General features: G+C 62.3%; 219 protein-coding genes, 1 tRNA gene and 6 pseudogenes (2 of these 226 only partly in view). 86 read left to right on the top strand and 140 right to left on the bottom strand.

Translation table 11 applies throughout. The features are described 5' to 3' along the window. The 3 genes from cgtA to rplU all read right to left on the bottom strand — a co-directional run. Nucleotides 1–948: the 5' portion of an Obg family GTPase CgtA gene (gene cgtA / locus NUH87_RS21545; protein ID WP_040071085.1), read on the bottom strand. 279 nt of this gene lie to the left of the window's left edge; the window shows 948 of its 1,227 coding nt (coding positions 1–948); it begins with the start codon at nucleotides 946–948; the stop codon falls past the left edge of the window. Nucleotides 949–1,141: 193 nt separating this feature from the next. Then, nucleotides 1,142–1,399, bottom strand: coding sequence for a 50S ribosomal protein L27 (rpmA, locus tag NUH87_RS21540; RefSeq protein ID WP_084615145.1), 258 nt, complete (start codon nucleotides 1,397–1,399; stop codon nucleotides 1,142–1,144). A gap of 36 nt (nucleotides 1,400–1,435) precedes the next feature. Further along, entirely contained in the window at nucleotides 1,436–1,750 is a 315-nt protein-coding gene (rplU, locus tag NUH87_RS21535) for a 50S ribosomal protein L21 (protein WP_007950961.1), read from the bottom strand. 241 nt (nucleotides 1,751–1,991) lie between these two features. Here rplU and NUH87_RS21530 point away from each other — a divergent pair, with 241 nt between their 5' ends. From NUH87_RS21530 to NUH87_RS21520, 3 genes are all read left to right on the top strand, one after another. Next, a complete protein-coding gene (locus NUH87_RS21530) occupies nucleotides 1,992–2,960 on the top strand; it encodes a polyprenyl synthetase family protein (RefSeq protein ID WP_040071087.1) in 969 nt (322 codons plus the stop codon). A gap of 212 nt (nucleotides 2,961–3,172) precedes the next feature. Continuing rightward, complete coding sequence (locus NUH87_RS21525) at nucleotides 3,173–3,514, top strand: zinc ribbon domain-containing protein YjdM (RefSeq protein ID WP_338522599.1); 342 nt, start codon at nucleotides 3,173–3,175, stop codon at nucleotides 3,512–3,514. Between the two features lie 103 nt (nucleotides 3,515–3,617). Then, nucleotides 3,618–3,875, top strand: coding sequence for a hypothetical protein (locus tag NUH87_RS21520; RefSeq protein WP_338522598.1), 258 nt, complete (start codon nucleotides 3,618–3,620; stop codon nucleotides 3,873–3,875). An 84-nt stretch (nucleotides 3,876–3,959) separates the two neighbouring features. On the opposite strand, the gene NUH87_RS21515 is transcribed toward NUH87_RS21520, so the two are convergent. Together NUH87_RS21515 and NUH87_RS21510 are read right to left on the bottom strand one after the other, a co-directional pair. Beyond that, the gene (locus NUH87_RS21515; protein ID WP_040071090.1) at nucleotides 3,960–4,577 is read right to left on the bottom strand and encodes an FKBP-type peptidyl-prolyl cis-trans isomerase; all 618 of its coding nucleotides are present in this window, start codon (nucleotides 4,575–4,577) and stop codon (nucleotides 3,960–3,962) included. A gap of 109 nt (nucleotides 4,578–4,686) precedes the next feature. Then, nucleotides 4,687–5,175, bottom strand: a complete 489-nt coding sequence (locus tag NUH87_RS21510) for a TIGR00645 family protein (RefSeq protein ID WP_040071091.1) — start codon at nucleotides 5,173–5,175, stop codon at nucleotides 4,687–4,689. A 170-nt stretch (nucleotides 5,176–5,345) separates the two neighbouring features. Between NUH87_RS21510 and NUH87_RS21505 the strand changes: the two are divergent. After that, a pseudogene (locus NUH87_RS21505) lies at nucleotides 5,346–7,168 on the top strand (hypothetical protein). A 161-nt stretch (nucleotides 7,169–7,329) separates the two neighbouring features. Here the strand turns inward: NUH87_RS21505 and NUH87_RS21500 are convergent. Both NUH87_RS21500 and NUH87_RS21495 read right to left on the bottom strand, forming a co-directional pair. Then, on the bottom strand, nucleotides 7,330–7,650 hold the full coding sequence (locus NUH87_RS21500; RefSeq protein WP_040071093.1) for a hypothetical protein: 321 nt from the start codon (nucleotides 7,648–7,650) through the stop codon (nucleotides 7,330–7,332). Nucleotides 7,651–7,860: 210 nt separating this feature from the next. Next, nucleotides 7,861–10,302 carry a Lon protease family protein gene (locus NUH87_RS21495; RefSeq protein ID WP_338522597.1) on the bottom strand — a complete coding sequence of 814 codons (2,442 nt, stop codon included), beginning with the start codon at nucleotides 10,300–10,302 and terminating at the stop codon, nucleotides 7,861–7,863. A gap of 274 nt (nucleotides 10,303–10,576) precedes the next feature. On the opposite strand from NUH87_RS21495, the gene NUH87_RS21490 reads away from it, so the two are divergent. From NUH87_RS21490 to NUH87_RS21480, 3 genes and pseudogenes are all read left to right on the top strand, one after another. Next, on the top strand, nucleotides 10,577–11,065 hold the full coding sequence (locus NUH87_RS21490) for a DUF3015 domain-containing protein (protein WP_338522596.1): 489 nt from the start codon (nucleotides 10,577–10,579) through the stop codon (nucleotides 11,063–11,065). A gap of 74 nt (nucleotides 11,066–11,139) precedes the next feature. Further along, a pseudogene (locus NUH87_RS21485) lies at nucleotides 11,140–12,992 on the top strand (DUF4105 domain-containing protein). 109 nt (nucleotides 12,993–13,101) lie between these two features. After that, the gene (locus NUH87_RS21480) at nucleotides 13,102–13,596 is read left to right on the top strand and encodes a GreA/GreB family elongation factor (protein WP_338522595.1); all 495 of its coding nucleotides are present in this window, start codon (nucleotides 13,102–13,104) and stop codon (nucleotides 13,594–13,596) included. Between the two features lie 75 nt (nucleotides 13,597–13,671). On the opposite strand, the gene ettA is transcribed toward NUH87_RS21480, so the two are convergent. Next, the gene (gene ettA, locus NUH87_RS21475) at nucleotides 13,672–15,336 is read right to left on the bottom strand and encodes an energy-dependent translational throttle protein EttA (RefSeq protein ID WP_338522594.1); all 1,665 of its coding nucleotides are present in this window, start codon (nucleotides 15,334–15,336) and stop codon (nucleotides 13,672–13,674) included. Between the two features lie 293 nt (nucleotides 15,337–15,629). Here ettA and NUH87_RS21470 point away from each other — a divergent pair, with 293 nt between their 5' ends. From NUH87_RS21470 to NUH87_RS21445, 6 genes are all read left to right on the top strand, one after another. After that, entirely contained in the window at nucleotides 15,630–19,481 is a 3,852-nt protein-coding gene (locus NUH87_RS21470; RefSeq protein ID WP_338522593.1) for a sensor domain-containing protein, read from the top strand. 157 nt (nucleotides 19,482–19,638) lie between these two features. Beyond that, complete coding sequence (glyA, locus tag NUH87_RS21465) at nucleotides 19,639–20,892, top strand: serine hydroxymethyltransferase (RefSeq protein ID WP_040071100.1); 1,254 nt, start codon at nucleotides 19,639–19,641, stop codon at nucleotides 20,890–20,892. A 283-nt stretch (nucleotides 20,893–21,175) separates the two neighbouring features. After that, nucleotides 21,176–22,489, top strand: coding sequence for a C4-dicarboxylate transporter DctA (locus NUH87_RS21460; RefSeq protein WP_338522592.1), 1,314 nt, complete (start codon nucleotides 21,176–21,178; stop codon nucleotides 22,487–22,489). A gap of 98 nt (nucleotides 22,490–22,587) precedes the next feature. After that, nucleotides 22,588–23,301, top strand: coding sequence for a FadR/GntR family transcriptional regulator (locus NUH87_RS21455; RefSeq protein ID WP_040071218.1), 714 nt, complete (start codon nucleotides 22,588–22,590; stop codon nucleotides 23,299–23,301). Nucleotides 23,302–23,326: 25 nt separating this feature from the next. Next, the gene (locus NUH87_RS21450; protein ID WP_338522591.1) at nucleotides 23,327–23,995 is read left to right on the top strand and encodes a GntR family transcriptional regulator; all 669 of its coding nucleotides are present in this window, start codon (nucleotides 23,327–23,329) and stop codon (nucleotides 23,993–23,995) included. 121 nt (nucleotides 23,996–24,116) lie between these two features. Then, nucleotides 24,117–24,356, top strand: coding sequence for a hypothetical protein (locus NUH87_RS21445; RefSeq protein WP_338522590.1), 240 nt, complete (start codon nucleotides 24,117–24,119; stop codon nucleotides 24,354–24,356). Between the two features lie 16 nt (nucleotides 24,357–24,372). Here NUH87_RS21445 and yjiA read toward each other — a convergent pair whose 3' ends face one another. The 3 genes from yjiA to NUH87_RS21430 form a co-directional block, all read right to left on the bottom strand. Beyond that, nucleotides 24,373–25,350, bottom strand: a complete 978-nt coding sequence (yjiA, locus tag NUH87_RS21440) for a GTPase (RefSeq protein ID WP_338522589.1) — start codon at nucleotides 25,348–25,350, stop codon at nucleotides 24,373–24,375. Between the two features lie 66 nt (nucleotides 25,351–25,416). Further along, on the bottom strand, nucleotides 25,417–25,614 hold the full coding sequence (locus NUH87_RS21435; RefSeq protein WP_040071105.1) for a YbdD/YjiX family protein: 198 nt from the start codon (nucleotides 25,612–25,614) through the stop codon (nucleotides 25,417–25,419). 15 nt (nucleotides 25,615–25,629) lie between these two features. Continuing rightward, nucleotides 25,630–27,696: a carbon starvation CstA family protein gene (locus NUH87_RS21430; protein ID WP_338522588.1), complete on the bottom strand. Its 2,067-nt coding sequence runs from the start codon at nucleotides 27,694–27,696 to the stop codon at nucleotides 25,630–25,632. 255 nt (nucleotides 27,697–27,951) lie between these two features. Here NUH87_RS21430 and NUH87_RS21425 point away from each other — a divergent pair, with 255 nt between their 5' ends. Then, the gene (locus tag NUH87_RS21425) at nucleotides 27,952–28,320 is read left to right on the top strand and encodes a PilZ domain-containing protein (protein ID WP_040071107.1); all 369 of its coding nucleotides are present in this window, start codon (nucleotides 27,952–27,954) and stop codon (nucleotides 28,318–28,320) included. 89 nt (nucleotides 28,321–28,409) lie between these two features. Here NUH87_RS21425 and NUH87_RS21420 read toward each other — a convergent pair whose 3' ends face one another. From NUH87_RS21420 to katB, 4 genes are all read right to left on the bottom strand, one after another. Beyond that, nucleotides 28,410–29,138 (bottom strand): hypothetical protein, encoded by a 729-nt coding sequence (locus NUH87_RS21420; protein WP_338522587.1) that lies wholly within the window; start codon nucleotides 29,136–29,138, stop codon nucleotides 28,410–28,412. A 45-nt stretch (nucleotides 29,139–29,183) separates the two neighbouring features. After that, a complete protein-coding gene (gene radA, locus NUH87_RS21415; protein ID WP_338522586.1) occupies nucleotides 29,184–30,554 on the bottom strand; it encodes a DNA repair protein RadA in 1,371 nt (456 codons plus the stop codon). Between the two features lie 45 nt (nucleotides 30,555–30,599). Beyond that, nucleotides 30,600–31,151: an ankyrin repeat domain-containing protein gene (locus tag NUH87_RS21410; RefSeq protein WP_338522585.1), complete on the bottom strand. Its 552-nt coding sequence runs from the start codon at nucleotides 31,149–31,151 to the stop codon at nucleotides 30,600–30,602. Nucleotides 31,152–31,335: 184 nt separating this feature from the next. Then, complete coding sequence (gene katB, locus NUH87_RS21405; RefSeq protein WP_338522584.1) at nucleotides 31,336–32,877, bottom strand: catalase KatB; 1,542 nt, start codon at nucleotides 32,875–32,877, stop codon at nucleotides 31,336–31,338. Between the two features lie 285 nt (nucleotides 32,878–33,162). Between katB and mscL the strand changes: the two genes are divergently transcribed. Next, nucleotides 33,163–33,576 carry a large-conductance mechanosensitive channel protein MscL gene (gene mscL, locus NUH87_RS21400; protein ID WP_040071112.1) on the top strand — a complete coding sequence of 138 codons (414 nt, stop codon included), beginning with the start codon at nucleotides 33,163–33,165 and terminating at the stop codon, nucleotides 33,574–33,576. 21 nt (nucleotides 33,577–33,597) lie between these two features. On the opposite strand, the pseudogene NUH87_RS21395 reads toward mscL, so the two are convergent. After that, nucleotides 33,598–34,373 (bottom strand): annotated as a pseudogene (locus NUH87_RS21395) (ferredoxin--NADP reductase). A 419-nt stretch (nucleotides 34,374–34,792) separates the two neighbouring features. Here NUH87_RS21395 and NUH87_RS21390 point away from each other — a divergent pair. After that, on the top strand, nucleotides 34,793–35,506 hold the full coding sequence (locus NUH87_RS21390) for an autoinducer binding domain-containing protein (RefSeq protein ID WP_040071114.1): 714 nt from the start codon (nucleotides 34,793–34,795) through the stop codon (nucleotides 35,504–35,506). A 145-nt stretch (nucleotides 35,507–35,651) separates the two neighbouring features. Continuing rightward, nucleotides 35,652–36,776: a methyltransferase gene (locus NUH87_RS21385; RefSeq protein ID WP_338522583.1), complete on the top strand. Its 1,125-nt coding sequence runs from the start codon at nucleotides 35,652–35,654 to the stop codon at nucleotides 36,774–36,776. Between the two features lie 21 nt (nucleotides 36,777–36,797). On the opposite strand, the gene NUH87_RS21380 is transcribed toward NUH87_RS21385, so the two are convergent. The 3 genes from NUH87_RS21380 to NUH87_RS21370 form a co-directional block, all read right to left on the bottom strand. Next, nucleotides 36,798–36,965, bottom strand: a complete 168-nt coding sequence (locus tag NUH87_RS21380) for a DUF2474 domain-containing protein (RefSeq protein WP_084615147.1) — start codon at nucleotides 36,963–36,965, stop codon at nucleotides 36,798–36,800. An 89-nt stretch (nucleotides 36,966–37,054) separates the two neighbouring features. Continuing rightward, a complete protein-coding gene (cydB, locus tag NUH87_RS21375; protein WP_040071116.1) occupies nucleotides 37,055–38,062 on the bottom strand; it encodes a cytochrome d ubiquinol oxidase subunit II in 1,008 nt (335 codons plus the stop codon). 3 nt (nucleotides 38,063–38,065) lie between these two features. After that, nucleotides 38,066–39,499: a cytochrome ubiquinol oxidase subunit I gene (locus tag NUH87_RS21370; RefSeq protein WP_338522582.1), complete on the bottom strand. Its 1,434-nt coding sequence runs from the start codon at nucleotides 39,497–39,499 to the stop codon at nucleotides 38,066–38,068. 211 nt (nucleotides 39,500–39,710) lie between these two features. Here NUH87_RS21370 and NUH87_RS21365 point away from each other — a divergent pair, with 211 nt between their 5' ends. Continuing rightward, the gene (locus NUH87_RS21365; protein ID WP_338522581.1) at nucleotides 39,711–40,973 is read left to right on the top strand and encodes an MFS transporter; all 1,263 of its coding nucleotides are present in this window, start codon (nucleotides 39,711–39,713) and stop codon (nucleotides 40,971–40,973) included. Here the strand turns inward: NUH87_RS21365 and NUH87_RS21360 are convergent. Then, nucleotides 40,970–41,422: a DUF4879 domain-containing protein gene (locus NUH87_RS21360; protein ID WP_338522580.1), complete on the bottom strand. Its 453-nt coding sequence runs from the start codon at nucleotides 41,420–41,422 to the stop codon at nucleotides 40,970–40,972. The two genes, NUH87_RS21365 and NUH87_RS21360, sit on opposite strands and share 4 nt — an antisense overlap. A 249-nt stretch (nucleotides 41,423–41,671) precedes the next feature. Here NUH87_RS21360 and NUH87_RS21355 point away from each other — a divergent pair, with 249 nt between their 5' ends. Continuing rightward, a complete protein-coding gene (locus tag NUH87_RS21355; protein WP_040071120.1) occupies nucleotides 41,672–42,967 on the top strand; it encodes an NCS2 family permease in 1,296 nt (431 codons plus the stop codon). Beyond that, entirely contained in the window at nucleotides 42,964–44,043 is a 1,080-nt protein-coding gene (trmA, locus tag NUH87_RS21350; protein ID WP_040071121.1) for a tRNA (uridine(54)-C5)-methyltransferase TrmA, read from the top strand. Before NUH87_RS21355 ends, trmA begins: the two co-directional genes overlap by 4 nt. A gap of 101 nt (nucleotides 44,044–44,144) precedes the next feature. On the opposite strand, the gene NUH87_RS21345 is transcribed toward trmA, so the two are convergent. The 3 genes from NUH87_RS21345 to NUH87_RS21335 are packed head-to-tail and all read right to left on the bottom strand — an operon-like array spanning nucleotide 44,145 to nucleotide 47,085. Then, nucleotides 44,145–44,984, bottom strand: coding sequence for an amidohydrolase family protein (locus NUH87_RS21345; protein WP_338522579.1), 840 nt, complete (start codon nucleotides 44,982–44,984; stop codon nucleotides 44,145–44,147). 44 nt (nucleotides 44,985–45,028) lie between these two features. Then, nucleotides 45,029–46,312, bottom strand: coding sequence for an MFS transporter (locus tag NUH87_RS21340; RefSeq protein ID WP_338522578.1), 1,284 nt, complete (start codon nucleotides 46,310–46,312; stop codon nucleotides 45,029–45,031). A 41-nt stretch (nucleotides 46,313–46,353) separates the two neighbouring features. After that, a complete protein-coding gene (locus tag NUH87_RS21335) occupies nucleotides 46,354–47,085 on the bottom strand; it encodes a GntR family transcriptional regulator (protein WP_040071124.1) in 732 nt (243 codons plus the stop codon). A 263-nt stretch (nucleotides 47,086–47,348) separates the two neighbouring features. On the opposite strand from NUH87_RS21335, the gene aroQ reads away from it, so the two are divergent. Both aroQ and NUH87_RS21325 read left to right on the top strand, forming a co-directional pair. Next, complete coding sequence (gene aroQ / locus NUH87_RS21330) at nucleotides 47,349–47,789, top strand: type II 3-dehydroquinate dehydratase (RefSeq protein ID WP_040071125.1); 441 nt, start codon at nucleotides 47,349–47,351, stop codon at nucleotides 47,787–47,789. A gap of 5 nt (nucleotides 47,790–47,794) precedes the next feature. Then, complete coding sequence (locus NUH87_RS21325; RefSeq protein ID WP_338522577.1) at nucleotides 47,795–48,646, top strand: shikimate dehydrogenase; 852 nt, start codon at nucleotides 47,795–47,797, stop codon at nucleotides 48,644–48,646. Between the two features lie 59 nt (nucleotides 48,647–48,705). Here NUH87_RS21325 and NUH87_RS21320 read toward each other — a convergent pair whose 3' ends face one another. Both NUH87_RS21320 and quiC read right to left on the bottom strand, forming a co-directional pair. After that, complete coding sequence (locus tag NUH87_RS21320; protein WP_338522576.1) at nucleotides 48,706–49,383, bottom strand: TetR family transcriptional regulator; 678 nt, start codon at nucleotides 49,381–49,383, stop codon at nucleotides 48,706–48,708. Between the two features lie 184 nt (nucleotides 49,384–49,567). Next, complete coding sequence (gene quiC, locus NUH87_RS21315; RefSeq protein ID WP_338522575.1) at nucleotides 49,568–51,478, bottom strand: 3-dehydroshikimate dehydratase QuiC; 1,911 nt, start codon at nucleotides 51,476–51,478, stop codon at nucleotides 49,568–49,570. Between the two features lie 360 nt (nucleotides 51,479–51,838). On the opposite strand from quiC, the gene NUH87_RS21310 reads away from it, so the two are divergent. The 3 genes from NUH87_RS21310 (at nucleotide 51,839) to NUH87_RS21300 (ending at nucleotide 56,011) form a co-directional block, all read left to right on the top strand. Continuing rightward, nucleotides 51,839–53,095 carry an MFS transporter gene (locus NUH87_RS21310; RefSeq protein ID WP_338526884.1) on the top strand — a complete coding sequence of 419 codons (1,257 nt, stop codon included), beginning with the start codon at nucleotides 51,839–51,841 and terminating at the stop codon, nucleotides 53,093–53,095. Nucleotides 53,096–53,181: 86 nt separating this feature from the next. Beyond that, nucleotides 53,182–54,804 (top strand): methyl-accepting chemotaxis protein, encoded by a 1,623-nt coding sequence (locus NUH87_RS21305; RefSeq protein WP_338522574.1) that lies wholly within the window; start codon nucleotides 53,182–53,184, stop codon nucleotides 54,802–54,804. 232 nt (nucleotides 54,805–55,036) lie between these two features. Next, nucleotides 55,037–56,011 carry an alpha/beta hydrolase gene (locus tag NUH87_RS21300; protein WP_338522573.1) on the top strand — a complete coding sequence of 325 codons (975 nt, stop codon included), beginning with the start codon at nucleotides 55,037–55,039 and terminating at the stop codon, nucleotides 56,009–56,011. A 43-nt stretch (nucleotides 56,012–56,054) separates the two neighbouring features. Here the strand turns inward: NUH87_RS21300 and NUH87_RS21295 are convergent, their stop codons facing one another. The 3 genes from NUH87_RS21295 to NUH87_RS21285 all read right to left on the bottom strand — a co-directional run bounded on the left by NUH87_RS21295 (nucleotide 56,055) and on the right by NUH87_RS21285 (nucleotide 58,231). Beyond that, entirely contained in the window at nucleotides 56,055–56,648 is a 594-nt protein-coding gene (locus NUH87_RS21295) for an HAD family hydrolase (protein ID WP_338522572.1), read from the bottom strand. Then, nucleotides 56,645–57,514 carry an acyl-CoA thioesterase II gene (gene tesB / locus NUH87_RS21290; RefSeq protein WP_338522571.1) on the bottom strand — a complete coding sequence of 290 codons (870 nt, stop codon included), beginning with the start codon at nucleotides 57,512–57,514 and terminating at the stop codon, nucleotides 56,645–56,647. The genes NUH87_RS21295 and tesB overlap by 4 nt, the downstream gene beginning before the upstream one ends. A gap of 147 nt (nucleotides 57,515–57,661) precedes the next feature. Next, nucleotides 57,662–58,231 carry a GNAT family N-acetyltransferase gene (locus NUH87_RS21285; protein ID WP_338522570.1) on the bottom strand — a complete coding sequence of 190 codons (570 nt, stop codon included), beginning with the start codon at nucleotides 58,229–58,231 and terminating at the stop codon, nucleotides 57,662–57,664. Nucleotides 58,232–58,336: 105 nt separating this feature from the next. Here NUH87_RS21285 and NUH87_RS21280 point away from each other — a divergent pair, with 105 nt between their 5' ends. Then, on the top strand, nucleotides 58,337–59,257 hold the full coding sequence (locus NUH87_RS21280) for a histone deacetylase (protein WP_338522569.1): 921 nt from the start codon (nucleotides 58,337–58,339) through the stop codon (nucleotides 59,255–59,257). 326 nt (nucleotides 59,258–59,583) lie between these two features. Continuing rightward, entirely contained in the window at nucleotides 59,584–60,822 is a 1,239-nt protein-coding gene (locus tag NUH87_RS21275; RefSeq protein WP_338522568.1) for a TIGR03862 family flavoprotein, read from the top strand. Nucleotides 60,823–60,988: 166 nt separating this feature from the next. Here NUH87_RS21275 and NUH87_RS21270 read toward each other — a convergent pair whose 3' ends face one another. Beyond that, complete coding sequence (locus NUH87_RS21270; RefSeq protein ID WP_338522567.1) at nucleotides 60,989–62,326, bottom strand: DEAD/DEAH box helicase; 1,338 nt, start codon at nucleotides 62,324–62,326, stop codon at nucleotides 60,989–60,991. A 58-nt stretch (nucleotides 62,327–62,384) separates the two neighbouring features. Further along, nucleotides 62,385–63,275 carry a drug/metabolite exporter YedA gene (yedA, locus tag NUH87_RS21265; RefSeq protein ID WP_338522566.1) on the bottom strand — a complete coding sequence of 297 codons (891 nt, stop codon included), beginning with the start codon at nucleotides 63,273–63,275 and terminating at the stop codon, nucleotides 62,385–62,387. A 161-nt stretch (nucleotides 63,276–63,436) separates the two neighbouring features. Between yedA and NUH87_RS21260 the strand changes: the two genes are divergently transcribed. Then, the gene (locus tag NUH87_RS21260; RefSeq protein ID WP_040071139.1) at nucleotides 63,437–63,898 is read left to right on the top strand and encodes an Lrp/AsnC family transcriptional regulator; all 462 of its coding nucleotides are present in this window, start codon (nucleotides 63,437–63,439) and stop codon (nucleotides 63,896–63,898) included. Nucleotides 63,899–64,040: 142 nt separating this feature from the next. Here NUH87_RS21260 and NUH87_RS21255 read toward each other — a convergent pair whose 3' ends face one another. From NUH87_RS21255 to NUH87_RS21245, 3 genes are all read right to left on the bottom strand, one after another. Then, a complete protein-coding gene (locus tag NUH87_RS21255; protein ID WP_338522565.1) occupies nucleotides 64,041–64,652 on the bottom strand; it encodes a 3'-5' exonuclease in 612 nt (203 codons plus the stop codon). A gap of 26 nt (nucleotides 64,653–64,678) precedes the next feature. After that, a complete protein-coding gene (locus NUH87_RS21250; protein ID WP_040071143.1) occupies nucleotides 64,679–65,158 on the bottom strand; it encodes an NYN domain-containing protein in 480 nt (159 codons plus the stop codon). 171 nt (nucleotides 65,159–65,329) lie between these two features. After that, complete coding sequence (locus NUH87_RS21245; protein WP_338522564.1) at nucleotides 65,330–66,103, bottom strand: DUF2076 domain-containing protein; 774 nt, start codon at nucleotides 66,101–66,103, stop codon at nucleotides 65,330–65,332. A 183-nt stretch (nucleotides 66,104–66,286) separates the two neighbouring features. Here NUH87_RS21245 and NUH87_RS21240 point away from each other — a divergent pair, with 183 nt between their 5' ends. The 4 genes from NUH87_RS21240 (at nucleotide 66,287) to NUH87_RS21225 (ending at nucleotide 68,927) form a co-directional block, all read left to right on the top strand. Next, the gene (locus tag NUH87_RS21240; protein WP_338522563.1) at nucleotides 66,287–66,949 is read left to right on the top strand and encodes a YciC family protein; all 663 of its coding nucleotides are present in this window, start codon (nucleotides 66,287–66,289) and stop codon (nucleotides 66,947–66,949) included. A 10-nt stretch (nucleotides 66,950–66,959) separates the two neighbouring features. Then, complete coding sequence (locus NUH87_RS21235; RefSeq protein WP_338522562.1) at nucleotides 66,960–68,042, top strand: endonuclease/exonuclease/phosphatase family protein; 1,083 nt, start codon at nucleotides 66,960–66,962, stop codon at nucleotides 68,040–68,042. Nucleotides 68,043–68,177: 135 nt separating this feature from the next. Beyond that, nucleotides 68,178–68,327, top strand: a complete 150-nt coding sequence (locus tag NUH87_RS21230; protein WP_338522561.1) for a hypothetical protein — start codon at nucleotides 68,178–68,180, stop codon at nucleotides 68,325–68,327. A gap of 18 nt (nucleotides 68,328–68,345) precedes the next feature. Then, nucleotides 68,346–68,927, top strand: a complete 582-nt coding sequence (locus NUH87_RS21225) for a hypothetical protein (RefSeq protein ID WP_338522560.1) — start codon at nucleotides 68,346–68,348, stop codon at nucleotides 68,925–68,927. Between the two features lie 54 nt (nucleotides 68,928–68,981). Here NUH87_RS21225 and hrpB read toward each other — a convergent pair whose 3' ends face one another. Beyond that, nucleotides 68,982–71,516: an ATP-dependent helicase HrpB gene (gene hrpB, locus NUH87_RS21220; RefSeq protein ID WP_338522559.1), complete on the bottom strand. Its 2,535-nt coding sequence runs from the start codon at nucleotides 71,514–71,516 to the stop codon at nucleotides 68,982–68,984. Nucleotides 71,517–71,634: 118 nt separating this feature from the next. On the opposite strand from hrpB, the gene NUH87_RS21215 reads away from it, so the two are divergent. Both NUH87_RS21215 and NUH87_RS21210 read left to right on the top strand, forming a co-directional pair. Beyond that, complete coding sequence (locus NUH87_RS21215; RefSeq protein WP_338522558.1) at nucleotides 71,635–72,054, top strand: polyribonucleotide nucleotidyltransferase; 420 nt, start codon at nucleotides 71,635–71,637, stop codon at nucleotides 72,052–72,054. Nucleotides 72,055–72,087: 33 nt separating this feature from the next. Continuing rightward, a complete protein-coding gene (locus NUH87_RS21210; protein WP_338522557.1) occupies nucleotides 72,088–72,978 on the top strand; it encodes a cation diffusion facilitator family transporter in 891 nt (296 codons plus the stop codon). Between the two features lie 4 nt (nucleotides 72,979–72,982). On the opposite strand, the gene NUH87_RS21205 is transcribed toward NUH87_RS21210, so the two are convergent. Further along, a complete protein-coding gene (locus NUH87_RS21205) occupies nucleotides 72,983–74,185 on the bottom strand; it encodes a DUF6515 family protein (RefSeq protein WP_338522556.1) in 1,203 nt (400 codons plus the stop codon). A gap of 456 nt (nucleotides 74,186–74,641) precedes the next feature. On the opposite strand from NUH87_RS21205, the gene NUH87_RS21200 reads away from it, so the two are divergent. Continuing rightward, a complete protein-coding gene (locus NUH87_RS21200) occupies nucleotides 74,642–75,121 on the top strand; it encodes an Lrp/AsnC family transcriptional regulator (RefSeq protein ID WP_040071220.1) in 480 nt (159 codons plus the stop codon). An 86-nt stretch (nucleotides 75,122–75,207) separates the two neighbouring features. After that, entirely contained in the window at nucleotides 75,208–75,417 is a 210-nt protein-coding gene (locus tag NUH87_RS21195) for a DUF2788 domain-containing protein (protein WP_040071151.1), read from the top strand. A gap of 12 nt (nucleotides 75,418–75,429) precedes the next feature. On the opposite strand, the gene NUH87_RS21190 is transcribed toward NUH87_RS21195, so the two are convergent. The 4 genes from NUH87_RS21190 to NUH87_RS21175 all read right to left on the bottom strand — a co-directional run bounded on the left by NUH87_RS21190 (nucleotide 75,430) and on the right by NUH87_RS21175 (nucleotide 81,979). Then, complete coding sequence (locus tag NUH87_RS21190; RefSeq protein ID WP_338522555.1) at nucleotides 75,430–76,062, bottom strand: pseudouridine synthase; 633 nt, start codon at nucleotides 76,060–76,062, stop codon at nucleotides 75,430–75,432. A 209-nt stretch (nucleotides 76,063–76,271) separates the two neighbouring features. Then, nucleotides 76,272–77,744 carry an AMP nucleosidase gene (gene amn / locus NUH87_RS21185; protein WP_338522554.1) on the bottom strand — a complete coding sequence of 491 codons (1,473 nt, stop codon included), beginning with the start codon at nucleotides 77,742–77,744 and terminating at the stop codon, nucleotides 76,272–76,274. Between the two features lie 116 nt (nucleotides 77,745–77,860). Further along, nucleotides 77,861–79,510, bottom strand: a complete 1,650-nt coding sequence (locus NUH87_RS21180) for an acyl-CoA dehydrogenase family protein (protein ID WP_338522553.1) — start codon at nucleotides 79,508–79,510, stop codon at nucleotides 77,861–77,863. A 90-nt stretch (nucleotides 79,511–79,600) separates the two neighbouring features. Next, a complete protein-coding gene (locus tag NUH87_RS21175; RefSeq protein ID WP_338522552.1) occupies nucleotides 79,601–81,979 on the bottom strand; it encodes a hybrid sensor histidine kinase/response regulator in 2,379 nt (792 codons plus the stop codon). Between the two features lie 286 nt (nucleotides 81,980–82,265). On the opposite strand from NUH87_RS21175, the gene NUH87_RS21170 reads away from it, so the two are divergent. The 4 genes from NUH87_RS21170 (at nucleotide 82,266) to NUH87_RS21155 (ending at nucleotide 85,798) form a co-directional block, all read left to right on the top strand. Beyond that, nucleotides 82,266–83,063, top strand: a complete 798-nt coding sequence (locus NUH87_RS21170) for a hydroxymethylpyrimidine/phosphomethylpyrimidine kinase (protein ID WP_338522551.1) — start codon at nucleotides 82,266–82,268, stop codon at nucleotides 83,061–83,063. Nucleotides 83,064–83,098: 35 nt separating this feature from the next. Beyond that, a complete protein-coding gene (gene thiE / locus NUH87_RS21165; RefSeq protein WP_338522550.1) occupies nucleotides 83,099–83,722 on the top strand; it encodes a thiamine phosphate synthase in 624 nt (207 codons plus the stop codon). Between the two features lie 17 nt (nucleotides 83,723–83,739). After that, on the top strand, nucleotides 83,740–85,023 hold the full coding sequence (gene hemL / locus NUH87_RS21160; protein ID WP_338522549.1) for a glutamate-1-semialdehyde 2,1-aminomutase: 1,284 nt from the start codon (nucleotides 83,740–83,742) through the stop codon (nucleotides 85,021–85,023). Between the two features lie 226 nt (nucleotides 85,024–85,249). Continuing rightward, a complete protein-coding gene (locus tag NUH87_RS21155) occupies nucleotides 85,250–85,798 on the top strand; it encodes a tetratricopeptide repeat protein (RefSeq protein WP_040071160.1) in 549 nt (182 codons plus the stop codon). Nucleotides 85,799–85,801: 3 nt separating this feature from the next. On the opposite strand, the gene NUH87_RS21150 is transcribed toward NUH87_RS21155, so the two are convergent. Beyond that, nucleotides 85,802–86,128 carry a DUF1820 family protein gene (locus NUH87_RS21150; RefSeq protein ID WP_040071161.1) on the bottom strand — a complete coding sequence of 109 codons (327 nt, stop codon included), beginning with the start codon at nucleotides 86,126–86,128 and terminating at the stop codon, nucleotides 85,802–85,804. 133 nt (nucleotides 86,129–86,261) lie between these two features. Here NUH87_RS21150 and miaB point away from each other — a divergent pair, with 133 nt between their 5' ends. The 5 genes from miaB (at nucleotide 86,262) to lnt (ending at nucleotide 91,789) form a co-directional block, all read left to right on the top strand. Beyond that, nucleotides 86,262–87,590, top strand: a complete 1,329-nt coding sequence (gene miaB, locus NUH87_RS21145; RefSeq protein ID WP_040071162.1) for a tRNA (N6-isopentenyl adenosine(37)-C2)-methylthiotransferase MiaB — start codon at nucleotides 86,262–86,264, stop codon at nucleotides 87,588–87,590. 73 nt (nucleotides 87,591–87,663) lie between these two features. Further along, the gene (locus NUH87_RS21140) at nucleotides 87,664–88,665 is read left to right on the top strand and encodes a PhoH family protein (RefSeq protein ID WP_040071163.1); all 1,002 of its coding nucleotides are present in this window, start codon (nucleotides 87,664–87,666) and stop codon (nucleotides 88,663–88,665) included. Continuing rightward, the gene (gene ybeY, locus NUH87_RS21135) at nucleotides 88,658–89,116 is read left to right on the top strand and encodes an rRNA maturation RNase YbeY (protein WP_040071164.1); all 459 of its coding nucleotides are present in this window, start codon (nucleotides 88,658–88,660) and stop codon (nucleotides 89,114–89,116) included. The genes NUH87_RS21140 and ybeY overlap by 8 nt, the downstream gene beginning before the upstream one ends. A 34-nt stretch (nucleotides 89,117–89,150) precedes the next feature. Then, nucleotides 89,151–89,990, top strand: a complete 840-nt coding sequence (locus NUH87_RS21130) for an HlyC/CorC family transporter (RefSeq protein WP_338522548.1) — start codon at nucleotides 89,151–89,153, stop codon at nucleotides 89,988–89,990. Between the two features lie 275 nt (nucleotides 89,991–90,265). Further along, a complete protein-coding gene (lnt, locus tag NUH87_RS21125) occupies nucleotides 90,266–91,789 on the top strand; it encodes an apolipoprotein N-acyltransferase (RefSeq protein WP_338526881.1) in 1,524 nt (507 codons plus the stop codon). Nucleotides 91,790–91,928: 139 nt separating this feature from the next. Here the strand turns inward: lnt and NUH87_RS21120 are convergent, their stop codons facing one another. Further along, complete coding sequence (locus tag NUH87_RS21120; protein WP_338522547.1) at nucleotides 91,929–92,690, bottom strand: YdcF family protein; 762 nt, start codon at nucleotides 92,688–92,690, stop codon at nucleotides 91,929–91,931. 121 nt (nucleotides 92,691–92,811) lie between these two features. Further along, nucleotides 92,812–93,129 (bottom strand): hypothetical protein, encoded by a 318-nt coding sequence (locus NUH87_RS21115; RefSeq protein WP_338522546.1) that lies wholly within the window; start codon nucleotides 93,127–93,129, stop codon nucleotides 92,812–92,814. Between the two features lie 224 nt (nucleotides 93,130–93,353). Between NUH87_RS21115 and leuS the strand changes: the two genes are divergently transcribed. The 5 genes from leuS (at nucleotide 93,354) to NUH87_RS21090 (ending at nucleotide 99,390) form a co-directional block, all read left to right on the top strand. Further along, the gene (gene leuS / locus NUH87_RS21110; RefSeq protein WP_338522545.1) at nucleotides 93,354–95,960 is read left to right on the top strand and encodes a leucine--tRNA ligase; all 2,607 of its coding nucleotides are present in this window, start codon (nucleotides 93,354–93,356) and stop codon (nucleotides 95,958–95,960) included. A gap of 89 nt (nucleotides 95,961–96,049) precedes the next feature. Continuing rightward, nucleotides 96,050–96,655: an LPS assembly lipoprotein LptE gene (gene lptE, locus NUH87_RS21105; RefSeq protein WP_338522544.1), complete on the top strand. Its 606-nt coding sequence runs from the start codon at nucleotides 96,050–96,052 to the stop codon at nucleotides 96,653–96,655. 40 nt (nucleotides 96,656–96,695) lie between these two features. Continuing rightward, entirely contained in the window at nucleotides 96,696–97,733 is a 1,038-nt protein-coding gene (gene holA / locus NUH87_RS21100) for a DNA polymerase III subunit delta (RefSeq protein ID WP_040071170.1), read from the top strand. Between the two features lie 112 nt (nucleotides 97,734–97,845). Beyond that, entirely contained in the window at nucleotides 97,846–98,007 is a 162-nt protein-coding gene (gene arfA / locus NUH87_RS21095) for an alternative ribosome rescue factor ArfA (RefSeq protein ID WP_100941520.1), read from the top strand. A gap of 72 nt (nucleotides 98,008–98,079) precedes the next feature. Then, nucleotides 98,080–99,390, top strand: coding sequence for a lytic murein transglycosylase (locus NUH87_RS21090; protein WP_338522543.1), 1,311 nt, complete (start codon nucleotides 98,080–98,082; stop codon nucleotides 99,388–99,390). 88 nt (nucleotides 99,391–99,478) lie between these two features. On the opposite strand, the gene NUH87_RS21085 is transcribed toward NUH87_RS21090, so the two are convergent. The 13 genes from NUH87_RS21085 to NUH87_RS21025 all read right to left on the bottom strand — a co-directional run bounded on the left by NUH87_RS21085 (nucleotide 99,479) and on the right by NUH87_RS21025 (nucleotide 111,856). Then, on the bottom strand, nucleotides 99,479–100,438 hold the full coding sequence (locus tag NUH87_RS21085; protein WP_338522542.1) for an LD-carboxypeptidase: 960 nt from the start codon (nucleotides 100,436–100,438) through the stop codon (nucleotides 99,479–99,481). A gap of 3 nt (nucleotides 100,439–100,441) precedes the next feature. Further along, nucleotides 100,442–101,467, bottom strand: a complete 1,026-nt coding sequence (lipA, locus tag NUH87_RS21080; protein WP_040071174.1) for a lipoyl synthase — start codon at nucleotides 101,465–101,467, stop codon at nucleotides 100,442–100,444. 1 nt (nucleotide 101,468) lies between these two features. Next, nucleotides 101,469–102,119: a lipoyl(octanoyl) transferase LipB gene (gene lipB, locus NUH87_RS21075; protein ID WP_040071175.1), complete on the bottom strand. Its 651-nt coding sequence runs from the start codon at nucleotides 102,117–102,119 to the stop codon at nucleotides 101,469–101,471. Next, nucleotides 102,119–102,394 (bottom strand): DUF493 domain-containing protein, encoded by a 276-nt coding sequence (locus tag NUH87_RS21070; RefSeq protein ID WP_040071176.1) that lies wholly within the window; start codon nucleotides 102,392–102,394, stop codon nucleotides 102,119–102,121. The genes lipB and NUH87_RS21070 overlap by 1 nt, the downstream gene beginning before the upstream one ends. A gap of 109 nt (nucleotides 102,395–102,503) precedes the next feature. After that, entirely contained in the window at nucleotides 102,504–103,667 is a 1,164-nt protein-coding gene (locus NUH87_RS21065; RefSeq protein ID WP_040071177.1) for a D-alanyl-D-alanine carboxypeptidase family protein, read from the bottom strand. Between the two features lie 181 nt (nucleotides 103,668–103,848). Further along, nucleotides 103,849–104,859 (bottom strand): septal ring lytic transglycosylase RlpA family protein, encoded by a 1,011-nt coding sequence (locus NUH87_RS21060; protein ID WP_338522541.1) that lies wholly within the window; start codon nucleotides 104,857–104,859, stop codon nucleotides 103,849–103,851. Next, nucleotides 104,859–105,869 carry a lytic murein transglycosylase B gene (mltB, locus tag NUH87_RS21055; protein ID WP_338522540.1) on the bottom strand — a complete coding sequence of 337 codons (1,011 nt, stop codon included), beginning with the start codon at nucleotides 105,867–105,869 and terminating at the stop codon, nucleotides 104,859–104,861. Before mltB ends, NUH87_RS21060 begins: the two co-directional genes overlap by 1 nt. A gap of 17 nt (nucleotides 105,870–105,886) precedes the next feature. Beyond that, the gene (rodA, locus tag NUH87_RS21050) at nucleotides 105,887–106,990 is read right to left on the bottom strand and encodes a rod shape-determining protein RodA (protein ID WP_052451353.1); all 1,104 of its coding nucleotides are present in this window, start codon (nucleotides 106,988–106,990) and stop codon (nucleotides 105,887–105,889) included. A gap of 38 nt (nucleotides 106,991–107,028) precedes the next feature. Further along, entirely contained in the window at nucleotides 107,029–108,915 is a 1,887-nt protein-coding gene (gene mrdA / locus NUH87_RS21045) for a penicillin-binding protein 2 (RefSeq protein ID WP_338522539.1), read from the bottom strand. A gap of 9 nt (nucleotides 108,916–108,924) precedes the next feature. Then, nucleotides 108,925–109,392: a 23S rRNA (pseudouridine(1915)-N(3))-methyltransferase RlmH gene (rlmH, locus tag NUH87_RS21040; RefSeq protein ID WP_040071182.1), complete on the bottom strand. Its 468-nt coding sequence runs from the start codon at nucleotides 109,390–109,392 to the stop codon at nucleotides 108,925–108,927. Between the two features lie 9 nt (nucleotides 109,393–109,401). Beyond that, nucleotides 109,402–109,827: a ribosome silencing factor gene (rsfS, locus tag NUH87_RS21035; RefSeq protein WP_040071183.1), complete on the bottom strand. Its 426-nt coding sequence runs from the start codon at nucleotides 109,825–109,827 to the stop codon at nucleotides 109,402–109,404. A 66-nt stretch (nucleotides 109,828–109,893) separates the two neighbouring features. After that, nucleotides 109,894–110,568 carry a nicotinate-nucleotide adenylyltransferase gene (nadD, locus tag NUH87_RS21030; RefSeq protein ID WP_209437205.1) on the bottom strand — a complete coding sequence of 225 codons (675 nt, stop codon included), beginning with the start codon at nucleotides 110,566–110,568 and terminating at the stop codon, nucleotides 109,894–109,896. Nucleotides 110,569–110,584: 16 nt separating this feature from the next. Beyond that, entirely contained in the window at nucleotides 110,585–111,856 is a 1,272-nt protein-coding gene (locus tag NUH87_RS21025) for a glutamate-5-semialdehyde dehydrogenase (protein WP_338522538.1), read from the bottom strand. A gap of 180 nt (nucleotides 111,857–112,036) precedes the next feature. On the opposite strand from NUH87_RS21025, the gene NUH87_RS21020 reads away from it, so the two are divergent. Beyond that, nucleotides 112,037–112,723, top strand: a complete 687-nt coding sequence (locus NUH87_RS21020) for a DNA-3-methyladenine glycosylase (protein WP_338522537.1) — start codon at nucleotides 112,037–112,039, stop codon at nucleotides 112,721–112,723. Between the two features lie 105 nt (nucleotides 112,724–112,828). After that, nucleotides 112,829–113,716 (top strand): annotated as a pseudogene (locus NUH87_RS21015) (phosphatase PAP2 family protein); the annotation flags it as partial. On the opposite strand, the gene NUH87_RS21010 reads toward NUH87_RS21015, so the two are convergent. The 5 genes from NUH87_RS21010 to NUH87_RS20990 all read right to left on the bottom strand — a co-directional run bounded on the left by NUH87_RS21010 (nucleotide 113,684) and on the right by NUH87_RS20990 (nucleotide 116,118). Continuing rightward, nucleotides 113,684–113,941: a cold shock domain-containing protein gene (locus NUH87_RS21010; RefSeq protein WP_338522536.1), complete on the bottom strand. Its 258-nt coding sequence runs from the start codon at nucleotides 113,939–113,941 to the stop codon at nucleotides 113,684–113,686. The pseudogene NUH87_RS21015 and the gene NUH87_RS21010 overlap by 33 nt on opposite strands. Before the next feature lie 101 nt (nucleotides 113,942–114,042). Next, nucleotides 114,043–114,255, bottom strand: coding sequence for a transcription antiterminator/RNA stability regulator CspE (gene cspE, locus NUH87_RS21005; RefSeq protein WP_338522535.1), 213 nt, complete (start codon nucleotides 114,253–114,255; stop codon nucleotides 114,043–114,045). Nucleotides 114,256–114,441: 186 nt separating this feature from the next. Continuing rightward, the gene (locus NUH87_RS21000) at nucleotides 114,442–115,032 is read right to left on the bottom strand and encodes an LON peptidase substrate-binding domain-containing protein (protein WP_338522534.1); all 591 of its coding nucleotides are present in this window, start codon (nucleotides 115,030–115,032) and stop codon (nucleotides 114,442–114,444) included. Nucleotides 115,033–115,042: 10 nt separating this feature from the next. Further along, nucleotides 115,043–115,759, bottom strand: a complete 717-nt coding sequence (locus tag NUH87_RS20995; RefSeq protein WP_040071189.1) for an LrgB family protein — start codon at nucleotides 115,757–115,759, stop codon at nucleotides 115,043–115,045. Beyond that, nucleotides 115,756–116,118, bottom strand: coding sequence for a CidA/LrgA family protein (locus NUH87_RS20990; protein ID WP_040071190.1), 363 nt, complete (start codon nucleotides 116,116–116,118; stop codon nucleotides 115,756–115,758). The genes NUH87_RS20995 and NUH87_RS20990 overlap by 4 nt, the downstream gene beginning before the upstream one ends. Nucleotides 116,119–116,282: 164 nt before the next feature. On the opposite strand from NUH87_RS20990, the gene NUH87_RS20985 reads away from it, so the two are divergent. From NUH87_RS20985 to NUH87_RS20975, 3 genes are all read left to right on the top strand, one after another. Next, nucleotides 116,283–116,738, top strand: a complete 456-nt coding sequence (locus NUH87_RS20985) for a MaoC family dehydratase (protein ID WP_040071191.1) — start codon at nucleotides 116,283–116,285, stop codon at nucleotides 116,736–116,738. A 102-nt stretch (nucleotides 116,739–116,840) separates the two neighbouring features. Continuing rightward, entirely contained in the window at nucleotides 116,841–118,559 is a 1,719-nt protein-coding gene (locus tag NUH87_RS20980) for a C13 family peptidase (protein WP_338522533.1), read from the top strand. Nucleotides 118,560–118,586: 27 nt separating this feature from the next. Further along, complete coding sequence (locus NUH87_RS20975) at nucleotides 118,587–119,228, top strand: oxidoreductase (RefSeq protein WP_040071193.1); 642 nt, start codon at nucleotides 118,587–118,589, stop codon at nucleotides 119,226–119,228. A gap of 44 nt (nucleotides 119,229–119,272) precedes the next feature. Here NUH87_RS20975 and NUH87_RS20970 read toward each other — a convergent pair whose 3' ends face one another. The 4 genes from NUH87_RS20970 to NUH87_RS20955 all read right to left on the bottom strand — a co-directional run bounded on the left by NUH87_RS20970 (nucleotide 119,273) and on the right by NUH87_RS20955 (nucleotide 123,519). After that, nucleotides 119,273–119,560 carry a YceK/YidQ family lipoprotein gene (locus NUH87_RS20970; protein ID WP_040071194.1) on the bottom strand — a complete coding sequence of 96 codons (288 nt, stop codon included), beginning with the start codon at nucleotides 119,558–119,560 and terminating at the stop codon, nucleotides 119,273–119,275. Beyond that, entirely contained in the window at nucleotides 119,553–120,185 is a 633-nt protein-coding gene (ubiX, locus tag NUH87_RS20965; protein ID WP_040071195.1) for a flavin prenyltransferase UbiX, read from the bottom strand. Before ubiX ends, NUH87_RS20970 begins: the two co-directional genes overlap by 8 nt. Further along, nucleotides 120,182–121,531: a UDP-N-acetylmuramate:L-alanyl-gamma-D-glutamyl-meso-diaminopimelate ligase gene (mpl, locus tag NUH87_RS20960; RefSeq protein WP_338522532.1), complete on the bottom strand. Its 1,350-nt coding sequence runs from the start codon at nucleotides 121,529–121,531 to the stop codon at nucleotides 120,182–120,184. Before mpl ends, ubiX begins: the two co-directional genes overlap by 4 nt. A gap of 71 nt (nucleotides 121,532–121,602) precedes the next feature. Next, on the bottom strand, nucleotides 121,603–123,519 hold the full coding sequence (locus NUH87_RS20955; RefSeq protein WP_338522531.1) for a sigma-54-dependent Fis family transcriptional regulator: 1,917 nt from the start codon (nucleotides 123,517–123,519) through the stop codon (nucleotides 121,603–121,605). A 417-nt stretch (nucleotides 123,520–123,936) separates the two neighbouring features. On the opposite strand from NUH87_RS20955, the gene NUH87_RS20950 reads away from it, so the two are divergent. The 9 genes from NUH87_RS20950 (at nucleotide 123,937) to NUH87_RS20910 (ending at nucleotide 133,387) form a co-directional block, all read left to right on the top strand. After that, a complete protein-coding gene (locus NUH87_RS20950) occupies nucleotides 123,937–125,457 on the top strand; it encodes an aldehyde dehydrogenase family protein (RefSeq protein WP_040071198.1) in 1,521 nt (506 codons plus the stop codon). Nucleotides 125,458–125,630: 173 nt separating this feature from the next. After that, the gene (eat, locus tag NUH87_RS20945; RefSeq protein ID WP_040071199.1) at nucleotides 125,631–127,001 is read left to right on the top strand and encodes an ethanolamine permease; all 1,371 of its coding nucleotides are present in this window, start codon (nucleotides 125,631–125,633) and stop codon (nucleotides 126,999–127,001) included. 184 nt (nucleotides 127,002–127,185) lie between these two features. After that, nucleotides 127,186–128,580 (top strand): ethanolamine ammonia-lyase subunit EutB, encoded by a 1,395-nt coding sequence (locus tag NUH87_RS20940; protein WP_338522530.1) that lies wholly within the window; start codon nucleotides 127,186–127,188, stop codon nucleotides 128,578–128,580. Beyond that, entirely contained in the window at nucleotides 128,577–129,407 is an 831-nt protein-coding gene (gene eutC / locus NUH87_RS20935) for an ethanolamine ammonia-lyase subunit EutC (protein ID WP_338522529.1), read from the top strand. The genes NUH87_RS20940 and eutC overlap by 4 nt, the downstream gene beginning before the upstream one ends. Before the next feature lie 103 nt (nucleotides 129,408–129,510). Continuing rightward, entirely contained in the window at nucleotides 129,511–129,969 is a 459-nt protein-coding gene (locus NUH87_RS20930) for a GNAT family N-acetyltransferase (RefSeq protein WP_338522528.1), read from the top strand. Nucleotides 129,970–130,199: 230 nt separating this feature from the next. Beyond that, nucleotides 130,200–130,853: a DedA family protein gene (locus NUH87_RS20925; protein WP_040071203.1), complete on the top strand. Its 654-nt coding sequence runs from the start codon at nucleotides 130,200–130,202 to the stop codon at nucleotides 130,851–130,853. Between the two features lie 4 nt (nucleotides 130,854–130,857). Then, nucleotides 130,858–131,685: a zinc-dependent peptidase gene (locus NUH87_RS20920; RefSeq protein WP_338522527.1), complete on the top strand. Its 828-nt coding sequence runs from the start codon at nucleotides 130,858–130,860 to the stop codon at nucleotides 131,683–131,685. A gap of 188 nt (nucleotides 131,686–131,873) precedes the next feature. After that, nucleotides 131,874–132,401 (top strand): inorganic diphosphatase, encoded by a 528-nt coding sequence (ppa, locus tag NUH87_RS20915; protein ID WP_040071205.1) that lies wholly within the window; start codon nucleotides 131,874–131,876, stop codon nucleotides 132,399–132,401. 227 nt (nucleotides 132,402–132,628) lie between these two features. Then, nucleotides 132,629–133,387: a helix-turn-helix transcriptional regulator gene (locus NUH87_RS20910; RefSeq protein WP_338522526.1), complete on the top strand. Its 759-nt coding sequence runs from the start codon at nucleotides 132,629–132,631 to the stop codon at nucleotides 133,385–133,387. A 209-nt stretch (nucleotides 133,388–133,596) separates the two neighbouring features. Here NUH87_RS20910 and NUH87_RS20905 read toward each other — a convergent pair whose 3' ends face one another. From NUH87_RS20905 to NUH87_RS20895, 3 genes are all read right to left on the bottom strand, one after another. Next, nucleotides 133,597–133,794, bottom strand: a complete 198-nt coding sequence (locus NUH87_RS20905) for a hypothetical protein (protein WP_338522525.1) — start codon at nucleotides 133,792–133,794, stop codon at nucleotides 133,597–133,599. A 167-nt stretch (nucleotides 133,795–133,961) separates the two neighbouring features. Further along, nucleotides 133,962–134,438, bottom strand: a complete 477-nt coding sequence (locus NUH87_RS20900) for a hypothetical protein (RefSeq protein ID WP_338522524.1) — start codon at nucleotides 134,436–134,438, stop codon at nucleotides 133,962–133,964. After that, a complete protein-coding gene (locus tag NUH87_RS20895; protein WP_338522523.1) occupies nucleotides 134,425–134,748 on the bottom strand; it encodes a hypothetical protein in 324 nt (107 codons plus the stop codon). The genes NUH87_RS20900 and NUH87_RS20895 overlap by 14 nt, the downstream gene beginning before the upstream one ends. A gap of 389 nt (nucleotides 134,749–135,137) precedes the next feature. Between NUH87_RS20895 and NUH87_RS20890 the strand changes: the two genes are divergently transcribed. From NUH87_RS20890 to NUH87_RS20870, 5 genes and pseudogenes are all read left to right on the top strand, one after another. Continuing rightward, a complete protein-coding gene (locus NUH87_RS20890) occupies nucleotides 135,138–136,295 on the top strand; it encodes a GGDEF domain-containing protein (protein ID WP_338522522.1) in 1,158 nt (385 codons plus the stop codon). Nucleotides 136,296–136,459: 164 nt separating this feature from the next. Next, a complete protein-coding gene (locus tag NUH87_RS20885; RefSeq protein ID WP_338526878.1) occupies nucleotides 136,460–137,914 on the top strand; it encodes a leucine-rich repeat domain-containing protein in 1,455 nt (484 codons plus the stop codon). 467 nt (nucleotides 137,915–138,381) lie between these two features. Continuing rightward, on the top strand, nucleotides 138,382–138,729 hold the full coding sequence (locus tag NUH87_RS20880) for a DUF6124 family protein (RefSeq protein ID WP_338522521.1): 348 nt from the start codon (nucleotides 138,382–138,384) through the stop codon (nucleotides 138,727–138,729). Nucleotides 138,730–138,940: 211 nt separating this feature from the next. Continuing rightward, a complete protein-coding gene (locus tag NUH87_RS20875; protein ID WP_338522520.1) occupies nucleotides 138,941–139,861 on the top strand; it encodes a restriction endonuclease in 921 nt (306 codons plus the stop codon). A gap of 94 nt (nucleotides 139,862–139,955) precedes the next feature. Beyond that, nucleotides 139,956–140,222: pseudogene (locus NUH87_RS20870) on the top strand (DUF2442 domain-containing protein); the annotation flags it as partial. A 230-nt stretch (nucleotides 140,223–140,452) separates the two neighbouring features. Here NUH87_RS20870 and NUH87_RS20865 read toward each other — a convergent pair. The 9 genes from NUH87_RS20865 to NUH87_RS20825 all read right to left on the bottom strand — a co-directional run bounded on the left by NUH87_RS20865 (nucleotide 140,453) and on the right by NUH87_RS20825 (nucleotide 153,429). Further along, nucleotides 140,453–140,740, bottom strand: a complete 288-nt coding sequence (locus tag NUH87_RS20865; RefSeq protein WP_338522519.1) for an addiction module antidote protein — start codon at nucleotides 140,738–140,740, stop codon at nucleotides 140,453–140,455. Further along, nucleotides 140,737–141,036, bottom strand: coding sequence for a type II toxin-antitoxin system RelE/ParE family toxin (locus NUH87_RS20860; RefSeq protein ID WP_338522518.1), 300 nt, complete (start codon nucleotides 141,034–141,036; stop codon nucleotides 140,737–140,739). Before NUH87_RS20860 ends, NUH87_RS20865 begins: the two co-directional genes overlap by 4 nt. Nucleotides 141,037–141,507: 471 nt before the next feature. Continuing rightward, a complete protein-coding gene (locus NUH87_RS20855; protein ID WP_338522517.1) occupies nucleotides 141,508–142,323 on the bottom strand; it encodes a YfaP family protein in 816 nt (271 codons plus the stop codon). A 3-nt stretch (nucleotides 142,324–142,326) separates the two neighbouring features. Beyond that, nucleotides 142,327–143,973, bottom strand: a complete 1,647-nt coding sequence (locus NUH87_RS20850; protein WP_338522516.1) for a DUF2300 domain-containing protein — start codon at nucleotides 143,971–143,973, stop codon at nucleotides 142,327–142,329. A gap of 1 nt (nucleotide 143,974) precedes the next feature. Further along, nucleotides 143,975–148,546: an alpha-2-macroglobulin gene (locus tag NUH87_RS20845; RefSeq protein ID WP_338522515.1), complete on the bottom strand. Its 4,572-nt coding sequence runs from the start codon at nucleotides 148,544–148,546 to the stop codon at nucleotides 143,975–143,977. Continuing rightward, nucleotides 148,543–149,205 (bottom strand): DUF1175 domain-containing protein, encoded by a 663-nt coding sequence (locus tag NUH87_RS20840; protein ID WP_422393950.1) that lies wholly within the window; start codon nucleotides 149,203–149,205, stop codon nucleotides 148,543–148,545. The genes NUH87_RS20845 and NUH87_RS20840 overlap by 4 nt, the downstream gene beginning before the upstream one ends. Then, on the bottom strand, nucleotides 149,190–150,914 hold the full coding sequence (locus NUH87_RS20835) for a DUF2138 domain-containing protein (RefSeq protein WP_338522514.1): 1,725 nt from the start codon (nucleotides 150,912–150,914) through the stop codon (nucleotides 149,190–149,192). The genes NUH87_RS20840 and NUH87_RS20835 overlap by 16 nt, the downstream gene beginning before the upstream one ends. A gap of 35 nt (nucleotides 150,915–150,949) precedes the next feature. After that, on the bottom strand, nucleotides 150,950–151,741 hold the full coding sequence (locus NUH87_RS20830) for a YfaP family protein (RefSeq protein ID WP_040071231.1): 792 nt from the start codon (nucleotides 151,739–151,741) through the stop codon (nucleotides 150,950–150,952). Between the two features lie 242 nt (nucleotides 151,742–151,983). Further along, a complete protein-coding gene (locus tag NUH87_RS20825; RefSeq protein WP_338522513.1) occupies nucleotides 151,984–153,429 on the bottom strand; it encodes an MFS transporter in 1,446 nt (481 codons plus the stop codon). 271 nt (nucleotides 153,430–153,700) lie between these two features. On the opposite strand from NUH87_RS20825, the gene NUH87_RS20820 reads away from it, so the two are divergent. The 3 genes from NUH87_RS20820 to dxs all read left to right on the top strand — a co-directional run bounded on the left by NUH87_RS20820 (nucleotide 153,701) and on the right by dxs (nucleotide 156,838). Next, a complete protein-coding gene (locus tag NUH87_RS20820; RefSeq protein WP_040071232.1) occupies nucleotides 153,701–153,943 on the top strand; it encodes an exodeoxyribonuclease VII small subunit in 243 nt (80 codons plus the stop codon). Continuing rightward, a complete protein-coding gene (ispA, locus tag NUH87_RS20815) occupies nucleotides 153,940–154,827 on the top strand; it encodes a (2E,6E)-farnesyl diphosphate synthase (RefSeq protein WP_338522512.1) in 888 nt (295 codons plus the stop codon). The genes NUH87_RS20820 and ispA overlap by 4 nt, the downstream gene beginning before the upstream one ends. Before the next feature lie 112 nt (nucleotides 154,828–154,939). After that, the gene (gene dxs, locus NUH87_RS20810) at nucleotides 154,940–156,838 is read left to right on the top strand and encodes a 1-deoxy-D-xylulose-5-phosphate synthase (RefSeq protein ID WP_338522511.1); all 1,899 of its coding nucleotides are present in this window, start codon (nucleotides 154,940–154,942) and stop codon (nucleotides 156,836–156,838) included. A gap of 43 nt (nucleotides 156,839–156,881) precedes the next feature. On the opposite strand, the gene NUH87_RS20805 is transcribed toward dxs, so the two are convergent. The 11 genes from NUH87_RS20805 to nrdR form a co-directional block, all read right to left on the bottom strand. Next, a complete protein-coding gene (locus NUH87_RS20805) occupies nucleotides 156,882–157,301 on the bottom strand; it encodes an MFS transporter (protein WP_338522510.1) in 420 nt (139 codons plus the stop codon). Further along, nucleotides 157,298–157,915 carry a GTP cyclohydrolase II gene (ribA, locus tag NUH87_RS20800; protein ID WP_338522509.1) on the bottom strand — a complete coding sequence of 206 codons (618 nt, stop codon included), beginning with the start codon at nucleotides 157,913–157,915 and terminating at the stop codon, nucleotides 157,298–157,300. The genes NUH87_RS20805 and ribA overlap by 4 nt, the downstream gene beginning before the upstream one ends. Nucleotides 157,916–158,014: 99 nt before the next feature. After that, on the bottom strand, nucleotides 158,015–158,797 hold the full coding sequence (locus NUH87_RS20795; RefSeq protein ID WP_338522508.1) for an ABC transporter substrate-binding protein: 783 nt from the start codon (nucleotides 158,795–158,797) through the stop codon (nucleotides 158,015–158,017). A 10-nt stretch (nucleotides 158,798–158,807) separates the two neighbouring features. Further along, nucleotides 158,808–159,296: a phosphatidylglycerophosphatase A family protein gene (locus NUH87_RS20790; protein ID WP_040071238.1), complete on the bottom strand. Its 489-nt coding sequence runs from the start codon at nucleotides 159,294–159,296 to the stop codon at nucleotides 158,808–158,810. Further along, the gene (thiL, locus tag NUH87_RS20785; RefSeq protein ID WP_338522507.1) at nucleotides 159,293–160,258 is read right to left on the bottom strand and encodes a thiamine-phosphate kinase; all 966 of its coding nucleotides are present in this window, start codon (nucleotides 160,256–160,258) and stop codon (nucleotides 159,293–159,295) included. Before thiL ends, NUH87_RS20790 begins: the two co-directional genes overlap by 4 nt. 18 nt (nucleotides 160,259–160,276) lie before the next feature. After that, a complete protein-coding gene (gene nusB / locus NUH87_RS20780; protein WP_040071240.1) occupies nucleotides 160,277–160,777 on the bottom strand; it encodes a transcription antitermination factor NusB in 501 nt (166 codons plus the stop codon). After that, a complete protein-coding gene (ribE, locus tag NUH87_RS20775; RefSeq protein WP_040071241.1) occupies nucleotides 160,774–161,250 on the bottom strand; it encodes a 6,7-dimethyl-8-ribityllumazine synthase in 477 nt (158 codons plus the stop codon). The genes nusB and ribE overlap by 4 nt, the downstream gene beginning before the upstream one ends. A 91-nt stretch (nucleotides 161,251–161,341) precedes the next feature. Beyond that, on the bottom strand, nucleotides 161,342–162,433 hold the full coding sequence (gene ribBA / locus NUH87_RS20770; protein ID WP_338522506.1) for a bifunctional 3,4-dihydroxy-2-butanone-4-phosphate synthase/GTP cyclohydrolase II: 1,092 nt from the start codon (nucleotides 162,431–162,433) through the stop codon (nucleotides 161,342–161,344). A 16-nt stretch (nucleotides 162,434–162,449) separates the two neighbouring features. Then, entirely contained in the window at nucleotides 162,450–163,112 is a 663-nt protein-coding gene (locus NUH87_RS20765; RefSeq protein WP_040071243.1) for a riboflavin synthase, read from the bottom strand. A 45-nt stretch (nucleotides 163,113–163,157) separates the two neighbouring features. After that, complete coding sequence (ribD, locus tag NUH87_RS20760; protein ID WP_338522505.1) at nucleotides 163,158–164,297, bottom strand: bifunctional diaminohydroxyphosphoribosylaminopyrimidine deaminase/5-amino-6-(5-phosphoribosylamino)uracil reductase RibD; 1,140 nt, start codon at nucleotides 164,295–164,297, stop codon at nucleotides 163,158–163,160. Continuing rightward, nucleotides 164,294–164,758 (bottom strand): transcriptional regulator NrdR, encoded by a 465-nt coding sequence (nrdR, locus tag NUH87_RS20755; protein WP_338522504.1) that lies wholly within the window; start codon nucleotides 164,756–164,758, stop codon nucleotides 164,294–164,296. Before nrdR ends, ribD begins: the two co-directional genes overlap by 4 nt. 141 nt (nucleotides 164,759–164,899) lie before the next feature. On the opposite strand from nrdR, the gene NUH87_RS20750 reads away from it, so the two are divergent. The 3 genes from NUH87_RS20750 to trxA all read left to right on the top strand — a co-directional run bounded on the left by NUH87_RS20750 (nucleotide 164,900) and on the right by trxA (nucleotide 166,997). Further along, nucleotides 164,900–165,358 (top strand): YbaY family lipoprotein, encoded by a 459-nt coding sequence (locus NUH87_RS20750; protein ID WP_040071246.1) that lies wholly within the window; start codon nucleotides 164,900–164,902, stop codon nucleotides 165,356–165,358. Next, complete coding sequence (locus NUH87_RS20745) at nucleotides 165,355–166,011, top strand: class I SAM-dependent methyltransferase (protein ID WP_338522503.1); 657 nt, start codon at nucleotides 165,355–165,357, stop codon at nucleotides 166,009–166,011. The genes NUH87_RS20750 and NUH87_RS20745 overlap by 4 nt, the downstream gene beginning before the upstream one ends. A 113-nt stretch (nucleotides 166,012–166,124) precedes the next feature. Continuing rightward, entirely contained in the window at nucleotides 166,125–166,997 is an 873-nt protein-coding gene (gene trxA, locus NUH87_RS20740) for a thioredoxin (RefSeq protein WP_338522502.1), read from the top strand. Between the two features lie 174 nt (nucleotides 166,998–167,171). Here the strand turns inward: trxA and NUH87_RS20735 are convergent. After that, nucleotides 167,172–167,521: pseudogene (locus NUH87_RS20735) on the bottom strand (hypothetical protein). A gap of 135 nt (nucleotides 167,522–167,656) precedes the next feature. Here NUH87_RS20735 and NUH87_RS20730 point away from each other — a divergent pair. The 5 genes from NUH87_RS20730 to NUH87_RS20710 all read left to right on the top strand — a co-directional run bounded on the left by NUH87_RS20730 (nucleotide 167,657) and on the right by NUH87_RS20710 (nucleotide 171,800). Next, nucleotides 167,657–168,268 carry a DUF2796 domain-containing protein gene (locus tag NUH87_RS20730; protein WP_338522501.1) on the top strand — a complete coding sequence of 204 codons (612 nt, stop codon included), beginning with the start codon at nucleotides 167,657–167,659 and terminating at the stop codon, nucleotides 168,266–168,268. Between the two features lie 129 nt (nucleotides 168,269–168,397). Next, nucleotides 168,398–169,108 (top strand): ABC transporter ATP-binding protein, encoded by a 711-nt coding sequence (locus NUH87_RS20725; RefSeq protein WP_338522500.1) that lies wholly within the window; start codon nucleotides 168,398–168,400, stop codon nucleotides 169,106–169,108. A 1-nt stretch (nucleotide 169,109) separates the two neighbouring features. Beyond that, complete coding sequence (locus tag NUH87_RS20720; RefSeq protein WP_338522499.1) at nucleotides 169,110–170,375, top strand: ABC transporter permease; 1,266 nt, start codon at nucleotides 169,110–169,112, stop codon at nucleotides 170,373–170,375. Between the two features lie 10 nt (nucleotides 170,376–170,385). Next, entirely contained in the window at nucleotides 170,386–170,919 is a 534-nt protein-coding gene (locus NUH87_RS20715; RefSeq protein ID WP_338522498.1) for a DUF3299 domain-containing protein, read from the top strand. 197 nt (nucleotides 170,920–171,116) lie between these two features. Further along, a complete protein-coding gene (locus NUH87_RS20710) occupies nucleotides 171,117–171,800 on the top strand; it encodes an OmpW/AlkL family protein (RefSeq protein WP_338522497.1) in 684 nt (227 codons plus the stop codon). Between the two features lie 126 nt (nucleotides 171,801–171,926). On the opposite strand, the gene NUH87_RS20705 is transcribed toward NUH87_RS20710, so the two are convergent. Next, the gene (locus NUH87_RS20705; RefSeq protein WP_084615155.1) at nucleotides 171,927–172,811 is read right to left on the bottom strand and encodes a sugar nucleotide-binding protein; all 885 of its coding nucleotides are present in this window, start codon (nucleotides 172,809–172,811) and stop codon (nucleotides 171,927–171,929) included. 180 nt (nucleotides 172,812–172,991) lie between these two features. Between NUH87_RS20705 and NUH87_RS20700 the strand changes: the two genes are divergently transcribed. The 3 genes from NUH87_RS20700 (at nucleotide 172,992) to NUH87_RS20690 (ending at nucleotide 179,784) form a co-directional block, all read left to right on the top strand. Next, nucleotides 172,992–177,302, top strand: a complete 4,311-nt coding sequence (locus tag NUH87_RS20700) for a DEAD/DEAH box helicase (protein WP_338522496.1) — start codon at nucleotides 172,992–172,994, stop codon at nucleotides 177,300–177,302. A 244-nt stretch (nucleotides 177,303–177,546) separates the two neighbouring features. Further along, complete coding sequence (locus NUH87_RS20695) at nucleotides 177,547–178,758, top strand: MFS transporter (RefSeq protein ID WP_338522495.1); 1,212 nt, start codon at nucleotides 177,547–177,549, stop codon at nucleotides 178,756–178,758. A 102-nt stretch (nucleotides 178,759–178,860) separates the two neighbouring features. Beyond that, on the top strand, nucleotides 178,861–179,784 hold the full coding sequence (locus NUH87_RS20690) for a LysR family transcriptional regulator (RefSeq protein WP_338522494.1): 924 nt from the start codon (nucleotides 178,861–178,863) through the stop codon (nucleotides 179,782–179,784). 27 nt (nucleotides 179,785–179,811) lie between these two features. Here NUH87_RS20690 and NUH87_RS20685 read toward each other — a convergent pair whose 3' ends face one another. Both NUH87_RS20685 and NUH87_RS20680 read right to left on the bottom strand, forming a co-directional pair. Beyond that, on the bottom strand, nucleotides 179,812–181,326 hold the full coding sequence (locus NUH87_RS20685; protein ID WP_338522493.1) for an aspartate/glutamate racemase family protein: 1,515 nt from the start codon (nucleotides 181,324–181,326) through the stop codon (nucleotides 179,812–179,814). An 11-nt stretch (nucleotides 181,327–181,337) separates the two neighbouring features. After that, nucleotides 181,338–182,642 (bottom strand): dicarboxylate/amino acid:cation symporter, encoded by a 1,305-nt coding sequence (locus NUH87_RS20680; RefSeq protein ID WP_338522492.1) that lies wholly within the window; start codon nucleotides 182,640–182,642, stop codon nucleotides 181,338–181,340. 369 nt (nucleotides 182,643–183,011) lie between these two features. Between NUH87_RS20680 and NUH87_RS20675 the strand changes: the two genes are divergently transcribed. Then, a complete protein-coding gene (locus NUH87_RS20675) occupies nucleotides 183,012–183,929 on the top strand; it encodes a LysR substrate-binding domain-containing protein (protein WP_338522491.1) in 918 nt (305 codons plus the stop codon). Between the two features lie 26 nt (nucleotides 183,930–183,955). Here NUH87_RS20675 and NUH87_RS20670 read toward each other — a convergent pair whose 3' ends face one another. After that, entirely contained in the window at nucleotides 183,956–184,531 is a 576-nt protein-coding gene (locus NUH87_RS20670) for a PIN domain-containing protein (RefSeq protein ID WP_338522490.1), read from the bottom strand. Continuing rightward, nucleotides 184,528–184,995, bottom strand: a complete 468-nt coding sequence (locus NUH87_RS20665) for a helix-turn-helix domain-containing protein (RefSeq protein WP_040071265.1) — start codon at nucleotides 184,993–184,995, stop codon at nucleotides 184,528–184,530. Before NUH87_RS20665 ends, NUH87_RS20670 begins: the two co-directional genes overlap by 4 nt. Before the next feature lie 559 nt (nucleotides 184,996–185,554). Between NUH87_RS20665 and NUH87_RS20660 the strand changes: the two genes are divergently transcribed. Continuing rightward, nucleotides 185,555–185,833, top strand: coding sequence for a DUF3077 domain-containing protein (locus tag NUH87_RS20660; protein ID WP_338522489.1), 279 nt, complete (start codon nucleotides 185,555–185,557; stop codon nucleotides 185,831–185,833). Between the two features lie 451 nt (nucleotides 185,834–186,284). On the opposite strand, the gene NUH87_RS20655 is transcribed toward NUH87_RS20660, so the two are convergent. From NUH87_RS20655 to NUH87_RS20645, 3 genes are all read right to left on the bottom strand, one after another. Next, nucleotides 186,285–186,830 carry a hypothetical protein gene (locus NUH87_RS20655; RefSeq protein ID WP_338522488.1) on the bottom strand — a complete coding sequence of 182 codons (546 nt, stop codon included), beginning with the start codon at nucleotides 186,828–186,830 and terminating at the stop codon, nucleotides 186,285–186,287. A 405-nt stretch (nucleotides 186,831–187,235) separates the two neighbouring features. Further along, nucleotides 187,236–187,757 (bottom strand): single-stranded DNA-binding protein, encoded by a 522-nt coding sequence (locus tag NUH87_RS20650; protein ID WP_338522487.1) that lies wholly within the window; start codon nucleotides 187,755–187,757, stop codon nucleotides 187,236–187,238. 9 nt (nucleotides 187,758–187,766) lie between these two features. Further along, on the bottom strand, nucleotides 187,767–189,164 hold the full coding sequence (locus tag NUH87_RS20645) for an MFS transporter (protein WP_338522486.1): 1,398 nt from the start codon (nucleotides 189,162–189,164) through the stop codon (nucleotides 187,767–187,769). Nucleotides 189,165–189,341: 177 nt separating this feature from the next. Between NUH87_RS20645 and uvrA the strand changes: the two genes are divergently transcribed. Next, nucleotides 189,342–192,176, top strand: coding sequence for an excinuclease ABC subunit UvrA (gene uvrA / locus NUH87_RS20640; protein ID WP_338522485.1), 2,835 nt, complete (start codon nucleotides 189,342–189,344; stop codon nucleotides 192,174–192,176). 72 nt (nucleotides 192,177–192,248) lie between these two features. Here the strand turns inward: uvrA and bfr are convergent, their stop codons facing one another. The 44 genes from bfr to tuf (NUH87_RS20420) form a co-directional block, all read right to left on the bottom strand. Next, nucleotides 192,249–192,713, bottom strand: coding sequence for a bacterioferritin (gene bfr / locus NUH87_RS20635; protein ID WP_040071270.1), 465 nt, complete (start codon nucleotides 192,711–192,713; stop codon nucleotides 192,249–192,251). Between the two features lie 156 nt (nucleotides 192,714–192,869). Further along, on the bottom strand, nucleotides 192,870–194,318 hold the full coding sequence (locus NUH87_RS20630) for a catalase (RefSeq protein WP_040071271.1): 1,449 nt from the start codon (nucleotides 194,316–194,318) through the stop codon (nucleotides 192,870–192,872). A gap of 238 nt (nucleotides 194,319–194,556) precedes the next feature. Further along, a complete protein-coding gene (gene rplQ, locus NUH87_RS20625) occupies nucleotides 194,557–194,943 on the bottom strand; it encodes a 50S ribosomal protein L17 (RefSeq protein WP_040071272.1) in 387 nt (128 codons plus the stop codon). 42 nt (nucleotides 194,944–194,985) lie between these two features. Next, nucleotides 194,986–195,987 carry a DNA-directed RNA polymerase subunit alpha gene (locus tag NUH87_RS20620; RefSeq protein WP_003176403.1) on the bottom strand — a complete coding sequence of 334 codons (1,002 nt, stop codon included), beginning with the start codon at nucleotides 195,985–195,987 and terminating at the stop codon, nucleotides 194,986–194,988. A gap of 22 nt (nucleotides 195,988–196,009) precedes the next feature. Beyond that, nucleotides 196,010–196,630 (bottom strand): 30S ribosomal protein S4, encoded by a 621-nt coding sequence (gene rpsD, locus NUH87_RS20615; RefSeq protein ID WP_017123253.1) that lies wholly within the window; start codon nucleotides 196,628–196,630, stop codon nucleotides 196,010–196,012. A gap of 18 nt (nucleotides 196,631–196,648) precedes the next feature. Further along, complete coding sequence (rpsK, locus tag NUH87_RS20610) at nucleotides 196,649–197,038, bottom strand: 30S ribosomal protein S11 (protein ID WP_007924177.1); 390 nt, start codon at nucleotides 197,036–197,038, stop codon at nucleotides 196,649–196,651. A 30-nt stretch (nucleotides 197,039–197,068) separates the two neighbouring features. Further along, nucleotides 197,069–197,425 (bottom strand): 30S ribosomal protein S13, encoded by a 357-nt coding sequence (gene rpsM, locus NUH87_RS20605; RefSeq protein ID WP_003186020.1) that lies wholly within the window; start codon nucleotides 197,423–197,425, stop codon nucleotides 197,069–197,071. Between the two features lie 129 nt (nucleotides 197,426–197,554). After that, on the bottom strand, nucleotides 197,555–197,671 hold the full coding sequence (gene rpmJ, locus NUH87_RS20600; protein ID WP_002555468.1) for a 50S ribosomal protein L36: 117 nt from the start codon (nucleotides 197,669–197,671) through the stop codon (nucleotides 197,555–197,557). A gap of 24 nt (nucleotides 197,672–197,695) precedes the next feature. Beyond that, entirely contained in the window at nucleotides 197,696–199,024 is a 1,329-nt protein-coding gene (gene secY, locus NUH87_RS20595; RefSeq protein WP_040071273.1) for a preprotein translocase subunit SecY, read from the bottom strand. Then, nucleotides 199,025–199,459, bottom strand: a complete 435-nt coding sequence (gene rplO / locus NUH87_RS20590; protein ID WP_010220318.1) for a 50S ribosomal protein L15 — start codon at nucleotides 199,457–199,459, stop codon at nucleotides 199,025–199,027. Nucleotides 199,460–199,462: 3 nt separating this feature from the next. Next, on the bottom strand, nucleotides 199,463–199,639 hold the full coding sequence (gene rpmD, locus NUH87_RS20585) for a 50S ribosomal protein L30 (protein ID WP_003176408.1): 177 nt from the start codon (nucleotides 199,637–199,639) through the stop codon (nucleotides 199,463–199,465). A 2-nt stretch (nucleotides 199,640–199,641) separates the two neighbouring features. After that, entirely contained in the window at nucleotides 199,642–200,142 is a 501-nt protein-coding gene (gene rpsE / locus NUH87_RS20580) for a 30S ribosomal protein S5 (RefSeq protein WP_040071274.1), read from the bottom strand. A gap of 3 nt (nucleotides 200,143–200,145) precedes the next feature. Continuing rightward, nucleotides 200,146–200,496 carry a 50S ribosomal protein L18 gene (gene rplR / locus NUH87_RS20575; RefSeq protein WP_003186037.1) on the bottom strand — a complete coding sequence of 117 codons (351 nt, stop codon included), beginning with the start codon at nucleotides 200,494–200,496 and terminating at the stop codon, nucleotides 200,146–200,148. Nucleotides 200,497–200,506: 10 nt separating this feature from the next. Next, nucleotides 200,507–201,040 carry a 50S ribosomal protein L6 gene (gene rplF / locus NUH87_RS20570; RefSeq protein WP_040071275.1) on the bottom strand — a complete coding sequence of 178 codons (534 nt, stop codon included), beginning with the start codon at nucleotides 201,038–201,040 and terminating at the stop codon, nucleotides 200,507–200,509. Between the two features lie 12 nt (nucleotides 201,041–201,052). Beyond that, a complete protein-coding gene (rpsH, locus tag NUH87_RS20565; protein WP_003228724.1) occupies nucleotides 201,053–201,445 on the bottom strand; it encodes a 30S ribosomal protein S8 in 393 nt (130 codons plus the stop codon). Between the two features lie 211 nt (nucleotides 201,446–201,656). Beyond that, nucleotides 201,657–201,962 carry a 30S ribosomal protein S14 gene (rpsN, locus tag NUH87_RS20560; protein WP_017123250.1) on the bottom strand — a complete coding sequence of 102 codons (306 nt, stop codon included), beginning with the start codon at nucleotides 201,960–201,962 and terminating at the stop codon, nucleotides 201,657–201,659. Between the two features lie 13 nt (nucleotides 201,963–201,975). Further along, nucleotides 201,976–202,515, bottom strand: a complete 540-nt coding sequence (gene rplE / locus NUH87_RS20555) for a 50S ribosomal protein L5 (RefSeq protein ID WP_040071276.1) — start codon at nucleotides 202,513–202,515, stop codon at nucleotides 201,976–201,978. Between the two features lie 20 nt (nucleotides 202,516–202,535). Next, nucleotides 202,536–202,850, bottom strand: a complete 315-nt coding sequence (rplX, locus tag NUH87_RS20550) for a 50S ribosomal protein L24 (protein ID WP_007896770.1) — start codon at nucleotides 202,848–202,850, stop codon at nucleotides 202,536–202,538. Nucleotides 202,851–202,861: 11 nt separating this feature from the next. After that, complete coding sequence (gene rplN / locus NUH87_RS20545; protein WP_002555479.1) at nucleotides 202,862–203,230, bottom strand: 50S ribosomal protein L14; 369 nt, start codon at nucleotides 203,228–203,230, stop codon at nucleotides 202,862–202,864. 23 nt (nucleotides 203,231–203,253) lie between these two features. Next, nucleotides 203,254–203,520, bottom strand: coding sequence for a 30S ribosomal protein S17 (gene rpsQ, locus NUH87_RS20540; RefSeq protein ID WP_040071277.1), 267 nt, complete (start codon nucleotides 203,518–203,520; stop codon nucleotides 203,254–203,256). 2 nt (nucleotides 203,521–203,522) lie between these two features. After that, on the bottom strand, nucleotides 203,523–203,714 hold the full coding sequence (rpmC, locus tag NUH87_RS20535) for a 50S ribosomal protein L29 (RefSeq protein ID WP_002555481.1): 192 nt from the start codon (nucleotides 203,712–203,714) through the stop codon (nucleotides 203,523–203,525). Then, entirely contained in the window at nucleotides 203,714–204,127 is a 414-nt protein-coding gene (gene rplP / locus NUH87_RS20530; protein WP_025215754.1) for a 50S ribosomal protein L16, read from the bottom strand. Before rplP ends, rpmC begins: the two co-directional genes overlap by 1 nt. A gap of 12 nt (nucleotides 204,128–204,139) precedes the next feature. After that, a complete protein-coding gene (gene rpsC, locus NUH87_RS20525) occupies nucleotides 204,140–204,826 on the bottom strand; it encodes a 30S ribosomal protein S3 (RefSeq protein WP_007924192.1) in 687 nt (228 codons plus the stop codon). Nucleotides 204,827–204,839: 13 nt separating this feature from the next. Continuing rightward, the gene (rplV, locus tag NUH87_RS20520) at nucleotides 204,840–205,172 is read right to left on the bottom strand and encodes a 50S ribosomal protein L22 (RefSeq protein ID WP_003103908.1); all 333 of its coding nucleotides are present in this window, start codon (nucleotides 205,170–205,172) and stop codon (nucleotides 204,840–204,842) included. Between the two features lie 11 nt (nucleotides 205,173–205,183). Continuing rightward, nucleotides 205,184–205,459, bottom strand: a complete 276-nt coding sequence (gene rpsS / locus NUH87_RS20515) for a 30S ribosomal protein S19 (protein WP_002555486.1) — start codon at nucleotides 205,457–205,459, stop codon at nucleotides 205,184–205,186. Between the two features lie 16 nt (nucleotides 205,460–205,475). Further along, entirely contained in the window at nucleotides 205,476–206,300 is an 825-nt protein-coding gene (gene rplB / locus NUH87_RS20510; protein WP_040071278.1) for a 50S ribosomal protein L2, read from the bottom strand. 14 nt (nucleotides 206,301–206,314) lie between these two features. Next, nucleotides 206,315–206,614, bottom strand: coding sequence for a 50S ribosomal protein L23 (gene rplW / locus NUH87_RS20505; protein WP_002555488.1), 300 nt, complete (start codon nucleotides 206,612–206,614; stop codon nucleotides 206,315–206,317). Then, nucleotides 206,611–207,213, bottom strand: a complete 603-nt coding sequence (rplD, locus tag NUH87_RS20500; RefSeq protein WP_040071279.1) for a 50S ribosomal protein L4 — start codon at nucleotides 207,211–207,213, stop codon at nucleotides 206,611–206,613. Before rplD ends, rplW begins: the two co-directional genes overlap by 4 nt. Before the next feature lie 12 nt (nucleotides 207,214–207,225). Further along, nucleotides 207,226–207,861 carry a 50S ribosomal protein L3 gene (gene rplC / locus NUH87_RS20495; protein WP_024778327.1) on the bottom strand — a complete coding sequence of 212 codons (636 nt, stop codon included), beginning with the start codon at nucleotides 207,859–207,861 and terminating at the stop codon, nucleotides 207,226–207,228. An 80-nt stretch (nucleotides 207,862–207,941) separates the two neighbouring features. Then, the gene (rpsJ, locus tag NUH87_RS20490) at nucleotides 207,942–208,253 is read right to left on the bottom strand and encodes a 30S ribosomal protein S10 (RefSeq protein ID WP_003186070.1); all 312 of its coding nucleotides are present in this window, start codon (nucleotides 208,251–208,253) and stop codon (nucleotides 207,942–207,944) included. 160 nt (nucleotides 208,254–208,413) lie between these two features. Next, nucleotides 208,414–209,607, bottom strand: coding sequence for an elongation factor Tu (tuf, locus tag NUH87_RS20485; RefSeq protein WP_338522484.1), 1,194 nt, complete (start codon nucleotides 209,605–209,607; stop codon nucleotides 208,414–208,416). Nucleotides 209,608–209,637: 30 nt separating this feature from the next. Next, complete coding sequence (gene fusA, locus NUH87_RS20480) at nucleotides 209,638–211,740, bottom strand: elongation factor G (RefSeq protein ID WP_040071284.1); 2,103 nt, start codon at nucleotides 211,738–211,740, stop codon at nucleotides 209,638–209,640. Between the two features lie 30 nt (nucleotides 211,741–211,770). Then, complete coding sequence (gene rpsG / locus NUH87_RS20475; protein WP_040071285.1) at nucleotides 211,771–212,241, bottom strand: 30S ribosomal protein S7; 471 nt, start codon at nucleotides 212,239–212,241, stop codon at nucleotides 211,771–211,773. Between the two features lie 120 nt (nucleotides 212,242–212,361). Continuing rightward, nucleotides 212,362–212,733: a 30S ribosomal protein S12 gene (gene rpsL, locus NUH87_RS20470; protein ID WP_003186084.1), complete on the bottom strand. Its 372-nt coding sequence runs from the start codon at nucleotides 212,731–212,733 to the stop codon at nucleotides 212,362–212,364. Nucleotides 212,734–212,950: 217 nt separating this feature from the next. Then, a complete protein-coding gene (gene rpoC / locus NUH87_RS20465) occupies nucleotides 212,951–217,150 on the bottom strand; it encodes a DNA-directed RNA polymerase subunit beta' (protein WP_338522483.1) in 4,200 nt (1,399 codons plus the stop codon). A gap of 64 nt (nucleotides 217,151–217,214) precedes the next feature. Further along, on the bottom strand, nucleotides 217,215–221,288 hold the full coding sequence (gene rpoB, locus NUH87_RS20460; RefSeq protein WP_040071287.1) for a DNA-directed RNA polymerase subunit beta: 4,074 nt from the start codon (nucleotides 221,286–221,288) through the stop codon (nucleotides 217,215–217,217). A gap of 221 nt (nucleotides 221,289–221,509) precedes the next feature. Further along, nucleotides 221,510–221,875 (bottom strand): 50S ribosomal protein L7/L12, encoded by a 366-nt coding sequence (gene rplL, locus NUH87_RS20455; protein ID WP_056855887.1) that lies wholly within the window; start codon nucleotides 221,873–221,875, stop codon nucleotides 221,510–221,512. Nucleotides 221,876–221,953: 78 nt separating this feature from the next. Then, nucleotides 221,954–222,454 carry a 50S ribosomal protein L10 gene (gene rplJ, locus NUH87_RS20450; protein WP_040071288.1) on the bottom strand — a complete coding sequence of 167 codons (501 nt, stop codon included), beginning with the start codon at nucleotides 222,452–222,454 and terminating at the stop codon, nucleotides 221,954–221,956. 200 nt (nucleotides 222,455–222,654) lie between these two features. Further along, complete coding sequence (gene rplA, locus NUH87_RS20445; protein ID WP_040071289.1) at nucleotides 222,655–223,350, bottom strand: 50S ribosomal protein L1; 696 nt, start codon at nucleotides 223,348–223,350, stop codon at nucleotides 222,655–222,657. Further along, a complete protein-coding gene (gene rplK, locus NUH87_RS20440; RefSeq protein WP_007933726.1) occupies nucleotides 223,350–223,781 on the bottom strand; it encodes a 50S ribosomal protein L11 in 432 nt (143 codons plus the stop codon). The genes rplA and rplK overlap by 1 nt, the downstream gene beginning before the upstream one ends. 117 nt (nucleotides 223,782–223,898) lie before the next feature. Beyond that, nucleotides 223,899–224,432, bottom strand: coding sequence for a transcription termination/antitermination protein NusG (gene nusG, locus NUH87_RS20435; RefSeq protein WP_010443972.1), 534 nt, complete (start codon nucleotides 224,430–224,432; stop codon nucleotides 223,899–223,901). Between the two features lie 9 nt (nucleotides 224,433–224,441). Then, nucleotides 224,442–224,810, bottom strand: a complete 369-nt coding sequence (gene secE / locus NUH87_RS20430) for a preprotein translocase subunit SecE (RefSeq protein ID WP_040071290.1) — start codon at nucleotides 224,808–224,810, stop codon at nucleotides 224,442–224,444. Between the two features lie 45 nt (nucleotides 224,811–224,855). After that, nucleotides 224,856–224,931 (bottom strand) — tRNA-Trp (locus NUH87_RS20425). Between the two features lie 54 nt (nucleotides 224,932–224,985). Then, nucleotides 224,986–225,625 carry the 3' portion of an elongation factor Tu gene (gene tuf, locus NUH87_RS20420; protein WP_338522482.1) on the bottom strand. Its footprint extends 554 nt past the window's final position, so only the last 640 of its 1,194 coding nucleotides appear in the window; the start codon falls outside the window, past its right edge; the stop codon is at nucleotides 224,986–224,988.

The raw sequence follows: 225,625 nt of genomic DNA, 5'->3' as shown, positions 1-225,625 counted from the left end.
GATCGCCGAGATCACATAGACCGGACCGGTCCACTGCAAGCGCTCGACCACTTCCTTGACCCGCTCCTCGTGCTCTTCCTCGAGGATCTGGTCGCACTTGTTCAGCACCAGCCAGCGATCACGCTCCGCCAGGGACGGACTGAACTTGGCCAGCTCGGTGACGATCACTTCAGCCGCATCCGGCGCACTGCTCTCATCCAGCGGCGCCATGTCGACGAGGTGCAGCAGCAAGCGCGTACGCGCCAGGTGCTTGAGGAAGCGAATCCCCAGGCCGGCACCGTCCGAAGCGCCCTCGATCAACCCCGGAATGTCGGCGATGACGAAGCTTTTCCAGCGGTCGACACTGACCACACCCAGGTTCGGCACCAGCGTGGTGAACGGATAGTCCGCCACCTTCGGCCTGGCCGCCGAGACCGAACGAATGAACGTGCTCTTACCGGCATTCGGCAAGCCCAGCAGGCCGACGTCGGCCAGCACCTTCATTTCCAGCTTGAGGTCGCGCTGCTCGCCCGGCTTGCCCGGCGTGGTCTGGCGCGGCGCACGGTTGGTACTGGACTTGAAGCGGGAGTTACCCAGGCCGTGCCAGCCACCATGAGCCACCAGCAGGCGCTGCCCCGACTTGACCAGGTCACCGATGACTTCCTGGGTACTGGAATCGATCACCGTGGTGCCGACCGGTACGCGCAGCTCCAGATCCTCACCCTTCTTGCCGGTGCAGTCGGTACTGCCGCCGTTGGAACCGCGCTCGGCATCGAAGTGCCGGGTATAGCGGTAATCCACCAGGGTATTGAGGTTTTCGTCGGCGACCATGTAGACCGAGCCGCCGTCACCCCCATCACCGCCGTTGGGACCACCCTTCTCGATGAACTTCTCCCGACGGAAACTCATGCAACCGTTGCCGCCGTCGCCAGCTTTTACGCGAATCGATACTTCATCAACGAACTTCATAACACACGCCTCTCGTCACCGGGACGAGCCGAAAAACCACAAGTATAAGACTCTTGCAAAGATGAGCGCGGCGACCTCAATCAACGACCGAAAAATCCAGCGCCGGCAGCCCATACAAACAGCTTTGCAAGAGACTCACCCCACAAACGAAAAAGCCCCGTCGCAAGACGGGGCTTCTCCAGCACTCTCGCGATTAAGCCGCGACAACGCTCACGTAACGACGACCGAAGGCGCCTTTTACTTCAAACTTGATCACGCCTTCGACTTTAGCGAAGAGAGTGTGATCTTTACCCATGCCAACGCCGTAACCGGCGTGGAATTGGGTGCCGCGCTGACGCACGATGATGTTGCCCGCTTTGATAGCCTGGCCGCCATACATCTTCACGCCAAGGCGTTTCGATTCTGAGTCGCGACCGTTACGGGTACTACCACCAGCTTTTTTGTGTGCCATGAGTTCAATACTCCAAAAGGGGATTAAGGCTGAAAATTAAGCCTGAATACCGGTGATTTTGATCTCGGTGTACCACTGACGGTGGCCCATGCGCTTCATGTGGTGCTTACGACGACGGAACTTGATGATGCGGACTTTATCGTGACGACCTTGGGAGATCACTTCAGCCACAACGGTAGCGCCAGCAACAACTGGAGCGCCAATGTTCACGTCATCGCCATTGGCGACCAACAGAACGCGATCAAAGGTAACGGATTCGCCGGTGGCGACTTCCAGTTTCTCGATCTTCAGGTATTCACCTGGAGCGACTTTGTACTGCTTGCCGCCGGTAACGATTACTGCGTAAGACATGGTATTTCTCCGATAATCCTGCTCACCCAGCGCTTTATAGGTAAAGGTATTGGCTGGCATGGCTGCATGGGGCTGGAACGGCCCAGATGCAATTGCGTAAGGCAGGTGCTGCCCAGGAAGTTCAGGGTGCGCGATTGTACGCAAGCCACCGGGCCATTGCAAGCGTGCAGACCGCGTGCCTTGACAGCGTAGACCCCCCGCCCTAGCATGCCGCGCAACCCTTCTGGAGCGACTCTCGCTGATGCAACCCCAAGCTTTCTACCGCGCGGTGGCGGACGATTTTAGCGCCGTCGACGGCATCATCAAGAAGCAGCTGACTTCCCGGGTACCGCTGGTCTCGAAAATCGGCGACTACATCACCTCGGCCGGGGGCAAGCGCCTGCGTCCTTTATTGGTGCTGCTGTGTGGCAAGGCCCTGGGGCGCGAAGGCGACGACCTGCGCCTGCTGGCCGCCACCATCGAGTTCCTGCACACCGCCACCCTGCTGCATGACGACGTGGTCGACATGTCCGGCATGCGCCGTGGCCGCTCCACCGCCAACGCCATGTGGGGCAATGCCCCGAGCGTACTGGTGGGCGATTTCCTGTACTCGCGCTCCTTCGAGATGATGGTCGAGCTGGGTTCGATGCCGGTGATGAAGATCCTTTCGCAAGCCACCCGCATCATCGCCGAGGGCGAAGTGCTGCAGCTGTCCAAGGTTCGCGACGCCAGCACCAGCGAAGAAACCTATATGGAAGTCATCCGCGGCAAGACCGCGATGCTCTTCGAGGCCTCGACCCACAGCGCCGCGGCCCTGTGCGGGGCCACACCGGAGCAGGCCGAAGCGCTGCGTACCTTCGGCGATCACCTGGGCGTCGCTTTCCAGCTGGTGGACGACCTGCTGGACTACCAGGGCGATGCCGAGACCCTGGGCAAGAATGTCGGCGACGACCTGGCCGAGGGCAAGCCGACCCTGCCGCTGATCTACACCATGCGCGAAGGCACGCCGGAACAGGCGGCCCTGGTGCGCAAGGCGATCCAGAAAGGCGGTATCGAAGACCTGGAAAGCATTCGCCAGGCCGTACAGGCCTCCGGCTCGCTGGAATACACCGCGCAACTGGCCCGCGACTACGTGGCGCGCGCCATCGCCTGCCTGGAAGCCCTGCCGGCCAGCGAATACCGTGATGCGCTGGTGGAGCTGAGCGAGTTTGCGGTCGCCCGCACTCACTAAGAGATCTCGATCTACTGTAGGAGCCAGCTTGCTGGCGATGAATGCAAGAGCAGCGCGGTGATCCAGATTCTCCGCGTTATCGTTGACGTCCATCGCCAGCAAGCTGGCTCCTACAAAGTCCCACGTCAACCTGCTCCCGCCGCAACATCCCCTCCCCCGCTAAAACCCTATATAATGTGCGCTTTTCGTCATCCTGAAACCGAGGAGCCTTAGTGAGCACGTTGCCACCCTGCCCGAAATGCAATTCCGAATTTACCTACGAAGACGGCACCCAACTGGTCTGCCCGGAATGCGCCCATGAGTGGTCCGCCACCGGCGAAACCGAAGCCGCCGGCGACGACACCGTGAAAAAAGACTCCGTGGGCAACGTCCTGCAGGACGGCGATACCATCACCGTGATCAAGGACCTGAAGGTCAAGGGCACGTCCCTGGTGGTCAAGGTCGGCACCAAGGTCAAGAACATCCGCCTGTGCGATGGCGACCACGACATCGACTGCAAGATCGACGGCATCGGCCCGATGAAGCTCAAGTCCGAGTTCGTCAGAAAGGTCTAAAGGCGCTGTAATCCCCTACAGAAAATCCAACAATCGGCCAATAGGCGCTTGCTATTCTTTGAATAGGAATTATTCTCATCAAATCCACCAAGGAGATGAGAACATGACTTATTTGATCGATGCCTGGCTGGACCGTCCACACCCTTACCTGCGCATCCTGCATCGGGAAACGGGGGAAGTCTGTGCGGTACTGGAAGAAGAAGCCTTGAACGAGTTGCAGGACCAGGGCGACCTGGACCTCAGCGGCTTGAGTTCCAGCGAGCCGCTGGTGCTCAAGGAACTGGTACGCAACCTGTTTCTGTTCTGCTATGCCCGGGCGTTGCGCCCGAGTGGGGAGCCGGATACCAGGATCCGGTTATGATTCAGCGCGTCACACCCACCTGCAGGCGCCGGACACGCCCTTGAACTCGCAAGGACGACCGGCGCCTGCAGGCACACGCGGTACTTACAGAACGGCGAGCAGCTCGACGTCGAACACCAGTACGCTGTGCGGCGGAATGCTGCCCACGCCTTGGGCGCCGTAGGCCAGTTCGCTCGGCACGTACAGGCGCCATTTGCTACCGGCATTCATCAGTTGCAGCGCCTCGGTCCAACCGGCGATCACGCCGCCGACCGGGAACTCGGCCGGCTGGCCACGCTCGTAGGAGCTGTCGAACACGGTGCCGTCGATCAGGGTGCCGTGGTAGTGGGTACGCACGCTGTCCTCACGGGACGGCTTGGCGCCCTCGCCCTGGGCCAGCACTTCGAACTGCAGGCCGGAAGCCAGGGTGGTGATCCCTTCGCGCTTGGCGTTTTCCGCCAGGAAAGCCAGACCGGCACCCGCCGCGGCTTCAGCCTTGGCGGCCGCTTCGGCCTGCATGATTTCGCGGATCACCTTGAAGCTGGCGGACAGCTCTTCCTGGCCCACACGGCTCGGTTTGCCGGCGAAGGCGTCGGTCAGGCCGGCCAGGATCGCGTCGAGGCTCACGCCCGGTGGCGGGTTGTCACGCAGCTGGTCGCCCAGCTGGCGGCCGATACCGTAGCTGACGCGGGTTTCGTCGGTGGACAGATTTACTTCGGACATGACACTGCTCCGCTGTGGGCTGCTACGGGAAACACCTGTTGTATCAGGCATTGCCCCGTGCACCCGAAACCAAAAAGGGCCAGCAGACTAGCACACAAGCACAGCGGGGTCAGTGCTTGGTCAGCTTGTCCAGGTAACCCATCGCGAAGGCCGACAGCACAAAGGTCATGTGGATGATCACATACCATTGCAGGTGCACCGGATCGACGTTCTTGGCATCCATGAACACCCGCAACAGGTGGATCGAGGAAATCGCCACGATCGACGCCGCCACCTTCATCTTCAGCGAGGTGGAGTCCATCTTGCCCAGCCAACTGAGCTTTTCCTTGCTGTCATCGATGTCTAGCTGGGACACGAAGTTCTCGTAGCCGGAAATCATCACCATCACCAGCAAGCCGCCCACCAGCGCCATGTCGATCAGCGACAGCAACACCAGGATCAGGTCGGCCTCGGCCATCTCGAAGACATTGGGGATAACGTGAAACACTTCCTGGAAGAATTTCAAGGCCAGGGCCAGCAGGCCCAGGGACAGACCGAAGTAGATCGGCGCCAGCAACCAGCGCGAGGCATACATCGTATTTTCGACAAAACGTTCCATGGATCTCATACCAACTGAAAATGGCCGCGAGTATACCAGCGCTGAAACCCGAGGGAAAAAAGCCCTCTCCAGGCCGTCGTTCAACATCGGGACAGCTGCGCCAGGGTGATTTTCTGCTAGTGTCGGCATCAACGACATCGCGTGTGCACTGTGTACAGGAAAACTGAACAATGGATTTGCGACTTCCCCTGGGTTGCCTCGGGCTATCGGTGGCTCTGCTGGTGAGCGGCTGTTCCCCAAAGACAAGCAACAACACACCAGCCTCGAGGAAAAGACCGCGCAGTTCGAAAAGACCCTCGACACCCTCCAGGACCCCAAGCTCAAGGATGCCGTGGCCGACCTCGGCGGTTCCCTGCTGTTGCTCGAACGGGCACGCCTGCGCCTGCGGGACAAGCCCATCGAAACCGAATACAGCGACGATGCCCTGGCGCTGCTCAAGCACTACCCCAGCCCGCAGGCCCTGGCCGACACCTATATCAACGGCCTCTTCGTGCTGCGCAAGACCTCCAGCTCCGACTACCTGACCGACCTGCAACCGATCTTTCCGTTCAGCTTCAACTACCCCACCGAGTTCCCGTTCCCCCATGCCCTGGAATGGCAGTCGGTGACCCTGAGCAACAAACAGGTCATCCCCTTCCAGCCCGAGTGGTCGGAGACCGATCCCGGCATCCAGTTGAGCCCCTCCAGCGCCAACATGACCAACCCCGACGACCTGACGCTCACCTACCCGTACATCGAAGGCATGGAAGTCGATCCGAAAAAACAGCCGCAACCCCTGACCCTGCACGGCAAGGTCGAAGTCATCGTGCCGCGCAAGGTGGTGACCTTCAACCTGACCCGCCAGGACGTCGGCAAGCTGCAGAGCAACGACAACATCAGCCTGACCCTGGTGTCGCTGGACAAGAACAACGCCGAAATCGAACTGAACACCAACCCCACGCAAACGCCCCAGGTCGGTGACACACCGCTCAATCCGCTGATCGTCCAGGCCAAGGACAGCACCGGGCAATTTCTCTCGCGTGCCGGCGCCATCAACGAAAACGCCGCGCAGATCGCCTTTTACCAGCAGCAACTGGATGAAATGCTCGAACAGAAGAGCTGGAGCGATGCGTTCGGGAAGAAACTCGACGACGAGCAGAAGGCCTTCGAGGCGAAACAGACCAGCCACTACACCCGCGTCTACTTCAACGGCATGGTCGACAAGCTGGAAATCAGCGTGATGGATTTTTCCGCGGCCACGGTCAATCGCAAGGAGCTGGACCTGCCGGTCCGCCAGTTCGACAACAGCACCAGCCAGGATGTCCAGCCACTGCCCATGCCGGTGGTGGTCTACGACGACCAGGCGGCGAGCTATCTCAAGGACGCCCATCTCGATGCCGAGAAGCTGAAGAAGAGCGTGGTCATCAGCCAGTCAGTGGACGATGCCAGCGCGGCGCATATCGAGTTCGACCACCCCAAGACCTTCAACGACGAGTTGCTCGGTTCACCCAGGGCACCCGCCGACGGCCCGGTGACCTTCTTCGCCGAGGACGAACAAGGCAAACGCGGCGAGCCCCTGGAACTGCCCACCGAGGCCTTCGAGGTCAATCCGCTGGAAGGCAGCATCACCTACGACCTGAACCTGTTCCCGGAAACACCGGCCTATGCCGTCGGCTCGATGCCGTTGTTCCTGGCCGAGATCCAGAAAGACACCCTCGACGCCCACCAGTTGCCCACGGGCCTGGAGCTCAAGGGCAACGCGCTGATCGTCGACCAGAAGCGCTTCCCTTCCGAAGCCTGGCGCTTCTACGCCAAGGACGACAGCGGCAACTACCTCAAGGAAATCCTCGCCACCAGCCATAGCGACAAGCCGGACTCGCCCCCCGTCTATGATGTGCATTACTTCTACGGGCAGCCGACCCGGCTGGAAAGCTACCAGCGCACGGCATTGAACACCGTCGAGTACGGTTTCGAGGTCAAGCTCGACAAGACCCAGGCAGGTCCCGTCGAGTAACTCTCCCGGACCTGCGACTTAGGGTCTGTACGAAAACTCGCCGAGCGGCGATCAGGCAAGGCAAAAACAGGCGAGGAAGCGGAGTGTAGGGACCTACATGAGCATTCCGAGCCTGTTTTTAACGCAGCATGATCGCCGCGCAGGCAGTTTCCGTACAGAGCCTAGTGTTCCAGGCTCCGGCCTCGCGTACCGTTGATCTCCCGTAGCTGGGCCTGCAAATGCAGGCACCAGATCTGCGGGTCCTCGGCCAGTTGATAGCCATGCAGGGTCAGGCTTTCGACAATCGACTCAAGGATGGATTCGGCCACGACCGGACCATGGAACGGCCCCTGGGCCTTGATGGCCGAAGGTTGTTCACCGGCCATTCCGGCGGCGAACAGGAGGGTCCACATTCCGTTATCGCCGGCGAGCGGGCGGATACTGCATTCAATACGGGTCACCAGACCCAGGCATTGGCGGGTAAGACAAAGGTTGCGCGGCATGGCGGCGACCCTCGGTAGATCCTGTCTTCAGCCTCCAGGGGGAGGTTGCATCGGTCCAGTGACTACAGTGGAGTTCCTTGCCCAGAGAATAGAATAAATCCACGGGCAGCAAGGATTTGCAGGACCAACGGGCGCCAGGGCGGCAGGCGCCAAAGCCTTGACTCCGCCCCGCACTCTCTCAGTGACTCCTTGCTGGTGTCCCACTCGGGATCAGGACAGCTTGACCTCCGCCGCCCCGCCCTGCTCGGCCGCCTCCTTTTCCGCTTCCTTGAGGTCATCCTCGCTGATCATCTCGGCAATCACCCGCAGGCGTTCCACCACCCGCGCGTTGACGCTGCCTTCCGGGAACTGCCCGTCGGCATCCGGCTCGCCGGCCGGCTCGCCCACCAGCAGGCTCAGCGCCTCATCGGCCTGGCGCACCGCGTACACGTGGAACTGCCCGGCCCGCACCGCCTGCAGCACCCGCTCATCGAGCATCAGGGTCGCGACGTTGGCCTGGGGAATGATCGCCCCCTGCTCACCGGTCAGGCCACGGGCCTCACAGAGCCGGAAGAAGCCTTCGATCTTCTCGTTGACCCCGCCGACCGCCTGCACCTCGCCGAACTGGTTGATCGAACCGGTAATGGCGAAACACTGCTTGAGCGGGGTTTTCGACAAGGCCGAAATCAGCGTGCAGGCCTCGCCCAGGGACGCACTGTCACCGTCGACATAACCGTAGGACTGCTCCAGGGCGATACTCGCGGAAATCGCCAGCGGGAACTCCTGGGCATAGCGGCTGCCCAGGTAACCAGTGAGGATCATCACGCCCTTGGAGTGGATCGGCTGCCCGAGGTTGACCTCGCGCTCGATATCGACGATCCCGCTGCCGCCCGGATACACCGTGGCGGAAATCCGCGCCGGAATGCCGAAGGCCGAATCGCCGACCTCCAGCACCGTCAGCCCGTTGCACTTGCCTACGGCTGCGCCCGCGGTGTCGATCAGGATGATCCCCGCCAGCATGTCATCGAGAATCCGCGCCGAGACCCGCCCGGTGCGGGTGGCCTTGGCCTTGAGCGCCCGTTCGATGTGCCCGGCGTCGGTCATCTGGTCATTGGCCAGGTGGCGAATGAAATCCGCCTCGCTGACCAGCTGGAACAGATCGCCGATCCGCGCCGACAGGCGCCCCTGGTGCTCGGCCAGGCGCGCGCTGTAGGTCGCCAGGCGCGCCACCGCGTCGGCGGTCAGCGGCGCCATGCCCTCTTCCGAGGTGCGGGTCTTGAGCAACTGGGCGAACTGCTCCAGGCTTTCGTCGACCATGGGAATGTCTTCGTCGAAGTCCACCAGCACGCGGAACATCTCCTGGAAGTCCGGATCCAGGTCCTGCAGCGTGTAGTACAACTGGCGGGCACCGATAATGATGACCTTGACCTGCAACGGAATCATTTGCGGCGTCAGGGTCACGGTGGCCAGGCGCCCCAGCTCGCCCAGCGGCGACTCCATCTTCAGCTTGCGCGATTGCAGGGCGCGCTTGAGCGCATCCCAGACAAAGGGTTCGCTGAGCATCTTCTCGGCTTCGAGAATCAGGAAGCCGCCGTTGGCCCGATGCAGGGCACCCGGACGCAACTGCCGATAGGTGGTGTAGAGCGCCCCCTGGTCGGTGCTGTATTCAATGCGGCCGAACAGGTTGTCGTAGGTCGGGTGCGGTTCGAACACCACCGGCGCACCGCCGTTGAGCGGATGACCGACCACCAGGCTCGGGCAGTACTGTTCTTCCAGCAGCTTGCGGGCCACGGCGTCGGTCTTGCTGTCGTCCACCAACTGCTCGACCACGGTTTTCAGCAGATAGACCTGCATGGCTTGCAGGTAACCGCAAACGGCTGCGTTCTCCGCATACTTTTCCGACAACGGCGCCAGCAAGGGTTGCAGGGCCAGGGTGATGGTTTCTTCGTTCAGATGGCGCAGTTGATTGCTCGATTCGCGCTTCCATTGCGGCAGGCTGGCGAGTTCCTCGTTGAGGCGCTCCTCCAGGTCGGCGATATCGGTATGGAAACGTTCACGCTCGGCTTCCGGCAGTTGGGCGAACTCCGCCTCGTCCAGGGCCTTGCCGTCGCTCATCGGGGTAAAGGCAATGTTGCTGCTGTCGCGATACAGCGCGACATCCTTCTCCAGCGCCAGGCGCTCGATCACATCCAGGGCGCGGTCATAGCGCTGGTTGAAGGCGCGGTCGATGGCGCTTTTTTTCTGCTGGTAGGACGGATGCTCGAACACCGCCGGAAAAGTCGCCAACAGGTTGTCGATCAAGCCATTGATATCGGTGATGAAGGCGCCTGCCTTACCCGACGGCAGCTCCAACGCCCGCGGCTCGCGAGGCTCGTCGAAATTATTGACATACACCCAGTCGGAAGGACTCTGTAGGCGCTTTCCTTCGGCTTTCAGATAGCGTTTGACGAACGAAAAACGCCCGGTGCCGGGCTCGCCCATGACAAACACGTTGTAACCGGGGCGCGGCATCGCCACGCCGAACTGCAACGCTTCAACCGCGCGTTCCTGGCCAAGCACACCGCGAAAAGGCTCCAGATCATTGGTGGTAGAGAAGCTGAACTGTTCAGCGGAAAAAGGACGGGTCAGCGCTTCGGGCGCGAGTCGCAGGCTGGCAGCAACAGAATCAGGCATCGGGCTTCCTTACATCAGGCGGGGCAGATGAAAGCATTCTGGCGCTCGCCATGCCTGACTGGCAAGGCGAGCGATGGCGCAATTGCGACGGAGGGGCAAAAGTCCTCAGACAAGGACTACAAACCCCTTCCGACATTCGCCCGAGCAAAAAACCATGGAACCCCGGGAACCTGCCTAGACTCCAAGGTGCGAGGCCGGACTGATAACTGGCCTACTGGCGCTGAAACAGGCCAGCCCCCTTGTTCATTGGTACGCACACAAAGAGAACAAAGCTATGAAACGGATTCTTCTAGGTACTCTCTTCACGGTTGTCTCCCTCCACGCCATGGCCCAGGCGCCGGGCGGGCCGGATTGCGGCTGGGGCAACATGCTGTTCAAAGGCCAGCGCGGCACCCCTACCCATGTCCTGGCCTCCACCACCAACGGCACCTCCGGCAACGCCACCTTCGGCATGACCTCGGGCACCAACGGCTGTTCAACCCGCGACTCGCTGACCTATGGCGGTCGCTCCTGGTTTGCCATGAACGGCATGATGAACGAACTGTCCGAAGATATGGCCAAAGGCCAGGGCGAAGCCCTGACCACCTACGCCGTCGTCCTCGGCGTGGCGCCGGAGGACCGCGCGCATTTCGCAGCGGTCACCCACGAGCACTTCCAGCAGATCTTCAACAAGGCTGACGTGACCGCCGACGACGTGCACGCCCATACCTTGGAGGTCCTGAAAAACGATCCGCGCCTGGCCAAGTACGCGACCCAGGCTTGAGCCCGACCCGCCCGCTCCCTTCGGGGCGGGCTTTGTGTACGCTGCTTCCTTTCGTCCGACAACAGTTGCCCACCATGCTCAAACGCCTCGCCTACCTGGCGCTCTGTGCCTGCGCCCCGCTGTATGCCGCACCGCACCTCGCCCCCAGCGTTTGCAGCAGTTGGCCCATGACCCCTTCTGGATTTCCCTCGGCCATTACGAGACGGCCAAGCTGGGGGGCTGGCGCAGCTATGTCAGTGACCGGAAATACTTCCTCGCCGCCGACGGTGCCCATCACCCGGACGCGGAACTGCAGGCCACGGTCGACGCTCTCTACGCCCCGGCCAGCCGTGGCAACCAGCACGCCCAATGCGTCTATCCGGCCCGCACGCGCTGGCTCAAGGCGCAACTGCAACTGAGCGACCTGCCCGTCCCCGACTGCACGGAATTCAAGCAGTGGTTCAAGGATGTCGCGCCCCACAGCACGGTGATGATCTTCCCGGCCGCCTATCTGAACAGCCCGTCGTCGATGTTCGGCCACACCCTGCTGCGCATCGACCAGGCCGACGTGCAGCGCGACCAGACCGCGCTGCTCAGCTACGCGATCAACTTCGGCGCCTATATCGAAGGCTCGGACAACAGCCTCCTCTACGCCTGGAAAGGCCTGATGGGCGGCTACCCGGGTCTGTTCGCCCTGGTACCCTACCAGCAGAAGCTCGCCGAATACCGCAGCCTGGAGAACCGCGACCTGTGGGAATACCGGCTGAACCTGACGCCCACGGAGACCCAGCGCATGGTCGAGCATGTCTGGGAGTTGAAACAGATCCGCTTCGACTACTTCTTCTTCGATGAAAACTGCTCCTACCGCCTGCTGGAACTGTTGCAGGTGGCACGCCCGGGGCTGCACCTGACCGAACAGTTCCCGCTGACCGCGATCCCCACCGATACCGTCAAGGCGGTGAAGGACGCCGGATTGGTGGAGAGGATCGACTACCGGCCGTCCCGCGAGCGCGAACTGCTGAAACGGGCCAAACCGTTGAATCCGGAAGAACAGCAATGGGTACTGAAAGTCAGTGCCGATACGCAGCAACAGCAATCGGCCGGCTTCAAGCAACTGGCCAGGGATCGGCAGGCGCTGATCATCGACGCCGCCTATCGGCTCGAACGCTACCGGGCCAACGGCCAGGAGCGCGATCCGGTGCAGGCCCAGCGCAGCTTCGAACTGCTGCGGGCGATCAACCGGAACCCGCCGCCGGAGCTGCAAATCGAGCGCCCGGGCCTGCCGGAAAACGGCCATGAATCACGCACCTGGCAGGCCGGAATCGGTACCCGGGGCAGCCAGGCGTTCGGTGAGTACGGCCTGCGCATGGCCTATCACGACCTCAACGACAACGCCGAGAGCTTTCCCCTCGGTGCGCAGATCGAAATCCTGCAGATGAAACTGCGCCAGTACGAAGGCAATCACTGGCAGCTGCAGCAACTGGACCTGGCGACCATTCGCTCGCTGACGCCGCGCAATGCGCTGCTGCAGCCGTGGTCGTGGCAAGTCACCGGCGGGCTGGAGCGGGTGCCGGGCCGGCACGACGAGCAGACCCTGGTCAGCCATGTGAACGGCGGCGCGGGCGGCACCTGGCAGTTGGGCGACGACGTGCTGGGGTTTGCCCTGGGCACCGTGCGGGTCGAACACAATGCCGACTTCGCGGCGTTGGTCTCGCCGGCGGCGGGGTTCGACAGCGGCCTGCTGTGGAAAAACCCGCTGGGCAACCTGAGCCTGGAGGCCAAGGGCGACTACTTCACCAATGGCGAAGTCCGCCGCAGCCTGAGCCTCAACCAGCAATGGGAGCTGTCGCGCAACCTGGGGCTGCGCCTGAGTGCCCAGCGCGAGTTCAGCAAGCTGGCGGCGCCGGAGAACGAGGTAATACTGGAAGTGAGGTGGTATCACTATTGAGCGGTGCCTGGCGGCGCGGTGCAGTCCGACCACCACAGGTCGCTCACGGATATCCCGGGAAACCCAAACCCTGCGAGCATGATCCGATACCCATGAACGGGAGATTGCCATGAGCCGCGCCTTCGTCAACGAGGACATCGCCGGCGTCCAGACCGAACAGCCGGTGGAGCGCCTGGTCAGTACACAGCCCAATTACGTCACCCCACGGGGATTGGCGCAATTGCAGAGCCGTGTCGCGGCGCTGCAGGCCGAATACAGCCAGCAAAGCGTCTTGGGCGAAGCCGCCGATAAACAGCGCCAGGCCGATATCGAGCGGGACCTGCGCTACTTCAATCAACGCCTCTCCAGCGCCCAGCTCGCCGCCCCGGCCACCTCCACCGAGGTGGTGCAGATCGGCAGCCGCGTGACCTTCGCCAACGAACAGGATGAAGAGCAACAGGTGCAGTTGGTCGGCGAGGACGAGGCGGATGCCGCCCACGGACTGATCAATTGGGGCTCGCCGCTGGGTCGGGCGCTGCTGGGCGCGCGCCTTGGCGATGAAGTGCTGTGGAAACGACCGGCGGGGGATCAGTCGATCGAGATCGTGCGGATCGAGCCGGCCTAGCCGCTGCCGGGACCGTGCCCGCCTCCCAAAAAAAACGGAGCCCCGAAGGGCTCCGCTTTTCAACCACCGACCCGATCAGGCCAGTTTCTTGTGCCGTACACGGTGCGGCTGGGCCGCGGCGTCGCCAAGGCGCTTCTTGCGATCGGCTTCGTACTCGGTGTAGTTGCCTTCGAAGAACACCGCCTGCGAATCGTCTTCATAGGCCAGGATGTGCGTGGCCACCCGGTCCAGGAACCACCGATCGTGGGAAATCACAATTGCCGCGCCCGGGAAGTCCAGCAGGGCTTCTTCCAGGGAACGCAGGGTTTCCACATCGAGGTCGTTGGACGGTTCGTCGAGCAGCAGGACGTTGCCGCCCTCTTTCAGGGTCAACGCCAGGTGCAGGCGACCGCGCTCACCACCGGAGAGGTCCTTGACGAACTTCTGCTGGTCGCCGCCCTTGAAGTTGAACCGACCGACATAAGTACGCGACGGAATCTCGTAGTTGCCGATACGGATCTGGTCGGAACCGTCGGAAATCTGCTGGAACACCGTCTTGCTGCCGTCCAGGTCCTCACGGCTCTGATCCACGCAAGCCAGCTGCACGGTTTCACCGACCTCGATGCTGCCCGAGTCCGGGGTTTCCTTGCCCATCAGCATGCGGAACAGGGTCGACTTACCGGCACCGTTACCACCGATCACGCCGACAATCGCGCCCTTGGGCATGCTGAACGACAGGTTGTCGATCAACACGCGGTCGCCATAGCCCTTGGTGACATTCTTGAATTCGATGACCTTGTCACCCAGGCGCGGACCGGCCGGGATGTAGATCTCGTTGGTCTCGCTGCGCTTCTGGAATTCCTGCGACTGCATTTCCTCGAAGCGTTGCAGACGCGCCTTGGATTTCGACTGACGAGCCTTGGCGCCTTTGCGCACCCACTCCAGTTCTTCCTTCATGGCCTTTTCATGGGCCGACTGCTGCTTGGATTCCTGGGCCAGACGATCGGACTTGGCTTCCAGCCAACCCGAGTAGTTGCCCTCGTAAGGAATGCCCGCGCCGCGGTCGAGTTCGAGGATCCAGCCGGCGACGTTGTCCAGGAAGTAACGGTCGTGGGTAATCGCCACCACGGTGCCCGGGAAGTCGTGCAGGAAGTGCTCCAGCCAGGCCACGGAATCGGCATCCAGGTGGTTGGTCGGTTCGTCGAGCAGCAGCATGTCCGGGGCCGACAGCAGCAGGCGGCACAGGGCCACACGGCGTTTTTCACCACCGGACAGGTGTTCGACCCGAGCCTCCCAGGCCGGCAGGCGCAGCGCATCGGCGGCGACTTCCAGCTGGCGCTCCAGGTTGTGACCGTCGCTGGCCTGCAGGATCGCCTCGAGCTTGGCCTGTTCGGCGGCCAGCTTGTCGAAATCGGCGTCCGGATCGGCGTAGGCGGCGTAGACTTCATCCAGGCGGGCCTGGGCGTCCTTGATCACGCTGACCGCTTCCTCGACCACCTCACGCACGGTCTTGCTCGGATCGAGCTGAGGCTCCTGGGGCAGGTAGCCGACATTCAGCTCGGGCATCGGCCGGGCTTCACCGTCGAATTCGGTGTCGACACCCGCCATGATTTTCAGCAAGGTGGATTTACCCGAACCGTTCAAGCCGAGCACGCCGATCTTGGCGCCCGGGAAAAACGACAGGGAGATGTTTTTCAGGATTTCCCGCTTCGGCGGAACAACTTTGCTCAGCCGATGCATGGTGAAGACGTATTGAGCCATGGAGAACCTAGCGTCAGTGACGGATGAATAAGGGCGCGAGCGGTACCCGCAGTGAACCGGACCCGTGGACAGCCAAGAGGTCAATTCATGGCCACACCGGTCGACACCTTTGAATAGGGAGCGTGAATTGCTGGCGCGTAACCGGTAAAACTACCTGAATGCGACAGACAGGGCAAACCGCTCGGTCGAACGGGACTGGCACTTTGCCACAACTCAAGGCATGCTAGCCGCCCTTCGGGCGTCCGGCTTATAGTGCATGTCGCGCCAATCCAGCCCAACCGCAGGATCACAGTTTGACCAACGCCAATCCGCCATCGTCCGCGCGTGCAGCCAGCCCAGCTTCGGCTCCGCCCCTGCGCGGAACACTCAAAGGCATGCTGGCCACGCTGGTGCTGTTCCTGCTCGCCCTGCTGTTCTGGCAACTGATCGATCAATTCCAGCAAACCCGCCAGTTGCAACGCCAGAACAGCATCGACTCGAGCGCCGACATGGCGGAGCGCGTCAGCCTGAACATGGCGCTCAATGCGCAGATCGCCCTCAATCTGCTACCGATCTTCGAGAAACCCAACAATCGCGAAGAACTGCTGGCCTTGCTCGACCGGGTGCGTGTGTCGATGCCGGACCTGCAAAGCATCGCCCTGCTCGACGACAAGGGCCGGCTGATCGGCGACAGCGCCACCGACAGCCGGGATGCCGCCTTCCTCGCCGAACAGGTCAGGCACAGCAACCGTAAACAGACCTACTACTTCACCAATGACGACCACGGCTCGGCCGTTCACCTGCTGTTGCAGCAGGTCAGCGGCGAGAGTAATGGCTACTGGGTCCTGCGCCTGTCGCCCCGGCTGTTCCAGGACCTCACCCGCCCGGGCAACCAGACGTCGGGCGCCAGCTGGCTGATCGAGAACCGCGACAACCACCTGGTGATCAGCCGCGAAGATGACATCGCCCCCACGCCGGCACCGCTGAAAGCCGACGAAGAAGCCAACAGCGTGCTGGTGGCACCGTTGTCCAACAGCGACTGGCAACTGCGCGGCCTGTTCGACCCGCGCAAGGTGGTCGAGGACCTGCTCCCGGCCCTGATCGGCAAGTGCCTGCTGGGGCTGGGGGTGTCGCTGCTGCCGGTGCTGGCGTTGATCAACATGCGACGCCGCCAGCGCCAGGTCACTGAAGGACGCCGGCGCTACCAGGATATCTTCGAAGGGACCGGCGTTGCCCTGTGCGTCCTCGACCTGTCCGGGCTGCCGGGCTTCCTCGAACAGCATCGCCTGCAGGACAGCGAATCGCTCAAGCACTGGATCGCCCATGATCCCGAGCACCGCCGGCTGCTGTTGCAGGAATTGCGGATCACCGAGGTCAACCTGGTGGCCCTGGGCCTGCTCAACGTCGACTCCCGCGAAAGCGCCTGGGGCTGCCTGATCGAGGGCTGCCCGAGCAATGCTGCCGGTATCGGCTACCCGCTGGTCGAAGCCCTGCTCAACCAGCAGAAGCAGCTGGAACTGGAGATCAAGCTCAGCGACGGCCAAGGCCAGGACCAGCACCTGTGGCTGGTGCTGCGGCTGCCGGAAAACCCTTGCGACTATAGCTCGGTGATCCTGAGCATCACCGACATCACCAGCCGCAAGCTGATCGAACTGTCGTTGCTGGAACGCGAGGGCTTCTGGTCGGACGTGGTCCGTACCGTGCCGGACCACCTGTATGTGCAGGATGTGATCAGCCAGCGGATGATCTTCAGCAACCACCACCTGGGCCAGACCCTGGGCTACAACAAGACCGAACTGCACCAGATGGGCGAGTACTTCTGGGAGATCCTGCTGCACCCCGAAGACGCCGAGCACTATCACCGGCTGCGCCAGCAGCAGCGCCATGCCGGTTACAGCCAGTTGCTCCAGTGCCAGCTGCGCTTCCGTCATCGCGACGAGCACTGGCGGTGTTTCGAGGTCCGCGAGCAGGCCCTGGCCCGGGACAAGTACGACCAGGTCACGCGCATCATCGGCGTGGCCAAGGACGTCACCGACCAGATCGAGGCCAGCGAGTCCCTGCGCGACAGCGAGAAACGCTACCGGATGCTCGCCGAAAGCATCAGCGACGTGATTTTCTCCACCGACAGCCACCTGAACCTGAACTACGTCAGCCCGTCGGTCCTGGCCGTGCTCGGCTATGAAGTCGACTGGGTGTTCCAGAATGGCTGGCAGTCCGCTATTGCCAACCCGCAGCAACTCACGGGCATCTACCTGTTGATGGAGCGCGTCAGCAAGGCGCTGGACAAACCCGAGGAACTGGCCAGGCTGCGCGAGCAGGTGCAGACCCAACTGTTCCTGTTCGATTGCCTGAAGGCCGACGGGCGCAAGATCCCCATCGAGCTGCGCCTGGTGCTGGTGTGGGACGAACACGGCGCCTTCGAGGGCATCCTCGGCATCGGCCGTGACATCAGCCAGCAGCGCCGCGCGGAAAAAGACCTGCGCATGGCGGCCACGGTTTTCGAGCATTCGACCTCGGCGATCCTGATCACCGACCCGGCCGGCTACATCGTCCAGGCCAACGAGGCGTTCAGCCGGGTCAGCGGCTATGCCGCGGCCGATGTGCTGGACCAGTTGCCGAACCTGCTCACCGTCGACGACCAGCAGGAAGCCCACCTGCGCTATGTGCTCAAGCAACTGGAACAGCACAACACCTGGGAGGGTGAAGTCTGGCTCAAGCGCCGTAACGGCGAGCACTACCCGGCCTGGGTCGGCATCACCGCGGTGCTCGACGACGAAGGCGACCTGGCGAGCTATGTGTGCTTCTTCACCGACATCAGCGAGCGCAAGGCCAGCGAACAGCGCATTCACCGCCTGGCCTACTATGACGCCCTGACCCACCTGCCCAACCGCACCCTGTTCCAGGACCGCCTGCACACCGCGCTGCAACAGGCCGAGCGGCAGAAGTCCTGGGTGGTGCTGATGTTCCTCGACCTCGACCGCTTCAAGCCGATCAACGACTCCCTGGGCCACGCCGCCGGCGACCGCATGCTCAAGGAAATGGCTACCCGCCTGCTGGCCTGCGTGGCCGACGACGACACCGTGGCACGCATGGGTGGCGACGAGTTCACCCTCTTGCTGCAACCACGGGCCACCCGTGAAATGGCCTTGAACCGGGCCATTCATGTGGCCGAGCAGATTCTCACCAGCCTGGTGACGCCGTTCGTGCTCGAAGGCCGCGAGTTCTTCGTCACCGCCAGTATCGGCATCGCCCTGAGCCCGCAGGATGGCAGCGAGCTCAGCCAATTGATGAAAAACGCCGACACCGCGATGTACCACGCCAAGGAGCGCGGCAAGAACAACTTCCAGTTCTACCAGGCCGACATGAACGCCAGCGCCCTGGAGCGCCTGGAATTGGAGAGCGACCTGCGCCATGCCCTGGAGCAGAACGAATTCGTGCTGTATTACCAACCGCAGTTCAGCGGCGACGGCAAGCGCCTGACTGGGGCCGAAGCCCTGCTGCGCTGGCGCCACCCACGGCGCGGGCTGGTGCCGCCGGGGGATTTCATCCCGGTGCTCGAGGAACTGGGGCTGGTGGTGGATGTCGGTGACTGGGTGCTGGCCGAAGCCTGCCGCCAGCTCAAGGCCTGGCACCTGGCCAAGGTGCGGGTGCCCAAGGTCTCGGTGAACATCTCGGCGCGGCAGTTCTCCGACGGCCAGTTGGGCACGCGGATCGCCACCATTCTCAAGGACACCGGGGTACCGCCGGCGTGCCTGGAGCTGGAACTGACCGAAAGCATCCTGATGCGCGAAGTCAGCGAGGCCATGCTGATCCTCGACGGCCTCAAGAACCTCGGCCTGAGCATTGCAGTGGACGACTTCGGCACCGGCTACTCGTCGCTGAACTACCTCAAGCAGTTCCCCATCGACGTGCTGAAGATCGACCGCACCTTCGTCGACGGCCTGCCGTCGGGCGAACAGGACGCGCAGATCGCCCGGGCGATCATCGCCATGGCCCACAGCCTGAACCTGGCGGTGATCGCCGAAGGCGTGGAAACCCACGAGCAACTCGATTTCCTGCGCGAGCACGGGTGCGACGAAGTGCAGGGCTACCTGTTCGGCCGGCCGATGGCGGCCAATCGCTTTGAAGCGCAGTTCAGCAATGATGCGCTGTTCATGTTCGACTGAAGTCCTGCGGCGCCTGGCCGGCGATGAGGCCCGAACAAACATCGCAACACCCCAGGTGAATGCCGCTTATCTGCGACATGATGCCCTTTCATATGCCAGATAAAACCCATTGGGTTAGAATGCTTTCCTTTTCTGCCCCCGATCCTTGAGGACCGCCATGTTCAGCCGTGATTTGACTATTGCCAAGTACGACGCCGATCTCTTTGCCGCCATGGAGCAAGAAGCTCAGCGCCAGGAAGAGCACATCGAGCTGATCGCCTCGGAAAACTACACCAGCCCCGCGGTGATGGAAGCCCAGGGCTCGGTGCTGACCAACAAGTACGCCGAAGGCTACCCGGGCAAGCGCTACTACGGCGGTTGCGAATACGTCGACGTGGTTGAGCAGTTGGCCATCGACCGTGCCAAGGAACTGTTCGGCGCCGATTACGCCAACGTCCAGCCGCACGCCGGCTCCCAGGCCAACGCCGCGGTCTACCTGGCCCTGCTGTCGGCTGGCGATACCATCCTGGGCATGAGCCTGGCCCACGGCGGTCACCTGACCCACGGTGCCAGCGTGTCCTCCTCCGGCAAGCTGTACAACGCCGTGCAGTACGGCATCGACGCCAACGGCCTGATCGACTACGACGAAGTCGAGCGCCTGGCGGTCGAGCACAAGCCGAAAATGATCGTGGCCGGTTTCTCCGCCTACTCGCAGTTCCTGGATTTCCCGCGCTTCCGCGCCATCGCCGACAAGGTCGGTGCCTACCTGTTCGTCGACATGGCTCACGTGGCCGGTCTGGTCGCCGCCGGCGTCTACCCGAACCCGGTGCCGTTCGCCGACGTGGTCACCACCACCACCCACAAGACCCTGCGCGGTCCACGTGGCGGCCTGATCCTGGCCCGTGCCAACGCCGAAATCGAGAAGAAGCTGAACTCCGCCGTCTTCCCGGGCGCCCAGGGTGGCCCGCTGGAGCACGTGATCGCGGCCAAGGCGATCTGCTTCAAGGAAGCGCTGCAGCCTGAGTTCAAGGCGTACCAGCAACAAGTGGTGAAGAACGCCCAGGCCATGGCCGAAGTGTTCATCCAGCGCGGTTTCGACGTGGTCTCCGGCGGTACCCAGAACCACCTGTTCCTGCTCTCGCTGATCAAGCAGGACATCTCCGGTAAAGACGCCGACGCCGCACTGGGCAAGGCCTTCATCACCGTGAACAAGAACTCGGTGCCAAACGACCCACGCTCGCCGTTCGTCACCTCCGGCCTGCGTTTCGGTACCCCGGCCGTCACCACCCGTGGCTTCAAGGAAACCGAATGCCGCGAACTGGCCGGCTGGATCTGCGACATCCTGGCTGACCTGAACAACGAAGCGGTGATCGACGCCGTTCGTGCGAAGGTCAAGGCCATCTGCGCCAAGCTGCCGGTCTACGGCGCTTAATCAGCCCGCACCCCGCCGCAGCACAAGAGCCCGGTCAGCAATGACCGGGCTTTTTTTCGCCTGGAGAAACCCCGTCACAAGCCTTGAGCCAAAGCCTTCACGGCCGGTGAAGTCAACCAACTGGTCAGACCGGTCCAACCAATTTGGCGAAAAACCCCTTGTGATCCCGGAAAAACCGGGCGTAGACTGAGCCTGCACTGGACATACCGGTAAGACCACAACAATTAAGTTCCAAGTCTGCGGCCCCGGCCCGGATAACGGAACACCGACCAGGATCCTCGTCATGCTCAGATGGTGCTCGCGTTCGATATTCCTTCAGGTTGTCCTTGGACTGGTGCTCGGCATCATCTGCGGACTCACCCTTCCCGAATTTTCCGTCCAACTCAAACCCCTGGGCGACGGCTTCATCAAACTGATCAAGATGCTCATCGGACTGATCGTCTTCTGCGTGGTGGTCAGCGGCATCTCCGGTGCCGGCGACCTGAAGAAAGTCGGACGGATCGGCCTCAAATCGGTGATCTACTTCGAAATCCTGACCACCATCGCCCTGCTGATCGGGTTGATCCTGGCCTTCTCCACCGGCGTCGGCAGCGGCGCCAATATTCATCTGGAGCAACTGTCCAAGGCGGCCATGGGTGATCTCGCCGACCGCGGCCAACATCTGCGCGGGGCCTCGCAGTTCCTGATGGACCTGATTCCCAACTCGGTGATCGGCGCCTTTGCCGACAACAACATCCTCCAGGTGCTGCTGTTCTCCGTGCTGTTCGGTAGCGCCCTGAACCTGGTGGGCGAGTCCGCGTCGGGCATCTCCCGGCTGATCAATGAGCTCAGCCACGTGATCTTCCGCATCATGGGCATGATCGTGCACCTGGCGCCGCTCGGGGTGTTCGGTGCCATCGCCTTCACCACCAGCACCTACGGCCTGGAGTCGCTGCGCCAGCTGGGCAGCCTGGTGGCGCTGTTCTACGTGACCTGCCTGACCTTCGTGCTGGTGATCCTGGGCCTGGTGATGCGCCTGTCCGGCCTGCGGATCCTGCCCTTGCTCAAATACCTGCGCGAAGACCTGCTGATCGTGCTGGGCACCGCTTCCTCGGATGCCGTCCTGCCGCAAGTGATGCGCAAGCTCGAACACCTGGGCATCGGCAGCTCGACGGTCGGCCTGGTGATCCCAACGGGCTACTCGTTCAACCTGGACGGCTTCTCGATCTACCTGACCCTGGCCATCGTCTTTATCGCCAACGCCACCGGTACACCGCTGGCGCTGACCGACCTGCTGACCATCCTGCTGGTGTCGCTGATCACCTCCAAGGGCGCCCACGGCATTCCCGGTTCGGCCCTGGTGATCCTGGCCGCCACCCTGACCGCCATCCCGGCGATCCCGGTGGTCGGGCTGGTACTGGTGCTGGCGGTCGACTGGTTCATGGGCATCGGCCGGGCCATGACCAACCTGATCGGCAACTGCGTGGCGACCGTCGCCATCGCCCGCTGGGAAAAAGACATCGATGTCCAGCGAGCCCAAAAAGTCCTCGATGGCCAGCAAGGTTATACCTTTCAACCGAGAAAGCCGGTGGCACCGGCTCATCAGCAGGAGTTCTGATGGGATACGCCCAGGGACGGGCACTTGTACCGACCCGGGCCCGCGAAATCCTCGCCGGCCCCGGGTCGTGGCCTGACCGTTTCAACAGGGAGCAAACCGTGATTACCTCGTCAACCGTCGTCAACTCAGTGGTAGAAAAACTCAGGGCAGCCCTGGCCCGGGGCCAGTGGCGCTCCGGCGAGATGCTGCCGGGCCAGCGTGAACTGGCAGAACAACTGGGCATCAGCCGCCCCAGCCTGCGCGAAGCGGTGACCGTCCTGGAAACCCTCGGCCTGGTGCGCTCGATGCCGGGCAAAGGGGTGGTGGTGCTCGACGCCGCACCCAGCGAAACCGCCGCCACCCACAGCGGCGTGGCCGACGCCAGCCTCGAAGATGTGCTGCAACTGCGCTACACCCTGGAGCCGTTTATCGTCGGGCTGGTGGCACAGTCCATCAGCAGCACGGAGGTCGGCCAGTTGCGCCTGACCTTGATGGACATGCGTGAAGCCCTGGAGTCCAACGACAGCGAAGCCGGGATGAACGCCTACATCGCCTTCCATGAAGAGCTGTTCGCCCTGACCTCCAATCCGATTTTCCAGAACGTGGTGCAGCAGACCAGCAATGCCCTCAAGCAGAGCGCCGAGGTCCTGCGCAACTCACCGCAGCACCTGGCCGAACGCCTGCAGGAAAATGAAGCCGTGGTGCGCGCCATCCGCGACAAGAACAGTGCGCTGGCCAGCGCGCAAATGCGTCGGCACATCCTCCAGGAGGGCCTGCGCATGGGCATCGAACTGACGATCCCGGACGACCATCTGGGCAGTACCGAGCAATAACCCACCCGCCAAGGGGAGACCGGATATGAACAGCGTTGCGACACCCCTGCCCTTCACCGCCCGGCATGCTTTCGCGCAGCCCCTGGGCCCGGCCTGCTGCGCCGAGACGCTCTATGCCCAGGTGTTCGAAGACATTCTCGAGCGCCAGTTTGCCGACGGCTTGAGCGAAGACGCCTTGATTCGGGCCTATGGCGCGGGCCGCAGCCAGGTACGCCGGGTGATGACCCGCCTGGCGCGACAACAGGTCATTGTCACCCGCCCGAACCAGAGGGCCCGGGTTGCCGAACCGGATGCCGAACAGATCCGCCAGACCCTGCAAGCCCGGCGACTGGCCGAAACCAGCGTTATCCCGCTGGCCTGTGCCAGGGCCGCCGGCCTGACGTTCGAACCGCTACGCGCGCTGGTCGCCCGGGAGCGCCAGAGCACTGAAGGTGGCCGGCGGAGCACCGCGACCAGACTGGGTGGCGAATTTCACCTGGAGTTGGCCAGGATGGCCGGCAATGCGCCCCTTGCGAACTTTCTCGGCGCACTGGTGCCCTTGACCGGATTGGCCCTGGCGCAACATTCGACGCGCCTCGAGGATTGGCGGGCCCGTGAGGCCATCGTCAATGCCCTGGAGAACGGCAATGCCAGGGCGGCCATCGAGCGGATGAGCGATTATCTGGATCGGCTTGCCATCATGCTGTTCTGTTAAGGAAACATCAGGTTCCACGCACAAGAACGGAAACGCCTTTCTGTCACCGGCGGCTTTTGCCAATACTGCCATCGACGCGCAAAGAACATGCTGATACCTCATTCAAAACGAGGTTTCAGCCATGATCAAAGCCATTATCCGAGGCGTCACCCTGGCCGTGTTCGGCATCCTGTCCTGCACGGCCGTACACGCACAAACAACCACGGATACCGAGTACCACTGCGTTGCCCTCACCCCTTCGCCCCAAGCACCGCAAGGCGTCGAAGTCGCCTACGAAAAAATGCTTGCCGCCACGGCGCAGGCAGCCGAAGTGAAAATGGCCCGCAAGTATCTCCAGGCTGGAACGGTTCGCTGCTTCTAAAACCGCAGGCTTGCCATCAGCCCGCTGCCATTCGGGTAAATCCCTCGCGGATCTTCTCTTCCGGTAGCTCGTCGGCAATGAACACCATCACGCTCTCCCGTGCCGTGCCTTCTTCCCACTCGCTGTCCCAGTCGAAACCGTACAACTTGAGTACGCCCTGGAACACCATGCGGCGCGGCTCTCCCGCGATGTTCAGCACGCCCTTGTAGCGCAGCAACTGTTTGCCGTGCTCTTCCAGCAGCTCATTCATGAACTCGCTGAGCTTGTCGATATCCAGCGGCTGATCGGTACGCAGCACCAGGCTGGAAATGCGGTCAATGGACGGCGCCTTGCCGACGGGGCGCAAACTCAAGCCGCCCCCCAGGTCGGCATTGAGGTTGAAGCCACGCACATCCAGCAGTTCCGCCAGATCGATGGCGCCGTGCTCGACGATGCGGATCGGCGCCCGGCGGTTGATCCGGGTCAGTCGCTCGCTCAGCGCGGTAAAGCTCGCCTCATCCACCAGGTCACGCTTGCTCACCAGCAGCCGGTCGGCAAAACCGATCTGCGCCTGGGCGATGGTCTGGGTCAGGTGCTGCTCGGCATGGGCGGCGTCCACCAGGGTGATGATGCCGTCGAGGAGGTAACGCTCGCGCAACTCCTCGTCGATGAAAAAGGTCTGCGCCACAGGGGCCGGGTCGGCCAGTCCGGTGCACTCGATCACCAACCGGTCGAAGGCGATTTCACCGCTGTCCAGGCGCTCCAGCAGCAGGTACAGGGCCTTGGTCAGGTCGGTGTGGATGGTGCAGCAGACGCAGCCGTTGGACAGGGTCATCACCTGCACCGGCTCGGCGCCGAGCAGTTGGGTGTCGATCCCCGCATCGCTGAATTCGTTCTCGATCACGGCGATTTTCAGGCCGTGCTCGGCCTTGAGCAAATGGCGCAACAGCGTGGTCTTGCCGGCGCCGAGAAAGCCACTGAGGACAGTGACGGGAATAGGTAGCAGTTCGCTCACAGGTTTTCCTTCCGACAAAAATGCACGCGCCACGACTAGGCGTGGCGCGTGATTGCTACAGGGGACTCAACAGCACTTCGGTCCGCCCTTGCCGCCATAACGGGCTTCCTGGCGTTCCCGGAAGAACGCCTCGTACGTCATGACCGGCTTGTCCGGGTGCTTGGTCTGCATATGCTCGACGTAGGTGTCGTAGTCGGGCATGCCGACCATCAGGCGCGCAGCCTGACCGAGGTATTTACCGAGACGACTCAGGTCGTTGAACATGTCCGCATTCCTCTCTTACGCTTCAGGCACGGCCTGGAACGGGGTTTCCTTGTCGGTGCGTTGCTTGTTGCCCCAAGCCGAGACACCGACCTTGATCGCATAGAACAGCACACTGAAGACCACGAACAGGAACAGCGCCGTCAGCGCCGCGTTGGTATAGGCGTTGAAGATCACGTGCTGCATCTGGTCGATGTCCTTGGCCGGGGCAATCACCTGCCCGGCGTCCAACGCTACGCTGTATTTCTTCGCCAGGGAAAGGAAACCGATGGCCGGGTTGGCGTCGAACAGCTTGATGAAGCCGGCGGTGGTGGTACAGATCAGCAACCAGGCGGCCGGCAGCAAGGTGACCCAGATGTAGCGCTCGCGTTTCATCTTGATCAGCACGACGGTGCCGAGCATCAGCGCGATACCGGCGAGCATCTGGTTGGAGATGCCGAACAGCGGCCACAAGGTGTTGATGCCGCCCAGCGGGTCGATCACGCCCTGGTACAGCAGGTAACCCCACATCGCCACGCAACCGGCGGTGGCGATCAGGTTGGCGGTCCAGGATTCGGTACGCTTGAGCGCCGGCACGAAGGAACCGAGCAGGTCCTGCAGCATGAAACGCCCGGCACGGGTACCGGCGTCCACGGCGGTCAGGATGAACAGCGCTTCGAACAGGATCGCGAAGTGGTACCAGAACGCCATGGTGTTTTCACCGGGCAGGACCTGGTGGAGGATCTGCGCGATACCGACCGCCAGGGTCGGCGCACCGCCGGCACGGGCCAGCACGGTGGTTTCGCCGATGTCCTTGGCCACTGCCTGCAGGGCGTCCGGGGTGATCGCAAAGCCCCAACTGCTGACGGTCTGCGCCACCGCCATTGCATCAGCGCCGACCGCGGCGGCCGGGCTGTTCATGGCGAAGTACACACCTGGCTCGATCACCGAGGCGGCGACCATCGCCATGATGGCCACGAAGGACTCCATCAGCATGCCGCCGTAGCCGATGTAGCGGGCGTTGGTCTCCTTGTCCAGCAGCTTGGGTGTGGTCCCGGACGCGATCAGCGCATGGAAACCGGACACCGCGCCGCAGGCGATGGTGATGAACAGGAACGGGAACAGGCCGCCTTTCCAGACCGGGCCGGTGCCGTCGACGAACTGGGTCAGCGCCGGCATTTTCAGCACGGGCATGGTGATCAGGATGCCGATCGCCAGGGCGATGATGGTGCCGATCTTGAGGAAGGTCGACAGGTAGTCACGCGGTGCCAGGATCAGCCACACCGGCAACACCGCGGCGACAAAGCCGTAACCGACCAGCATCCAGGTGATCTGCACGCCGTTGAAACTGAAGGCCTTGGCCCACACCGGATCCGCGGCGATCTGCCCGCCCAGCCAGATCGAACCGAGCAGCAGGAGCACGCCGACAATGGAAATTTCACCGATGCGGCCCGGGCGGATGTAGCGCATGTAGACGCCCATGAGCATCGCGATCGGGATGGTCGCCATCACCGTGAAAATGCCCCATGGGCTCTCGGCCAGGGCCTTGACCACGATCAGCGCCAACACGGCGAGGATGATGATCATGATCAGGAAGCAGCCGAACAGGGCGATGGTTCCCGGGATTCGGCCCATTTCCTCGCGGACCATGTCGCCCAGGGAGCGACCGTTGCGACGGGTGGAGAGGAACAGGACGATGAAGTCCTGCACCGCACCGGCCAGCACCACGCCAGCGATCAGCCACAGGGTGCCGGGCAGGTAGCCCATCTGCGCCGCCAGCACCGGCCCGACCAGCGGCCCCGCGCCGGCGATGGCGGCGAAGTGGTGACCGAAAAGAATGTGTTTGTTGGTCGGCACATAGTCCAGACCGTCGTTGTTGAGCACCGCCGGCGTGGCCCGATTGGCATCGAGCTGCATGACACTGTTGGCGATGAACAGACTGTAGTAACGGTAGGCAACCAGATAGATCGCCACAGCGGCGACCACGATCCACAAGGCGTTGATCGCCTCGCCGCGGCGCAGGGCCACGACGCCCAGGGCGCACGCTCCAACGATCGCCAGCAGCAGCCAGGGTAGGTGGCGTAGCGGGCTATTATTATTTTTCATTTTTATATTCCAGCCAGGGAGGACAAGAAGGACATCACTTTGAGTTTAGCGCCTACAGGGCCAAAGGCCATACCTGACAGGGGTCTGGAACGGCTTTTTATTGCCCTCACCCGCTGGAGGCCGCGGTCGGCGCTGGCCGTCGACGATAGCGCGGGGCATGGGAAACAAGTGCGGTATCCGGGTATCCATCGCGAGCAAGCTCGCTCCTACCGGCTGTGACGACTATAGTCAGGGGATCCGAAAAGGAGCCACGTCATGAGCGACCCGAATTCCAATCGCCGCAAATTCAAACGCATCGACTTCGACGCCGACACCACCCTCAGCCAGGGCTCCACCGTCTGGTCGGCGCATCTGATCGACCTGTCGCTCAAGGGGCTGCTGCTGCAACGGCCCGGCAATTGGGACGACAGCAACGAAGGCATCTTCCGCATCGACATTCGCCTGGCGGCGAACGCCCACGTCGAAATGGATGCCGAACTGGTGCACCGGGAAAAAGACCATCTGGGCTTCAAATGCCTGCACATCGGCCTGGAGTCGATCCAGCACCTGCGGCGTCTGATCGAGCTGAACCTTGCCGACTCGGCGGAGCTTGAGCGCGAACTGGGCGCGCTGATCGAGCTATAACCCCCCCTGCCCCCCTGTAGGAGCCAGCTTGCTGGCGATGCGCTGGTGAATACACCCTCGCAATCACCGGCAAGCCCGCTTCTGAAAGATCAGGGAAACGCAGAGCGCTGGGGAAAATCGTTCTCGCTGTCCCAATACCCCGCCTCTTGCCGCGACGACAGTTGCCAGGCGCCATCCTGGAAGCGATAGGTCCGGTACGTGGTCACAAACTCTTCATCCTCGTCCCCCGGTGCCGATGAAACCTGCTGGATCTGCGCCACACCGTCCGCCGTCGGCGCGCCGATCTGCCAGGCCGCCTTGCCGGTCTGGGCCAGGAACAGCGCTTCGCTCTTGCCCTCCGGCGTGCGATAGACCGTGGTATTGAGTTTGCCCGCGGACGGCATCAGCACCTGGGTGGCCGGCCCGCTGTAGCTGCCCATGGGCGCGGTCTCGTCGATGGTCAGGAAAAACGCCGGGGCCGGCATGCCCGTCAGCGGCGCCTTCTCGACGCTGGCCAGCGGATAGCCAAGGCTCTTGTCTTCCAGCGCCTCGCCGGAGGCCGCCAGCAAGCGCACCTGGGCCTCGACGAACGGCGTGCGCTCGACATCCGCCGCGAGCACCTCGTCCTCGAGATTTTCCGGATCCGCGCCGCTGCCCCACAAGGCGCGATGCAGGTCTGGCGTAATCCGCGCGTCCTCCAGGACCTCCAGCACCTGGCCGTCATCGATCGGCAGTTGCTGGGCCACGCGATACCCGGCGGGCAGCTGCGCCGCCGCCATCGCCCACCCGCACCACGCGGCCATTCCCAACCCCAGCACGGCAGAGCCGATACCTTTCATCCCTTGACTCCCTTCATTTGAGTGGATGTATTCGTGAAGCGATCACTATGATTCGAACAATGCATCCAGCGCCTGCTCCAACCGCGTCACCGCGATGATCACCAGCCCCGGCGGTGCTTCTTTCGGCGCATTGCCCTTGGGCACGATGGCCCGTTTGAAACCGTGCTTGGCCGCCTCCTTGAGGCGCTCCTGGCCGCTGGGCACCGGTCGCACTTCCCCGGACAAGCCGACCTCGCCGAACACCAGCAGGTCATGGGGCAAGGGCCGGTTGCGCAGGCTGGACATGATCGCCGCCAGCAACGCCAGGTCCGAGGCGGTTTCCAGGACTTTCACCCCACCCACGACGTTGAGGAACACATCCTGGTCGTGGGTCGGAATCCCGCCATGGCGGTGCAGGACCGCCAGCAGCATCGCCAGGCGATTCGGGTCGAGCCCGAGGGTGACCCGGCGCGGGTTGGACAGGTGGCTGTCGTCCACCAGGGCCTGCACCTCCACCAGCATCGGCCGGGTGCCTTCCCAGGTGGCCATGACCACGCTGCCCGGCACTTCTTCCTGGGCCCGGGTGAGGAAAATCGCCGAGGGATTGGAGACTTCCTTCAAGCCGCGGTCGGTCATGCCGAACACGCCCAGCTCATTGATCGCCCCGAAACGGTTCTTCACCGCGCGCAACAGGCGCAGGCGACCATCGGACTCGCCCTCGAAATACAACACAGTGTCGACCATATGCTCGAGCACCCGCGGGCCGGCCAGGGCGCCCTCCTTGGTCACATGACCGACCAGGAAGATCGCCGTGCCGCTCTGTTTCGCATAGCGCACCAGCAACGCCGCGCTCTCGCGCACCTGGGACACGCCGCCCGGCGCCGATTGCAGTTGTTCGGTGAAGATGGTCTGGATCGAGTCGATCACCATGACCTTGGGCTTTTCCACCCGGGCGGTGGCAATGATGGTTTCGATGCAGGTCTCGGTCATCACCCGCAGTTGGTCCTGGGGCAGGCCCAGGCGCCGGGCGCGCATGGCGACCTGCTGTTGCGATTCTTCGCCGGTGACATAGAGCGCCGGCATGCGCGCGGCGATGTTGCACAGGGTCTGCAGGAGAATGGTCGACTTGCCGATGCCCGGATCGCCACCGATCAGCACCACCGAGCCGTCCACCAGGCCACCGCCGAGCACCCGGTCGAGTTCCCCGGAGGCGGTAGGAAAACGCGGAATTTCCTCGACGCTGACTTCGGCCAGGGTCTTGATCTGCGCCTGTTGCCCGGCCCAGCCGGTGCGACCGCCGGGCGCCGAAGCCCCGCCGCTTTCCACCAGGGTTTCGGTCAGGGTGTTCCAGGCCCCGCACTCGCCGCACTGCCCGGCCCACTTGGGAAAGGTCGCGCCGCACTCGGTGCAGCCGTACATGCGCTTGGCCTTGGCCATCTGAACCCCCACGCAAAACCGCGATGATAGCTCAGCTGGCGCCGATCAGCGCGGCGCCGGTGTACGGATTTCGCCAGCGGCCAGGCGTGTGGCGCTGTTGCCCAGGGGATCTTCGGTGTCGAGGTTGGCGCCCTTGGCGGCCAGTTCGTCGAGCAGGCCGAGGCGCTTGAACAGCCCGGCGTACATGGCCGCCGTCTGGCCGGCGCCGTTGCGTTGGTCCGGGTTGCAGTCGGTGGCGAGCAGGCGCCGGGCGATGCTCACTTCCCCCTTGAAGATCGCGCCCATCAAGGCGGTGTTGCCACGTTTGTCCTGGACGCAGGCATTCGCCCCGGCCGCCAGCAGGCGTTCGACCGCCGGACCCTGGCCATGATAGGCGGCCAGGATCAGTGCGGTGTAACCCTGGGCGTCCTGGGTATCGAGGCTGTAGCCGGCGTCGATGAAGGTGTTGAGCATTTCGACATCACCGCGGCGGGCGGCATCGAAATAGTAATCCTTGAGCTGCGCCTGGAGCGCGGCCGGGTCGGTGGGAACAGGGGATTCCTGGGCTGAAGCCGCAAAGGTACAGGCCAGTAAAAGCAGGAAAGCATAGGTACGCATGGTGATGCTCCTACAGCGTTCGCGCCGCCGCAATGACGGCTCGACACAGTTCGCTGTGGGAGCCGGCTAGCCAGCGATGAGGCCCTTGAGCCTTGCAGCGCTCATCCGGACGCCATCGCCAGCAAGCCGGCTCCTACAGGTTCCGTTGTGTTTTCAAGACCCAGTCAGTCCTGATTGGCGAACGTCAATCCGACAGCTTCGCCGCCAACGCCTTGACCCGCGCCAGATCGCCCTTGGCGACCTTGGCCACCCCCGCGCCGTACTCCGGGTCAGCCTTGTAGAGATACGACAGCATGATGTGCTTGCTCTCGTCGTCGGTGTCCGCCAGGGAACCGCCGAAGTTCTCGATCAGGTCCTGCTTTTCCTTCTGGCTGTAGGAGCGATACAGGTCACCGGCCTGCTTGAAGTTCTGCTCGCGCTGGATCTTCGCCTGCTGGGTGTTGCCCGCCAGGGCCAACTGGCTGTAGCGGGCCGCCGCCGGCTCTTCGCGGGGCAACAGGCGGCTGGGCTGGTAGTTCACCCCAGTGCTGCTGTGACCGCTGTTCATCGCGCCATCCTGGTTGCCGTTGTTGACCGCGATTTTCGCCGCGTTGATCGGCAATTGCAGGGCATTCGGCCCCAGGCGATACATCTGGGTGTCGGCATAGGCGAAGACCCGACCCTGCAACAGGCGGTCCTCGGACGGCTCGATCCCCGGCACCAGGTTGGCCGGGGCCATGGCCACCTGCTCGGTCTCCTGGAAGACATTGACCGGGTTGCGATCCAGGACCATCTGCCCGACCTTGCGTTCAGGCACGCCCGGCCAGATCTTGGTGGCATCCAGCGGATCGAAGTCGAACTTGCCCAGCTCCTGTGGCGTCAGAACCTGAATATAGAGGTCCCACTTCGGAAAGTTGCCCTTGTTGATATGCGCCACCAGATCGTTTGTCATATGGCTGTAATCTTTGCCCTGCACTTCGACGACCGATTTTGGATCCAAGTTTCGAATCCCTTGCAAACTCTTCCAATGGAACTTGACGTAGTGCACTTCGCCCTTGGCATTAATCAATTTATAAGCATGCACGCCATTGCCATCCATTTCCCGGTAACTGGCCGGCGTACCGGAGTCCGAATACAACTCGGTCAGGGTGCGGGTGGCTTCGGGCACATGGGAGAAGAAGTCGAAGCGACGTGAGTCGTTGTCGAGGTTGGTCCGCGGATCCGGCTTGAAGGCGTGCACCATGTCCGGGAACTTGATGGCATCGCGAATGAAGAAAGTCGGGAAGTTGTTGCCCACCAGGTCCCAGTTACCGTCGCTGGTGTAGAACTTGGTGGCGAACCCGCGAGGATCGCGCAGGGTCTCGGGCGAGTGGTTACCGTGGACCACCGCCGAAAAACGCACGAACACCGGGGTGGCGGTGCCGGCGGCAAACACCTTGGCCTTGGTCAGGTCGCTGAGGTCATCGGTGACGGTAAAGGTGCCGTGGGCACCGGTGCCGCGCGCATGCACGACACGCTCCGGGATGCGCTCGCGGTCGAAGCGCTGGAGTTTCTGGATCAGTTGCACGTCCTGCAGCAACACCGGTCCGCCAGCTCCCGCGGTCTGCGAATTCTGGTTGTCGCCGACGGCGGCACCGTTGTCCCGGGTCAGGGTAGCGGCCTGGACGGACAGGGATAGCAGGCTGGCGCTCAAGACGCACAGCACACGCCGTGAAGAAACGATCCCAAGGGCTGGAATGATGTTCATGTCGGACTCCTCTGTTTTTTGTAAAGCGCATTCCAATGCGCTGAGCAGAGGCTAGTGACTGATGCGTCATTTTCTAAATAGAAAAGCCTGAAGAGGTCGATTGAGAAAATAGACGGGCCATTCTCCGGCAAGACGGGTATTTCGCGCGATTAGTGGCACTTTGCAAACTTTTTGTCACATACCCGGTCGATTACAGCAGGCGCAGTCTGCCCCGCGCGTAAGGCAAGATGCTCGCGGCTCAATTACACTGCGCTCACTCCACTCATCTGTAACAAGGAATAACCTATGAGCGTGCTCAGTGAGTTCAAGGCCTTCGCGGTCAAGGGCAATGTGGTCGACATGGCCGTCGGTATCATCATCGGTGCCGCCTTCGGCAAGATCGTTTCGTCGTTTGTCGGCGATGTGGTGATGCCACCGGTGGGACTGCTCATCGGCGGGGTGGACTTCAGTGCCCTGGCCATCACCTTGAAAGCCGCCGACGGCAATGTGCCTGCCGTCGTATTGGCCTATGGCAAGTTCATTCAGACCTGCATCGACTTCGTGATCGTGGCCTTCGCCATTTTCATGGGGGTCAAAGCCATCAACCGGCTCAAGCGCGAAGAGGCGGTAGCCCCTAGCCTGCCACCGGTCCCCACCAAGGAAGAGGAACTGCTGGGCGAGATCCGTGACCTGCTCAAGGCACAGTCAAACAAGCCCTGACACCAGCAGCGCGGTGTTGCCCTACCAATAGTTCTCCACCGCCACCTGCCCGGGGCGGCGGCTCAGGCTCAGATGCAGGTTCCGTTGCTTGAGCACCGCCCGCGTGTCGTCGATCATCTGCGGGTTGCCGCAGATCATCACCCGCGAATGCTCGGGGTCAGCGCCACCCCCGCCACGCGCTCCAGTTCGCCGCTTTCGATCAAGTGGGTAATTCGCCCGCTCAGCATCCCCGGGCACTGTTCGCGGGTAACCGTTGGAATGAACCGCAGCTTGTGGGCGTACTCGGCCAGGTAGTCCCGTTCGCCCAGGCCGGCGATCAGTTCCCGATAAGCCAGCTCGACCGCCTGACGGGCGCTGTAGACGAGGATGATCCGCTCAAAGCGCTCCCATGCCTCGAAATCCTGCAGGATCGACAGGAACGGCGCCACACCGGTACCGGTGGCCAGTAACCAGAGGTCACGTCCGCCGACAAAGCGGTCCAGGGTCAGGTAGCCGAACGCCTGTCGATCCACCAGCAGGCTGTCCCCCTCACGCAAGCGACTCAACTCGCTGGTGAATTCGCCACCGGGTACTACGATGGAAAAGAACTCGAGGAACTCGTCGTAGGGCGAGGACACCATCGAATAAGCCCGCCACACGACTCCGCCATCGGCCTTGGCCACCCCAAGGCGGGCGAACTGGCCGGCACGAAAACGAAAGCCGGTATCACGACCGGCACGCAAGGTGAACAGGCTTGGCGTCAAGGTCTGGACATCGAGCAGGGCCTGGCGGGTGAACTTCTCGGCGCTGGCGGTCATGGCGCTCTCCGTGAGGTAATGCACCTCAGTGTCGCGCAAAGGGCGCGGGACAAACACCTAGACTTTGTAGTGATATAGCCCCTTCAAAAAACTTATACATTCTTACATCGCCTGTATACACCACACTGAAAACAACACATTACACACAATATCCAACTCCATATTTAACAAGCATTCACAAACAGACATTTCCACAGCGCCATAAAAGATCACGCCCCTGTCGGCATGCGCCATCAGAAGACACGCCTAACCGATAGCAAAACGCCCTCAATTAGCATGCGACGCGCGATAACTGCGGTTTTTTAAAGTCGATAAAAATATCGTCGAGAGGCCGAAAAATATCAGCCTTCGATGCAGAATTTTCCTACACTACCTCCGTCACCTTCGACAGTTACACGCAATCACGGAAGGGCACTTCAATGGAGAACTGGCAGGATAATCAACTGCACCAGCTCATGAGTGAAAAAGAAGAACAGGCAATCTTCAATGCAGTTTTCAATCTGGCCGTGCAAATTGGCTTCACCTACGCGTCATTCAGCATAACCACCCTACTCGGAAGCCATCAGACGAACAGCACAAGCTTCAACAACTACCCCAACGAATGGAACAGATGCTATCAACGCAACAACTACCAAACGATCGACCCGTTGCTTTTCCACTGTCATCGCTCGGTATTCCCGATCCTCTGGTCCCCGGAGGTCTTTCAATCCGCTCCGACACTCTGGAGAGACATGCAAGACCATGGGTTGAGACAAGGATGCTCACAGTCCGTCCATGACGTACGCGGTATCGTCAGTACCTTGAGCCTGGCTCGCCATTCGGTGCCGATTACCACCGATGAGTTCTACAGCAAGGCCGGGCAAGTCCTCTGGCTGTGCAACTGGCTGCATTCGGCACTGGCGGACAAGCTGCTACCGGCGCCACGGCCGGATAACTGCTACCCGCTGTCGCCGCGCGAGGCCGAGATCATGAAGTGGACCGCGGAAGGCAAGACCGCCTCCGAAATCGCCGGCATCCTCCACCTGACCACGCGCACCGTGGGCTTTCACATGAGCACCATCATGAGGAAGTTCGGGGTCAACAACAAAGCTTCCGCCGTCTTGTGTGCCGCCAAATCAGGCTTGCTTTTCTGAACCAGCACGGAGCGACACGGCAGAGGGATCTGCCATCAGAAGAACAGGCAATCTGCGACAAACCCACGTAAAATCCCTCGATCTCCGATTCCCGCTTGTCCTGTCCCCACCCGCGACAGGCAACATCGACGCTCCTGAGCCCTCCATGCCCCTGCTAGAAAGCCCGTTTGCCCAACTCGACCTGATCCGCCAGCCCGAACAACAGAACGAGCCCCTGCAAGCCTTCGATGCCGCGGATGAGTACCTGCTCGCACACCTGGCGCAGCAAGGCGTATCGGCCGAGACCCGGGTGCTGGTGCTCAACGACAGCTTCGGGGCCCTGGCCGGCAGCCTGAGCGGGCATGTGCGGGTGACCAGCAGCGGCGACTCGTTCCTCGGCGCCCTGGCGCTGGAAAAGAACCTGGCCCGCAACGGCCAGGCCTTCGACGCGGTGCGGCACGTCCCCGCCAGCGAAGCCTGGGACGGGCCGTTCGACCGGGTGTTGATCCGGGTCCCGAAAACCCTCGCCTTGCTGGAGGAACAACTGATTCGCCTGCAAGGTCTTCTGGCGCCGGGTGCCCAGGTGATCGCCGGCGCCATGATCAAGCACCTGCCCAGGGCTGCCGGCGATCTGCTGGAGCGCTATATCGGCCCGGTGCAAGCCTCCCTGGCGGTGAAAAAGGCCCGCCTGCTGATCGCCACGCCCCAGGACCGGGAGCCGGCTGTATCGCCCTACCCGACACACTACCGGCTCGACGCGCCGGCCATCGAGCTGCTCAACCATGCCAACGTGTTCTGCCGTGAAGGCCTGGACATCGGCACCCGGGCGTTCCTGCCCCATCTGCCGGATAACCTGGGCAGCGCGCAGGTCGCGGACCTGGGGTGCGGCAACGGCGTCCTGGCCATCGCCAGTGCCCTGCGCAATCCCCAGGCCCACTACACGCTGGTGGACGAGTCGTTCATGGCCGTGCAGTCGGCGCGGGAAAACTGGCGGGCGGCGCTGGGTGAGCGCGAGGTGCTGATCCGGGCCGGCGACGGCCTCGCCGGGCAAGCGCCGCAATCACTGGACGTGGTGCTGTGCAACCCGCCCTTCCACCAGCAGCAGGTGGTCGGCGATTTCCTCGCCTGGCGGATGTTCCAGCAGGCGCGTGAAGCGCTGGTGGTGGGCGGTGCGCTGTACATCGTCGGCAACCGTCACCTGGGTTATCACAGCAAGCTGGCGCGGCTGTTCCGCGGTGTCGAACAAGTGGCGGCGACGCCCAAGTTCGTGATTCTCAAGGCACGTAAATAACCGCGGCCAACCCGATACAAGCTAGTGGGTGGTCAACCCGGCTGCATTCATGAACAGCCGCATCAGGCTGGCCACCACGAACAGCGCCAGCACGCTCCCCGTCCAGATGATCGCCAGCCAGCCGAGGCGTTGCCAGAGCGGTTTCTTTTCCGCCGCCTCGATCTCGTGCAAAGAAGGTTTGCCTGTCATGACCCCAGTCCTCGTCGTTCAAGCGCGATGGCGTTGCTGAACACGCCATCGCCAACCTGCCCGCCCCTGCGCGGAACGGGCGCGGCACACTAGTGATAACCGTCCTCGTGGGTCACCTTGCCGCGGAACACGTAGTAGCTCCAGAAGGTGTAACCCAGGATGAACGGAATGATGAACAAGGTGCCCACCAGCATGAAGCCCTGGCTCTGCGGCGGCGCGGCGGCGTCCCAGATCGAGATGGACGGCGGCACGATATGCGGCCACAAGCTGATGCCCAAGCCGCTGTAGCCAAGGAAAATCAACGCCAGGGTCAGCAGGAACGGCGTGTAGTGGGCATTGCGCGCCACCGCCCGCAGCAAACCGTACAGCGTCACCAGCACCAGGATCGGCACCGGCAGGAACCAGAACAGGTTCGGCAGGGTGAACCAGCGCGCGGCGATCTCGGCGTGGGTCAGCGGCGTCCAGATACTGACCACCCCGATCACCGCCAGCACCACATACGCCAGGGGCCGCGCCAGGTCGTGCATCTGCTCCTGCAACTTGCCCTCGGTCTTCATGATCAGCCAGGTGCAGCCGAGCAAGGCATAGGCCACCACCAGCGCCACGCCACAGAACATCGTGAAGGGGGTCAGCCAGTCCAGCGAACCGCCGGCGAACTGGCGGTCGACCACCGGGATACCATCGATGAAAGCCCCCAGCGCCACGCCCTGGAAGAAGGTCGCGGTCAGCGAGCCGCCGATGAAGGCCTTGTCCCAGATATGCCGCTTGTGTTCCTTGGCCTTGAAGCGGAACTCGAAGGCCACGCCCCGGAAGATCAGGCCGACCAGCATCAGGATCAACGGCAGGTAGAGCGCCGACAGCACCACCGAATAGGCCAGCGGAAACGCGCCGAACATGGCCGCGCCGCCGAGTACCAGCCAGGTCTCGTTGCCGTCCCAGACCGGCGCGACGGTGTTCATCATCACGTCGCGGTCGCGCTCGCCCTCGACGAAGGGGAAGAGAATGCCGATCCCCAGGTCGAAACCATCCATGACCACATACATCATGATGCCGAAGATGATGATCACGGCCCAGATCAGCGGAAGATCAATACCCATGACTCAGTTCCCCTTGTTCAGGCTGTGGGCGTCTTCGGCGCCGTCATCGGCGGCGGAGAGCGGACGGGCCGGCGTGCGTTTCTGGCCGGGGCCACCGTGGCTCGACTCAGCCCCTTCGTTGGTGATCGGGCCTTTGCGCACCAGGCGCATCATGTAGCCCAGGCCGGCACCGAACAGCGAGAAATAGACCACGACGAACAGCGCCAGGGTAATGCTCATTTGCACCAGCGTGTGCCCGGACGAAGCATCCGCCGTGCGCATCAGGCCGTAGACCACCCAGGGCTGGCGACCGATTTCCGTGGTGAACCAGCCGGCCAGGATCGCGACCAGGCCCGATGGCCCCATCCACAGCGCCAGGTGCAGGAACAGGCGGTTGCTGTAGAGGCGCTCACGCTTGCGCAGCCAAAGGCTCCACAGCCCGGTGAAGATCATCAGGAAACCGAGGCCGACCATGACCCGGAACGACCAGAACACGATGGTCGAATTCGGCCGGTCCTGCGCCGGGAACTCCTTGAGCGCCGGCACCTGCTTGTCCAGGCTGTGGGTCAGGATCAGGCTGCCCAGGTAGGGGATCTCCACGGCGAAGCGGGTCTTCTCTGCCTGCATGTCCGGCAGGCCGAAGAGGATCAACGGGGTCGCCTCGTTGCCGACATTTTCCCAGTGACCCTCGATGGCGGCGATCTTCGCCGGCTGGTGCTCGAGGGTGTTGAGGCCATGGAAGTCACCGATGACCGCCTGGATCGGCGCCACGATCAGCGCCATCCACATGGCCATCGAGAGCATGGTGCGGATCGCCGGATTATCGCGGCCGCGCAACAGGTGCCAGGCCGCCGACGCGCCGACGAAGAAGGCCGTCGCGACAAAGGCCGCCGTGGCCATGTGCATCAACCGAAAAGGGAAGGACGGGTTGAACACCACCGCCAGCCAGTCCACCGGGATCACCCGGCCATCGACGATTTCGTAGCCCTGGGGCGTCTGCATCCAGCTGTTGGAAGAGAGAATCCAGAAGGTCGAGACCAGCGTACCGATGGCCACCATCACCGTGGAGAAGAAATGCAGGCCGCGGCCGACGCGGTTCCAACCGAACAGCATGACGCCGAGGAAACCGGCTTCGAGGAAGAACGCGGTGAGCACTTCGTAGGTCAGCAGCGGCCCGGTGATCGCGCCGGCGAAGTCGGAGAAGCGGCTCCAGTTGGTCCCGAACTGATAGGCCATGACCAGCCCGGACACCACCCCCATGCCGAAGTTGACGGCAAAGATCTTCGACCAGAAGTGGTACAGATCGCGGTAGGTGTCGTTGTGCGTCTTCAGCCACAAGCCTTCGAGTACCGCCAGGTAACTCGCCAGGCCGATGGTGATCGCCGGGAACAGGATATGGAAGGAGATGGTGAATGCAAACTGGATTCGGGCGAGATCTAGCGCCTCCAAACCGAACATAATGCTTCCTCTGTCAGGTATTGATCCGGATCAATCAACGTTGAAAGAGTAGTCCCATTCCGACGAGCTGCCTGCGTGGTCTTTTGCCGCGTGACAGGTTGTCTCAGCTCAGATGCCCTTCTGATCCGCAAAAAAACCCGTGCGACTCAGCAACTTATTGTTACACCCAAATGATAACCTCTGCTTTTCCCTCGCCCCGACCGAGCCCGCGATGCCCGACACCACGCCGTTGCTGTTGCGCCACCACCGCCCTTTCCTGTCCTTCTGGCTGGCACGGATCTTTACCGCCAGCGGCTTCCAGATGCTCAGCGTGGCCATCGGCTGGAACCTCTACCAACTGACCGGCAATGTGCTGGACCTGGGCCTGGTGGGCCTGGTGCAGTTCGCCCCGCGGCTGCTGTTCATGCTGCACACCGGCCACGTCGCCGACCGCTACGACCGGCGCTGGGTCTCGGCGCTGTGTCAGGCGTTGCAGGCACTGATCGCCCTGAGCCTGGCCATCGGCGGCGCGACCGACCACGTGAGCCGGGAAATGATCTTTATCCTGGCATTCCTGCTGGGGGCCTCCCGCGCCTTCGAAATGCCCACCACCCAGGCGCTGCTGCCGTCCATCGTGCCGACCACGCTGTTCCCCCGCGCCGTGGCGGCGGCGCAGTCGGCCCAGCAACTGGCGACCATCGTCGCGCCGGCCGTCGGCGGTTTGCTCTATGCCCTGGGCAGCGTCTGGGTCTATGGCCCCACCGTGGCCCTGTATGTGATCGCCTGCCTGCTGATGCTCAACCTGCCGGCCCGGCAGACCGCCCTGAACAAGGGCAAGGCCACCCTCGACTCGCTGTTGGCGGGGATTCGCTTTATCCGTAGTCGCCCGGACATTCTCGGCGCCATTTCCCTGGACCTGTTCGCCGTACTGCTGGGCGGCGCCACGGCCTTGCTGCCGGTGTTCGCCAAGGACATCCTGCTGACCGGCGCCTGGGGCCTGGGCCTGTTGCGTTCGGCCCCGGCGGTGGGCGCACTGCTGATGTCGCTGTGGCTGGCGCGCTTCCCGGTGGAACGCAAGGTCGGGCGGACCATGTTCAGCGCCGTCGGCGTCTTCGGCGTGGCCACCATCGCCTTCGGCCTGTCGACCTCCTTCTGGTTCTCCCTGGCGGTGCTGATGGTGCTGGGCGCGGCGGACATGATCAGCATGGTGATCCGCGGATCCTTCGTGCAACTGGAGACCCCGGACGAGATGCGCGGCCGGGTCAGCGCCGTGAACGGGCTGTTCATCGGCGCCTCCAACCAACTGGGCGAGTTCGAGTCAGGGCTGACGGCCCACTGGTTCGGCACCGTGCCCGCCGTGGTGCTGGGCGGCATCGGTACCCTGGCGATCACCGGGACCTGGATGAAACTGTTTCCGACCCTGGCCCGGCGCGATCGCATGCACGAAGCCCCGCACCCGTCGGCGGAAGCGACCACGCCTGCCAAAGTCGCCTAGTGGGCAGCGATTTGAATTTCCGCGCCCATGGTCTGCACGGGCGCCGTCAGCGAGCGGTCGCCGACCACGAAGGTAGCGGTCTGCTGGTCATCCAGTTCAAACACATAGCTGAAGCTGTAACCCACCACCTTGCCGACGGTGCAAGGCACGAAAGGCCGGCGGAATTCGCAGAGTGAACTGCGCGTCGCGTATTGCAGCGGGGCGCCGTCCAGAAAAGCCATCGGTCCCCGGCCATAGCCCGACTCCACCACCGTCACGGTGATCGGCCCGCGATGGTTGCAGCGGGTTTGCTTGCGGCCGTCGGACACGTCCTCGGCACAGCCCTGGGACACGACCGTGTAGATAGCCACCCCGATCAGCGACTGAGCCGGGGCGGCCGACACGGCGCCCGCCATACTCGCCATCAGCAGGCCGCTGCCCAACGCCAGACTCTTCATTCGACTGCTCATATATCCCTCCGAAAGGAACGCGCAGTATGCCTCATGGGCCCGGCGGCGACAGCGATGCTCCGCGCGGGAACAACTTTTTTGCGCATGTCCTGGCATCTTGCTTGCAACGCGCAGCCAACCGGCACAAACCACTGGTATGATGCGCGGCTTTTTTCCACAGACAGAAGCTCATCAGGCCGCTAGAGTCTGTGCTTGGCTGTTTGGGGATCGATTCATTCACGGCGCCGAGTGCGCCACGGGGGAGCAGAGATGCTGGAAAGGCTGTTTCAACTCAATGCACACAACACCAATGTGCGCACCGAAATACTCGCGGGCGTCACCACCTTCCTGGCCATGGCCTACATTCTGTTCGTCAACCCGAGCATCCTCGGTGAAACAGGCATGGACAAGGGCGCGGTGTTTGTCGCCACCTGCCTGGCCGCGGCCATCGGCTCGACGGTCATGGGCCTGATCGCCAACTACCCGATCGCCCTCGCGCCGGGCATGGGCCTGAACGCCTTCTTCACCTACACCGTGGTCCTGCACATGGGCCATACCTGGCAGGTCGCGCTGGGAGCGGTGTTCATCTCGGCGGTGTGCTTCTTCCTGCTGTCGATCTTCCGCATCCGCGAATGGATCATCAACAGCATCCCGCTGCCGCTGCGCTCGGCGATTGCCGCCGGTATCGGCCTGTTCCTGGCACTGATCGCCCTGCACAACGCCGGCATCGTGGTGGGCAACCCGGCGACCATGGTCGGCCTCGGCGACCTCAAGCAACCGGCACCGATCCTCGCCACCCTGGGCTTTGCCGTGATCGTCGCCCTGGACGCCCTGAAAGTCCGTGGCGCGGTGCTGATCGGCATCCTCGGCGTGACCATCGTCTCGATCCTGACCGGCTTCAGCCCGTTCGGCGGCATCGTCTCGGCACCGCCGTCGCTGATCCCGACCTTCCTGCAGCTGGACATCAAGGGCGCCCTGGACATCGGCCTGGTCAGCGTGATCTTCGCCTTCCTGTTCGTCGACCTGTTCGACAACTCCGGCACCCTGATCGGCGTCGCCAAGCGCGCCGGGCTGATGGGCAAGGACGGCCACATGCCGAAAATGGGCCGCGCACTGATCGCCGACAGCACCGCCGCCATGGCCGGCTCGCTGCTGGGCACCTCGACCACCACCAGCTACATCGAGTCGGCGGCGGGCGTCAGCGCCGGCGGCCGCACCGGCCTGACCGCCATCGTGGTCGCCGTCCTGTTCCTGCTGGCGCTGTTCTTCGCCCCACTGGCCGGCAGCGTCCCGGCTTTCGCCACCGCACCGGCGCTGCTGTTCGTCGCCGTGCTGATGACCTCGGGCCTGGCGGAAATCAACTGGGATGACATCACCGAAGCCGCACCGGTGGTGGTGACGGCCCTGGCCATGCCCTTCACCTATTCCATCGCCAATGGCATCGCGTTCGGCTTCATTGCCTGGACCGCGGTCAAGCTGCTGTCCGGTCGCGGCCGCGAACTGAACTCGGCGCTGGTGATCCTGTCGATTCTGTTCGTGATCAAGCTGGGCTGGTTCAACGCATGACTTTCGATTCCAACACCTACACCGCCCAGCTCGAAGACAAGGTCGCGCGCCTGCGCGACCTGCTGGCGCCGTTCGACGCACCCGAACCCCGGGTGTTCGACTCGCCGCTGCAGCACTTCCGCCTGCGGGCGGAGTTCCGCCTCTGGCGCCAGGCCGGCGAACGCCACTACGCGATGTTTTCCCAGGACGACAAGCGTACCCCGATCCTGATCGAGGACTTCCCCATCGCCAGCCTGCGCATCAACGAATTGATGCCCCGGCTCAAGGCCGCCTGGCAGGCCAGCGCGCCCCTGAGCCACAAGCTGTTCCAGGTGGAGTTCCTGACCACCCTGGCGGGCGACGCGATGATCACCCTGTGCTATCACCGGCCACTGGACGAGCACTGGCAGACCGCCGCCGAGCAGTTGGCCGCCGACCTTGGCGTCAGCGTCATCGGCCGCTCCAAGGGCAAGCGCGTGGTGATCGGCCACGACTACGTGGTGGAAAAATTCGAGATCGCCGGGCGCACCTTCAGCTACCGGCAACCGGAGGGGGCCTTCACCCAGCCCAACGGCACGGTGAACCAGAAGATGCTCAACTGGGCCTATGAGGCCCTGGGCGAGCGTTCGGACGATCTGCTGGAGTTGTACTGCGGCAACGGCAACTTCACCCTGCCGCTGGCGACCCGGGTGCGCAAGGTATTGGCCACCGAGATCAGCAAGACCTCGGTCAGTGCCGCCCTGAGCAACCTCGACGAGAATGCCGTGGACAACGTCAGCCTGGTGCGCCTGTCCGCCGAGGAACTGACCGAAGCGCTGAACGAGGTTCGCCCGTTCCGCCGCCTGCACGGCATCGACCTGAAGAGCTATGAGTTCGGCAGCGTGTTCGTCGACCCGCCCCGTGCCGGCATGGACCCGGACACCTGCGAGCTGACCCGGCGCTTCGACAATATCCTGTACATCTCCTGCAATCCCGAGACCCTGGCGGCGAATATCGCGCAACTGCACGATACCCACCGCATCGAACGCTGCGCGCTGTTCGATCAATTCCCCTGGACCCATCACATGGAATCCGGGGTGTTGCTGACCCGTCGCTGAAACTGAACGCGTACCTTGTAGGAGCAGAGCTTGCTCGCGAAGAGGCCTTTGAAGCCGCCAAAAGCTTCGCGGGCAAGCACCGCTCCCACAGCCGCCCCGCCTCAGTCTTTGACAAACCCGAACAACTCGGCCGCCGTGTTGCACAGCAGGTGCTGGCGCAGCGGTGCGGCGCAGGCCAGACGGCGCAACCGCTCGAGCTCCGAGCAGACATTCACTTCGTGCTCATGCTGGGTATGCGGCCAGTCGCTGCCCCACAGCAAGCGGTCCGGTCCCAGGGATTGCAACATCAGCGACAAGGCCTTTTCCGCGAAATGCAGGTTTTCCATCGGCGTCCCGCCCAGCCGATAGATGCCCGAGACCTTGATCCACAAGCGCCCGCTTTGACCCGACTCAAGCAGACGGGCAAAGGCCGGTTGCCCGACGCCCAGTCGGGCATCGGGACGGCCGAAATGATCGATCACCACCTTGCAGCCCAGCGCCAGCAGCGGTTCGACCAACGCCGGCAGGTCCTCCAGTTGGCGGTGCACCTCGACATGCCAGTCGAGGCGGCGCAGATGCTGGAAAAACACCTGCCACGAGGCCTCGGCAAAGTCCGGCAGCGGCTGTCCCATCAGGTTCAGGCGCACGCCCGCCACGCCGAGCCCGGCCATCCGCTCCAGCTCCTCGAAGGCAATATCGCGCTCGACCACCACCACGCCGCGTAACTGTTCGGGTGCCTGCTGCAATGCCGCCAGCAGATAGCTGTTATCGGTGCCGAGGAAACTCGGTTGCACCAGCACACCGTGGCTCAGGTCGCTTTCCCGCAAGCGTGTCAGGTAGTCGGCCAGGGTGGCATCGTAATCCGGCGCATAACGGCGCACGGTCGCCAGCCCCAGACCGCGCTCGAAAACATGGGCATGGGCATCGATGCCGCGAATCGGCAATGGGCAAATCTCGGACATGGAACTCATCTATGGAAAAGTTGAATACAGGGGTCGTGGCGTTCTCAGGATAACTGGCCGGCATTGGCCCCCTTGGCCGGCACGGCGTCCGGCGTGACCTCCTGCAGGTTGCGGCCCCTGGTTTCCGGCAAGGCCAGCGCGGCCAGCACCGCCACGCCGTAGGCGATCCCCGCATCGATGCCGATGGCCGAGCCGAGGGACATCGACTCGCTCATATGCCCGACCATGAACGGAAACACCGCCGACAGCACCCGACCGAAGTTGTAGCAAAAGCCCACGCCGGCACCGCGGACATCCGCCGGATACAGCTCATTGAAGAACGAACCCAGGCTGGCCGGGATCCCGGCGGCGAAGAAGCCCAGGGGGAAGCCGAGGAACAGCATCTGGGTATTGCTCAACGGCAGGAACAGATAGCCCTGCACCGTGACCACGCAGCAGAAGGCGAAAAGGATGATGTTCTTGCGCCGACCGATGCGGTCCAGCAGCAGGCCGCTGACGATACAGCCGAACCAGAACGCGACGATGATCACCGCCAGGTAGCCGCCGGAACTCAACACCGAGAGGTTGCGTTCGGTCTTGAGGAAGGTCGGCAACCAGGTCATCACCGCGTGGTAGCCACCATGCGCCCCCAGGCCGAGAATCCCGCCCAGCAGCGTCACCCGCAGCAACTCGGGACGGAAGATCGCCGCCATCGAGGCCAACAGGCCACGGCCCTCGGCCTTCGCCTGGCGTTGCGTGCCGTCCGGCTCGACCACGCTGCGCCGCACATAAATCACCAGCAGCGCCGGCAACAGCCCCACCAGGAACATCACCCGCCAGGCCATCGCTTCGGGCACGAAGCTGTAGATCAAGGTGAACACCCCGACCGCCGCGCCCCAACCGATCGCCCAGGCGCTCTGTACCGCGCCCATGACCTTGCCGCGATAGCGCGCCTGGATGGTCTCGGCCATCAGCACCGCGCCCGCCGCCCACTCGCCGCCGATCCCGAAGCCTTGCAGCGCCTTGATGATCAGCAGCTGGTTGAAGCCGGTGACAAAGGCCGAGAGGAAGGTGAACAGCGAGAACCAGAGGATCATCCATTGCAACGTCCGGACCCGGCCATAGCGGTCGGACAGCGTGCCGCCCAACCAGCCACCGATGGCCGAACTGACCAGGGTCACGCCGCTGACCAGCCCGGCATCGCCCTTGCTCAAGGCAAAGGCGGCGATCAGGGCCGGGATCGCCAGGCCGAACATCTGCACTTCCAGTGCGTCCAAGGACCAGCCGCCAAAGCAGGCCCAGAATGTCTTGCGCTCCCTCGAGGTGATGTCGCGATACCAACTGAACATGATTTCTTATCCTTATAGGTAAACGGGGAGCCGCCCAGGGTTCAGCGAATCTCGACGCTGTAGCGGAAGTGCCGGGCATGGCCACGGGAGCGCCGCCACTCCAGCGGCTGGCCGGCGTAGTCGCGGGCCAGCCGCTCGATCACCACCACCGGGCTGTTGGCCTCGATCTGCAGCAGCCGGGCATGCACCTCACCCACGGCTTCGGCGGTGAGGGTTTCCTCGGCGCTGGCCACGACCTGGCCGCAAAGCGCTTCGTAGATCGGATAGAGCAACGGGCCCTCGCGGTCCAGATCGACCGTCAGCAACGCCTGGAACGGCGCCTTGGGCAGCCAGATTTCCTCGGCCAGCAGCGGCGTGCCTTCCAGCAACCGCAGGCGCACCAGGCAGATCACCTCGGCCTCGGGCGGCAGCCCCAGTGCCTGGCTGACCGCCGAGGGCGCGGGCAGGGAGTCGATATTGAGGATCCGGCTCTCGGGCATCTGGCGTTCACCGGCCAGGGTCTGGAAACGGAAAAACCGGAACAGCGAAGACTGGAACTGCGGACGGCGGACAAAGGTCCCACGGCCCTGATGACGTTCGAGGATGCCCTCCTCCACCAGCTTGTCGATGGCCTTGCGCACGGTGCCGATGGACAGCTGGTACTCGCCGGCCAACACCGCTTCGGTGGGAATCGCTTCACCCGGGCGCCAGCGGTTGTTGGCAATCTGCCGGGCCAGTTCGTCGCGCAGGCGTTGATAAAGGGGCAGGCGTTCGTCGCTGGAAAGGGCATTCATTTTTGTGGTTATCCAGTCATCTATATGAATTTTTTCCCGAGTATTCTCCTTGAATGAAACAGCGTCAAGCGCCCAGCCGATCACTGGTCGACCCGTGCCCTGAAAGATTTCCCGGGAACTGTTCGCTGATCGAACACTAAAGCGCGCGGTTTCTGCCTGGCGCGTGCTGTTCATTTGACTTGGATTAACCAGTTAGTACATTTTATTCCCACAGACCCGATTGCCTTTCGGTCCAAGCCAAAAACAACAACGGAGATCCCCTGATGCCCCCTATCGTCCTGGTGCTCAACGGTCCGAACCTGAACCTGCTCGGCGTGCGCGAGCCGGCCACCTACGGTCACGAAACCCTGGCGGACATTTCCGCACTGTGCGGTCGCGCGGCCACTGAACTGGGCCTGACCGTGGAGTTTCGCCAGACCAACCATGAAGGCGAGCTGCTGGACTGGATTCACGCTGCCCGTGGCCGTTGTGCCGGGATCGTCATCAATCCGGCGGCCTGGACCCACACCTCGGTGGCAATCCGCGATGCGTTGGTGGCCAGTGAATTGCCGGTGATCGAAGTGCACCTGTCCAACGTCCACGCCCGCGAGCTGTTCCGTCATCACTCATTTGTTTCGTCCATCGCCACCGGGGTGATGTGCGGGTTCGGCAGCCACGGCTATCGCCTGGCGCTGGACTATTTCAGCCAGAAATTGAAGGGGTAAGCAGGATGTCGCAAAAGAACGGAAGCGTATTGGCGGGACTGATCGGCGCCGGTATCCAGGCATCGCGCACCCCCGCCCTGCATGAGCGCGAGGGCGATGCCCAAGGGCTGCGTTACCTGTATCGGCTGATCGACCTGGATGCGTTGCAGTTGGACATCAACGCCCTGCCCGACCTGTTGCTCGCCGCCGAGCGCATGGCGTTCACCGGGTTGAACATCACCTTTCCCTGCAAGCAGGCGATTATTCCGCTGCTCGATGAACTGTCCCCGGAGGCACGGGGGATTGGCGCGGTGAATACGGTGGTGCTCAAGGACGGTAAACGGGTGGGACACAACACCGATTGCCTGGGGTTCGCCGAGGGCTTTCGCCGTGGACTCCAAGGGGTCGCGGTGGAGCGCGTGGTGCAGATGGGCGCCGGCGGCGCGGGCGCGGCGGTGGCCCATGCCCTGCTCGACGAAGGCGTACGGCAGTTGACGATCTTCGATGTCGACAGCAGCCGCGCACAAAGCCTGGCGGACAACCTCAACCAGCATTTCGCCGGTGGCCGGGCCAGGGCCGGCAGCGATTTGCCTTCGGCCATGGAGCAAGCGGACGGCCTGGTGAACACCACGCCGATGGGCATGGCCAAGCTGCCCGGCATGCCGGTGCCACTGGAGCTGCTGCGCGCCGAACTGTGGGTGGCGGAGATCGTGTATTTCCCACTGGAAACCGAACTGTTGCGCAACGCCCGGGCACTGGGTTGCCGCACGCTGGACGGCGGGACGATGGCGGTGTTCCAGGCGGTCAAGGCGTTTGAGCTGTTCAGCGGCGTAACGCCGGACTCGCAGCGGATGGTGGCGCACTTTCAGAGTCTGTAGGACTCGCCTCGCTGAGCTTTATGCAGGATAAAGCTCAGCACAGCTCTGTGTCCGGGCGCTCAGGCCTGCAAGTAGCGCAACACCGACTCGCAAATCATCTCCCGATGCCGCGCCTTGATCTGCTCGTCCGACAAGTCGACCTGGAAGATCTCGCCAAGGGTGTGGCGGTTCGAGACCCGATGGAAACAGAACGACGTCATCAACATATGCACGTCCAGCGGGTCCAGGCCGGCGCGGAACAGTCCCTGCCGCGCGCCCCGCTGGAGGATTTCCCCCAGCGCGGTCAGGATGGTGACGTTCAGCGAGCGAATCGCCTTCGATTGCTTGACGTACTCGCCCTTGTGGATATTTTCGATACTGACGATCCGGACGAAATCCACGTTGCGGTCGTGGTGGTCGAAGGTGAACTCCACCATCCGTCGAATCGCCTCCCGCGGTTCCAGCTCCGTCAGGTGCAGGCGGCTTTCGGTGCTGCGAATATCTCCGTAGAGCTTCTCCAGCACCTCGACGTACAGCCGTTCCTTGCTGCCGAAGTAGTAGTAGATCATCCGTTTCGAGGTATGGGTCCGCTCGGCAATCGCATCGACCCGCGCGCCGGAGAGCCCTTGCTGAACGAACTCGACAATCGCTTCCTGGAGGATGTTCTCGCGGGTCTTCTCGGGATTGTTCTTGCGACTCTTGCGCAGCACGACGCCCGAGGCGTCGGACGTGGCGGAAAGTTCTGAAGTCATAGTCATTCTGGGCTCACGGCCTTCTCAGCAGATGCCGACGATTATGAGCACTATCTCTCGTAGGAGCGAGCTTGCTCGCGATGAATGCAAGGACACCGCGTTTCTCCAGTGAGCCCGCGTTATCGTTGGCCTCCATCGCGAGCAATCGAGCGTCGACCGGCTGCTCCTACAGGGATGCGTGTCAGTCGGATTAAAGCCGGGCCTGGCGTACCCCGCCACTGCGGGACTTGGCCATCGCCGCCAGGCGCACTGCGACGTTCGCAGCCCCATACCCGGCATAGCCATTACGACGTTGCAGGATCTCGAAGAAGAACCGCCCCTCGAACGGCTCGGTATAGACGTGGAACAACTCTCCGCCCTGGGCATCGCGGTCATACAGCACGTTGTAGTAGGCCAGCTCGCTGAGGAACTCATCGTCAAAATCGAAGCGCGCCGCCAGATCGTCGTAGTAATTGAGCGGGATATCCAGCAACGGTACGCCCGCCGCTTTCGCCCGGCTGACCTCGGCGAAAATATCGTCACACTCAAAAGCGATATGGTGGACGCCTGAGCCGCGATAGCTCGACAGCGCATGGGAAATCGCCGTGTTGCGGTTCTCGGAAATGTTCAGCGGCAGACGGATCGAACTGCAGCGGCTGCGCAGTGCCCGGCTCTTCACCAAGCCATACGGATCGGGCAGCACCACCTCATCGTCGGCTTCGAAATCCAGCAGGCTCTTGTAGAACAGCACCCAGCTGTCGAGGCTGTCGGCGGGCAACGCCATGGCCATGTGGTCGATGCGCTTGAGCCCCGTGCGCGAAGGCGCGGCAGGCAGCAGATTGAAATCGGTGTCGTAGAGCGTCTGCCCAGTGGCGTCCTTGTCCACCAGGTAGATCAGGCTGCCATCCGGCGCCCGCACCGCCGCCAGCTCCAGTTCGTTCGGGCCGACCAGGCCGCGATAGGGCTGCCCCTTGTAGGCCACGGCCCGGGACAAGGCGCTGGCGCTGTCGTCGACCCGAATCGCCGTGGCGCACAAGGACGGGCCGTGGGCCTCGAAGAAACTGTGGGCAAACGAGTAGGGTTCGGAGTTGAGGATCAGGTTGATATCGCCCTGGCGCAACAGGCTGACGCTTTTCGAGCGGTGCTGCCCGGCCTTGGCAAAGCCCAGGCGTTCCAGCCAGTGGGTCAACTTGGCGCCGAGGCTTTCATCCACGGCGAACTCGAGGAACTCGATGCCATCGTTTTCGCTGACCGGTGGCGGCGCGAACAAGATGTCCAGGTTGGCCGGCGGTTCGGCCTCTTGCGCCAGGCGCTCGCGGGTTTTCTCTTCCAGGTACAGCAACGAACGCAAGCCGTCGGCGGCATTGGCCCGAGGCGGCGCGGCGCGGAAACCGTCGTTGAAGATTTCCAGGGACAGCGGCCCCGTGTAGCCACTCTTGATGATCGGTGCGAGAAATCCGGGCAGGTCGAATTCACCTTGCCCCGGGAAGCAGCGGAAATGTCGGCTCCACTCCAGGACGTCCATGGCCAGGATCGGCGCATCGGCCATTTGCACGAAGAAGATCTTGTCGCCGGGAATCTGCGCGATGGCGCTCGGATCGCCCTTGAGCGACAAGGTGTGGAAGCTGTCGAGCAACACCCCGAGGCTCGGATGATCGGCCTTGCGGACGATGTCCCAGACCTGTTGGTAGGTATTGACGTGCCGGCCCCAGGCCAGGGCCTCGTAACCGATACGCAGGCCACGGGCGCCTGCGCGCTCGGCCAGCAGGTGCAGGTCGTCGACCAGGATCTGTTGCTCACCCACGCTGTCGGCCGACGCATTGCTGCACACCAGCACCAGGTCGGTGCCCAGCTCCTGCATCAGATCGAACTTGCGCTCGGCGCGTTCCAGGTTGCGCGGCAGGCGGTCGCGGCGGCAGCCTTCGAAGTCGCGAAAAGGCTGGAACAGGGTGATGGCGATGCCGAGGTCCGCGCACATCTGGCGGATTTCCCTAGGGCTGCCGTCGTAATACAGCAGGTCATTCTCGAAGATTTCCACGCCATCGAACCCGGCGGCGGCAATGGCTTCGAGTTTTTCCGGCAAGGTGCCGCTCAGGGAAACGGTGGCAATGGAACGCTGCATAGGTGGACTCCCGGCAGTGGGCTTTTTGTTGTGAAGACGAGCCTGTCCCTGGGGAGCGGCGCTTCGTGAGCGCTCCTTCAAGGCAGCCAAATTATCGAGGCGGGAAAGACATACATCAATCAAAGTGTACGAACCAGTTAGTTTTGTGTGCGATTATCGACCACAATGACCTCCGGCGAATTGACGGTTTTTTGCCCACTGCGCACCATCATCCCAGCCAAGGCAGTGCTTCAAACGCTCCAGAAACACACCCAGACAATTCCAAAAAACGGGTAATCGCTCATGCTCTCGACTTCACAAAGCTCCCCTGTCACCCAGGGCAGCACCCGCGGCGGTATCGCCGACAAGATTCGCGGCGCCATGGCCGTCGGCACGACCCGCTGGGGCATGCTGGCCCTGGTGTTCTTCGCCACCACCCTGAACTACATCGACCGCGCCGCCCTGGGCGTGATGCAGCCCATCCTGTCCAAGGAAATGAGCTGGACGGCGATGGACTACGCCAACATCAACTTCTGGTTCCAGGTCGGCTACGCCGTCGGGTTCGTCCTGCAGGGACGGCTGATCGACAAGATCGGTGTGAAGCGGGTGTTCTTCTTCTCCGTGCTGTTGTGGAGCCTGGCGACCGGTGCCCACGGCCTGGCAACTTCGGCGGTGGGCTTCATGGTCTGCCGGCTCATTCTCGGCCTGACCGAAGCCGCCAACTACCCGGCCTGCGTGAAAACCACCCGCCTGTGGTTCCCGGCCGGTGAACGCGCGGTGGCCACCGGTATCTTCAATGCCGGGACCAATGTCGGGGCGATGTTCACCCCCATGTTGTTGCCATTGATCCTGCAGGTCTGGGGCTGGCAGGCGGCGTTCCTCTGCATGTCGGCGCTGGGTGGCGTCTGGCTGGTGTGCTGGGGCCTGAAATACTTCGACCCGCAAGAGCACCCCTCGGTGAAAGCCTCGGAACTGGCCTATATCCAGCAGGAAGCCGAACCGGTTCAACCCGGCGTGCCCTTCTCGCGGATCCTGCGCATGCGCGGCACCTGGGCCTTCGCCCTGGCCTACTCGCTCACCGCACCGGTGTTCTGGTTCTACCTGTACTGGCTGCCGCCGTTCCTCAACCAGCAATACAACCTGGGCATCAGCGTGACGCAAATGGGCATCCCGCTGATCATCATCTACATGACCGCCGACTTCGGCAGCGTCGGTGGCGGCATCCTCTCCTCGTTCCTGATCGGTCGCGGCATCAACCCGATCCGCGCCCGCCTGCTGTCGATGCTGCTGTTCGCCTGCTGCATCGTCGGCGTGGTGATGGCCGCCGGCGCCAGCCACCTGTGGGTGGCCGTCGCGGCAATCTCCCTGGCCATCGGCGCGCACCAGGCCTGGACCGCGAACATCTGGAGCCTGGTGATGGACTACACCCCCAAGCACATGATGAGCACGGTGTTCGGTTTCGGCGGCATGTGCGCGGCCGTCGGCGGCATGTTCATGACCCAACTGGTGGGCTACATCCTGACCGTCACGAACAACAACTACGCCGTGTTGTTCACCCTGATCCCGGCGATGTACTTCATTGCCCTGACATGGCTGTACTTCATGGCCCCGCGCAAGATCCCCAACCTGGCGGACTGATCGGCCCTCCACGGGGGCCTGGTTCCAGGCCCCCGTACCGGCAACCGCCGACCGGCTGCCCTCCCCTCGACGCAAGAGCATCAGCCATGAGCCTGAGAAATCCGAGCATCGCCCAGCGTGCGCTGGTCAGCTTCGGTGTGATCGCCCTGCTGGTCCTGCTCCAGGGCTTGTTTGCCCTGCAACAGGTCGCCCAGGTGCGGGCCACTGGACAACATATCGAAACCATCTCCTTGCCCAGCACCCGTTACCTGGGCGAAATCCGCGACTACGTGCTGAGCATCCGTGTGCTGAGCCTGCGCATGGCGCTCAATCGCGAGCCCAAGGTGCTCGAGTCGACCGTCGCGCGCCTGCACCTGGTCAAAGGCTGGCTGCAGGACTCGCTGGACAAGTTCGCGCCGCTGGTCGACGAGCACAACCGCAAGCCCTATGACGCCTTCCTGGCCACGGTGCAGGACTATCGCCAGGCGCTGGATCAATACGAGCAGCTGTCACAGCAAAACCGCAGCGAAGAAATGAACGCCCTGCTCAATGGCAAGATCCAGGAGTATTCGACACGCACCGGCGATCAGTTCGCCGAACTGGTCAACCTCAGCGCCCAGGAAGTCAGCGACTCCGCCGCCCACGCCGATACGCTGTATGGCCGGGTGAAAGTCACGGTGATCGGCGCGCTCGCGGCCGTCTCGGGCCTGACACTGCTGCTGGCCTGGCTGTTGATCCGCAGTATCGTGGGGCCGATTCGCCAGGCCATGCACATCGCCGAACAGGTGGCCAGTGGCGACTTGACCAGCACCCCGCACAGCCACGGCAACGACGAAACCGCGCGCCTGCTCAAGGCCCTGGCGAGCATGCAGGACAGCCTGCGCGAGACCTTGCAGATGATCAGCGGCACCTCCGGCCGACTGGCGGACACCGCCGGGCGGATGAACCGGAGCACCGAGCAGGACAGCCGCCGCGTACAGCAACAGCACCAGGAAATCGAACAGGCCGCCACGGCGGTCAACGAGATGACCACGGCCGTCGAGGAGGTCGCGCGCAATGCCGTCTCCACCTCCGATGTCACCCGCCAGTCGAGCGAACAGGCCAGCCAGGGCCGCCAACGGGTGGACGCGACCCTGGGCTCGATCCAGTCGATGAGCAGCGATGTCGGCTCGGCGCTGCAGCAGGTGCAATCGCTGGCCGAGCAATCGCGGGAGATCGGCAAGGTGCTCGATGTGATTCGCGCGATTGCCGAACAGACCAACCTGCTGGCCCTCAACGCGGCCATCGAGGCGGCTCGCGCGGGTGAGGCCGGACGTGGCTTTGCCGTGGTCGCCGATGAAGTACGCGCCCTCGCCCACCGCACCCAGCAGTCGACCCGGGAAATCGAACAGATGATCGCCAATGTCCAGGGGCGTACCGACAGCGTCGTGCAGTCGATGCACGGCAGCCACCAACGGGTCGCCGACACCCTGGACTTCGCCGAGCATGCCGGCAGTGCCCTGGGTGAGATCACCCGGGCCATGGAGCAGATTCACGAGCGCAACCTGGTGATTGCCAGCGCCTCGGAAGAACAGGCCCAGGTGGCGCGCGAGGTTGACCGCAACCTGCTGAACATTCGCGACCTGTCGCAGGAAAGTGCCGAGGCATCGCGCCAGACCCAGGCCACCGGCCATGAGCTGGCCCAACTGGCGCTGGACCTGCAAGGCCTGGTGACCCGCTTTCGGCTTTAGCTCTGAACGACCGGATTCGCCTCATGCCGTTCATGTAGGAGCGTCGACCGGCTGCTCCTACAGGGACTGGCCTCCCCTCACCACGCCACAGAGACACTCGGTAAGATATCCGCAAAACGATTCCAGTATGCTCTGGAAAACAGGAAGACGTAGCGACAATGGCGTGAATGCTCGCGGCGACAGCAAGGGCAGGAAAGACCAGTACGACGTCTTCGCTAAGAGGAATCCGTGGATGTACCGACTACTCTCACTGGCCGCGCTCTACCTGGCTGCAACCAGCATCCAAGCGGCACCCGTGCGCGTCATCAGCCCCGAACGGCTGGCCATGGGTGCCGGGGAGCTCGCGCTGGGCCTCAGCCAGGACTGGCGCCGGCCGCTGCCGGAGGTCCGGCGCGCAGTGATCATCGTGCATGGACACCAGCGCAACGCCCAGACCTATCTGCACAGCGCCGAGCAGGCCGCCGCCCTGGCCGGACAAGCGACCACCAGCCTGATCATCGCCCCGCAGTTCCTCAATGAAAGCGATGTGCGACTCAATCACCTGCCAGATAACCTGCTGCGCTGGCGGGGCAATGACTGGATGGCTGGCGCGGACTCGACCGGGCCTTCGGCGCTGAGTTCCTATGCGGCCCTGGATGAAATCCTCGCGCGCCTGGGCGATCGCAAAGCGTTTCCGGCCCTGCGTGAAGTGGTTGTCGCCGGGCACTCCGGCGGTGCCCAGGTGGTGCAGCGCTATGCACTGGCGGGGCATGGCGACAGGCAATTGGCGGGGAGCGGCATCAAGCTGCGCTATGTGATCGCCAACCCGTCGTCCTATGCCTATTTCAGCGCCCAGCGACCGGTGGCGGGGTTCAATCCGTCGAGTTGCCCGGGATTCAACCGTTGGAAATACGGCCTGCAGGACCTGCCGGCCTACGCCATGGGTCAATCACCCGAGCAGTTGGAGCAGGGTTATGTGCAGCGCGATATCACCTACCTGCTGGGGCAACGGGATACCGACCCGAACCATCCGGTCCTGGACAAGAGCTGCGCGGCGGAGGCCCAGGGCGCGTATCGGTTGATCCGCGGACATAACTATTTTGCCTACCTGCAACAGCGTCATCCGCAAGGGTTCACGCAGACGCTGGTGGAGGTACCTGGGGTCGGGCATGACGGTGATGGGATGTTGACCTCGCCGCAGGGGCAGAAGGCGTTGTTCGAGCAGTAAGCGATCCTCTTGTGGCGAGCGGGCTTGCCACAAGAGTGTCTCATCAGGCTGAAAGCATCTGCCGAAGCACCACGCAATCCTCGGCATGCCAATCCGTCAGCTCCGGCCAGGGGTTGTCCGGCAGGTTGACCAATATCGTCCTCGCCCCCGCCGCCCGGCCGCAATCCAGGTCGAAGCGATAATCGCCGACCATCACCAACTCGCTCGGCGCCACGTCCCAGGCGGCGGCCAGTTTCAACAGACCACCCGGATGCGGCTTGGGCGGTGCTTCGTCGCGGCCCAGCACATCCTCCACCGCGAAACAGTCGGCCAGACCGATGGCCTCCAGCGTCACATGGGCCAGCTCGCGGGCATTGCGCGTGAGGATGCCGAGGCGATAACCGCGCCCGGCCAACTCGCGGACCAGCTCCACCGCCCCCACCGCCGGTTTCGAACCCAGCGCCAGATCCCGCTCATGCTCCAGCAACCAGGCATGTTTGGCAGCCGCCTCAGCGGCGGGCAGCGCCGCCAGATGCGTCAGGATGTCGTGTTCCGGCGGAATCGACAGGGCCACGCGGATGGCGGCGAAGTCGTGCACGGCGACGGTCAGGGTGCCGTCCATGTCGAACACCCAATGACGCACATCCGACAGACTCATGCCCAATCCTTGCGATGACGGATCAGGCCTTCCTGGGTCACCGAGGCCACCAGCACCCCGGCGCGGTTGTACACGCTGCCCCGGGAGAACCCGCGGGAGTTGCCGGCCCAGGGGCTGTCCATCGCATACAGCAACCAGTCGTCGGCCCGCAGGTCGGCGTGGAACCACAGCGCGTGGTCGAGGCTGGCGACCTGCATATCCTTCTGCCACACCGACTTGCCATGGGGCAGCATGGAGGTGGTCAACAGGCCGAAGTCCGAGGCGTAGGCCAGCAGGTACTTGTGCAGCGCCGGCGAGTCGGCCAGCGCACCGTCGGCGCGGAACCAGACGTACTTGACCGGGTCCGACGGCTGCGGGTTGTAAGGGTCCTTCTCGGTGACCGGGCGCACTTCGATGGGTTTGGGGCACAGGAGCTTGTCGCGCATGTGCTCGGGGATCAGGTGGGCGCGCTGCTGGGTGAGTTCCAGCTCGGTGGCCAGGTTCTCCGGCCCCACCACCTGGGGCATGCTGCTCTGGTGCTCGAAGCCGACCTCGTCGTACTGGAACGAGGCGCTGCACGTGAAGATCGGCTGGCCCTTCTGGATCGCCGTGACGCGCCGCGTGCTGAAACTGCCGCCGTCGCGTACCCGGTCGACCGAGTAGACCACCGGCAGTGCGGCATCGCCCGGGCGCAGGAAGTAGCCGTGCATCGAATGCACATGCCGCGTCGGCTCGACCGTCTGGCTGGCCGCCGACAGCGACTGGCCCAGTACCTGGCCGCCGAACAACTGGCGAAACCCGAGGTCCTGGCTGCGGCCGCGAAACAGGTTTTCTTCAATCGGCTCCAGGGTCAGCAAGTCGACCAGGTCTTCCAGCACTTGGCTCATTCAAACGCTCCTCACACAGGGCAATACGGTTCACTTAAAGACGATATCAAGCCATCCGTGCTTGTGTGGCCAGCAGGCTTGCCACAGGCCTCGAATGATACAGCGTTTGTCGCACCAGGCGTTGCAGCGGATCGGCCAACCCCGCGGCTATCCCAGCAGAGTTCGCAGCCATTGCTCGCGGCTGATGCGGTAGAGCACGTGATGACGCAACGGATGGTCGTCGGCAAGCTTCGGATGATCGAAATCGGACCGAGGATCGTAATCCATGCCGATGGCCTGCATGACCTTCTGCGAAGCCGTATTGCTCTCGGTGGTAAAGGCCACGATCTCCTCCAGGGCCAGGTGCTCGAAGCCGCAACCCAACGCGGTCCAGGCCGCCTCGCTGGCGTAGCCCAGGCCCCAGTGCTCGCGGGCCAGGCGCCAGGCGATCTCCACCGCCGGGGTGAAGGCGGCGTCGAAGTTCACCTGCATCAGCCCGGTCAGGCCGATAAAGGCCCCGGTGTCCTTGCGCTCCAGGGCCCAGAGGCCAAAGCCGTATTCGGCGAAGTGCCCGCGAATCCGTCCGATCAATGCGGCACTTTCCAGACGGTTCAGGGCCGTCGGGAAATAGCGCATCACCTGAGGGTCGGCACACATCCGGGCAAACTCCGGCAGGTCCTCGTCGCGCCACTGGCGCAACAGCAAGCGTGCGCTCTCAAGTTGCAGTATCGGCTCCATCAATTCCTCCCGCGGATGCCTTCAAGGCTGACTCCCTGCTCATCAGTGTACCGCGCTGATAAGATCCTTCACTTCTTCCTACATGTCTTCCCACATAAGCATGCCATGCCGTTGCCCCTGATCTACCACGATGACTACAGCCCCGACTTCCCCGCGGAGCATCGCTTTCCCATGGACAAGTTCCGCCTGCTGCGCGATCACCTAGTGGACAGCGGCCTGACCCGGGACGCCGATCTGCTGCGCCCGCAGATCTGCCCTGTGGATATCCTCGCCCTGGCCCACGACCGTGGCTACATCGAGCGCTATCTGGCGGGCGAGCTGTCCCGCGAAGACCAGCGCCGCCTCGGCCTGCCCTGGAACGAAGCCCTGGCGCGCCGCACCGTGCGCGCGGTCGGCGGCTCCCTGCTGGCCGCCGAGCAGGCGCTGGAGCACGGCCTGGCCTGTCACCTGGCAGGCGGCACGCACCATGCCCATTACGATCACCCGGCGGGGTTCTGCATTTTCAACGACCTGGCGATCATCAGCCGCTACCTGCTGGAAAGCGGCCGCGTGGGTCGGGTGCTGATTTTCGACTGCGATGTGCACCAGGGTGACGGCACGGCGCGCATCCTGGAGGACACTCCGGACGCCATCACGGTTTCGCTGCACTGCGAGAAAAACTTCCCGGCGCGCAAGGCCCACAGCGACTGGGACATTCCCTTGCCCATGGGCATGGGTGACAGCGACTACCTCAAGGTGGTGGATGACGCCCTGAACTACCTGCTGCCGCTCTACCAGCCGGACCTGGTGCTGTACGACGCCGGCGTGGATGTGCACAAGGACGATGCCCTGGGTTACCTGAAACTCACCGATGAGGGCGTTGCCGCCCGGGATGAAAGCGTCCTGCGCCATTGCCTGGGCCGGGATATCCCGGTGGTCGGGGTGATCGGCGGCGGCTACAGCAAGGATCGCCAGGCCCTGGCCCGGCGCCACGGGATCCTGCACCACAGCGCGCGCAAGGTCTGGACGTCATCGGGTTGTCATTGAAGCCTGGGCTTACCCACAATGGCTGTGGAACCGCCTGTGGATAACCTGAGTGAAATACGCTGCGGGCCTTACGGAGAAAGGGTTACAGGAGCCTGTATGTTTTTCGTACAGCTTCTCTGAAGCCACCGCGCGCCCTACAGGGGGATGCGATCTACTGTAGGAGCAGCCGGTCGACGCTCGATTGCTGGCGATGAGGTCCTTGAGTGTTGCATCGATTTCAAGGACGCCATCGCCAGCAAGCTGGCTCCTACAATGGTCCACGTGCACCACAGCATCGGCGGAAAAACGTAGAATGCCCGGCTCGTTCAGCCAAGTCGCAGCCCGCCATGACCCAACCAGCCCCTGACGCCTCCCCCCACGTCGCCATTATCGGTGGCGGCCCCGCCGGCCTGATGGCCGCCGAGGTCCTGAGCCAGGCGGGTATCCAGGTCGACCTCTACGACGGCATGCCCTCGGTGGGGCGCAAGTTCCTGCTGGCCGGCGTCGGCGGCATGAACATCACCCATTCCGAAGCCTATCCGGCGTTCCTGTCCCGCTACGCCGAACGGGCACCGCAGATCGCCCCGCTGCTGCGGGCCTTCGGCGCCAATGAACTGTGCGAATGGATTCACGGCCTGGGGATAACTACCTTTGTCGGCAGCTCCGGCCGGGTCTTCCCCAGCGACATGAAAGCCGCCCCGCTGCTGCGCGCCTGGCTCAAGCGCCTGCGCGAAGCCGGGGTAGTTATCCACACCCGCCACCGCTGGCTGGGCTGGCGCGACGGCAGCCTGGTTATCCACAGCCCCGACGGCGAAAAAACCCTGCGTCCCGAGGCCACGCTCCTGGCACTCGGTGGCGGCAGCTGGGCGCGACTGGGCTCCGACGGGGCCTGGCTGCCATGGTTTGAACAACAGGGGGTGACGGTCGCGCCCTTGCAGCCGAGCAACTGCGGCTTCGACGTCGCGGGCTGGAGCGAGGTCCTGCGCGACAAATTCGCCGGCGCTCCACTGAAGAACATCGCCATCGCCCTGCCCCAGGGCACGCCGCGCCTGGGGGAATGCGTGATCACCGCCAGCGGCATCGAAGGCAGCCTGATCTACGCGCTGTCCGCAGCGATCCGCGAGCAGATCAACCATCAGGGCAGCACGACGATCGAGATCGACCTGCTGCCCGGCAAGCCCCTGGACAAGGTCCAGGCCGCGCTCGCCAAACCGCGCGGCTCGCGCTCCATGGCCAAGCACCTGCACAGCCAGTTGGGCATCGACGGGATCAAGGCGGCGCTGCTGCGTGAGCTGACGAATGCCCAGACCTTTGCCGACCCGGCGCGCCTGGCCGGGGCCATCAAGGCCTTGCCGCTGACGCTGGTCAAGACGCGGCCGCTGGACGAGGCCATCAGCAGCGCGGGCGGCGTACCGTTCGAAGCCTTGAATGAGCGGCTGATGCTCAAGGCGTTGCCCGGGGTGTTCTGCGCCGGCGAGATGCTCGACTGGGAAGCGCCCACCGGCGGCTACCTGCTCACCGCCTGCTTTGCCAGCGGGCGGGTGGCGGGACACGGGATGCTGGAGTGGTTGCGGCGCCAGGCTTGAGACAAGGGAATCCCAGGGTAACGCGGACAACTGTGGGAGCCGGCTTGCTGCGGGCGGCGCTCCGACGATGAGGCCCTTGAGTCTTGCATCGCTTTCAAGGACGCCATCGCCAGCAAGCCGGCTCCTACAATGACCGTATTGCCCTTTAAGCCAACACTGTATCGCCTTACGGCTTGCGCTTGCGCGGCCCGGTATTGAACGCCGGCACCTTGCGCACCGGCTTGATCGGCGGCGCCACATCTTCCGGCTTCTCGCCGCTGTCCACCCACTTGCCCAGGTTGCGCTTGCCACCGCCGGAGACTTTCGGTTTTTTCGGCTTCTTCGGTTTCTTGACCACGCTGCCCGAGGCATCCGTGTCCGGCACCCGGTGATCCGGCTCAAAACCGGCTTCGTCCTGGCGCCTGAGGGTCTGACGGGTCAGGGTCTCGATAGCCGACAGCAGATTCACCTCATCGGCGCAGACCAGGGAAATCGCCTCACCGGTGGCCCCGGCACGACCGGTACGACCGATCCGATGAATGTAGTCCTCGGCCACGATCGGCAGGTCGAAGTTGACCACCAGCGGCAAGTCCTCGATGTCCAGGCCACGGGCCGCCACATCGGTCGCCACCAGGATCTGGATCTCGCTCGCCTTGAAGCGGTCCAGCGCGCGCTGGCGAGTGGCCTGGGGCTTGTCGCCGTGGATGCCGTCGGCATTGACGCCCAGGCCCTGGAGTTTTTCCACCAGTTGGTCAACGCCATTGCGGGTCTTGGCGAACACCAGGACCTGCTTCCAGTGCTGCTTGCGCATCAGGTGCACGAACAGCTCCGGCTTGCGCTTCTTGTCCACCGTCACCAGCCACTGCTTGACGGTGTTGGCCGCGACGTTGCGCGGGCTGACTTCGATGCTCAGCGGATCGTCGAGCATCTGCCCGGCCAGCAGGCGGATGGCATCGGAGAAGGTCGCGGAAAACAGCAGGGTCTGGCGCTTTTTCGGCAGGGCCTTGTAGATATTGCCCAGCTCCTCCTGGAAACCGAGGTCGAGCATACGGTCGGCTTCGTCGAGCACCAGGGTCTGCAGCTGGTTGAACTTGAGGGCGTTCTGGCGGAACAGATCGAGCAGGCGGCCCGGGGTCGCCACCAGCAGGTCGACGCCCTTGCGCAGCTTCATCATCTGCGGGTTGATGCTGACGCCGCCGTACACCGCGTAAGTGCTCAGCGGCAGGTGCTCGGCGTACTGGCGCACGCTTTCGTGCACCTGTTCGGCCAGCTCGCGGGTCGGCACCAGGATCAGCGAACGGACCGAGTTGGCGGCGACTTTCGGCCCTTCCATCGTCAGCAGTTGCAGCAGCGGCAAGGCGAAACCGGCGGTCTTGCCGGTACCGGTCTGGGCCGCGGCCATCAGGTCGCGACCGGCCAATACGGCGGGAATGGCCTGGGTCTGGACCGGTGTGGGGGTCTGGTAACCGAGGGTGTCCAGGGCCCGCGTCAGGGGTTCGATCAGGCCGAGTGTGGCGAATGTCATGGGGATACCGTAGGAAAAAGTGTCAGCGCCGTGAAGCAATGCGCGGCAGTTTACCCTGTCAGGCCTCTTTCGGCTTGCGCCACTGCGGTAAACCGATCAACACCACGGCGCTGATGATCACGGCCATGGCGATGCACTCCGGCCAGCCGATGCGCTCGCCGGCGAAGAGGATACCCAACAGCACCGCCACGGCCGGGTTGACGTAGGCATAACTGGTGGCCGCCGCCGGACGCACATGCTTCAGCAGGTACATGTAGGCATTGAAGGCGATGATCGAGCCGAAGAACGTCAAGTAGGCCAGGGCGATCCAGCCGTCGGTCGAGGGCATCTGGGTCAGGCGTTCGCCCCGGGCAAAGCTGGCCAGCAGCAGCACCACACCGCCCACCAGCATTTCCGCCGCGCTGGCCATGCCCCCCTGGGGCAGCGGCAGGTGCTTGCTCCACACCGAACCGAAGGCCCAGGTCGCCGCCGCCAGCAGCAGCAGGCCGGCGCCGAGCGGACTGGCTTGCAGGTTGGAGCCCATGTTCAGCAGGGCGATACCGATCAGGCCGAGCACGATCCCGGCCCATTCGAGGCCGGTATTGCGGTTGCCCCAGAAATAGCCGAAGAGCAAGGTGAACAGCGGCACCGTGGCCACCGTCAGCGCGGCGACGCCCGAAGCCACGCCCATGTGCTCGGCCAGGGTCACCGCGCCATTGCCGAAACTGAGCAGCAGCACGCCAATGGCCGCCGCCGCTTTCCATTGTTGCCAGGTCGGCGCCGGTACCCCGCGAAAGCGTTGGTAGGCGTACAGCAGGCTGCCGGCGATGACGAAACGGATGCCGCCCATCATCAACGGCGGCCAGAATTCCACGCCGATACGAATGGCCAGGTAGGTCGAGCCCCAGATGAAATACAACGCAAAAAAGGCACCGATCAGCGGTAACGGAAAGCGGCGTGGGGCAGGCATGGGGGGCGCATCCAAGCAGGACAAGGGAAGGCTATTCTAGAAAGGCATCTGGCAAATAATAAGTTACAAAACCGTGTTATAAGGCCAGTACACTTTGCAAAGCATGGATATCACGGTTATCGGCCGTTGTTTCGAAAGCCTGCGTAATAGAGAGCCTGTGGATGGATAAATACGACCGTTTGATCCTGGGTGAGCTGCTGGACAATGGCCGTGCCTCGTTCGCCGAGCTGGCGCGCAAGGTCAACCTGTCCGCGCCGGCGGTAGCGGAGCGGGTGGCGAAGCTGGAAAGCAGTGGGGTCATCACCGGCTATCAGGCCAAGGTGGACCTGGCCAAGATCGGCCTGCCGATCCAGTGCGTGATCGAGTTGCGGCTCAACCAGCATGGCAAGCAGCAGGTCTACGATGACCTGGCGCAGATTCCGCAGATCACCGAATGCCATCGGGTGACCGGGGATCCGTGCGTGATTCTGCAAGCGGCGGTGGGGAGCATGGCGGAGCTGGAGCAGTTGATCAATCGTGTTGCGCAGTTCGGGTTCAGCAAGACCTCGATTGTGCTGTCGAGCGCGATTGAGCGGCGGGTGCCATTGGGGCATTTGGAAGTGAATGGAAAGGCGAAGGGCTGATAAACCGGCTACGGCGTTGTGACCGACCGTCCGTTTTTACCGGTTTTGGGGGCGCTTCGCGCCCCAGCGCGGGCAAGCCCGCTCGCCACAAATCTCAGCCAGGCTTAGGGGCACTCTTGTGCAAGGGAGCGCGATAACGCTCTCAAACGCCCCGATAGCGCTTCAAATGCTCACCGATCTTCGCCGCCGGCACCTTCTGCAATTTGCACAACCACTCATGGGACAACGCCTGCACCCCATGCTTGTCGCGCAACTCGCCGGCCATATGCGCCAGCAGGTTCGCCGCCATCTCGGCATCGGCCATGGCCCGGTGTGCCTGCCCCGTATGCGGCAAGCGGGCGAAGGCAGTCAGCGTGCCCAGCTTGTGATTCGGTGCCGCCGGCATCAACCGACGCGCCAGCAGCAACGAACAGGCAAAATTTTGCAAGCGCGTGCGCTTGATCCGCCCCAGCTCGTAGTCCCAGAACTTCTGGTCGAACGCGGCGTTATGCGCCAGCAACGGAGTGGTCCCGACGAACTCGTTGACCTCGTTCATCACTCGCTCCGCCGACGGCGCCGTGCGCAACATGGCGTTGCTGATACCGGTCAGTTGTTCGATAAAGGCCGGTACCCTGACGCCCGCATTCATCAGGCTCTGGTAACGGTCGACGATGCGCCCTTGTTCCAGGATGACCACGGCGATTTCCGTGGCCCGGCACCCCGCGTTCGGCGTAATGCCCGTGGTTTCAAAGTCGATGACCGCAATACGTTCCAAAAGCCCAGCCCTTTGCAAAATCGGTTTCAGTTTTTCAACAACAACGCGCCTTCGATGGGCACATAGCGGCTGGCGGCGCGGATCAGCGAATTGGCCGTCAGTCCCGGCACGCCATAGGCGACGGCCTCGACACCGTGCTTGTCGATGATGCGCGTGAGCAGCAGGTCGAAATCGCCATCGCCGGAGGCCAGCACCACTTCGTCGACATGGGGCGCCGCGTCCATGATATCGATGGTGATGCCCACGTCCCAATCGCCCTTGGCCGAGCCGTCGCTGCGCTGGATGTAGGGCTTGAGCTTCACCGTGAAACCGAGGTTGCGCAGGATCTGCTGGAACTGCTGCTGCTTGCTGTCGCCACGATCGATGGCGTAGGCGTAGGCCTCGACAATCTGCCCACGCTGGCTGATATCGGCCCACAGGGCGGCATAGTTGAAGTGACAACCATAGGCCTGGCGAACGGTGTAGTAGAGGTTCTGCACATCGGCGAACACAGCGATTTTCTTCACCGCAAATCCTCATGGCGCAAAGGCGCACTGGCGGGTGATGACGAGCGCTCGGAAGCGATTAAGTGCGCAGTATGCCAGCCTGGGGGAAGGTTCAGCGAATAATCGGCGGGACGGGGATGAGCCGGGGTGTCAAGCGCAGGCTCTGCGCTCGACACCCATCAGCGGCTGAGATCAGACGTAGGAATCGTCGTCGTCAGAAAGGAAGGAACTGTCGCCACTGAAGTCGGCGTCGTCGAAACCACCCTGGTCATTGCGGCCCCAGGAGTCGTTGTTGGCCATACGCTGATCGTCACCCCAACCGCCGTTGTTGCTCATCGGGCTGGGTTCGATGATTTCCTCGATGATCTGCGGTTGCTGCTGGTTGTGATGGAACAGGCTGCTGATCCCTTCCGCCAGCATCACGCCACCGGCCACACCCGCCGCGGTTTTCAGCGCGCCACCCAGGAAGCCACTGCCGATAGGGGCCGCCGGGGCCGCCTGCTGCGGCGCGGGCTGGGCGTAGGCCGGCTGCTGGGCATAGTTGGGCTGGGCGTTGTAGTTCTGCTGCGGCGGTGCATTGAATGCCGGGCGCCCCGGCTCACGCCAGCCGCCAGCCGAATTGCTCGGTGCCGGGGCCGGCTCCGGATCGCGGCTGCCGCCGAAAATGCTCGACAGGAAGCCACCGCTGCTCGGCGCCGGCGCGGCACTCTGGGCGCGGGCCTGTTGCAACTCCGCCTGAAGCTGCTGCACCTGCGCCTGCAGTTGCTTGTTCTGTTCGTCGAGGCTCTTGATCGCGTGCTCTTGCACCAGGATCGACTGAGTCATGTAGTACGGTGCAGCCGGTTGGCGAGTCAGGTGTTCCCTAATCCGCGCCTCGGCCAGAGGGTCACGTGGGGCTGAACCTGTTTCGGCTTGCTGCAACCGTGAAAACAGTCCATCGATCAGGGTTTGCTCTTCGCTGTTCATGGCGACCTCGTTAGATTGCCGGGTAGAAATCGATCGCCCCGACCCAACCGGGCCCGGGCGTACATCAGTTATGGGGTTGTTACGGGAAGTTTCAATGATCCTTACCTAACGTTTACATTTGGGTGTCGGTCCGCGCCATCGGTTAAAGTGATGCCCTGCCCCAGCCTGTGCGATAGACAAGCGATGAACCCGTTCAATGTAATCCGTGACTCCCTGTACTTTTTCCAGCGCAACCTGCGCCAGATCGCCCTGCTCTGCCTGCCGCTGGTGATCTTCGAAGCCCTGCTCCAGCAACTGCTGGACAACGCCGTGGGGCCGGATGCCTCGCCGATCTACGGGTTGGTGGCCGGGCTGCTGGTCTATCCGCTCTACACGGCGGCGCTGATCCTGTTTCTCGATGCCCGCAGCCGTGGCGAGGCACCGCTCAACCGTGACCTGCTGGCCATGTCCCTGCGCCTGTGGCCGCGCTTTGCGCTGCTGTCGGCGGTCAACACCATCGCCATCGTGCTGGGCCTGTCGCTGTATTTCATTCCGGGCATCTGGCTGATCGTGGTGCTGGCCTTCTCCGAATACCTGCTGGTGCTGCGCGGACGCGAGCCGCTGCAGGCGATCAAGGAAAGCTTCGCCTTGAGCCGCGGCCGCTTCTGGCTGACCTTCACCTGCATCTTGTGTGTCATGGGGCCGCTCTGGCTGCTCAAGGGCCTGAGCCTGAGCATCTACCCGACACCGCAGAACCCGGTACTGACGCTGATCATCGACAGCGCCCACAGTTTTCTGCAACTGTTCACCAGCGTCGTGTTGTTCCGAATCTACATGCTGATTGGTGAAAATTCCGCCAACGACTGAAGCGAGGCCCATGACTCGTCTATTACGTTATCTGGTGGCCTGCCTGGTGATTACGGCGGGCCTGGTCGCCCTGCTGGTCTACAGCCTGACCTGGCGCCCGGAAGACCGGGAAACCCTGCCCGTGCGCTGCACCGCCGAAGCGCCGGTGCTGGTCCCGGGCCAGGCCCTCAAGGTGATGACCTGGAATCTCCAGTACCTGGCGGGCAAACGTTATGTGTTCTGGTACGACCTGGCCGACGGCAGCGGCCCGGACGAGCGTCCGACCCCGGAGGACATGGCTTTCAGCCTGGACGAGGTGACGCGGGTGATCCGCGCCGAGCAGCCGGACATCCTGCTGTTGCAGGAAGTCGACGAGAACGCCAAGACCAGCGCTTACCAGGATCAGTTGAAGTTGCTCCAGGAACGTCTGGCGGACCTGTATCCCTGCAGTTCCCAGGCGTTCGACTGGAAAGCCGACTTTGTCCCGAACCTGCATATCCTCGGTAGCGTCGGGCGCAAGCTGGCGACCTTGAGCCGCTATCAGGTCGAACACGCTGAACGCCAGCAATTGCCCCTGGCGCCGGGCAATCTGCTCAAGCGCCAGTTCCAGCCCCGCCCGGCGCTGCTGGTGAACTACCTGCCGTTGAGCGACGGCGGGCAACTGGCGGTGATCAATACGCAACTGGGGAGCTATGCCCAGAACGACACCCAGTTGCAGCAAGTGCGGATGACCCGGCAATTGCTCGACAAGTTCGAGAGCCAGGGCACGCCCTGGTTGATTGGCGGCGATTTCAACCTGCTGCCGCTGGGCCAGTACCTGCGCCTGCCAGCGCGCTTGCGTGGCGGTTACTCGGCGGACAGCGAGCTGCATCTGTTGTGGGACCAGTACCCGATGATCCCGAGCAACAACGAGGCCAGCGGCATCGACCGTGAGCAGTGGCTGACGTTTTACCCGAACGATCCCGATGTCAGCGGGCCGGATCGGACGCTGGATTACTTTTTCTACAGTGCCAAGCTCAAGCGGGTCGAGGCGCAGGTGCGACAGGACGATACCTTGACGATTTCCGATCACTTGCCAGTGCTGGCGCAGTTTCTGTTGCCGGCGGCGCAATAGCCGCCCGGTCAGACACAATTGGTATCCACCCGCTTCCTTGACTTCCCGGGGGCACCCATCAAATATGAACGAAGGGAAACGCTCGTCCGGGTATCTCTGAAAACCCGAACGACCATGGAGAAACTGGAGGTTGTCATGCCCAACGTCTCGATCGCACTCGTCAAGGAAAGTAACAAGCGGCTCTCGTCGACAACCAAGAGGGATGTCGTTGCCCGCTCCTCGAAGCTATCCAAAGAAACCATCAATGACATGATGAAGCGGGCGTACGAACGCCTGTCTCGTTGACTGCGGGATTTTTATCCGTTGTCCGCGCGCCCAACCGTCGAGATGACGCCTCAGGCGTCATCTCCTGCTGACCTTCCTCAATCCCCAGCCCACTCCCCCGCCGCAACCTCCACCGCCAGTTCGATACCGTTCGACGTCTTCAACAAGATGGTTGAGGCTGATGAGGACTTCTTGGGCCTGCTCGCGTACGCACTGTACAAGCGCCACAAAATCGAATGGATTCGAAGTCACGACAGCGATAACCATGAGGCATTCAAACAGATTGCCTGTACCCCACAGCAAGTCAGGATGTATCGAGACAAGGCCGAGCAGTTGGCAAAAAACTTCATTGACGAGTCGCTTGATCAACTCGGTGCAGAGATGAAAGAGACCATCGCCAACGGCGTTATCGTTGCCAAGATCGAGAGCCTGAAGCCCGGGTTCTGGCGATCCCTTGGAAACCATACGCTGAGTGGCATTGCTTCTGTCGCCGTAGCGCTAGCGTTGTTTGGCCTTTTCACTTTCTATTCGAACTACCAGGAAAATGGCGGCCTGGAAGGACGCATCAAGCAGATGAGCGCCCCTTTACCATTCTCTCCTACCAACCAGCCGCAAGGTTGAGACCACTCCTGGCCACATCCTGGTAACCCAACCAGATTAATCCGTCGCCCCCCCTCAGGTACCCCTGGGTTTAGCCCGAGCAGTGGCCTCTGCTACCAACGGATCATCCGGCCAGTAATGCTTCGGGTAACGTCCCTTGAGGTCCTTCTTCACTTCGGCGTAGGTGCTGCGCCAGAAATTCGCCAGATCCTGGGTCACCTGCACTGGCCGACGGGCCGGCGACAGCAGGTGCAGTTTCACCACCTGGCGACCACCGGCAATCCGCGGTGTTTCGGCCAGGCCGAACAACTCTTGCAGGCGCACCGCCAGGATCGGCGGTTGCTCGCTGTAGTCCAGTCGGATCGACGAGCCCGAGGGCACGCTCAGATGATGCGGCGCCCACTCGTCCAGTCGTTGCGGCAACGGCCAGGGCAGCAAGCTGTGAAGGATCCCGGCCAGTTCCAGATTGGCGAAATGACTGAGCCGCGACACCCGCCCCAGATACGGCTTGAGCCACTGCTCCAGGGTCGCCAGCAAGGTCTTGTCGCTGACATCCGGCCATTCGCTCTTACCCTGTCCGTCCAGGTCCAGCTGGCGCAGCAAGGCCACCCGCGCCTGCCATTGGCGCAGCTCCGGGGTCCAGGGCAACAGTTCCAAGCCCTTGCGCCGGACCAGATTGACCAGCGCCTGGCTACGCGCCGCTTCATCCAGGCCGGTCAAGGGTTCACGACTGAGGATCAGCTCGCCGACCTTGCGCTGGCGCTCGGCCCGCAGCACGCCTTCGCGCTCGTCCCAATCCAGTTGATCGACCGTGCTCACCTGCTCGGCCAGTACCGTGTCGAACAGGCCCGGATCGAATTCCGCCGCCAGGTAGATACGTTCCTCACGCTGCCCCTGACGACTGCCCAGGTCGGCCACCACCAGCCAGGGCTGTTTCATCAGGCTGTCGGTTTCGCTGAACAAGGCAGCCCGACCATTGGCCAGTCGGTACTCCGCGCCACCCTCGCGCCGTTGTTGCGCGACCCGATCCGGATACGCCAGGGCCAACAGCGCACCCAGCCAGCGCGGGTGGTCCGGGTCGGCCACCGGCTCGCTCGCCGAACCGCGCAAGTAGCCGCGATACTGCCGCGCCAGTTGCCGCGCCCGCTGCACACCGCCCTGGGCACCACGGGTCGCGCGCTCTTCACCCGCCAGCAGGGCCAGCCGCGTATGCAGGTCGGCCCCGCCACCGCGCTGGATATCCCGCTCGCCCAGGAGCGCCGCCACATCGCAGGCCATGCCCGCCAGCCCCAGTGCCTGGCCGCGCAACAGCAAATGGGCGATACGCGGATGGGCCGGCAACTCGGCCATGGCCTGGCCGTGGTTCGTCAACGCGTACTCGGCGTCACTCTTGCCGACCAACGCACCGAGCCGCTGCAGCAGGTCCTGCGCCTGGGCATAGGCGGCGGCCGGCGGCGCATCCAGCCAGACCAGTTCACCAGGGGCCACGCCCCAGCGCGCCAGTTGCAGGGCCAGCCCGGCCAGGTCCGCCTGGAGTATTTCCGCGCTGCCATAGGCAGCCAGCTGTTCATGCTGATCCTGCGACCACAACCGATAGCACACCCCCGGCTCCAGGCGCCCGGCGCGACCGGCGCGTTGGGTGGCGCTGGCACGAGAGATGCGCTGGGTGTCGAGGCGGGTCATGCCGCTGCCGGGATCGAAACGCGGCACCCGTGCCAGCCCGGCGTCGATCACCACCCGCACACCATTGATGGTCAGGCTGGTTTCCGCGATGTTGGTGGCCAGTACCACCTTGCGCTTGCTGGCGGGCGCCGGCTCGATGGCCGCGCGCTGGGCCGCCAGGTCCAGCTCGCCATGCAACGGGCACAGCAGCACATCGGCCCGCGCCCCCAGGCTCTCCTCCAGTTGCTGGTGCACCCGGCGGATCTCCGCCTGGCCCGGCAGGAACACCAGCAGGCTGCCGTGCTCGGCGTCGAGCGCCTCGTGCACGGTCTGCACCACTCGCGGTTCGATAAATTCGCCAGGTTGAAAGGCCCGGCCCCAACGCAGGGTCACCGGGAACATGCGCCCTTCGCTGCGCACCACCGGTGCGTCGTCCAGCAGGCCGGCCAGGCGCTCGCCTTCAAGGGTGGCGGACATCAGCAGGATCTTCAGCGGCTGCTCGTCACGGAACATCTGCCGCCCGTTGAGGCTCAAGGCTAGGGCCAGGTCGGCGTCCAGGCTGCGTTCGTGGAATTCGTCGAAGATCACCAGGCCGACACCTTCGAGAGCCGGGTCGTCATTCAGGCGACGGGAGAGAATGCCTTCGGTGACCACTTCGATGCGCGTCTTCGGGCCGACCCGGCTTTCCAGGCGGATGCGATAGCCGACGGTTTCACCGACCTTCTCCCCAAGCTCGCTGGCCAGCCGCTCGGCCGCCGCCCGCGCCGCGAGACGCCGGGGTTCGAGCATCAGGATGGTTTGCCCGGCCAGCCACGGCTCGTTCAGCAGCGCCAGCGGCACCCGAGTGGTTTTACCGGCACCCGGCGGCGCTTCCAGTACCGCTTCGTGACGTTCGCCCAACGCCTGGCGCAAAGCCGGCAATACTTCATCAATCGGCAACGAATTCATGGTGGCTCCAAAACAGAGAGCCGAGTATAACGGCGAACTGCCCGTTATTAATCGCGGTCTATAAGGACAGACCCAGACGCGGCCCTCACCGGCTTCACGTTTCCTTCAGGAGATCTGCATGCGTATTGCTTCCCGTGTCATCGGCACCGTTCTGGTCGCCACCTTGCTGACCCAACTGAGCGCTTGCGGCTCGATTTTCTTCCCGGACCGTCGTGGCCAGATCGAAGGTCGGATCGACCCGCTGATCGCAGGTCTCGATGCCATCGGCATCCTGTTCTTCGTCATACCGGGCCTGATCGCATTCGGCGTCGACTTCACCACCGGCGCCATCTACCTGCCCCCAAACAAGACCGCGCAGATCGCCCCGGAAAAACTCCGCGAAGCCATCACCGCCGAAGGCCAGGTCGACACCCTCAAGTTGCAGGCGATACTCAAGACCGAGCTGGGCCAGACCCTGCCGCTGAACGACCCGCGCCTGATCCAGCAAAAAGGCAACCTGCAACAGCTGGCGATGTACAACCTGCGCCCTGCGGCCTGAGCCCGGGGACACTGATAAAGGATCGCTGCGCTCATGACCAGCAGCCCGGAACACGCCCGCCTGTTACGCCTGGCCACCCGGGCTTCGGTCGCGGTCGCCAGTATCCTGATCCTGACCAAGGCCGGCGCCTGGTGGCTGAGCGGCTCGGTGAGCATGCTCGCCGGGCTGACCGACTCGCTGCTCGATGGCGTGACCTCGTTTCTCAATCTGCTGGCGGTGCACTACGCCTTGCGGCCGGCCGATAGCGATCACCGCTACGGGCACGGCAAGGCCGAATCCCTGTCGGGCATGGCCCAGGCGCTGTTCATCGCGGTGAGTGCGGTGCTGATCGCCATCCAGGCGTTCGAGCGGCTGAAAAACCCGGAGCCCATCGGCGCCCCCTGGATCGGCATCGGGGTGATCGTGCTGTCGCTGATCCTGACCGCCGGGTTGCTGCTGTTGCAGCACAAGGTGATCCGCGCGACCGGCTCCACCGCCGTGCGCGCCGACTCCCTGCACTACCGTTCGGACCTGCTGCTCAACGGCAGCATCCTGCTGGCACTGGTGCTCGCCAGCTTCGGCTGGCCGCAGGTGGACGCCTGGTTCGGCCTGGGGATCTCGGTCTACATCCTGTGGAGTGCGATCCAGATCGGCCGGGAAAGCTTCGCGGTGCTGATGGATGAGGAACTGTCACCGGACATCAGCCAGCACATGCTGGAGCTGGCCTGTGGCGTCCCCGGGGTGTTGGGTGCCCACGACCTGCGGACACGGATTTCCGGCAACCGCTGGTTCGTGCAGTTGCATCTGGAGTTGCCGGGGGAATTGACCTTGTCGGTGGCCCACGACCTGAGTGACCAGGCCGCCGATGCCATCCATGCCGCCTACCCGCAGGCCGAGGTGCTGGTGCACGCCGATCCGCGGGAGGTGGTCAAGCCGCGCCAATAAGCGCTTAGTAGTTGACCTGGTAACCGCGACTGCTCAGGCAGTTGCCCTCGGCCTGGCGATAGGCCTGGACCACGGCCGGCGCCGGCGCGTAGGTCACGTTGGCCGGATCGAAGCCACTTTGCTGCACGGCCCAGCGATAGCAATCCTCGCCGTCCTGCTGGACCTGCTCCGGGCTCTGGCCGTTGGCCGGATACGCCACCACATCGTAGCCGTTGTCTTGCGGCTCCGGCGCCACCTGCGGCGCGGCGGCCGGCGGGTCGACCACCACGTAGTCCTGGGTATCTTCCTGATAGAGGTAATAGGCGCCGGCCGCGAGGAAAAACAGCGAGCCGCCGATCCAGACTTCCCGCGAATAATCGGGCAGGTAGCTGGTGCGAATCCCCCGTGGCGGAGCGACCACTACGTAGCGCTCGCCCTGCGGGCGATACCAGTAGCCACCGGAGAAGAAATAGTCCTGGCCACGGTACGGCACCCGCCAGTGACGCTCGGGAAAGCGGTCGACCATGTAGCCGGGGCGATATTGCGGACCGGGGCCCCAACCGTTGCCATGACCCTCGGGACGGCCCGGCCAGCGACGGTCGTCGTGGTGTTCGAAGTTGCCGCCGGGGCGATTGTTTTCGGGACGCCAGTTGTTCCCGACGGGCCCATTCGGGTTGTAGCCGTTGCGCCGGGGGATATCGGAATAGTTGCCGCGCAGCGGTTCCTGGGTCTGGCGCACGCTATCGGGGTGGGGCTGGATCGGCAGGCTGTTCTGCTGCGGCGCCGGACGAGGCTGCTGATTGGGCTCGTTCTGCGGCGGACGGCCTTGCCATTGCCCGGCCGGGACCTGCTCGTGCCGCTCGAAATGCTGATTGTTTTCCGGACGAACCTGAGGACGGATCTCCGGCGCTGGCGGACGTGGTTGCGGCGCCTGGGGACGGATCTCGGGTGCTGGTGGACGCGGTTGCGGTGCCTGGAGACGGATCTCAGGCGCTGGTGGCCGAGGGGCCGGGGCCTGCGGGCGAACTTCCGGCGGTCGCGGAGCCGGAACCTGGGGACGTGGCTGATTGTTTTGCGGACGTCCCTCATTGCCTCCCGGACGCCCTTCGGAGCGATGCTCGCCCTCGTGTTTCTGATTCTCATCACCCTGGTTTTCTGCCAGCGCTTGCACACCAACACTCATACAGAGCAAACCAACACCTGCCAGACGCCAGATGCGCGATTTCATTCCATTCCTCACTGCGGTTCAGGGCTTAACCATAAGACTGGGAAAGCGGATTCCGGTTCTGCGACACTCTACCAGTCACACAACTTATTTTACGCCCAATAAAAAAGGGAGACCCGTCGGCCTCCCCTTGAAAACTTCGTCCGTGCTCGACGCTTTTGACGCCGGCTCACCTCACACCGTCTTCTGGACAGCGTGTAGCCCGGTGGCCGGCGCAACCCTGTGGGATTGTCGGCCGCGGCTGGCCTGATTCGGCGGGCCGCGCTGGACTGGGGTGGCTGTCTCGATGGTGAACGTACTTGCGAGACTGGCCACGGATCCGGGCAGTGATTCTGGTGATAAGCATAGGCCCAGGGCGACGACACAGGATTGCGAACATTGCTCGAATAAACATAACTTGCGCAATTTTTAACTTCAGATAGATAATTTACCGCAATAGTTATTAGAAAGGCCTGAATGATGAGCAAACTCGACCGATACGACCTGAGCATTCTGGCGGAATTGCAGCGCGATGCCCGCATCTCCAACCAGGAGCTGGCCGAACGTATCGGCCTGTCGCCGTCGCCCTGTTCGCGACGGGTCAAGCAGTTGGAGGACGACGGTTACATTTCCCGCCAGGTGGCGTTGCTCGACCGCAAGATGCTCGGTTTGAGCCTGACCGCCTATGTGCTGATCGGCATGGACCGGCATACGCCGGAGCGCTTCGAAAACTTCGAGGCGGCGATCCGCAGCTTGCCGCAAGTGCTGGAATGCAGCCTGGTGACGGGGATGGACGCCGACTATCAGTTGAAGGTGGTGGTGCCGGACATGGATCACTACCAGAAACTGCTGCTGGGGCACCTGACCCGCATCGAAGGGGTGACCAGCGTGCGCTCCAGCTTTGTGCTGAACCAGGTGCTCAACAGCACGGAATTGCCATTGACCCATTTGCGCAGTTGATCGCTTTATTGCCCGAGATCAGTTGGGCTCCCGTCCATGGCGTATAATCGAGCGGTTTTTCACCCCGCTCGCGCTGGAGAGGTCCGATGGATCCTGCCGTATTCGAAGAGTGGATGATGACCGGCCTGGTCAGCATCCTGATCATTTTCATGGGTTTCATCGTCTGGGACCTGGCGAAGAAATCCAAGGCCGGCCGCTTCGGCACCCTTATCCTGTTCTTCGTGCTGGGCCTGGGCATCGTCGCGTTCGTGATCAAGAGCGTGGTGATCGGGCTGATCGAATCCGGGTCGCTGTAAAGCAGCGGCAAGCTACAAGCGCGCCGGCACTTCACGCCACTGACCTTGATCCAGCCCCTCCAGGGTCCAGTCGCCGATGCGCACCCGCACCAGGCGCAAGGTCGGCAAGCCCACCGCCGCGGTCATGCGCCGCACCTGACGGTTGCGCCCCTCGCGAATGATCAACTCCAGCCAGGCAGTGGGAATGCTCTGGCGAAACCGCACCGGCGGATTGCGCGGCCAGAGCTCGGGCTCGTCGATCTGCCGGGCCTGGGCCGGCAAGGTCATGCCGTCGTTCAACTCCACACCCTTTTGCAACTGCTCGATCTGCCCGGCGCTCGGCACACCTTCGACCTGCACCCAATAGGTTTTCGCCAGCTTGTGCCTGGGATCGGCAATCCGCGCCTGGAGCTGGCCGTCGTTGGTCAGCAACAGCAGGCCTTCGCTGTCGCGGTCCAGCCGGCCGGCGGGGTAGACGCCGGCCACGTCGATAAAATCCTTGAGGGTCGCGCGCCCTTCACCGTCGCTGAACTGCGTCAGCACATCGAAGGGTTTGTTGAACAGGATCAGCTTGGGTTCGGCCGGCGGGGCCTTAGCGACCCGACGCGGCGCAACGGGAGTTTTCGCGGCCGAACGACGCACAACGGGACGGGGTGGACGAGACATGGCAAGGAGGACATCTGAGGATCAGGAGCCGCCATGCTAGGGCGTGTCAGCCGTTATTTCCAGATGCGCGTATGTAGGAGCCGGCTTGCCGGGACGCCGCACCGCGGCGATGGCGTTCGTCAGAACGCCGCAAGGCTCGAGGACCTCATCGCCGGCAAGCCGGCTCCTACAATGACCGCATTTCACCCGATTGACGGCATAAGCCGTGCTTAACGGAACGGCGGCTCGTCAAAGCTGCGCAGTTTGCGCGAGTGCAGCGAATGCAGCTCGGTGCGCAGCAGGTCCACCGCGGCAATACCGATCTTCAAGTGCTGGCTGACAGCCCGCTCATAGAACGCGTTCGCCGAACCCGGCAGCTTGATCTCACTGTGCAGCGGTTTGTCCGAGACACAGAGCAAGGTGCCGTAAGGCACCCGCAGGCGATAACCCTGGGCGGCGATGGTGCCGCTTTCCATGTCCACGGCCACGGCGCGGGACAGGTTGATCAACGGCCGCTCCTGGGCCCAGCGCAATTCCCAGTTACGGTCGTCGTAGGTCAGCACGGTACCGGTGCGCAGGCGCTTCTTCAGGTCGTCGCCGCGTTCGCCGGTGACGTTGGCCGCCGCCTGTTGCAAGGCCAACTGCACTTCGGCCAGGGCCGGGATCGGGATATTCGGCGGCACCACCCGGTCGAGAATCCCGTCGCGCCGCATATAGGCGTGGGCCAGCACATAGTCGCCGATGGTCTGGGATTGGCGCAGGCCGCCGCAGTGGCCGATCATCAGCCAGCAGTGCGGACGCAGTACCGCCAGGTGGTCGGTGATGTTCTTCGCGTTGGACGGCCCGACGCCGATGTTCACCAGCGTCACGCCATGCCCGTCGGCGGCCTGCAGGTGGTAGGCCGGCATCTGGTAGCGGTGCCAGACCACACCGGCGACCATGGCCTGGGCCTCGCCGTACTCCATGCTCTTGTCGATGATCACGTTGCCCGGCAGCACCATACGCACGAAACGCGGGTCGTCACGCAGTTGTTGCAGGCCATGGAGGATGAACTGGTCGACATAGCGGTGGTAGTTGGTCAGCAGGATCCACGGCTGTACATGGCGCCAGTCGCTGCCGGTGTAGTGCACCAGGCGCCGCAGGGAGAAATCCACCCGGGCGGCATCGAACAACGCCAGGGGCAGGGGCGAGGTGTTTTCCCAGTCGTGCAGGCCATCGGCGATGTCGTCGGTGGCGGCCGACAGGTCGGTGCTCGGGAAAACCCGCGCCAGGGCCGAGGCGGTGACGCCGGAGCCGGCCAGCTCATCGCCCTGCTCGACCACGTAGGGGTAAGGAATGTTCTGTTCGCTAACGCCCACTTCCACCGTGACGGTGAAGTCGCGCATCAGCGGCACCAGTTGTTCCAGCAGGTATTTGCGGAACGCCGCCGGGTGCGTGACGGTGACGCTGTAGGTCCCCGGCAACTGGACCTTGGCATAGGCCCGGGTGGTGGCGGGGACTTCACCCTGGTAGGTGTAGGTCAGGCGCAGTTCAGGGTAGCGGAACAGGGCCCGTTGGTCGGCGTCTGGTTCGACGCGATCCTTGAGGTAGCGCTTGAGCGCCTGGCTCAGGGCACGGGTGGCACGCTCGTGGAGTTCAGCCAGACGGTCCACGGCTTGTTCGGGGGATTGCACGACAATAAAAGCTTCGGTCACGGGGAGCATCCTGTCTTCTGATGTTGCAGACGTTCATCTTGCCTGCAACCTGTTCGGACTGAAACACCGGGTTATCGTTCACTGCCACAATGTCTGTGTGAGCCTTCAAATATCCTTGTATTCCCTCAGAAACCCTGCGGGGTCGAGCGGGCAACAATGGCCTCGACATTCACCCCACGGGGCAAGGTGCCGTAGACCCGCCCTCCCGCCGCCAGCCGGCTGGCGATAAAACCGTCGCTGACCTCGGCATTGCCCGCCTCCAGCAGCAACTTGGCCTGCAACGCCAACGCGATGTCCTCGGTCAGTTGCCGGGCGCGGTACTGGATATCGTGGGTGTCGGTGAACGCCAGCTTCAAGTGCTCGATATGCCGGGCCAGGCGCTTGTCCCCGTGGCCGTCGCCCAACTCGCTGAACAACACTTCCAGTACGCCGGGCTCCTTGGACAACGAACGCAGCACATCCAGGCACTGCACGTTCCCCGAACCTTCCCAGGTCGAGTTGACCGGCGCCTCGCGGTACAGCCGCGGCAGAATGCTGTCCTCCACATACCCCGCGCCGCCCATGCACTCGGCGGCCTCGTTGATCATCGCCGGGGCCCGCTTGCAGATCCAGTATTTGCCCACCGCCGTCACCAACCGGGCGAATTTCGCTTCATGCCCGTCCCCCAGATGATCCAGCGCCCGGCCCATGCGCAGGCTCAAGGCCAGCGCCGCCTCGCTCTCCAGCGCCAGGTCGGCCAGCACGTTCTGCATCAACGGCTGCTCGCTGAGCACACGGCCACCGACCAACCGATGGGCACAATGATGGCTGGCCTGGGTCAGCGCCTGGCGCATCAACGCACTGGAACCGACCATGCAATCGAAACGGGTCATCGCCACCATCTCGATAATGGTCGGCACGCCGCGCCCTTCCTCGCCGATCATCCAGGCCAGGGCGCCGCGGAACTCCACTTCGCTCGAAGCGTTGGAGCAGTTGCCCAGCTTGTTCTTCAAGCGCTGGATATAGAACTGGTTGCGACTGTCATCCGGACGATGCCGGGGCAGCAGGAAACAGGTCAGGCCCTTGTCGGTCTGGGCCAGGGTCAGGAAGGCGTCGCACATCGGCGCCGAGCAGAACCATTTGTGCCCCACCAGCTCATAGGCCTGCCCCGGGCCAGTGGCGCCAACGGGATAAGCCCGGGTGGTGTTGGCACGCACGTCGGTACCCCCCTGCTTCTCGGTCATGGCCATGCCGATGGTGGCCCCGCGCTTGTGGGCAATGCCGATGTTGCGCGGGTCGTACTGGGTACTGAGGATGCTCGGCAGCCATTGCCCGGCGATATCCGGCTGCAGGCGCAACGCCGGCACGCAGGCGAAGGTCATGGTCAGCGGGCAGCCGGTGCCGGCCTCGGCCTGGCTGTGCAGGTAGGTCATGGCGGCACGAGCCACATGGGCGCCGTCCTGCGGATCGGTCCAGGGCAGCGACGGCAGGCCATGCTCGACGGCGGTGCGCATCAGTTCGTGATAGGCCGGGTGAAATTCCACCAGGTCCTGGCGGTGGCCATAACGGTCATGGCTGACAAACACCGGTTTGTTCTGGTTGGCGAGAAAACCCGCCTCCATCAGCGGCCCGCCGGCCAGTGCGCCATAGGCCTCGATACGCGATTCGGCCCAACCGGCGCCGAAGCGACGCGCCCACTCCTGCAGCGGCAGGTCGATGCGATAGAGATTGATACCGTCCAGCGACGGCGGCTGGTTGGTGACCTCGTGGGTTTCAGCGTATTGATGGAGGTTCATGTCGGGCTCCTTTGAGAAGTGGCTTCGCAGAGAAAGGCCAGGAACCCCAGTGAATCACGCGTACCGCCGTGAAAAAAGTGACATAAGCGCCTAAATACCGGCGCTTTCGCCCTCTACAGGCGCCAACAGACGGCGAGCCAGCAGGTGCTGCAACTCGTCGAAACGCACCGGCTTGTACAAGGTGTCCGTGACGCCGGCCGCCAGGCAACGCTCGCGCTCCAGCGGGTCGGTCGAACTGACCAGGGCCAGGATCGGCAACTCGGCACCGCCGGGCAGCGCCCGCAGCTGTTGGCAGAGCAAGGTCTCGGCCGTCGGTTGCGGCGGACAGTCAAGCAGCAGCCCGTCCACCGCCTGCCCACCCAGCACATCGAGCGCGGCCCGGGCATCGTTCGCCGTGAACACCCGATACCCCAGCTTGAGCAACATGCCGCGCACCACCAACTGGCTGACGCTGTTGTCGTCCACCAGCAACAAGGTGCAGTCCCGCGGCGCACGCGGTGCCGACACCGGGCGCGACACCCTCGGGCTCAACACCTCGACCTCCACCTCGAGCTGGAAGCGGCTGCCCATGCCAAGCTCCGACTGATGGGTGAGGTGCCCGCCGAGCAAGTCGATCAGCTGCCGACAGATCGCCAGGCCAATGCCCAGACCGCCGTACTCACGGGTCATCGAACCGTCGAGCTGGAAGAAACGCTGATAGAGCGTGGCTTCATCCAGGTCGATGAAACCGATGCCGCTGTCGATCACCGCGAACGACAGGGCCCAGTGCTGCGCCGCTGCCGGCCGACCGCTGACCCGCAGCACCAAGCCACCTTCGCGGGTGAACTTGATGGCATTGTCCACCAGGCATTCCAGGCACTGCACGATCTTCTCGGCATCGCCCTGGAAACTGTCCGGCACGTCGTCGGCCACTTCAATGGCGAAATGCAGGCCCTTGCCCTGGACACGTCCGCCGAACTGCTCCTGCAAGCCGTACAGCAAACGGCGCAAGCCGAACGACTGTGTGCTCACCTTGAGCCGACCGGCCTGCAACTCGGTCAGGATCAGGATGCCATTGACCATGCGCATCATGTCCCGGGCGGAACCGGCCGCCGTCTGCTGGTATTGCGCAAGCTCCGGATCCAGCTCCAGGGTCTGCATCAATTCCAGGGAGCCGATCACGCCGTTCATCGGCGTGCGCAGCTCATGGGTGACGGTGGCGAGGAATTCGTCCTTGAGACGGTTGCTGTTGGCCAGCTCGCGGTTCAGCACTTCCAGCTTCTGCCCGGACTCCAGCAAGGTCTGCGCCTGCTGCTCGCGCATGGTGTTGATGCGGTCGGCCAGGGCCAGGGACAACAGGCCGACCTCCAGGGCCGAGCCGATCTGGCTGGCGTACATGGTCAGGAAGACGTTCGGCAGGTAGCCCAGCACCATCAGGGTATTGACCAACCCGCCCAGCAGGAACGCCGACCAGGCGATGATGAAGTAGCGCGCCACCCGCAACCCACAACACCAGGCGCTGATCCCGGTGACGAAAATGGTCACGGTGAACGCCAGGGCCAGGACCGTTGCCAGGCGCAGGGCCAGGGCATAGCTGGTCATCAGCGACAGTACCGTAACCACCGTGCTATAGGCCATCAACAGCAGCAACAGCCGGTCCAGCCAGCGACTGTGGGCGGCCGTGTGCAGGAAGCTGCGGGTGAACTGGCAGCCGAAGAAACCCGCCAGGCCGATAAAGAACGGCGTCGAGGCGTTGGCCCAGCCGGGGTTGTTCGGCCAGAAATACTGCACCGCCGCGCCGTTGACCGACAGCTGGTAGAAGCCGAACGAGGCGATGTAGAAGATGTAATAGAGGTAGCTGGTGTCCCGCACGCTGAGGTAGATGAACAGGTTGTAGACCAGCATCCCCAGCAGCACGCCATAGATCAGCCCCAGGACATAGAGGCGCACCGGCTGGTCTTCGAGGTAGGCCTGCATCGACCAGAGGGTCAGCGGCGCCTGCATCGAGCCTTCGGTTTGCAGCCGCAGGTAGACGGTCTTGCTTTGGTTGGGAGCGAAATCCAGCTCGAACAGGTAGTTGTTCTGCTTGATCGGCCGGCTGGCGAACGGCAATTCATTACCGGTGCGCTGGGCCAGGCGGTAGCCGCCACTGGCGTCCGGCACATAGAGCTCGATGTGTTTCATCGGCGGATAGGCCAACTCCAGCAACCAGATGCGCAGGGCGTCTGGATGCTTGGGGGTGTAGGTCAGGTCGACCTTGAGCCAGAACGCCGACAGCGAGTAGCCGGCATTGAGCGAAGCCTTGTCGTGCTGATGAAAGCGCGCGGCCATGGCGGGCGCCGCGACCTGCGCGATATCGGCCTGGCCGCTCGCGTCTTCGTACACCTGCATGACCCGGCCCAGAGGCAGACTCTGAGTGGACTCATCAAACTCGACTGCACTCGCCAACAGCGGCAGCCAGCTCAACAAAATCAGCAGCAAATAGCGCATACAGCCCCAGCATGGCCAATCAGGTCGCGTCAGGAGCCCCCCTTCCCTTTGAGACGACGTGATACCTCATGGCCCATTATTCGTTTGGATCCACTCTAGCATAGCCAGTGATGGCTAAAACACACCATTGAGATATTTTATCCAAAGGCTCTAGGACGGGCGTCCCAGCACACAATCAGGCGGTAGGGCGAAGGGTTATCGGCCACCCCGGAAAAAGCTTCAGGGTGCAAATACAACGCCGGGCGGGCGGTCCCGAAAAAAGCGTTTGGTGGTAAGCTCGCGCTCCATGAATACCTACAGCTCCCGTCCCGTTGTCCTCTGTCTCTCCGGCCACGATCCCAGTGGGGGTGCCGGCCTCCAGGCAGATATCGAAGCCCTGCTCGCCCAGGGTTGCCATGCCGCTCCGGCGGTCACCGCGTTGACCGTGCAGGACACGGTCAACGTCAGCGACTTCCGCGTGCTCGACCGTGAGTGGGTATTGGCCCAGGCCAATGCCGTGCTCAACGACTCGACCGTGGCAGCCGTCAAGCTGGGCATGCTCGGCTCCCTGGAAATGGTCGACACCGTGGTCGAACTGCTCCAGGCGCACCCGCACCTGCCGCTGGTCTGCGACCCGGTGCTGCGCGCTGGCGGTGGCGGACGCCTGGGCAAGGATGAAGTCGGCTATGCCATGCGCGAACGCCTGCTGCCGCTGGCGACCATTGCCACCCCCAACCTCCCCGAAGCCCGCATCCTCGCCGAATTGCCCGAGGGCAGTGCCGACGAGTGCGCGGAAAAACTCCTGCCGTTCTGCCAACACCTGCTGATCACCGGCGGACATGGCGACGAAGACGAAATCCACAACCGCCTGTACAGCCGCGACGGCACCCGCCAGACCTTCAAATGCCAGCGCCTGCCCGGCAGCTATCATGGTTCCGGCTGCACCCTGGCGAGCACCCTCGCCGGGCGCCTGGCCCTCGGCGAGGGCCTGGTCAGCGCCGTGCAGACCGCACTGGATTACACCTGGCGGACCCTGCGCGACGCCGAACAGCTGGGCAAGGGCCAGTTCGTCCCCCGACGCCTGCCCCTGGACTTCTGCTCGTAACCTTCAGCGCTTCCCAAGACTCCGAGGCTGACCCGATGAAACTACGCGGCCTGTACGCCATCACCGATAGCCAGTTGCTGGCCGGCAAGTTCCTGCCTTATGTCGAGGCGGCACTGGATGGCGGCGTGACCTTGCTGCAATACCGCGACAAAAGTACCGACGAGGCCCGCCGCCTGCGGGAAGCCGAGGCCCTGCGCGGGCTGTGCGAACGCTACAAGACCCAGTTGATCATCAACGACGACGCCGAACTGGCGGCGCGGCTTGGCGTCGGCGTGCACCTGGGCCAGACCGACGGGCCGCTGACGCCGGCCCGTTCGCTGCTGGGTAGCCGGGCCATTATCGGCTCCACCTGCCACGCGCAGCTTGAACTCGCCGAACAGGCGGCCCGGGAAGGCGCCAGCTATGTCGCCTTCGGGCGCTTCTTCAACTCCAACACCAAGCCCGGCGCACCGGCTGCCGACGTGGCGCTGCTCGAACGCGCGCGCCCGCTGCTGCACCTGCCGATCGCGGTGATCGGCGGCATCACCCTGGACAACGCCGCCCCGCTGGTGGCCCACGGTGCCGACCTGCTGGCGGTGATCCACGGCCTGTTCGGTGCCGAAAGCACCCGGGAAGTGACCCGCCGCGCCCAAGCCTTCAACGCCCTCTTCACTTCATGACGCCTGAGAGCCTGCCCATGTCTCGTTCCGAAACCCTGTTTGCCAGTGCCCAGAAACACATCCCCGGCGGTGTGAACTCGCCTGTTCGCGCGTTCAAGAGCGTCGGCGGCACCCCGCTGTTCTTCAAGCACGCCGAAGGCGCCTATGTCACCGACGAAGACGACAAGCGCTATGTCGACTACGTCGGCTCCTGGGGCCCGATGATCCTCGGCCACAGCCACCCGGACGTGCTGGACGCCGTGCGCAAGCAGCTGGAGCACGGGCTGTCCTATGGTGCGCCGACCGCCATGGAAACCGAGATGGCCGATCTGGTCTGCGGCCTCGTGCCGTCGATGGAAATGGTCCGCATGGTCAGTTCCGGCACCGAGGCGACCATGAGCGCCATCCGCCTGGCCCGTGGCTTCACCGGTCGTGACAGCATCATCAAGTTCGAAGGCTGCTACCACGGCCACTCCGACAGCCTGCTGGTCAAGGCCGGCTCCGGCGCCCTGACCCAAGGCGTGCCGAGCTCCGCCGGTGTCCCGGCGGCTTTCGCCAAGCACACCCTGACCCTGCCTTTCAACGACCTCGCCGCGGTCGAGACCCTGCTCGGCGAAGTCGGCCAGGAAGTCGCCTGCATCATCGTCGAGCCAGTGGCCGGCAACATGAACTGCGTGCCGCCGGCCCCGGGTTTCCTCGAAGGCCTGCGGACCCTGTGCGACCAGCACGGCGTGGTGCTGATCTTCGACGAAGTGATGACCGGTTTCCGCGTCGCCCTGGGCGGAGCCCAGGCCCACTACGGCGTCACCCCGGACCTGAGCACCTTCGGCAAGATCATCGGCGGCGGCATGCCGGTGGGCTGCTTCGGCGGCAAGCGCGAGATCATGTCCTGCATCGCCCCGCTGGGCCCGGTCTACCAGGCCGGCACCTTGTCCGGCAACCCGTTGGCGATGGCCGCCGGCCTGACCACCCTGCGCCTGATCAGCCGCCCGGGCTTCCACGCCGAGCTGAGCGACTACACCCGCCGCCTGCTCCAGGGCCTGCAAGACCGTGCCGATGCGGCCGGCATCCCGTTCGTGACCACCCAGGCCGGCGGTATGTTCGGCCTGTACTTCAGCGGTGCCGACGACATCGTCACGTTCGACGACGTGATGTCCAGCGATGCCGAGCGCTTCAAGCGTTTCTTCCACCTCATGCTCGACGGCGGCGTGTACCTGGCGCCGAGTGCCTTCGAAGCCGGTTTCACCTCCATCGCCCATGGCGAAACCGAGCTGAAGCTGACATTGGATGCTGCTGAAAAGGCTTTTGCCGCACTGAAATAACCGATGTCCCCGACGCCGGTTTCAGCCGGCGTCGGTTTTCCCGCTTAAACTTCCCCTGTTTCTTACCGTCCTCTGTCCAGATACTTGCAAAACAAGCGGGTATAGCGCCCGTGCAGCAGAAAAACGAGTAAAGACTTTGTAAGGTGGCCCCCGCTTATTTCATAATGCGCGCCATAGTCATCCCCCAGGCCGGGTCCGCCCGCCCTTCAGAGGTACGTCGATTCCCATGAACCGCACCGGCCGCGCCCTTGTATTGGGCTGCCTGTTGCTCCTTCAGCCGCTGCTGGCACATGCAGGCGGTAACTCGTTGTTGATCCCGGCGATGGGGCGTTGCACCCTCAACACCCAGCCACAGGACCTCGCCGAGGCCCTGGCCGCCTGCGAAGAAGCGGCAAAGGGCGGCGATGCGCAAGCGCAATACGAGTTGGGCGCGTTCTATCACGACAGCAACAACCCGCAACACGACCTCAACAAGGCCCTGAGCCATTTCGAACAGGCGTCCCTGCAAGGCCACGCCCAGGCGCAGTTCCAGCTCGGCACCATGTTCTACAAGGGCGAAGGGGTGCCGGCCAATAACGTCCAGGCCTATATCGTGCTGAAGATGGCCGCGGTCAATGGTGCCGAAGAGGCACTGGACACGGCGGATGAGGTCGCGGCGAAGATGCCCCGCGACCAGCTGGAGATGGCGACCCAGGTGCTGGGGCAGATCTTCCGCAAATACCTGCTGGAATTGCAGACGGCTGACGGCCGTACACCGTTTTCGCCGCTGCCCTGATCGTTATTTTTCGGGCATTGGCATCGGGAACGGCATCACATTGCCCACGCCCCGCGCCTCGCTGATCTTCGGTGTGCCCAGGCGCTCGACTTCGTCGATCCGCACGATCGAATGCATCGGCACGAAACTGCGCACCACGCCTTCGAACTGGGCCTTGAGCTTTTCCTCGCCGGGATCGACCACCAGTTGCGTGCGCTCGCCAAAGACAAACTCTTCGACTTCCAGGAAGCCCCACAGATCGCTCTGATAGATCTGCTTGGCGTACATTTCGAACACCTGGCCCTGGTTGAGGAAAATCACCTTGTAGATGGGGGCTTCACGTTTGGTCATGGTGGGCGGGCAACACATTGGGGGATAAAAATAGGGCGCGAACTATAGCATAGCCGCCGAACGGACAGCGCTAGGAAGCAAGCGCGATGACCACTATAATGCGCGGTTCTTTGAACCACATTGATGAATGTCCATGGCCAAGAAGCTTTACATCGAAACCCACGGTTGCCAGATGAACGAGTATGACAGCTCGCGCATGGTCGACCTGCTGGGCGAACACCAGGCCCTGGAAGTCACCGCCCGTGCCGAAGACGCGGACGTCATCCTGCTCAACACCTGCTCGATCCGCGAGCGCGCCCAGGACCGGGTCTACTCCCAGTTGGGCCGCTGGCGCGAACTGAAACTGGCGAACCCGCAGATGGTGATCGCCGTCGGCGGTTGCGTCGCCAGCCAGGAAGGCGCGGCGATCCGCGATCGCGCCCCCTATGTCGACGTAGTCTTCGGCCCGCAGACCCTGCACCGCCTGCCGGAAATGATCGACGCCGCCCGAACCACCCAGCAGCCGCAGGTGGACGTGTCGTTCCCGGAAATCGAAAAGTTCGACCACCTGCCGGAACCGCGCATCGACGGCCCGAGCGCCTATGTCTCGGTGATGGAAGGCTGCAGCAAGTACTGCACCTTCTGCGTCGTGCCCTATACCCGCGGCGAAGAAGTCAGCCGACCGTTCGACGACGTGATCGGCGAGATCATCCACCTGGCCGAAAACGGTGTGCGCGAAGTGACCCTGCTGGGGCAGAACGTCAACGGTTATCGCGGCGCCACCCATGACGGGCGCCTGGCGGACCTGGCGGAACTGATCCGCGTGGTCGCCGCCGTCGACGGTATCGAGCGGATCCGCTACACCACCTCGCACCCGCTGGAGTTCTCCGACAGCCTGATCCAGGCCCACGCCGAGGTGCCGCAGCTGGTCAAGCACCTGCACCTGCCGGTACAGTCGGGCTCGGACCGGATCCTCGCGGCGATGAAGCGCAACCACACGGCACTGGAATACAAGTCCAAGCTGCGCAAGTTGCGCGCCGCCGTGCCGGGCATCTGCATCAGTTCGGACTTTATCGTCGGCTTCCCCGGGGAAACCGAGAAAGACTTCCAGCAGACCATGAAGCTGATCGAAGACGTCGGTTTCGACTTCTCCTACTCCTTCGTCTACAGCCAGCGCCCCGGGACCCCGGCGGCGGATTTGCCGGACGACACCCCGGAAGCGGTGAAGAAAGAGCGCCTCAACGCCCTGCAACATCGCCTGAACCAGCAAGGATTCGAGATCAGCCGACAAATGGTCGGTACGCTCCAGCGCATCCTGGTGACCGATTATTCGAAAAAAGACCCTGGCGAGTTGCAGGGGCGCACCGAGAATAATCGTATCGTCAACTTCCGCTGCGACAATCCCCAGTTGATCGGCCAGTTTATCGACGTGCACATCGACGCGGCGCAACCGCATTCACTGCGCGGCTCGATGCCGCAATGAGAGCTTTCGCCCCCGGTCTGCTAGCGTTATCCTTGAATTCATCTCCATTGCCGTCGGGCGGCTAAAAACGACCTTGAACGCACCCATCGAACCTCATCGTTTCATCCTCGAGCCTTTCGAGGCTCGCCGCTTCGCCAATCTGTGCGGACAGTTCGACGAGCATTTGCGCTTGATCGAACAGCGCCTGGCCATCGAGATCCGCAATCGCGGCAATCAGTTCGAGCTGATCGGCGAACCCAAGCACACCACCTCCGCGGAAAACCTGCTGCGCCGCCTGTACCGGGAAACCAAGGGTACCGAGCTGTCGCCGGACATGGTCCACCTGTTCCTGCAGGAATCGAGCGTGGAAGACCTGCACCTCAACCCGGTGGCCGAAGCCAGCGTGGCCCTGCGCACCAAGAAAGGCATGATTCGCCCCCGCGGCCAGAATCAGCAGCGCTACGTGAAGGAAATCCTCGGCAACGACATCAACTTCGGGATCGGCCCGGCCGGTACCGGCAAGACCTACCTGGCGGTGGCCTGCGCCGTCGACGCGCTGGAGCGCGAGCAGGTGCGACGCATCCTGCTGGTGCGCCCGGCGGTCGAAGCCGGCGAAAAACTCGGCTTCCTGCCCGGCGACCTGGCCCAGAAGATCGACCCGTACCTGCGCCCACTCTACGACGCCCTCTATGAAATGCTCGGTTTCGAATACGTGGCCAAGCTGATCGAGCGCCAGGTCATCGAAATCGCGCCGCTGGCCTACATGCGCGGCCGGACCCTGAACAACAGCTTCATCATCCTCGACGAAAGCCAGAACACCACCGTCGAACAGATGAAAATGTTCCTGACCCGCATCGGCTTCGGCTCCACGGCGGTGATCACCGGCGACATCACCCAGGTCGACCTGCCCAAGGGCACGAAATCGGGGCTGGCCCACGTGATCAAGGTCCTCAAGGATGTGCCGGGCATCAGTTTCACCCATTTCATGCCCAAGGACGTCGTGCGCCATCCGCTGGTACAACGCATCGTCGAGGCCTACGAGCGCTTTGAAAATCGCGCCGACGAAGACACCCCGGGTACCCGCCACGATGCTTGAACTCGATTTGCAACGGGCCTCTGACGCCCCCGCCCCCAGTGACGCCGAGTTTCGCCGCTGGTGCGAACTCGCCCTGCGCCAACGCACGGCCGACTCCGAGCTGACCATCCGCCTGGTGGACGAGGCCGAAGGTCGCGAGCTCAACCATACCTGGCGGCACAAGGACTACGCGACCAACGTGCTGTCCTTCCCCGCCGACGTGCCGGACGACTTGCTGGATATCCCATTGCTGGGCGATCTGGTGATCTGCATCCCGGTGGTCGCTCGCGAAGCGGCCGAACAAGGCAAGGCACTGGAGGCCCATTGGGCCCACCTGGTCATTCACGGCTGCCTGCATCTATTGGGCTACGACCATATAGACGACGAAGAAGCCGAGGAAATGGAAGCACTGGAACGAACGTTGCTTGCCGAACTGGGTCATCCCGACCCCTATATCGATGACGAACACTGATCACTCCACTACCAAGGGATACGAGTAAATCGCTATGAGCGAAGATCGATCGAGCAACGGGCAGAAGTCCTGGCTGGGTAAACTGACCCAGGCTTTTGCCCATGAGCCGAAAAACCGCCAGGAGCTGCTGGAGCTGCTGCGCGAAGCCCATCAGAACAAATTGCTGGACAGCGAAGCGCTGGCCATCGTCGAAGGCGCCATCCAGGTCGCTGACCTGCAGGTCCGGGACATCATGGTCCCGCGCTCGCAGATGATCAGCATCAAGGCGACCCAGACTCCCCGCGAATTCCTCCCGGCGGTCGTCAACGCCGCGCACTCGCGTTACCCGGTGATCGGCGAAAGCCATGACGACGTCATGGGCGTGTTGCTGGCCAAGGACCTGTTGCCGCTGGTCCTGCAGGAAAACGGCGATGCCTTCAACATCAAGGACCTGCTGCGTCCGGCGACCTTCGTCCCCGAATCCAAGCGCCTGAACGTGTTGCTGCGCGAATTCCGCGCCAACCATAACCACATGGCCATCGTCATCGACGAGTACGGCGGCGTGGCGGGCCTGGTGACCATTGAAGACGTGCTGGAACAGATCGTCGGCGATATCGAGGACGAGCACGACGTCGAGGAAGACAGCTACATCAAGCCGCTGCCCAGCGGCGACTTCCTGATCAAGGCGCTGACCCCGATCGAGAATTTCAACGAGTTCTTCGACAGCGAATTCTCCGATGACGAGTTCGACACCGTCGGCGGCCTGGTGATGAGCGCGTTCGGGCACTTGCCCAAGCGTAATGAAATCACCGAGATCGGCGCGTATCGTTTCCGCATCCTGAATGCCGACAGCCGTCGTATTCACCTGATCCGCCTGACCCCCATTAGCCGCTAAGGATTTTGAAGGGTGGGTCATCGGTTATTTCCTGGGTCGCGTTGTCGCCTCAAAGCGGGCCAGGCAAGGCGCAGTCCGCTGGGAATGGCATTCCCTTTCCAAGGACTGCAACGCAGCATGGCCCGCTTTCAGGCACAACCAGGAGGGCCGGGCCTGCTGTTGCGCAGGGCTGCGTTACTCGTCGTTCATTTGAAACACCAAACCACACTCCTCGCGCCTTGCCCTGCACAACAGCAGGCCCGGCGCGACCCAGGAAATAACCGATGACCCACCCTATGCTGCGCTTAACCCGCCCCGGCTGGCCCGGTAATCTGCTGGCCGCGGTGGCCGGCGCGCTGACCACCCTGGCCCTGGCGCCGTACGATATCTGGCCATTGGCGTTGCTGGCGGTGGGTGTGTTCTATGCCGGCCTGCGCGAGCTGTCGCCGCGCCAGGCGCTGTGGCGCGGCTGGTGCTTCGGTTTCGGCCTGTTCGGCGCGGGCACCAGCTGGATCTACGTGAGCATCCACACCTACGGCGACGCTTCGGTGTTGCTGGCCGGCTTCCTGATGCTCGCGTTCACAGCTGCGATTGCCTGGTTCTTCGCCCTGCCGGCCTGGCTCTGGGCGCGCTGGATACGCCGCAACGAAGCGCCGCTGGCCGACGCCCTGGCCTTCGCTGCCTTGTGGGTGGGCCAGGAAGCTTTTCGCGGCTGGTTCCTGACCGGCTTCCCCTGGCTCTATTCCGGCTACAGCCAGCTCGACGGCCCGCTCACAGGCCTGGCGCCGCTGGGTGGGATCTGGCTGATTTCCTTCACCCTGGCCCTGACAGCCGCACTGCTGTACAACGCCCGCCGCCTGCTCCAGGCCAAGCGCAAGTCCTTTATCGCCCTGGGCGCGCTGCTGCTGGTCGGCCCCTGGGGGGTGGGTATCGCGCTCAAGCATCACGCCTGGACCAGTCCGGCGGGCGAACCGCTGACGGTGGCGGCGATCCAGGGCAATATCGAACAAAGCATGAAGTGGGACCCGGCACAGCTCAATGCCCAGTTGGCGCTCTACCGCGACCTGAGCTTTCGCTCCCGGCGCGTGGACCTGCTGGTCTGGCCGGAAACCGCCGTGCCGGTGCTGAAGGAGTCGGCCGAGGGTTACCTGGCGATGATGGGCCGCTTCGCCGCGGACCGGCATTCGGCGCTGATCACCGGTGTACCGATCCGCGAAGTGGAGCACAACGAAAAGCGCTACTACAACGGCATCACCGTGACGGGCGAAGGCGATGGCACCTATCTGAAGCAGAAACTGGTGCCGTTTGGCGAATACGTGCCCTTGCAGGAGCTGCTGCGCGGGCTGATCGCTTTCTTCAACCTGCCGATGTCCGACTTCGCCCGTGGCCCGGATGACCAGGCGCTGCTGCAGGCCAAGGGCTACCACATCGCCCCGTTCATCTGCTACGAAGTGGTCTACCCGGAGTTCGCCGCCAGCCTGTCGGCGCGCAGCGAACTGCTGCTGACCATCAGTAACGACACCTGGTTCGGCACTTCGATCGGTCCCTTGCAGCACCTGCAAATGGCCCAGATGCGCGCACTGGAAGCCGGACGCTGGATGATTCGTGCCACCAATAACGGCGTCACCGGCTTGATCGACCCCTTCGGCCGGATCACCACGCAGATTCCGCAGTTCGAGCAGGGCATCCTGTATGGCGAAGTGGTGCCGATGCATGACCTGACGCCTTACCTGCACTGGCGTTCGTGGCCGCTGACCCTCCTGTGCGGCTTGCTGTTCGGCTGGGCCTTGCTGGCCAGCCGTATTGCCAAGACGGTCTGACACTCCATCAGGCGCCGCAGCCCCCCTGTAGGAGCTGGCTTGCCAGCGATGAGGCCCTCAAGAGCACTGCAAACCTCAAGGTCCCCATCGCCGGCAAGCCGGCTCCTACAGGGTTCGGTGGTTTGCTTGCGAGCGTGGCTTAGCGATAGAACAGCCTGTAACCCACCTGCCCTATCGCTTCATTGATCAACTGCCCACTGCGCCAGATCGCCTTGAACTCCGGCAGCCAGCCACCCAACGGACGCGCATTGTCCCGTCCGAGGAAGCCCACCGGCGCCGGCACCACGGTAAAGCCGGCCTTTTCAAAGCTCCACAGCGCGCGCGGCATATGGGCAGCATGGGTCACCACGACTACCCGCTTGATGCCCAGCGGCGCCAGCAGCTCATAACTGAATTGGGCATTTTCCAAGGTTGTGGTGCTGCGCCCTTCCTGCCAGCGCACCGTCACGTCGAAATCACTCTGCATCGACGCCGCCATCAACGCCGCCTCGCTCGGCGGCGCACCGTAATGCAAACCGCCACTGGTCAGCACCGGCAGCCCGGAAGCCTTGGCCAGGCGCGCCGCATAGCGCTGGCGCTCGAGGCCGATGCCGGTCGGCTGATCCTCGCCCCACGCCGAGTCGCCGCGCTCACGCCCCGAGCCCAGCACCACGATCGCATCGGCCCGCTGGGCCAACCCCGCCCACTCGCCGCGCTCAAGCGGCGGCACGCTCTCCAAGGCGCGCGCGCCCCACTCCACCGCCACCGGCAGGCTCATCAACCAGAACCCGCCCAGCCCGAGGACAAAGCACAGCCCCGCCAGACGCGGACGAGTGCGACGAAACCACCAGGCACAGAGCAGCAACAGCAACAGAACGCCGGGCGGCAGGAGCAATTGTTTGAGGATGTAACGAATCGGCATCGGGCATCTCCAGAAGATGCCCGAAGCCTAAGTGCATCGGGGCCAATCAACAACCTCTGGAACAACGGCTTCAAACCGAAGCCGGATTAGCGACAGACAACAGGATGCCGCCGGGCGAATCTTACTTGACCCCGATGGACTTGAACTTCGCCGAACCGGAACCGGGGGTTTTGTCCTTCAACCAGATAACCTCGGCCGAACGGGGTGACGCTCTGCGCTCCACAACGAAAGGCGGCGCAGGGACATCCCGCCCACTGAGATCCAGGTAGGCCCGGATCAACTCGAACTCGGCGTGGCTCAAGCCACGCAACTCCAACTCGACCGGTTGCTCATCACGCAAGCGAACCGCCGTGCTGGCCGCATCCAGGGCAAGCCCCAGGCGGGCGATCAAACGCTCGTACAACTCGGGTTTCATGACATATCGCTGCGACTCCACCATCCGCTCACCTCTATTGAAGACAAGAATCACTCCCCCTCTTCCAAGCTTAGCGGCACCCGCCAAACCAGCCGACCGCCGCGACCAACGGCTGCGGCGGCGCAATCAGGGTTTCCCTCGATAGAGCGGCGTCATGTATGCTACGGCGCTTCCTGTAACTCCACTTCCAGCACCGCCTTACGGATGCATTGAAGAGGATTAGGCCACCCTTTCCAGTACAAGTAGCCATGCACGAACACTACCAGCCCCGTGAAATCGAAAACGCCGCCCAATCGTTCTGGGACGCGCAAAAGTCCTTTGAAGTCAGTGAACAGCCAGGCAAGGAGACCTACTACTGCCTGTCGATGTTCCCTTACCCCAGCGGCAAGCTACACATGGGGCACGTGCGCAACTACACCATCGGTGACGTGATCGCGCGTTATCAGCGCATGCAAGGCAAGAACGTCCTGCAACCCATGGGTTGGGACGCCTTCGGCATGCCGGCGGAAAACGCCGCGATGAAGAACAATGTCGCACCGGCCAAGTGGACCTACGAAAACATCGCCTACATGAAGAGCCAGCTGCGCAGCCTGGGCCTGGCGGTGGACTGGTCCCGCGAAGTGACCACCTGCAAGCCGGACTACTACCGCTGGGAACAATGGCTGTTCACCCGCCTGTTCGAAAAAGGCGTGATCTACCGCAAGAACGGCACCGTGAACTGGGACCCGGTGGACCAGACCGTACTGGCCAACGAGCAAGTGATCGACGGCCGCGGCTGGCGTTCCGGCGCGCTGATCGAAAAGCGCGAAATCCCGATGTACTACTTCAAGATCACCGCCTACGCCGATGAGCTGCTGGAAAGCCTCGACGAACTGCCGGGCTGGCCCGAGCAGGTCAAGACCATGCAGCGCAACTGGATCGGCAAGTCCCGTGGCATGGAAGTACAGTTCCCGTACCACGTCGACTCCATCGGCGAAGCCGGCAGCCTGAAAGTCTTCACCACCCGTCCGGACACCCTGATGGGCGCGACCTACGTCGCCGTGGCCGCCGAGCACCACCTGGCGACCCTGGCCGCGCGCAACAACCCCGAGCTGCAGGCCTTCATCGCCGAATGCAAGGGCGGCAGCGTCGCCGAAGCCGACGTCGCCACCCAGGAGAAGAAAGGCCTGCCGACCGGCCTGTTCGTCGAGCACCCGCTGACCGGCGAGCAACTGCCGGTGTGGGTCGCCAACTACGTGCTGATGCACTACGGCGACGGCGCGGTCATGGCCGTACCGGCCCACGACGAGCGTGATTTCGAGTTCGCCCACAAATACAACCTGCCGGTCAAATCGGTGGTGCGCACCAGCTCGGGCGATACCCACCCGGCACCGTGGCAAGACGCCTACGGCGAATACGGCAGCCTGATCAACTCCGGCGAATTCGACGGCCTGGACTTCGCCGGCGCGTTCGACGCCATCGAAGCCGCGTTGATCAAGAAAAACCTCGGTTCCTCGCGCACCCAGTTCCGCCTGCGCGACTGGGGCATCAGCCGCCAGCGCTACTGGGGCTGCCCGATCCCGATCATCCACTGCAACACTTGCGGCGACGTTCCGGTGCCGCAAGACCAGTTGCCGGTGGTGCTGCCGGAAGACGTGGTGCCGGACGGCGCCGGTTCGCCGCTGGCGCGCATGCCCGAGTTCTACGAATGCAGCTGCCCGAAATGCGGTGCACCTGCCAAGCGTGAAACCGACACCATGGACACCTTCGTCGAATCGTCCTGGTACTACGCCCGCTATGCCTCGCCGCACTACGAGGGTGGCCTGGTCGACCCGAAAGCCGCCAACCACTGGCTGCCGGTAGACCAGTACATCGGCGGTATCGAACACGCGATCCTGCACCTGCTCTACGCGCGCTTCTTCCACAAGCTGATGCGCGACGAAGGCCTGGTCAGCTCCAACGAGCCGTTCAAGAACCTGTTGACCCAGGGCATGGTGGTCGCCGAGACCTACTACCGTCGCGAAGCCAACGGCGGCTACACCTGGTACAACCCGGCGGACGTCGAGCTCGAGCGCGACAGCAAGGCCAAGATCATTGGCGCCAAGCTGATCAGCGATGGCCTGCCGGTGGAAATCGGCGGCACCGAGAAGATGGCCAAGTCGAAGAACAACGGCGTCGATCCGCAGTCGATGATCGAGCAGTACGGTGCCGACACCTGCCGCCTGTTCATGATGTTCGCCTCGCCGCCCGACATGAGCCTGGAGTGGTCCGATTCCGGCGTCGAAGGTTCGCACCGCTTCCTCAAGCGCGTCTGGCGCCTGGCCCAGGCCCACGTGACCCAGGGCCTGCCGGGCAAGCTTGAGCTGGCGACGCTGAACGATGAGCAGAAAGCCATTCGCCGCTCGATCCACCTGGCGATCAAGCAAGCCAGCCAGGATGTCGGCCAGTATCACAAGTTCAACACCGCCATCGCCCAGGTGATGACGCTGATGAACGTGCTGGAAAAAGCCCCGCAAGGCACCGAACAGGATCGCGCCCTGGTCCAGGAAGGCCTGGAAACCGTGGCCCTGCTGCTGGCCCCGATCACCCCGCACATCAGCCACGAGCTGTGGCACCGCCTGGGTCACCCTGGCGCCATCATCGACGCCGGCTGGCCGGTGCTGGATGACAGCGCACTGGTCCAGGACAGCCTGCAACTGGTGATCCAGGTCAACGGCAAGCTGCGCGGCCAGATCGACATGCCGGCCAGTGCCAGCCGTGAAGAGATCGAAGCGGCGGCGCGGGTCAACGAAAACGTGCTGCGTTTCACCGATGGCCTGACGATTCGCAAAGTGATCGTCGTGCCCGGCAAACTGGTCAATATCGTCGCCAGCTAAATGGCGATCGGGCGCCTGCCCGTGCGGGCGCCTTGCACGACTTCCGCGGTCGCACCGTCGACCCACAGGGTTTCAAGGGGAGCAACAAGATGATCAAACGCAATCTGCTGGTAATGGGCCTCGCCGTGCTGCTGAGCGCCTGCGGCTTCCATCTGCGCGGCACCGGCACCAACGAACTGACCATCAAGGAACTGTCGGTCAGCGCGCGTAACGCCTACGGCGACACGGTCAAGCAGTTGACCCAGGTCCTGGAGCACAGCGGCGTCAAGGTCTACAACGGCGCACCTTACAAGCTGGTCCTGACCGATGAACAGGAAACCCAGCGCGACGCGACCTACTCGGGCTCCGGCCGTAACGCCGAATACGAGCTCAATACCGCGCTGTACTATGAAATCCGCGGCGACCACGACCGCCAACTGCTGACCGGCAAGCTGCAGGTGCAGAAGTACTACGTGCACGACGGCAACAACATCACCGCCGGCGATACCGAAGCGACCCAACTGCGCAAGGAAATGCGCCGCGACCTGATCCAGCAGATGGTCCTGCGCCTGCAATTGCTGACACCGGCGCAACTGGATGCCCTGCAACAGACCGCCGACGCCAAGGCCAAGGCCGATGCCGACGCCCTGGAAGCCGCGCGCAAGTACGAAGCGTCGAAGCCGCAGCAGTCGCCGCTGCAACTGCCGCAGCAGTAAGCATGACGGGGCGCCCTGGGCGCCCCGCATTGGCCCGCCTATGAAACTCGCCCCCGCCCAACTCGCCAAGCACCTGCAAGGTGGCCTTGCGCCGGTCTACGTCATCAGTGGCGATGATCCGCTGCTGTGCCAGGAAGCGGCCGACGCCATCCGTGGTGCCGCTCGCCAACAAGGTTTCGACGAACGCCAGGTATTCAGCGCCGACGCCAACTTCGACTGGGGCACGCTGCTGCAAGCCGGCGCCAGTATGTCGCTGTTCGCCGAAAAACGCCTGCTGGAACTGCGCCTGCCTTCGGGCAAGCCCGGGGACAAGGGCGCTGCGGCACTGATCGAATACTGCTCGCGCCCGGCCGAAGACACCCTGCTGCTGATCAGCCTGCCCAAGCTCGACGGCAGCGCGCAGAAGACCAAGTGGGGCAAGGCCCTGGTCGAAGGCCAGGACACCCAGTTCATCCAGATCTGGCCGGTGGACGCGGCCCAGTTGCCGCAGTGGATTCGCCAGCGCCTGTCCCAGGCCGGCCTCTCGGCCCAGCAGGACGCGGTGGAACTGATTGCCGCGCGGGTCGAAGGCAACCTGCTGGCGGCCGCCCAGGAAATCGAAAAGCTCAAGTTGATGGCCGAGGGTGGGCAGATCACCGTGGAAACGGTGCAGGCCGCCGTGGCCGACAGTGCCCGCTTCGACGTCTTCGGCCTGGTCGATGCAGTGCTCAATGGCGAGGCGGCGCATGCCCTGCGGATGCTCGAAGGGCTGCGCGGCGAAGGTGTCGAGCCGCCGGTGATTCTCTGGGCCCTGGCCCGGGAACTGCGGCTGTTGGCCAACCTGTCGTTGCAATACAGCCAGGGCGTGCCGCTGGACAAGGCCTTCAGCCAGGCCAAGCCGCCGGTCTGGGACAAGCGCAAGCCGCTGATGAGCAAGGCCCTGCAACGGCACACCGCGCAACGCTGGAGCCAGTTGCTGCTGGACGCGCAACGTATCGACGCACAGATCAAGGGCCAGGCGGCGGGCTCGCCGTGGAGCAGCCTGAGCCGGCTGAGCCTGTTGATGTGCGGGCAACGGCTGGCGCTACCGGCGGAATAACCCTGCTAGCCACACTATCCCAATAGTCCAATAGCCAAATGCCCCCACTGGACAGACACCCACATCTGCCCGATGATTCGCACTCTTCCACACACCCCAAGAGTGCACGCCCATGAGCAAGCCGTCCCGGCATCGGCCCAACAAAGCCAAATCCATCATCGCCCAGCCACTGTTCCGCAGCCGTCAGGAACAACCGGCGAAGGGCAAAGGCAGCTACCGCCGCGAAGCCTTCCAGTCTAAAAGCTGGGAGGCTTCTTACTTTCTGGCGGCCTGAAAGCGCCCTCACGACTGCACCCCCTCAAGCATGGTAAGGTCAGCACCTGATTCGCATTATCCGGACCTGCGCATGCCCTTTTGCCTTACCCTTCGTCGACCGTTACGCCGACTGTTCGCCGCCACCAGCTTCATCCTGCTAGTTGCCTGCGCGGAAAAACCAACCGCCGCCGACGCCGAGCCACTGCAAACCCTCCCCGCAGCCCCGATCCCTGCCCTGCCGCAGGTCAACGACGACCTGACGATCCAACCGACGCAAAGCTTCAGCGAGTGGATCTCGGCGTTCCGTATCGAAGCCCTGAGAGCCGGCATCACGCCCGCCGTATTCGATGCCGCCTTTGCCGGCATCACCCTCGACATGAGCGTGATCAAGGCCGACCGCAGCCAACCGGAGTTCACCCGCCCGGTCTGGGAATACCTCGACGGTGCCCTGTCCGCCGTGCGCGTGCGCAAGGGCCAGGCCCTGCTGGCACAGAACAGCGCCCTGCTGTCGAGCATCGAACAACGCTATGGCGTCGACCGCGAGGCACTGGTGGCGGTGTGGGGCATGGAAAGCAATTTCGGCCAGTTCCAGGGCGACAAGTCGGTGATCCGCTCGCTGGCGACCCTGGCCTACGAAGGCCGTCGCCCGGCGTTCGCCAAGGACCAGTTGCTGGCGGCGCTGCAGATTATCCAGCATGGCGATATCCAGCCCGAGCAGATGCTCGGCTCCTGGGCCGGCGCCATGGGCCAGACCCAGTTCATCCCCACCACCTACAACACCTACGCGGTGGACTTCGATGGCAGCGGCCGCCGCGACATCTGGAGCAACTCGGCCGATGCCCTGGCCTCGACCGCCAACTACCTGCAAAGCTCCGGCTGGCAACGCGGACAACCTTGGGGGCTGGAAGTGGTGTTGCCGCAGGCCTTCGACTACGCCCAGGCCGACGGCACGATCCGCAAGTCGGTGAGCGAGTGGCTGCAAATGGGTATTCGTCTACCGGTGGGGGCCGCACTGCCAACCGGCTCGGCGCCACTGTCCGCCGCGCTGCTGCTGCCGGCGGGCTATCGCGGCCCGGCGTTCCTGGTACTGGACAACTTCCGCGCCATCCTCAAGTACAACAACTCGTCGTCCTATGGGCTGGCGGTTGGCTTGTTGTCCCAGCGTTTCAATGGCGCCGGCTTGATTCGTGGCGAATGGCCGAAGGATGATTTGCCATTGAGCCGCTCCGAGCGGATCGAGTTGCAGGCGCAGCTCAGCGCCAAGGGCTATGACGCCGGCAATCCCGACGGGATTATCGGCGCCAATACCCGCAAGGCGATTCGCGGGGCCCAGCAGGCGTTGGGCTGGCCGGCGGATGGTTATCCGAACCACAAGCTGCTGGAGAGCTTGCGTAGCCGGTAGAGGCTCGGAACTGTGTAGGAGCGAGCTTGCTCGCTCCTACAGAACGGCAACGGGGCATGCCCGCTCGCCACAAGTCAGCTAGCAGCCATCAAGCCTGCGGGACCGTGACATCCTGCTCCAACACCACCTGCCGGGCACCGGCATCCAGCCGCACCTGCGCGCCCAGCGGCAGCGTCAGGTTCGGGTCGCAATGCCCGCTGCGCCAACCCGCCAGCACCGGAATCCCCAAGGGTCCCAGCTCCTGCTTGAGCAAGCGCGCCAGCGCGTCCGGGTCGACTCCAGCGAAATCCCCCACCAACACCCCGCTCAGGCCTTCCAGCTTGCCCGCCAGGCGCAGGTGCGTCAGCAACCGGTCGACGCGGTACAGCGGCTCGTTGACGTCCTCGATCAGCAGGATCACGCCCTGGGTGTCGATTTCATAGGGCGTGCCCAGCGTGGCGCAGATCAACGACAGGTTGCCGCCTTGCAGGCGCCCCGAGGCCGCGCCCGGAATGACAGTGCTCAAGGGAAATGCCGCGGGATGCTCGAACACACTGCCGGCCCGCACCCGACCGCTCAGCAGGTTGAACAACGAGGATTCGGTCGGAGGCAACTTGTCCCCCAGCAAATCCGCATTGAACAGCGGCCCGTGAAAGGTCATGAACCCCGCATAACGGGCAATCGCCAGATGCAACGCCGTGATATCGCTGTAACCGACCAAAGGCTTTGGATGTTTTTTGAGCAGTTCGAAATCGATGTCGTCCAACAGGCGCGGGCAACCGTAGCCGCCGCGCAGGCAGAGAATCACATCGATTTCAGGATCGGCAAAGGCGTCGTGCAGGTCCCGCAGGCGCACGGCATCGCTGCCGGCCAGGTAACCGTCCCGTTGCGAGACACCCGGAAATATCCGCAGCTCATAACCGCGATCCTGCACCCACTGCTGCGCCTTGAGCGGGTCAAGGGGCGCGGGGCCGGCCGGGGCGATCAGACCGATCACCCCGCCCTTGCGCAGCGCCGACACCGCGCTCTGGACCGGATAGGAAGCCTGCACGGGTCGACGACGGTTCAAGGGTTACGCTCCGATCAGTTCAGCCTTGACCAGCTTGGCCTGTTCGTCGGCATGGTAGGACGAACGCACCAGCGGCCCGGAAGCCACGTTCTTGAAGCCCATCTTGTAACCTTCCTCGGCGAACCAGGCGAAGGTGTCCGGGTGCACGAAACGCTGCACCGGCAAGTGGTTGCGGGACGGTTGCAGGTACTGGCCGAGGGTCAGCATGTCGATGTCGTGCTCGCGCATGCGCTGCATGACTTCGATGACTTCGTCGTCGGTTTCGCCCAGGCCCAGCATCAGGCCGGACTTGGTCGGGATGTGCGGCATCATCTGCTTGAAGCGCTGCAGCAGGGTCAGCGACCACTGGTAGTCGGAACCCGGACGCGCGGCCTTGTACAGGCGAGGCACGGTTTCCAGGTTGTGGTTGAACACATCCGGCGGCTCGGCGGCGGTGATTTCCAGGGCGATGTCCATGCGGCCACGGTAGTCCGGGACCAGGGTCTCGAGCTGCACGTTCGGCGACAGCTTGCGGATCTCGCGGATGCAGTCGGCGAAGTGCTGGGCACCGCCGTCACGCAGGTCGTCGCGGTCCACGGAAGTGATAACCACGTACTTGAGACGCAGGTCGGCAATGGCCACCGCCAGGTTCACCGGTTCATCGGCATCCAGTGCCTTCGGCCGGCCGTGGCCGACGTCGCAGAACGGGCAACGGCGGGTGCAGATATCGCCCATGATCATGAAGGTCGCGGTACCGCCGCTGAAGCACTCGCCCAGGTTCGGGCAGGAGGCCTCTTCGCAGACGCTGTGCAGCTTGTGCTTGCGCAGCAATTGCTTGATACGGTCGACTTCCGGCGAAACCGGGATGCGTACGCGAATCCAGTCGGGCTTCTTCGGCAGTTCGGTGGTCGGAATGATCTTCACCGGGATCCGTGCGACTTTCTCGGCGCCACGCAGCTTGACGCCGGTTTCGACTTTCGCACGGGCCGGGCGCTCGGAAACGTCCGGCGTCGGGGTCAGGGTTTGCACAGCGTCTTGCGCAGTAGTCATATCAATCGATTCCGCCCGTGAGGGTCGTCTGCTCAGCATAGTCGAGGTGTTTGACGAGCTGCGCACGCAGCCGGGCACTTACCTCGGCAAATTCAATCGGTCCTGTGTGGTCACGCAGCTGGGTCATCGCCAGCCCCGCATAACCGCAGGGGTTAATCCGTCGAAACGGCCCGAGGTCCATGTCGACATTCAACGCCAGGCCATGGAACGAACAGCCGTTGCGAATCCGCAGGCCCAGGGAGGCGATCTTCGCGCCATCGACATACACGCCGGGGGCGTCGGCCTTGGCCTCGGCGTTCACGCCGTAACTGGCCAGCAGGTCGATCAGGCAACGCTCCATCCGGCTGACCAGTTCGCGCACGCCAAAACCCAGGCGGCGAACGTCCAGCAACAGATAGGCCACCAGTTGGCCGGGGCCATGATAAGTCACCTGGCCGCCGCGATCGACCTGAACCACCGGAATATCGCCCGGCAGCAGCAGGTGCTCGGCCTTGCCGGCCTGGCCCTGGGTAAACACCGACGGATGCTGCACCAGCCAGATTTCATCCGGCAGGTCAGCGTGCTTGCGCCCATCGGTAAAACGTTGCATGGCATGCCAGACCGGCTCGTAAGGGGTCTGGCCGAGCTCGCGAAAGCCCAGCACGCCGCCCATCACAGCACCATGTGTACGAAACCGGTGGCCCGCAACTCGCTGTTGATGTCGTACAACTGGTCCTGGCCGGTGGCGAGGATATGCAACTGGATGGTGGTGTACTTGCCGTTGGTGCTTTGGCGCTCGTCCACCCGGTTATCGTTGATCGTGGCGTGTTTCTTGACGATCTCGACGATCTTGTCCTTGTTGCCCACACCCGTGTCGCTGATCACCTTGACCGGGTAGTCGGTCACGGGGAATTCGATTTTCGGTGCTTTTACTTCAGTGTCTGTCATGACGGTAACGGCCTCTTGAGCCGTGGCGACGGACATGCCCCTGCACCGGAACCGGCCAGGGGCACGCAAATCGACACTATCTGTTAAACATGCATCTGTTGAACATGCCTCAGTTGAACATGCCGTAGAAGAACATACGGATGCTGTCCCACAGGCGACGGAAGATACCACCTTCCTCGACCGCGTCCAGTGCGATCAGATCAGCGCTGTGCACCACTTTGTCATCCAGTTTGACTTCGACTTTACCGATCACGTCACCCTTGGCGATCGGGGCGACCAGTTTCGGGTTCAGGGTCATGCTGGCGGCAAGCTTCTTGAGCTGGCCTTTAGGCATGGTCATGGTCAGGTCTTCGGCCAGGCCGGCCTTGACCTGGTGGGTGGTGCCTTTCCAGACCGGCGCCTGGGCCAGTTCCGTGCCCTTCTGATAGAAGGTCTGGGTTTCGAAGAAGCGGAAACCGTAGGTCAGCAGCTTCTGGGTTTCAGAGGCGCGAGCCGATTCGCTGTTGGTACCGAACACCACGGCGATCAGGCGCTGGCCGTCACGTACCGCCGAGGACACCATGCAATAGCCGGCTTCTTCGGTGTGGCCGGTTTTCAGGCCGTCGACGGTCTTGTCGCGCCACAGCAGCAGGTTGCGGTTAGGCTGCTTGATGCCGTTCCAGAAGAACTCTTTCTGCGAGTAGATCGCGTAGTGCACCGGGTCGACGCGGATGATCGCGCGGGCCAGCACCGCCATGTCATGCGGCGACGAGTAGTGCTCGGGGTTCGGCAGACCGGTCGGGTTCATGAAGTGGCTGTTGCTCATGCCCAGATCGGCGGCCGTCTTGTTCATCATGTCGGCGAACGCGTCTTCGCTGCCGGCGATGTGCTCGGACAGCGCCACACTGGCGTCGTTGCCGGACTGGATGATGATGCCGTGCAGCAGGTCGCTGACGGTCACCTGCGAGCCGACCTTGATGAACATCCGCGAACCGCCGGTGCGCCAGGCGTTTTCGCTGACGGTCACCGGATCGTTCTCGCCGATCTGCCCGCGACGGATCTCCAGGGTGGCGATGTAGGCGGTCATCAGCTTGGTCAGGCTGGCCGGGGGCAGGCGCTGGTCGCCGTTGTTCTCGACCAGCACGTTGCCGCTGGCGGCATCCATGAGCACATAGGCTTTCGCGGCCAGTTGCGGCGAAGCCGGCAGGGCCATGTCATCCGCGGCCCAGGCGGCAGGCGCGACGATCAGGGGTACAAGCAGGCACAAACGTTTGGCAAAGGTGGTGATGTTCATCCGTCTCTCGAAATCGCTAATGGAAACTTGCCCTCGCGGGCAAAAATAAATCAGACAGTTTTCCAACTGTCCCGTGTCAGGTTGCTCGCTCCACCACCCTTTCCAGGCTTTTATTATCAAACGAACCAACAACCCAGGACCCGGCCCCAGAAAAGCGGCCCAATCCACAATTGTGCCTGTGTTACTCCGACGTCACCAGACTCGCTGATCCGAGATTGGCCAGGCGCACGCTGTTCTGCACCTGCTGCACCTCACCCGGCGTGCCGATCGGCCCCATCCGGACCCGATGCAGGGTCTGCTGGTTGCGCACGATCGGGCTGACGAAGACCGGCGCGTTCACCATCGAGCTTAGCTTCGATCTCAGCAGTTCGGCAGCGTCCGGGTTGGCGAACGCGCCCACCTGGAGATACTGGCCAGAGGCTGATGCAGAAGCGTTTTTTTTTGCGTCAGCCTGTACGGGCACGACGTCGCTGGCGTGTTGCTGCGGTGGCGGGGTCCACTGCTCGATCGTCCCGGTGGACGCGGTCAGGGCCGGCGCCTGGGGCTGCGCCACTTGCGGTTCGTTGAGCATCAGCGGCGCCGGGCGGCCGCGCTGGGCCCACCATTCCTGCGGGTCGATGCCCTCGACCTTGACCCGCGCCGTGCCGATCTCGGCATAGCCGAGCTTCTTGGCGGCGGCATAGGACAGGTCGATGATCCGGTCCGAATAGAACGGTCCGCGATCATTGACCCGCAGGATCACGCTGCGGTTGTTGTCCAGGTTGGTCACCCGCACATAGCTGGGCAGCGGTAGGGTCTTGTGCGCGGCACTCATGCCGTACAGGTCATAGACCTCGCCATTGGCGGTGTTCTGGCCATGGAATTTGGTGCCGTACCAGGACGCCGTGCCCTGGGCCACATAGCGCTTGGAATCGGTCAGGGGGAAATAGGTCTTGCCCAACACCGTGTAGGGGTTGGCCTTGTACGGTCCGGTGTGCAGGGTCGGCGTGGCATCCGGGATCCGCGACACGTCGACGTCCCACCACGGCGCGCCGTCCTTGTGGGCCCGGTTGATGTCCAGGCCCGGCTTGGCGCGGATGGTATTGGAGGACGCCTGGTACGGCGAGCGGCTGGTCGAGCAACTGACCACCAGCACCGCCAGCGCGGTGTAAGCCAACAGCTTCAGTGGTTTTGAAATCGGCAAAGCCTGCATTACTTGACGCCCCGTGCTTGGACCAACAGGTCAGACAGCTGATGCACGGCCATGGCGTACATTACGCTGCGGTTATAGCGCGTGATCGCATAAAAATTCTTCAGGCCCATCCAATATTCCGGGCCATTGTCGCCGTCCAGGCGAAACGCCGTCACCGGCATATCATCGCGCAGCGCATCATGACTCGACCAGCCCAGCGCCCGCAACTCCCCAACGGTCTTGACCGGCTCGAGAGCCGGGCTCAGGCCCTGGTCGACCTGGTCGCCACGCACGTCGGCGCGGCTGACCACCGGCTCCCCGGCCACCCAGCCGTGGCGCTTGAAGTAGCTGGCGACACTGCCGATGGCGTCGTCGGCGTTGGTCCAGATATTGATGTGGCCGGTGCCGTCGAAATCCACCGCATAGGCGCGGAAGCTGCTCGGCATGAACTGCGGCATGCCCATGGCCCCGGCGTAGGAACCCTTGAGGGTGAGCGGGTCGAGCTGTTCTTCGCGGGCCAGCAGGAGGAATTCACGCAACTCCTTGCGGAAGAACTCGGCGCGCGGCGGATAGTCGAAGCCCAGGGTCGACAAGGCGTCGATCACCCGGTAATTGCCGGTGTTACGGCCGAAAAAGGTTTCCACGCCGATGATCGCGACAATCACCTGGGCCGGCACGCCGTATTCCTGCTCGGCGCGGGCCAGGGCCGCCTCATGCTGGCGCCAGAAGTCGACGCCACGGGCGACCCGCGCATCGGTGATGAACATCGGGCGATATTCCTTCCACGGCTTGACCCGTTCCGCCGGGCGGGAAATCGCGTCGAGAATGCTCTGCTTGCGCTCGACCTGACGGAACACCTCCATCAGTTGCTCACCGGCAAAGCCATAGTCGCGGGTCATTTCAGCGACGAACTCGGCCACTTGCGGCGAACCTTCGTAGTCACCGGCCAGTACCCCCTGCACCGCCCCCAGACAGCCGACCAGGCCTATCCATGGCGCACACCGGGCCGCCCAACCGCGCAATACTTGCATTGAATTGTTCACCTTGCTCAAACCTGTGCGATCCACTTGCGGTGGGTATGGATCGACATCAACACCCCAAACGCTGACAGCAGCGTCACCAACGAAGTTCCGCCGTAGCTAATGAAGGGCAACGGCACCCCTACCACCGGCAACAGCCCACTGACCATGCCGATGTTGACGAAAACATAGACGAAAAACGTCATGGTCAGGCTGCCGGCCAGCAGCTTGCCGAACAGCGTCTGGGCCTGGGCGGTGATGACCAGCCCACGACCGATCAGCAGCAGGTAGAGCAGCAGCAAGGCGCAGATGCCCACCAGGCCGAACTCTTCGCCCATGACCGCGATGATGAAGTCGGTGTGGCTTTCCGGCAGGAAGTCCAGGTGCGACTGGGTGCCCAGCAGCCAGCCCTTGCCGAACACGCCGCCGGAACCGATGGCGGCCTTGGACTGGATGATGTTCCAGCCGGTGCCCAACGGATCGCTTTCCGGGTCGAGGAAGGTCAGGATCCGTTGTTTCTGGTAGTCGTGCATGATGAAGAACCACATGCCCACCGCCACCGGCACCGTCGCCGCCAGCACACTGAGGATCCAGCGCCAGCGCAGGCCGCCCATGAACAGCACGAACGCGCCGCCGGCCAGCACCAGCAGCGAGGTGCCGAGGTCGGGCTGGCGCACGATGAGGATAAATGGCACGCCGATCAGCATCAGGCTGATGGCCACGTGCTTGAGCTGCGGCGGCAGGGTGCGCTTGGACAGGTACCAGGCGATGGTCGCCGGCATCAGGATCTTCATGAACTCCGACGGCTGGAAGCGGATCACCCCGGGAATATTGATCCAGCGCGTGGCGCCCATGGCGTTGTGGCCCATGACGTCCGTCGCCACCAGCAGCATCACCCCCAGCACATAGGCCAGCGGCACCCAACGGGCCATGAACCGCGGCTCGAGCTGGGCGATCACGAACATCGACACCAGGCCGATGCCGAAGGAGGTGGCCTGCTTGATCAGCAGGTCCCAGCTCTTGCCACTGGCCGAATACAGGACGAACAGGCTGCCAGCCGCCAGGGTCAGCAGCAGGATCAGCAGCGGGCCGTCGATGTGCATGCGCTGCAACAAGGTGGCCCGGCGGCGCATCACATCCTCGCTGGAGAGAATGCGATCGAAATTGGCGATCAAGGCGTAGCCTCCGCAGTGGTGGTTCCAGCATATTCGGGTTTGAGCTTGCCGTCCGGGCCGAGCAACCAGGCGTCCATCACCTGGCGAACCACCGGCGCGGCCACGCCGGAACCGGACTCACCGTTCTCGACCATCACCGCCACCACGATTTTCGGGTTGTTGGCCGGCGCGAAGCCGACGAACAAGGCGTGGTCGCGATGACGCTCCTGGACCTTGGAGCGGTCGTACTTCTCGCCCTGCTTGATCGCCACGACCTGGGCCGTACCACTCTTGCCGGCAATCAGGTACTGCGCACCGATGGACGCCTTGCGGGCGGTACCGCGGGCACCGTGCATCACCTGTTGCATGCCGTGATTGACCTTGTCCCAGGAGGACGGGTCGCGCAAGACGATATCGGACATCGGATTGTTATCCACCGGCTTCTGGCCCTGGATGGTCTTGGCCAAGTGCGGGCGATTCCAGACCCCCTTGTTCGCCACCAGGGCCGTGGCCTGGGCCAGTTGCAGGGGCGTGGCCTGCATGTAGCCCTGGCCGATCCCGAGGATCAGGGTTTCGCCCGGGAACCAGGCCTGGCGTCGGGTGGCGCGCTTCCATTCACGCGAAGGCATCAGCCCCGGCGACTCTTCGAACATGTCCAGGGAGACCTTCTGGCCCAGGCCGAACTTGTTCATGTAGCTGGACAGCCGGTCGATGCCCAGCTTGTGCGCCAGATCATAGAAGTAGGTGTCGTTGGAACGCATGATCGCCGTGTCCAGGTCGACCCAGCCGTCGCCGGTGCGGTTCCAGTTGCGGTATTTGTGATCGTAGTTGGGCAGCTCGTAGTAACCGGGGTCGAAAACCCGCGTCGAAGCGTTGACCACGCCGCTGTCGAGCCCGGCAATCGCCACCGCCGGTTTGATGGTCGAGCCCGGTGGATAAAGCCCGCGCAGGACGCGGTTGAACAGCGGCCGGTCGATGGAGTCGCGCAACTCGGCGTAGTCCTTGAAGCCGATCCCGGTGACGAACAGGTTCGGATCGAAACTCGGCTGGCTGACCATCGCCAGCACCTCGCCGGTGGCCGGGTCCAATGCCACCACCGCGCCACGCCGCCCGCCGAGCGCCGCTTCGGCGGCCTCCTGCAGCTTGATGTCCAGGCTCAGGACGATGTCCTTGCCCGGCACCGGGTCGGTGCGCTTGAGTACCCGCAGGATACGTCCACGGGCGTTGGTCTCGACTTCCTCGTAACCGACCTGGCCGTGCAGTTCGGGCTCGTAGAAACGCTCGATGCCGGTCTTGCCGATATGGTGGGTGCCGCTGTAGTTCACCGGGTCCAGGTCTTTGAGTTCTTTCTCGTTGATCCGCCCCATGTAGCCCACCGAGTGCGCGAAGTGCGCGCCCTGGGGATAGTGCCGAACCAACTGCGCGACCACCTCGACCCCCGGCAGGCGGAACTGGTTCACCGCAACCCGGGCGATCTGCTCCTCGGTCAACTCGAACAGGATCGGAACCGGTTCGAACGGCCGCCGCCCCTGGCGCACGCGCTTCTCGAAAAGCACACGATCTTCCGGGGTAAGCTGCAGAACCTCGACCAGCACATCCAGGACCTGGCGCCAGTTATCGGCGCGTTCACGGGTCACGGTCAGGCTGAAACTGGGCCGGTTGTCCGCCACCACGAGACCGTTGCGGTCGTAGATCAGGCCACGGCTCGGCGGGATCGACTGCACATGGACGCGGTTGCTTTCCGACTTGGTCGAGTGATAGTCGTACTGGATTACCTGGAGGAAATACAGCCGGGCGATCAGCACGCCGATCAGCGCCACCACCACGATTGCGCCGACCACGACACGGTTACGCACCAGACGGGCGTCTTTCTCGTGGTCCTTGAGGCGAATCGGCTGGGTCATTCGGCAGGCTTATTTATGGTAAGGATGCCCGGACAGCACGGTCCAGGCGCGATACAGCTGTTCACCGATCAGGATCCGCACCAACGGGTGCGGCAAGGTCAGCGGCGACAGCGACCAGCGCTGGTCGGCCCGCGCACAGACCTCCGGCGCCAGCCCCTCGGGGCCGCCGACCATGAAGTTGACCGTGCGCGAATCCAGCCGCCAGCGATCCAGCTCGACTGCCAACTGCTCGGTGCTCCACGGCTTGCCGTGGACCTCCAGCGTGACGATCCGTTCGTTCGGGCCGACCTTGGCCAGCATGGCCTCGCCTTCCTGACGGATAAAACGCGTCACGTCGGCGTTCTTGCCCCGGGTGTTGAGCGGAATTTCCACCAGTTCCAGCGCCAGTTCGGATGGCAGACGCTTGGCATACTCGTGCCAACCCTCTTCCACCCACTTGGGCATGCGCGAACCGACGGCGATCAAGCGCAGTCGCACAACGCCACCTTATTCCTGGTCTTTGTTGAGCTTGGTGAAGTGCTCATGGGGGTTTTCCGGGCTGTGGTGCGCGGCGCTGGCCGAACGGCTTTGCTCGGCACCGGCCCACAAGCGTTCCAGGTCGTAGAACTGGCGCGCGGAGGCGGTCATCATGTGCACGATGACCAGGTCCAGGTCCAGCAGTACCCAGTCGCTGTCGCCCTTGCCTTCTTCGCCCAGCGGACGCAGGCCCTTGGCCTTGACGTTCTCGCGGACCTTGTCCAGCATCGCGTTGATCTGGCGGTTGGAGGTACCGGTGGCGATCACCATGTAGTCGGTGATGCTGTTCTTGTCGCGCACGTCGATGACCTGGATATCCTGGGCCTTGACGTCTTCCAGGGCGGCCTTGGTCAGTTCGACTACGTCCGCGCCACTCAACACTTCTTTGTTCGTCATATAAAACTCATTCAGCTCGTATGTTTGGCGGTTTCTTCGCGCAACCTGCGGCGGCGAAACACACCTTCAGTTCGACGCACGGTACAGCCCGTGCGCATCGATATAGGCCAGGACCGCGTCAGGCACCAGGTAACGTACCGACTTACCGCTGGCCAGCAGTTGACGGATCTGGGTGGCCGACACCGCCAGGGGTGTCTGCCAGACGAATGTAATATGCCCGCCAGGCCCCGGCAGGGCCTTCGGGTCGCTGACCGACCGCGCGGCCAGCAGGTTGCGCAAGGCATCCGGCGGTTCGCTGTCGGCATCCGGGCGTTGCAGCACCAGGATATGGCAATGCTGGAGCAACTCTTCCCAGCGGTGCCAGGTGGGCAGGCCGCAAAATGCGTCCCAGCCCAACAACAAGAATAACTGGTCTTGCGCGGCCAACTCGGCGCGCATCAGTTCCAGGGTATCGATCGTATAGGACGGCTTGTCCCGTTGCAGCTCGCGGTCGTCCACCACCAGCGGGCTCACGCCGGCCACCGCGCAATCGACCATCGCCAAACGGTCGATGGCCGAGACTTGCGGCGTATCGCGATGCGGTGGCCGGGCACTGGGGGTCAGGCGCAACTCATCGAGCCCCATCAACTCCGCAACTTCCAGGGCACTGCGCAAATGGCCGATGTGCACCGGGTCGAAGGTTCCGCCGAGCACGCCGATACGCCGGGGCGGAACCGGGCGCGGGCTGACGGCGGCGGACAGGCGCTTGCTCACCCGATCAGACCGCGGCCTGACCGCGCAACTGCCCGTCACCGACCACGATGTACTTCTCGCAGGTCAGGCCTTCCAGCCCTACCGGGCCGCGGGCGTGCAGCTTATCAGTAGAAATGCCGATCTCGGCACCCAATCCGTATTCGAAGCCGTCGGCGAAGCAGGTCGGGGCATTGAGCATCACCGAACTGGAGTCGACTTCGGCCATGAACACCCGGGACTCGCCCAGGTTTTCAGTGACGATGGCATCGGTGTGATGCGAACCGTAATGGTTGATGTGCTCGATGGCCGCGTCCAGGCCGTCGACCACGCGAATCGACAGGATCGGCGCCAGGTATTCGGTGCTCCAGTCGGCTTCGCTGGCCGCGACGGCCTCGATCACCGCGCGGGTCCGCTCGCAACCCCTCAGTTCGACGCCCTTGGCGCGCAAGCGCTCGGCCATGGCCGGGAGGAACTCGGCGGCGACCGCCTGATCCACCAACAGGGTTTCCATGGCCCCGCAGATGCCATAACGGTAGGTCTTGGCATTGAAGGCGATATCGCGGCCCTTCTCCAGGTCCGCGTGGGCGCTGACATAGACGTGGCAGATGCCGTCCAGGTGCTTGATCACCGGCACCCGCGCGTCGCGGCTGACCCGTTCGATCAGGCCCTTGCCGCCACGCGGCACGATCACGTCGACGTACTCGGGCATGCTGATCAGCGCCCCGACGGCGGCCCGGTCGGTGACTTCCACCACCTGCACCGCCGCGGCCGGCAGACCGGCCTCGTCCAGGCCGCGCTGGATGCAGGCGGCAATGGCACGGTTGGAGTGAATGGCCTCGGAGCCGCCACGCAGGATGGTCGCGTTACCGGACTTGAGGCACAGGCTGGCAGCATCGATGGTCACGTTCGGCCGCGACTCGTAGATGATGCCGATCACGCCCAGCGGCACGCGCATCTTGCCAACCTGAATCCCCGATGGCCGGTAGCTCATGTCACGGATCGCCCCCACCGGGTCCGGCAGGCTCGCCACCTGGCGCAGGCCGACGATCATGCCGTCGATGCGCTCAGGGGTCAGGGCCAGGCGTTCAACCAGCGCAGGCTCCAGGCCATTGGCGCGGGCAGCGGCCAGATCGAGTTCGTTGGCGGCACTCAGCTCGGCGCGGGCAACGTCCAGCGCGTTGGCGGCGGCCAGCAGGGCGCGGTTCTTCTGCGCGGTGCTGGCACGGCCGATCACGCGGGAAGCCTCGCGGGCAGCGCGACCCAGACGGGTCATATAGTCGAGAACGGACTCAGTCATGGCTCTAAGGGGGACTTGGCAAAGAGGAAAGCGGCCGATTATAGCTGTCGCGCCGCCTGACGGACAGCGGTGCCGGGCGGATGGTCGAAATGGAGGAGAAATAGGCCGTGTTCAGACTCGATTAAGGCATAAAACGTTATGATTCGCCCCCGACCCGCCGTCAACAGCCTTGCGTCCACGATGTCCAGTCTCACGCCCGCGCCCTTGCCCACCGCCCTTCCCGACGCTTTTTTCGACCGCGATGCGCAACTACTCGCCCGTGAATTGCTGGGAAAAGTCATCCGCCACAAAGTCGGCGACCTGTGGCTGGCGGCGCGCATTATCGAGACCGAAGCCTATTACCTGGAGGAAAAAGGCAGTCATGCCTCCCTCGGCTACACGGAAAAACGTAAGGCTTTGTTTCTGGATGGCGGCCACATCTATATGTATTACGCCCGCGGCGGCGATTCGCTGAACTTCAGCGCCCAGGGGCCGGGCAACGCGGTGCTGATCAAATCCGGCTATCCGTGGGTCGATGCACTGTCCGGCCCGGCCAGCCTGGCGCAGATGCTGCTCAACAACCCGGCGGCCAATGGCACGGCGCGCCCGACCCACAAGTTGTGTGCCGGGCAGACGCTGCTGTGCAAGGCCCTCGGGCTCAAGGTGCCGGCGTGGGACGCCAAGCGTTTCGACCCGCAGGGGCTGTTGGTCGAGGATGTCGGTGCCCAGGTGGCGCAGATCATCCAGACCACCCGCCTGGGCATTCCCGGCGGGCGTGACGAACACCTGATGTATCGCTTCGTCGACGCCAGCCATGCGATGTACTGCACGCGGAACCCGCTCAGGCGGGGGCAGGTCGAAGGTCGCGATTACTTTTTACACACCTGAGGCTTTTGTCTTGCCTGAAAAAGGATGTCAACCATGGGCCCATCGCTCGATAACATCACCGGCTGGCTGACCGCCAACCCACAATGGCGGGGCCTGGCGATTGTCATCGTCGCCTGCCTGATCGCCGGCGCCGGCTGGTCGGTGGTCTACCTGCTGCCCGGCTGGGCCACCGGCGCGGCCATCCACCCGCCGTTACCCGAAGGCTTCTGGCCGCAGGCAGGCGTGGTCGCGGCCGGGCTCGCCGCGCTGATCGGGCTGTGCATTCATTGCAGCGTGCGACGCCATTCCAAGGCCACACGACTGATTGGCGGCTTGAGCCTGGCGTTGCTGATCGGCCTGTTTCTCGGCTACCCCTACCTCAAGGCATTCGACCAGGGACTCATGGCCCTGGTCCAGGAACATCGCGACCGCGCGCTGGACGTGGCTGCGGTCATGGTCACGCGCCTGGGCGACTTCCGCACCCAGTTCATCGTCGCGGGCGTGCTGACCGTGCTGCTGTTTCTCGCCCGCCAATGGCGCCAGGGGCTGTTTTTCGGCGCCACCCTGGCGGTGACGGCGCTGGGCAACACCGCCGCCAAGTACTTCTTCGCGCGGATACGCCCGGAAGTACTGGCCGAGCCGATCACCAGCTACAGCATGCCCAGCGGCCACAGTTCGGGCTCGTTCGCGTTTTTCCTGATGCTGGCGGTGCTGGCCGGACGCGATCAGCCGCCACGGATACGCGCGGCCTGGCTGCTCCTCGGCTGCCTGCCGGCGTTGGTGGTGGCGTTGTCACGGGTGTACCTGGGCGCCCACTGGCCCACCGATATCCTGGCCGGCACGCTGCTCGCCGTCGCGGTACTGGCGGCCAGCCTGAGCTTCAGCCAGCGCTTCATGCCGCTGCCGGCCATGCCGCCCCGGGCCTGGTGGCTGATCCTGCCGGCAGCGGTGGCGATCTATGGGTTTCATGCGCTATGGCATTTACAGCATGAGATCGGGCGATATGCCTATTAAGGTTTCGGACCGATCGTTTTCCACGACTTCAAGATTGATGGCATAGAACTGGCCATCCTTGCCCTGCACGACCTCATAGGTCACGGTGTCGCCGGCCTTCAACACCGGCCCACCGTCGGCAGCGGATTTCACATGGAAGAAAAGTTCTCGCCCATCCAAATGTGCAGTGATCACGCCCACTCCGCCCCGGGCGGAGTCGTAACGTTCTTCGCCGTGCTTATCCATGATTGTTTCTCCCCAAAAGGAAGAGGCACACCCGGACGTCGAACTTATAAAGCTCGGTCATCCAAGGGATGTTTGGACAGCCATGTCTACGCTGCAAAACCTCAAAGCACTTGAACTTCGTCTGCTTGCGGACCTTTTTGCCCCTGGGTAATTTTAAAGCTCACTTTCTGCCCTTCAGCGAGCGTTTTAAAACCACTCCCCTGAATGGCTCTGAAATGCACAAAAACATCTGTGGTCCCATCCTCCGGCGTGATAAACCCAAAGCCTTTCACATCATTGAACCATTTGACCGTACCGTTTTTGCGATCTGACATTTCCAATATTCCCAGTTGCTGAATGACGCAAGCTCGTTCGTGGACAACTTTCGCCCTACAAGCTTTCTTTCCACACTAACTCACATCAAGACTGGATCCATTGCGCAAAGCCAGCTACTGTCATTTCTGACAGTTTTTCAGATTATTTTTATATAACGATTATTCCATGTAATTACATGGCCCCACTCAAGCAAACAACTCGCCCTGCAACTCATCCAGCAATACCTGAATCGCGTCCAGCCGTTGTTGAGGGTCGTCCAGTTCCAGCAGATCGAGTTTGTCCAGCTCGGAAAACGGCAGCAGATACGCCAACTGATTGGCCAGCGACTGCTGTCCGGTCGCTGCGGTGCCCATGTTCAGGGCCGCGACCATGGGGTGTTCGGCCAGCGCCTTGAGCAGCGCCACCAGGTCCTCGTCCTCATCCTGCAACGGCTGTTCGGGGACTTCATCCAGCCACTCGACCTCGGCGACCGTCAGTTGATCGCGCTGCAACTCGCTGTGGAGCACCCGAAAACGCCGAGCGCCTTCGACCCGGATGCCCAGCAAGCCGTTGTCCTGCTGCTGGAAGTCGCGAATCAGGGCTTCACAGCCGACCAGGGCAAAGCCTTCCGGCGCCTGGCCGACCTCTTGCCCTTCAAGAATGCAGACCACGCCAAAACCGCTGCCCTGTTTCATGCAGCGACTGATCATGTCCAGGTAACGCGCCTCGAAAATCTGCAGGTCGAGGATACAACCGGGAAACAGCACGGTGTTCAGGGGAAACAACGCCAGGCTCATAACGACTTCCTTAAACCGCCAAAGTTACCGCCAGCGGCAGCAACACTGCCGTGGCCACGCCCATCAGGCTCATCGCCAACGCCGCGAAGGCGCCGCACTCTTCACTTTCCTGCAAGGCCACCGAGGTGCCCACCGCATGGGCGGTCATGCCCAGGGCCATCCCCCGGGCTTCCGGCGACTGTACGCCCAGCCGTGTCAGCAGCCAGGGCCCGGCAATGGCGCCGATCACCCCGGTGATCAACACGAACACCGCCGCCAGCGCCGCCACGCCACCGATCTGCTCGGCCACCAGCATGGCGATGGGCGAAGTGACCGACTTGGGGGCCATGGTCATCAGGATCATGTGGTCGGCGCCGAACAGCCAGCCCAGCAAGACGCCCAGGCCCGTCGCCAAGACCCCACCCACCACCAGCGTAGTAAAAATCGGCCAGAACAACTGCCGGATCCGCCGCAGGTTCAGGTACAGCGGCACCGCCAGCGCCACCGTGGCCGGTCCCAGCAGGATACCGAGGATCTCGGTGCTCCTGCGGTACTCGGCGTAACTCAGGTCGCACAGCAACAGGATGCCGACCACCAGCGCCATCGAGGCCAGGACCGGTTGCAGGAAGATCCAGCGGGTCTTTTCGAAACCCGCCAGCACCAGTTGATAGGCGCCCAGGGTAATGCCTATGCCGAACAGCGGATGATGGATCACTGCCGCCCAGGCGCCCTGCCAGTCGAGGTTCATGGTCGCTCCCCGCGCCGGGCGTGGCGCTTGACCAGGGCGTTCATCAACACCCCGGCAAACGCCATGGAAATCAGCACCGACAACACCAGCGCGCCGGCAATCGCCCAGAAGTCCGCCGCAATCTGCGCGGCATAGACCATCACCCCGACCGCCGGCGGCACCAGCAACAACGGCAGATAACGCAACAGCGTGGCGGCCGCCTCGCCCAGGGGCGCACTGACTTCTTCACGCACCATCAAAAACACCAGTAACAGCAGCAGGCCGATAATCGGCCCCGGCAACACCGGCACACACAAATGATTGAGGGCTGTGCCAAGCAACTGAAACAGCACCAGCCAGGTCAGGCCGCGTAGCAACATCCGAGCTCTCCTTTGAATACATCGGCATTATAAGCACGCCAATACGCCGCCATTCGCCAAAGGTATGGTGGCTTGACCCGGCACCTCTCCCATGATGATCTACAGTGGTTGCCAAGGGCTGCAACCCAAGGCCCGATAAACTCGATAGACCAAGGAGTGTGTCAATGCCCTATGTACCTGTAGCGCAGCTCAACGATTATGTCGGCAAGGAACTGGGATGTTCCGAGTGGCTTACCATCGACCAGGCGCGGATCAACCTGTTCGCCGAAGCCACCGGCGACTATCAGTTCATCCACGTCGACCCGGTCAAGGCCGCGCAAACGCCGTTTGGCAGCACCATCGCCCACGGTTTCCTGTCGCTGTCGCTGATTCCGAAACTGATGGAAGACATCTTCATCATGCCCGAAGGCTTGAAGATGGCCGTCAACTACGGCCTGGACAGCGTGCGCTTCATCCAGCCGGTGAAGGTCGACTCGCGGGTGCGCCTCAAGGTCGAACTGACCGAAGTCACCGAGAAGAAACCCGGCCAATGGCTGCTCAAGGCCACCGCCACTCTGGAAATCGAAGGCCAGGAAAAACCCGCCTATATCGCTGAGCCCCTGTCACTCTGCTTCGTCTGATAACCGGTTCCCACGAAACAGAGTGCACTCTGTTTCGTGCAGGACACTGGACACGCCATATTGCTACGGCATACTCGGTCCCCTAATTATCCGGATCCCGTTATGCGCCCACTCGTTCCCCTCGCTCTGACCCTGCTGCTCACCGCCTGTGGTGAGGGTGAATCGCTCTTACCGCCGGACGCGCGCCTGCCGGACGGCGGTCGCTATCGCGGCGAAGTGGTCAATGGGCTGCTGCAGGGTCAGGGGCGCATCGACTACCCCAGCGGCAGCTGGTACGCCGGCCAGTTCGACAAGGGCCAGTGGCAAGGCGATGGCGAGTGGCATGGCAGCAACGGCGAGGTCTACAAGGGCCAGTTCCAGCAGGGCCTGTTCCACGGCCAAGGCACCTTGACCCTGCACGACAGCAGCTACACCGGCGGTTTCAAGCAGGGACGGCGCGACGGCGAAGGCACCCTCAAGGAAGCCGGCATGACCTACCGCGGCGAGTTCAAGGACGACCAGTACTCCGGTCTCGGCCATCTGGAACTGGAAGACGGCAGCCAGTACCAGGGTGAATTCGCCCATGGCAAGCCCAACGGCGAAGGTCAGCGCAGCGACGCCAACGGCAACCTGTTCACCGGCCACTTCGTCGACGGCCAACTGGAAGGCGTCGGCACCTTCAACAGCGCCGACGGCGACCAGTATGTCGGTGGTTTCAAGCGCAACCAGTTGAACGGCAAGGGCCGCTACGAGAACGCCGATGGCGATGTCTGGACCGGTGACTTCAAGGAAGGCGTGCTCAACGGCAAGGGCCAGTTGATCGGCGTCGACGGCAGCCATTATCGCGGTGAGTTCAGCGAGTGGCGCTTCAACGGCCAGGGCCATCTGAGCCTGGGCGACGGCAGCGTCTATGTCGGCGAGTTCGCCGGCGACACCTACAACGGCCGCGGCAGCCTGACCCTGGCCGACGGCACCGTGCAAAGCGGCATCTGGAACAACGGCCAGCGGGTCCGCGATGCCGACGGCAAAGTGCTGCCCGACCTGCTGGAGCTCGGCCTGCTGGCCCAGGGCCCGCTGCTGGAAAAAGCCCTCGCCGCCGTACCCGCCTCGACCCCTGCGATCGAACTCTACAGCCTGGTGCTGGCCGGCGACGGCAAGCAAAGCGTGTTCATGCGCGAAGCCGACTACGTCAACCATATGCTCGCCACCCGCTTCGGCGCCTATGGCCAGATCAGCCTGGTGAACCACCGCGACCACCTGGGCGATCGCCCGATGGCAACCCGCGAAAACCTGCGCCGCGCCGCCCAGACCCTGGCCGAACGCAGCGGGCCGGAAGACCTGATCTTCATCTACCTGACCAGCCATGGCACCCATGAACACGAGTTCGTGCTGGAGCAGCCGCGCCTGGAGCTGTCCGACCTGCCGGCCGACGAACTGGCCTCGGCGCTGGCGCCCCTGAAGAACCGCGATAAAGTCATCGTGATTTCCGCCTGTTATTCCGGCGGTTTCATCCCGGCGCTCAAGGATGAAAGAACCTTGATCATGACCGCTTCGCGCGAGGACCGGGTGTCCTTTGGCTGCTCGGAGGAAGCCGATTTCACCTATTTCGGCGACGCCCTGTTCGCCCAGGCGCTGAACCAGACCGACGACCTGCAGCAAGCCTTCGCCCTGGCCAAGGCCCATGTGGCCGAGCGCGAGCAGGCGGACAACTTCGAAGCCTCGGAACCGCAGATCTGGGCACCCAAGGGCGTATTGGCCCATTGGCAAGCGCTGCGTAAACAACAGGCACGAAAAGCGTTGCAAAGCGCTTCACTAGACAGCAAGACGGCCAAGAGCAACTAAGCTGATCTGTATCAAGGGAGGTATTTTATGTACTTGACGCCTCAGCATATCCTGCTCGCTGGAGCCACCGGCCTGACCGGTGAACATCTACTCGATCGCCTGCTCAATGAACCGACGATCACCCGTGTACTCGCACCTTCACGCCGACCGCTGGCCGAGCATCCGCACCTGGAAAATCCAGTGGGCGATCCGGCGGTATTCCTGCCGCAATTGAGTGGTCGTGTTGACGTGGCGATCTGCTGCCTGGGCACCACCATCAAGCTGGCCGGTTCCGAAGAAGCGTTCCGCGCCGTGGACCATGACATGGTCGTGGCCTTCGGCAAGCGAGCGCGGGAAATGGGCGCGCGGCATCTGATCGTGGTCAGTTCCATCGATGCCGATCCGAAATCCAAGGTGTTCTACACCCGGGTCAAGGGCGAGATGGAACAGTCGCTGAGGGCACAGAACTGGCCGCAGTTGACCATTGCCAGACCCTCCTTTCTGCTGGGCGAACGGATCGAGCCGCGCCTGACGGAACAGTTGGTGGCCCCGCTGTCGAAGCTGATTCCCGGGAAGTATCGCGGCATCGAGGCGTGCCAGTTGGCGCGCGCGCTGTGGCGATTGGCGCTGGAAGAGCAGGATGGGGTGCGGATTGTCGAGTCGGATGAATTGCGCCGGCTGGGCAAATAACGGTGGCGAGCGGGCTTGCCCGCTCACAAACACCCCCTGTGCGACTACAACCCTCCCGTCGCCTGAACCCCCACACCCAATACCGTCAGCACTGACAGGGGCAACAGCAGCGTATCCAGCAGCGCACTGGCCGGCAGATCCAGCCCCGGATAACTCGGCGCCTCCGCTCCGAAATGGTCACTGGCGCAACAGCCGCCCTGCAATGCATACAGATCCAGGCGCGTGCCCGAATACACCAGGGGCGCCCCGGTCTTGCCGGCGTCCAGGGTCCGCGCCGTCGCGCAACCGGCCAGTTGCAGTGCCAGCAACAGGCACAGCAGCGGCTTAGTCATCGCTGCTCAAATGGTGTTCGCCCCAACGCGGCAGCATGTCCTGGGGAATGTTCAGCAGATTGAGAATCCGCGCCACGACAAAATCCACCAGGTCATCGATGGTCTGCGGCTGGTGATAAAAGCCCGGCGACGCCGGCAGGATCGTCACGCCCATATTCGACAGCTTGAGCATGTGCTCCAGGTGAATGCTCGAATACGGCGCCTCGCGCGGCACCAGGATCAACTGGCGGCGCTCCTTGAGGGTAACATCCGCCGCCCGCTCGATCAGGTTGTTGCAGGCGCCCGTGGCGATGGCCGACAAGGTCCCGGTGGAACACGGCACCACCACCATCGCCGCCGGCGCGCCGGAGCCCGAGGCGACCGGCGACATCCAGTCTTCCTTGCCGTATACCCGAATCTGCCCGACCTGCGCACCGGTGTATTCGGTGAGGAAGGCCTGCATCAGCTGCGGCTTGGCCGGCAGCGCCACATCGGTCTCGGTGGCCATCACCAATTGCGCGGCCTTGGAGATCAGGAAGTGCACCTCGCGGTCCTCGCGCACCAGGCAATCCAACAGGCGCAGGCCGTAGGGCGCGCCGGAAGCACCGGTCATCGCCAGGGTGATGCGTTCCGGTCCGTTGTTCATTGCAGCGCCTCGGCCAGTTTGCCATGCAGGCCGCCGAAGCCTCCGTTGCTCATGATCACCACATGGGTCCCGGGTTTGGCCTGGCTTTTCACCCGTTCGATGATGCCGTCCAGGGAATCGCTGACGATGGACGGCACCGAACACAACGCCGCCGTGGCGCCCAGGTCCCAGCCCAGGTTGGCCGGTGCATACCAGATCACCTGGTCGGCCTGGACCACGCTGTCCGGCAAGCCGTCGCGGTGGGCACCGAGCTTCATGGAGTTGGAGCGCGGCTCGATGATGGCGATCAGCGGCGCATCGCCGACTTTCTTGCGCAGGCCGTCGAGGGTGGTGGCAATGGCGGTCGGGTGGTGGGCGAAGTCGTCGTAGATGGTGATGCCGTGGACTTCGGCGACTTTTTCCATCCGCCGCTTCACGCTCTTGAAGGCGCTGAGGGCCGCAATGCCCATGGCCGGCACCACACCGACATGCCGCGCCGCCGCCAGGGTGGCGAGGGCATTGGCGACGTTGTGCTGGCCGGTCAGGTCCCACTCGACCACGCCTTGCGCCACGCCTTCGAACATCACTTCAAAACGCGAGCCGTCTTCGCTCAGCAGCTTGACCTGCCACTGGCCACCGGCGCCGGTGGTCTGCACCGGGGTCCAGCAGCCCATTTCGATCACCCGGCGCAGGGCCGGTTCGGTGGTCGGATGAATCACCAGGCCTTCGCTCGGAATGGTCCGCACCAGATGGTGGAACTGTCGTTCGATGGCCGCCAGGTCCGGGAAAATGTCCGCGTGATCGAATTCCAGGTTGTTCAGGATCGCGGTGCGCGGACGGTAGTGGACGAACTTGGAGCGCTTGTCGAAAAAGGCGCTGTCGTACTCATCGGCTTCGATCACGAAGAACGGTGTGCTGCCCAGACGGGCCGACACCGAGAAGTTCTGCGGCACGCCGCCGATCAGGAAGCCCGGGCTCATGCCGGCGTGTTCCAGTACCCAGGCCAGCATGCTGCTGGTGGTGGTCTTGCCGTGGGTGCCGGCCACGGCCAGGACCCAGCGGCCTTGCAGCACATGGTCCGCCAGCCACTGCGGGCCGGAGACATAGGGCAGGCCCTTGTTCAGCACGTACTCGACCGCCGGATTGCCGCGGGACATGGCATTGCCGATCACCACCAGGTCCGGGGCCGGATCGAGTTGCGCCGGATCGTAGCCCTGGGTCAACTCGATGCCCTGGGCCTGGAGCTGGGTGCTCATCGGCGGATAGACGTTGGCATCGGAACCGGTGACGTGATGACCCAGCTCCTTGGCCAGTACGGCCATCGAACCCATGAACGTACCGCAGATACCCAGAATATGAATGTGCATAGTCGACCTCGTAAAACGTGGTCGCAGGTTAGCCCAGGGCGTAGGAAATCGCACCTGGTGTTTCATCGGGCCTAACGGGCGATGCCGTGCTTGCGCAGCTTGCGGTACAAGGTGTTGCGGCTCACCCCCAGTTGCTCGGCCGTGTGGGTCATGTGCCAGCGCTGCTGCTCCAGGGCATTGAGCAGGGTCAGGCGCTCGGCCTCTTCGAGAGGCGTCCCGGACGGCTCGTCGACCGCCACGGCGATCACACCCGGCCGCGCTTGCCGGATCAGCGCCGGCAGATCCTCGAGACCGATCCGACCGTCCTCGCACAACGCCGCCAGCGTGCGCAACACCGTCCGCATCTGCCGCACATTGCCCGGCCACTCGAACGCCAGGAGCGCCTGGCGCGCGGCCGCGTCGATCCGTACGCCCGGCTCCCCGGCCTCCTCCGCCAACAGGAAATCCAGCAACTGCGACTTGTCGCTGCGCTCACGCAACGCCGGCAAGCCGACCTCCAGCCCATTGAGCCGGTAGTACAGATCCTCGCGGAAGCTGCCGTCGCCGACCCGCTCCAGGAGATTACGGTGCGTGGCGCTGATGATCCGCACATTGACCGCCTCCGGCTCGCCGCCGATGGGCACCACCTGGCGATCCTCCAACACCCGCAGCAAGCGGGTCTGCAAGGCCAGCGGCATATCGCCGATCTCATCGAGGAACAGGGTGCCGCCATCGGCCTGTTGCAGTTTGCCGCGCATGCCTTCCTTGCGCGCGCCGGTAAAACTGCCACCGCGATAACCGAACAGCTCGCTTTCGATCAGGCTCTCGGGAATCGCCGCGCAGTTGAGGGCGACAAAGGCTTTCTCGGCGCGCTGGCTGGCCTGGTGCACCGCCTTGGCGAAGGCCTCCTTGCCCGAACCGGTTTCACCGTTGATCAGCAAGGGCACATCGCGCTCGAAGACCCGCAGCGCTCGGCGAAAATCCATCTGCAAGGCCGGGTCGCCCAGGCAGATGTTGGCCGGCTTCGCTCGTTCCATCGGCGCAAGCGTGGGCGCCATGACCTTGGGCACGCTGCGCGGCTGGCCGCGCAACACCGCGAACAGGGCACGGCCATCACGGCTGCGCAGCGGCCAACTGGCGCTGGCCTGGGCACTGGCACGCCCGAGCAGTTCATCCAGCGAGCAGTCGAAGAACGCCTCCACCGGCTGGCCCAATAAACCGCTGCGGCCATGGCCCAGCAGGTTCAGGGCACTCTGGTTGACTGCACTGATCCGTCCTTCGCCGTCGAACGCCAGCAAGCCCTCGCTGAACAGCCCCACGGACTCGGCCTGCAAATGAAAGCGCAGCAGCCAGTGGTTGTCGTAATGCCGCAGGAAATAGCAGCTCTCAATCATCTTCGCCGACAGGTTGACCAACGCCATGGTGTGGAACTGGCTCTGGCGCGAGACCTCCGGGCGGGCCGAGGACACGTCGAGCACCGCCATCAATTCGCCATGGGGATCGAAGACCGGGCTGGCGGAGCAGGTCAGGCCGGTGTGGCGACCGCGAAAATGCTCATCCTGGTGGATGGTCAGGGACTGGCGCTCCACCAGGCAGGTGCCGATGCCGTTGGTGCCTTCGCAGGCCTCGCTCCAGTCGGCGCCGAGCCAGAGGCCGGCGCGCTCGAAAATCTTGCGTTCGGCGGGGGCGGTGACGCAGTTGAGGATCACCCCGCGGGCGTCGGTGAGCAGCACCGCGTGACCGGCACCGGAGAGCTGCTGGTGCAGGCTGGTCATTTCATTGCCGGCGATCTGCAGGACCTGGCGCAGGCGCTCGCGGCTTTCCAGCAACCGGCCGTGTTCGAGCACGGTGGGGGCGATGCTCAGCGAGGGGTCGAGGTGATAATCCTCCAGGCAACGCAGCCAGGACCGGGCAATGGACGGGTCACTACCCGGGCCGCCCGGGTGGGCCTTGCCCTGGGTCACGGTCAGCACCTGCTGGGCGTGGCGACTCAGATGGTTGTTCTGCATTTCTTATTATTCTCCCCCCTTGTAGGAGCGAGCTTGCTCGCGATGGGCGTCAACGATCACGCGGGTGTCCTGATACCTCGCAGTGCCTGGGCCACCATCGCGAGCAAGCTCGCTCCTACAGGTTTCGCTGTGCGTTCGGAAGCTCATGCACTTTCGTCTGGACGCCCAGCATCCTCCTGCAACCCGAGCATTGCAATCCTCCAGCGACCGGCAAGTCACAGGCTGTGCCAACTTAGGTACAAACTGTCACCCCGGCTGTATCAACCCTGTCGCAACAGCCACGCCGCCTGTCATCGAACACGCCCGCCAAAGGCTCTGGCACCCACTCCGCGACGCACTGGCCCGACCTTTGCTCTACGCTTATCCAGCGCTAACCCGCGTACTCCCTTATAAGCACAATAGCCAAGGAGACACACCATGCGTTATGCCCACCCTGGTACTGCCGGCGCCATCGTTACGTTCAAGGCCAAGTACGGCAACTACATCAATGGCGAATTCGTCGCGCCTGTCGACGGCCAGTACTTCACCAACACCTCGCCGGTCAACGGCAAGCCGATCGCCGAATTCCCCCGTTCCAATGCCAAGGACATCGACAAGGCCCTCGACGCCGCCCATGCCGCCGCCGATGCCTGGGGCGCCACCTCGGTGCAGGCCCGTTCGCTGATCCTGCTGAAAATCGCCGACCGTATCGAGCAGAACCTCGAACTGCTGGCCATCACCGAAAGCTGGGACAACGGCAAGGCCGTGCGCGAAACCCTGAACGCCGACATCCCCCTGGCCGCCGATCACTTCCGCTACTTCGCCGGTTGCCTGCGCGCCCAGGAAGGCAGCGCCGCGGAAATCGACGGCAACACCGTGGCCTATCACATCCATGAACCGCTGGGCGTGGTCGGCCAGATCATCCCGTGGAACTTCCCGCTGCTGATGGCCGCCTGGAAACTCGCCCCGGCCCTGGCCGCCGGCAACTGCGTGGTGCTCAAGCCCGCCGAGCAGACCCCGCTGGGCATCTGCGTGCTGCTGGAACTGATCGGCGACCTGCTGCCACCCGGCGTCCTGAACGTGGTGCAAGGGTTCGGCAAAGAAGCCGGCGAAGCCCTGGCCACCAGCAAGCGCATCGCCAAGATCGCCTTCACCGGCTCGACCCCGGTCGGCTCGCACATCATGAAATGCGCCGCCGAAAACATCATCCCGTCCACCGTGGAACTGGGCGGCAAGTCGCCGAACATCTTCTTCGCCGACATCATGAAAGCCGAACCGAGCTTTATCGAGAAGGCCGCCGAAGGCCTGGTGCTGGCCTTCTTCAACCAGGGCGAAGTCTGCACCTGCCCATCCCGCGCCTTGATCGAAGAGTCGATCTACGACGAGTTCATGCAAGTGGTGATGAAGAAGGTCGAGCAGATCAAGCGCGGCGACCCGCTGGACACCGACACCATGGTCGGCGCCCAGGCTTCCGAGCAGCAGTTCGACAAGATCCTGTCCTACCTGGAAATCGCCAAGACCGAAGGCGCGCAACTGCTCACCGGCGGCAAGGTGGAAAAACTCGAGGGCAACCTGGCCACCGGTTATTACATCCAGCCGACCCTGCTCAAGGGCACCAACAAGATGCGCGTGTTCCAGGAAGAAATCTTCGGCCCGGTGGTGAGCATCACCACCTTCAAGGACGAAGCCGAAGCCCTGGCGATTGCCAACGACACCGAGTTCGGCCTGGGTGCGGGCCTGTGGACCCGTGATATCAACCGCGCCTACCGCATGGGCCGGGCGATCAAGGCCGGTCGCGTCTGGACCAACTGCTACCACCTGTACCCGGCGCATGCCGCGTTCGGTGGCTACAAGAAATCCGGCGTGGGCCGCGAGACCCACAAGATGATGCTCGATCATTACCAGCAGACCAAGAACCTGCTGGTGAGCTATGACATCAATCCGCTTGGGTTCTTCTAAACCCTGAGACCCCCTTCGCGGCGGTCCGGAGTCCCGGCCGCCGCGAAGAGGCCCTGACTGACACCCCAAAACAACGCCTGGCCGCACTGGCACGGGCTTTGCGTGCACGCTGTACAGAAAATCGACACCCGAAAGTCCAACAACCGAACAATAAAAATGACAAGCGAGGACTTATGACAACTCAAACCGAACTCAAACCCACCCTCGGCACCCTGCACCTCTGGGGCATTGCCGTGGGCCTGGTGATCTCCGGCGAATACTTCGGCTGGAGCTACGGCTGGGGGACCGCCGGCACCCTGGGCTTTCTCGTCACCACCCTGCTGGTGGCGACCATGTACACCTGCTTCATCTTCAGTTTCACCGAGCTGACCACCGCCATTCCCCATGCCGGCGGCCCCTTTGCCTACAGCCGCCGGGCCTTTGGCGAACGCGGCGGCCTGATCGCCGGGATCGCCACCCTGATCGAATTCGTCTTCGCCCCGCCGGCCATCGCCATGGCCATCGGCGCCTACCTCAACGTCCAGTACCCGGACCTCGACCCACGGCTCGCCGCCGTCGGCGCCTACGTGGTGTTCATGGGCCTGAACATCATAGGCGTGAGCATCGCCGCCACCTTCGAACTGGTGGTGACCGTACTCGCGGTCCTCGAGTTGCTGGTGTTCATGGGCGTGGTCGCGCCGGGCTTCAGCTTCAGCAACTTCGTGCTCAACGGCTGGTCCGGGGCGAGCAGCTTCAGCCTCGACTCGATCCCCGGCATCTTTGCGGCAATCCCCTTTGCGATCTGGTTCTTCCTTGCCATCGAAGGCGCGGCCATGGCCGCCGAAGAAGCCAAGGACCCCAAGCGCACCATTCCCAAGGCCTATGTCGGCGGCATCCTGACCCTGGTGTTCCTGGCCCTCGGCGTGATGGTGATGGCCGGTGGCGTCGGCGACTGGCGCCAACTGTCGAACATCAACGACCCGTTGCCCCAGGCAATGAAAGCGGTGGTGGGCAACAACTCCAGCTGGATGCACATGCTGGTGTGGATCGGCCTGTTCGGCCTGGTGGCCAGCTTCCACGGCATCATCCTCGGTTACTCGCGGCAGTTCTTCGCCCTGGCCCGGGCCGGTTACCTGCCGCGTTCGCTGGCCAAGCTGTCGCGTTTCCAGACCCCGCACCGGGCGATCCTGGCCGGCGGCGTAGTCGGCATCGCGGCGATCTACAGCGACGGGCTGGTCAACCTGCAAGGCATGAGCCTGACGGCGGCGATGATCACCATGTCGGTATTCGGCGCCATCGTGATGTACATCATCAGTATGCTGAGCCTGTTCAAGCTGCGCAGCAGCGAGCCGAACCTGGAGCGCAGCTTCCGCGCCCCGGGTTATCCGATCGTGCCGGGGATCGCGTTGGTCCTGGCGGTGGTGTGCCTGATCGCGATGGCCTGGTTCAACATGCTGATCGGCCTGATCTTCCTCGGTTTCATGGCGGCGGGCTTCCTCTACTTCCAGTTGACCGCCAGCCAGCGCCTGGACGCGCCGGCGGACGCCATGCTCACGGGTAACTGATTGCACCAGCACGGGGCGCCCTGTGCCCCCAACGCTGTACATATGAACACCGCAAAACCGTAGGAGCCGGCTTGCTGGCGATGAGGCCAGTGAGACTTGCATCATCTGATCGGCCGCCATCGCCAGCAAGCTGGCTCCTACAGCTACATTCATCGCTTGCAAAGGTTCAGGAGGACACCGCCCCATGGCCACATTCGCCCATTCCGTCGGCGCCCAGACCTATCGTTTCGACAGCCTCAAGGACGTCATGGCCAAGGCCAGTCCCGCCCGCTCCGGCGATTTCCTGGCCGGAGTCGCCGCCCTCAACGACGGCGAACGGGTCGCGGCCCAGATGACCCTGGCCAATATTCCCCTCAAGCATTTCCTCGAGGAAATGCTGATCCCCTACGAATCCGACGAAGTCACCCGCCTGATCGTCGACACCCACGACAAACAGGCCTTCGCCGCCGTCAGCCACCTGACCGTCGGCGGCCTGCGCGACTGGCTGCTCAGCGACGCCGCCGACGAACAGAGCCTGCGCGCCCTGGCCCCGGGCCTGACCCCGGAAATGGCCGCCGCCGTCTCGAAGATCATGCGCGTCCAGGACCTGGTGCTGGTGGCGCAGAAAATCCGCGTGGTGACCAAATTCCGCGGCACCCTGGGCCTGCGCGGTCGCCTGTCGACCCGCCTGCAGCCCAACCACCCCACGGACGATCCGGCCGGCATCGCCGCCAGCGTCCTCGACGGCCTGCTCTACGGCAACGGCGACGCCATGATCGGCATCAACCCAGCCACCGACAGCCTGTCGTCGATCTGCGACCTGCTGCACATGCTCGACGCGGTCATCCAGCGTTACGAAATCCCCACCCAGGCCTGCGTGCTGACCCACGTCACCACCTCCATCGAGGCGATCAACCGTGGCGTGCCGCTGGACCTGGTGTTCCAGTCGATCGCCGGCACCGAAGCGGCCAACGCCAGTTTCGGCATCAGCCTGAGCGTCCTGCAGGAAGGCTACGACGCCGGCCTGAGCCTGAATCGCGGCACCCTCGGGCAAAACCTGATGTATTTCGAAACCGGCCAGGGCAGCGCCCTGTCGGCCAACGCCCACTTCGGCGTCGACCAGCAGACCTGCGAAACCCGCGCCTACGCCGTGGCCCGGCATTTCAAGCCGTTCCTGGTCAACACCGTGGTCGGCTTCATCGGCCCGGAATACCTCTACAACGGCAAGCAGATCATCCGCGCCGGCCTCGAAGACCATTTCTGCGGCAAGCTACTGGGCGTGCCCATGGGTTGCGACATCTGCTACACCAACCACGCCGAGGCCGACCAGGACGACATGGACACCCTACTGACCCTGCTCGGGGTGGCCGGGATCAACTTCATCATGGGTATCCCCGGCTCCGACGACATCATGCTCAACTACCAGACCACCTCCTTCCACGACGCGCTCTACGCCCGCCAGACCCTGGGCCTCAAGCCCGCGCCGGAGTTCGAACAATGGCTGGCGAAGATGGGGATCTTTACCCAGCCCGACGGCAAGGTGCGATTCGGCAATAACCTGCCACCGGCCTTCCGCCAGGCGCTGGCACAGCTGGGATGAACGACATGGCCAACGACCTCGACCACGACAACCCCTGGCTGGCCCTGCGCCGCCTGACGCCGGCACGCATTGCCCTGGGCCGCAGCGGCACCAGCCTGCCCACCGGCGCGCAGCTGGATTTCCAGTTCGCCCACGCCCAGGCCCGCGACGCCGTGCACCTGCCGTTCGACCACGCCGGCCTGAGCACGCAACTGGCCGAACGCGGCCGCGCCAGCCTGCTGCTGCACAGCGCCGCCGAGGATCGCCACAGCTACCTGCAACGCCCGGACCTGGGCCGCAAGCTCAACGCCGCCTCGGCGCAGTTGCTCAAGGAGCATGCGACCGCCCACCCGGGCGGTGTCGACCTGGCCATCGTGGTCGCCGACGGCCTGTCGGCGCTGGCGGTGCATCGGCATACCCTGCCCTTCCTCGCCCGCCTGGAGGAACAGATCCAGGCTGAGGGCTGGTCACTGTCGCCAGTGATCCTGGTGGAACAGGGCCGGGTCGCGGTGGCCGACGAAATCGGCGAGTTGCTGGGGGCGAAAATGACCGTGATCCTCATCGGAGAGCGCCCCGGCCTCAGTTCGCCGGACAGCCTGGGCCTGTATTTCACCTATAATCCCAAGGTGGGCCTGACCGACGCCTACCGCAACTGCATCTCCAACGTGCGCCTGGAGGGCATGAGTTATGGCATGGCCGCACACAAACTGCTGTATTTGATGAAAGAAGCCTGCCGCCGACAATTATCGGGGGTCAATCTCAAGGACGAGGCTCAAGTGCAAACGCTGGAGAGTGAATCGGATGTCCATTCAAACGGCAACTTCCTACTGGGCCCGCCCCAAGCCTGAATATCATCCGGATTGCGCTTTTCCGTCGCTTTGGGCAGCATCGGCGTTGCGGCTGCCCGAGTGAACCGTTTGCCGTCATATCCATGAAATTGAGGCCTGACCTATGCGGATTACTCAAGCGACCCTGGAACATCTGGACCTGCTGACGCCCCTGTTCGTCAAATACCGTGAATTCTACGGCGCGTTGCCCTACCCGGATTCGTCCCGCAGCTTTCTGGAAAAACGCCTACGGCGCAAAGAATCGGTGATTTACCTGGCCTTGGCGGACGATGACGACAAGAAACTGCTCGGTTTCTGTCAGTTGTACCCCAGCTTTTCTTCGCTCTCGCTCAAGCGGGTGTGGATCCTCAACGACATCTACGTGGCCGAGGATGCCCGTCGCCAACTGGTGGCCGACAACCTGATGCGCACCGCGAAGAAAATGGCCCGTGAGACCCAGGCCGTCCGTCTGCGGGTGTCCACCAGCAGCGACAACCTGGTGGCACAGAAGACCTACGAATCCATCGGCTTTCGCGAAGACACCGAATTCAAGAACTACGTGCTGCCGATTGACGAAAAATGATCAGCAACGTGCCCCCTTGCAGGAGCGTCGACCGACGGCTCCTGCGGGGTATGTGCGCCCCATGCCCGACATTCCCCGCTACAAACTCGGCAGGCAGAAATCTCCCGAACTCTTATAATCCCGATTTCCCGCGGAATGTACGAAAAAACGACATTCCCTGTAGTTAACTACGTATCTCTATTGTCCTTGCACAGGTCCGCCGAGCCGGACCGTCCACACAGGTGCCCCCCATGGATTTCAACCCAATCGACATAATCCTGCATCTCGATGTCTACCTCGACATGCTGGTGAACAACTACGGGGCCTGGATCTACGCCATCCTGTTCCTGGTGATCTTCTGCGAAACCGGCCTGGTGGTGACGCCCTTCCTGCCGGGTGATTCGCTGCTGTTCATCGCCGGCGCGGTGGCCGCGGGCGGCGGCATGGACCCTGTGCTGCTGGCCGGCTTGCTGATGCTGGCGGCGATCCTCGGTGACAGCACCAACTACCTCATCGGACGAACGGCGGGGGAGAAACTCTTCAGCAATCCGAACTCGAAGATCTTCCGTCGCGACTACCTGCAAAAGACCCACGAGTTCTACGACCGCCACGGCGGCAAGACCGTGACCCTGGCGCGCTTCCTGCCGATCCTGCGGACGTTCGCACCGTTCGTCGCCGGTGTCGGCAAAATGCCCTATGTGCGCTTCTTCCTGTTCAGCATCCTCGGCACCGTGCTCTGGGTCGGCGGCCTGGTCACCCTCGGCTACTTCTTCGGCAACGTACCGTTCATCAAGAAAAACCTGTCGCTGCTGGTGATCGGCATCATCCTGGTGTCGCTGCTGCCGATGATCATCAGCGTGGTCCGCAGCCGCTTCGGCAACGCCGCAAAAGCCGGTACTCATTGATCCCGTGTGGTCACTGAGTGCCTGGCGGCGCCGGCGAACGCTGGCCCGCCATCCGGTTGCCGATGAAACCTGGCAACGGGTTCGCGAGCACCTGAGCTTCCTTGACGGCCTGAGCGACGCCGAGGATCGCTGGCTGCGCGAACACAGCGTGCTGTTCCTCGACGACAAGCACCTGAGCACCTTGCCCGGCGTGGAACTGGACCAGGAACGCCGCCTGCTGCTGGCCGCCCAGGCGCAACTGCCGCTGCTGCACCTGGGGGAGTTGAACTGGTACCAGGGCTTCCATGAAATCGTGCTCTACCCGGACGACTTCCTCAGCCCCCAGCGCCATCGCGATGCCAGCGGCGTGGAGCACGAGTGGGACGCCGAGCACAGCGGCGAAGCCTGGCAACAGGGCCCGGTGATCCTGGCGTGGCCCGGCGTAGAGGCCAGCGGCGGCTGGGAAGGCTACAACCTGGTGATCCACGAACTGGCGCACAAGCTCGACATGCTCAACGGCAACGCCAACGGCCTGCCGCCGCTGCACGGCAACATGCGCGTGGGCGACTGGGCCAAGGTCATGCAACACGCCTACAACGACCTCAATCGCCAGCTGGACCGCAATCCCCATGCTCAAACCGCCATTGATCCTTATGCGGCGGAAAACCCGGCGGAATTCTTCGCGGTGACCAGCGAATATTTCTTCAGTGCCCCGGATATCCTGGCCACGGCCTACCCGCGGGTGTACGAGCAATTGCGGGCGTTTTACCGCCAGGATCCGCTGGCACGGCTGCAGCACCTGCAGGCCCACGACCCGCGCTACCAAGGCCCCGGCAGCACTCACCCCTTGTAGGAGCCAGCTTGCTGGCGATAGCGCTCGCAAGCCGATCGCCGCAGAGCACCGGCAACCCCGCCCCGACCAAGGTGGTATTCCGCACGTCCCGTCGCCCGTGGCATCGCCTCCGGAATATGCCTATAATCCCCGCCACTTTTTGGTCAAACCGGCCAAGTTTTCTGATCAACCAACGGGGGCATCGCCCAATGAGCTACAGCAAGATTCCGGCTGGCAAAGACCTGCCGAACGACATCTACGTCGCGATCGAGATTCCGGCCAACCACGCGCCGATCAAGTACGAAATCGACAAAGACAGCGATTGCCTGTTCGTTGACCGTTTCATGGCCACCCCGATGTTCTACCCGGCCAACTACGGCTTCATCCCCAACACCCTGGCTGACGACGGCGACCCCCTCGACGTGCTGGTCGTGACCCCTTACCCGGTTGCGCCAGGCTCGGTGATCCGCGCCCGTCCAGTCGGCATCCTGCACATGACCGACGACGGCGGCGGCGACGCCAAGGTCCTGGCGGTTCCGCACGACAAGCTGTCCCAGCTGTACGTCGACGTGAAGGAATACACCGACCTGCCACCGCTGCTGCTGGAGCAGATCAAGCACTTCTTCGAGAACTACAAGGATCTCGAGAAAGGCAAGTGGGTGAAAATCGAAGGTTGGGGCGATGCCGAAGCCGCCCGTGCCGAAATCACCAAGTCGGTCGCCGCTTACAAGGGCTGATCCGCCGCGCCCTGGCGCGAATCGAAGAACCCCGGCTTGCCGGGGTTTTTTGTGCCTGTTTACCAATCGGCAAACAAAGTCTTTAATCAATAAACACAATGAATCAAGTACGACTCATTGGATGTAGGAATACTGAACAATCTCAATCAACTTGTGTGTTTTCAGGGGCCATTTTTGAACACCTCGTTTATTTAAACGGATGTAGCACGCCAGTAAACTCTGTGTTCATGAATACATCAGGTGATCGCTTAAGGGCCCTCCTGCGGGAGTGCCATCTATCCGCTTCGGACTTCGCTGCCAACCGGCAAGTGACGCCGCAGCACGTCAACAACTGGTTCAAGCGCGGTATTCCCATGGCGCGGCTGGACGAGATCGCCGAGCTGTTGTGTGTCAACAGCCGCTGGCTCCGCGCCGGCGAAGGACCCAAGCACCCTGGCGGCACGACCAGCGAGGCGGAGGATAAACGCGAAACGCTGTCCCCCCAGAACACCACCCCTTACTCGGCCCACGACGACCTGGCGGCGACCGAGCGCAACGACGTACAAGTGCCGCTGTACAAGGAAACCCCGACGGCCCCCGGATCGAACCAGACCCGGATCGCGGCCATCCCCGGGCGCAAGGTCCGCCTGCCCTATCGCATCCTGCAGGCCATGGGGGTCGAGCCAGACCAGGCCATCTGCGCCCCCATGACCGGCAACGCCATGTCGGAAAAAATCCAGGATGGTTCCACTATTGCCATCGACCGCAGCCTGACCCAGGTGGTGGATGGCGAGATCTACGCGCTGGAGCACGACGGCATGTTGCGGGTGAAATATGTCTACCGCCTGCCGTCGGGGGCGTTGCGGTTGCGCAGCCACAACAGCGCCGAGTACCCGGACGAAGTGTTCACGGCGGAGCAGATCGACGAACAGACCATCCGGATACTGGGTTGGGTGTTCTGGTGGTCGACGCTGAACAAGCGACGGCCGCCGGTGCCGTCCAAATAGGGGACAAATCCCTGCTTGTCTGAAAACGACAGCTCTGGCGTGTGGTTTTCGCTGGGCTTCTGTCGCAAATATCGGTATCCTGCGCGGCACATTTGGGCAGCGTCCTGCTTGCAGCAGGCCAGATTGCCCACGACGCGGCGCGATACAACTGCGTGGTGTCCCACAACCGGACGTGAAGTCTGGATGTCCATTTTGAAGGCGAGTGAGGCTTACCAAAAATAAGCCAAACCCGTCCCCGAGAAGCCGGCCACAAGCCGGCTTTTTAATGCCTTTTTGAAAGGTGTTTTGCCTGCTGAAATCCGCTGCAGCCCCACAGGATCAAGGGTCTCTGGACCGGAGAGCGTGTCTAACGGCGCCAGATTTTGCCCCCAGGACAATTGTGCAAGCACCTGTTGCACAAATTCCACGTCCGACCATCCCTCGGCAAACGCGCTTATCCAGCGTGGCGTTCTAAGCGTCCAGATCGGCCGTAGATGACCCGTGTACCGCCGCGCTTCCCTCCCCACTGCGAGACCACCTAGCCTTGCACGCCGCGGTTATTGGCGACGCGCAAGACTCGATAGTTACGATGAAGTCAGCTGCCCGGAGCGAAGACGGCCACGCAACCATTACAGCCACCATCCTTCGCGCTGAGCGGCAGGAAGACGTGGTTGTTTTTCTCGCTGACTGCCACCGAATGCGGGTTGCCGCCGGGCAGTTTTATGCGTTGGACCAGCGTGTTGGATTTCGCGTCGATGACACCGAGCTCCGGGCCGTCCGGCATACCGCGCGAAGCGGTGTAATACTGCTTGAGCTTCGGATTGTAGGTGACCATGTCGGCGGAACCGAGACCCGGAATGACCTTGACCACCGAACCGTCGGTCTTCATCACGACGAATACCGGCGGCAGACCGGTGTCCTTACCGCCGGCGTCGCAACCTAACAGCAGGTTTGCGCCACGCCCTTGCACCAGGCCGTTGGAATGGCAGTCACTGACTGGCAACAGTTTCTCGAGCTTGCCGCTGGCCGGGTCGATGACGGCGACGGCGCCCTTGGCCTTATCCTTCTTCAACTCGGGAATCGAAACATAGAACCTTTTCGTCGCGGCATCGTAGACAGGCTGTCTCGACCCCGTCCGTGGCGTCTTCAATCGCAATCTTGGCCATGACTTTATGGCCGGGCTTGCTCGAGATCAGCGTCAGGAACGGCGGCTCGCCGGCATTGTTGGCGACAATCACAACGTGGGCCTTCGGATCGTAGGCCATCTCGTCAACCCGGAATTTTCCGCCGGTGGAAATGGTATCCGTGACTTTTTTCGTAGGGTGTTGGAGGCGGCGCGCGGCGCGCGGCGCTCGGAATTGCGCGGCGGCAGAGGAATACACGGGCCGGGCGTGGGCGAATAATTGCCCCTGGAATCGTAATGGCCCACGGTTAACGAGATCCCTGTTTCAACAGTCGCTCACTCCTTGAGAGGGACCGACAAGAACAGAAAATCAGGTGTTCGGCCCAGTTGCCGAAGCTTACGTTCGGGGCCGAAAGGAAGTGACCGCATTGAATGTCAGGCAACTCAACGCTGCCTGTAGGATCTTGACCTGCAGACCCGCTCAACAAGCGGGCAGCCCCTCGGAGATATCGCTACAATCCCGCCGAGTGTTTACCAAGGTGCTCGCTCACGTGCCAAGTCCTGCTTTCCACCTCGCGGTGTTCCCTGGCACCCACAACCGCCACCCCGGGTTATTCCCGGTCGCCAGCTGAACAGGGTTGCCTGAACATGACGCTGCTGCACATCCCGACCCTGCTGCTGGTCTCGGTCTTCATCTTCTGCCTGATGGGGCTGTTGAGCCTGCACGCCTGGCTGCGTGAAACCCGCGAGCGTTGCCTCGCCTACCTGGGCAGCATGATGTTGCTGGCGTCCCTCGGCCTACTGCTGGGGAGCTTGCGCGGCATGGGGATCGACTTTGTGCCGATAGTGCTGGGCAACGTGATCCTGTTGCTGAGCGCGGCCATGAACTGGACGGCCATGCGAGTGTTTGCCGGTCGCCCGCCCTCGGTGCCGGGCATACTGGCGGGCGCGGCGATCTGGCTGGCATTGTGTCTGGTGCCGACCTTCCTGGCGTCGTTTCCATTGCGGGTGTCCGCCTACTCGGCGCTGGCGGCCAGCTATGGCGGGCTGACCTTGCTGGAGTTCTGGCGAAGCCGCCACCGTCTCGAAGCCTCCTACCTTCCCGCGCTGACCCTGACGGCACTACAAACACTGTTCTACTGCGTGCGGATCTTTGCCGATACCGGCTTGGGACCGGCCCGCGCGTTCGCGGGCAACGGCGAAGGCCTGCCATTTTTTTCCTTCCTGCTGTTCGAATCCATGGTCTACATGGTCGGAATCGGCTACGTGACCCTGGCCATGGTCAAGGAACGCGCCGAACGCCAGCTCAAGGCCGCGGCCTACAGCGATCCCTTGACCAGCATCGGCAACCGACGATCGTTCATGCTCAAGAGCGAAACGCTGCTGGCCGACTGCGAACGTCGCGGGACGTCGGCGGCGCTGCTGCTTTGCGACCTGGACCACTTCAAGCGCCTGAACGACACCTTCGGCCATGCCGTGGGGGACCAGGCGCTGATCGCCTTCAGCCGGATGACAACGCAGATCCTGCGCCCGGCCGATGTGTTCGGACGCATTGGTGGGGAAGAGTTTGCCTGTGTGTTGGGTGATAGCAACGAAGCGAGCGCAGTGGAAGTCGCGGAGCGGATTCGGGCCGGATTTTCCGGGCTGACACTGCTGGAGCCGGGATTTCTCAGTGTGAGTATCGGGCTGGTGAGCACAGGGGAATCGGGGTACGAACTTTCGCGATTGCTGTCGTTGGCGGATGAGGCGCTTTATGGGGCCAAGGGGAAAGGGCGCGATCGGGTGGAGGTGGCTCAAGCCCGCTGACATGGACATTCAGGATCATCGTTCAAACACTCCCTGGGCATCTCGCGCCCCTTTTTTCACCCATGTCTCTGGACACCAGGCTGACTTCACTGGCTAATACTTGCGTCAATCCTTTCGGCTCACCAACTTCGGACTCGTAACCAGTGCTGAACCGCAACGCTCTGATGGCCCAACTCTCTGCCACACCCGATGACATTGCAGCGCGTGCTTCGCTTTATCGCGATCTGCTCGACACCGGAGAGGCTTCACTGGATGGTTTACGAGTCGCTGCGGGCCTGTGCGATCCGGCCGCTATCGCCGTTATTGCCCACTTGAACACCACAGCGCATGCAAATCGCCCCGAGGTCTTGTTGTCGCAGCTTCGTGGACTGCCCGTAGACCATGTGGAGTTGGAGAATGCCAAGCCTGAGTGGTTTGACGCCCTGGCTGGTCTGCCATTGCGTACGCTGGTACTCAACAGCCCGAAGTTCAGTTGCGATCAGAATGTATGGCGACGCTTGCCAGCCGTTGCCCTTGAAACATTGGAAATCGGCGGTTTTTGGCGCGATGACAATGCCACCAGCCTCCCGTCACTCGAACGGCTGCGCCGGCTGAAGTTGGAAACCTACGGCGAAGACTTCGACGACCGCTTCCTTCACCAACTCGGCAGTAGTGCACTGCAGGAACTGTCGTTAAACCGTTGTGATGAGGTCACCGACGACGGCCTGCTCGGACTGTCACGACTCAAGTTGCGATCACTCACATTCGAACGCGCAGGGGAACTCACTCCACGTGGAATGAAGCACTTAGGTCATCATCCACTTGAACAGCTATCGCTCGGCTGGAATAGCGCAATCCTGGACGATCCTTCCTGGCTCAGCGACCTGATGGCATTGCGGTCGCTGAGCCTCGATTACTGTTACGCAAACGACGCAACGCTCCACGCCATCCGGGACCTGCCGATCGAACGGCTTTCGCTGCAATCTTCGTATGTCTGTGAAGACGACATAGCGGAACTGGAAGGCATGCCACTCGCCGACCTGGATCTCAGATCTTCACAGCAAATGATCGAGAGGCTCGATGTGCTGCACGCGTTTCCACTGAAGCGCTTGGGACTTTCCGATGTGCAAGGCATCGACGCACGTACGTTGCGCGATCTGCACGGTTTGGATCTGGAATCGCTGGACCTTTCATTGAACGACGTCACTGGCAAGGAACTGAAACAACTAGCTGGCCTGCCGCTGAAGCGACTCAATCTCAGCTTTTGTCGCGGCATTGACAGCAAGGCCTTGCGGATGCTCGTCGAATTGGGATTGCCGTTGGAACAACTTGAGATAGGCGGTCTGGACCTACGCGATGCCGACTTGGCCTGCTTGCGCGATCTGCCGCTGCAGCGCCTCGGTTTATATGAAAGCCCTTGGCTCACTGACGCCGGTGTCGCCCACCTCGCGCGTCTGCCGCTGCGAGATCTGACACTCGCGGCAAGTGCAGGGGAATCGCAGATCACTTCAGCAGCGGTGTCCGTGTTGGAGCAGTTGCCGCTGCAAAAATTGTGGTTGTCGAACTGCTCCGGGATCAGCGCGGAGGGATGGGATCGCTTGGCCAGATTGTCGGCCCGCGTGACTGGGCCCGGTATTTGAAAAGCGGTGAACATCCAGATGCCCGCTGGGTCGTATCAGTCCTGAATACCTGGGAAATATCGGGGCCCAGCAAGAGAACTTGCGCCCCCTTTCAGCTTTTTAACGCCGGTAAATCAGCTGAGTTTTTTCAGTGATCTTGCAGTGCCAGCAAGACAACTCGCTTTCCTTTGAATGAAGTTTCCTAGAAAATCCTGACCGCTTGTGCCTGCCAATTTCGGTGGCTAGTCTTCAGTCCGTCACTGCACATCAGTGATCGGGTTTAGTAGCCCGCCGTTTGACTAGGCGCAAAGTGCCTCCTTCAGCAAGGCGATTTCTTTCGACCTGCGCTTTATGGTGGCCGTGCGCAGGGCGCCTTCGGGTGCGCCGGGCCTAGTCACCGGTCTACTAACCTGCGTTCGGCCGCCACCCTTAAATCGTTTAGTAGCGATGGTAGCGGCTCCTTACTGACCGACTAGGAGTCACGCAGCATGTTCAAAATCACACCCAACCCACCGGGAATCTCCGGTATCGAAAGCATCGACCCACAAGCCGCTGATCGCGCTTTGGCGTACTACATACTGCCTCAGGGCGGCAGTCCAAAACGTTCGGGCACCACAGGAACACAAGACAAAGCCCCTGCCCCGCAAAGCCGAGAAGAAGCCCTCGTCAACGCCAGTTCAATCCTGGATTCCGCTGCCGCCACTGCCTATGAGAATGCAGATAACCTCACTGGTGCGAATCGCAAGGTGGCGATGGGAGTAGTGCATCTGATCGAGTTGGCTCAACGGCAGGTAGACTCAGTAATTGAAGAGCTGCCCGCGGGGGTAACAAGCTGACAGAAAGGCGCGCGGCAAAAAGGGGAGCACGCTCCCCTTTTCACTGACTAAATATCCTCAGTCCAAATGCATCCAGCCCAATTCGCGACGCAGTGCGTGACTTACGTTTTATCAGCGCCAACGACTCACCCGTGCGGGATACCCGAGTGAGCGTTAACTTATACTCACCTACCGATTCGCACAAAAACGTAGCCATCACAGGGAAGCGTCCATGCCCGTTCCAACTTACGATCAGTTCATCGAACCCATCCTGCGTTTTCTCGCTACCAAATCCGATGGTGCACTCGCCCGGGATGCCCATGAAGCGGCAGCAAAAATGTTGCATTTGTCCATAGAGCAACGTGAAGAACTGATCGCCAGTGGGCAGGCCACCTATAAGAACAGAGCAGGCTGGGCGCACGATCGGCTCAAGCGTGCCGGCCTTTCCAGCAGCGCTAAACGCGGGTATTGGAAATTGACTGACGCGGGTGTGGCCTACGCCAAGGACCACCCAGCCCCCCTGCCGTCCGATGAAGTGGAGCATTTAGCCATTGGCTATATGAATGTGAAGCTGAAGGTTGCCCCCGACGCCACCCCGCTTGATGACGAAACGCCTGTTGAACCTGACGTCACCTCTGCCACCGCTAGCCCGGATGACCGGCTGGAGCAAGCACTCCAGGAATTGCGCGACGCCACAGCTGCCGACCTTTTGGATCACTTGTTACAGGTCAGCCCCAACCGCTTCGAAGTAATCGTGCTGGATGTTCTTCATCGCCTGGGATACGGCGCCAGTCGCAATGACCTGCAGCGTGTCGGCGGCTCCGGGGATGCTGGCATCGATGGCATCATCTCGCTCGACAAGTTAGGGTTGGAGAAGGTTTACGTTCAAGCCAAGCGCTGGCAGAGCACAGTGGGCCGCCCTGAGCTGCAGGCTTTCTACGGTGCACTCGCTGGGCAAAAGGCCAAACGTGGAGTGTTCATTACAACCTCTGGTTTCACCGCAAATGCTGTCGATTTCGCGAAATCGGTGGACGGCATTGTGTTGGTGGATGGCACACGACTGGTGCATCTGATGATGGATCATGAGGTAGGTGTTACATCGCGATTGTTGCGGTTGCCTGCGCTGGATCGTGATTACTTTGATGAGGAGTGAGCGCGAGTCATCTGGCGACCAGCCCCCCGATGACACTTGCAGGGCTGGGCTGGGTACGGGATAACCGGACAAAACTCTTAGATGAGTGGAAAAAATGTCATCCATGAAACGCCCTCGCCTGCAGGCTGTGCAGGCGCACCCGAGTTTCACGCTGAAGCTAACCTTTGTGAACGGGCAAGTTTTCGACCTGGATCTGAACAACGATATCAAGCACTACCCGGGCTTGAATCCATTGCGCGATGCTGAAGCGTTCGCTGGTGCGGCCATTGGCGACGCTGGCTGGACCGTTGAATGGCCGGAGCTGGATATTCAGATCGGCGCTGACACGCTGTATCTAGATGCCTTGGAGCGGGGGACGACTTACTTAGTGACTTCCGCAGTGACTTCCGCGGTCGCCCATCGAGCCCCGACTAATCGGGCCCGATGGGCGACCTGCGTAAAAAAGCTCAAATCGCCCGTGTCTTGACCACTCATCGTTAACCAGCAAACCGGAGACCGAAATTTTCCGACGTGTCGCTAAAACGCGATTTCAGCGACGCGTTCTTCTTTCATGTCGCCGCCAGCGACAGATCGTCAGAGCATATCGCGACCTTAAACGTGTGCTCGGGTGGTCAGATCTACGCCGAATGCTCGCATCACCGCCAGCAGGGTTTTCAGGGTGGGATTCCCCTTATCGCTGAACGAGCGATAAAGCTGCTCACGAGACAGTCCCGACTCACGGGCCAGATCGGTCATGCCTTTAGCTCGGGCAACAACTCCCATCGCTTGGGCGATATAAGCTGCATCGCCCGTTTCGAAGGCATCTGCCATAAAAATAGCAATCGACTCAGGGTCGCTTAGCGCGGACGCAGGATCATAGTCATAGAGAGGTTCGTTCATTCTGGACTCCACTGGCTCGCCAGGTTTTTCGCTATTTCGATATCACGGCTTTGAGTACCCTTGTCACCACCGCACAACAAAATGACAAGCTCGCTCCCCCGCTGCTGGAAATAAACCCTGTAACCCGGACCATAGTGAATTCGAAGTTCGCTGACACCCTGGCCCACAGGAGAAACATCACCCAAAAGGCCATTCGCCAGCCGAAAGACACGTGCTGCGATTAGGGCCTTAGCTTTGTGATCTCTGAGCTTCCGTTCCCACGCCATGAAGGTCGCAGTCTGTTTTATCTCAAGCATCTGCCCTCAGTGTAGTTTAAAGACTACAGTTTAAGAACCCCCCATGGACAATCAAACCGCCGCACCAACGTCCCTCAGCACCCGCCCCCAACGAATGGGCGATAAATAGGTTCAGGAGACAGGTCCGACAGGCAGTGACGGCGCTGAATGTGATATCGCAGTCGCCAGCAAGCAGGCTCCCATAGATAGACAGGAGCGGTGTTTTGCCTTGAGGGAGCAGGATGGAGGCCTTGGCCGAAACGTTATCGATTACAGGAAAGGGCTGATCCAGCGACGTCGGCGGAACGTGCCCTGCCTTGGGCACGCATCGTTAACCATCACACCGATGTTGTCTGTCGCCCAACATCCTCGTTGAGCATCAGCATTTTGGACCAAGCAAGAACGAAATTTCCGACGTGTCGCTAAAACGCGATTTCAGCGACACGTTCTTCTCTCATGTCGTCGCCAGCGACATATCGTCACCACGTGTCGTTAGGGATAATTAAACCGCCGAGCCAACGTCAGCTCTCCCGGTGCCCGCATCGGCAAAATGAACGACTCCATCTTCTCGTTCACCGTCCCCTCCTCCGTAATCACCGTGACCTTCGCCGTGGTCAACGGCTGCACGGCATTCTCCTGCCCACCGCTCTCATCATCGTCACTGCGATAACCGCCACCGAAGTAGTTCACGTAGATCAGGTACTGGCCCTTGATCGGCGCAGGCATGGAGAAAATCTCCGGGCCATACCCAGTAGTCACGTCCACATCCAACGCCGCGCCATTAGGTGCGACCCGATCGCCGTACCAGATATGCGCGCCATCCGGCGTCACCACGTGCAGGTCCAAATCGGTGCCGTCCGTATCCCACGACAACAGGATCCGCAACTTGGCCGGTGTCGCCCCTCCCAGATTGAGAAACTGCACCCGCTTGCGCTGCTGCCCATCCGGGCTACGCACTTCAACGCTGTTGCTGCCGGAGGGAAACGAAAACGGCCGGTCGAAATTCCCCGACTCATCGATCTTCAACGGCATGCTCACGCCATTGATGATCAGCTTCCCCGGCACCCTGGCGCTCTTCGGCGCGCCCTTGATCATGCCCATGATCCGCGCCGTATCCGCCTGACCCAGCGGGGTGTTGACCGACGAAGCCGGGTAGTTGACGGTCTGGCGGAAGTGTTCGCCCTCTGGCGAGCCGACGTGCCAGCCGCCCTTGGGGGTGTCGAGCTGAATGCCACTGTCGGCATGGGCCGCGTTCAGCACAAACAGCGCGCTGAGGAACAGGACAACGGTGGAGATGCGCAATTTCATGGCCTATTCCAGTAACAGGTGACGGGCAAGCCCTTCGACGTAATCTTCGTCCTGGCCGTTCGGATGGGCTTCGAACGCCAGGTGCAGGTATTCATGGGTCAGGTCGAGGCGGTCCTGTTGCGTCAGCACGCCACGCACATAGATGCGTTGGCGTTCGCGGTCGACATAAGGCCGACCATAGGACACCCGGCAGACGGCAAACTGGCTCAATTCGTTATAGCCAACCTCCTGGTCCAGGCGCTGGCGCCACACGCGACGCTGCTTGAGCAGCCACTCCTGCGCCGCCGGCAACGGCTCGCACGAGGCCACCGGGTTGTCCCAGCGGCTCAAGCTCGCACGCGGGTAGGCGTGCTGGAGGATCTGGTCGTAGCGCTCGCCGCCATTGGCCTGTTCCACCGCCTGTTGCCAGGACAGCTTGTCCGGGCCGGGTTGATCCGAGTGGTAGGTCACCGGGCTGCCCGCCAGCACCAGGTCGCTGGTCCAGGCCGCAATGCTCCGCGCCTCGACGGTGGCCGGGCGTGGGGCGATGCGCTGACGGCTGCTGCTGTCGTCGATGCTCAGGCAGTCGCCGCTACGGCCGGCGTTCTGCAACAGGTAGGTGCGGATCGCCACGGCCAGGGCCTTGGCGGCTTCGACCGGTTCACTCTTGGCTTCGCGCTGCAGCACACGGGCGACGTATTCCTCGCGGTCCAGCCGCGCCACCAGTTGTGGCTGGCCAGCGTTCTGCAGCAGGAAGAGTTCGCCCGCGCTTTCGATTTCCAACTGGTTGCCGTTGGCAAAATCGACCCGGTAGTGACCTTGCAAGGCACCGCTGGGAGCGGCCTGGCCGTCAGCGCGGGTGACGCCTTTCAGTGGGTAGCGAGAGAACAGGTCGACCTGCACGCAACGCCCGGCATCCTCGGACGACGGCGATGGCAGGAAGCTGCCCAGCACATCCGAGTAGTGCCGCAGCACCATCTGGCTGGTGCCGCGACCGCCAACCCAGAGTGGCGTACCGTCTTCCAACCAGCCGGCAAAACCACCCTGGCGCGACTGCGGGTCCTGGTCGCCGAGCCAGCTCCAGGTCTTGACCCGCACGCGCCCGCCCAGCAGCGCCACCGCCTGGCCGTCGGCGGCATTGAGCACCACGTCCAGCAGCAGTTTGCGCGTCGGTTCCTGGGCCGGCAGCGTACGTAGCGCCTCCAGCAGTTGCACCACCGGCACGCGGGTCTGCGGTTGCAGTTGATCGAGGGTGAGCAGCCAGTTGGGTGCCTGACGCGCCTGCCAGTAGTCGCGCCATTGGCCGACATCGATCTTCAAGCGCTTGGGATCGAAGTACAAACCACAGGAACGGACCAACGCAGCATCCCGGGCGATATTGCCGCCCGGGGTGCAGCAATAGACTTCCTCGTGATCCTGGCCGTGGCAGTCGTAGGCCGGCTCTTTCTGATCCGTGTCCACCAACCAGGCATAGACGAAGAGTTTCCACAGGCTGCCCAGCGGTGTTTGCAGATCAGCCGGCAACGGCTCGCGGCTGAGCACCTGGGTGGTGTTCAGGTTCACCAGCTCGTAGCCGTTGGCGGTTTTCCAGGCCAGACGCACGGGCGCCTCCTCCGCCGTCGCCAGCAGAGGAAGGATGCACAACAGTAGCCAGGCCAGTGGACGGGTCATGTCATTCAACCGTGATTTGCCCAAGGGCCGGCTTCTGTTCCTGGGCCTGATGCTCCGGCGCATAGATCTGGCTGAAACGCGCCGGCGGCAACTTGAACTGGCCCTTCTGCGAGAAGCGGATCAGGTGGCGCAGGCGCACTTCACCGTTGAGGCTGTTGACCGGCACGCCGTAGGCCATCTGCCCCGGCTCGAAGTGCGCCTTCTCCAACGGCGTGGCTTCGGCACCGGCCAGCCCGGCGAGGTTGACGCCCCAGGTGGTGCGCTCGACATCCGCGCCCGGCGGCAACGGCACTTCAAGCATGCCGTAGCGCAATGGTTTGGCGCTCTTGGTGGTGAGGATCACTTCGTCCAAATAGAGGCTATCGCTGGACAACGGTTTGTCACCCACGGCCTTGAGGCTGAAGGTGTAGGCATCGTCGCCCGGCACCAGTTCCAGCAGGCGGCGCTTGATCTGCACCGGCAGGTCGTCCGGGACTTTCTGCTGGCTCAGGTAGCTCAGCTTGGCCCGCAACGGACGCTCCTGCGCACCGCCCAGGGTCAGCACGCTCGGTACACCGGAGCCCTGCCATTGCCAGTAGTTTTCACCGGTCCCGCCCTGGCGCGCTTGCCAGCCTTCGCCCGGGGTCAGGTTGACCATTTTTGGGGTCTGCTCGATGCTGCGTTGCAACCAGGTCAGGGCCAGGGCGCGCTCCAGGGTGGATTGCTGTGGCAACAGCCGTTGCAACAGGTCCTGGGCCTGGTCGGCGTTGAACGGTTTGAGCGACAGGTTCAAGGCACTGGCGAACGGTTGCGAGCTGGCACCCAGGCGCTGCTCGGCCGCGGGCAGTTGCTTGCTGAAAGCATCCGGCAAGGCGACTTTGCTCTGCCGTGCCAGGGCGGCGGTCAGCACCCGCGCACTGGCCAGGCCCAGGGCCGAATCCGGTGCGCTCATGATCAGGCTGTCCTCGCCGTCATCCATCAGGTTGGCGTCAGCGCCCTCGCCGGCTTTCGCCAGCTCGTTCATCAGGCCGCTCAGCAAGGTGTTCACCGGCAGTTGCATGTCCTTGGCGAACGACAGCACCAACGCCCGTTGCAGCAAAGGCGTGACGGTGGCCTGTTTGCCGTAGACATCCAGCACCCGCTGCCAGTGCTCCGGCGGCAGGCTGATGCCCAGGGCCTTGCTGGCGTGCCAGTCGGCGTAATAGGCATAGCCGGTCAGGAAAGCATCCGGAGTGACGTCTTCACCCCACCAAGTAAACCAGGCGTCCGGCCCGGCCATCGAGACCAGGCGCAGGCGACTGTTCTGCATGATCAGCCGCAAGCGGTCACGGACCTGGGCGTTGGCCGACAACGCCGGGTAGGCGATGCTCAACGGCAGCAGCTGACTGGCAGTTTGTTCGACGCCGCCATACGGGTAGCTGAGCAGGTCGTCGAGGCTGGCGCGGAACAGCGCTTGCGGGCTGTCGTCGAGGCGCAGGCGAATATCGCTGGCGTCCGCCGGCAGGCTCAGCGGGGTGTCGCCGCTCGCCACGCTGAGGCTCTGGCTTTGCGTCACTTGCCAGCCGTCACCCACGGCACTCAGGCGTACTGCCAGGGCATCCTGGGGTTTGCCGTCCTGTTGCAGCTCGGCGCTCCAGTCGCCGCTGCTCAACGGGGTCGCCGGCAGCGGGATGTAGTTGATGCCTTTGTTCAGCGACAGCGGCAGGCGCTGTTCCTGGCCGGCGTAGCGGATCAGCAGTTCGGTCTTGACCGGCTTGTCGGCCTGGCTGAAGGCGAACAGGCCGAGCTTCGGCTGGTCGCCCGTGCGGAAGTGGGTCGGGCCGCTCCATTTCAGGTACAGCGGTTTGTCGGAACGGATGAACTGGTTCTTCTGTCCCACCTGCCCGGCATCGGCGATGGCCCGGGCGGTGATGCGCCAGCGGGTCAGGGAGTCCGGCATGCGGAAGGTGAAACGCACCTTGCCGTTGGCGTCGGTAACCAGCTCCGGTTGCCAGGCGGCGGTGTCGACGTCTTCGCGACGCGGCCGCTCCAGCACTTTCACCCCACGTTCGCTGCGGTTGGCCTTGCCCGGCGCGCCAGGGCTGCCCGGCAATGCCACGTCGTAGCTGATGAACGACAGGCTGGCGCTGGTGCGCACGTTGTTACGCCGTGGGTGGTAGAAGAACTGGTCGATGCTCGGCGCCACTTCCGGTTGCAGCGCGTAGATCATTTCATCCACCACGCTGACGGTCAGGTGCGCCGGAATCGGCTTGCCGGCGAACTGGGTGGTCAGGTCCACCGAAACGGTGTCGCCCGGCTGGTAGCTGTCCTTGTCTGTGGCGATGGCCACGTCGATCTGCGGCGTGGTGACCTTGAGGCCGGCGTTCTGGAAGCTGTATTCGCCACCCTTGGTGTAGAGCACCGAGAAGGTCAAGTTGGGCGCGAAGTTGTCCTTCACCGGAATCCGCGCACGGTATTGGGTGTCGCTGATTTTTTCCAGGCGCAGCCAGTCGGCGCCCTTGGACAGCAACGCGGTGGCCTCGACCTTGTCACGCTCCAGCGACAGCAGCGCGTCGTTGACCGGCTCCGGGAAGGTGATCAGCGCCAGGGCTTCATCGCCGGCCTGGTACTCGGGTTTGTCGAGGAGGATTTCCACGGTACCGGGCACGGCTTTCACCCCGTCGCCGGTCACCGAGTGGCCGGTGGCGCCGAGTATGCGTTCGTGGTCGTCCTTGAGCGACAGGTTGTAGGTGCCGGGACGGTCGAAGGTGACGCTGAAGCCCTTGTCGCCAGCAGCGAGTTTGCCGTTGCCGGTGGTCTGGTCTTCCAGACGGACCCAGGTGTAGGCGCTCGGCTTGCCGGCGTTGGGTTGTTCGACGGTGGATTCGCTGGCGTAGCTGAACGCGACCTTCTCGCCGGTGGCGCTGAAACGCTGCGGCGCCGACAGGCGATAGCGAGCCGCGCCGCGTTCGATAAGGATTTCCTTGGTGGTCTTGACCCGATACGCCGCGCCATCGCTGGCGAACACGGTGAGCATGTAGCGGCTGGGTTTCTCCGCCGCCGGCAGGTCGAGCACGGCTTGGCCCTTGTCGTCGGTGGTCAGTTCGGTGCTGGTCAGTTCCACCGGGAATTGCCCAAGATATTGCAGCTCGTTGTCGACCATCGACAGTTGCTGGGCGCGCAGGCTCAGCTGCACACGGGCATCGGCCACCGGCTTGCCGTCCGGGTAGAGCAGCAGCAATTTGCCCTTGATCGGCTCGCCGGTACGGAAGTCCTGCTTGGCCAGGTCCATGGAGATTTCAAAGTGCGGTTTGATGTACTCGGCCACGCGGAAGGCGCTGCTGTAGGTCTGGTCGCGGTAGGTGAAGCGCAACTCGTAGCCACCGGCCACGGCGTTGTCCGGTAGTTGGAAACGGCCCTGGGTACCGGACTTGGCATCCAGGTTCAGGTCCAGGGTCTGCAACGTGGTGCCGGTGGCATCCAGCACGCTGACGCGCACCGGGGCGGTGGTCGGGTTGACCGAGTCACGGGCGTTCTTGAATTCGCGGCCGACGATCTTCATCGACACCCAATCCCCCGGCCGGTATAGCGGCCGGTCGGTGAAGGCGTAGAGCTTGGTGTCGTAGATTTCGCTGTCGTAGTAGAAGTTCTCGGAGACGAACACGCCGCCCTCGTCGTCCTCGCCGATCATGAACGAACGTTCCGGGCTGACATGCTTGAGGCGCAGCAGGCCATCGGCATCGGTCTCGCCGCTGCTCATCACGCCCAGGCCGTCGGTCCACAGCACCTTGACCTTGGGCACCGAACTGCCTTCATGCTTGCGCGCCGCCCATACCACCAATTCGTCACCGGCAATCTTGCTCACGGCCACGGTGTTGGAAACGAACACCACGGTGGTCGCGCGGTATTTGCCGATCAGCGCCTCCACCAGGTACAGGCCCGGCTTGAGTTTGCCCAGCGGCACATAGACGTTGCCGGGGGCGACGCTGATGAACTGGCTGGAAGAACCGGCCAGGTCGACACCCTTGGGCGGCTGGATCGGCTTGGCGTCCCACAGCGGGTAGCGGAACTGGCTGACCAGCGGCAGGCCGGGCAGCGGCGCATATTGCGGGTGGTTGTCGTAAGGGGTCGGTGCGGCGATGGCCGTGCCCATTTTCAGTTCCGGCACTTCCTCGGTCACTTGCTTGCGCGACTCGTAGGAGAACGCCCGCTGCATCACGCGACGGGACTTGCGGTACCAGTTGTCCCACAGGTAGGCCAGGGTGTTGGACAGGCCTTCGCCCTTGAACTGGCCATCGCTGACCACCCGGTGCAGGTTCTTCTGGCGTTTGAGGAACTCCAGCGGCTGGTCGATGCGATACACGCGGATATCCGCGCCGCCGTAGGGCTCCATGCGGAAACGCCGGTAGTCGCGGCCCGGTGCTTCGAGGCGGACCAGGGCCTGCTCGTCGCTGGCGAAGCTGCTATCGGCCAGCAGGAAGAAACTCTCGCCGGATACCGGCGTGTAGTTGCTCGGCGGCACCGAGTCATCGGCGGCACCGGCGACAACCGGCACCAGCACGGCCAGGGCGAAAACCATTCGGGAAAACAGACGCATCATGGGAGACCCGTTCATCGAGAGAGGAAGTTCAGCCGGTAGACGCCGATGAAGTTGGGGTTCGTTGCATCGGGTATCCATCGGGTGTCCTTCCATGTCATGAGTTGCTGCACGCTGGCGGAGCGCATGCCGTTGTCGGTGGGGGTGGTGGTGCCGGTGTGATAGGCGATGTTGCGGCCCATCCAGATCATCAGGTGCTGGTCGTCGCCCTGGTCGAAGAACAGCAGGTCGCCGGGCCGCGCCTGGTTGAGGTCGCGGCTGACCAGCTGGCTGTTGAACTGGATCAGCTTGATCGCATTGACGTAGGGCCCGACCTTGCCGCCGCCCTGCTGCCATTGCTGGGCCAGGTTGCGCTGGGCCTCGCTCAAGGTTAGCTCGGGCGGCAGGTAGCGGTTGGACAGGCCATTGGCCCGCAGCCATTTGTCATCGTGTTTTTTCAGCGCTTCGTTGGCGGCGAAGCGCACCAGGCCGGCGCAGTCCTGCTGGTACCAGCGCGGGCTCGGGCCCTGGGTCAGTTGCTCCTGGGCGATGCGCACGAACCAGGCGCGGAACACCTGGGACTGCTCGACATCCAGGGGCGCTGTTTCAAGGGCGAACGCCGGCACACTGAACGCGGTGTTCAGTAATAGCGCCAGCCAACCCAACCTCTTGAACAGAGGAATCACATTGCCCGCCATTGCAGAGGCAGCCATTGCCAGTGGCCGTCCGGCTCGCTGCCTTCAGGCAGGGTCAGGGCGTACTTGCCGAAACCGGCGAGCTTTTGCAGCTTGGGAATCAGGTGGGTCTGCGCGGCGTTGCGGAACACCGGCTCCATGTCCTGGGGCAGGCTGTCGAGGGTTTCCTGCTGCATCAGTTGCGCCAGGGAATCCGGGCCGAGGTAGACCGGCATCAGCACATCCTTGGGCAGCACGTCGGCCAGCGGCGGGAAGTGCTTGTCGAGGGTGCCGAGGGCCTTGTCCACCAACTTGTCGTCCAGGGAGAACAGCAGGGTCGAACCGTGCCGCGCCAGGCTTACGCGGAAGAAGCCCTTGCCGGTGATGGCGTCGGGGTTCTCGGCGTCCTTGGCGGCGTACTGGCCGAAGGTCGAGCTGACCTGGCGCTTCCACTGGTGGACGCTGTCTTTCTGCTGCTCGTCGATGGGGAACAGGCCACCTTCGACATTGCTTTCCTTGCTCCCGACCATGGAGCCGAACAGCTTGCCCAGATCGGCGTCGAGGCTGTCGTTGGACTTGGTCAGGTTCGCAACCAGCAACGGGGTGTAGAGGCGCGAGTCGGCGTACCAGCAGAGACCGGCGGCGCCGCTCATGTGCTCGGTGAGTTTCTGTGCGGTGGCTTCGTCGGCACCCAGTTTGACCAGCAGCGGTTGCTGCTGCTCGGCGGCCAGCGGCAGGGCCACGCAGGCGCTGGCGCCCACCGGCATGGCTTGCCAGATCGGCTTGAAGTCGAAGTCGGCGGGTTTGTCCTGTTCGTCGAGGGCGAGGAAGCTGTGCCAGCCCTTGTCGTCCATGTCCAGGCGCAGGCCGGCGAAGTTGGGGATAAAGCGCTGGTAACCCATGGCCAGGACGCTGGAGGCGACCGAGATACGCTGCTTCACCGTGGTTTCGCGAGGCTTGAGGCCGAAGGCCTCGGGGAACAGTTTGTCGCCGTTGAGCAGCGCCGCCAGGGCCTGGGTCGAGACATCGCCCGGTACTAATTCGCTGTCGTCGCTGGTTTGCTCGTAAAGCCGGTCCGGGTTGGACAGCACCACCAACTTGTCGCCACGGGACGCAAACAGCAATGCTCTGTTGGCGTTGTAGGCCAGGCGATAGACCGCCACGCTGTCACCGGCCACTTTCACGTCGCCGACCTTGGTCAGTTGGGTGTCGTCCAGCGCCACATGGGCCAGGGGTTCGAGCAGCTTGGCCAGGCCGCCGCGGTCCATCACCAACAGGAAATCCTTGAGCCGACCGTCGGCGCCGCGCCACAGGGCGATATCCGCCGGCTGGTCGAAGAGTTGCTCGATCAGGTTGTCCTGCAGCTTGAGGTCATGCTCGTAGATGATCCGGCGCAGGCTGCCGATCAGGCCCAGGCGGTCGCCGTGGGTTTCGTAATAGAAGACGAAATCCTCGGTCAGGGTGTCGCGCAGGAACGGCACGCTGAGCAGGTCCTTGGGCAACTGGCTCAGCGACGCGGTTTCCAGCAGCGCATCCGGGCGGCTCACGCCGAGTTTTTCCATGGCCAGATCCGGCACCGGGGCAACGGGTTTGTGGTGGAAAAACCAGCCCAGGCCGCCGAGCACCGCACCGGCTACGCCAAGCCCGAGCACAAGGCCCAGCCAGCGGCGCGAGCCGGCAGGTTTGGTGGCGGCCGGTACAGCGGCGTCCGGGGAAGCTGTGTTATCGCTCATGTTCGCAAAGCCCATTCATCCGTGGAGCGGGATGTTCAATAGTTGAAGGTCTTGACCAGCAGCAGGTCGCCGATGGCACGCAGGGGCACGATGAAGCTCTCGCGCTTTTCATCGACGGTGTTTTCGTTGAGCACCAGGTTGATCTGCGAGGTGATGACCTCGTTCTGGTTGGAACGCTCGTTAAAGTTAAAGCCCTCGCTGGCGCTGTAGTTGCCCCAGTAGTTCACGTAGATCAGGTAGGTACCGTGCAGCGGCGCGGTCATGGTGAACATTCCCGGGCCGGGGCCGTCGACGCTGTCCGGGTCGAGGCCGCCGCCGTTGGTCAGCGCGGGATGTGCGTAGAAGGCATGCTGGCCGTCGGGGGTGATGATGTGCAGGTCGAGTTGGGCCTTGGGGTCATCCCAGGCGAGGACCACGCGGATACGCGCCGGGGTGATCTGCTTGTTGGCTTCGTAGAACTGCACGCGCTTGAGGGACTTGCCCTCGGAACTGCGCACTTCGACGCTGTTGGAGCCGGCTCCGAAGGCGTAGGGGCGCACGAAGCGGCCGGCGTCGTCGGTGTAGAGATTCAGCGGGCCGCCGTTGACCGACAGGATGTGCGGCGTGCGCGGGCCGGAGGGCGGATTGATCCGGCCTTCGATGGGTGTGCGGTTGCGCTGGATGCCACGGTCGATGGGCGGCGTGGGGTAGGCCACCTGTGGCGCGTCGTTACGGTTGAGCAAACCTGCGTAACGCCAGCCGCCGGTCGGTTCCTGAAGCTCGGCCGAGGGCTCGGCCCAGGCGGTCGTGGCCCAGAGGGCGATCAGGATGGGAAAAAACCGGCGCATCAACAGCCTCCTTGCGATGCCTCACAAAACCCTGCGCAAACTCCATAGCGCACTCTCGACACGGTACCGGTCAGAGAAGACCTGTCGATGACAGGTGGGGGAAGCGGCAGAGATTAGCGACTCGACGGTGCTTAGACAATGGAGGTAAAGCGCTATTTGTGAGGTGGCTCAGCAAATAAATCGGGAACCTTGCCGAAACCCCGGAAAGCCCCGAAAAACAAGGCAAATGGCCACTACTCGAATCAAGCGTTGACGGCGGATTTAGCGGTATTTCGGGCATGCCGCGAGGTGAAGAACACCACCACCAGCGCCAACCCGAAAAACACCGCCGAACTGGTGGCGCCCACGGACAATGCATGGCTCAAGGCAAACCGCGCCTGGGCGTCAGCGCCCAGGTCCGCCGGAGCCGGCGACAGGCGCGCCGCCATACCGACAACTGCCACGATCACCGCCGTGCCCAGCGAACCGCCGACCTGATGCGCCACATTGACCAACCCCGACGCCGCCCCGGCATTCTGCGGCTCCACCCCGGCAATCCCGGCGCTGGTCAAGGGCACGAAGGCCGCGCCGCAACCGATCCCGAGAATGATCAACGGCAGCATCAGATGCGGAAAGTAGGCCACGTCCGAGCCCAGCCCGATCAGCAAGGCCATTCCCACCAGCGCCGTCGCCAGCCCGCAGAACAGCATCACTGCCGAACTCATATGCCGCGCCAGCCATTTCACGCCGTACACCGACATGGCGAACTGGGTCAGGGTCAGCGCCAGAAACGCCTCACCGGCCTTGAGCGCGCTGTAGCCCAGCACTTCCTGCACATACTGGATCAGGAAGAAGTAGGTCCCGACCATCCCGCCCACCAGCAGCATGCGGCTGACATAGGCACCGGAGCGCTCGGCACTGGCGAACAGGTGCAACGGCATGATCGGCTGTTCGGCCCGCCGCTCGATCCAGACGAACAGGCTCAGCAACACCAGGGCGCAGGCCAGCGCGCCGAGGGTCAAGGCATCATCCCAGCCCTGGGCGCCAGCCCGGACGAAACAGTAGACCAGCGCGCTCATGCCGAAGGTAACGGTCAGCGCCCCCGCCAGGTCGAAGTGACCGGTATGCCGCTCGGTTTCCGCCAGGTAACGCCAGGCCAGGGCCAGCAGGACAATGCCCACCGGCAGGTTGATGAACATCACCCAACGCCAGGACAACAGGTCGGTCAGCACGCCGCCAAGCACCAGCCCCAACGCGCCGCCACCACCGGACACGGCGGTGTAGAAGCTGATGGCCCGCAGGCGCTGCGGACCCGGTGGGAAGTGGGTCATCATCAGCGCCAGGGTCGAGGGCGCCAGGAACGCCGCGGCAATGCCCTGCACACCCCGGGCGAGCAACAGCTCATGGGCCGACTGGGCCAGGCCACCCAGCAGCGAGGCCAGGGTGAACACCGTCACCGCCACCAGGAACACCCGCCGCCGACCCAGCAGGTCGCCGGCCCGCGCGCCGAGCAGCATCATGCCGCCGAAGGCCAGGGTGTAGGCGTTCTGCACCCAGGTCAGGTCGGGCAGCGACAGGTCCAGGGCCTTTTGAATATGCGGCAAGGCGGTGTAGAGCACGGTGACGTCGAGCACGATCATCAACTGGCAGGCCAGGATGATCAGCAGCAGGACACCGGAACCGGGAACACGAGCGGAAGAAGACGCCATGGACGACAGCCTTATGGGTAGAAGCGCAGGGGAACATCGGGGCGACGAGAGGGAAATCCGTGTCGATCATTCATCCTTGATCGATGGACTACTATAAAGAGGCGGTTTTGTGCCGACTAGCGGGACAAACCGGGATGCCCTGCGCCGAAAATCGGGACAATCATCCGGTGCCGGTCTCTATCGGGCCCCTGACTGCCAACCCCTCGCATTTGCCCCGAAACCCGCTGTCTGCTAGTGTCGCGCCCGTTCAACGCCTACCGAGATCGCCGCCATGGCCCGCAAAAAAGCTTCCCTGGACTTCGAGCAATCCCTTGCCGACCTGCAAACCCTGGTCGAACGCCTGGAGAACGGCGAGTTGTCGTTGGAAGACTCGTTGACCGCCTTCGAACAAGGTATCCGCCTGACCCGCGACTGCCAGGGCGCCCTGGCCCAGGCCGAGCAGAAGGTGCAGATCCTGCTCGAGCGCGACGGCGAGCTGGCCGAAGAGCCCTTCGACGCGGAACAAGCACAATGATCAAAGCCTATCAGGCCAGCAGCCAAGCCCGGGTCAACGCCGCGCTCGATACCCTGTTCAGCGCCCCTGGCCCCGAACTCGCCCGTCTCTATGAAGCCATGCGCTACAGCGTGATGAACGGCGGCAAGCGCGTCCGCCCACTGCTCGCCTACGCCGCCTGCGAAGCCCTCGGCGGCAAGCCCGAACAGGCCAACGGCGCGGCCTGCGCGGTGGAACTGATTCACGCCTATTCGCTGGTCCACGATGACCTGCCGGCCATGGACGACGACGACCTGCGCCGCGGCCAGCCGACCACTCACAAGGCGTTCGACGAAGCCTGCGCGATCCTCGCTGGCGACGGCCTGCAAAGCCTGGCCTTCAGCGCCCTGCTCGACCCGAGCCTGAGCGACCTGAACGCCGACATCCGCCTGACCATGGTCACCACCCTGGCCCAGGCGGCCGGCCCCGCCGGCATGGTCGGCGGCCAGGCCATCGACCTCGGCTCGGTGGGCCTCAAGCTCGACCAGAACGCCCTGGAAACCATGCACCGGCACAAGACCGGCGCGCTGATCGAAGCCAGCGTCAAGCTCGGCGCCCTGGCCAGCGGACAGGCGCAAAAGGACGAATTGCGCGCCCTGCAGGCCTACGCCCAGGCCATCGGCCTGGCCTTCCAGGTGCAGGACGATATTCTCGACGTGGAAAGCGACACCGCGACCCTGGGCAAGCGCCAGGGTGCCGATATCGCCCGCGACAAACCGACCTATCCGGCCCTGCTCGGCCTGGACGCGGCCAAGGCCTACGCCCTGGAGCTGCGCGACCAGGCCCTGCACGCCCTGCGACCGTTTGACGCGTGCGCCGAACCGTTGCGCGAGCTGGCCCGTTATATCGTCGAGCGTCGCAACTGATCCGGGCGCTGCGCTCAAGACCGCATATCGGCCAACTTCGACGCTCCGCGTGGGCAGCGTGCGATGCATCAGGTAAACTGCCGCCTCTTCTATACCTATAACGATTCGCCTGATGCCCACGACGTTCCATGAGATTCCCCGCAAGCGCCCGACCACGCCCCTGCTCGACCGTGCCGACACGCCGGCCGGCCTGCGCCGGTTAGGTGAAGCCGAGCTGGAAACCCTGGCCGATGAACTGCGCCAGGAGTTGCTCTATTCGGTCGGCCAGACCGGCGGGCACTTCGGTGCCGGCCTCGGCGTGATCGAACTGACCATCGCGTTGCACTACGTCTTCGACACCCCGGACGACCGGCTGGTGTGGGACGTGGGTCATCAGGCGTATCCGCACAAGATCCTCACCGGTCGCCGCGAGCGCATGCGCAGCCTGCGCCAGAAAGACGGCCTGGCCGCTTTCCCGCGCCGTTCGGAGAGCGAGTACGACACCTTTGGCGTCGGTCACTCCAGCACCTCCATCAGCGCCGCGTTGGGCATGGCCATCGCCGCCCGCCTGCAGAACAGTGATCGCAAGGCCATCGCGGTGATCGGCGACGGGGCCCTGACCGCCGGCATGGCCTTCGAGGCGTTGAACCACGCGCCGGAAGTCGACGCCAACATGCTGGTAATCCTCAACGACAACGACATGTCGATCTCGCGCAATGTCGGCGGCCTGTCCAACTACCTGGCCAAGATTCTCTCCAGCCGCACCTACGCGAGCATGCGCGAAGGCAGCAAGAAAGTGCTGTCGCGCCTGCCCGGCGCCTGGGAAATCGCCCGTCGTACCGAAGAATACGCCAAGGGCATGCTGGTGCCCGGCACCCTGTTCGAAGAGCTGGGCTGGAACTACATCGGCCCGATCGACGGCCATGACCTGCCGACCCTGATCGCCACCCTGCGCAACATGCGCGACCTCAAGGGCCCGCAGTTCCTGCACGTGGTGACCAAGAAGGGCAAGGGCTTCGCCCCGGCGGAAGTCGATCCTATCGGTTACCACGCGATCACCAAGCTCGAACCCCTGGACGCCCCGGCCGCCGCGCCGAAGAAGGCCAGCGGACCGAAATACTCCGGCGTGTTCGGCGAATGGCTGTGCGATATGGCCGCCGCCGACCCGCGCCTGGTGGGCATTACCCCGGCGATGAAGGAAGGCTCGGACCTCGTGGCCTTCAGCGAGCGTTTCCCGCTGCGCTACTTCGACGTGGCCATTGCCGAGCAACACGCGGTGACCTTCGCCGCCGGCATGGCCTGCGAAGGCGCCAAGCCGGTGGTGGCGATCTACTCCACCTTCCTGCAACGCGGTTACGACCAGTTGGTGCATGACGTCGCAGTGCAGAACCTCGACGTGCTGTTCGCCATCGACCGCGCGGGCCTGGTGGGCGAAGACGGCCCGACCCACGCCGGCAGTTTCGACCTGTCGTACCTGCGCTGCATTCCCGGCATGCTGGTGATGACCCCGAGCGACGAGAACGAACTGCGCAAGATGCTGACCACCGGCCACCTGTACAACGGCCCGGCGGCGGTGCGTTACCCACGTGGTACCGGGCCGAATGCGCCCATCGAGAAGGACCTGGAACCGATCGAGATCGGCAAGGGCGTGGTTCGCCGTCGGGGCAGCAAAGTGGCGCTGCTGGTGTTTGGCGTGCAATTGACCGAAGCGCTGATCGTCGCCGAGAAGCTCGACGCGACCGTGGTCGACATGCGTTTCGTCAAACCACTGGATGAAGCCCTGGTACGCGAGATTGCCGGCAGCCATGAGTTGCTGGTGACCATCGAGGAAAACGCCATCATGGGCGGCGCCGGGGCAGCGGTCAGCGAGTTCCTGGCGCGTGACAACCTGCTCAAGCCGGTGCTGCACCTGGGCTTGCCGGATGCCTACGTCGAACACGCGAAACCGGCGCAGATGCTGGCGGAGTGCGGGTTGGATGTGGCGGGGATCGAAGCGTCGGTGACCGAGCGGATGCAACTGCTGGGGCTGTGATCCTTGCAGGAGCGAGCTTGCTCGCTCCTGCAAGATCGATTGATCAGCCCAACTGACGCGGAATGCGGTACAGGTAGAACAGCACCACGGTGGACAACACCAGCAGCATCAACGGCACCGCCTCCAACCCGACGAACACCGCCAGGGTGCCGATCCAGGTCGGCAGGGCGGCCACCACCAGGGCTTTGCGCCGCACGTTCGCCACTTCAATCCACGCCGCCGGCTCTTCCGGTGTATCCAGCGCCGCCTGCGTCGCGATCAGCGAACGTTTGTAAGCCCCGAAAAACCGCAAGCTGACAAACATCGAAGCCACGCCGGCAATGAAAAACGGCATCGCCAACACCGGCAACAGCGGCTCTGCCTGAGCGAAAAGCCAGTTCGCGACAAACAGCGGCAGCACACTCAACACCAGCTGTTTCCACCAGCCCACCGCCAGCCGCCGCTTCACCTGGCCACGGGTCACGCCGGATCGGCCTCGTTCTGATGCTCGTTGCCCATCATATGACCGAGCTTGCCGGCCTTGGTCGCCAGGTAGTGTTTGTTATGCGGGTTCTGTCCGGTTTGCAGCGGCACGCGCGCGGCCACGTTGATGCCCATCTCGGTCAAGGCCTTGACCTTGCGCGGGTTGTTGGTCATCAGGCGCAGGGCCTGGATGCCCAGGTGTTCGAGCATCGGCCGGCAGATGGCGTAATCGCGCAGGTCGGCGGCAAACCCCAGGCGCTCGTTGGCCTCGACGGTGTCGGCACCGCCGTCCTGTAATTCATAGGCACGGATCTTGTTCATCAGGCCGATGCCCCGACCTTCCTGGCGCAGGTACAGCAAGACGCCACGCCCTTCCTTGGCAATCGCCCGCAGGGCCGCCTCCAGCTGGGAGCCACAATCGCAGCGCTGGCTGAACAAGGCATCGCCAGTCAGGCATTCGGAATGCACGCGGCCAAGAACCGGTGCGCCATCCGCCACGTCCCCCAGGGTCAGCACGACGTGTTCACGGCCCGTGGCTTCTTCGAGAAAGCCATTCATGGTGAAGGTCGCAAAGGGAGTGGGCAGTTTGGAAGCAGCGACGAAAACGACGGGCACCGTGTGCTCCTGATCAGTGTGAGGACTGGAAATTCGCAGAGGTCGCATTGTAACAGCAGGTTCCTACAGACGCTTAGGCAGAATTGTCCATGATAACTATCAATAAGTTTGATTCGTTAGCACCGGCACCGGCAGGCTGTCGAACGGATAAGGTTGCTTCCAGTGCTCGAAAATGGCCCGCAACTCGCCACTCTTGACCAGTTCCTCCATGCGCTGATCGTACAAGGCCATTAACGCCCGCCCTCGCGCCGTGTTGGCGAACCCCAGGTACAGCGGCAGGTCCAGCAAGTGGGTGCGCTGGTACATCTCCGGGTGCGCGGCCTGGCCCAGCACCTCGTTCACCTCCGACAACGCGTCGATGTAGTAATCGACATGACTCTGAGACAGCATCGACAAGATCCCGTCCCGCCGCACGACTTCGTTGTAATGGCGGATATTGGGCAGGTAGTGCTGGTATTTGTAGCCGCGCATCCAGGCCAGACGATAGAGGCCGAGGGTTTCCAGGGACGGTTGCGGATTGCTCGCCAGCCCCAGGGCATAGAGATGATCGACATCGAAATGCCAGCGCGGAAAAAGAGCGCCCGCCACCTCATTGCGATAGGCCGCCACCCAGGCATCTGCCTCGCCCCGCTGCACCAGGCCGATCGCCCGGGTATAGGGCTCGATGCTGATCAATACCTTGACGCCCTTGGGCTCGAAGATCTCGCGCATGACCTCCCAGGCCATGCCGCGCCCATCGGCACCGGTGTAGTCGACCCACTCCTCGCTGGCGAGATGGATCTGTCCGGGCAAGGACGTTTCTTCACGGGCCTGAACGACATTTCCGGCAACGCCAGTCACCAACAGACAGAGCAGCAACACCCACAACCGACAGCGAGACATGCCTGAATCCTCAGGTGAAGAGGTGCACCAGCCCTTGCATGGCCAACCAGGCGAAAACCCCGGCGAGGACGTCGTCGAGCATGATACCGACACCACCCTGGACATGCCGGTCGATCCAGCGGATCGGCCAAGGCTTGAGGATATCGAAGAAGCGGAACAGCACAAAACCCGCCAGCAACCAGTACCACCCCTGCGGCACCAGCCAGAGGGTGATCCACATCCCGACCATCTCGTCCCAGACGATGCCTTCGTGGTCATGTACCCGCAGATCGTCGGCGACCTTGCCGCACAGCCAGAAGCCGAACAGCGTGGTGACACCGAGCATCAGCCAGTAGCCCCAGCCCGGCAACATCTGCCATAACGGCATGAAGGGCAGCGCCACCAGCGAGCCCCAGGTACCCGGCGCCTTGGGCAAGGTGCCGGAGCCGAAGCCGAAGGCCAGGAAATGCCAGGGGTTGCGCCAGACCGACGGCGGGACCTGCTTGGAATGATCTGTCACGGTGTCTCCGGAAAATGTTGGTAGCCCCGATGCGCCGGCGTGATGTCGCGACCGGTAGCGTCCACCAGTACCACGCCCTGCCCGGCCAGCACCTGCCCGATCACCCGCACCGAGCCATGCGCCGCCAGCACCCCGGGCAACTCGCCCGGTGGCAGGGTGAAGGCCAGTACATAGTCGTCGCCACCGCTGAGGGCCGCCTCGCGGGCGCCATCCTGGCCAAGAAAGGCCAGCAATGCCGAAGACAGGGGCAAGGCTTCGCGCTCCACCCGCAACCTGACGGAGGATGCCACCGCGATATGTCCGCAATCGGCCAATAGCCCATCGGAAATATCCAGCGCCGAGCTGGCCTTGTTACGCAAGCACTGTCCCAGCGCCAGTTGCGGCTTGGGCGACCAGTAGTGGTCCAGCAGCGGCTCGGCAATCGCCGGCGCCGCGGTACGCTGTCCCAACACCAGCGGCAAGGCCCCCGCCCCGTTGCCCAGGTCGCCACCGACACACAGCAGGTCGCCGACTTGCGCGCCGCCACGGGTCAATGCCTGCCCCGTCGGCACTCGGCCGAACACCGTCAGCGTCAGGCACAACGGCCCACGGGTGGTGTCGCCACCGATCAGGCGCAAGGCACACTGCTGTGCCATCAGGTTCAACCCATGGGCAAAGGCTTGCAGCCAACTGGCGTCGTTATGCGGCAGGGTCAGGGCCAGGGTAAAGGCCAGGGGCGTGGCGCCCATGGCGGCCAGGTCGCTGGCGGCCACGGCCAGCGCGCGCTGGCCGAGCAGGAAAGGGTCGCAAGGGTCGGCGAAGTGCACACCGGCCACCAGGGTATCGGTGGAAATCGCCAGCTGTTCCCCGGCGGGAACGCTGAGCAGGGCACAGTCGTCGCCGATGCCCAGGGCAACGCCCTCGCCGCCCTGCGCACAGGGCGCGGCGGCGAAGAAATTGCGGATCAGCTCGAACTCGCCCATGCAAAGGTCAAGCGCGGATCAGCGCTTGAACGCCTTCACTTCAGCTTCACGCAGGCGCGGCGCCAGCTTGTCGAGCACGCCGTTGACGAACTTGTGGCCGTCGGTGGAACCGTAGACCTTGGCCAGTTCGATCCCTTCGTTGATCACCACGCGGTACGGCACGTCGACGCGCTTGAGCAGTTCCCAGGTGGACAGGCGCAACACCGCCAGTTCAACCGGGTCCAGTTCTTCGATCTCGATGTCCAGGCATGGCTTGAGGGCGGTGTCGATCTCGGTCTTGAACTGCGGAACGCCGTGGAGGATTTCACGGAAGTACGCGCCGTCGACATCGGTGAAATCGTTGTCGACCCGGAACTGCGCCTCGATCTCGTTCAGCGACTGCTTGGCCATGTGCCACTGGTACAGCGCCTGGGTCGCGAGCTGACGGGCATCGCGACGCTTGGCGCTCTTGGAGGGCTTGCCAGCGCCTTCGGGTTTCGGCTCGCGCGGGTTGAAACGATCGCTTTCGTCGCTAATCACACAGCCTCCAATTGCGCCAGCAGGCTGACCATTTCCAGGGCGGAAAGAGCCGCTTCGGCGCCTTTGTTACCGGCCTTGGTGCCGGAACGTTCGATGGCTTGTTCGATGGAGTCGACGGTCAGCACGCCGAAGGCCACCGGCACGCCGAATTCCATGGAGACCTGGGCCAGGCCCTTGGTGCATTCGCCGGCCACGTATTCGAAGTGCGGAGTGCCGCCACGAATGACCGCGCCCAGGGCGATGATGGCCGAGAAGTCGCCTTTCTGCGCGACTTTCTGTGCCACCAGCGGGATTTCGAAGGCGCCAGGTGCACGGATGATGGTGATGTCGCTTTCGCTGACACCGTGGCGAACCAGGGCGTCAACGGCGCCACTCACCAGGCTTTCGACGACGAAGCTGTTGAAACGGCCGACCACCAGGGCATAGCGGCCTTTGGGGGCGATGAAGGTACCTTCGATGGTCTTCAGGGTCATTCGACAATTCTCTTAAAGAGCCGGAGCGCGCCTAGTACGCGCCCCTCAGGGATATTTGAACCGCGAATCAAGGGCCGCGAGCAGCCGGTCTTTATTCGGAGGGCACGTATTCTACTACTTCCAGGTCGAAACCGGATATCGCATTGAACTTCATCGGCGCACTCATCAGGCGCATTTTGCGTACGCCCAGGTCACGCAGGATCTGCGAACCGGCCCCGACAATGCTGTAGGTGGTCGGTTTTTTCGCCGAGGCGTGCTCGCCGGTTTCGCGGATATGCGCCAGCAGGACGTCGCCGTCCAGCGGGTGACCGAGCAGCAGCACCACGCCGCTGCCGGCCTCGGCCACCGCGGCCATGGCGGCGCGCAGGCTCCAGCGCCCGGGTTGCTTGACCATCAGCAGGTCGCGCAGCGGGTCCATGTTGTGCACCCGCACCAGGGTCGGTTCTTCGGCGCAGACATGGCCCAGGGTCAGGGCCATGTGCACGTCGCCTTCCACCGAATCACGATAGGTCACCAGGGTGAAATGCCCCAGTTCGCTGTCCAATGGCTGCTCGGCAATCCGCTGAACGGTACGTTCGTGGATCATCCGGTAGTGGATCAGGTCGGCGATGGTGCCGATCTTGATGTTGTGTTCGGCGGCGAAGGTTTCCAGTTCGGCGCGACGGGACATGGTGCCGTCGTCGTTCATCACTTCGCAGATCACCCCGCTCGGTTCGAAACCGGCCATACGCGCCAGGTCGCAGGCGGCTTCGGTGTGACCGGCGCGGGCCAGGGTGCCGCCGGGCTGGGCCATCAGCGGGAAGATGTGGCCGGGGCTGACGATGTCTTCGGCCTTGGCGTCCTTGGCGGCCGCCGCTTGCACGGTACGGGCGCGGTCGGCGGCGGAGATGCCGGTGGTCACGCCTTCGGTGGCCTCGATGGACACGGTGAACTTGGTGCCGAAGCCGGAACCGTTGCGTGGCGCCATCAGCGGCAGCTTGAGCAGCTCGCAACGCTCGCGGCTCATGGGCATGCAGATCAGGCCACGGGCGTGCTTGGCCATGAAGTTGATGTGCTCGGCCTTGCAGCATTCGGCGGCCATGATCAGGTCGCCTTCGTTCTCGCGGTCTTCGTCATCCATGAGGATGACCATCTTGCCTTGGCGAATGTCTTCGACCAGTTCTTCAATCGTGTTGAGCGCCACGCGGCACCCCCTTCTTTCAGGATTTGAGGTAGCCGTTGGCGGCCAGGAAACTTTCGGTGATGCCGCCGCTCGACGGCTCCGCGGCCTTGTCGCCCAGCAGCAGGCGCTCCAGGTAACGGGCCAGCAGGTCGACTTCGAGGTTGACCTGGCGACCGGGGCGGTAGTCGGCCATGATGGTTTCGGCCAGGGTGTGCGGGACGATGGTCAGTTCGAACTCGGCGCCGTTCACCGCGTTGACCGTCAGGCTGGTGCCGTCGACGGTGATCGAGCCCTTGTGGGCGATGTACTTGGCCAGGTCTTTCGGCGCACGAATGCGGAACTGGATGGCCCGGGCATTTTCTTCACGGGCGACGACTTCGCCGACGCCGTCGACATGGCCGCTGACCAGGTGCCCGCCCAGGCGCGTGGTCGGGGTCAGGGCCTTTTCCAGGTTGACCCGGCTGCCGGCCTTCAATTGGTTGAAGGCGGTGCAGTCCAGGGTTTCCCGGCTGACGTCGGCCCAGAAGCCGTCGCCCGGCAGCTCGACGGCGGTCAGGCAGACGCCGTTCACCGCGATGCTGTCGCCGAGCTTGACGTCGGCCAGGTCCAGCTTGCCGGTTTCCACATAGACGCGGACGTCGCCGCCCTTGGGGTTCAGGGCACGGATACTGCCGATGGATTCGATAATGCCGGTAAACATGAAGTCCTCCTCGAGAACGGGCCCGCGCGTGGCGCAAGCCGAAAATTATACGCCGGGTGCCGGATCAGGTATTGCGGTGACTCGCCAGTCACTGCCGATTGCGCGCATTTCGATGATTTTCAGCCGTGGGGCCTGGTTCATCCGCTCCAGCGGCCAGTCCAGCAACGGACGCGCCGTGGAACCGAGAAAGGTCCCGGCGACAAACAGTTGGTATTCGTCCACCAGGCCTTGTCGGGCAAAGGCACCCACCAGGCGTGGGCCGGCCTCCACCAGCACTTCGTTGATGCCACGGTCGGCCAGCTCGGTCAGCAACCGGCGCAGATCGACATGACCATCGGCACCGGGCACTTCCAGCAGTTCATGGCCCAAGGCCTGATAGCGTGCGGCGGCCCCCGGGACGCAGGTCACCACCAGCGCCGGACCCGCCGTGAAGAACGCGGCATCCAGCGGTACCCGCAGGCGACCGTCGATCAACACCCGCAGGGGTGGACGGCGTTCGGCCAGGGTGGTTTGTTCCGGATCGAGACCCAGTTCGGCGGGGCGCACGGTCATCCGCGCCTTGTCCGCCATGACGCTGTCGGCACCGGTCAGCACCACGCTGGCCTGGGCCCGCAGGCGCTGCACCGCGGAACGCGCCTCCGGACCGGTGATCCACTGGCTTTCGCCGCTGGCCATGGCCGTGCGACCGTCCAGGCTCATCGCCAGCTTGACCCGCACGAACGGCACGCCGTGTTCCATGCGCTTGAGGAAACCCTGGTTGAGCGCCCGCGCCTCGCCTTCCAGCACACTGCTGTGCACGGCGATACCGGCCTCGGCCAGACGCTTGAGGCCGCGCCCGGCCACTTCCGGGTTGGGGTCCTGCATGGCCGCGACCACCCGCGCCACGCCGGCCTTGACCAGCGCGTCGGCACACGGCGGCGTGCGACCGAAGTGACTGCACGGCTCAAGGGTGACGTAGGCGGTGGCGCCCCGGGCGTTTTCGCCCGCCTCGCGCAAGGCATGCACCTCGGCATGGGGCTCGCCGGCGCGCACGTGCCAGCCTTCGCCGACCACCGCGCCGGCCTGCACGATCACGCAGCCGACCCGTGGGTTCGGGTGGGTCGAGTACAGGCCCTTGCGGGCCAGCTCCAGGGCACGGGCCATGTAGTGGGCGTCGAGGACGGCCTGCTCGGTCGAAAGGCTCATTGTTTGGCGGGCTCGCGGGCGAGACGGTCGATCTCTTCGCGGAACTCGTTGAGGTCCTGGAAGCGGCGATAGACCGAAGCGAAACGGATATAGGCGACTTCATCGAGTTTCTGCAACTCGGCCATCACCAGTTCGCCGACGACCAGCGACTTGACCTCGCGCTCGCCGGTGGCCCGCAGCTTGTGCTTGATGTGCACCAGCGCGGCTTCCAGGCGCTCGACACTGACCGGGCGCTTTTCCAGCGCGCGCTGCATGCCGGCGCGGAGTTTTTCCTCGTCGAAGGGCTGACGGCTGCCGTCCTGCTTGATCAGGCGTGGCAGGACCAGTTCGGCGGTCTCGAAGGTGGTGAAACGTTCACCGCAAGCCAGGCATTCGCGCCGGCGGCGCACCTGCTCGCCCTCGGCGACCAGACGCGAGTCGATGACTTTGGTGTCGTTGGCACCGCAGAAGGGACAGTGCATGGTGGCAGGCAACAAAAAATGGGAGGGCCATGGTAGCGCATCCCCGTGGCAAGACAAGCCATAGGGTTTGCGGTATACAGTCGCCCGACTACCTTTTAATCAGATCGATGCCCCGGATTTCGCCTTCAGTTGGAGCCGTTCATGTCAGTACGACCGCTTGTTTTGCTCAGCCTCGCCGGCCTGTTGGCCGCTTGCGGCAGCCCACCGCCAAAGCCCGTTCCGGCGGCACCGGCCCAGCAGCAGACGAGCAAACCGGTCAATCCTTATGAAGAACTCGGCCCCTTGCCCGCCTATCAGCGCGAATTGAGCGGCACCTTGCAGGGCGTCCCCAAGGGCGCGGAAGTGGAACTGGCGCTGCTGGTGATCGACGAACGCGGTCGGCCGCAGCAGTTGCTGGCCAGCAGCACGATCAACGGCACCGGCCAGGTCCTGCCCTTCCACCTGCGCTTCAACCCGGACGTGTTCCCGGTGGGCAGCCGGGTGGAATTGCGCGGACGGGCCAGCCAGTCCGGGCAACTGATCCTGCATCTGCCGTCGCGGAGCATCACCGAGCCGACCACCCAGGCCCTGGGTCAACTGCAATTTTTTACCGCGCCATGAGTGCACCGCCGGACCTGCAACAGTCCTTGAGCGAGTTGCTGGGCGATGCGCGATTGGTGGCCTGCCCGTTGCCGGAAACCGCGTTGCAGTTGTGGCTGATCGACGCGCACAACATGGATCGCGCGTTCACGCCGGAGGAAACCCGGCGGATCCTGCATGAACCGCCGTACTGGAGTTTCTGCTGGGCCAGCGGCCTGGCCATGGCCCGCTACCTGGCCGAACACCCGCAGTGGGTGGCGGGCAAGCGGGTCCTGGATTTCGGTGCCGGTTCGGGCGTGGCGGCGATTGCCGCGGCCCGGGCAGGGGCGCTGGAAGTGGTGGCCTGCGACCTCGACCCGCTGGCACTGGCGGCCTGCCGGGCGAATGCCGCGCTCAATGAGGTGGAACTGAGCTACAGCGAGGATTTCTTCGCCGAGACCGATCGCTTCGACCTGATCCTGGTGGCGGATGTGCTGTATGACCGGGAAAACCTGCCGTTGCTCGACCAGTTCCTCAGTCGGGGTCGAGAAGCGCTGGTGGCGGATTCGCGGGTGCGGGATTTCCGCCATCCGTTGTATCGCCGCCTGGAAATGCTCGAGGCCTTCACCCTGCCGGACCTGGCGGAGCCGGAGGAGTTTCGCCATGTGAGCCTGTATCACGCCTGCCGCTCCTGACTCCACCCTGTGGCGAGCGCAACTTGAAATCGCACCGCCCTGAACCATGGGCCGCTTCCGGCCATCCCACCCAGGCTTTATAGTTGCCCTATTCCCCGCTTTCCGAGACTCCGATGACTCAACCCACCCCCTACATCTTCGACGCCACCACCGCTGACTTCGACCAGTCGGTGATCGAGAACTCGTTCCACAAGCCGGTGCTGGTGGACTTCTGGGCCGAGTGGTGCGCGCCCTGCAAGGCGTTGATGCCGATGCTGCAACAGATCGCCGAGAGCTATCAGGGCGAGCTGCTGCTGGCCAAGGTCGACTGCGATGCCGAGCAGGACATCGTCGCCCGTTTCGGCATTCGCAGCCTGCCCACCGTGGTGCTGTTCAAGGACGGCCAGCCGGTGGACGGTTTCGCCGGTGCCCAGCCGGAATCGGCGGTGCGTAAAATGCTCGAGCCGCATGTGCAGATGCCACCGCCCGCGGCCGCTGATCCTCTTGAGCAGGCCGAGGCGCTGTTTACCGAAGGTCGGATCGGCGATGCCGAAGCCCTGCTCAAGGTGCTGCTCGGCGAAGACAACAGCAACGCCAAGGCGCTGATCCTTTATGGTCGTTGCCTGGCCGAACGCGGCGAGCTGGGTGAAGCCCAGGCGGTGCTGGACGCGGTGAAGAGCGACGAGCACAAGGCCGCGCTGGCCGGTGCCAAGGCGCAGCTGACCTTCCTGCGCCAGGCTGCAGACCTGCCGGAAGTGGCTGATCTGAAGGCGCGCCTGGCGCAGAACCCGCAGGACGATGAAGCGAACTACCAGTTGGCGGTACAGCAGCTGTCGCGCCAGCAGTACGAGGCCGCCCTTGAGGGTTTGCTCAAGCTGTTTATCCGCAATCGCGGTTACAGCGAAGGCCTGCCGCACAAGACCTTGCTGCAGGTATTCGACCTGCTGGGCAATGATCATCCGCTGGTGACCAGCTACCGCCGTCGGCTGTTCGCTGCGCTGTACTAACAGCGCCCCCCCATTGTAGGAGCGAGCTTGCTCGCGATGGTGGCCGAGGCACCGCGGGGCATCAGGTTTCCCGCGTCATCGTTGACGTCCATCGTCGGAACGCCGCCCGGAGCAAGCTCGCTCCTACAGCAGGATGTTGTGTCGAGCGTGAGATCAGCGCTCCGCCCCGCGCCCTCAGGCCTCAACCCAGCTGTAGAGCGGTGAATCCGCCCCGCTCACCACCTTCACCTCGCTGCAATGGCGCAAGCGCACCAGCAGGCGCTTGGCCGCCGCCGTGCTCCCCGCCAACCCCTCCAATTGCCCCAGCAACTGCGGCCCGTCGATCTGTCCGGCCTGGCGCACCAAGTCCCTGGCGGTTCGCCACAACGCATCGTCCTGGCTCACCGGCCGTGCCACCACCGCCGCGCCCGCGTCTGGCGGCACGCTCACCTGCAACTGCGCCCCAGGCGTGCCCAGTCGCCGTCATCCAGCTCCAACGTCAAATCCACCGGCCATTGGCCGATGGTGCCTCGAATTCGCACCATGATGCTCACCTCACTCTTGCAGGCGCCCATGCTCCCACGCGTCATCCGACACGCCAAGCCAGTGGCCGAACAAGTCATAAATTGTTATAAGATCACATAACAAAACACCCTTGTTGCCGTTCCTGGAGAAACGCCATGCGCCACCTGCTGCTCGCCCTGCCTTTTGCCCTGCTCCCGCTGGTTGCCGCCCAGGCCCATGAAGCCCACGAACATGGCAGCCTCGGCGCCCACGAGCACGGCGTCGGCCGGCTGAACGCGGCGCTGGACGGCCAGACCCTGGAGCTGGAACTGCAAAGCCCGGCGATGAACCTGGTGGGCTTCGAACACCCCGCCACCAGCGACGCCGACAAGGCCAAGGTCGCCGCCGTGCGTGCCTTGCTGGACAAGCCGCTGGAACTGTTCAACCTGCCGAAAGCCGCCGGTTGCATCGTGGCCAACCAGGAACTGCAAAGCCCGCTGTTCGGCGACCCGGCCCCTGAAGAGGCCGATGACGATGATGACGACGATCACGCCCCCGAAGCCGCCGGAACCACCCCGGCCGCCGGTGCCGAGCATCATCACGACCACAGCGAAATCCACGCCCACTACCAGTTCACCTGCACCACCCCGACCGCGCTGAAGACCCTGGACCTGGGCCAGGTGTTCAAGACCTTCCCCGCGACCCACAAGATCCAGGTGCAGTTGATTACCGGCAGCGGCCAACAAGGGGTTGACGCCACGCCAGAGGCTGCCACCCTGAAGTACTGATCTCCCCACTCCTTGTAGGAGCCGGCTTGCTGGCGATGAACGATAACGCGGTCTGCCTGAAACACCGCAGCGCCTGAATCGCCAGCAAGCCGGCTCCTACAAAGGCACCCCACCTGTGAATCGGCCTTTATGACCCAAGCACTTATCGAACTGTCCGACCTCGGCTTCAACTGGCCCGGTCATCCGCAGTTGCTGGACATCCCGGCATTCCGCCTGGAGCCGGGCGAAACGCTGTTCCTCAAAGGCCCCAGCGGCAGCGGCAAGACCACCTTGCTGGGCCTGCTGGGCGGCGTACAGAAACCCAGCCGGGGCAGCATCCGCCTGCTCGGCCAGGAATTGACCGAACTGGGCGCCGGTGCCCGCGACCGCTTTCGCGTCGACCACACCGGCTACATTTTCCAGCAGTTCAACCTGCTGCCGTTTCTCTCGGTCCGCGAGAACGTCGAGCTGCCTTGCCACTTCTCCAGACTGCGCGCCAACCGCGCGATCCAGCGCCACGGTAGCGCCGACCGGGCCGCCGCGACCCTGCTCGCCCACCTCGGCCTGAGTGATCCGGCCCTGCTGGAACGCCGCGCCGATTCGCTGTCCATCGGCCAACAGCAACGGGTTGCCGCCGCCCGCGCGCTGATCGGCCAACCGGAGCTGGTGATCGCCGACGAGCCGACCTCGGCGCTGGACTACGATGCCCGCGAAGCCTTTATCCAACTGCTGTTCGCCGAATGCCGCGAAGCCGGCTCCAGCCTGCTGTTCGTCAGCCATGACCAGAGCCTGGCGCCGCTGTTCGACCGTCACCTGTCGCTGTCCGAATTGAATCGCGCGGCCATGCCCGCGGAGGTCTGAGATGTATCTGTTTCGTCTGGCCCTGGCCAGCCTGGCCAACCGCCGCTTCACCGCCCTGCTCACGGCCTTCGCCATCGCCCTGTCGGTCTGCCTGCTGCTGGCCGTGGAACGCGTGCGCACCGAAGCCCGCGCCAGCTTCGCCAGCACCATCAGCGGCACCGACCTGATCGTCGGCGCCCGCTCGGGCTCGGTGAACCTGCTGCTGTACTCGGTGTTTCGCATCGGCAACGCCACCAACAACATCCGCTGGGACAGCTTCGAACACTTCGCCAGCAACCCGAAGGTGAAGTGGGCGATCCCGATGTCCCTCGGCGACTCCCATCGCGGCTACCGGGTACTGGGCACCAGCCAGGCCTACTTCGATCATTACCAGTACGGCCACCAGCAGAACCTGCAACTGGCCGAAGGCCGCCCCTTCGCCACCGATCCGTTCGAGGTGGTGCTCGGTGCCGAGGTGACGGAGGCGTTGCACTACAAGCTCGGCGACAAGCTGGTGCTGGCCCACGGCGTGGCCGTCGTCAGCCTGGTCAAGCATGACGACAAGCCCTTCACTGTGGTCGGTATTCTCAAGCGCACCGGCACCCCGGTGGACCGCACGCTGCATATCAGCCTCGGCGGCATGGAAGCGATCCACATCGACTGGCACGACGGCGTGCCGGCCCACGGCACCGGGCGCATCAGCGCCGACCAGGCACGCAACATGGACCTGACGCCGCAAGCCATCACCGCCTTCATGCTCGGCCTCAACAGCAAGGTCTCGACCTTCGCCCTGCAACGGGAGATCAACGAATTCCGTGGCGAGCCGATGCTGGCGATCCTGCCGGGCGTGGCCTTGCAGGAACTCTGGAGCCTGATGGGCACGGCGGAAAAGGCGCTGTTCGTGGTTTCGCTGTTCGTGGTCTTGACCGGCTTGATCGGCATGCTCACGGCGATCCTCACCAGCCTCAACGAGCGCCGCCGGGAGATGGCGATCCTGCGCTCGGTCGGCGCGCGGCCTTGGCATATCGCCAGCCTGCTGGTGCTGGAAGCCCTGGCCCTGGCGCTGTCCGGGGTGGTGGCCGGGGTCGGCCTGTTGTACCTGTGCATCGCCCTGGCCCAGGGTTACGTGCAGTCGAGCTACGGGCTGTACCTGCCACTGTCCTGGCCGAGCGAATATGAATGGACGCTGCTCGGCGGTATCCTCGTCGCCGCCCTGTTGATGGGCAGCGTGCCGGCGTGGCGCGCCTATCGACAATCCCTGGCCGACGGCCTGTCCATCCGTTTATGAGTGTGCTGCGATGAAGAACAAAGTCCTGGCCGGCGTGCTGCTGGCGCTGTCCGTGGTGACGGCCACGCCATTGTGGGCCGCCGACAAACCGAGGGAGCTGACCTGGCATGACATGATTCCGCCCGATGCCCCACAGGAAGCCCCGCAGATGACGCCGCTGCATGACCTGTCGAAACTCGGCAGCACCAACATCGAGGCGGCGCCGGCGGCCAAGCAGTCGCTGCCCGATGCGCCGGTGGTCAAGGCACTGGACGGCCAGCATGTGCGCCTGCCGGGCTATATCGTGCCGCTGGAAGTCAGCGAGGAAGGCCGGACCACGGACTTTCTGCTGGTGCCGTATTTCGGCGCCTGCATCCATGTACCGCCACCGCCGTCGAACCAGATCGTGCATGTGACCAGTGAGCTGGGGGTCAAGCTCGATGAGCTGTACCAGCCGTACTGGATCGAGGGCGACATGCAGGTCAAGCCGAGCACCAGCGACCTGGCCGATGCGGGGTACAGCATGGCGGCGCAGAAGATCTACGTGTATGAATTGCCCGAGTAAGGCCGGTCGTTCACCGGTGTTCTCGCTATAGCGTCAGCAGGAACAACCCAAAAGTTCCTGCCCCGACTCGACCATTGGCCTTTCATTGAGCTGAGTCAAAGAGCCGCCCGGATTCCATTGAGCTGGGTCAAAAGCCGGCCCGGCTCGCTCTTTACCATTGGACACAGTGAATTCAACTCGTCCTTTGGAGCCCCCCCATGCACAAGTCCCTGCTCAGCGCCTCCCTCGTTGCGCTCGCCCTCGCCGCCCCCCTTGCACACGCCCACCAGGCCGGTGATTTCATCGTCCGCGCCGGTGCCGCGACCATTTCGCCGAACGACAGCAGCAGCGACCTGAGACTCGACGGCGCGAAGATCTCCGGCACCAAGGCCACGGTGGACAACGACACCCAGTTGGGCCTGGCCTTCGCCTACATGTTCACCGACCATATCGGCCTGGAGCTGCTGGCCGCCACGCCGTTCCATCACGAAGTCTCCGTCAAGGGCCTCGGCCCGGCGCTGGATGGCCAGTTGGGGGATATCAAGCAACTGCCGCCGACCCTGTCGCTGCAGTACTACCCGCTGGATGCCAGCTCGAAGTTCCAACCTTATGGCGGTATCGGCATCAACTACACGATGTTCTTCGGTGAAGACCTGACCAGCCAGCGCAAGAACGAAGGCTTCAGCAACCTGAAGCTGCAGAACTCGGTGGGCCTGGCCGGACAGCTGGGCTTCGACTACATGCTCACCGACCGCATGCTGTTCAACGCCTCGGTCTGGTACGTGGACCTCGACACCAAGGCCACCGTCGACGGACCGACCGCCCTGGGTGTAGGCCAGACCAAGGTGGACGTGAAAGTCGACCCATGGGTCTACATGGTCGGCATCGGCTACAAGTTCTAAGCCGAACCCCCTATCCGCTTTCCATCCCCCCATGAAAAAGGCGCCTCTTCAGGCGCCTTTTTCATTTCCCGTGATCGACCTCAGCGCTCCGGCAAGCCGAAACCTCCGATGACAAGAACGGGGACATCAGCCATGCCGATAGAACCTGTCGAGTAGCGCCGGCAACGCCGCACGCCAGGCACGGGGCTTGATGCCGAAGGTATGGAGGATTTTCTTGCAGGCCAGCACCGCGTGCTGCGGCTCGTCCGCCGCATCCGGACGGGCGGCGTGGGCCTGGGCGGTCGGCGCCTCGATGGCCAGCGGATGCAATTGCCGGGCTTCGCTGAGAATCGCCTGCCCCAGGGCCAGCGGCGTGGTCGCCTCATGGCCGGCGTAGTGGTAGGTGCCCCACAACGGCGCGGCACAATCGAGTTGCTTGAGCACCGAAATGATCACCCGGGCCGCATCGTCCACGGGGGTCGGGTTGCCACGCCGGTCATCGGCCATCAACAGTTCATCGGGCTTCTCGGCCCGAGCCAGGAAACGCCCGAGGGTGCCTTCGGGGCTGTCGTCGAGCAACCAGCCGAAGCGCAGCAACACGTGTTGCGGACAGGTGGCGCGCACGCTCTGCTCGATCCGCCACAGCGCCTGGCCGCGCAGGCCCAGGGGCACGGGTTCGTCTTTTTCGCTGTAGGCCGTGGCCCGCGAACCGTCGAACACCCGGTAACTGGAAGGTTGCAGGAGGATGATGTTGTGGTGCTGGCAGAGCTCGGCCAGCCGCTCGACGGCGCGCTCCTGCTCGGCCAGGCGCGTCTCGCCGACCGTCTCCGCCTGGAACCAGTCGAAGTAGAAGGCAAGGTTGATCAACGCATCCGGACGGGTGTCGTCGAGCAGTTGCGTGAGGCTCGCGGCGTCCCAGCCGTCTTGCGGCGGACGGGGGGCGAGGAAACCGATGTCCTCTTCCGCCCCCAGGCGAATCAGCGCCTGCCCAAGGGCATTTCCGCCGCCCAGTAACATAAGGCGCATTCGCATAGAGTCAGCAGGCCCAGGTCTGTTCAGAACGATGGTGGTTGGCGGAAAGCGTGTGGCCTCGCCGCCGGCAATAGCCAGAATCCTTGCATTTTGCGGGTTTTGCGCGCAACCGTCACGGATAAAGTGCCAGAGGGGTCCGCCGGCTTGCAACTTGGGCCGGACGATCGCATAAATGAACCCATGAATCTTCCCGAATCGGTCCACGACGCTCTGGCAGGTTTCCACCCGGCCGTCAGCGCCTGGTTTCGCCACACTTTCCCGGACGTGACCGCCGCCCAGGCCCGCGCCTGGCCGTTGATCCGCCAGCGCCGCTCGACGCTGATCGCCGCGCCCACCGGCTCCGGCAAGACCCTGACCGGCTTTCTCGCGGCGATCGACGATCTGGTCCACCAGGGCCTGGCCCTGGGCGGCGAATTGCCGGACGAAACCCTGATCGTCTATGTGTCGCCGCTCAAGGCGCTGTCCAACGATATCCGCATCAACCTGCAGGAGCCGCTGGCGGGCATCACTGCACAGCTTGAGCGCCAGGGCCTGCCGCCACTGTCGATCACCACGGCGGTACGCACCGGCGACACCCCGCAGAACGAACGCACGCGCCTGCGCAAGACCGCGCCGCATATCCTGGTGACCACGCCGGAATCGCTCTATGTGCTGCTCGGTTCCGATTCCGGCCGGCGCATGCTGGGCAGCGTACGCACGGTGATCGTCGACGAGATCCACGCCATCGCCGCCAGCAAGCGCGGCAGCCACCTGGCCCTGAGCCTGGAGCGCTTGCAGGCGCTGTGTGGCGAGTCGTTGCTGCGCATCGGTCTGTCGGCCACGCAAAAGCCCATCGACGCGGTGTCGCGCTTTCTGGTGGGCAGCGGGCGCGCCTGCGAAATCATCGATATCGGCCACGCCCGCCCCCGCGACCTGGGCATCGAGGTGCCCCCCGTGCCGCTGACGGCGGTGATGGCCAACGATGTCTGGGAGCTGGTCTACGAGCGCCTGGCCGAGCTGGCCCGACAACACCGCACCACGCTGATTTTCGTCAACACCCGACGCCTGGCCGAACGCCTGGCCCGGCACTTGAGCGAGCGCCTGGGCAAGGAGGCGGTAGCCGCCCACCATGGCAGCCTGGCCAAGGAACAGCGGCTGGACGCCGAACAACGGCTCAAGCGCGGCGAGCTGCAAGTGCTGATCGCCACTGCCTCGCTGGAATTGGGCATCGATATCGGCGAAGTGGAACTGGTCTGCCAGATCGGCTCGCCGCGTTCCATCGCCGCCTTCCTGCAAAGGGTTGGACGCTCCGGCCACCAGGTCGGCGGCACGCCCAAGGGCCGGCTGTTCGCCACCTCGCGGGACGAGTTGATCGAGTGCGCCGCCCTGCTCGACTGCGTGCGCCGCGGCGAGCTGGATACCTTGCTGATTCCCCGCGCCCCGTTGGATGTGCTGGCCCAGCAGATCGTCGCCGAAGTCAGCTGCCAGGAATGGCAGGAGCAACCGCTGCTGGAACTGATCCGCCGGGCCGCGCCCTATGCCGAACTGGACGAGGCCCACTACCAGGCGCTGCTGCGGATGCTCGCCGAGGGCTTCAACAGTCGCCAGGGCCTACGCAGCGCCTATATTCACCGCGACGCCGTGAGCCATACCCTGCGCGGGCGCCGTGGCAGCCGCCTGACCGCCCTCACCAGCGGCGGCACCATCCCGGACAACGCCGACTACAGCGTACTGCTCGACCCCCAGGGCTTGAACATCGGTTCGGTGCATGAGGACTTCGCGGTGGAAAGCATCGCCGGCGACGTGTTCCAACTGGGCAACAGTTCCTACCGCATCCTGCGGATAGAGACCGGCAAGGTGCGGGTCGAGGATGCCCATGGCCAGCCACCGAGTATTCCGTTCTGGCTCGGCGAGGCACCGGGGCGCAGCGCCGAGTTGTCCTTCGCCGTGGCGCGCCTCAACGCCCACCTGGATGAGTGGCTGGGAGCTACGCCAGGGGACTTGCAGCCGAGCCTCGACTGGCTGCGCGAGAGCATCGGCCTGGACCCGGCCAGCGCCGAGCAGATCGTCGAGTACCTGGCCCGCGCCCGACAATGCCTGGGCGCGCTACCGTCCCAGGACACCCTGGTGATGGAGCGTTTCTTCGACGAGTCCGGCGGTACCCAGCTGGTGATCCACACGCCGTTCGGCAGCCGGATCAACCGCGCCTGGGGCCTGGCCTTGCGCAAGCGTTTCTGCCGCACCTTCAACTTCGAATTGCAGGCCGCCGCCAGCGAAGACGCCATCGTGCTGTCGCTGTCCACCAGCCACAGCTTTGCCCTCGACGAGGTCTGGCGTTACCTCAACAGCCGCAGCGCCGAACAGATCCTGATCCAGGCCGTGCTCGACGCCCCGCTGTTCGGGGTGCGCTGGCGCTGGAATGCCGGGGTCGCGCTGGCGCTGCCGCGCTTTGTCGGCGGACGCAAGGTGGCGCCGCAGATCCAGCGGATGAAAAGCGAAGACCTGACCGCCTGCGTGTTCCCGGACCAGATCGCCTGCCTGGAAAACCTCGCCGGCGAGCGGGAAATTCCCGACCACCCGCTGGTGGAACAGACCCTCGACGACTGTCTGCACGAGGCCATGGACTGCGAAGGCTGGCTGGCCCTGCTGCGGCGCATGGAAGCCGGTGAAGTGCGGCTGATCGCCCGCGACCTGCCGGCGCCCTCGCCGCTGGCGGCGGAAATCCTCAGCGCCAGGCCCTATACCTTCCTCGACGATGCGCCGCTGGAAGAGCGCCGCACCCAGGCCGTGTTGAACCGGCGCTGGAGCGATCCGAGCAGCACCGACGATCTCGGCGCGCTGGATGCTGAGGCCATCCAGGCCGTGGCCGAGGAAGCCTGGCCCGCGCCCAACGGCGAGGATGAAATGCATGAGGCGTTGATGAGCCTCGCGGCGATCAGCGACGCTGAAGTCCAGGCCAATCCCTCGTGGTCCTCCTGGCTTCAGGCGCTCGCGGCGCAAGGGCGCGCCACGCGTTTGCATATCAACACGACCCACTCGGTGTGGACCGCCCTGGAACGCCTGACCTGCCTGCAAGCACTTTATCCACAGGCCGCGCTCGACCCGCCCTTGCAACCACCGATGGGTTTCGATCAACCCTGGGAGGCCGACGAGGCGGCCGTCGAACTGGTCCGCGCTCGCCTCAGTGGTTTTGCTCCACTGACACTACCCGAAATCGCCGAGCCCCTGGCACTACCCACCGCCACACTGGCCCAGGCCCTGGCGAAACTGGAAAGCGAAGGCTATGTGCTACGCGGTCAGTTCAGCCCGGGGGCGCCTCGGGAACAGTGGTGCGAACGCCACCTGCTGGCGCGCATCCACCGCTACACGGTCAAGCGCCTGCGCCGGGAAATCGAGCCGGTGGCGGTGCAGGATTTCATGCGTTTCCTGTTCGACTGGCAGCACCTTTCCGTCGCCTGCCAGGGCCAGGGCAGCGCGGCCCTGGCGATGATTATCAGCCAGTTCGAAGGTTACCCGGTCGCCGCCGGGGCCTGGGACAGCGACGTGCTGGCTGCACGCCTCAAAGATTATTCGCCGACCTGGCTCGATGAGTTGTGCCGCTCGGGCAAGCTGGTCTGGGCCCGCCTCAGTGCCCACGGCAAAAGCGCCAGCGTGGCCTCGCGCAACACGCCGGTGGTGTTGCTGCCCCGGGGCCAGGTCGCGTTGTGGAGCAGCCTGACGGAACAGACGGCGGTGGAAGAGTTGTCGCCGCGGACGCAAAAGGCCCATGCCGCGCTGACCCAGCAGGGCGCGCTGTTTTTCGATGAGTTGCTGCACGAGGCTCATCTGCTGCCCACCGAACTGGAAGCCGCGTTGCAGGAGCTGGTGGGCGCCGGTTGGGTGAATGCCGACAGCTTTGCCGGCCTGCGGGCGCTGATCACCCCAGCCAGCAAGCGCCAGGCCCGCAGCCCTCGACGCGGACGCGGGGCCTTTGTCGGCGGAATGGACGATGCCGGACGCTGGGCCTTGCTGCGACGCTCCGCCGTGGCTGTGCCGGCGGGCGGCCAGGTGCCGGCCGAGACCCTGGAACATATCGCCATGACCTTGTTGCGGCGTTACGGCGTGGTGTTCTGGCGGCTGTTGGAGCGTGAGGCGGACTGGTTGCCGAGCTGGCGGGAGTTGCTGAGGACTTTTCATCGGCTGGAAGCCCGGGGCGAAATTCGTGGCGGGCGTTTTGTCAGTGGTTTGTCGGGCGAGCAGTTCGCCTTGCCGGAGGCGATTCCGTTATTGCGCGAAGTGCGCCGACGCCCGCAGGACGGCAGCCTGATCGCGGTGTGCGGCGCCGATCCGCTGAACCTGGCGGGGACCGTGTTGCCGGGCGCCAAGGTGCCGGCGCTGGCGGGGAATCGCCTGGTGTATCGCGATGGTGTTCCGGCTGCGGCGGAGATTGCCGGCAAGCCGGTGTACTGGTTGGAGCTGGACCAAGCGGCGACTGCCGAACTGAGAAAAAAACTGACCCAATACCGCCTCTGAAACCACCACGCCCCCTGTAGGAGCCTGGCTTGCCAGCGATTGCGTCCGGACAGGCACCGCAAGGTTCAAGGGCCTCATCGCCGGCAAGCCGGCTCCTACAGGGGGATCGCGGCGTTCTCTATAATTTTATTACACGCCCGATCTTTGCCTGCTGATCAAATATGTTGTGCTCTTACTTGTATTTTTCCGCACAAGTGAAACCCCGACACTGCGCTCCGGATCAAAACCCATCGGAGTTGCAACCATGCCCATTGCCTTGCTGGCGCTGACCCTCAGCGCCTTTGCCATCGGGACGACCGAGTTCGTCATCGTTGGCCTGTTACCCACCATCGGCACCGACCTGGGGGTCGATCTGCCCACCGCCGGCCTGCTGGTCAGTCTCTATGCCCTGGGGGTCGCTATCGGTGCCCCGGTGCTGACCGCCCTCACCGGCAAGGTCCCGCGCAAACTGTTGCTGCTGGCGCTGATGGTGCTGTTCACCCTCGGCAACCTGCTGGCTTGGCAAGCGCCGAGCTACGAGTCGCTGATCCTCGCGCGAATCGTCACCGGCCTGGCCCACGGGGTGTTCTTCTCCATCGGCTCGACCATCGCCACCAGCCTGGTGCCGAAGGAAAAGGCCGCCAGTGCGATTGCCATCATGTTCACCGGCCTGACCGTGGCCCTGGTGACCGGCGTACCACTGGGGACCTTTATCGGCCAGCATTTCGGCTGGCGCGAAACCTTTCTCGCCGTGTCCGCCCTGGGTGTGATCGCCTTTCTCGGCAGCCTGCTCTATGTGCCGAAGCACATCGCGCACAACAAGCCCGCCTCACTGATCCAGCAACTGCAAGTGCTGAAACAACCGCGTCTGCTGCTGGTGTATGCGATGACCGCGGCCGGGTATGGCGGCACCTTTATCGCGTTTACCTTCCTGGCGCCGATCCTTCAGGAGATCTCCGGCTTCCAGCCCGGCACCGTCAGCCTGGTGCTGCTGGTCTACGGCGTCTCGGTGGCGGTGGGCAATATCTGGGGCGGGAAACTGGCGGACAAGCGCGGCCCCATCGGCGCGTTGAAGCTCATCTTCCTGCTGCTGGCCGTCGTGCTGTTCGTGCTGGGCTTCACCGCCGGCCATCCGTGGCTGGTCCTGTTGACCGTGCTGGCCTGGGGCGCGGTGGCCTTCGGCAACGTGCCGGGCCTGCAGATCTACGTGGTACGCCAGGCCGAGCATCACACGCCACAGGCCGTGGATGTGGCGTCGGGCCTGAACATCGCCGCCTTCAACCTCGGCATTGCCGGTGGGGCCTGGATCGGTGGGTTGATCGTCGCCAACCTAGGGCTGATCCATACCACCTGGATTGGCGGGCTGGTGGTGCTGGTGGCCCTGGCGCTGACGGCCTGGAGCGGTCGGCTGGATCGACGGGGACCGGTGTATGCGCAGCCCGCTGAAGGTTCGGCGCGGATGGTGGGCGGACACTGAGGCCCACCGTCACAACGCGCTGGTGGAGTTCACTCGATTGCCCCACACTGGCCTGATCGATACGGGCTCCCGCACTCCATTTGATCCCTGGCGTAATCCATCATGCGACGACAGTTCGACGACCTCATGCTCGGCAGCATCGAGCTGTTCTGCCTGGCGGCCGAGGCCGGCAGCTTCACCGCCGCCGCGCAGGTGGCCGGGGTCACGCCGGCGGCGGTGAGTCGTTCGATCTCGCGCATGGAAGAACGCCTCGGCGTGCGCCTGTTCACCCGCACCACCCGCAGCGTGCGCCTGACCGAGGGTGGCCGCAGCTACTTCGAGCAATGCCGCCAGGCCCTGACCCAACTGACCGAAGCGCAGCGGGAGGTCATGGGCAAGCAGCAGGAGCCGGCCGGGACCTTGCGCATCAGCATCCCGACCACCTATGCCCATCACCGCATCCTGCCGCTGCTGCCGGCCTTTCGCGCGCGTTATCCGGCGGTGAAGGTCGAGGTGCATATCAGCAACCGCAATATCGATTTCGTCGAGGAAGGCTACGACCTGGCGATCCGGGTGCGGGTGCTGCCCGACTCGGGGCTGATTGCCCGGCACCTGGAAGACGCGGCGCTGGTGGTGATTGCCAGCCCAGGCTATCTGCAACGGGCCGGTACGCCGCAAGCGCTGGAGGACCTGCAACAGCACGAGTGCATCCAGTTCGAACTGCCCAGCAGCGGGCGGCGGATTGCCTGGCTGTTCAAGGATGCCGACGGCAAGGAACAGGAACTGCTGGCCGAAGGCAGCTACTGCTGCTCCGACGATGTGCTGGGTGGCGTGACCCTGGCGAAGAATGCTGCCGGGTTGTTCCAGACCTATCGTTTCATTGTCGAGAACGAGCTGGCCGACGGCTCGCTGGTGGAAGTGCTCAAGCCCTTCGCCGGACGCTCACGGCCCTTCACCCTGCTCTATCCACACGGTCGGCATGTACCGTTGCGCTTGAAGGCGTTCGTGGACTTTTTGCTGGAGCAGCGGGAGCGCTGGAGCGCCTGAAAACGGCAGGAGCCAGGAGCGGGCGGATCAACCGGCAGTTCCTGCCCGGCCTGCTCTTCCCGCCGCGTCGCCACCCTCTGATACCGCCAGGCTGACACAACGCAGCGCCAGGACGGTCGTCGGGTCCACCAACGCCACGCTGTGCTCTCGAACCTGGAAGTGTTCGCAGTGGCTGAGCACCAGCGGCAGCTCCGTGCAACCGAGAATGATCACCTCCGCCCCCAGTTCACACAGGTGCTCGACCGCCAGCAGCAATTGCTCCTTGCACAGACCATCGGTGAAACCCGCCTTGATGCCCCGCTCGCCATAAATGGCGTTCATCACCAGCTCCTGATAGTCGAAGCCGGGAATCAGCAGGGACAATCCGGCATAGCGGGCGGCGTGATGGTAGACCTGGCTCTGTACCGTGCCCGAAGTGGCAAGCAAGCCGATGCGCTTGCCGCTGCCATGCTGCCGGGCAATGGCCTCGACGGTTTCGCTGAGCATGTTGACGATCGGCACCCGCAGGTAAGGCTGGAGCCGTTCGACGAACGCATGGGCGGTGTTGCACGGGATCGCGATGGCCTGCGCCCCGGCACTTTCCAGGCGCTTGCAGGTGGCGTACAGCGCCAGGGTCGGGTCGGCTTCGTCGAACAGCAGATTGGCCGTGCGGTCGGGGATCTGCGGGTTCTGCTCCACCACCATCTTGATATGTTCCTGGTCGCGTCCCGCCGGGGTGTGGCGCACCACCTTGGCCATGAAGTCCACGGTCGCCGCCGGGCCGACGCCGCCGACGATTCCCAGCTTGAAGGGGGCACGCGTCGGCTCGTCGTCGGTCGTGGTCACGGCGGCGGCATAGATCTCGTTGATGTCGCGCACGCTCAGGCCACGCCGCTGCAAATCGGCGCAGACCAGCGAAAGTTCGGTCAGCCCCGGCACGATCAGGTTCGCGCCCTGCGCCTGCAGCGCCAGGCAGGCCTGGTACACCTCCTCCAGTGGTACGCCTTGCAGGTAGCCGTCCTTGATGCCATTGAGACCGTACATGGCGTCCATCAAGGTGCGCTGGTCCGGCTCGGGCGGATAGACCAACTGGAAATCGCCGCCCAGGTAGCGCTCGAACAACCCGGAGTGACGCACATAGTCCGAGGCCAGAATCCCCAGCCGGGTGCCGGGCTCGGCGATCCGGCGAATGTGTTCGGCCAGGGCCGCCATCAGGTCGAGGACGGGAATCCCCAGCTCCTGCTGGATCTCGTCACGGAAGGTATGGCTGGCGAAACAGGGCAGCACCACCGCGTCGACCCCGCCCGCCTCGAAGGACTGGCAAACCTGGAATACGTAGAACTTGCGCGCGGTCATGCTCGCGTCACGGTCCAGGGGCAACAGCACGTCCTTGAACGGATGCTGCTCGAACAGGAAGTGATAGCGTCCCTGATCCGCCAGCACCGCCCGGGACTTGACCAGCTTGAAGAACAGATCGCCGCCGGCCAGCGAGCCGAGGCCACCGACGATGCCCAGCTTGCGGGCGACCGGCAGCGCTGCGGAGTTTTTGTCTTGGCTGTTCATGGTCGTGGCTCTCAAACCGTGGTCGCCGGAGTACGCGCCAGCGCGACGGGCTGGACGCCGGGCAGTTCGTCCCGTTCCTCTTCGGACTCATGCGCCTGCTCGGCGTGGGCGACCACCGCCGTCGCGATGCTGTTGCCGACCACGTTGGTTGCGGTTCGCGCCATGTCGAGGAACTGGTCGATGCCGATGATCAGCAGCAGGCCGGCTTCAGGCAGGTTGAACATCGGCAGGGTCGCGGCGACCACCACGACCGAGGCCCTGGCGACACCGGCCATGCCTTTGCTGGTGACCATCAGGGTCAGCAGGATCAGCAACTGCTGGGTGAAGCTCAGCTCGATGTTGTAGGCCTGGGCGATGAACATGATTGCAAAGGCCTGGTACATCATCGAGCCGTCGAGGTTGAACGAGTAGCCCAGGGGCAGGACGAAGCTGGACACGCGTTTCGGTGCGCCGAACTTCTCCAGGGCTTCCATGGTTTTCGGGTAGGCCGACTCACTGCTGGCGGTGGAGAACGCCAGCAGGATGGGTTCCTTGATCAGCTTGCCGAGGGTGAACACCGAACGCCCGAGAAACAGGTAGCCGGCGCCGAACAGCACGGCCCAAAGAAGAGCGATCCCCAGGTAGAACTCGGCGATCAGCTTGCCGTAGTCCAGCAGCAGGCCCAGGCCTTCGGTGGTGATTGCACTGGCAATGGCGGCGAACACACCGATGGGCGCGAAGGCCATGACGTAGTCGGTGATCTTGAACATCACCTTGGCCAACTCATCCACCAGGCTGGTGATCCGGGTAAAGCCCGCCTGCTTCAGCCCCGCCAGGGCGAAACCGAAAAACAGCGAGAACACCACGATCTGCAGGATCTCGTTGTTGGCCATGGCTTCGGCAATGCTGCGCGGGAACACGTGGCTGACAAATACCTTGAGGCTGAAGTCACCGGTGTTCACCACCTGCGATGCGACGACGCCCTGGCTGACGTGCAGGTTCATCCCCGTCCCTGGCTGGAACAGATTGACCAGCAGCATGCCGATCAGCAGGGAGATCAGCGATGCGCTGATAAACCAGGCCATGGCGCGGGTGCCGATGCGGCCCACCGAACGCGAACTGCCGAGACTGGCGATACCGCCCACCAGGGTGGCGAACACCAGGGGCGCGATAATCATCTTGATCAGGCGCAGGAAGATGTCGGTGACCATGGAGAAGTAGGCAGCGATGTCCTTGGCCGACTTGGCGTCTGCTGCGAAGTGATGACACATCCAGCCGACCAGGACCCCGGCGGCAATGCCGATGGCGATGTGACGGGGTAATCTGTTTTTGCTCATGGTGTTTCCCTCAAGTCTGTTGTCGGTTTTTTGCTTGGCAGGAAAAAGATCGTCGGCCCGGCTACTCTGCGGCACCGCGCCCAAGTGCATCCCTTACAAACACCTCGGTCCCTTGTAGGAGCCGGCTTGCTGGCGATGGCGGCCGTCTGATCGTTGGAGGACTTACGGGCCTCATCGCCGGCAATCGAGCGTCGACCGGCCGCTCCTACAGGGGGACCGTGTCCATGGCCCGATTCTAGGGCGACGCCAACCAGCAGATGATGAGTAATCACCATCACCCAATGCGCTTTTGGAATAGTTATGAAAAAGCCGGGGAAGACCGACAGGCGCTGACGTAGACTTCGAGTCACCGCGACCGAGGTGGGCAGCATGCAAATCAAGTGGCTGGACGATCTTCTGGCGATCGAGCAACACAAGAACTTCTCCCGGGCCGCCGAGGTTCGCTGCGTCACCCAATCGGCGCTGTCCCGACGTATCCGCTCGCTGGAAGACTGGGTCGGCGCACAGCTTGTCGACCGTGGCACTTACCCGGTGCAATTGACCCAGGCCGGCCAGCTGTTTTGCGAACAGGGCCGCGAGGCGCTGGCAGCGTTGCTGGAGTTACGCTCCACCCTGCGCCAGGACGAAAAAATGCCCGGGCGTTCGATTCAGATCACGGCGGGACACAGCCTGTCGATCACCTTCCTGCCCAAGTGGCTGGCGCAATTCCAAAAGCACCACGAGCCCTTCAACGTGCGTGTGGTCGCGGCGAATATCCACGACGCGGTGATCGCCCTGGCGGAAGGCAATTGCGACCTGATGATCGTTTACCACCACCCCCAGGCGCCGATCCTGATCGACGCCGACAAGTTCGCCAGCCTACCCCTGGGGCGAGATGCCTTTCTGCCGTTCTGTGCGCCAGACCGTAGCGGCAAGCCGCTGTATCGACTCCCGGGAAAGGCCGGCAAAGCGGTCCCGTACCTGGCTTACACGGCAACGACCTTCCTCGGCCGCGTGGCCGACCTGATCCTCAAGAATGTGTCCACACCCTGCGAACTGACGCGTTGCTACGAAGCCGATATGACCATGCTGCTGATGCAGATGGCCGTTGAAGGGTATGGCGTGGCCTGGCTACCGCAGAGCGCAGCCGCACCAGCCGTGGATAGTGGGCAGTTGGTGAAGGCCGGGGGTAATGAATGGAGCACGGGGCTGGAGATTCGTGCTTATTGTTCGCTGGCTAATCAGAACCCGACGATGCGTGAGTTGTGGGAGACCTTGGGGAAGGCTTCGCGGGAGGCGAACGAGTAGGAAATCGCGCTGGCGACTTACCGCCCTCAGATCAGGAATTCAAAATCGGAGAGCAGTTTCACGGTTTCGGGCAGCTTCTGCTGTAACAGCTTGTCGAGGTATTCCCGGGCACTATGCGGTGGATTCCTCAACGATGCCCGCTGCCGTTGCGCCGCCCCTAGAACGAGCGCCTGATCCAGATCCCAAAGATCGGCAATGAAATCGTCCGGATGCAAAGGCCCGATATCGAATGGTTCGAGAGCGCCCTTGGGGAAATCCTTGAGGTTAAAGGTCACGATGACGGAGGCGTTGCACTTGATTGCGGCGGCAAGCACATGCCGATCATCGGGGTCCGGTAGCTCAAGTCCCACGAGAATGGGTTCATAGTCCGTCACCAGTGCGTCAGGCACGGCGCGATCCATAAGCGCGCAAGTGCGGTCCAGTTGCTCACGGGTAAGCTCAGGACGATTCAACAGAAGATTGCGCGTCCACTCCTCATGGATCTGCGCCGACCAACGCGCGCGGTACACGCCGGTCAGCGCAAGATGCATCAAGAAGTCGCGTAGCGGTGCAGGGTAGAGAACATTCGCGTCGTAAACGGCTGTGAACGGCGAATGCCTCATTCGTACCCCATCCCCAACTCCTGGGCCTGGGCTGCCAGTTCATCCATGGCTGCACGACTCACTCGCTCACGCTGTTCCTTGTACGCCATCAGATCAGCGAACTTGACCCGGCGATGGCGCCCCGTTTTGGTATGCGGGATCACGCCCTCATCCAACAGTTTCACCAGGTGAGGCCGCGAAACATTGAGCATGTCCGCCCCCTCTTGGGTGGTCAGCTCAGCGTGAATGGGAACAACCTTAACGGCATTGCCCAACGCAAGTTCGCTGAGGATTTCACCGAGCAAGCGGAAGGCGAACGTCGGCAACTCAACGACCTGGCGATGTTGCTCGCCGTCAACCAGCTCAATGCGCTGAGTCTGCAGCTTGGTCGAGAGGAAAGCAGCCAACTGGCGGCGTGACTCCACGGCCGCAGCAATCTCCTTCTCGTCAGGAAGAACGGTGCGGGTGAGGTCGGCGGTGGTCATCGTTATCTCCAAAAACTCTGTGTTCAACCGTGGTTGTGGTCGCGGTTCGGCAACCACGTAGACCTTTTATATTCGAAACAAACGAAAAGCGCAACAAACGAAATAAACGAAACACCCCTCCACGACGCGCACTTGCCGGCTTATCCGGTTCCTGAACGATCCTCTGTACCGGTTGAAACTTTTCGACTTAAATACCCCCCGCCAGTCACATTGCAGCTCCCCACGGTGCGCGCTACCTTTTCCCTGTCGCTGCCAATTCAGCGACCGGGCTTGGAAACCCGAATTCAGGGTATAGGCGCACCAGCGCCCCAACCACGATGGCAGGCGCTGTTTCTTTGTCTGCAATGTCGTGCAATGGCGGCTGTGCGCGGGAGGGCTTCGGTCCTGCCGGGACCTATACCCCCCGGTTTTCCAACCTGCGTACAGCTGCCACCCATTCGCTTGGAAACGAACGTGGCAGCTATTTCCTCGGGTATAGGAGTTAGCGCATGGACGGTTTCATTCAAGCAAGGCTTTACCTTCAAACAGCCAGCACCCAGGCCCACGCCGGAGGTGCCCAATGACCAATCCCCCATCAAACAAGACCCTCGGCGTCATCACCTTTTCCCAATGCGGCTCCCAAGGTCGTGAACTGTTCCGTGTGAACCCCGGCGTACCCATTCTGGAAGCCATGGAGCACGCGTCCCTGCTGCTCTATTGCGCCAAAGCACTCTCCCTCGATGCGGCCCTGGAAAGCGATGGCGAACGCTATGCCTGGGCATCGCATTACCTGGGCGAAATGGGCAAGGCGGTCATCGATGATTTAACACAGGGAATGTTGCGCGGGACGTCGGTGTAAGCGGGTAATAACAATGAAAAAAGGCGCCCATTGGGCGCCTTTTAGAGAGGTCTAGGAGGGCTGGTAGTCGCAGCGCTTGCTTAGCTAGTCTCAAGAGACTGGGCCGGAAGCCAACCGTTGTTGCCTGGTTGCCGCTACCGCAGGATGGTGATGTCCTGCAATCCGCACTGTCGGTCAATAGGCACCGTGACACCGAACAGCAATGCTCTTATTGAGCCCTGACCGGCAAACTAGCAATCACTAACCATTTTATCAATCAAATTTGATCAGTCTCCCAGCCCTTGCGGGCCGCACTGGCGTGGGCTAGGTCACTGTCTTGGCCAGTTCGCCCTCCACCAGCGCCTGCGGTCCAGTTGCTCACGGGTAAGTTCCGGACGATTCAACAGAAGATTGCGTGTCCACTCCTCCTGGATCTGCGCCGACCAGCGCGCGCGGTACAAGGCGGGACTCTCTATTTCTGAACGCAAATACCCACCGGCACGTCTGCGGCCGTACCCGGTGACTCCAGGGCAGAGAGCAATCGAACCGTTCCGCTACACATTCCATCTTTCCGGGTAAGATAAGCCTCATAATCCTGACCCGCCTGAGGAACCAGTACCCTTGCAGATGGCAAACAGAACACTTCGCCGGCCTCCATCTTCATTAAAATGACAGAGGGTTTCCCTGCAGGAATCACAAATTCGGAGTAGGACTCGCCATAATTCGGGTGATCGCTTCTCCAGGACGCCGGCATTCCGATGCTCTGATTTGTGTGTCGCCCTAACGTGGAGTTGAGCTTATCTGCCACCGTATAACCATAGGCGAGTACCGGCTCTTCAGTTGAGGCGCAATCCTGACCTGGCTTAATCGCAACTGGTAAACCATTGTTTCCAAAAAGCCGAATGCGTGCAGATGTAGTAGGGTCGTAGACCACGCTCTGAGCTCGCGACACATCCTTGGCGCTGGAGCAGCCTCCCAGTAAAACGACGGTCAGACAAATAAGCAAACGAATATTCAATGATCACTCCCTGGTTACAGACCTACTCTGGCTTCTCTTGCGAACAATTAAATACCGAGTTCATCATCTGATGTTCGCGTCCTGGACTTAGCGTAAAAGCCCAAGCTGAACCACTCCTGGACAGCTGTTGAAAAGACACCAAGGGCAGGCCGCAGAGTCAACGTCCCATGTGGGTAGACGCCTCCGCCCTGCCCTATCGGTCAGCACTCACTTGAGAGCAGCTTGCTCGAAGCACTCTCCGTGTAATAGGTATTATCTCTTATCGACTACTCGTATGAGTGCAAAGAAGAACGCCCTTGTAACTTTACAGTTTCGCAAGGGCGTCAAGAAGATGCTTAGATCTGATTCGCTGACTTTAAAACATTGTTACGATTTAAAATCTTAACAAACTGACCTATATGTCGACTAGAACGGAATATCGTCATCAAAGCTGTCGAAATCCGGAGCCGGCTGCGGTGCGGCCTGCTGTGGAGCCGGGCGCGATTGCGGGGCCGACTGCTGTGGACGCGGAGCTTGCTGCGGACGCGGAGCCTGCTGCCGTGGCGCGGACTGATCGTAGCCGCCTTGTTGGTCGCCCTGTTGCGGACGGCCGCCCAGCAGCTGCATGGTGCCCTGCATGTCGACGATGATTTCGGTGGTGTAGCGCTTGATGCCGTCTTTTTCCCACTCGCGGGTCTGCAGCTTGCCTTCGATGTAGACCTGCGAACCCTTGCGCAGGTACTCGCCGGCAATCTCGGCGACCTTGCCGAACATCGACACACGGTGCCACTCGGTCTTCTCGACCTTCTGACCGGTCTGCTTGTCGGTCCACTGTTCGCTGGTGGCCAGACTCAGGTTGGTCACGGCGTTACCGTTAGGCAGGTAGCGAACTTCGGGATCCTGGCCGCACGTGCCGACCAATATGACTTTGTTAACCCCACGGGCCATAACGTTCTCCTAGGCTTCGCACGCTTGCGGCGCCGGTTCGTTGACCAGGCGCTCAAGAGTCGTGCGATCCAACAATTCGGTGTCCAGTTTGATGTATAGGGCGGCTTCGTCTGCCACCATCACTGCATCGGTTACCCCTACGATCGCCTTCAGGCGCTCGACCAGACCGGCTTCGCGGATCGCTTCAGGCGATAACGGCACGCGCAGGCTGGTCACGTAGGGAGGTTCTCTCATGGTAACAGCAAAGGCCAGCCATAGGGCAGCCAGTGCCGCGCATCCCAGGAACACGGCCGACAGACCGCCGTGCTGGAACATCCAGCCACCCAGGATGCCGCCGAGCGCGGAGCCGAGGAACTGGCTGGTGGAATACACCCCCATCGCCGTGCCCTTGCCGCCCGCCGGTGAAACCTTGCTGATCAGCGACGGCAAGGAAGCCTCCAGCAGATTGAACGCGGTGAAGAACACCACCGTACCGATCACCAGGGCCCGCAAGCTGTCGCCGAACTCCCAGAAGAATAGCTCAGTGAGCATCAAGGTCGTCACGGCGCCGAGTAAAACTCGTTTCATTTTGCGTTTCTTCTCGCCATAGATGATGAAGGGGATCATGGCGAAGAAGGAAATCAGCAACGCGGTCAGGTACACCCACCAATGCTGCTCCTTGGGCAGCCCGGCCTTTTGCACCAGGGCCAGGGGCAACGCGACGAAGCTGGACATGAGCATCGCGTGCAGGACGAAGATCCCCAGGTCCAGGCGCAGCAGGTCGGGATGCTTGAGGGTCGGCAGCAGCGCCTGGCGGGCCACGCCGGACTCACGATGCTGCAACGGGCCGGTGGAACGCGGCACCATGAAGGCGATGATCAGGATCCCCAGCAGCGCCATGCCGCCGGTGGCCAGGAACAGCCCCGAGAGACCGAAGGCGCGGGTCAGCAAGGGACCGACGACCATCGCCACGGCAAACGACAGACCAATGGTCATGCCGATCATCGCCATGGCTTTGGTCCGGTGCTGTTCGCGGGTCAGGTCCGAGAGCAATGCCATCACCGCCGCGGAAATCGCCCCGGCGCCTTGCAGGACCCGTCCGGCGACCACGCCCCAGATCGAATCGGCGTTGGCCGCCAGCAGGCTGCCGAGGGCGAAGACCACCAGCCCCAGGTAGATCACCGGGCGCCGGCCGATGCGATCGGAAATGATCCCGAAGGGGATCTGGAAAAGCGCCTGGGTCAGGCCATAGGCGCCGATGGCCAGGCCGATCAGGGCCGGTGTCGCGCCTGCGAGATCCATCCCGTAAGTAGCCAGAACCGGCAACACCATGAACATGCCAAGCATACGGAAGGCGAACACCAGGGCCAGACCGCTTGCCGCGCGGGTCTCGCTGCCACTCATGCGTTCGCTGTGGGGATCGTGCATGGAAAAACCTCGTGTGAACCGGCGGCGATTCTACCAGTCCCATCGACAGAGGGGATATATGGCGACGCTTTGTCGCGAGCTGTCATGCCAGACTGTAATACTGTCGTCCGATAGTGTGCATCCATCCAGTATTTAGCCTTATACTCCTGCGTTTACCGCCCGCCGTGCGAGGCCATCTTGGACAAGATCCTGATTCGTGGGGCTCGAACCCACAACCTGAAGAACATCGACCTGACCCTGCCCCGGGACAAGCTGATCGTGATCACCGGCCTGTCCGGATCCGGCAAGTCGTCCCTGGCCTTCGACACGTTGTATGCAGAAGGCCAACGCCGTTATGTGGAGTCGCTGTCGGCCTATGCCCGGCAATTCCTGTCGATGATGGAAAAGCCGGACGTCGACACCATCGAAGGGCTGTCGCCGGCGATCTCCATCGAGCAGAAGTCGACTTCGCACAACCCGCGCTCGACGGTCGGTACCATCACCGAGATCTACGACTACCTGCGCCTGCTGTACGCCCGCGTCGGTACCCCGCGCTGCCCGGACCACGATATCCCGCTGGAAGCCCAGACCGTCAGCCAGATGGTCGACCTGGTGCTGGCCCAGCCCGAAGGCGCCAAGCTGATGCTGCTGGCACCGGTGATCCGCGAGCGCAAGGGCGAGCACCTGTCGGTGTTCGAGGAGCTGCGGGCGCAGGGCTTTGTCCGCGCGCGGGTCAACGGCCGGCTCTGCGAGCTGGACGAAGTGCCCAAGCTCGACAAACAGAAGAAGCACTCCATCGATGTGGTGGTGGACCGCTTCAAGGTTCGCGCCGACCTGCAACAGCGCCTGGCCGAGTCCTTCGAGACCGCGCTGAAGCTGGCGGACGGCATCGCCCTGGTGGCACCGATGGACGACGAACCCGGCGAGGAGCTGATCTTCTCCGCGCGTTTCGCCTGCCCGATCTGCGGCCACGCCATCAGCGAGCTGGAACCCAAGCTGTTCTCCTTCAACAACCCGGCCGGCGCCTGCCCGACCTGTGACGGTCTGGGGGTAAAACAGTTCTTCGACACCAAGCGCCTGGTCAATGGTGAGCTGACCCTGGCCGAGGGGGCGATACGCGGCTGGGATCGGCGCAACGTCTATTACTTCCAGATGCTCGGTTCACTGGCGGCCCACTATGGCTTCAGCCTGGAAGAGCCGTTCAACACCCTGCCGGCGGACCAGCAGAAGCTTCTCCTGCAAGGCAGCGGCAGCCAGAACGTCGACTTCAAGTACCTCAACGACCGGGGCGATATCGTCAAGCGCTCCCACCCGTTCGAGGGCATCGTGCCGAACCTGGAGCGCCGTTACCGCGAAACCGAATCGGCCACCGTGCGCGAAGAGCTGGCCAAGTTCCTCAGCACCCAGCCGTGCCCGGATTGCCGTGGCACGCGCCTGCGTCGCGAGGCGCGGCACGTGTGGGTCGGCGAGAAGACCCTGCCGGCGGTGACCAACCTGCCGATCGGCGACGCCACCGACTACTTTGCCGGACTGAAGATGACCGGACGGCGTGGCGAGATCGCCGACAAGATCCTCAAGGAGATCCGCGAGCGCCTGCAATTCCTGGTCAACGTCGGGCTCGACTACCTGACCCTGGACCGCAGCGCCGACACCCTGTCCGGCGGCGAAGCCCAGCGGATTCGCCTGGCCAGCCAGATCGGCGCCGGGCTGGTCGGGGTGATGTACATCCTCGACGAACCGTCCATCGGCCTGCACCAACGCGACAACGACCGCCTGCTGGGGACCCTGAAACACCTGCGGGACATCGGCAACACGGTGATCGTCGTCGAGCACGACGAGGATGCGATCCGCCTGGCCGACTATGTAGTGGATATCGGCCCGGGGGCTGGCGTGCATGGCGGACAGATCGTTGCCGAGGGAACCGCCGCCGAGGTCATGGCGCACCCCGACTCCCTGACCGGCAAGTACCTGTCGGGCCGGGTGAAGATCGAGGTGCCAGCCAAGCGCACCCCACGCAACAAGAAGCTGTCGCTGAGCCTCAAGGGCGCACGCGGCAACAACCTGCGCAATGTCGACCTGGAGATCCCCATCGGCCTGCTGACCTGCGTGACCGGTGTGTCCGGTTCCGGTAAGTCGACGCTGATCAACAACACGCTGTTCCCCCTCAGTGCCACCGCGCTCAATGGCGCGACGACACTGGAGGCCGCGGCCCACGACAACATCAACGGCCTGCAGCACCTGGACAAGGTGGTGGATATCGACCAGAGCCCCATCGGTCGCACCCCGCGCTCGAACCCGGCCACCTACACCGGCTTGTTCACGCCGATCCGCGAGCTGTTCTCCGGGGTGCCGGAGTCGCGCTCACGGGGTTACGGCCCGGGGCGCTTCTCGTTCAACGTCAAGGGCGGGCGTTGCGAAGCCTGCCAGGGCGACGGCCTGATCAAGGTGGAGATGCACTTCCTGCCAGACATCTATGTGCCGTGCGATGTGTGCAAGAGCAAGCGCTACAACCGCGAAACCCTGGAGATCAAGTACAAGGGCAAGAGCATCCACGAGGTGCTGGAGATGACCATCGAGGAGGCCCGGGAGTTCTTCGACGCGGTACCGGCCCTGGCCCGCAAGCTGCAGACGCTGATGGACGTGGGCCTGTCGTATATCAAGCTCGGACAGTCGGCGACCACCCTCTCCGGCGGCGAGGCGCAGCGGGTCAAGCTGTCCCGCGAGCTGTCCAAGCGCGATACCGGCAAGACCCTGTATATCCTCGACGAGCCGACCACCGGCCTGCACTTCGCGGATATCCAGCAGTTGCTGGACGTGTTGCACCGCCTGCGCGACCACGGCAATACCGTGGTGGTGATCGAGCACAACCTGGATGTGATCAAGACCGCCGACTGGTTGGTGGACCTTGGCCCTGAAGGCGGTTCCAAGGGCGGGCAGATCATTGCGGTCGGTACACCGGAGCAGGTCGCGGAGATGCCGCAATCCCATACCGGGCATTACCTGAAACCGCTGTTGCTGCGTGACCGGGCGTAAACCGGTGAGATGAAAAAGCCCCTGTCATCGAGTGATGACAGGGGCTTTTTTGTGGCGGCTGAAATCGCTCTCTCAGAGCTGCGATTGCAGGTAATTCTCCAAGCCGATGGACTTGATCAGCCCCAGCTGCTTCTCCAGCCAGTAGGTGTGATCTTCCTCGGTATCGGCCAACTGCACGCGCAGGATGTCACGGGTGACATAGTCCTTGTGCAGTTCGCAGAGCTCGATGCCCTTGCACAGCGCGGCACGCACCTTGTATTCCAGACGCAGGTCGGCGGCGAACATGTCGGGCACCGTGGTACCGATGTCCAGGTCGTCCGGACGCATGCGCGGCGTGCCTTCCAGCATCAGGATCCGGCGCATCAGCGCATCGGCGTGTTGTGCCTCTTCTTCCATCTCGTGATTGATGCGCTCGTAGAGCTTGCTGAAGCCCCAGTCCTCGTACATCCGCGAATGGATGAAATACTGATCACGTGCTGCCAGTTCGCCGGTCAGCAGCGTGTTGAGGTAATCGACTACGACCTGGTTACCTTGCATCGCCCTACATCTCCCTGCTTGAAAGTCGGTATTTTGAACCAAGCCGACCGGTAGGTCACTGGAAAAACGCAAATAAAGTGAAGACTTTCCGAGAAAAGCAGCCTAAAAAACGCAAAAACCGCCCTGAGTGAGGGCGGTTCTGCTTCTCGTTTAGACTTAGCTCAACACTACGCCCAGGGCCTTGGCGATACCCTCGCCGTAAGCCGGGTCGGCCTTGACGAAATGCTGCAACTGGCGCTCGACCACATCGCTGGAAACACCGGCCATCGCACCGGCGATATTGCTGATCAGCAAGGCCTTCTGCTGGTCGCTCATCAGGCGGAACAGCGCACCGGCGTGGCTGTAGTAGTCGGTATCTTCGCGGTGATCGTAGCGATCCGCCGCACCGCTGAGGGCCAACGCTGGCTCAGCATAGTGAGGCGCCTGCTTGGGTGCTTCGACGTAGCTGTTGGGCTCGTAGTTCGGCGCAGCGCCACCGTTGCTGCCGAAGGCCATGGCACCGTCACGCTGGTAGGTGTTGACCGGGCTGCGTGGGGCATTCACCGGCAGTTGCTGGTGATTGGTGCCGACACGGTAGCGATGGGCATCGGCGTAGGCGAAGACACGACCTTGCAGCATACGGTCCGGCGACAGACCGACGCCTGGCACCATGTTGCTCGGCCCGAAAGCCGCCTGCTCGACTTCGGCGAAGTAGTTCAGCGGATTACGGTTGAGCTCCAGCTCGCCGACTTCGATCAACGGAAACTCTTTCTGCGACCAGGTCTTGGTCACGTCGAAGGGGTTCTCGTAGTGCGCCGCGGCCTGGGCCTCGGTCATGATCTGGATGCAGACGCTCCATTTCGGGAAGTCGCCGCGCTCGATGGCGTTGAAAAGATCACGCTGGGCGTAGTCCGGATCGGTACCTGCCAGGCGTGCAGCCTCGGCCGGTGCCAGGTTCTTGATGCCCTGCTTGGTCTTGTAGTGCCATTTCACCCAGTGACGCTCGCCCTTGGCGTTGATCAGGCTGTAGGTGTGGCTGCCGAAGCCGTGCATATGACGGTAGCCGTCGGGGATGCCACGGTCCGAGAACAGGATGGTGACCTGGTGCAGCGCCTCGGGCGAGTGCGACCAGAAATCCCACATCGCCTGGGCGCTTTTCAGATTGCTTTGCGGCAAGCGCTTCTGGGTGTGGATAAAGTCGGGGAATTTCAGCGGATCGCGGATAAAGAACACCGGCGTGTTGTTGCCGACGATGTCCCAGTTGCCTTCCTCGGTGTAGAACTTCAGCGCGAAACCGCGTGGATCACGCTCGGTGTCGGCCGAACCACGCTCGCCACCGACGGTCGAGAAGCGCAGGAAAGTCGGGGTCTGCTTGCCCACGGACTCGAACAGCTTGGCGCTGGTGTACTGGGTAATATCCTTGGTCACGGTGAACGTGCCATAGGCACCCGAGCCCTTGGCATGCACACGACGCTCAGGAATATTCTCGCGGTTGAAGTGAGCGAGCTTCTCGATCAGGTGAAAGTCGTCGAGCAGCAGCGGGCCGCGAGGGCCGGCGGAACGGGAATTCTGATTGTCAGCGACAGGAGCACCACTGGCAGTCGTAAGGGTTTTGTTCTGGCTCATGCGATCTTCTTCCTCTGTCAGTCTTTGAACCGCCGGCTAATCGGCTGAGAAGGAGTATTGATCATCAATATGACGTTAACAAATTCATTAATTTGCTTACATCAATAGAGAATAACTACCAAGGACTCCACCTCATAGTGTGCAGCCAGGGCAGTGTAGAAGCTTGTACATACGATGCGTTTCTTGCACGCACAAAAAACCGGGCACTAGGCCCGGTTTCTTGTTTCAGACTGACGTCTTACTCGGCAGATACAGCTTCGCCGGCAGTAGCACGATCAACCAACTCGACGTACGCCATAGGCGCGTTGTCGCCAGCGCGGAAACCGCACTTGAGGATGCGCAGGTAGCCACCCTCACGGGTAGCGTAACGCTTGCCCAGGTCGTTGAAGAGCTTACCAACGATAGCTTTCGAACGAGTACGGTCGAAAGCCAGACGGCGGTTAGCAACGCTATCTACTTTGGCCAGAGTGATCAGCGGCTCGGCAACGCGGCGCAGTTCTTTGGCTTTTGGCAGAGTCGTTTTGATCAGCTCGTGCTCGAACAGCGACACCGCCATGTTTTGAAACATGGCCTTGCGGTGCGAGCTGGTGCGGCTCAGGTGACGACCACTTTTACGATGACGCATGGTTCATTCCTTACCAAACACTACGTTCGGTGATTACGACGATCAGGCTGTCGCCTTGTCGTCCTTCTTAAGACTTGCAGGCGGCCAGTTGTCGAGGCGCATGCCGAGGGACAGACCGCGGGAGGCCAGAACGTCCTTGATTTCGGTCAAGGATTTCTTGCCCAGGTTCGGAGTCTTCAACAGCTCTACTTCGGTACGCTGAATCAGGTCGCCGATGTAGTAGATGTTTTCCGCCTTAAGGCAGTTGGCCGAACGTACAGTCAGTTCCAGATCGTCAACCGGGCGAAGCAGGATCGGATCGATCTCGTCTTCCTGCTCGATTACCACTGGCTCACTGTCACCTTTGAGGTCGACGAACGCAGCCAACTGCTGTTGCAGGATGGTTGCAGCACGGCGGATAGCCTCTTCAGGATCCAGAGTACCGTTGGTTTCCAGATCAATAACCAGTTTGTCCAGGTTGGTACGCTGTTCGACACGGGCGTTTTCCACCACGTAGGCGATACGGCGAACCGGGCTGAACGAAGAGTCGAGCTGCAAGCGACCGATGCTGCGGCTTTCGTCTTCATCGCTCTGACGCGAGTCTGCTGGTTCATAACCACGACCACGAGCTACGGTGAGCTTCATGTTCAAGGCGCCGTTAGACGCCAGGTTGGCGATTACGTGATCGGGGTTAACGATCTCGACATCATGATCCAGCTGAATATCGGCAGCGGTAACCACCCCCGAACCCTTCTTCGACAAGGTCAGCGTAACTTCGTCACGGCCGTGCAGCTTGATAGCCAGACCTTTAAGGTTCAACAGGATTTCAATGACGTCTTCCTGTACACCTTCGATGGCGCTGTACTCGTGGAGCACACCGTCAATCTCGGCCTCGACTACTGCACAGCCTGGCATTGAGGACAACAGGATGCGGCGCAGCGCGTTGCCCAGGGTGTGGCCAAAACCACGCTCGAGAGGCTCGAGGGTGATCTTAGCGCGGGTTGGACTGACAACCTGCACGTCAATGTGACGGGGTGTCAGGAACTCATTTACCGAAATCTGCATGGATGCACCTATTTTCTAGCCCTTACTTGGAGTAGAGCTCGACAATCAGGCTTTCGTTGATGTCGGCGGAGAGGTCACTGCGAGCAGGAACGTTCTTGAAAACGCCCGACTTCTTCTCAGTGTCCACTTCTACCCATTCTACGCGGCCACGCTGGGCACACAGATCGAGAGCCTGGACAATGCGCAGTTGATTCTTAGCCTTCTCACGAATAGCTACCACGTCACCAGCACGAACCTGGTAGGACGGGACGTTGACGGTCTTGCCGTTAACGCTGATCGACTTGTGCGATACCAGTTGACGGGATTCGGCACGAGTCGAGCCAAAACCCATACGGTATACAACGTTGTCCAGACGGCATTCGAGCAGTTGCAGCAGGTTTTCACCGGTTGCGCCTTTACGGCCGGCAGCTTCTTTGTAGTAGCCGCTGAACTGACGCTCAAGAACGCCATAAATACGACGGACTTTCTGCTTTTCACGCAGCTGGGTGCCGTAGTCGGACTGGCGACCGCGGCGCTGGCCGTGGATACCAGGTGCTGCTTCGATGTTGCACTTGGATTCGATAGCGCGCACGCCGCTCTTCAGGAAGAGATCGGTGCCTTCGCGACGAGCCAGTTTGCATTTTGGACCAATGTAACGAGCCATTCTTTACAATCTCCTGGATTACACGCGGCGCTTCTTCGGCGGACGGCACCCGTTGTGCGGGATTGGCGTCACGTCGGTGATGCTGGCGATCTTATAGCCACAGCCGTTCAATGCACGGACAGCGGACTCACGACCTGGACCTGGACCCTTGACGTTGACGTCGAGGTTTTTCAGGCCATATTCCAGCGCAGCTTGACCAGCACGTTCAGCAGCTACCTGAGCAGCGAACGGGGTGGACTTGCGGGAACCGCGGAAACCCGAACCACCGGAGGTAGCCCAGGACAGGGCGTTACCTTGACGGTCGGTGATGGTCACGATGGTGTTGTTGAAAGACGCGTGGATGTGGGCGATGCCATCAACCACTGTCTTTTTGATTTTCTTACGAGGACGAGCAGCAGGTTTTGCCATGACTAGATTCCTGTCGATTCGCTGGTGCGATTACTTGCGGATCGGCTTACGCGGACCTTTGCGAGTACGCGCGTTGGTCTTGGTACGCTGACCGCGTACTGGCAGACCACGACGATGGCGCAGACCGCGGTAGCAGCCCAGGTCCATCAAGCGTTTGATTTTCATGTTGATTTCGCGACGCAGGTCACCTTCAGTGGTGAACTTCGCCACTTCGCCACGCAGCTGTTCAATCTGCTCGTCGCTCAGATCCTTGATCTTTGCGGCTGGGTTGACCCCAGTCACTGCGCAAATTTTCTGCGCAGTAGTGCGACCAACACCATAGATGTAGGTCAGCGAGATAACAGTGTGCTTGTTATCTGGAATGTTGACGCCTGCAATACGGGCCATTCAGTGGGACTCCAATTGACAGCTACCTACGCCCCGGAAGCCAAGAAATAGGGCGCGAGATAATATCGCTGTAATAACAAATAATCAACCCAGCAGCGCACTAGCTGCTGGGCTTCAAGCAGATCACATTCAGCCTTGGCGCTGTTTGTGACGCGGTTCCGCGCTGCAAATTACTCGAACCACACCTTCGCGGCGAATAATCTTGCAGTTACGGCACAGCTTTTTCACCGATGCACGAACTTTCATCACCAACTCCTCGAACCTTATGGGTCAGCGCAGCATGCCGCTGCCGTAACCCTTCAGGTTGGCTTTCTTCATCAGGGATTCGTACTGGTGCGAAACGAGGTGCGATTGTACTTGGGACATGAAGTCCATCACAACCACGACCACGATCAGCAACGAGGTCCCGCCAAGGTAGAACGGAACGTTTGCTGCAACCACCAGGAACTGGGGCAGCAGGCACACGGCCGTCATATAAAGAGCACCGAACATGGTCAAACGGGTCAGAACGCCATCAATGTAGCGCGCCGACTGCTCGCCTGGACGGATACCCGGAATAAAGGCACCGGACTTCTTCAGGTTTTCCGCTACGTCTTTCGGATTGAACATCAACGCCGTATAGAAGAAGCAGAAGAAAATAATCCCTGCACTAAACAGCAGAATATTCAACGGCTGACCAGGAGCGATCGACTGCGAGATGTCCTGCAACCAGCCCATACCTGCAGACTGACCGAACCAGGCACCCAGCGAAGCCGGGAACAGCAAGATGCTGCTCGCGAAGATAGCAGGAATAACACCGGCCATATTCACCTTCAGCGGCAGGTGGCTGGTCTGCGCAGCGAAGACCTTGCGGCCCTGCTGACGCTTGGCGTAGTGCACAGCAATACGACGCTGGCCACGCTCAATGAACACCACGAAACCGATGATCGCTACTGCCAGCAAACCGATGGCAACCAGAGCGAAGATGTTGATATCGCCCTGACGTGCAGACTCGAAAGACTGCCCGATTGCTCTCGGAAGACCGGCGACGATACCCGAAAAAATCAACATCGAGATACCGTTGCCCACACCGCGCTCTGTAATCTGCTCACCCAGCCACATCATGAACATCGCGCCGGCCACGAACGTGGACACCGCTACGAAATGAAAGCTGAAGCCTGCATGAAAAGAGACGCCCTGACCTGCCAGACCAATGGACATACCAGTGGCTTGAACAAGGGCCAGGACGACGGTGCCATAGCGGGTGTATTGGCTGATCTTGCGACGACCAGCCTCACCTTCCTTCTTCAACTGCTCCAGCTGCGGGCTGACGGCGGTCATCAGCTGCATGATGATCGATGCCGAAATGTACGGCATGATCCCCAGTGCAAAGATGCTCATCCGTTCCAGCGCGCCGCCGGAAAACATGTTGAACAAGCTAAGAATGGTCCCCTCATTCTGTCGAAACAGGTCCGCCAGCCGGTCCGGGTTGATACCTGGAACTGGGATGTGTGCGCCTATCCGGTAGACGATAATCGCCAGGAATAGAAAACGCAGTCGAGCCCAGAGCTCGGATAACCCGCCTTTGCTGAGCGCTGAGAGAGCACCTTGCTTAGCCATTTATTCCTCGAACTTGCCGCCAGCTGCTTCGATAGCCGCACGCGCACCTTTGGTGGCTGCGATGCCCTTGATAGTTACTGCGCGAGTCACTTCGCCCGACAGCATGATTTTCACACGCTGTACGTTCTGGTTGATCACGTTGGCATCTTTCAGGGACTGCACGGTAACGACGTCGCCTTCCACTTTAGCCAGCTCGGACAGACGCACTTCTGCGCGGTCCATGGCTTTCAGGGAAACGAAACCGAACTTCGGCAGGCGACGATGCAGCGGCTGTTGACCGCCTTCAAAGCCTGGAGCAATGGTGCCACCGGAGCGGGAAGTCTGACCTTTGTGACCACGGCCACCAGTCTTACCCAAACCACTACCGATACCACGGCCCGGACGATGCTTTTCGCGACGGGAACCCGGCGCTGGACTCAGATCATTGAGTTTCATCGATTAACCCTCGACACGCAGCATGTAGTAAGCCTTGTTGATCATCCCGCGATTCTCGGGAGTATCCTGGACTTCTACAGTGTGACCGATGCGACGCAGACCCAGACCCTTGACACACAGTTTGTGGTTAGGGATACGGCCGGTCATGCTTTTGATCAGCGTTACTTTTACGGTTGCCATGATCACAGGATCTCCGCTGCAGTTTTGCCGCGCTTGGCAGCAATGGACTCAGGAGACTGCATGGCTTTCAGACCCTTGAAAGTGGCGTAGACCACGTTCACTGGGTTAGTCGAGCCGTAGCACTTGGCCAGAACGTTCTGAACGCCAGCAACTTCGAGAACGGCACGCATTGCGCCGCCAGCGATGATACCGGTACCTTCAGAAGCCGGCTGCATGTACACCTTCGAAGCGCCGTGGGCGGACTTCATGGCGTACTGCAGGGTGGTGCCGTTCAGATCAACCTGGATCATGTTGCGGCGTGCAGCTTCCATAGCTTTCTGGATCGCGGCAGGCACTTCACGTGACTTGCCACGGCCGAAACCTACACGGCCCTTGCCATCACCTACCACGGTCAACGCGGTGAAAGTGAAGATACGGCCGCCTTTAACGGTTTTGGCTACGCGGTTAACTTGAACCAGCTTCTCGATGTAGCCTTCGTCGCGCTTTTGGTCGTTATTTGACATAACTTAGAACTCCAGCCCAGCTTCACGAGCAGCATCAGCCAGCGCCTTGACGCGGCCGTGGTACTTGAAGCCAGAGCGGTCGAAAGCCACCTGCGAGACGCCAGCGGCTTTAGCACGCGTAGCGACCAGCTGGCCAACCTTAGTGGCCGCGTCGATGTTGCCGGTGGCACCATCACGCAGTTCTTTGTCCAAAGTCGAGGCACTTGCCAGGACCTTGTTGCCGTCGGCCGAAATGACCTGGGCGTAGATGTGCTGCGAAGAGCGGAACACGCAGAGACGCACGACTTCGAGTTCGTGCATTTTCAGGCGTGCTTTGCGAGCGCGACGCAGTCGAGTAACTTTTTTGTCGGTCATTTGCTATGCCCTACTTCTTCTTGGCTTCTTTACGACGGACGACTTCGTCCGCGTAGCGCACACCCTTGCCTTTGTACGGCTCTGGTGGACGGAAGTCGCGGATTTCAGCGGCCACCTGACCTACCAGCTGCTTGTCGATACCCTTGATCAGGATGTCGGTCTGGCTTGGGGTCTCAGCGGTAACGCCTGCTGGCAGTTCATAATCCACTGGGTGCGAGAAGCCGAGAGCCAGGTTCAGCACTGTGCCTTTTGCTTGCGCTTTGTAACCAACACCGACCAGCTGGAGCTTGCGCTCGAAGCCTTGGCTTACGCCCTGGACCATGTTGTTGACCAACGCACGAGTGGTACCGGCCATTGCGCGAGTTTGTTGATCGCCATTGCGAGCAGCAAAACGCAGTTCACCAGCTTCCTGGGTCACTTCAACGGACGAGTGTACGTTCAGTTCGAGAGTGCCCTTGGCACCCTTCACCGAAAGCTGTTGGCCGGCGAATTTGACTTCGACACCAGCTGGCAGCTTAACGGGGTTCTTAGCGACGCGAGACATGCTTATCCCCCCTTAGAACACAGTGCAAAGAACTTCGCCGCCGACACCGGCAGCGCGCGCAGCACGATCAGTCATCACACCCTTGTTGGTGGAGACGATAGACACGCCCAGGCCGCCACGAACTTTCGGCAGATCCTCGACGGACTTGTACTGACGCAAGCCTGGACGGCTGACGCGCTTCACTTCCTCGATGACCGGACGGCCTTCGAAGTATTTCAGCTCGATGGACAGCAACGGCTTGGTTTCGCTGCTGATCTGATAACCCGCGATGTAACCTTCGTCCTTCAGGACTTTTGCTACAGCCACCTTCAACGTGGAAGACGGCATGCTTACGACGGACTTTTCAGCCATCTGGGCATTACGGATTCGAGTTAGCATGTCCGCTAACGGGTCCTGCATACTCATGGGCTAGACGCTCCTGATACAAAAAGAATGAGCCTTGCGGCTACAACTGTCGCCGAGTGACTCCGCACACAAAAAGTGCGGGCTCAGGCGAGCCGGTCATTCTAGACACACCCCAGAAATGAATCAAGCCCCAAAAGGGGCTTGATTCATACTCAAGGTCACCGGCGGTCGGTTCTTGCGAGACCGGCCGCCGTGACTTGGGCGGTATGGCTTACCAGCTGGCCTTGACCAGACCTGGTACGTCACCACGCATGGCCGCTTCACGCAGCTTGTTACGGCCGAGGCCGAACTTGCGGTAAACGCCGTGCGGACGACCGGTGATGCGGCAGCGGTTACGCATGCGCGAGGCGCTGGCGTCACGTGGCTGCTTCTGCAGAGCGACGGAAGCTTCCCAACGCGCTTCTGGACTTGCGTTCAGATCGACGATGATTGCTTTCAGCGCTGCACGCTTGACGGCGTACTTGGCAACGGTGAGCTGACGCTTCAGCTCACGGTTCTTCATGCTCTTCTTGGCCATTTTCCTACTCCAATCAGTTGCGGAACGGGAATTTGAAAGCACGCAGCAGTGCGCGGCCTTCATCATCGTTCTTGGCAGTGGTGGTCAGGGTAATGTCCAGACCGCGCAGAGCATCGATCTTGTCGTAATCGATTTCCGGGAAGATGATCTGCTCTTTCACGCCCATGCTGTAGTTGCCACGACCGTCGAAGGACTTGGCATTCAGGCCGCGGAAGTCGCGAACCCGAGGCAGGGAGATCGACAGCAGACGATCCAGGAACTCGTACATACGATCGCGACGCAGGGTCACTTTGACACCGATCGGCCAACCTTCGCGGACTTTGAAGCCAGCGATGGATTTGCGAGCGTGAGTCACAACGACTTTCTGGCCGGTGATCTTCTCCAGGTCAGCCACAGCGTGCTCGATGACTTTCTTGTCACCGATCGCTTCGCCCAGACCCATGTTCAGGGTGATCTTGGTAATGCGCGGAACTTCCATCACGTTCGCCAGCTTAAGTTCTTCCTTAAGCTTCGGAGCGATTTCCTTCCGGTAAATCTCTTTCAGTCGTGCCATGGTCTTCTACCTAGCAGTGTTCAAGCATCAACCGCTTTTTGGGTCGACTTGAAGACACGAATTTTTTTGCCGTCTTCTACTTTGAAACCAACGCGGTCAGCCTTGTTGGTTTCGCCGTTGAAAATGGCGACGTTGGAAGCGTGCAGTGGCGCTTCTTTCTCGACGATACCGCCCTGTACGCCCGACATCGGGTTAGGCTTGGTATGACGCTTGACCAGGTTCAGGCCACCGACGACCAGACGGTCATCAGCCAGAACCTTAAGCACCTTACCGCGCTTACCTTTGTCTTTGCCGGCGATCACGATGATCTCGTCGTCACGACGAATCTTTTGCATGTCGGATCTCCTTACAGCACTTCTGGGGCGAGCGAGACGATCTTCATGAACTTCTCAGTACGAAGTTCACGGGTCACTGGCCCAAAGATACGGGTGCCGATCGGCTCTTGCTTGTTGTTCAACAGAACAGCAGCGTTGCCATCAAAGCGGATGATGGAGCCGTCAGCACGACGGACGCCATGGCGAGTGCGGACTACGACAGCAGTCATCACTTGGCCTTTCTTCACTTTACCGCGCGGAATCGCTTCCTTGACGGTTACTTTGATGATGTCACCGATACCAGCGTAACGACGATGCGAGCCACCCAGCACCTTGATGCACATAACGCGGCGAGCGCCGCTGTTATCGGCCACATCGAGCATGGATTGAGTCTGAATCATATAATTTCTCCGACCCTTAGCCCTTAGACTTCCACAGCGCGTTCGAGGATATCAACCAGCGCCCAAGACTTGGTCTTGGCCATCGGACGAGTTTCACGAATCGTGACCTTGTCGCCGATGTGGCACTGGTTGGTTTCGTCGTGCGCGTGCAGCTTAGTCGAACGCTTAACGTATTTACCGTAGATCGGGTGCTTTACGCGACGCTCGATCAGAACGGTGATGGTCTTGTCCATTTTGTCGCTGACAACACGGCCAGTCAGCGTACGGACGGTCTTTTCGGCTTCAGCCATGATTACTTACCTGCCTGCTGGTTGAGCACAGTCTTCACACGAGCGATGTCGCGCTTAACTTGCGAGAGCAGGTGAGACTGCCCCAACTGGCCAGTTGCTTTCTGCATACGCAGATTGAACTGGTCGCGCAGCAGGCCGAGCAGTTGCTCGTTCAGCTGCTGTGCTGATTTTTCACGAAGTTCATTCGCTTTCATCACATCACCGTCCGTTTAACAAAAGCGGTGGCGAGCGGCAGCTTTGCAGCAGCCAGGGCAAAAGCCTCACGCGCCAGCTCTTCAGTAACACCCTCGATTTCATACAGGACTTTGCCTGGCTGAATCTGGGCAACCCAGTACTCCACGTTACCCTTACCTTTACCCATCCGAACTTCGAGGGGCTTTTTGGAAATAGGCTTGTCCGGGAATACACGGATCCAGATCTTGCCACCACGTTTTACGTGACGGGTCAGGGCACGACGCGCTGACTCGATCTGACGAGCGGTAAGACGACCACGAGCAACAGACTTCAGCGCGAACTCGCCGAAGCTGACTTTGCTACCGCGCAGTGCCAGACCACGGTTGTGACCGGTCATCTGCTTGCGGAACTTCGTACGCTTTGGTTGCAACATTTGGCGTACCCCTTACTTAGCAGCTTTTTTACGAGGCGCTGGTGCTTGTGGTTTCAGTTCTTCTTGGCGACCACCAATTACTTCGCCTTTGAAAATCCAAACCTTCACACCGATCACACCATAAGTGGTGTGAGCTTCGTAGGTGGCATAGTCGATATCGGCACGCAGGGTGTGCAGTGGCACACGACCTTCGCGATACCATTCAGTACGTGCGATTTCAGCACCGCCGAGACGACCGCTCACTTGGATTTTGATGCCTTTGGCACCAATGCGCATGGCGTTCTGTACGGCGCGCTTCATGGCGCGACGGAACATCACACGACGCTCCAGCTGCTGAGCTACGCTCTGGGCAACCAGCATACCGTCGAGCTCCGGCTTGCGGATCTCTTCGATATTGATGTGCACAGGCACACCCATTTGCTTGGTCAGGTCCTGACGCAGTTTCTCAACATCTTCACCTTTCTTCCCGATAACGATACCTGGACGAGCGGTGTGGATGGTGATGCGTGCAGTTTGAGCCGGACGATGGATATCGATACGGCTTACGGACGCGCTTTTTAGTTTGTCTTGGAGGTACTCACGCACATTCAGATCTGCGAGCAAATAGTCCGCATAAGTCCGACCGTCTGCGTACCAGACGGAGGTGTGCTCCTTGACGATTCCCAGGCGAATGCCAATGGGATGTACTTTCTGACCCATCTCTTCGACTCCGTTACTTGTCAGCAACCTTGACAGTGATATGGCAAGACCGCTTGACGATGCGATCAGCACGGCCTTTGGCACGTGGCATGATGCGCTTCAGCGAACGCCCTTCGTTGACGAAAACGGTGCTGACCTTCAGGTCATCAACGTCTGCGCCTTCGTTATGCTCGGCGTTGGCTACGGCCGACTCCAGCACTTTTTTCATGATCTCGGCGGCTTTCTTACTGCTGAAAGCCAACAGGTTGAGCGCTTCGCCCACCTTCTTCCCGCGGATCTGGTCGGCGACCAAGCGGGCTTTCTGGGCGGAGATTCGAGCGCCCGACAACTTAGCGGCTACTTCCATTTCCTAACCCCTTAACGCTTGGCTTTCTTGTCAGCCACGTGCCCACGATAAGTGCGGGTACCGGCGAACTCGCCCAGTTTGTGGCCGACCATGTCTTCGTTCACCAGAACGGGGACGTGTTGACGACCGTTATGCACAGCAATGGTCAGACCGACCATTTGTGGCAGGATCATGGAACGGCGCGACCAGGTCTTAACTGGTTTGCGATCGTTCTTCTCCGCCGCCACTTCGATCTTCTTCAGTAGGTGAAGATCGATAAAAGGACCTTTTTTCAGAGAACGTGGCACTGTCGTATCCCTCTATTTACTTGCGACGACGGACGATCATATTGTCGGTACGCTTATTACCACGAGTCTTCGCGCCCTTAGTCGGGAAGCCCCACGGCGATACCGGATGACGACCACCAGAGGTACGACCTTCACCACCACCATGTGGGTGGTCAACCGGGTTCATGGCAACACCACGAACGGTTGGGCGAACGCCACGCCAGCGCTTGGCACCAGCTTTACCCAGGGAACGCAGGCTGTGCTCGGAGTTCGAGACTTCGCCCAGCGTTGCACGGCATTCCGACAGCACTTTACGCATTTCACCGGAGCGCAGACGCAGGGTCACGTAGACACCTTCACGAGCGATCAGCTGAGCCGAAGCACCAGCGGAACGAGCGATCTGTGCACCTTTACCCGGCTTCAGTTCGATGCCGTGTACGGTGGAACCCACTGGAATGTTGCGCAGCTGCAGAGCGTTGCCTGGCTTGATTGGAGCCAGAGCGCCTGCGATCAGCTGGTCGCCAGCACTCACGCCTTTAGGGGCGATGATGTAGCGACGCTCGCCGTCTGCGTACAGCAGCAGAGCGATGTGAGCGGTACGGTTTGGATCGTATTCGATACGCTCGACAGTGGCAGCGATGCCATCTTTGTCGTTGCGACGGAAGTCGACCAGACGGTAATGCTGCTTATGACCACCACCCACGTGACGTGTAGTGATACGGCCATTGTTGTTACGACCACCAGACTTCGATTTTTTCTCGAGCAGCGGTGCGTGAGGAGCGCCTTTATGCAGCTCCTTGTTGACCACCTTGACCACAAAACGGCGGCCAGGGGAAGTCGGTTTGCATTTAACGATTGCCATGATGCACCCCTTCCTTACTCAGCACTGCTGCTGAAATCGAGATCTTGGCCTGGCTGAAGGGAGATAACTGCCTTCTTCCAGTCATTACGCTTGCCCAGACCGCGAGCAGTGCGCTTGCTTTTACCCAGAACGTTCAGGGTAGTCACACGCTCTACTTTCACGCTGAACAGGCTTTCGACGGCCTTCTTGATTTCCAGCTTGGTTGCGTCAGTCGCAACCTTGAAAACGAACTGACCTTTCTTGTCTGCCAGGACCGTAGCCTTCTCGGAAACGTGCGGGCCAAGCAGAACTTTAAATACGCGTTCCTGGTTCATCCCAGCAGCTCCTCGAATTTCTTCACGGCCGACACGGTGATCAACACCTTGTCGTATGCGATCAGACTAACTGGATCGGAACCCTGTACGTCACGGACATCGACGTGCGGCAGGTTACGAGCAGCCAGGTACAGGTTCTGATCAACAGCGTCGGACACGATCAGAACGTCGGTCAGACTCATGCCAGTCAGTTTGTTCAGCAGGTCTTTGGTTTTCGGCGTTTCAACAGCGAAATCCTGAACCACGACCAGACGATCAGTACGCACCAGCTCAGCAAGGATGGAGCGCAGTGCTGCGCGATACATCTTCTTGTTCAGCTTCTGGGAGTGATCCTGAGGACGAGCTGCGAAAGTGGTACCGCCGCCACGCCAGATTGGGCTACGGATAGTACCGGCACGAGCACGGCCAGTACCTTTCTGACGCCATGGGCGCTTACCGCCACCGGAAACGTCGGAACGGGTCTTTTGCTGCTTGCTACCCTGACGGCCGCCAGCCATGTAGGCCACGACTGCTTGGTGAACCAGCGTCTCGTTGAATTCGCCGCCAAATGTCAGTTCGGAAACTTCGATCGCTTGAGCGTCATTTACGTTTAATTGCATGTCAGCTTCCCCTTAACCGCGAGCCTTGGCTGCTGGACGTACAACCACGTTGCCGCCAGTAGCGCCAGGAACAGCGCCCTTGACCAACAACAGATTGCGTTCAGCGTCCACGCGCACTACTTCGAGGGACTGCACGGTCACGCGCTCAGCGCCCATATGACCGGACATTTTTTTGCCCTTGAATACACGACCAGGAGTCTGGCACTGGCCGATAGAGCCTGGAACGCGGTGGGATACGGAGTTACCGTGGGTGTTATCTTGCCCGCGGAAATTCCAGCGCTTGATCGTACCCTGGAAGCCTTTACCCTTGGACTGACCGGTTACATCAACCAGTTGACCAGCGGCGAAGATTTCAGCCTTGATCAGATCGCCGGCCTGGTACTCGCCTTCTTCAAGACGGAATTCCAGAACGGTACGACCAGCGGCAACGTTCGCTTTAGCGAAGTGGCCAGCTTGAGCGGCGGTGACACGCGAAGCACGACGCTCGCCGACAGTGACTTGCACTGCACGATAGCCATCGGTTTCTTCAGTTTTGAACTGGGTGACGCGATTCGGCTCGATCTCAATGACCGTAACCGGAATGGAGACACCTTCTTCGGTGAAAATACGGGTCATACCGCATTTACGACCGACTACACCAATAGTCATGTTGTAAACCTCATGAGTGTACGGGGCTTTCACCCGCTATGGCCGCCCATTTCAGAGCGTTACACGACTAAGACCGAGTCTTAGCCGAGGCTGATCTGCACTTCCACACCTGCCGCAAGATCAAGCTTCATCAGCGCATCAACGGTTTTATCCGTTGGCTGGACGATGTCCAGTACACGCTTATGAGTACGGATCTCGTACTGGTCACGCGCGTCTTTGTTGACGTGCGGGGAGACCAGAACGGTGAACCGCTCTTTACGGGTAGGCAGTGGAATTGGACCACGCACTTGAGCACCAGTACGTTTCGCGGTTTCCACGATTTCCTGGGTGGATTGGTCGATCAGGCGATGGTCAAAAGCCTTCAACCTGATACGGATTTGCTGATTTTGCATTGGATTTCAGACTCCGGCTGCTATTCCCACCGAGCGCAATACGCCCGTTAAAAGGAGGCGCAATTCTATAGACGCCCCAGATAGGTGTCAACCTAATAAAAAAACCCCCGCTGGGCGGGGGTTTTCTCAAAGCATCGAAGCTGGCTCAGAGAGCAGCTTATTACTCGATGATTTTGGCTACGACGCCGGCGCCGACGGTACGACCACCTTCACGGATAGCGAAACGCAGGCCGTCTTCCATCGCAATGGTCTTGATCAGGGTGACAGTCATCTGGATGTTGTCACCTGGCATTACCATTTCAACGCCTTCTGGCAGCTCGCAGTTACCGGTCACGTCAGTCGTACGGAAGTAGAACTGTGGACGGTAGCCTTTGAAGAACGGAGTATGACGGCCGCCTTCTTCCTTGCTCAGAACGTAGACTTCTGCGGTGAACTTGGTGTGCGGCTTGACCGAACCTGGCTTGACCAGAACCTGGCCACGCTCAACGTCGTCACGCTTGGTACCACGCAGCAGAACGCCGCAGTTCTCGCCAGCACGACCTTCGTCGAGCAGCTTACGGAACATCTCAACACCGGTGCAGGTGGTGGTGGAGGTGTCACGCAGACCAACGATTTCCAGGGCGTCTTGAACGCGAACGATACCGCGCTCGATACGACCGGTCACAACAGTACCGCGACCCGAGATCGAGAACACGTCTTCGATTGGCATCAGGAATGGCTTGTCGGTCAGACGAACTGGCTCTGGGATGTAGCTGTCCAGGGTTTCAACCAGTTTACGAACGGCAGAGGTGCCCATTTCGTTGTCGTCTTTACCTTCCAGCGCCATACGCGCGGAACCGATGATGATTGGAGTGTCATCACCTGGGAAGTCGTAAGTGCTCAGCAGGTCGCGCACTTCCATCTCAACCAGTTCCAGCAGCTCAGCGTCGTCTACCAGGTCAGCCTTGTTCAGGAAAACCACGATGTACGGAACGCCTACCTGACGGGACAGCAGGATGTGCTCACGGGTTTGTGGCATCGGACCATCGGCGGCCGAGCAAACCAGGATCGCACCGTCCATCTGGGCAGCACCGGTGATCATGTTCTTCACGTAGTCAGCGTGACCTGGGCAGTCAACGTGAGCGTAGTGACGAATGTTCGAGTTGTACTCAACGTGCGCGGTGTTGATGGTGATACCGCGAGCTTTCTCTTCTGGAGCGCTGTCGATCTTGTCGAATTCAACGACTGCAGAACCGAAAACTTCGGAGCAAACGCGAGTCAGAGCAGCGGTCAGAGTGGTTTTACCATGATCAACGTGACCGATGGTGCCAACGTTGACGTGCGGTAGGGAACGATCAAATTTTTCTTTAGCCACGACAATTAACTCCTAGCCTAAAGGGCTGAATCAGCCTTGTTTTTTAACGAGAGCTTCGACGATGTTCGACGGAGCTTCGGAGTATTTGGAGAATTCCATAGAGTAGCTCGCGCGACCCTGGGACATGGAACGAACGTCGGTCGCATAACCGAACATCTCGCCCAACGGAACCTCGGCGCGGATCACCTTGCCGGAAACCGTGTCTTCCATACCCTGGATCAGACCACGACGACGGTTCAGGTCACCCATCACGTCACCCATGTAGTCCTCAGGTGTTACAACTTCTACCTTCATGATCGGCTCAAGTACAACACCGCCGCCCTTGGACGCGAGTTGCTTGGTCGCCATGGAAGCAGCCACCTTGAACGCCATCTCGTTGGAGTCGACGTCGTGGTAAGAACCATCGAACACAGTAGCCTTCAGGCCGATCAGCGGATAACCGGCAACAACGCCGTTCTTCATCTGCTCTTCGATACCCTTCTGGATAGCCGGGATGTATTCCTTCGGAACCACACCGCCCACTACTTCGTTCACGAATTGCAGACCTTCCTGACCTTCGTCAGCAGGTGCAAAACGGATCCAGCAATGGCCGAACTGACCACGACCGCCGGACTGACGAACGAACTTGCCTTCGATCTCGCAGTTCTTGGTGATCTTCTCACGATAAGAAACTTGCGGTTTACCGATGTTGGCTTCTACGTTGAACTCGCGCTTCATGCGGTCAACGAGAATGTCCAGGTGCAACTCACCCATACCCGAGATGATCGTCTGACCAGTCTCTTCGTCGGTTTTGACGCGGAAAGATGGGTCTTCCTGAGCGAGTTTGCCCAGAGCGATACCCATTTTTTCCTGGTCATCCTTGGTCTTAGGCTCAACGGCAACCGAAATAACCGGCTCCGGGAAGTCCATGCGAACCAGGATGATTGGCTTGTCAGCGGAGCACAGGGTGTCACCGGTGGTGACGTCCTTCATGCCGATCAGGGCCGCGATGTCGCCAGCGCGTACTTCCTTGATCTCTTCACGGGTGTTGGCGTGCATCTGCACCATACGACCCACGCGCTCTTTCTTGCCCTTGACCGAGTTGATCACGCCGTCGCCGGAGTTCAACACGCCCGAGTAAACGCGAGCGAAGGTCAGGGTACCCACGAATGGGTCGGTAGCGATCTTGAACGCCAGAGCCGAGAACGGCTCGTTGTCGTCTGCATGACGCTCCATGGCGATGTTCTCGTCATCCGGGTCGGAACCCTTGATGGCAGGAATGTCGACCGGCGCAGGCAGGTAGTCGATAACGGCGTCGAGAACCAGGGGAACACCCTTGTTCTTGAAGGAAGAACCGCAAACAGCCAGAACGATCTCACCAGCGATGGTACGCTGACGCAGAGCGCCCTTGATTTCCTCGATGGAGAGCTCTTCGCCTTCGAGGTACTTGTTCATCAGCTCTTCGTTGGCTTCGGCGGCAGCCTCAACCATGTTGCTGCGCCACTCTTCAGCCAGCTCCTGCAGCTCAGCAGGGATAGCTTCGCGACGAGCAACCATGCCCTTGTCGGCGTCGTCCCAGTAGACGGCTTCCATGGACATCAGATCGATCTGACCCTGGAAGTTGTCTTCGGAACCGATAGCCAACTGGATAGGCACCGGAGTGTGACCCAGACGCTGCTTGATCTGACCGACTACGCGCAGGAAGTTTGCGCCGGCACGGTCCATCTTGTTCACGTAAACCAGACGTGGAACACCGTACTTGTTGGCCTGACGCCATACGGTTTCAGACTGAGGCTCAACACCGGAGGTACCGCAGAACACCACGACCGCACCGTCGAGTACACGCAGCGAACGCTCTACTTCAATGGTGAAGTCAACGTGGCCGGGGGTATCGATGATGTTGAAGCGGTGTTTCGGGAACTGCTTGGCAGAACCTTCCCAGAATGCGGTGGTCGCAGCGGAGGTAATGGTAATACCCCGCTCCTGCTCCTGCACCATCCAGTCCATGGTCGCGGCGCCATCATGCACCTCGCCCATTTTGTGGTTTACGCCCGTGTAAAACAGGACGCGCTCGGTGGTCGTGGTTTTACCCGCGTCCACGTGAGCAACGATACCAATGTTCCGGTAGCGTTTAATATCGGTTGTACGAGCCATAAAGCCCTCGCAAAATGAGTGACGCTAAAATTAGAAGCGGTAGTGCGAGAAAGCCTTGTTGGCTTCAGCCATACGGTGCACGTCTTCACGCTTCTTAACTGCAGCACCTTTACCTTCAGCGGCGTCCAACAGTTCGCCAGCCAAACGCAGAGCCATGGACTTCTCGCCGCGCTTGCGGGCGAAGTCTACCAACCAGCGCATTGCCAGAGCGTTACGACGGGACGGACGAACTTCGACCGGAACCTGGTAAGTAGCACCGCCTACACGGCGCGACTTCACTTCGACCAGCGGAGCGATGGCGTCGAGTGCTTTCTCGAAGAGTTCCAGGGGGTCACCGTTCTTGCGCTCTTTCACTTTTTCCAGCGCGCCATAAACGATACGCTCGGCCACGGCTTTCTTGCCGCTTTCCATCACGTGGTTCATGAACTTGGCGAGAATCTGGCTACCGTATTTCGGATCGTCCAGAATCTCACGTTTGGCTGCTACACGACGTCTTGGCATTGATAAGCCCTCAAACGGTCTTCAGGTTAGCCCGGGAACATGACACCCAGTGGATGCAAGCCCGACCTTACTCTTATCGACTCAGAAAAATAAAAATCAGTTACTGCAGCAAACGGCCGATTACTTCGGACGCTTGGTACCGTATTTCGAACGACCTTGGTTACGACCTTTGACGCCGGAGGTATCCAGGGAGCCGCGAACGGTGTGGTAACGAACACCTGGCAAGTCTTTTACACGACCGCCACGGATCAGCACCACGCTGTGCTCTTGCAGGTTGTGGCCTTCACCGCCGATGTACGAGGAAACCTCGAAACCGTTGGTCAGGCGCACACGGCATACTTTACGCAGTGCCGAGTTAGGTTTTTTCGGCGTGGTGGTGTACACACGGGTGCACACGCCACGACGTTGCGGGCAGTTCTGCAGCGCAGGTACGTCGGATTTCTCGACGATACGCTTACGCGGCTGACGTACCAGCTGGTTGATAGTTGCCATCTACTAGCTCCACTGTTGTCTTGCGACGCTATTGTCTTGCAAGAAAAGCAAAATGGCAGGAACGAACTCCCGCCAAATTTAGGGGTACAAGAGTCTAAAGAGGATCTTGCCCCCAGTCAAGACAAGGCCCCGGCCTCCTCACGCCGGCCATCGCAACAAAAATGTCGCGATGGCGTTGGCGGAGGCTACCAGGGCCCTGTTCTCACTATTGCAGAACTCAGTTACCGCTTGAGTTCAGCGCTTCGGTCAGTGCAGCTTCCACTTCACTGGCGCTTACGCGCAACGGTTTGTCCGCATCACGGCGACGCTTGCGCTCGCTGTGATAAGCCAGACCGGTACCGGCCGGGATCAGACGACCCACGACCACGTTTTCTTTCAGGCCGCGCAGGTAATCGCGCTTGCCGGTAACGGCCGCTTCGGTCAGTACGCGGGTGGTCTCTTGGAAAGAGGCCGCGGAGATGAACGACTCGGTCGACAACGACGCCTTGGTGATACCCAGCAACACGCGAGTGAACTTGGAAATGAACTTGTCTTCCGCGTTCAGACGCTCGTTTTCCACCAGAACCTGGGTCAGCTCCATCTGGTCGCCCTTGATGAAACTGGAGTCGCCCGACTCGGAGATCTCAACTTTACGCAGCATCTGACGCAGGATGGTCTCGATGTGCTTGTCGTTGATCTTCACGCCTTGCAGACGGTAAACGTCCTGGATCTCGTTGACGATGTACTTGGCCAGCGCGCTCACACCCAGCAGACGCAGGATGTCGTGCGGATCGCTCGGACCGTCGGAGATAACTTCGCCGCGGTTCACTTGTTCGCCTTCGAAGACGTTCAGGTGACGCCACTTCGGAATCAGCTCCTCGTACGGATCGCTACCGTCGTTCGGGGTAATGACCAGACGGCGCTTGCCCTTGGTCTCTTTACCGAACGCGATGGTGCCGCTGACTTCAGCCAGAATCGAGGCTTCTTTCGGACGACGGGCTTCGAACAAGTCGGCAACACGCGGCAGACCACCGGTGATGTCGCGGGTTTTCGAAGTTTCCTGCGGGATACGCGCGATAACGTCACCGATCGCGATCCGCGCACCGTCCGCTACACCGACCAGGGCGTTGGCTGGCAGGAAGTACTGAGCGATTACGTCAGTGCCTGGCAGCAACAGATCCTTGCCGTTGTCGTCGACCATCTTCACCGCAGGACGGATGTCCTTGCCAGCTGCCGGACGGTCTTTCGCGTCGAGTACTTCAATGTTGGTCATACCGGTCAATTCGTCAGTCTGACGCTTGATCGTGATGCCTTCTTCCATGCCCACGTAGGTCACGGTACCTTTCATTTCGGTAACGATCGGGTGAGTGTGCGGATCCCACTTGGCCACGATAGCGCCAGCGTCGACCTTGTCACCCTCTTTAACCGAAATCACCGCACCGTACGGCAGCTTGTAGCGCTCGCGCTCACGACCGTAGTCGTCGGCAATCGCCAGCTCACCGGAACGGGATACCGCAACCAGGTGACCATCCACGCGTTCAACGTGCTTCAGGTTGTGCAGACGGACGGTACCGCCATTCTTCACCTGAACGCTGTCGGCCGCCGAGGTCCGGCTTGCCGCACCACCGATGTGGAACGTACGCATGGTCAGCTGGGTACCCGGCTCACCGATGGACTGGGCAGCGATAACGCCGACCGCTTCACCGATGTTCACCTGGTGACCACGTGCCAGATCACGGCCGTAGCACTTGGCGCAGATGCCATAACGGGTTTCACAGCTGATCGGCGAACGCACGATCACTTCGTCGATGCTGTTCAGCTCGATGAATTCAACCCACTTCTCGTCGACCAGGGTGCCGGCAGGAACGATAACGTCCTCGGTACCCGGCTTGAATACGTCACGGGCGATGACTCGACCCAGAACGCGCTCACCCAACGGCTCTACAACGTCGCCGCCTTCGATGTGCGGCGTCATGAGCAAGCCTTGCTCGGTGCCACAGTCGACTTCGGTTACCACCAGGTCCTGCGCCACGTCTACCAGACGACGGGTCAGGTAACCGGAGTTCGCGGTTTTCAACGCGGTATCCGCAAGACCCTTACGAGCACCGTGCGTGGAGATGAAGTACTGGAGTACGCTCAAACCTTCACGGAAGTTCGCGGTGATCGGCGTCTCGATGATGGAACCGTCCGGCTTGGCCATCAGGCCACGCATACCGGCCAGCTGACGGATCTGTGCAGCGGAACCCCGCGCACCCGAGTCGGCCATCATGTACATCGAGTTGAAGGATTCCTGCTCGACTTCGTCGCCATGACGGTCGATGACCTTCTCTTTCGAGAGGTTGGCCATCATCGCCTTGGACACTTCGTCGTTCGCCTTGGACCACAAGTCGATGACTTTGTTGTACTTCTCGCCCTGGGTTACCAGGCCGGAAGCGTACTGGCTTTCGATTTCCTTCACTTCGTCGGTAGCGGTACCGATGATGCGGGCTTTTTCATCCGGGATAACGAAGTCGTTAACACCGATGGAAACGCCGGAAATGGTCGAATAGGCAAAACCGGTGTACATCAACTGGTCAGCGAAGATCACGGTCTCTTTCAAACCAACCACGCGGTAGCACTGGTTGATCAGCTTGGAGATCGCCTTCTTCTTCATCGGCAGGTTGACGACGTCGAACGACAGACCCTTTGGAACCACCTGGAACAGCAGCGCACGACCGACAGTGGTGTCGACGATACGGGTGTTCTGGACGCTGCCGCCATCACGGTCGTTCACGGTTTCGGTGATACGAACCTTGATCTTGGCGTGCAGCGCGGCTTCGCCGGCGCGGAATACGCGGTCGACTTCCTGCAGGTCCGCGAAGACACGACCTTCGCCCTTGGCGTTGATCGCTTCACGGGTCATGTAGTACAGACCCAATACAACGTCCTGCGACGGAACGATGATCGGCTCACCGTTGGCTGGCGACAGGATGTTGTTGGTCGACATCATCAACGCACGCGCTTCCAGCTGGGCTTCCAGCGTCAGCGGTACGTGCACGGCCATTTGGTCGCCGTCGAAGTCGGCGTTGTACGCAGCACAGACCAGAGGGTGCAGCTGGATAGCCTTACCTTCGATCAGTACCGGTTCAAACGCCTGGATACCCAGACGGTGAAGGGTCGGTGCACGGTTGAGCAGTACGGGGTGTTCGCGAATCACTTCGGCGAGAACGTCCCAGACCTCTGGCAGTTCGCGCTCGACCATTTTCTTGGCCGCTTTGATGGTGGTCGCCAGACCACGCATTTCCAGCTTGCCGAAAATGAACGGCTTGAACAGCTCGAGGGCCATCTTCTTCGGCAGACCGCACTGGTGCAGACGCAGGGTCGGACCTACGGTAATTACCGAACGACCGGAGTAGTCAACGCGCTTACCGAGCAAGTTCTGACGGAAACGACCTTGCTTACCCTTGATCATGTCAGCCAGGGATTTCAGAGGACGCTTGTTCGAACCGGTGATGGCGCGACCGCGACGACCGTTGTCCAGCAGGGCATCCACAGCTTCCTGCAGCATGCGCTTTTCGTTGCGCACGATGATGTCAGGCGCGGACAGGTCCAGCAGGCGCTTCAGACGGTTGTTACGGTTGATCACCCGACGATACAGATCGTTGAGGTCGGAAGTCGCGAAGCGACCGCCATCGAGCGGAACCAGTGGACGCAGGTCTGGCGGCAGAACCGGCAGAACGGTCAGCACCATCCACTCTGGCAGGTTGCCGGAACCCTGGAAGGCTTCCATCAACTTCAGACGCTTGGACAGCTTCTTGATCTTGGTTTCGGAGTTGGTTTGCGGAATTTCTTCGCGCAGACGGCCAATCTCGTGTTCCAGGTCGATCGCGTGCAGCAGCTCGCGGACAGCTTCGGCACCCATGCGGGCGTCGAAGTCGTCACCGAACTCTTCGAGGGCTTCGAAGTACTGCTCGTCGTTCAGCAGCTGGCCTTTTTCAAGGGTGGTCATGCCTGGATCGATAACGACGTAGCTCTCGAAGTAGAGAACGCGCTCGATATCACGCAGGGTCATGTCCATCAGCAAGCCGATACGGGACGGCAGGGACTTCAGGAACCAGATGTGGGCAACCGGCGAAGCCAGTTCGATGTGCGCCATGCGCTCACGACGAACCTTGGCCAGGGCGACTTCAACGCCGCACTTCTCGCAGATCACACCGCGGTGCTTCAAGCGCTTGTACTTACCGCACAGGCACTCGTAATCCTTGACCGGGCCAAAGATCTTGGCGCAGAACAGGCCGTCACGCTCAGGCTTGAACGTACGGTAGTTGATGGTTTCCGGCTTTTTAACTTCACCGAACGACCACGAACGGATCATCTCAGGCGAGGCCAATCCGATACGGATGGCGTCGAACTCTTCGACTTGACCCTGGTTTTTCAGCAAATTCAGTAGGTCTTTCAAGGCCTTTCCTCCTGGCGGAGCAGAGAGCGGGCAGTACGGCCCCGCTCTCGATTCGCGTCACGTGTTATTCGGTTTCCAGATCGATATCGATGCCGAGGGAACGAATTTCCTTGATCAACACGTTGAAGGACTCGGGCATGCCCGGCTCCATACGGTGATCGCCGTCCACGATGTTTTTGTACATCTTGGTCCGACCGTTCACATCGTCCGACTTCACTGTGAGCATTTCTTGCAGAGTGTATGCCGCGCCGTATGCTTCCAGCGCCCAGACCTCCATCTCCCCGAAACGCTGACCACCGAACTGCGCCTTACCACCCAGCGGCTGCTGGGTAACCAGGCTGTACGAACCGGTAGAACGCGCGTGCATCTTGTCGTCTACCAAGTGGTTCAGCTTCAGCATGTACATGTAGCCAACGGTGACCGGACGCTCGAACTTGTTGCCGGTACGACCATCGAACAGCTGCATCTGGCCGCTTTCCGGCAGGTCCGCCAGTTTCAGCATGGCCTTGATTTCAACTTCCTTGGCACCGTCGAACACTGGGGTGGCCATTGGCACGCCAGCTTTGAGGTTATGCGCCAGGTCCAGGATCTCCTGGTCGGAGAAACTGTCCAGGTCCTCGTTGCGACCGCCGATCTCGTTGTAGATCTCGTGCAGGAACTTACGCAGGTCAGCGACCTTGCGCTGCTCCTCGATCATGCGGTTGATCTTCTCGCCCAGACCTTTGGCCGCCAGGCCCAGGTGGGTTTCGAGGATCTGACCGACGTTCATACGCGAAGGTACGCCCAGCGGGTTGAGAACGACGTCGACCGGGGTGCCATTGGCATCGTGCGGCATGTCTTCAACCGGCATGATCACCGAGACCACACCCTTGTTACCGTGACGACCGGCCATCTTGTCGCCCGGCTGGATGCGACGACGGATTGCCAGGTAGACCTTGACGATCTTCAGGACGCCCGGAGCCAGGTCATCGCCCTGCTGCAGCTTGCGCTTCTTGTCTTCGAACTTGTCGTCCAGCATACGGCGACGATCAACGATGTAGGCCTGGGCCTTCTCGAGTTGCTCGTTCAGCGCGTCTTCTGCCATGCGCAGCTTGAACCACTGGCCATGCTCAAGACCATCGAGCACTTCGTCGGTGATTTCCTGGCCTTTCTTCAGGCCAGCACCGCCTTCGACCTTGTGGCCAACCAGCGCGGCACGCAGACGTTCGAAGGTCGCGCCTTCGACGATGCGGAACTCTTCGTTGAGGTCCTTGCGGATCTCGTCCAGCTGGCTCTTCTCGATGGACAGCGCACGGCTGTCGCGCTCGACGCCATCACGGGTGAAGACCTGTACGTCGATGACGGTGCCCTTGGTACCGGTCGGTACACGCAGGGAGGTGTCTTTGACGTCGCTGGCCTTCTCACCGAAGATCGCACGCAGCAGTTTTTCTTCCGGAGTCAGTTGGGTCTCGCCTTTCGGAGTGACCTTGCCGACCAGGATGTCGCCCGGGCCGACTTCGGCGCCGACGTAGACGATACCGGCTTCGTCCAGCTTGTTCAGTGCGGCTTCACCCACGTTCGGGATGTCCGCAGTGATTTCCTCTGGGCCAAGCTTGGTGTCACGGGCCACACAGGTCAGTTCCTGGATGTGGATCGTGGTGAAACGGTCTTCCTGAACAACGCGTTCCGACAGGCAGATGGAGTCTTCGAAGTTGAAGCCGTTCCATGCCATGAAGGCGATGCGCATGTTCTGACCCAGTGCCAGTTCACCCATGTCGGTGGACGGGCCGTCGGCCATGATGTCGCTGCGCTGAACGCGATCACCCTTGCTCACCAGCGGACGCTGGTTGATGCAGGTGTTCTGGTTCGAGCGGGTGTACTTGGTCAGGTTGTAGATGTCGACACCGGCTTCACCGGTTTCAACTTCGTCATCGGCAACACGAACCACGATACGGCTGGCATCGACGGAGTCGATCACGCCGCCACGACGGGCCACGACGCAAACGCCGGAGTCACGGGCAACGTTGCGCTCCATGCCGGTACCTACCAGCGGCTTGTCGGCACGCAGGGTCGGTACAGCCTGACGCTGCATGTTGGAACCCATCAACGCACGGTTGGCGTCGTCGTGCTCGAGGAACGGGATCAGCGACGCTGCAACCGAGACAACCTGCTTCGGCGAAACGTCCATCAAGGTGACGTCTTCCGGCGCCTTGACGGTGAACTCGTTCAGGTGACGTACGGCTACCAGCTCGTCGACCAGCACTTTCTGCTCGTTCATGGTCGCCGAAGCCTGGGCGATCACGTGATCGGCCTCTTCGATGGCGGACAGGAACACGATCTCGTCGGTGACCAGGGCGTCTTTCACCACACGGTACGGGCTTTCCAGGAAGCCGTACTGGTTGGTGCGCGCATAGGCGGCCAGGGAGTTGATCAGACCGATGTTCGGACCTTCCGGCGTTTCGATCGGGCAAACACGACCGTAGTGCGTCGGGTGTACGTCACGGACTTCGAAGCCGGCGCGCTCACGGGTCAGACCACCTGGGCCGAGTGCGGAGACACGACGCTTGTGGGTGATCTCGGACAGCGGGTTGTTCTGGTCCATGAACTGGGACAGCTGGCTGGAACCGAAGAACTCTTTCACCGCCGCAGCCACTGGCTTGGCGTTGATCAGGTCTTGCGGCATCAAGCCTTCGCTTTCAGCCATCGACAGGCGTTCCTTGACCGCGCGCTCAACGCGCACCAAGCCAACACGGAACTGGTTCTCGGCCATTTCGCCTACGCAGCGAACACGACGGTTACCCAGGTGGTCGATGTCGTCGACGATGCCTTTGCCGTTACGGATGTCGACCAGGGTCTTGAGGACCGCGACGATATCGTCCTTGTTCAGCACGCCCGAACCTTCGATCTCGGTACGACCGATACGACGGTTGAACTTCATCCGGCCGACCGCGGACAGGTCATAGCGCTCAGGGCTGAAGAACAGGTTGTTGAACAGGGTCTCGGCGGCATCCTTGGTCGGCGGCTCACCAGGACGCATCATGCGATAGATCTCGACCAGCGCTTCCAGTTGGTTGCTGGTGGAGTCGATCTTCAGCGTGTCGGAGATGAACGGACCGCAGTCGATGTCGTTGGTGTACAGCGTTTCGATGCGAACGACCTGGGCCTTGGCGATTTTCGCCAGGATCTCGGTGTTCAGCTCGGTGTTGCATTCGGCCAGGATTTCGCCGGTAGCCGGGTGCACGATGACCTTGGCGGTGGTGCGGCCCAGGACGTAGTCCAGCGGCACATCCAGCTCTTTGATCCCGGCTTTTTCCAGCTGGTTGATGTGGCGAGCGGTAATACGACGGCCCTGCTCGACAATCACCTTGCCTTTGTCGTCCTGGATATCGAGGACGGCGATTTCACCGCGCAGGCGCTGAGGCACCAGCTCCAGGCTCAGGCTCTCGCCCTTCACGTGGAAAACGTTGGTGGTGTAGAACGCGTCCAGCACTTCTTCGGTGGTGTAGCCCAGTGCGCGCAGCAGCACGGAAGCCGGCAGCTTGCGACGACGGTCGATACGCACGAAGACGCAGTCTTTCGGGTCGAACTCGAAGTCCAGCCACGAACCGCGGTAAGGAATGATCCGCGCGGAGTACAGCAGTTTGCCGGAGCTGTGCGTCTTGCCGCGGTCGTGGTCGAAGAACACGCCCGGGGAACGGTGCAGCTGGGAAACGATCACGCGCTCGGTACCGTTGATCACGAAGGTACCGTTCTCGGTCATCAGGGGGATTTCACCCATGTAGACTTCTTGCTCTTTGATGTCCTTGATCGCTTTGTTCGACGATTCTTTGTCGAAAATGATCAGGCGCACTTTTACCCGCAAAGGTACGGCGTAAGTCACACCGCGCAATACGCATTCTTTGACATCAAATGCCGGTTCGCCCAGACGATAACCGACGTACTCCAGCGCAGCATTGCCGGAGTAGCTGATGATCGGGAAAACGGATTTGAAGGCCGCATGCAGGCCCACGTCGCGGAACTGATCTTTAGTCGCTCCCGCCTGCAAGAATTCACGATACGAATCCAGCTGGATGGCCAGGAGGTACGGCACATCCATGACGTCCGGCAACTTGCTAAAGTCCTTGCGGATACGTTTTTTCTCAGTGTATGAGTAAGCCATCAGCGTTCCCCAGCTTGGTCACCTGCTTGTTTGGCCCCTCCCCGACAGGAGCAGCCAGAAAATCGTGCAAACCCCATGGTTTGCGCCACCGCATCGGGTGGTTGAAGCACGTTAAAGGCACCGACCGGGTCGGTCGCCAGTAACGGAAAAAGGCCGGTGGCAAGAGCCACCAGCCATCAGCCTGTCGCTTAACGCTCGGGCTGGAGACGCAAGGTCAGAGCTTACTTCAGCTCGACTTTAGCGCCTGCTTCTTCCAGTGCTGCTTTGGCTTTGTCAGCTGCGTCTTTGGCAACAGCTTCCAGAACCATGGCAGGAGCGCCGTCAACTACAGCCTTGGCTTCTTTCAGGCCCAGACCGGTCAGTTCACGTACAGCCTTGATCACGTTAACTTTCTTCTCGCCAGCTTCGGTCAGCATGACGTTGAATTCGGTTTGCTCTTCAACAACAGCGGCAGCAGCAGCTGGACCTGCCGAAGCAGCAGCAGCGGTAACGCCGAATTTTTCTTCGAAAGCTTTGATCAGTTCAACAACTTCCATTACGGACATGTTGCCAACGGCTTCAAGGATATCGTTTTGAGAGATAGACATGACTCTAATTCCTGAATTGGGGGACGGCCTACGCGACCATCGAAAAAAACAAAAATACGCGAAAAGGAGTGCCGAGCCTTAGGCTGCTGCAGCTTCTTTCTGGTCGCGAATCGCCGCCAGAGTACGAGCCAATTTGCTGGTAGCGCCTTGAATCACGCTCATCAGCTGGGAAATTGCTTCGTCACGGGTCGGCAAGGTTGCCAGTACGTCGATCTGATTCGCTGCGAGGAACTTGCCCTCGAACGCAGCTGCCTTGATCTCGAACTTGTCCTGACCTTTTGCGAATTCCTTGAAGATGCGAGCAGCAGCGCCCGGATGTTCTTTGGAGAATGCGATCAAGGTCGGGCCTTTGAACACGTCGTTGAGGACCGAATACTCGGTGCCTTCAACAGCGCGCTTGAGCAGGGTGTTACGTACGACACGTACGTATACGCCAGCTTCGCGGGCCTCTTTACGGAGTCCGGTCATCGCGCCTACTGTTACGCCACGGGCATCGGCCACGACAGCGGACAGAGCGACTTTGGCAGCCTCGTTGACTTCAGCGACGATGGCCTTCTTGTCTTCGAGTTTAATTGCCACGGGTTTAACTCCTGCTTGTTACCGTTTCATCTGGCCGAAGCCGGATGTCGTTTTGGTGTCTGATTCGGTAAGGAACCGGGAGCACCATCTGCGTAGGCTTGAGGTTTAAGACTTGCGCCGCCTACGGTCTTGGATAGCCCCCGCCAGGCAGGGACCCCAATCTTTTTCGATTGGCGCAATCGCTTGCGCCAATCCCAGTCTTACGCGTCCAGCGAGCCTTGGTCGATGACCAGACCTGGGCCCATGGTGGTGCTCAGGGTAACGCGCTTGACGTAGATACCTTTCGAGGAAGCTGGCTTGATACGCTTCAGGTCAGCGATCAGGGCTTCAACGTTTTCCTTCAGCTTGACGGCGTCGAAGCCGACCTTGCCAACGGAGGTGTGGATGATGCCGTTTTTGTCGGTGCGGTAACGAACCTGACCGGCCTTGGCGTTCTTAACAGCGCCAGCGACGTCTGGAGTTACGGTACCGACTTTAGGGTTAGGCATCAGGCCACGTGGACCGAGGATCTGACCCAGTTGACCTACAACACGCATTGCGTCCGGGGAAGCAATGACCACGTCATAGTTCAGGTCGCCGCCTTTCATTTCGGCAGCCAGGTCGTCCATGCCAACGCGATCGGCGCCGGCAGCCAGAGCGGCTTCAGCAGCCGGGCCCTGGGTGAACACGGCAACGCGAACGGTCTTGCCAGTGCCGTGTGGCAGCACGGTAGCGCTACGTACGACCTGGTCGGATTTACGTGGGTCAACGCCCAGGTTTACAGCAACGTCAACGGACTCGCTGAACTTGACAGTCGACAGCTCGGTCAGCAGAGCGGCGGCTTCTACAAAGTTGTAGGCCTTGCCTGCTTCGATTTTGCCGGCGATAGCCTTTTGGCGCTTGGTCAGCTTAGCCATTACACACCCTCCACGTTAAGGCCCATGCTACGAGCAGAACCGGCGATGGTACGCACGGCTGCTTCCATATCAGCTGCAGTCAGATCCGCGTTTTTGGTTTTCGCGATTTCTTCCAGCTGAGCACGGGTAACGGTGCCAACCTTAACGGTGTTCGGACGAGCGGAACCGCTGGTCAGGCCGGCGGCCTTTTTCAGCAGAACCGAAGCCGGGGTGGACTTGGTTTCGAAAGTGAAGCTGCGGTCACTGTAGACAGTGATGATCACAGGCGTCGGCAGACCTGGCTCAAGACCCTGGGTACGGGCGTTGAAGGCCTTGCAGAATTCCATGATGTTCACGCCGTGCTGACCCAGAGCTGGACCGACGGGTGGGCTAGGGTTGGCCTGGGCGGCCTTCACTTGCAGCTTGATGTAAGCGGTAATCTTCTTGGCCATGAGGCACTCCAATTACGGGTTCGAACGCCTCGAGAGGCTCCCCGGTTACTTGCGCGTTTATCCCAGTGACGACAAAACCCCACAGCCTTGGACTGTGGGGTTGGGATGCTTGCTCAGCTAGACCTTTTCGACCTGGCTGAATTCCAACTCTACCGGAGTAGAGCGTCCGAAAATGAGCACGGCCACCTGGATGCGGCTCTTTTCGTAGTTGACCTCTTCGACGGTGCCGTTGAAATCAGCGAACGGACCATCGGTAACACGTACGACTTCGCCCGGCTCGAACAAGGTCTTCGGCTTCGGCTTGTCGCTACCATCAGCGACACGACGCAGAATGGCTTCTGCCTCTTTGTCGGTGATCGGCGCAGGTTTGTCGGCGGTACCGCCGATGAAGCCCATCACCCGAGGCGTGTCCTTGACCAAGTGCCAAGTCCCCTCGTTCATATCCATCTGCACCAGCACATAGCCAGGGAAGAATTTACGCTCGCTCTTGCGCTTCTGGCCATTACGCATTTCCACTACCTCTTCAGTAGGGACCAGAATTTCGCCGAAGCCATCTTCCATGCCTGCCAGCTTTACACGCTCGATCAACGAGCGCATGACATGCTTCTCGTAACCCGAGTAAGCATGCACAACGTACCAACGCTTAGCCACGGGACACCCTTAGCCAACAATCAAGGAAACAAGCCAGCCGAGCAGGGAATCAAGCCCCCACAACAGCAACGCCATAACCAGAACAACAGCCACCACAATCAACGTGGTCTGCGTGGTTTCTTGGCGAGTCGGCCATACGACTTTACGAATCTCGGTACGGGCTTCCTTGGCGAGCACGAAGAACGACTTGCCTTTCGCAGTCTGCAGGCCTACAAAGGCAGCTACAGCAGCGATGACAAGCAGAGCCAGCACGCGGTACAGGATCGGCGAACCATGATAATACTGGTTGCCGACGACACCAATCACCACCAAAGCGACTACGACGAGCCACTTGAGAAGATCGAAGCGAGAGCCTTGGGCTTCAGCGTTGGAGGTCATCTATGAAGATCCTGTGAATAGAAAGCCAGATACACCGAGTGAATCTGGCAGGTCAGGAGGGAATCGAACCCCCAACCTACGGTTTTGGAGACCGTCGCTCTGCCAATTGAGCTACTGACCTAAAACTTGAATCAGGCCGACCATTATGTCGGCCCGAGAGAGGTATTTCAACTACTTATTCGATTACTTTCGCTACGACGCCGGCGCCGACGGTACGACCACCTTCACGGATAGCGAAACGCAGGCCGTCTTCCATCGCAATGGTCTTGATCAGGGTGACAGTCATCTGGATGTTGTCACCTGGCATTACCATTTCAACGCCTTCTGGCAGCTCGCAGTTACCGGTCACGTCAGTCGTACGGAAGTAGAACTGTGGACGGTAGCCTTTGAAGAACGGAGTATGACGACCGCCTTCTTCCTTGCTCAGAACGTAGACTTCTGCAGTGAACTTGGTGTGCGGCTTGACCGAACCCGGCTTGACCAGAACCTGGCCACGCTCAACGTCGTCACGCTTGGTACCACGCAGCAGAACGCCGCAGTTCTCGCCAGCACGACCTTCGTCGAGCAGTTTGCGGAACATTTCAACACCGGTACAGGTGGTGGTGGCGGTATCACGCAGACCAACGATTTCCAGGGCGTCTTGAACGCGAACGATACCGCGCTCGATACGACCAGTTACAACAGTACCGCGACCCGAGATCGAGAAAACGTCTTCGATCGGCATCAGGAACGGCTTGTCGATTGCACGCTCAGGCTCAGGAATGTAGCTATCCAGAGTCTCAACGAGCTTCTTGACGGCCGAAGTACCCATGCCA

The organism is Pseudomonas batumici, from assembly GCF_036585405.1.
In the GTDB taxonomy this organism is placed as follows: Bacteria; Pseudomonadota; Gammaproteobacteria; order Pseudomonadales; family Pseudomonadaceae; genus Aquipseudomonas; species Aquipseudomonas batumici.
The sequence above is the reverse complement of the archived record's forward strand: the minus strand, read 5'-3'. Positions and strand labels throughout refer to the sequence as shown.

Bases quoted from the DNA above. Each gene is read 5' to 3' on its own strand.
- rpmA (WP_084615145.1), bottom strand. From the start codon at position 1,399: ATGGCACACAAAAAAGCTGGTGGTAGTACCCGTAACGGTCGCGACTCA.
- rplU (WP_007950961.1), bottom strand. From the start codon at position 1,750: ATGTCTTACGCAGTAATCGTTACCGGCGGCAAGCAGTACAAAGTCGCT.
- NUH87_RS21530 (WP_040071087.1), top strand. From the start codon at position 1,992: ATGCAACCCCAAGCTTTCTACCGCGCGGTGGCGGACGATTTTAGCGCC.
- NUH87_RS21520 (WP_338522598.1), top strand. From the start codon at position 3,618: ATGACTTATTTGATCGATGCCTGGCTGGACCGTCCACACCCTTACCTG.
- NUH87_RS21515 (WP_040071090.1), bottom strand. From the start codon at position 4,577: ATGTCCGAAGTAAATCTGTCCACCGACGAAACCCGCGTCAGCTACGGT.
- NUH87_RS21510 (WP_040071091.1), bottom strand. From the start codon at position 5,175: ATGGAACGTTTTGTCGAAAATACGATGTATGCCTCGCGCTGGTTGCTG.
- NUH87_RS21500 (WP_040071093.1), bottom strand. From the start codon at position 7,650: ATGCCGCGCAACCTTTGTCTTACCCGCCAATGCCTGGGTCTGGTGACC.
- NUH87_RS21495 (WP_338522597.1), bottom strand. From the start codon at position 10,302: ATGCCTGATTCTGTTGCTGCCAGCCTGCGACTCGCGCCCGAAGCGCTG.
- NUH87_RS21490 (WP_338522596.1), top strand. From the start codon at position 10,577: ATGAAACGGATTCTTCTAGGTACTCTCTTCACGGTTGTCTCCCTCCAC.
- NUH87_RS21480 (WP_338522595.1), top strand. From the start codon at position 13,102: ATGAGCCGCGCCTTCGTCAACGAGGACATCGCCGGCGTCCAGACCGAA.
- ettA (WP_338522594.1), bottom strand. From the start codon at position 15,336: ATGGCTCAATACGTCTTCACCATGCATCGGCTGAGCAAAGTTGTTCCG.
- glyA (WP_040071100.1), top strand. From the start codon at position 19,639: ATGTTCAGCCGTGATTTGACTATTGCCAAGTACGACGCCGATCTCTTT.
- NUH87_RS21460 (WP_338522592.1), top strand. From the start codon at position 21,176: ATGCTCAGATGGTGCTCGCGTTCGATATTCCTTCAGGTTGTCCTTGGA.
- NUH87_RS21450 (WP_338522591.1), top strand. From the start codon at position 23,327: ATGAACAGCGTTGCGACACCCCTGCCCTTCACCGCCCGGCATGCTTTC.
- NUH87_RS21445 (WP_338522590.1), top strand. From the start codon at position 24,117: ATGATCAAAGCCATTATCCGAGGCGTCACCCTGGCCGTGTTCGGCATC.
- NUH87_RS21435 (WP_040071105.1), bottom strand. From the start codon at position 25,614: ATGTTCAACGACCTGAGTCGTCTCGGTAAATACCTCGGTCAGGCTGCG.
- NUH87_RS21430 (WP_338522588.1), bottom strand. From the start codon at position 27,696: ATGAAAAATAATAATAGCCCGCTACGCCACCTACCCTGGCTGCTGCTG.
- NUH87_RS21425 (WP_040071107.1), top strand. From the start codon at position 27,952: ATGAGCGACCCGAATTCCAATCGCCGCAAATTCAAACGCATCGACTTC.
- NUH87_RS21420 (WP_338522587.1), bottom strand. From the start codon at position 29,138: ATGAAAGGTATCGGCTCTGCCGTGCTGGGGTTGGGAATGGCCGCGTGG.
- radA (WP_338522586.1), bottom strand. From the start codon at position 30,554: ATGGCCAAGGCCAAGCGCATGTACGGCTGCACCGAGTGCGGCGCGACC.
- NUH87_RS21410 (WP_338522585.1), bottom strand. From the start codon at position 31,151: ATGCGTACCTATGCTTTCCTGCTTTTACTGGCCTGTACCTTTGCGGCT.
- katB (WP_338522584.1), bottom strand. From the start codon at position 32,877: ATGAACATCATTCCAGCCCTTGGGATCGTTTCTTCACGGCGTGTGCTG.
- mscL (WP_040071112.1), top strand. From the start codon at position 33,163: ATGAGCGTGCTCAGTGAGTTCAAGGCCTTCGCGGTCAAGGGCAATGTG.
- NUH87_RS21390 (WP_040071114.1), top strand. From the start codon at position 34,793: ATGGAGAACTGGCAGGATAATCAACTGCACCAGCTCATGAGTGAAAAA.
- NUH87_RS21385 (WP_338522583.1), top strand. From the start codon at position 35,652: ATGCCCCTGCTAGAAAGCCCGTTTGCCCAACTCGACCTGATCCGCCAG.
- NUH87_RS21380 (WP_084615147.1), bottom strand. From the start codon at position 36,965: ATGACAGGCAAACCTTCTTTGCACGAGATCGAGGCGGCGGAAAAGAAA.
- cydB (WP_040071116.1), bottom strand. From the start codon at position 38,062: ATGGGTATTGATCTTCCGCTGATCTGGGCCGTGATCATCATCTTCGGC.
- NUH87_RS21370 (WP_338522582.1), bottom strand. From the start codon at position 39,499: ATGTTCGGTTTGGAGGCGCTAGATCTCGCCCGAATCCAGTTTGCATTC.
- NUH87_RS21365 (WP_338522581.1), top strand. From the start codon at position 39,711: ATGCCCGACACCACGCCGTTGCTGTTGCGCCACCACCGCCCTTTCCTG.
- NUH87_RS21360 (WP_338522580.1), bottom strand. From the start codon at position 41,422: ATGAGCAGTCGAATGAAGAGTCTGGCGTTGGGCAGCGGCCTGCTGATG.
- NUH87_RS21355 (WP_040071120.1), top strand. From the start codon at position 41,672: ATGCTGGAAAGGCTGTTTCAACTCAATGCACACAACACCAATGTGCGC.
- trmA (WP_040071121.1), top strand. From the start codon at position 42,964: ATGACTTTCGATTCCAACACCTACACCGCCCAGCTCGAAGACAAGGTC.
- NUH87_RS21345 (WP_338522579.1), bottom strand. From the start codon at position 44,984: ATGTCCGAGATTTGCCCATTGCCGATTCGCGGCATCGATGCCCATGCC.
- NUH87_RS21340 (WP_338522578.1), bottom strand. From the start codon at position 46,312: ATGTTCAGTTGGTATCGCGACATCACCTCGAGGGAGCGCAAGACATTC.
- NUH87_RS21335 (WP_040071124.1), bottom strand. From the start codon at position 47,085: ATGAATGCCCTTTCCAGCGACGAACGCCTGCCCCTTTATCAACGCCTG.
- aroQ (WP_040071125.1), top strand. From the start codon at position 47,349: ATGCCCCCTATCGTCCTGGTGCTCAACGGTCCGAACCTGAACCTGCTC.
- NUH87_RS21325 (WP_338522577.1), top strand. From the start codon at position 47,795: ATGTCGCAAAAGAACGGAAGCGTATTGGCGGGACTGATCGGCGCCGGT.
- NUH87_RS21320 (WP_338522576.1), bottom strand. From the start codon at position 49,383: ATGACTATGACTTCAGAACTTTCCGCCACGTCCGACGCCTCGGGCGTC.
- quiC (WP_338522575.1), bottom strand. From the start codon at position 51,478: ATGCAGCGTTCCATTGCCACCGTTTCCCTGAGCGGCACCTTGCCGGAA.
- NUH87_RS21310 (WP_338526884.1), top strand. From the start codon at position 51,839: ATGGCCGTCGGCACGACCCGCTGGGGCATGCTGGCCCTGGTGTTCTTC.
- NUH87_RS21305 (WP_338522574.1), top strand. From the start codon at position 53,182: ATGAGCCTGAGAAATCCGAGCATCGCCCAGCGTGCGCTGGTCAGCTTC.
- NUH87_RS21300 (WP_338522573.1), top strand. From the start codon at position 55,037: ATGTACCGACTACTCTCACTGGCCGCGCTCTACCTGGCTGCAACCAGC.
- NUH87_RS21295 (WP_338522572.1), bottom strand. From the start codon at position 56,648: ATGAGTCTGTCGGATGTGCGTCATTGGGTGTTCGACATGGACGGCACC.
- tesB (WP_338522571.1), bottom strand. From the start codon at position 57,514: ATGAGCCAAGTGCTGGAAGACCTGGTCGACTTGCTGACCCTGGAGCCG.
- NUH87_RS21285 (WP_338522570.1), bottom strand. From the start codon at position 58,231: ATGGAGCCGATACTGCAACTTGAGAGCGCACGCTTGCTGTTGCGCCAG.
- NUH87_RS21280 (WP_338522569.1), top strand. From the start codon at position 58,337: ATGCCGTTGCCCCTGATCTACCACGATGACTACAGCCCCGACTTCCCC.
- NUH87_RS21275 (WP_338522568.1), top strand. From the start codon at position 59,584: ATGACCCAACCAGCCCCTGACGCCTCCCCCCACGTCGCCATTATCGGT.
- NUH87_RS21270 (WP_338522567.1), bottom strand. From the start codon at position 62,326: ATGACATTCGCCACACTCGGCCTGATCGAACCCCTGACGCGGGCCCTG.
- yedA (WP_338522566.1), bottom strand. From the start codon at position 63,275: ATGCCTGCCCCACGCCGCTTTCCGTTACCGCTGATCGGTGCCTTTTTT.
- NUH87_RS21260 (WP_040071139.1), top strand. From the start codon at position 63,437: ATGGATAAATACGACCGTTTGATCCTGGGTGAGCTGCTGGACAATGGC.
- NUH87_RS21245 (WP_338522564.1), bottom strand. From the start codon at position 66,103: ATGAACAGCGAAGAGCAAACCCTGATCGATGGACTGTTTTCACGGTTG.
- NUH87_RS21240 (WP_338522563.1), top strand. From the start codon at position 66,287: ATGAACCCGTTCAATGTAATCCGTGACTCCCTGTACTTTTTCCAGCGC.
- NUH87_RS21235 (WP_338522562.1), top strand. From the start codon at position 66,960: ATGACTCGTCTATTACGTTATCTGGTGGCCTGCCTGGTGATTACGGCG.
- NUH87_RS21230 (WP_338522561.1), top strand. From the start codon at position 68,178: ATGCCCAACGTCTCGATCGCACTCGTCAAGGAAAGTAACAAGCGGCTC.
- hrpB (WP_338522559.1), bottom strand. From the start codon at position 71,516: ATGAATTCGTTGCCGATTGATGAAGTATTGCCGGCTTTGCGCCAGGCG.
- NUH87_RS21215 (WP_338522558.1), top strand. From the start codon at position 71,635: ATGCGTATTGCTTCCCGTGTCATCGGCACCGTTCTGGTCGCCACCTTG.
- NUH87_RS21210 (WP_338522557.1), top strand. From the start codon at position 72,088: ATGACCAGCAGCCCGGAACACGCCCGCCTGTTACGCCTGGCCACCCGG.
- NUH87_RS21205 (WP_338522556.1), bottom strand. From the start codon at position 74,185: ATGAAATCGCGCATCTGGCGTCTGGCAGGTGTTGGTTTGCTCTGTATG.
- NUH87_RS21200 (WP_040071220.1), top strand. From the start codon at position 74,642: ATGAGCAAACTCGACCGATACGACCTGAGCATTCTGGCGGAATTGCAG.
- NUH87_RS21195 (WP_040071151.1), top strand. From the start codon at position 75,208: ATGGATCCTGCCGTATTCGAAGAGTGGATGATGACCGGCCTGGTCAGC.
- NUH87_RS21190 (WP_338522555.1), bottom strand. From the start codon at position 76,062: ATGTCTCGTCCACCCCGTCCCGTTGTGCGTCGTTCGGCCGCGAAAACT.
- amn (WP_338522554.1), bottom strand. From the start codon at position 77,744: ATGCTCCCCGTGACCGAAGCTTTTATTGTCGTGCAATCCCCCGAACAA.
- NUH87_RS21180 (WP_338522553.1), bottom strand. From the start codon at position 79,510: ATGAACCTCCATCAATACGCTGAAACCCACGAGGTCACCAACCAGCCG.
- NUH87_RS21175 (WP_338522552.1), bottom strand. From the start codon at position 81,979: ATGCGCTATTTGCTGCTGATTTTGTTGAGCTGGCTGCCGCTGTTGGCG.
- NUH87_RS21170 (WP_338522551.1), top strand. From the start codon at position 82,266: ATGAATACCTACAGCTCCCGTCCCGTTGTCCTCTGTCTCTCCGGCCAC.
- thiE (WP_338522550.1), top strand. From the start codon at position 83,099: ATGAAACTACGCGGCCTGTACGCCATCACCGATAGCCAGTTGCTGGCC.
- hemL (WP_338522549.1), top strand. From the start codon at position 83,740: ATGTCTCGTTCCGAAACCCTGTTTGCCAGTGCCCAGAAACACATCCCC.
- NUH87_RS21155 (WP_040071160.1), top strand. From the start codon at position 85,250: ATGAACCGCACCGGCCGCGCCCTTGTATTGGGCTGCCTGTTGCTCCTT.
- NUH87_RS21150 (WP_040071161.1), bottom strand. From the start codon at position 86,128: ATGACCAAACGTGAAGCCCCCATCTACAAGGTGATTTTCCTCAACCAG.
- miaB (WP_040071162.1), top strand. From the start codon at position 86,262: ATGGCCAAGAAGCTTTACATCGAAACCCACGGTTGCCAGATGAACGAG.
- ybeY (WP_040071164.1), top strand. From the start codon at position 88,658: ATGCTTGAACTCGATTTGCAACGGGCCTCTGACGCCCCCGCCCCCAGT.
- NUH87_RS21130 (WP_338522548.1), top strand. From the start codon at position 89,151: ATGAGCGAAGATCGATCGAGCAACGGGCAGAAGTCCTGGCTGGGTAAA.
- lnt (WP_338526881.1), top strand. From the start codon at position 90,266: ATGCTGCGCTTAACCCGCCCCGGCTGGCCCGGTAATCTGCTGGCCGCG.
- NUH87_RS21120 (WP_338522547.1), bottom strand. From the start codon at position 92,690: ATGCCGATTCGTTACATCCTCAAACAATTGCTCCTGCCGCCCGGCGTT.
- NUH87_RS21115 (WP_338522546.1), bottom strand. From the start codon at position 93,129: ATGGTGGAGTCGCAGCGATATGTCATGAAACCCGAGTTGTACGAGCGT.
- leuS (WP_338522545.1), top strand. From the start codon at position 93,354: ATGCACGAACACTACCAGCCCCGTGAAATCGAAAACGCCGCCCAATCG.
- lptE (WP_338522544.1), top strand. From the start codon at position 96,050: ATGATCAAACGCAATCTGCTGGTAATGGGCCTCGCCGTGCTGCTGAGC.
- holA (WP_040071170.1), top strand. From the start codon at position 96,696: ATGAAACTCGCCCCCGCCCAACTCGCCAAGCACCTGCAAGGTGGCCTT.
- arfA (WP_100941520.1), top strand. From the start codon at position 97,846: ATGAGCAAGCCGTCCCGGCATCGGCCCAACAAAGCCAAATCCATCATC.
- NUH87_RS21090 (WP_338522543.1), top strand. From the start codon at position 98,080: ATGCCCTTTTGCCTTACCCTTCGTCGACCGTTACGCCGACTGTTCGCC.
- lipA (WP_040071174.1), bottom strand. From the start codon at position 101,467: ATGACTACTGCGCAAGACGCTGTGCAAACCCTGACCCCGACGCCGGAC.
- lipB (WP_040071175.1), bottom strand. From the start codon at position 102,119: ATGGGCGGCGTGCTGGGCTTTCGCGAGCTCGGCCAGACCCCTTACGAG.
- NUH87_RS21070 (WP_040071176.1), bottom strand. From the start codon at position 102,394: ATGACAGACACTGAAGTAAAAGCACCGAAAATCGAATTCCCCGTGACC.
- NUH87_RS21065 (WP_040071177.1), bottom strand. From the start codon at position 103,667: ATGAACATCACCACCTTTGCCAAACGTTTGTGCCTGCTTGTACCCCTG.
- NUH87_RS21060 (WP_338522541.1), bottom strand. From the start codon at position 104,859: ATGCAGGCTTTGCCGATTTCAAAACCACTGAAGCTGTTGGCTTACACC.
- mltB (WP_338522540.1), bottom strand. From the start codon at position 105,869: ATGCAAGTATTGCGCGGTTGGGCGGCCCGGTGTGCGCCATGGATAGGC.
- rodA (WP_052451353.1), bottom strand. From the start codon at position 106,990: ATGCGCCGCCGGGCCACCTTGTTGCAGCGCATGCACATCGACGGCCCG.
- mrdA (WP_338522539.1), bottom strand. From the start codon at position 108,915: ATGACCCAGCCGATTCGCCTCAAGGACCACGAGAAAGACGCCCGTCTG.
- rsfS (WP_040071183.1), bottom strand. From the start codon at position 109,827: ATGACGAACAAAGAAGTGTTGAGTGGCGCGGACGTAGTCGAACTGACC.
- NUH87_RS21025 (WP_338522538.1), bottom strand. From the start codon at position 111,856: ATGACTGAGTCCGTTCTCGACTATATGACCCGTCTGGGTCGCGCTGCC.
- NUH87_RS21020 (WP_338522537.1), top strand. From the start codon at position 112,037: ATGTCCAGTCTCACGCCCGCGCCCTTGCCCACCGCCCTTCCCGACGCT.
- NUH87_RS21010 (WP_338522536.1), bottom strand. From the start codon at position 113,941: ATGGATAAGCACGGCGAAGAACGTTACGACTCCGCCCGGGGCGGAGTG.
- cspE (WP_338522535.1), bottom strand. From the start codon at position 114,255: ATGTCAGATCGCAAAAACGGTACGGTCAAATGGTTCAATGATGTGAAA.
- NUH87_RS21000 (WP_338522534.1), bottom strand. From the start codon at position 115,032: ATGAGCCTGGCGTTGTTTCCCCTGAACACCGTGCTGTTTCCCGGTTGT.
- NUH87_RS20995 (WP_040071189.1), bottom strand. From the start codon at position 115,759: ATGAACCTCGACTGGCAGGGCGCCTGGGCGGCAGTGATCCATCATCCG.
- NUH87_RS20990 (WP_040071190.1), bottom strand. From the start codon at position 116,118: ATGTTGCTACGCGGCCTGACCTGGCTGGTGCTGTTTCAGTTGCTTGGC.
- NUH87_RS20985 (WP_040071191.1), top strand. From the start codon at position 116,283: ATGCCCTATGTACCTGTAGCGCAGCTCAACGATTATGTCGGCAAGGAA.
- NUH87_RS20980 (WP_338522533.1), top strand. From the start codon at position 116,841: ATGCGCCCACTCGTTCCCCTCGCTCTGACCCTGCTGCTCACCGCCTGT.
- NUH87_RS20975 (WP_040071193.1), top strand. From the start codon at position 118,587: ATGTACTTGACGCCTCAGCATATCCTGCTCGCTGGAGCCACCGGCCTG.
- NUH87_RS20970 (WP_040071194.1), bottom strand. From the start codon at position 119,560: ATGACTAAGCCGCTGCTGTGCCTGTTGCTGGCACTGCAACTGGCCGGT.
- ubiX (WP_040071195.1), bottom strand. From the start codon at position 120,185: ATGAACAACGGACCGGAACGCATCACCCTGGCGATGACCGGTGCTTCC.
- mpl (WP_338522532.1), bottom strand. From the start codon at position 121,531: ATGCACATTCATATTCTGGGTATCTGCGGTACGTTCATGGGTTCGATG.
- NUH87_RS20955 (WP_338522531.1), bottom strand. From the start codon at position 123,519: ATGCAGAACAACCATCTGAGTCGCCACGCCCAGCAGGTGCTGACCGTG.
- NUH87_RS20950 (WP_040071198.1), top strand. From the start codon at position 123,937: ATGCGTTATGCCCACCCTGGTACTGCCGGCGCCATCGTTACGTTCAAG.
- eat (WP_040071199.1), top strand. From the start codon at position 125,631: ATGACAACTCAAACCGAACTCAAACCCACCCTCGGCACCCTGCACCTC.
- NUH87_RS20940 (WP_338522530.1), top strand. From the start codon at position 127,186: ATGGCCACATTCGCCCATTCCGTCGGCGCCCAGACCTATCGTTTCGAC.
- eutC (WP_338522529.1), top strand. From the start codon at position 128,577: ATGAACGACATGGCCAACGACCTCGACCACGACAACCCCTGGCTGGCC.
- NUH87_RS20930 (WP_338522528.1), top strand. From the start codon at position 129,511: ATGCGGATTACTCAAGCGACCCTGGAACATCTGGACCTGCTGACGCCC.
- NUH87_RS20925 (WP_040071203.1), top strand. From the start codon at position 130,200: ATGGATTTCAACCCAATCGACATAATCCTGCATCTCGATGTCTACCTC.
- ppa (WP_040071205.1), top strand. From the start codon at position 131,874: ATGAGCTACAGCAAGATTCCGGCTGGCAAAGACCTGCCGAACGACATC.
- NUH87_RS20910 (WP_338522526.1), top strand. From the start codon at position 132,629: ATGAATACATCAGGTGATCGCTTAAGGGCCCTCCTGCGGGAGTGCCAT.
- NUH87_RS20890 (WP_338522522.1), top strand. From the start codon at position 135,138: ATGACGCTGCTGCACATCCCGACCCTGCTGCTGGTCTCGGTCTTCATC.
- NUH87_RS20885 (WP_338526878.1), top strand. From the start codon at position 136,460: ATGGCCCAACTCTCTGCCACACCCGATGACATTGCAGCGCGTGCTTCG.
- NUH87_RS20880 (WP_338522521.1), top strand. From the start codon at position 138,382: ATGTTCAAAATCACACCCAACCCACCGGGAATCTCCGGTATCGAAAGC.
- NUH87_RS20875 (WP_338522520.1), top strand. From the start codon at position 138,941: ATGCCCGTTCCAACTTACGATCAGTTCATCGAACCCATCCTGCGTTTT.
- NUH87_RS20865 (WP_338522519.1), bottom strand. From the start codon at position 140,740: ATGAACGAACCTCTCTATGACTATGATCCTGCGTCCGCGCTAAGCGAC.
- NUH87_RS20860 (WP_338522518.1), bottom strand. From the start codon at position 141,036: ATGCTTGAGATAAAACAGACTGCGACCTTCATGGCGTGGGAACGGAAG.
- NUH87_RS20855 (WP_338522517.1), bottom strand. From the start codon at position 142,323: ATGAAATTGCGCATCTCCACCGTTGTCCTGTTCCTCAGCGCGCTGTTT.
- NUH87_RS20850 (WP_338522516.1), bottom strand. From the start codon at position 143,973: ATGACCCGTCCACTGGCCTGGCTACTGTTGTGCATCCTTCCTCTGCTG.
- NUH87_RS20845 (WP_338522515.1), bottom strand. From the start codon at position 148,546: ATGAACGGGTCTCCCATGATGCGTCTGTTTTCCCGAATGGTTTTCGCC.
- NUH87_RS20840 (WP_422393950.1), bottom strand. From the start codon at position 149,205: ATGGCGGGCAATGTGATTCCTCTGTTCAAGAGGTTGGGTTGGCTGGCG.
- NUH87_RS20835 (WP_338522514.1), bottom strand. From the start codon at position 150,914: ATGAGCGATAACACAGCTTCCCCGGACGCCGCTGTACCGGCCGCCACC.
- NUH87_RS20830 (WP_040071231.1), bottom strand. From the start codon at position 151,741: ATGCGCCGGTTTTTTCCCATCCTGATCGCCCTCTGGGCCACGACCGCC.
- NUH87_RS20825 (WP_338522513.1), bottom strand. From the start codon at position 153,429: ATGGCGTCTTCTTCCGCTCGTGTTCCCGGTTCCGGTGTCCTGCTGCTG.
- NUH87_RS20820 (WP_040071232.1), top strand. From the start codon at position 153,701: ATGGCCCGCAAAAAAGCTTCCCTGGACTTCGAGCAATCCCTTGCCGAC.
- ispA (WP_338522512.1), top strand. From the start codon at position 153,940: ATGATCAAAGCCTATCAGGCCAGCAGCCAAGCCCGGGTCAACGCCGCG.
- dxs (WP_338522511.1), top strand. From the start codon at position 154,940: ATGCCCACGACGTTCCATGAGATTCCCCGCAAGCGCCCGACCACGCCC.
- NUH87_RS20795 (WP_338522508.1), bottom strand. From the start codon at position 158,797: ATGTCTCGCTGTCGGTTGTGGGTGTTGCTGCTCTGTCTGTTGGTGACT.
- thiL (WP_338522507.1), bottom strand. From the start codon at position 160,258: ATGGGCGAGTTCGAGCTGATCCGCAATTTCTTCGCCGCCGCGCCCTGT.
- ribE (WP_040071241.1), bottom strand. From the start codon at position 161,250: ATGACCCTGAAGACCATCGAAGGTACCTTCATCGCCCCCAAAGGCCGC.
- NUH87_RS20765 (WP_040071243.1), bottom strand. From the start codon at position 163,112: ATGTTTACCGGCATTATCGAATCCATCGGCAGTATCCGTGCCCTGAAC.
- ribD (WP_338522505.1), bottom strand. From the start codon at position 164,297: ATGAGCCTTTCGACCGAGCAGGCCGTCCTCGACGCCCACTACATGGCC.
- nrdR (WP_338522504.1), bottom strand. From the start codon at position 164,758: ATGCACTGTCCCTTCTGCGGTGCCAACGACACCAAAGTCATCGACTCG.
- NUH87_RS20750 (WP_040071246.1), top strand. From the start codon at position 164,900: ATGTCAGTACGACCGCTTGTTTTGCTCAGCCTCGCCGGCCTGTTGGCC.
- NUH87_RS20745 (WP_338522503.1), top strand. From the start codon at position 165,355: ATGAGTGCACCGCCGGACCTGCAACAGTCCTTGAGCGAGTTGCTGGGC.
- trxA (WP_338522502.1), top strand. From the start codon at position 166,125: ATGACTCAACCCACCCCCTACATCTTCGACGCCACCACCGCTGACTTC.
- NUH87_RS20730 (WP_338522501.1), top strand. From the start codon at position 167,657: ATGCGCCACCTGCTGCTCGCCCTGCCTTTTGCCCTGCTCCCGCTGGTT.
- NUH87_RS20725 (WP_338522500.1), top strand. From the start codon at position 168,398: ATGACCCAAGCACTTATCGAACTGTCCGACCTCGGCTTCAACTGGCCC.
- NUH87_RS20720 (WP_338522499.1), top strand. From the start codon at position 169,110: ATGTATCTGTTTCGTCTGGCCCTGGCCAGCCTGGCCAACCGCCGCTTC.
- NUH87_RS20715 (WP_338522498.1), top strand. From the start codon at position 170,386: ATGAAGAACAAAGTCCTGGCCGGCGTGCTGCTGGCGCTGTCCGTGGTG.
- NUH87_RS20710 (WP_338522497.1), top strand. From the start codon at position 171,117: ATGCACAAGTCCCTGCTCAGCGCCTCCCTCGTTGCGCTCGCCCTCGCC.
- NUH87_RS20705 (WP_084615155.1), bottom strand. From the start codon at position 172,811: ATGCGAATGCGCCTTATGTTACTGGGCGGCGGAAATGCCCTTGGGCAG.
- NUH87_RS20700 (WP_338522496.1), top strand. From the start codon at position 172,992: ATGAATCTTCCCGAATCGGTCCACGACGCTCTGGCAGGTTTCCACCCG.
- NUH87_RS20695 (WP_338522495.1), top strand. From the start codon at position 177,547: ATGCCCATTGCCTTGCTGGCGCTGACCCTCAGCGCCTTTGCCATCGGG.
- NUH87_RS20690 (WP_338522494.1), top strand. From the start codon at position 178,861: ATGCGACGACAGTTCGACGACCTCATGCTCGGCAGCATCGAGCTGTTC.
- NUH87_RS20685 (WP_338522493.1), bottom strand. From the start codon at position 181,326: ATGAACAGCCAAGACAAAAACTCCGCAGCGCTGCCGGTCGCCCGCAAG.
- NUH87_RS20680 (WP_338522492.1), bottom strand. From the start codon at position 182,642: ATGAGCAAAAACAGATTACCCCGTCACATCGCCATCGGCATTGCCGCC.
- NUH87_RS20675 (WP_338522491.1), top strand. From the start codon at position 183,012: ATGCAAATCAAGTGGCTGGACGATCTTCTGGCGATCGAGCAACACAAG.
- NUH87_RS20670 (WP_338522490.1), bottom strand. From the start codon at position 184,531: ATGAGGCATTCGCCGTTCACAGCCGTTTACGACGCGAATGTTCTCTAC.
- NUH87_RS20665 (WP_040071265.1), bottom strand. From the start codon at position 184,995: ATGACCACCGCCGACCTCACCCGCACCGTTCTTCCTGACGAGAAGGAG.
- NUH87_RS20660 (WP_338522489.1), top strand. From the start codon at position 185,555: ATGACCAATCCCCCATCAAACAAGACCCTCGGCGTCATCACCTTTTCC.
- NUH87_RS20650 (WP_338522487.1), bottom strand. From the start codon at position 187,757: ATGGCCCGTGGGGTTAACAAAGTCATATTGGTCGGCACGTGCGGCCAG.
- NUH87_RS20645 (WP_338522486.1), bottom strand. From the start codon at position 189,164: ATGCACGATCCCCACAGCGAACGCATGAGTGGCAGCGAGACCCGCGCG.
- bfr (WP_040071270.1), bottom strand. From the start codon at position 192,713: ATGCAAGGTAACCAGGTCGTAGTCGATTACCTCAACACGCTGCTGACC.
- NUH87_RS20630 (WP_040071271.1), bottom strand. From the start codon at position 194,318: ATGAGCCAGAACAAAACCCTTACGACTGCCAGTGGTGCTCCTGTCGCT.
- rplQ (WP_040071272.1), bottom strand. From the start codon at position 194,943: ATGCGTCATCGTAAAAGTGGTCGTCACCTGAGCCGCACCAGCTCGCAC.
- NUH87_RS20620 (WP_003176403.1), bottom strand. From the start codon at position 195,987: ATGCAGATTTCGGTAAATGAGTTCCTGACACCCCGTCACATTGACGTG.
- rpsD (WP_017123253.1), bottom strand. From the start codon at position 196,630: ATGGCTCGTTACATTGGTCCAAAATGCAAACTGGCTCGTCGCGAAGGC.
- rpsK (WP_007924177.1), bottom strand. From the start codon at position 197,038: ATGGCAAAACCTGCTGCTCGTCCTCGTAAGAAAATCAAAAAGACAGTG.
- rpsM (WP_003186020.1), bottom strand. From the start codon at position 197,425: ATGGCCCGTATTGCAGGCGTCAACATTCCAGATAACAAGCACACTGTT.
- rpmJ (WP_002555468.1), bottom strand. From the start codon at position 197,671: ATGAAAGTTCGTGCATCGGTGAAAAAGCTGTGCCGTAACTGCAAGATT.
- secY (WP_040071273.1), bottom strand. From the start codon at position 199,024: ATGGCTAAGCAAGGTGCTCTCTCAGCGCTCAGCAAAGGCGGGTTATCC.
- rplO (WP_010220318.1), bottom strand. From the start codon at position 199,459: ATGAAACTCAATGATCTGAGTCCAGCGCCGGGTTCCCGTCGCGAAAAG.
- rpmD (WP_003176408.1), bottom strand. From the start codon at position 199,639: ATGGCAACCGTAAAAGTAACGCTGATCAAAAGCATGACCGGCCGTATC.
- rpsE (WP_040071274.1), bottom strand. From the start codon at position 200,142: ATGTCAAATAACGACCAAAAGCGCGACGAAGGCTACATCGAGAAGCTG.
- rplR (WP_003186037.1), bottom strand. From the start codon at position 200,496: ATGACCGACAAAAAAGTTACTCGACTGCGTCGCGCTCGCAAAGCACGC.
- rplF (WP_040071275.1), bottom strand. From the start codon at position 201,040: ATGTCTCGCGTCGCTAAGAACCCCGTTAAGCTGCCAGCTGGTGTCGAA.
- rpsH (WP_003228724.1), bottom strand. From the start codon at position 201,445: ATGAGTATGCAGGACCCGTTAGCGGACATGCTAACTCGAATCCGTAAT.
- rpsN (WP_017123250.1), bottom strand. From the start codon at position 201,962: ATGGCCAAGAAGAGCATGAAGAACCGTGAGCTGAAGCGTCAGCTCACC.
- rplE (WP_040071276.1), bottom strand. From the start codon at position 202,515: ATGGCACGACTGAAAGAGATTTACCGGAAGGAAATCGCTCCGAAGCTT.
- rplX (WP_007896770.1), bottom strand. From the start codon at position 202,850: ATGCAAAAGATTCGTCGTGACGACGAGATCATCGTGATCGCCGGCAAA.
- rplN (WP_002555479.1), bottom strand. From the start codon at position 203,230: ATGATTCAGACTCAATCCATGCTCGATGTGGCCGATAACAGCGGCGCT.
- rpsQ (WP_040071277.1), bottom strand. From the start codon at position 203,520: ATGGCTGAAGCCGAAAAGACCGTCCGTACGCTGACTGGCCGTGTTGTC.
- rpmC (WP_002555481.1), bottom strand. From the start codon at position 203,714: ATGAAAGCGAATGAACTTCGTGAAAAATCAGCACAGCAGCTGAACGAG.
- rplP (WP_025215754.1), bottom strand. From the start codon at position 204,127: ATGTTGCAACCAAAGCGTACGAAGTTCCGCAAGCAGATGACCGGTCAC.
- rpsC (WP_007924192.1), bottom strand. From the start codon at position 204,826: ATGGGTCAGAAAGTACATCCCATTGGCATTCGCCTGGGAATCGTCAAG.
- rplV (WP_003103908.1), bottom strand. From the start codon at position 205,172: ATGGAAGTAGCCGCTAAGTTGTCGGGCGCTCGAATCTCCGCCCAGAAA.
- rplB (WP_040071278.1), bottom strand. From the start codon at position 206,300: ATGGCAATCGTTAAATGCAAACCGACTTCCCCTGGCCGCCGTTTTGTG.
- rplW (WP_002555488.1), bottom strand. From the start codon at position 206,614: ATGAACCAGGAACGCGTATTTAAAGTTCTGCTTGGCCCGCACGTTTCC.
- rplD (WP_040071279.1), bottom strand. From the start codon at position 207,213: ATGCAATTAAACGTAAATGACGCTCAAGCGATCGAAGTTTCCGAACTG.
- rplC (WP_024778327.1), bottom strand. From the start codon at position 207,861: ATGACTATTGGTGTAGTCGGTCGTAAATGCGGTATGACCCGTATTTTC.
- rpsJ (WP_003186070.1), bottom strand. From the start codon at position 208,253: ATGCAAAATCAGCAAATCCGTATCAGGTTGAAGGCTTTTGACCATCGC.
- fusA (WP_040071284.1), bottom strand. From the start codon at position 211,740: ATGGCTCGTACAACCGATATTAAACGCTACCGGAACATTGGTATCGTT.
- rpsG (WP_040071285.1), bottom strand. From the start codon at position 212,241: ATGCCAAGACGTCGTGTAGCAGCCAAACGTGAGATTCTGGACGATCCG.
- rpsL (WP_003186084.1), bottom strand. From the start codon at position 212,733: ATGGCAACTATCAACCAGCTGGTACGTCAGCCGCGTAAGCGTATCGTC.
- rpoB (WP_040071287.1), bottom strand. From the start codon at position 221,288: ATGGCTTACTCATACACTGAGAAAAAACGTATCCGCAAGGACTTTAGC.
- rplL (WP_056855887.1), bottom strand. From the start codon at position 221,875: ATGTCTATCTCTCAAAACGATATCCTTGAAGCCGTTGGCAACATGTCC.
- rplA (WP_040071289.1), bottom strand. From the start codon at position 223,350: ATGGCTAAGCTGACCAAGCGCCAAAAGGCTATCGCCGGCAAAATCGAA.
- rplK (WP_007933726.1), bottom strand. From the start codon at position 223,781: ATGGCCAAGAAGATTACCGCTTACATCAAGCTGCAAGTGAAGGCCGCC.
- secE (WP_040071290.1), bottom strand. From the start codon at position 224,810: ATGACCTCCAACGCTGAAGCCCAAGGCTCTCGCTTCGATCTTCTCAAG.